This is a genomic window from Trinickia diaoshuihuensis (genome assembly GCF_003390925.1).
Lineage (GTDB): Bacteria > Pseudomonadota > Gammaproteobacteria > Burkholderiales > Burkholderiaceae > Trinickia > Trinickia diaoshuihuensis.
This window is the reverse complement of record NZ_QUBS01000033.1, coordinates 1-201,998: the sequence shown is the minus strand read 5'-3', so window position 1 is coordinate 201,998 and position 201,998 is coordinate 1. Positions and strand designations below refer to the sequence as shown.

The 201,998-nt window shown below is 64.8% G+C and carries 184 protein-coding genes, 1 other RNA gene and 2 pseudogenes; 101 read left to right on the top strand and 86 right to left on the bottom strand.

What is annotated here, in order from left to right:
- The 7 genes from DXT59_RS10130 to DXT59_RS10100 form a co-directional block, all read left to right on the top strand.
- A partial coding sequence (locus DXT59_RS10130) for a cytochrome C assembly family protein (protein WP_116136792.1) occupies positions 1–819 on the top strand: 819 nt, incomplete at its 5' end.
- Between the two features lie 5 nt (positions 820–824).
- Complete coding sequence (locus DXT59_RS10125) at positions 825–1,133, top strand: PP0621 family protein (RefSeq protein ID WP_116136791.1); 309 nt, start codon at positions 825–827, stop codon at positions 1,131–1,133.
- Positions 1,130–1,717 (top strand): 1,6-anhydro-N-acetylmuramyl-L-alanine amidase AmpD, encoded by a 588-nt coding sequence (gene ampD / locus DXT59_RS10120; protein ID WP_116136763.1) that lies wholly within the window; start codon positions 1,130–1,132, stop codon positions 1,715–1,717. The genes DXT59_RS10125 and ampD overlap by 4 nt, the downstream gene beginning before the upstream one ends.
- Positions 1,718–2,128: 411 nt before the next feature.
- A complete protein-coding gene (locus DXT59_RS10115; protein ID WP_116136762.1) occupies positions 2,129–5,122 on the top strand; it encodes a ribonucleoside-diphosphate reductase subunit alpha in 2,994 nt (997 codons plus the stop codon).
- 713 nt (positions 5,123–5,835) lie between these two features.
- Entirely contained in the window at positions 5,836–7,050 is a 1,215-nt protein-coding gene (locus DXT59_RS10110) for a ribonucleotide-diphosphate reductase subunit beta (RefSeq protein WP_116136761.1), read from the top strand.
- Between the two features lie 86 nt (positions 7,051–7,136).
- Complete coding sequence (locus DXT59_RS31125; protein WP_116136760.1) at positions 7,137–7,490, top strand: hypothetical protein; 354 nt, start codon at positions 7,137–7,139, stop codon at positions 7,488–7,490.
- A gap of 11 nt (positions 7,491–7,501) precedes the next feature.
- Positions 7,502–8,113: a histone H1-like DNA-binding protein gene (locus DXT59_RS10100; RefSeq protein ID WP_116136759.1), complete on the top strand. Its 612-nt coding sequence runs from the start codon at positions 7,502–7,504 to the stop codon at positions 8,111–8,113.
- 182 nt (positions 8,114–8,295) lie between these two features.
- Here DXT59_RS10100 and DXT59_RS10095 read toward each other — a convergent pair whose 3' ends face one another.
- The 4 genes from DXT59_RS10095 to DXT59_RS31120 form a co-directional block, all read right to left on the bottom strand.
- Entirely contained in the window at positions 8,296–8,772 is a 477-nt protein-coding gene (locus DXT59_RS10095) for an outer membrane lipoprotein (RefSeq protein WP_116136758.1), read from the bottom strand.
- A 22-nt stretch (positions 8,773–8,794) separates the two neighbouring features.
- Entirely contained in the window at positions 8,795–9,733 is a 939-nt protein-coding gene (locus DXT59_RS10090) for a carbohydrate kinase family protein (RefSeq protein WP_116136757.1), read from the bottom strand.
- 101 nt (positions 9,734–9,834) lie between these two features.
- A complete protein-coding gene (tpx, locus tag DXT59_RS10085; protein WP_116136756.1) occupies positions 9,835–10,335 on the bottom strand; it encodes a thiol peroxidase in 501 nt (166 codons plus the stop codon).
- 82 nt (positions 10,336–10,417) lie between these two features.
- Positions 10,418–11,122: a DUF3426 domain-containing protein gene (locus tag DXT59_RS31120; RefSeq protein ID WP_240324460.1), complete on the bottom strand. Its 705-nt coding sequence runs from the start codon at positions 11,120–11,122 to the stop codon at positions 10,418–10,420.
- Positions 11,123–11,191: 69 nt separating this feature from the next.
- On the opposite strand from DXT59_RS31120, the gene DXT59_RS31115 reads away from it, so the two are divergent.
- Positions 11,192–11,767 carry a hypothetical protein gene (locus DXT59_RS31115; RefSeq protein ID WP_240324459.1) on the top strand — a complete coding sequence of 192 codons (576 nt, stop codon included), beginning with the start codon at positions 11,192–11,194 and terminating at the stop codon, positions 11,765–11,767.
- 102 nt (positions 11,768–11,869) lie between these two features.
- Here the strand turns inward: DXT59_RS31115 and DXT59_RS31565 are convergent.
- The 7 genes and pseudogenes from DXT59_RS31565 to DXT59_RS10050 form a co-directional block, all read right to left on the bottom strand.
- Positions 11,870–11,977 (bottom strand): annotated as a pseudogene (locus tag DXT59_RS31565) (MJ0042-type zinc finger domain-containing protein); the annotation flags it as partial.
- 51 nt (positions 11,978–12,028) lie between these two features.
- On the bottom strand, positions 12,029–12,949 hold the full coding sequence (gene prmA / locus DXT59_RS10075) for a 50S ribosomal protein L11 methyltransferase (RefSeq protein ID WP_116136754.1): 921 nt from the start codon (positions 12,947–12,949) through the stop codon (positions 12,029–12,031).
- A 9-nt stretch (positions 12,950–12,958) separates the two neighbouring features.
- Entirely contained in the window at positions 12,959–14,326 is a 1,368-nt protein-coding gene (gene accC, locus DXT59_RS10070) for an acetyl-CoA carboxylase biotin carboxylase subunit (RefSeq protein WP_116136753.1), read from the bottom strand.
- Between the two features lie 123 nt (positions 14,327–14,449).
- Entirely contained in the window at positions 14,450–14,917 is a 468-nt protein-coding gene (gene accB / locus DXT59_RS10065; RefSeq protein ID WP_116136752.1) for an acetyl-CoA carboxylase biotin carboxyl carrier protein, read from the bottom strand.
- Positions 14,918–14,982: 65 nt separating this feature from the next.
- On the bottom strand, positions 14,983–15,438 hold the full coding sequence (aroQ, locus tag DXT59_RS10060) for a type II 3-dehydroquinate dehydratase (protein ID WP_116136751.1): 456 nt from the start codon (positions 15,436–15,438) through the stop codon (positions 14,983–14,985).
- A 195-nt stretch (positions 15,439–15,633) separates the two neighbouring features.
- Entirely contained in the window at positions 15,634–16,218 is a 585-nt protein-coding gene (locus tag DXT59_RS10055; protein WP_116136750.1) for a TlpA family protein disulfide reductase, read from the bottom strand.
- 45 nt (positions 16,219–16,263) lie between these two features.
- On the bottom strand, positions 16,264–16,908 hold the full coding sequence (locus DXT59_RS10050) for a UDP-N-acetylmuramate--alanine ligase (RefSeq protein WP_116136749.1): 645 nt from the start codon (positions 16,906–16,908) through the stop codon (positions 16,264–16,266).
- A 114-nt stretch (positions 16,909–17,022) separates the two neighbouring features.
- Here DXT59_RS10050 and mpl point away from each other — a divergent pair, with 114 nt between their 5' ends.
- From mpl to mtgA, 5 genes are all read left to right on the top strand, one after another.
- On the top strand, positions 17,023–18,459 hold the full coding sequence (mpl, locus tag DXT59_RS10045; RefSeq protein WP_420823381.1) for a UDP-N-acetylmuramate:L-alanyl-gamma-D-glutamyl-meso-diaminopimelate ligase: 1,437 nt from the start codon (positions 17,023–17,025) through the stop codon (positions 18,457–18,459).
- Positions 18,456–19,040 (top strand): YqiA/YcfP family alpha/beta fold hydrolase, encoded by a 585-nt coding sequence (locus tag DXT59_RS10040; protein ID WP_116136748.1) that lies wholly within the window; start codon positions 18,456–18,458, stop codon positions 19,038–19,040. Before mpl ends, DXT59_RS10040 begins: the two co-directional genes overlap by 4 nt.
- Before the next feature lie 126 nt (positions 19,041–19,166).
- Complete coding sequence (locus DXT59_RS10035; RefSeq protein WP_116136747.1) at positions 19,167–21,272, top strand: ribonuclease catalytic domain-containing protein; 2,106 nt, start codon at positions 19,167–19,169, stop codon at positions 21,270–21,272.
- On the top strand, positions 21,269–22,171 hold the full coding sequence (aroE, locus tag DXT59_RS10030) for a shikimate dehydrogenase (protein WP_116136746.1): 903 nt from the start codon (positions 21,269–21,271) through the stop codon (positions 22,169–22,171). The genes DXT59_RS10035 and aroE overlap by 4 nt, the downstream gene beginning before the upstream one ends.
- A gap of 52 nt (positions 22,172–22,223) precedes the next feature.
- Positions 22,224–22,946: a monofunctional biosynthetic peptidoglycan transglycosylase gene (gene mtgA / locus DXT59_RS10025; RefSeq protein WP_116136745.1), complete on the top strand. Its 723-nt coding sequence runs from the start codon at positions 22,224–22,226 to the stop codon at positions 22,944–22,946.
- Between the two features lie 40 nt (positions 22,947–22,986).
- On the opposite strand, the gene DXT59_RS10020 is transcribed toward mtgA, so the two are convergent.
- Positions 22,987–23,502: a cupin domain-containing protein gene (locus DXT59_RS10020; RefSeq protein ID WP_116136744.1), complete on the bottom strand. Its 516-nt coding sequence runs from the start codon at positions 23,500–23,502 to the stop codon at positions 22,987–22,989.
- 266 nt (positions 23,503–23,768) lie between these two features.
- On the opposite strand from DXT59_RS10020, the gene DXT59_RS10015 reads away from it, so the two are divergent.
- The 11 genes from DXT59_RS10015 to pyrF all read left to right on the top strand — a co-directional run bounded on the left by DXT59_RS10015 (position 23,769) and on the right by pyrF (position 34,825).
- A complete protein-coding gene (locus DXT59_RS10015) occupies positions 23,769–24,638 on the top strand; it encodes an IclR family transcriptional regulator (protein ID WP_116136743.1) in 870 nt (289 codons plus the stop codon).
- Positions 24,635–25,627 (top strand): 2-dehydro-3-deoxygalactonokinase, encoded by a 993-nt coding sequence (locus DXT59_RS10010; RefSeq protein ID WP_116136742.1) that lies wholly within the window; start codon positions 24,635–24,637, stop codon positions 25,625–25,627. The genes DXT59_RS10015 and DXT59_RS10010 overlap by 4 nt, the downstream gene beginning before the upstream one ends.
- Positions 25,628–25,692: 65 nt before the next feature.
- Positions 25,693–26,373, top strand: a complete 681-nt coding sequence (locus DXT59_RS10005; protein ID WP_116136741.1) for a 2-dehydro-3-deoxy-6-phosphogalactonate aldolase — start codon at positions 25,693–25,695, stop codon at positions 26,371–26,373.
- Positions 26,370–27,149 (top strand): SDR family oxidoreductase, encoded by a 780-nt coding sequence (locus DXT59_RS10000; RefSeq protein ID WP_116136789.1) that lies wholly within the window; start codon positions 26,370–26,372, stop codon positions 27,147–27,149. The genes DXT59_RS10005 and DXT59_RS10000 overlap by 4 nt, the downstream gene beginning before the upstream one ends.
- Positions 27,150–27,290: 141 nt before the next feature.
- Positions 27,291–28,292, top strand: coding sequence for an arabinose ABC transporter substrate-binding protein (locus DXT59_RS09995; RefSeq protein ID WP_116136740.1), 1,002 nt, complete (start codon positions 27,291–27,293; stop codon positions 28,290–28,292).
- Between the two features lie 66 nt (positions 28,293–28,358).
- Positions 28,359–29,876, top strand: coding sequence for an L-arabinose ABC transporter ATP-binding protein AraG (gene araG / locus DXT59_RS09990; RefSeq protein WP_116136739.1), 1,518 nt, complete (start codon positions 28,359–28,361; stop codon positions 29,874–29,876).
- Between the two features lie 80 nt (positions 29,877–29,956).
- Entirely contained in the window at positions 29,957–30,973 is a 1,017-nt protein-coding gene (araH, locus tag DXT59_RS09985) for an L-arabinose ABC transporter permease AraH (RefSeq protein ID WP_116136738.1), read from the top strand.
- 66 nt (positions 30,974–31,039) lie between these two features.
- The gene (locus DXT59_RS09980; RefSeq protein WP_116136737.1) at positions 31,040–31,828 is read left to right on the top strand and encodes an SDR family NAD(P)-dependent oxidoreductase; all 789 of its coding nucleotides are present in this window, start codon (positions 31,040–31,042) and stop codon (positions 31,826–31,828) included.
- On the top strand, positions 31,825–32,721 hold the full coding sequence (locus DXT59_RS09975; RefSeq protein WP_116136788.1) for an SMP-30/gluconolactonase/LRE family protein: 897 nt from the start codon (positions 31,825–31,827) through the stop codon (positions 32,719–32,721). The genes DXT59_RS09980 and DXT59_RS09975 overlap by 4 nt, the downstream gene beginning before the upstream one ends.
- Positions 32,722–32,834: 113 nt before the next feature.
- Positions 32,835–33,911 carry an aldose 1-epimerase gene (locus DXT59_RS09970; protein WP_116136787.1) on the top strand — a complete coding sequence of 359 codons (1,077 nt, stop codon included), beginning with the start codon at positions 32,835–32,837 and terminating at the stop codon, positions 33,909–33,911.
- 89 nt (positions 33,912–34,000) lie between these two features.
- Complete coding sequence (gene pyrF, locus DXT59_RS09965; protein WP_116136736.1) at positions 34,001–34,825, top strand: orotidine-5'-phosphate decarboxylase; 825 nt, start codon at positions 34,001–34,003, stop codon at positions 34,823–34,825.
- A gap of 74 nt (positions 34,826–34,899) precedes the next feature.
- On the opposite strand, the gene DXT59_RS09960 is transcribed toward pyrF, so the two are convergent.
- The 3 genes from DXT59_RS09960 to thiL are packed head-to-tail and all read right to left on the bottom strand — an operon-like array spanning position 34,900 to position 36,990.
- Positions 34,900–35,400 carry a CinA family protein gene (locus tag DXT59_RS09960; protein ID WP_116136735.1) on the bottom strand — a complete coding sequence of 167 codons (501 nt, stop codon included), beginning with the start codon at positions 35,398–35,400 and terminating at the stop codon, positions 34,900–34,902.
- A 53-nt stretch (positions 35,401–35,453) separates the two neighbouring features.
- Positions 35,454–35,999: a phosphatidylglycerophosphatase A family protein gene (locus tag DXT59_RS09955; RefSeq protein WP_116136734.1), complete on the bottom strand. Its 546-nt coding sequence runs from the start codon at positions 35,997–35,999 to the stop codon at positions 35,454–35,456.
- A complete protein-coding gene (gene thiL, locus DXT59_RS09950) occupies positions 35,989–36,990 on the bottom strand; it encodes a thiamine-phosphate kinase (protein ID WP_116136733.1) in 1,002 nt (333 codons plus the stop codon). Before thiL ends, DXT59_RS09955 begins: the two co-directional genes overlap by 11 nt.
- 172 nt (positions 36,991–37,162) lie before the next feature.
- On the opposite strand from thiL, the gene DXT59_RS09945 reads away from it, so the two are divergent.
- From DXT59_RS09945 to DXT59_RS09935, 3 genes are all read left to right on the top strand, one after another.
- The gene (locus tag DXT59_RS09945) at positions 37,163–39,469 is read left to right on the top strand and encodes an NADP-dependent malic enzyme (protein ID WP_116136732.1); all 2,307 of its coding nucleotides are present in this window, start codon (positions 37,163–37,165) and stop codon (positions 39,467–39,469) included.
- Between the two features lie 363 nt (positions 39,470–39,832).
- Positions 39,833–40,285, top strand: coding sequence for a ribonuclease (locus tag DXT59_RS09940; RefSeq protein ID WP_162878010.1), 453 nt, complete (start codon positions 39,833–39,835; stop codon positions 40,283–40,285).
- Positions 40,286–40,301: 16 nt separating this feature from the next.
- Positions 40,302–40,862, top strand: a complete 561-nt coding sequence (locus DXT59_RS09935; RefSeq protein WP_116136786.1) for a barstar family protein — start codon at positions 40,302–40,304, stop codon at positions 40,860–40,862.
- 126 nt (positions 40,863–40,988) lie between these two features.
- Here DXT59_RS09935 and DXT59_RS09930 read toward each other — a convergent pair whose 3' ends face one another.
- Positions 40,989–41,729, bottom strand: a complete 741-nt coding sequence (locus tag DXT59_RS09930; protein WP_116136730.1) for a 16S rRNA (uracil(1498)-N(3))-methyltransferase — start codon at positions 41,727–41,729, stop codon at positions 40,989–40,991.
- Between the two features lie 62 nt (positions 41,730–41,791).
- The gene (gene speE / locus DXT59_RS09925; RefSeq protein WP_116136729.1) at positions 41,792–42,652 is read right to left on the bottom strand and encodes a polyamine aminopropyltransferase; all 861 of its coding nucleotides are present in this window, start codon (positions 42,650–42,652) and stop codon (positions 41,792–41,794) included.
- A gap of 254 nt (positions 42,653–42,906) precedes the next feature.
- On the opposite strand from speE, the gene tkt reads away from it, so the two are divergent.
- A complete protein-coding gene (gene tkt / locus DXT59_RS09920) occupies positions 42,907–44,928 on the top strand; it encodes a transketolase (protein ID WP_116136728.1) in 2,022 nt (673 codons plus the stop codon).
- Between the two features lie 110 nt (positions 44,929–45,038).
- Positions 45,039–46,049, top strand: coding sequence for a type I glyceraldehyde-3-phosphate dehydrogenase (gene gap, locus DXT59_RS09915; RefSeq protein ID WP_116136727.1), 1,011 nt, complete (start codon positions 45,039–45,041; stop codon positions 46,047–46,049).
- 127 nt (positions 46,050–46,176) lie between these two features.
- Here the strand turns inward: gap and fur are convergent, their stop codons facing one another.
- Complete coding sequence (gene fur, locus DXT59_RS09910; RefSeq protein ID WP_116136726.1) at positions 46,177–46,605, bottom strand: ferric iron uptake transcriptional regulator; 429 nt, start codon at positions 46,603–46,605, stop codon at positions 46,177–46,179.
- Positions 46,606–46,729: 124 nt separating this feature from the next.
- Between fur and DXT59_RS09905 the strand changes: the two genes are divergently transcribed.
- The 9 genes from DXT59_RS09905 (at position 46,730) to DXT59_RS09865 (ending at position 56,147) form a co-directional block, all read left to right on the top strand.
- Entirely contained in the window at positions 46,730–47,488 is a 759-nt protein-coding gene (locus DXT59_RS09905; protein WP_116136725.1) for an outer membrane protein assembly factor BamE, read from the top strand.
- 236 nt (positions 47,489–47,724) lie between these two features.
- Positions 47,725–48,522: a 4-hydroxy-tetrahydrodipicolinate reductase gene (gene dapB, locus DXT59_RS09900; protein WP_162878009.1), complete on the top strand. Its 798-nt coding sequence runs from the start codon at positions 47,725–47,727 to the stop codon at positions 48,520–48,522.
- Between the two features lie 39 nt (positions 48,523–48,561).
- Entirely contained in the window at positions 48,562–49,245 is a 684-nt protein-coding gene (locus tag DXT59_RS09895; protein WP_116136723.1) for a MotA/TolQ/ExbB proton channel family protein, read from the top strand.
- Positions 49,246–49,280: 35 nt separating this feature from the next.
- The gene (locus DXT59_RS09890; RefSeq protein ID WP_116136722.1) at positions 49,281–49,754 is read left to right on the top strand and encodes an ExbD/TolR family protein; all 474 of its coding nucleotides are present in this window, start codon (positions 49,281–49,283) and stop codon (positions 49,752–49,754) included.
- 174 nt (positions 49,755–49,928) lie between these two features.
- A complete protein-coding gene (gene leuS, locus DXT59_RS09885; RefSeq protein ID WP_116136721.1) occupies positions 49,929–52,523 on the top strand; it encodes a leucine--tRNA ligase in 2,595 nt (864 codons plus the stop codon).
- A 49-nt stretch (positions 52,524–52,572) separates the two neighbouring features.
- Positions 52,573–53,124, top strand: coding sequence for an LPS-assembly lipoprotein LptE (locus DXT59_RS09880; protein WP_116136720.1), 552 nt, complete (start codon positions 52,573–52,575; stop codon positions 53,122–53,124).
- A gap of 34 nt (positions 53,125–53,158) precedes the next feature.
- The gene (holA, locus tag DXT59_RS09875; RefSeq protein WP_116136719.1) at positions 53,159–54,247 is read left to right on the top strand and encodes a DNA polymerase III subunit delta; all 1,089 of its coding nucleotides are present in this window, start codon (positions 53,159–53,161) and stop codon (positions 54,245–54,247) included.
- A 90-nt stretch (positions 54,248–54,337) separates the two neighbouring features.
- Entirely contained in the window at positions 54,338–55,627 is a 1,290-nt protein-coding gene (locus DXT59_RS09870) for a glutamate-5-semialdehyde dehydrogenase (protein WP_116136718.1), read from the top strand.
- A 103-nt stretch (positions 55,628–55,730) separates the two neighbouring features.
- The gene (locus DXT59_RS09865; RefSeq protein ID WP_116136717.1) at positions 55,731–56,147 is read left to right on the top strand and encodes a CopD family protein; all 417 of its coding nucleotides are present in this window, start codon (positions 55,731–55,733) and stop codon (positions 56,145–56,147) included.
- On the opposite strand, the gene DXT59_RS09860 is transcribed toward DXT59_RS09865, so the two are convergent.
- Complete coding sequence (locus DXT59_RS09860) at positions 56,144–57,004, bottom strand: MurR/RpiR family transcriptional regulator (RefSeq protein ID WP_116136785.1); 861 nt, start codon at positions 57,002–57,004, stop codon at positions 56,144–56,146. The genes DXT59_RS09865 and DXT59_RS09860 overlap by 4 nt on opposite strands.
- Before the next feature lie 280 nt (positions 57,005–57,284).
- Here DXT59_RS09860 and edd point away from each other — a divergent pair, with 280 nt between their 5' ends.
- The 4 genes from edd to DXT59_RS09840 all read left to right on the top strand — a co-directional run bounded on the left by edd (position 57,285) and on the right by DXT59_RS09840 (position 61,920).
- On the top strand, positions 57,285–59,162 hold the full coding sequence (edd, locus tag DXT59_RS09855; protein WP_116136716.1) for a phosphogluconate dehydratase: 1,878 nt from the start codon (positions 57,285–57,287) through the stop codon (positions 59,160–59,162).
- A gap of 11 nt (positions 59,163–59,173) precedes the next feature.
- Entirely contained in the window at positions 59,174–59,809 is a 636-nt protein-coding gene (locus DXT59_RS09850) for a bifunctional 4-hydroxy-2-oxoglutarate aldolase/2-dehydro-3-deoxy-phosphogluconate aldolase (RefSeq protein WP_116136715.1), read from the top strand.
- Between the two features lie 226 nt (positions 59,810–60,035).
- Positions 60,036–61,403, top strand: coding sequence for a GntT/GntP/DsdX family permease (locus tag DXT59_RS09845; RefSeq protein WP_116136714.1), 1,368 nt, complete (start codon positions 60,036–60,038; stop codon positions 61,401–61,403).
- Between the two features lie 19 nt (positions 61,404–61,422).
- Positions 61,423–61,920, top strand: a complete 498-nt coding sequence (locus DXT59_RS09840; protein ID WP_116136713.1) for a gluconokinase — start codon at positions 61,423–61,425, stop codon at positions 61,918–61,920.
- Here the strand turns inward: DXT59_RS09840 and DXT59_RS09835 are convergent.
- The 4 genes from DXT59_RS09835 to DXT59_RS09820 all read right to left on the bottom strand — a co-directional run bounded on the left by DXT59_RS09835 (position 61,873) and on the right by DXT59_RS09820 (position 66,148).
- Positions 61,873–62,403, bottom strand: coding sequence for a disulfide bond formation protein B (locus DXT59_RS09835; RefSeq protein ID WP_116136712.1), 531 nt, complete (start codon positions 62,401–62,403; stop codon positions 61,873–61,875). The two genes, DXT59_RS09840 and DXT59_RS09835, sit on opposite strands and share 48 nt — an antisense overlap.
- On the bottom strand, positions 62,400–63,800 hold the full coding sequence (locus DXT59_RS09830) for a pyridoxal phosphate-dependent decarboxylase family protein (RefSeq protein WP_116136711.1): 1,401 nt from the start codon (positions 63,798–63,800) through the stop codon (positions 62,400–62,402). Before DXT59_RS09830 ends, DXT59_RS09835 begins: the two co-directional genes overlap by 4 nt.
- 59 nt (positions 63,801–63,859) lie before the next feature.
- Complete coding sequence (locus DXT59_RS09825) at positions 63,860–65,083, bottom strand: MFS transporter (protein ID WP_116136710.1); 1,224 nt, start codon at positions 65,081–65,083, stop codon at positions 63,860–63,862.
- 111 nt (positions 65,084–65,194) lie between these two features.
- The gene (locus DXT59_RS09820; protein ID WP_116136709.1) at positions 65,195–66,148 is read right to left on the bottom strand and encodes an iron-containing redox enzyme family protein; all 954 of its coding nucleotides are present in this window, start codon (positions 66,146–66,148) and stop codon (positions 65,195–65,197) included.
- Positions 66,149–66,440: 292 nt separating this feature from the next.
- Between DXT59_RS09820 and DXT59_RS09815 the strand changes: the two genes are divergently transcribed.
- The 7 genes from DXT59_RS09815 (at position 66,441) to DXT59_RS09785 (ending at position 72,324) form a co-directional block, all read left to right on the top strand.
- The gene (locus DXT59_RS09815) at positions 66,441–66,743 is read left to right on the top strand and encodes a 2Fe-2S iron-sulfur cluster-binding protein (protein ID WP_116136784.1); all 303 of its coding nucleotides are present in this window, start codon (positions 66,441–66,443) and stop codon (positions 66,741–66,743) included.
- Positions 66,744–66,800: 57 nt separating this feature from the next.
- Positions 66,801–67,553, top strand: a complete 753-nt coding sequence (locus tag DXT59_RS09810) for a hypothetical protein (RefSeq protein WP_116136708.1) — start codon at positions 66,801–66,803, stop codon at positions 67,551–67,553.
- Between the two features lie 13 nt (positions 67,554–67,566).
- Complete coding sequence (locus DXT59_RS09805) at positions 67,567–68,898, top strand: ATP-grasp domain-containing protein (RefSeq protein WP_116136707.1); 1,332 nt, start codon at positions 67,567–67,569, stop codon at positions 68,896–68,898.
- Between the two features lie 2 nt (positions 68,899–68,900).
- Positions 68,901–70,223, top strand: a complete 1,323-nt coding sequence (locus tag DXT59_RS09800; protein ID WP_116136706.1) for an ATP-grasp domain-containing protein — start codon at positions 68,901–68,903, stop codon at positions 70,221–70,223.
- A gap of 34 nt (positions 70,224–70,257) precedes the next feature.
- A complete protein-coding gene (locus DXT59_RS09795; protein WP_116136705.1) occupies positions 70,258–71,502 on the top strand; it encodes an ATP-grasp domain-containing protein in 1,245 nt (414 codons plus the stop codon).
- 26 nt (positions 71,503–71,528) lie between these two features.
- Positions 71,529–71,852, top strand: a complete 324-nt coding sequence (gene fdxA, locus DXT59_RS09790; RefSeq protein ID WP_116136704.1) for a ferredoxin FdxA — start codon at positions 71,529–71,531, stop codon at positions 71,850–71,852.
- Positions 71,853–71,937: 85 nt separating this feature from the next.
- Entirely contained in the window at positions 71,938–72,324 is a 387-nt protein-coding gene (locus DXT59_RS09785) for a nuclear transport factor 2 family protein (protein ID WP_116136783.1), read from the top strand.
- Between the two features lie 66 nt (positions 72,325–72,390).
- On the opposite strand, the gene DXT59_RS09780 is transcribed toward DXT59_RS09785, so the two are convergent.
- The 3 genes from DXT59_RS09780 to DXT59_RS09770 all read right to left on the bottom strand — a co-directional run bounded on the left by DXT59_RS09780 (position 72,391) and on the right by DXT59_RS09770 (position 76,604).
- Positions 72,391–73,320 (bottom strand): helix-turn-helix domain-containing protein, encoded by a 930-nt coding sequence (locus DXT59_RS09780; protein WP_240324458.1) that lies wholly within the window; start codon positions 73,318–73,320, stop codon positions 72,391–72,393.
- Positions 73,321–73,678: 358 nt separating this feature from the next.
- Positions 73,679–75,067 carry an adenylosuccinate lyase gene (gene purB, locus DXT59_RS09775; protein WP_116136782.1) on the bottom strand — a complete coding sequence of 463 codons (1,389 nt, stop codon included), beginning with the start codon at positions 75,065–75,067 and terminating at the stop codon, positions 73,679–73,681.
- Positions 75,068–75,203: 136 nt separating this feature from the next.
- Positions 75,204–76,604: an MFS transporter gene (locus DXT59_RS09770; protein ID WP_116136781.1), complete on the bottom strand. Its 1,401-nt coding sequence runs from the start codon at positions 76,602–76,604 to the stop codon at positions 75,204–75,206.
- A gap of 367 nt (positions 76,605–76,971) precedes the next feature.
- Between DXT59_RS09770 and DXT59_RS09760 the strand changes: the two genes are divergently transcribed.
- The 3 genes from DXT59_RS09760 to DXT59_RS09750 all read left to right on the top strand — a co-directional run bounded on the left by DXT59_RS09760 (position 76,972) and on the right by DXT59_RS09750 (position 80,320).
- Positions 76,972–77,931 (top strand): LysR family transcriptional regulator, encoded by a 960-nt coding sequence (locus DXT59_RS09760; protein WP_116136701.1) that lies wholly within the window; start codon positions 76,972–76,974, stop codon positions 77,929–77,931.
- A gap of 168 nt (positions 77,932–78,099) precedes the next feature.
- On the top strand, positions 78,100–79,404 hold the full coding sequence (locus DXT59_RS09755; protein ID WP_116136700.1) for a Glu/Leu/Phe/Val family dehydrogenase: 1,305 nt from the start codon (positions 78,100–78,102) through the stop codon (positions 79,402–79,404).
- A gap of 190 nt (positions 79,405–79,594) precedes the next feature.
- Entirely contained in the window at positions 79,595–80,320 is a 726-nt protein-coding gene (locus DXT59_RS09750) for an amino acid ABC transporter ATP-binding protein (protein ID WP_116136699.1), read from the top strand.
- Between the two features lie 38 nt (positions 80,321–80,358).
- Here DXT59_RS09750 and DXT59_RS09745 read toward each other — a convergent pair whose 3' ends face one another.
- Positions 80,359–81,264, bottom strand: coding sequence for a class II glutamine amidotransferase (locus tag DXT59_RS09745; protein WP_116136698.1), 906 nt, complete (start codon positions 81,262–81,264; stop codon positions 80,359–80,361).
- 227 nt (positions 81,265–81,491) lie between these two features.
- On the opposite strand from DXT59_RS09745, the gene pyrC reads away from it, so the two are divergent.
- The 3 genes from pyrC to rnpB all read left to right on the top strand — a co-directional run bounded on the left by pyrC (position 81,492) and on the right by rnpB (position 83,887).
- Positions 81,492–82,562 (top strand): dihydroorotase, encoded by a 1,071-nt coding sequence (pyrC, locus tag DXT59_RS09740; protein ID WP_116136697.1) that lies wholly within the window; start codon positions 81,492–81,494, stop codon positions 82,560–82,562.
- Positions 82,563–82,595: 33 nt separating this feature from the next.
- The gene (locus tag DXT59_RS09735; RefSeq protein ID WP_116136696.1) at positions 82,596–83,447 is read left to right on the top strand and encodes a DUF3025 domain-containing protein; all 852 of its coding nucleotides are present in this window, start codon (positions 82,596–82,598) and stop codon (positions 83,445–83,447) included.
- 28 nt (positions 83,448–83,475) lie between these two features.
- Positions 83,476–83,887, top strand: an RNA gene (rnpB, locus tag DXT59_RS09730) — RNase P RNA component class A.
- Between the two features lie 49 nt (positions 83,888–83,936).
- On the opposite strand, the gene DXT59_RS09725 is transcribed toward rnpB, so the two are convergent.
- Positions 83,937–84,359 carry an OsmC family protein gene (locus DXT59_RS09725; RefSeq protein ID WP_116136695.1) on the bottom strand — a complete coding sequence of 141 codons (423 nt, stop codon included), beginning with the start codon at positions 84,357–84,359 and terminating at the stop codon, positions 83,937–83,939.
- Between the two features lie 533 nt (positions 84,360–84,892).
- Here DXT59_RS09725 and rplM point away from each other — a divergent pair.
- From rplM to erpA, 3 genes are all read left to right on the top strand, one after another.
- On the top strand, positions 84,893–85,321 hold the full coding sequence (rplM, locus tag DXT59_RS09720) for a 50S ribosomal protein L13 (protein ID WP_102609495.1): 429 nt from the start codon (positions 84,893–84,895) through the stop codon (positions 85,319–85,321).
- An 11-nt stretch (positions 85,322–85,332) separates the two neighbouring features.
- The gene (gene rpsI / locus DXT59_RS09715; RefSeq protein WP_102643874.1) at positions 85,333–85,725 is read left to right on the top strand and encodes a 30S ribosomal protein S9; all 393 of its coding nucleotides are present in this window, start codon (positions 85,333–85,335) and stop codon (positions 85,723–85,725) included.
- A 240-nt stretch (positions 85,726–85,965) separates the two neighbouring features.
- The gene (gene erpA / locus DXT59_RS09710) at positions 85,966–86,331 is read left to right on the top strand and encodes an iron-sulfur cluster insertion protein ErpA (protein ID WP_116136694.1); all 366 of its coding nucleotides are present in this window, start codon (positions 85,966–85,968) and stop codon (positions 86,329–86,331) included.
- A 24-nt stretch (positions 86,332–86,355) separates the two neighbouring features.
- Here the strand turns inward: erpA and DXT59_RS09705 are convergent, their stop codons facing one another.
- Positions 86,356–87,588, bottom strand: coding sequence for an anhydro-N-acetylmuramic acid kinase (locus DXT59_RS09705; RefSeq protein ID WP_116136693.1), 1,233 nt, complete (start codon positions 87,586–87,588; stop codon positions 86,356–86,358).
- Positions 87,589–87,730: 142 nt separating this feature from the next.
- Here DXT59_RS09705 and tyrS point away from each other — a divergent pair, with 142 nt between their 5' ends.
- From tyrS to DXT59_RS09690, 3 genes are all read left to right on the top strand, one after another.
- Positions 87,731–88,978 carry a tyrosine--tRNA ligase gene (tyrS, locus tag DXT59_RS09700; protein ID WP_116136692.1) on the top strand — a complete coding sequence of 416 codons (1,248 nt, stop codon included), beginning with the start codon at positions 87,731–87,733 and terminating at the stop codon, positions 88,976–88,978.
- A gap of 69 nt (positions 88,979–89,047) precedes the next feature.
- The gene (gene dtd / locus DXT59_RS09695; RefSeq protein WP_116136691.1) at positions 89,048–89,506 is read left to right on the top strand and encodes a D-aminoacyl-tRNA deacylase; all 459 of its coding nucleotides are present in this window, start codon (positions 89,048–89,050) and stop codon (positions 89,504–89,506) included.
- A gap of 22 nt (positions 89,507–89,528) precedes the next feature.
- Entirely contained in the window at positions 89,529–90,200 is a 672-nt protein-coding gene (locus DXT59_RS09690) for a histidine phosphatase family protein (protein WP_116136690.1), read from the top strand.
- A 12-nt stretch (positions 90,201–90,212) separates the two neighbouring features.
- Here the strand turns inward: DXT59_RS09690 and DXT59_RS09685 are convergent, their stop codons facing one another.
- The 12 genes from DXT59_RS09685 to DXT59_RS09630 all read right to left on the bottom strand — a co-directional run bounded on the left by DXT59_RS09685 (position 90,213) and on the right by DXT59_RS09630 (position 102,349).
- Complete coding sequence (locus DXT59_RS09685; RefSeq protein ID WP_240324461.1) at positions 90,213–91,007, bottom strand: DUF3800 domain-containing protein; 795 nt, start codon at positions 91,005–91,007, stop codon at positions 90,213–90,215.
- Positions 91,008–91,086: 79 nt separating this feature from the next.
- On the bottom strand, positions 91,087–92,028 hold the full coding sequence (locus DXT59_RS09680) for an oxygenase MpaB family protein (RefSeq protein ID WP_116136688.1): 942 nt from the start codon (positions 92,026–92,028) through the stop codon (positions 91,087–91,089).
- Positions 92,029–92,066: 38 nt separating this feature from the next.
- Positions 92,067–93,134, bottom strand: coding sequence for a Holliday junction branch migration DNA helicase RuvB (gene ruvB / locus DXT59_RS09675; protein WP_116136687.1), 1,068 nt, complete (start codon positions 93,132–93,134; stop codon positions 92,067–92,069).
- Between the two features lie 56 nt (positions 93,135–93,190).
- Entirely contained in the window at positions 93,191–93,772 is a 582-nt protein-coding gene (ruvA, locus tag DXT59_RS09670; protein WP_116136686.1) for a Holliday junction branch migration protein RuvA, read from the bottom strand.
- A 77-nt stretch (positions 93,773–93,849) separates the two neighbouring features.
- A complete protein-coding gene (gene ruvC, locus DXT59_RS09665; RefSeq protein WP_116136685.1) occupies positions 93,850–94,392 on the bottom strand; it encodes a crossover junction endodeoxyribonuclease RuvC in 543 nt (180 codons plus the stop codon).
- Between the two features lie 115 nt (positions 94,393–94,507).
- Positions 94,508–95,659, bottom strand: a complete 1,152-nt coding sequence (locus DXT59_RS09660) for a DSD1 family PLP-dependent enzyme (RefSeq protein WP_240324457.1) — start codon at positions 95,657–95,659, stop codon at positions 94,508–94,510.
- A gap of 9 nt (positions 95,660–95,668) precedes the next feature.
- Positions 95,669–96,451 carry a hypothetical protein gene (locus tag DXT59_RS09655; protein WP_116136683.1) on the bottom strand — a complete coding sequence of 261 codons (783 nt, stop codon included), beginning with the start codon at positions 96,449–96,451 and terminating at the stop codon, positions 95,669–95,671.
- Positions 96,452–96,633: 182 nt separating this feature from the next.
- Positions 96,634–98,199 (bottom strand): bifunctional phosphoribosylaminoimidazolecarboxamide formyltransferase/IMP cyclohydrolase, encoded by a 1,566-nt coding sequence (gene purH, locus DXT59_RS09650; protein ID WP_116136682.1) that lies wholly within the window; start codon positions 98,197–98,199, stop codon positions 96,634–96,636.
- Between the two features lie 39 nt (positions 98,200–98,238).
- Entirely contained in the window at positions 98,239–98,472 is a 234-nt protein-coding gene (locus DXT59_RS09645) for a Fis family transcriptional regulator (protein ID WP_102609481.1), read from the bottom strand.
- Complete coding sequence (gene dusB / locus DXT59_RS09640; protein WP_116136681.1) at positions 98,469–99,539, bottom strand: tRNA dihydrouridine synthase DusB; 1,071 nt, start codon at positions 99,537–99,539, stop codon at positions 98,469–98,471. The genes DXT59_RS09645 and dusB overlap by 4 nt, the downstream gene beginning before the upstream one ends.
- A 157-nt stretch (positions 99,540–99,696) precedes the next feature.
- A complete protein-coding gene (locus tag DXT59_RS09635) occupies positions 99,697–100,941 on the bottom strand; it encodes a UbiH/UbiF/VisC/COQ6 family ubiquinone biosynthesis hydroxylase (protein WP_116136680.1) in 1,245 nt (414 codons plus the stop codon).
- A 4-nt stretch (positions 100,942–100,945) separates the two neighbouring features.
- Positions 100,946–102,349: an aminopeptidase P N-terminal domain-containing protein gene (locus tag DXT59_RS09630; protein WP_116136679.1), complete on the bottom strand. Its 1,404-nt coding sequence runs from the start codon at positions 102,347–102,349 to the stop codon at positions 100,946–100,948.
- A gap of 213 nt (positions 102,350–102,562) precedes the next feature.
- Here DXT59_RS09630 and DXT59_RS09625 point away from each other — a divergent pair, with 213 nt between their 5' ends.
- Complete coding sequence (locus DXT59_RS09625; RefSeq protein ID WP_116136780.1) at positions 102,563–103,177, top strand: glutathione S-transferase N-terminal domain-containing protein; 615 nt, start codon at positions 102,563–102,565, stop codon at positions 103,175–103,177.
- A 50-nt stretch (positions 103,178–103,227) separates the two neighbouring features.
- Here DXT59_RS09625 and DXT59_RS09620 read toward each other — a convergent pair whose 3' ends face one another.
- The 3 genes from DXT59_RS09620 to DXT59_RS09610 all read right to left on the bottom strand — a co-directional run bounded on the left by DXT59_RS09620 (position 103,228) and on the right by DXT59_RS09610 (position 106,556).
- A complete protein-coding gene (locus DXT59_RS09620) occupies positions 103,228–104,844 on the bottom strand; it encodes an FMN-binding glutamate synthase family protein (RefSeq protein WP_116136678.1) in 1,617 nt (538 codons plus the stop codon).
- A gap of 104 nt (positions 104,845–104,948) precedes the next feature.
- Complete coding sequence (gene mnmA / locus DXT59_RS09615) at positions 104,949–106,049, bottom strand: tRNA 2-thiouridine(34) synthase MnmA (RefSeq protein ID WP_116136677.1); 1,101 nt, start codon at positions 106,047–106,049, stop codon at positions 104,949–104,951.
- Between the two features lie 21 nt (positions 106,050–106,070).
- Complete coding sequence (locus tag DXT59_RS09610; RefSeq protein ID WP_116136779.1) at positions 106,071–106,556, bottom strand: NUDIX hydrolase; 486 nt, start codon at positions 106,554–106,556, stop codon at positions 106,071–106,073.
- Between the two features lie 330 nt (positions 106,557–106,886).
- Here DXT59_RS09610 and DXT59_RS09605 point away from each other — a divergent pair, with 330 nt between their 5' ends.
- Genes DXT59_RS09605 through DXT59_RS09595 form a run of 3 tightly spaced genes read left to right on the top strand, consistent with a single transcriptional unit; the run spans position 106,887 to position 109,835 of the window.
- Positions 106,887–108,041 (top strand): Re/Si-specific NAD(P)(+) transhydrogenase subunit alpha, encoded by a 1,155-nt coding sequence (locus tag DXT59_RS09605; protein WP_116136676.1) that lies wholly within the window; start codon positions 106,887–106,889, stop codon positions 108,039–108,041.
- Between the two features lie 18 nt (positions 108,042–108,059).
- Positions 108,060–108,380: an NAD(P) transhydrogenase subunit alpha part 2 gene (locus tag DXT59_RS09600; protein WP_116136675.1), complete on the top strand. Its 321-nt coding sequence runs from the start codon at positions 108,060–108,062 to the stop codon at positions 108,378–108,380.
- Entirely contained in the window at positions 108,381–109,835 is a 1,455-nt protein-coding gene (locus DXT59_RS09595) for an NAD(P)(+) transhydrogenase (Re/Si-specific) subunit beta (RefSeq protein WP_116136674.1), read from the top strand. It abuts the gene before it with no gap.
- Between the two features lie 77 nt (positions 109,836–109,912).
- Here DXT59_RS09595 and DXT59_RS09590 read toward each other — a convergent pair whose 3' ends face one another.
- The 9 genes from DXT59_RS09590 to DXT59_RS09550 all read right to left on the bottom strand — a co-directional run bounded on the left by DXT59_RS09590 (position 109,913) and on the right by DXT59_RS09550 (position 117,028).
- A complete protein-coding gene (locus DXT59_RS09590) occupies positions 109,913–110,197 on the bottom strand; it encodes a helix-turn-helix domain-containing protein (protein ID WP_116136673.1) in 285 nt (94 codons plus the stop codon).
- A complete protein-coding gene (locus tag DXT59_RS09585) occupies positions 110,182–110,514 on the bottom strand; it encodes a transcriptional regulator (protein ID WP_420823380.1) in 333 nt (110 codons plus the stop codon). The genes DXT59_RS09590 and DXT59_RS09585 overlap by 16 nt, the downstream gene beginning before the upstream one ends.
- 103 nt (positions 110,515–110,617) lie before the next feature.
- Positions 110,618–111,331 (bottom strand): helix-turn-helix transcriptional regulator, encoded by a 714-nt coding sequence (locus tag DXT59_RS09580; protein WP_116136672.1) that lies wholly within the window; start codon positions 111,329–111,331, stop codon positions 110,618–110,620.
- 24 nt (positions 111,332–111,355) lie between these two features.
- Complete coding sequence (locus tag DXT59_RS09575; RefSeq protein ID WP_116136671.1) at positions 111,356–111,757, bottom strand: VOC family protein; 402 nt, start codon at positions 111,755–111,757, stop codon at positions 111,356–111,358.
- A gap of 202 nt (positions 111,758–111,959) precedes the next feature.
- Positions 111,960–113,273: a THUMP domain-containing class I SAM-dependent RNA methyltransferase gene (locus tag DXT59_RS09570; protein ID WP_116136670.1), complete on the bottom strand. Its 1,314-nt coding sequence runs from the start codon at positions 113,271–113,273 to the stop codon at positions 111,960–111,962.
- A 57-nt stretch (positions 113,274–113,330) separates the two neighbouring features.
- On the bottom strand, positions 113,331–114,032 hold the full coding sequence (locus DXT59_RS09565; RefSeq protein WP_116136669.1) for a PqiC family protein: 702 nt from the start codon (positions 114,030–114,032) through the stop codon (positions 113,331–113,333).
- The gene (locus tag DXT59_RS09560) at positions 114,029–115,687 is read right to left on the bottom strand and encodes a PqiB family protein (protein ID WP_116136668.1); all 1,659 of its coding nucleotides are present in this window, start codon (positions 115,685–115,687) and stop codon (positions 114,029–114,031) included. The genes DXT59_RS09565 and DXT59_RS09560 overlap by 4 nt, the downstream gene beginning before the upstream one ends.
- A complete protein-coding gene (locus DXT59_RS09555; protein ID WP_116136667.1) occupies positions 115,680–116,357 on the bottom strand; it encodes a paraquat-inducible protein A in 678 nt (225 codons plus the stop codon). Before DXT59_RS09555 ends, DXT59_RS09560 begins: the two co-directional genes overlap by 8 nt.
- A complete protein-coding gene (locus DXT59_RS09550; RefSeq protein ID WP_116136666.1) occupies positions 116,354–117,028 on the bottom strand; it encodes a paraquat-inducible protein A in 675 nt (224 codons plus the stop codon). The genes DXT59_RS09555 and DXT59_RS09550 overlap by 4 nt, the downstream gene beginning before the upstream one ends.
- 255 nt (positions 117,029–117,283) lie before the next feature.
- Here DXT59_RS09550 and DXT59_RS09545 point away from each other — a divergent pair, with 255 nt between their 5' ends.
- The 4 genes from DXT59_RS09545 (at position 117,284) to DXT59_RS09530 (ending at position 120,618) form a co-directional block, all read left to right on the top strand.
- Positions 117,284–117,889 carry a cytochrome b gene (locus DXT59_RS09545; RefSeq protein ID WP_116136777.1) on the top strand — a complete coding sequence of 202 codons (606 nt, stop codon included), beginning with the start codon at positions 117,284–117,286 and terminating at the stop codon, positions 117,887–117,889.
- 25 nt (positions 117,890–117,914) lie between these two features.
- On the top strand, positions 117,915–118,481 hold the full coding sequence (locus DXT59_RS09540; protein ID WP_116136776.1) for a YceI family protein: 567 nt from the start codon (positions 117,915–117,917) through the stop codon (positions 118,479–118,481).
- A gap of 10 nt (positions 118,482–118,491) precedes the next feature.
- Positions 118,492–119,076 carry a YceI family protein gene (locus DXT59_RS09535; protein ID WP_116136665.1) on the top strand — a complete coding sequence of 195 codons (585 nt, stop codon included), beginning with the start codon at positions 118,492–118,494 and terminating at the stop codon, positions 119,074–119,076.
- Positions 119,077–119,340: 264 nt separating this feature from the next.
- Positions 119,341–120,618, top strand: a complete 1,278-nt coding sequence (locus tag DXT59_RS09530) for an MFS transporter (RefSeq protein WP_116136664.1) — start codon at positions 119,341–119,343, stop codon at positions 120,616–120,618.
- A 74-nt stretch (positions 120,619–120,692) separates the two neighbouring features.
- On the opposite strand, the gene DXT59_RS09525 is transcribed toward DXT59_RS09530, so the two are convergent.
- Both DXT59_RS09525 and DXT59_RS09520 read right to left on the bottom strand, forming a co-directional pair.
- Positions 120,693–122,831, bottom strand: coding sequence for a TonB-dependent copper receptor (locus DXT59_RS09525; RefSeq protein WP_116136663.1), 2,139 nt, complete (start codon positions 122,829–122,831; stop codon positions 120,693–120,695).
- Positions 122,832–122,910: 79 nt separating this feature from the next.
- Entirely contained in the window at positions 122,911–123,279 is a 369-nt protein-coding gene (locus DXT59_RS09520) for a DUF2946 domain-containing protein (RefSeq protein WP_116136662.1), read from the bottom strand.
- A 525-nt stretch (positions 123,280–123,804) separates the two neighbouring features.
- Between DXT59_RS09520 and DXT59_RS09515 the strand changes: the two genes are divergently transcribed.
- A complete protein-coding gene (locus DXT59_RS09515) occupies positions 123,805–124,302 on the top strand; it encodes a phage late control D family protein (protein WP_240324456.1) in 498 nt (165 codons plus the stop codon).
- A gap of 257 nt (positions 124,303–124,559) precedes the next feature.
- Positions 124,560–125,537: a glycosyl hydrolase gene (locus DXT59_RS09510; protein ID WP_338065160.1), complete on the top strand. Its 978-nt coding sequence runs from the start codon at positions 124,560–124,562 to the stop codon at positions 125,535–125,537.
- 149 nt (positions 125,538–125,686) lie between these two features.
- On the opposite strand, the gene secF is transcribed toward DXT59_RS09510, so the two are convergent.
- The 5 genes from secF to queA all read right to left on the bottom strand — a co-directional run bounded on the left by secF (position 125,687) and on the right by queA (position 131,708).
- Positions 125,687–126,637 (bottom strand): protein translocase subunit SecF, encoded by a 951-nt coding sequence (gene secF / locus DXT59_RS09505; protein WP_116136661.1) that lies wholly within the window; start codon positions 126,635–126,637, stop codon positions 125,687–125,689.
- Positions 126,638–126,666: 29 nt separating this feature from the next.
- Positions 126,667–128,706, bottom strand: a complete 2,040-nt coding sequence (secD, locus tag DXT59_RS09500; protein WP_116136660.1) for a protein translocase subunit SecD — start codon at positions 128,704–128,706, stop codon at positions 126,667–126,669.
- A 122-nt stretch (positions 128,707–128,828) separates the two neighbouring features.
- Complete coding sequence (yajC, locus tag DXT59_RS09495) at positions 128,829–129,158, bottom strand: preprotein translocase subunit YajC (protein WP_116136774.1); 330 nt, start codon at positions 129,156–129,158, stop codon at positions 128,829–128,831.
- Positions 129,159–129,326: 168 nt separating this feature from the next.
- Entirely contained in the window at positions 129,327–130,511 is a 1,185-nt protein-coding gene (tgt, locus tag DXT59_RS09490) for a tRNA guanosine(34) transglycosylase Tgt (protein WP_116136659.1), read from the bottom strand.
- A gap of 147 nt (positions 130,512–130,658) precedes the next feature.
- The gene (gene queA / locus DXT59_RS09485) at positions 130,659–131,708 is read right to left on the bottom strand and encodes a tRNA preQ1(34) S-adenosylmethionine ribosyltransferase-isomerase QueA (protein ID WP_116136773.1); all 1,050 of its coding nucleotides are present in this window, start codon (positions 131,706–131,708) and stop codon (positions 130,659–130,661) included.
- 130 nt (positions 131,709–131,838) lie between these two features.
- On the opposite strand from queA, the gene recG reads away from it, so the two are divergent.
- The 7 genes from recG to DXT59_RS09455 all read left to right on the top strand — a co-directional run bounded on the left by recG (position 131,839) and on the right by DXT59_RS09455 (position 139,033).
- Complete coding sequence (gene recG, locus DXT59_RS09480; RefSeq protein ID WP_116136658.1) at positions 131,839–133,998, top strand: ATP-dependent DNA helicase RecG; 2,160 nt, start codon at positions 131,839–131,841, stop codon at positions 133,996–133,998.
- Between the two features lie 150 nt (positions 133,999–134,148).
- The gene (locus tag DXT59_RS09475; RefSeq protein WP_116136657.1) at positions 134,149–135,108 is read left to right on the top strand and encodes a LysR substrate-binding domain-containing protein; all 960 of its coding nucleotides are present in this window, start codon (positions 134,149–134,151) and stop codon (positions 135,106–135,108) included.
- Between the two features lie 142 nt (positions 135,109–135,250).
- Positions 135,251–135,382, top strand: coding sequence for a hypothetical protein (locus DXT59_RS31440; protein ID WP_275895770.1), 132 nt, complete (start codon positions 135,251–135,253; stop codon positions 135,380–135,382).
- Between the two features lie 109 nt (positions 135,383–135,491).
- On the top strand, positions 135,492–136,946 hold the full coding sequence (locus tag DXT59_RS09470; RefSeq protein ID WP_116136656.1) for a catalase: 1,455 nt from the start codon (positions 135,492–135,494) through the stop codon (positions 136,944–136,946).
- Between the two features lie 200 nt (positions 136,947–137,146).
- Positions 137,147–137,641: a Dps family protein gene (locus DXT59_RS09465; RefSeq protein ID WP_116136772.1), complete on the top strand. Its 495-nt coding sequence runs from the start codon at positions 137,147–137,149 to the stop codon at positions 137,639–137,641.
- A gap of 143 nt (positions 137,642–137,784) precedes the next feature.
- Complete coding sequence (gene ubiA, locus DXT59_RS09460; protein ID WP_116136771.1) at positions 137,785–138,648, top strand: 4-hydroxybenzoate octaprenyltransferase; 864 nt, start codon at positions 137,785–137,787, stop codon at positions 138,646–138,648.
- 124 nt (positions 138,649–138,772) lie between these two features.
- Positions 138,773–139,033 (top strand): hypothetical protein, encoded by a 261-nt coding sequence (locus DXT59_RS09455; RefSeq protein ID WP_116136655.1) that lies wholly within the window; start codon positions 138,773–138,775, stop codon positions 139,031–139,033.
- A 62-nt stretch (positions 139,034–139,095) separates the two neighbouring features.
- On the opposite strand, the gene proC is transcribed toward DXT59_RS09455, so the two are convergent.
- From proC to DXT59_RS09425, 6 genes are all read right to left on the bottom strand, one after another.
- Complete coding sequence (gene proC / locus DXT59_RS09450) at positions 139,096–139,908, bottom strand: pyrroline-5-carboxylate reductase (RefSeq protein ID WP_116136654.1); 813 nt, start codon at positions 139,906–139,908, stop codon at positions 139,096–139,098.
- Positions 139,909–140,014: 106 nt separating this feature from the next.
- Positions 140,015–140,713 (bottom strand): YggS family pyridoxal phosphate-dependent enzyme, encoded by a 699-nt coding sequence (locus DXT59_RS09445; protein WP_116136653.1) that lies wholly within the window; start codon positions 140,711–140,713, stop codon positions 140,015–140,017.
- Positions 140,714–140,826: 113 nt separating this feature from the next.
- Complete coding sequence (glcF, locus tag DXT59_RS09440) at positions 140,827–142,086, bottom strand: glycolate oxidase subunit GlcF (RefSeq protein ID WP_116136652.1); 1,260 nt, start codon at positions 142,084–142,086, stop codon at positions 140,827–140,829.
- Positions 142,087–142,174: 88 nt separating this feature from the next.
- Positions 142,175–143,263, bottom strand: coding sequence for a glycolate oxidase subunit GlcE (gene glcE / locus DXT59_RS09435; RefSeq protein WP_116136770.1), 1,089 nt, complete (start codon positions 143,261–143,263; stop codon positions 142,175–142,177).
- Positions 143,264–143,424: 161 nt separating this feature from the next.
- Positions 143,425–144,918, bottom strand: coding sequence for an FAD-linked oxidase C-terminal domain-containing protein (locus DXT59_RS09430; protein WP_116136651.1), 1,494 nt, complete (start codon positions 144,916–144,918; stop codon positions 143,425–143,427).
- 20 nt (positions 144,919–144,938) lie between these two features.
- Positions 144,939–146,360, bottom strand: coding sequence for an FAD-binding oxidoreductase (locus DXT59_RS09425; RefSeq protein ID WP_116136769.1), 1,422 nt, complete (start codon positions 146,358–146,360; stop codon positions 144,939–144,941).
- Positions 146,361–146,630: 270 nt separating this feature from the next.
- Between DXT59_RS09425 and DXT59_RS09420 the strand changes: the two genes are divergently transcribed.
- Complete coding sequence (locus tag DXT59_RS09420; RefSeq protein ID WP_116136768.1) at positions 146,631–147,185, top strand: cob(I)yrinic acid a,c-diamide adenosyltransferase; 555 nt, start codon at positions 146,631–146,633, stop codon at positions 147,183–147,185.
- A 151-nt stretch (positions 147,186–147,336) separates the two neighbouring features.
- The gene (gene hmpA / locus DXT59_RS09415; protein WP_116136650.1) at positions 147,337–148,545 is read left to right on the top strand and encodes an NO-inducible flavohemoprotein; all 1,209 of its coding nucleotides are present in this window, start codon (positions 147,337–147,339) and stop codon (positions 148,543–148,545) included.
- A 45-nt stretch (positions 148,546–148,590) separates the two neighbouring features.
- On the opposite strand, the gene aroG is transcribed toward hmpA, so the two are convergent.
- The 4 genes from aroG to DXT59_RS09395 all read right to left on the bottom strand — a co-directional run bounded on the left by aroG (position 148,591) and on the right by DXT59_RS09395 (position 156,627).
- The gene (gene aroG, locus DXT59_RS09410) at positions 148,591–149,664 is read right to left on the bottom strand and encodes a 3-deoxy-7-phosphoheptulonate synthase AroG (RefSeq protein ID WP_116136649.1); all 1,074 of its coding nucleotides are present in this window, start codon (positions 149,662–149,664) and stop codon (positions 148,591–148,593) included.
- Positions 149,665–149,991: 327 nt separating this feature from the next.
- Positions 149,992–151,458 (bottom strand): metalloprotease TldD, encoded by a 1,467-nt coding sequence (tldD, locus tag DXT59_RS09405; RefSeq protein ID WP_116136648.1) that lies wholly within the window; start codon positions 151,456–151,458, stop codon positions 149,992–149,994.
- A gap of 23 nt (positions 151,459–151,481) precedes the next feature.
- A complete protein-coding gene (locus DXT59_RS09400; protein ID WP_116136647.1) occupies positions 151,482–152,318 on the bottom strand; it encodes a carbon-nitrogen hydrolase family protein in 837 nt (278 codons plus the stop codon).
- Positions 152,319–152,391: 73 nt separating this feature from the next.
- Positions 152,392–156,627 (bottom strand): YhdP family protein, encoded by a 4,236-nt coding sequence (locus DXT59_RS09395; RefSeq protein WP_116136646.1) that lies wholly within the window; start codon positions 156,625–156,627, stop codon positions 152,392–152,394.
- A gap of 200 nt (positions 156,628–156,827) precedes the next feature.
- Here DXT59_RS09395 and glnE point away from each other — a divergent pair, with 200 nt between their 5' ends.
- The gene (gene glnE / locus DXT59_RS09390) at positions 156,828–159,641 is read left to right on the top strand and encodes a bifunctional [glutamate--ammonia ligase]-adenylyl-L-tyrosine phosphorylase/[glutamate--ammonia-ligase] adenylyltransferase (protein WP_116136645.1); all 2,814 of its coding nucleotides are present in this window, start codon (positions 156,828–156,830) and stop codon (positions 159,639–159,641) included.
- A 68-nt stretch (positions 159,642–159,709) separates the two neighbouring features.
- On the opposite strand, the gene recN is transcribed toward glnE, so the two are convergent.
- Both recN and DXT59_RS09380 read right to left on the bottom strand, forming a co-directional pair.
- Positions 159,710–161,374, bottom strand: coding sequence for a DNA repair protein RecN (recN, locus tag DXT59_RS09385; protein WP_116136644.1), 1,665 nt, complete (start codon positions 161,372–161,374; stop codon positions 159,710–159,712).
- A gap of 56 nt (positions 161,375–161,430) precedes the next feature.
- On the bottom strand, positions 161,431–162,339 hold the full coding sequence (locus DXT59_RS09380; protein WP_116136643.1) for an NAD kinase: 909 nt from the start codon (positions 162,337–162,339) through the stop codon (positions 161,431–161,433).
- A gap of 261 nt (positions 162,340–162,600) precedes the next feature.
- On the opposite strand from DXT59_RS09380, the gene hrcA reads away from it, so the two are divergent.
- The 7 genes from hrcA to pabB all read left to right on the top strand — a co-directional run bounded on the left by hrcA (position 162,601) and on the right by pabB (position 172,037).
- A complete protein-coding gene (gene hrcA / locus DXT59_RS09375) occupies positions 162,601–163,620 on the top strand; it encodes a heat-inducible transcriptional repressor HrcA (protein ID WP_116136642.1) in 1,020 nt (339 codons plus the stop codon).
- Positions 163,621–163,827: 207 nt separating this feature from the next.
- On the top strand, positions 163,828–164,895 hold the full coding sequence (gene hemH / locus DXT59_RS09370) for a ferrochelatase (protein WP_116136767.1): 1,068 nt from the start codon (positions 163,828–163,830) through the stop codon (positions 164,893–164,895).
- Between the two features lie 100 nt (positions 164,896–164,995).
- On the top strand, positions 164,996–165,403 hold the full coding sequence (locus DXT59_RS09365) for an RNA-binding S4 domain-containing protein (protein ID WP_116136641.1): 408 nt from the start codon (positions 164,996–164,998) through the stop codon (positions 165,401–165,403).
- Positions 165,404–165,921: 518 nt separating this feature from the next.
- On the top strand, positions 165,922–166,500 hold the full coding sequence (grpE, locus tag DXT59_RS09360) for a nucleotide exchange factor GrpE (protein WP_116136766.1): 579 nt from the start codon (positions 165,922–165,924) through the stop codon (positions 166,498–166,500).
- Between the two features lie 138 nt (positions 166,501–166,638).
- Positions 166,639–168,591: a molecular chaperone DnaK gene (gene dnaK, locus DXT59_RS09355; protein ID WP_116136640.1), complete on the top strand. Its 1,953-nt coding sequence runs from the start codon at positions 166,639–166,641 to the stop codon at positions 168,589–168,591.
- A 226-nt stretch (positions 168,592–168,817) separates the two neighbouring features.
- A complete protein-coding gene (gene dnaJ / locus DXT59_RS09350) occupies positions 168,818–169,954 on the top strand; it encodes a molecular chaperone DnaJ (protein WP_116136639.1) in 1,137 nt (378 codons plus the stop codon).
- Between the two features lie 70 nt (positions 169,955–170,024).
- Entirely contained in the window at positions 170,025–172,037 is a 2,013-nt protein-coding gene (gene pabB, locus DXT59_RS09345; protein ID WP_116136638.1) for an aminodeoxychorismate synthase component I, read from the top strand.
- Between the two features lie 61 nt (positions 172,038–172,098).
- Here the strand turns inward: pabB and panB are convergent, their stop codons facing one another.
- The 7 genes from panB to DXT59_RS09310 are packed head-to-tail and all read right to left on the bottom strand — an operon-like array spanning position 172,099 to position 178,421.
- Positions 172,099–172,914 (bottom strand): 3-methyl-2-oxobutanoate hydroxymethyltransferase, encoded by an 816-nt coding sequence (gene panB / locus DXT59_RS09340; protein ID WP_116136637.1) that lies wholly within the window; start codon positions 172,912–172,914, stop codon positions 172,099–172,101.
- A 56-nt stretch (positions 172,915–172,970) separates the two neighbouring features.
- Positions 172,971–173,654 (bottom strand): deoxynucleoside kinase, encoded by a 684-nt coding sequence (locus DXT59_RS09335; RefSeq protein WP_116136636.1) that lies wholly within the window; start codon positions 173,652–173,654, stop codon positions 172,971–172,973.
- Complete coding sequence (folK, locus tag DXT59_RS09330) at positions 173,654–174,265, bottom strand: 2-amino-4-hydroxy-6-hydroxymethyldihydropteridine diphosphokinase (protein WP_116136635.1); 612 nt, start codon at positions 174,263–174,265, stop codon at positions 173,654–173,656. The genes DXT59_RS09335 and folK overlap by 1 nt, the downstream gene beginning before the upstream one ends.
- 55 nt (positions 174,266–174,320) lie before the next feature.
- Positions 174,321–175,886, bottom strand: a complete 1,566-nt coding sequence (gene pcnB / locus DXT59_RS09325; RefSeq protein ID WP_162878008.1) for a polynucleotide adenylyltransferase PcnB — start codon at positions 175,884–175,886, stop codon at positions 174,321–174,323.
- The gene (locus tag DXT59_RS09320; protein WP_116136634.1) at positions 175,883–176,569 is read right to left on the bottom strand and encodes a histidinol-phosphatase; all 687 of its coding nucleotides are present in this window, start codon (positions 176,567–176,569) and stop codon (positions 175,883–175,885) included. Before DXT59_RS09320 ends, pcnB begins: the two co-directional genes overlap by 4 nt.
- 11 nt (positions 176,570–176,580) lie before the next feature.
- Positions 176,581–177,324: a DnaA regulatory inactivator Hda gene (hda, locus tag DXT59_RS09315; RefSeq protein WP_205417394.1), complete on the bottom strand. Its 744-nt coding sequence runs from the start codon at positions 177,322–177,324 to the stop codon at positions 176,581–176,583.
- Positions 177,325–177,344: 20 nt separating this feature from the next.
- On the bottom strand, positions 177,345–178,421 hold the full coding sequence (locus DXT59_RS09310) for an AI-2E family transporter (RefSeq protein ID WP_116136632.1): 1,077 nt from the start codon (positions 178,419–178,421) through the stop codon (positions 177,345–177,347).
- Positions 178,422–178,481: 60 nt separating this feature from the next.
- Between DXT59_RS09310 and purM the strand changes: the two genes are divergently transcribed.
- The gene (purM, locus tag DXT59_RS09305) at positions 178,482–179,549 is read left to right on the top strand and encodes a phosphoribosylformylglycinamidine cyclo-ligase (RefSeq protein ID WP_116136631.1); all 1,068 of its coding nucleotides are present in this window, start codon (positions 178,482–178,484) and stop codon (positions 179,547–179,549) included.
- A 98-nt stretch (positions 179,550–179,647) separates the two neighbouring features.
- Here purM and miaA read toward each other — a convergent pair whose 3' ends face one another.
- Entirely contained in the window at positions 179,648–180,610 is a 963-nt protein-coding gene (gene miaA / locus DXT59_RS09300) for a tRNA (adenosine(37)-N6)-dimethylallyltransferase MiaA (RefSeq protein ID WP_116136630.1), read from the bottom strand.
- A gap of 4 nt (positions 180,611–180,614) precedes the next feature.
- A pseudogene (gene mutL, locus DXT59_RS09295) lies at positions 180,615–182,564 on the bottom strand (DNA mismatch repair endonuclease MutL); the annotation flags it as partial.
- Between the two features lie 242 nt (positions 182,565–182,806).
- On the opposite strand from mutL, the gene DXT59_RS09290 reads away from it, so the two are divergent.
- From DXT59_RS09290 to DXT59_RS09280, 3 genes are read left to right on the top strand one after another with little or no spacing between them, the layout of a single operon-like run.
- On the top strand, positions 182,807–183,493 hold the full coding sequence (locus tag DXT59_RS09290) for a VTT domain-containing protein (RefSeq protein ID WP_116136628.1): 687 nt from the start codon (positions 182,807–182,809) through the stop codon (positions 183,491–183,493).
- A 58-nt stretch (positions 183,494–183,551) separates the two neighbouring features.
- On the top strand, positions 183,552–184,178 hold the full coding sequence (locus DXT59_RS09285) for a ParB-like protein (protein ID WP_116136627.1): 627 nt from the start codon (positions 183,552–183,554) through the stop codon (positions 184,176–184,178).
- Positions 184,179–184,194: 16 nt separating this feature from the next.
- On the top strand, positions 184,195–185,895 hold the full coding sequence (locus tag DXT59_RS09280; protein WP_116136626.1) for a SulP family inorganic anion transporter: 1,701 nt from the start codon (positions 184,195–184,197) through the stop codon (positions 185,893–185,895).
- Positions 185,896–185,921: 26 nt separating this feature from the next.
- On the opposite strand, the gene icmH is transcribed toward DXT59_RS09280, so the two are convergent.
- The 3 genes from icmH to tssJ form a co-directional block, all read right to left on the bottom strand.
- Positions 185,922–186,704, bottom strand: coding sequence for a type IVB secretion system protein IcmH/DotU (gene icmH, locus DXT59_RS09275; protein ID WP_116136625.1), 783 nt, complete (start codon positions 186,702–186,704; stop codon positions 185,922–185,924).
- Complete coding sequence (gene tssK / locus DXT59_RS09270) at positions 186,701–188,047, bottom strand: type VI secretion system baseplate subunit TssK (RefSeq protein ID WP_116136624.1); 1,347 nt, start codon at positions 188,045–188,047, stop codon at positions 186,701–186,703. The genes icmH and tssK overlap by 4 nt, the downstream gene beginning before the upstream one ends.
- 90 nt (positions 188,048–188,137) lie before the next feature.
- Positions 188,138–188,770: a type VI secretion system lipoprotein TssJ gene (gene tssJ, locus DXT59_RS09265; RefSeq protein ID WP_116136623.1), complete on the bottom strand. Its 633-nt coding sequence runs from the start codon at positions 188,768–188,770 to the stop codon at positions 188,138–188,140.
- 362 nt (positions 188,771–189,132) lie between these two features.
- Between tssJ and DXT59_RS09260 the strand changes: the two genes are divergently transcribed.
- The 9 genes from DXT59_RS09260 (at position 189,133) to tssA (ending at position 199,873) form a co-directional block, all read left to right on the top strand.
- A complete protein-coding gene (locus tag DXT59_RS09260) occupies positions 189,133–189,819 on the top strand; it encodes a tetratricopeptide repeat protein (RefSeq protein WP_205417393.1) in 687 nt (228 codons plus the stop codon).
- A 37-nt stretch (positions 189,820–189,856) separates the two neighbouring features.
- On the top strand, positions 189,857–190,387 hold the full coding sequence (tssB, locus tag DXT59_RS09255) for a type VI secretion system contractile sheath small subunit (RefSeq protein WP_116136622.1): 531 nt from the start codon (positions 189,857–189,859) through the stop codon (positions 190,385–190,387).
- Between the two features lie 19 nt (positions 190,388–190,406).
- Positions 190,407–191,897: a type VI secretion system contractile sheath large subunit gene (tssC, locus tag DXT59_RS09250; RefSeq protein ID WP_116136621.1), complete on the top strand. Its 1,491-nt coding sequence runs from the start codon at positions 190,407–190,409 to the stop codon at positions 191,895–191,897.
- 80 nt (positions 191,898–191,977) lie between these two features.
- Positions 191,978–192,481: an Hcp family type VI secretion system effector gene (locus DXT59_RS09245; RefSeq protein ID WP_116136620.1), complete on the top strand. Its 504-nt coding sequence runs from the start codon at positions 191,978–191,980 to the stop codon at positions 192,479–192,481.
- 90 nt (positions 192,482–192,571) lie between these two features.
- Entirely contained in the window at positions 192,572–193,084 is a 513-nt protein-coding gene (gene tssE, locus DXT59_RS09240; RefSeq protein ID WP_116136619.1) for a type VI secretion system baseplate subunit TssE, read from the top strand.
- A gap of 65 nt (positions 193,085–193,149) precedes the next feature.
- Positions 193,150–194,985: a type VI secretion system baseplate subunit TssF gene (tssF, locus tag DXT59_RS09235; protein WP_116136618.1), complete on the top strand. Its 1,836-nt coding sequence runs from the start codon at positions 193,150–193,152 to the stop codon at positions 194,983–194,985.
- Positions 194,949–196,034: a type VI secretion system baseplate subunit TssG gene (gene tssG / locus DXT59_RS09230; protein WP_116136617.1), complete on the top strand. Its 1,086-nt coding sequence runs from the start codon at positions 194,949–194,951 to the stop codon at positions 196,032–196,034. Before tssF ends, tssG begins: the two co-directional genes overlap by 37 nt.
- A 25-nt stretch (positions 196,035–196,059) precedes the next feature.
- Complete coding sequence (tssH, locus tag DXT59_RS09225; protein WP_116136616.1) at positions 196,060–198,747, top strand: type VI secretion system ATPase TssH; 2,688 nt, start codon at positions 196,060–196,062, stop codon at positions 198,745–198,747.
- A gap of 1 nt (position 198,748) precedes the next feature.
- Positions 198,749–199,873, top strand: coding sequence for a type VI secretion system protein TssA (tssA, locus tag DXT59_RS09220; RefSeq protein WP_116136615.1), 1,125 nt, complete (start codon positions 198,749–198,751; stop codon positions 199,871–199,873).
- A gap of 67 nt (positions 199,874–199,940) precedes the next feature.
- On the opposite strand, the gene DXT59_RS09215 is transcribed toward tssA, so the two are convergent.
- Together DXT59_RS09215 and tagF are read right to left on the bottom strand one after the other, a co-directional pair.
- A complete protein-coding gene (locus tag DXT59_RS09215; protein ID WP_116136614.1) occupies positions 199,941–200,888 on the bottom strand; it encodes an OmpA family protein in 948 nt (315 codons plus the stop codon).
- A gap of 4 nt (positions 200,889–200,892) precedes the next feature.
- A complete protein-coding gene (gene tagF, locus DXT59_RS09210; protein WP_116136613.1) occupies positions 200,893–201,879 on the bottom strand; it encodes a type VI secretion system-associated protein TagF in 987 nt (328 codons plus the stop codon).
- Positions 201,880–201,998: the final 119 nt, after the last annotated feature.

The window sequence follows — 201,998 nt, the reverse complement described above, 5'->3', positions numbered from 1 at the left end:
GGCGCGTCGATGCTCGCCAGCGTGCCGCCGATGCCCGCCGCGCGGCGCGAGCCGCCGTCCGCTCGCGCGCCGCGCGCGACGCGCGCATTGCTCTTCGTCGCGCTCGCGTTGCACGGGGTGCTGCTGCATATCACGATCTTCCCGCGCGATGCCATGGTGTTCGGCTTCGCGTTCGCGCTGTCGGCGATGTTCTGGCTCGGCGCGGTCATCTACTGGATCGAAAGCTTCTTTTTCCCGCTCGAGGGACTCGGGCTTCTCGTACTGCCGCTCGCCGGCGTCGCTTCTCTGCTGCCGCTCGTTTTCGGCGGCGTGCACGTCCTCGTGTATGCGGCCGCGCCACTATTCAAGGCGCACTTCATCATCGCCAACATCGCTTACGGATTGTTCGCGATCGCGGCCTTGCACGCCGTGCTGATGCTGTTCGCCGAGCGCCGCCTCCACGCGTGGCGCGGCACGCTGGAAGGCGAGGGCAGCGGGTGGTTCGCGGGATGGCTCGATACGCTGCCGCCGCTGCTGACGCTCGAAAAGCTGCTCTTTCGCCTGATCGGCGCGGGCTTCGTCCTACTGACGCTGACGCTCGTATCCGGCGTGCTCTTCAGCGAGCAGTTGCTGGACCGCCCACTTACGTTCGATCACAAGACCGTGTTCGCGGTGCTGTCGTGGCTGATGTTCGGGGCGCTGCTGGCGGGGCGCCAACTATCGGGATGGCGAGGACGGGCCGCGCTGCGCTGGGTGCTCGCGTCGTTCGCAGCCTTGCTTCTGGCCTATGTGGGCAGCCGCTTCGTCTTCGAGGTCCTGCTGCACCGTCCCGTCGTTTGATCGTCATGCGCCAAATCTTTCTCCTCGTCGTCTTCATCTTCGCCGCGCGTTGGCTCGTGAAGACGATGCGCGCCGCCCAAACCGGCACCGCGGCCCGCGGCGCGGCGGGGCAAGGCGCGTCCCGCGGCCAGGCTACCGGGGCTGCGCCCCCGCAGCGCGGACCGCGCCAACTCGCGGAACCGATGGTGCGGTGCGCTGTATGCGGCGTGCATGCACCCAAGAGCGATTCGATCGCGTTCGGCGCGCAGTACTTTTGCAGCGTCGATCATGCGCGGCGCCATGCGGCGGCCGCGGGCGGCCGCGACGGTCGATGAGCGCGGCGCGTTTCGCCGTCGCCGCCGACGGCTGGGTGCGCGGCGCGCGGGCGCTGCCCTCGCCGAACTTCGAGGAACGCCCGGCGGCAGCCGAGCCCTCGCTCGTCGTCGTCCATAACATCAGTCTGCCGCCGGGTGAGTTCGGCGGTACCGCCATCGCGGATCTCTTTCTCAATCGCCTCGATTGCGACGCGCATCCCTATTACGATCGACACCTTCGCGGCTTACGCGTCTCGTCGCATTTCGTGATTCGGCGCGACGGTGAGCTCGAGCAGTTCGTCTCGTGCGACGAGCGAGCCTGGCACGCGGGGGTGTCGAACTTCTTCGGGCGCGAACGTTGCAACGATTTCTCGATCGGCATCGAACTCGAGGGGACTGACGCGAGCCCATTCGAGTCGGCGCAATACGCGACGCTTGCCGCGCTCGTCACGGCCCTTCTCGCGCATTATCCGATCGACGCGCTGGCCGGCCACTCCGATATCGCGCCCGGGCGTAAGACCGACCCGGGCCCTCACTTCGATTGGGCCCGCTTGCAGCGCGAGACGGCTTTGGCCGATCGGTATTTCCCCTATAGGCGAACCTGAACGGCGGTGTCCGCCGGGTCGCTCGCCCCGTGCAAAGGCGCGTGCCGCTTGCGTTCGCGGTAAGTCCTTGTCCCGACTCGCTTAATGAAAAGTCAAGCGTTCGCCCTCAAATAAACCTTTTTGAATTGGCCCGCTGCTCTACTATACTTGGTAGCACTACAACGCTATCGCACTAGATGTTGTGTTAATGCGACGAGGTGTCCTAGTTTTTCGGGCGCTCGAAAGCGGCGTGCGAATCATGCGGGGCGATGCCCGGCTAGCGTTAAGACATGCGGGTGGAACGCCGGGCTTGGGGCCCGGCGTTCTATCTTCGGGGTTTCACTCCCGCCCCTCATCCCTCGCGCTCGGGGTGGCGCGACGGTTGTTCCAATCCGCGGTTTGACCGCACATCGAAGATCAGGAGCTTTGCACATGCAAACGACCGACAACATGACGAGCCAGCACGAGGGCGCGCAGACCGGGCGCGCCGTCGGTGGGCAGGCTGCCTATACGCAGCCGCTCGCGCCGCAGGCGACCTTCGCGGACTACAAAGTGATCCGCCGCAATGGCAGCGTCGTGTCGTTCGAGCCGTCCAAGATCGCGATCGCCGTCACGAAGGCCTTCTTGGCCGTGAACGGCGGACAAGGCGCCGCCTCCGCGCGCGTGCGCGAACTCGTCGAGCAGTTGACGCAAAACGTCGTGCGCGCGCTCGTGCGCAGCCGTCCGAACGGCGGCACGTTCCATATCGAAGACATTCAAGATCAGGTCGAACTCGCGCTGATGCGCGGCGGCGAGCACAACGTCGCGCGCGCCTACGTTCTGTACCGCGAAAAGCGCAACCAAGAGCGCGGCCACGACCAAGATACGGCGGCGCCGTCTTCTGGGTTGAACGTCGTCGACAACGGCGTGACGCGCCCGCTCGATCTGCACGCGCTCACGGCGCTGATCGAATCGGCATGCGACCAACTGGGCGAGGCGGTCAGCGCCCAGCCGATCGTCACGGAAACGGTCAAGAACTTGTACGACGGCGTGCCGATGAGCCAGGTCTACGACTCGGCGATCCTCGCGGCGCGCACGATGATCGAAAAGGACCCGGCCTACAGCCAAGTGACGGCGCGCATCCTGCTGCACACGATCCGCCGCGAAATCCTCGGCGAGGAAGTGACGCAGCACGAGATGGGCGAGCGTTACGCCGAGTACTTCCCGCAGTTCATCAAGCGCGGCATCGAAGCCGAGCTGCTCGACGAAAAACTGCTGCAGTTCGACCTGAAGCGTCTGGGCGCCGCCCTCGAGGCCGGCCGCGACCTGCAATTCGGCTATCTCGGCCTGCAAACGCTGTACGACCGCTACTTCCTGCACGTCGAAGGCACGCGCATCGAAATGCCGCAGGCATTCTTCATGCGTGTCGCAATGGGCCTCGCCCTGAACGAAATCGACCGCGAAGCGCGCGCCATCGAGTTCTACAACGTGTTGTCGACGTTCGACTTCATGAGCTCGACGCCGACGCTGTTCAACTCGGGTACCCGCCGCTCGCAACTGTCCTCGTGCTATCTGACGACGGTCGCCGACGATCTCGACGGCATCTATGAAGCGCTGAAGGAAAACGCGCTGCTCTCGAAGTTCGCGGGCGGTCTCGGCAACGACTGGACGCGCGTGCGTGCGCTGGGCTCGCATATCAAGGGCACGAACGGCAAGTCGCAGGGCGTCGTGCCGTTCCTGAAGGTCGTCAACGATACGGCCGTGGCGGTGAACCAGGGCGGCAAGCGCAAGGGCGCCGTCTGCGCCTATCTGGAAACGTGGCACCTCGACATCGAGGAGTTCCTGGAACTGCGCAAGAACACCGGCGACGATCGCCGCCGCACGCACGATATGAACACGGCGAACTGGATTCCCGACCTGTTCATGAAGCGCGTTATGGAAGGCGGCGATTGGACGCTGTTCTCGCCGTCGACCTGTCCGGACCTGCACGACAAGTTCGGCGCCGACTTCGAAAAGGCTTACACGGCGTACGAAGAGAAGGTGGCGCGCGGAGAGATCAAGCTGTTCAAGAAGATCCCGGCCGCCCAACTGTGGCGCAAGATGCTCGGCATGCTGTTCGAGACGGGCCATCCCTGGATCACGTTCAAGGATCCGTGCAACGTGCGCTCGCCGCAGCAGCACGTCGGCGTCGTCCATTCGTCGAATCTGTGCACCGAAATCACGCTGAACACGAGCGACAACGAAATCGCCGTCTGCAACCTGGGCTCCGTGAACCTCGTCGCGCACCTCGTGAAGCAGGCCGACGGCAGCTACGCGCTCGATCAGGACAAGCTCAAGCGCACGATCAGCGTGGCGATGCGTATGCTCGACAACGTCATCGACATCAATTACTACGCCGTGGCGAAGGCGCGCAATTCGAACCTGAAGCATCGCCCGGTCGGCATGGGCATCATGGGCTTTCAGGACTGTCTGCACCTGCTGCGCGTGCCCTACGCCTCGGACGAAGCGGTCGAGTTCGCCGATCGTTCGATGGAAGCCGTTTGCTACTACGCCTACTATGCCTCGACGGAGTTGGCCGAAGAGCGCGGCCGCTACTCGAGCTACCGCGGCTCGCTGTGGGATCGCGGCATCTTGCCGCAGGACACGCTGAAGCTGTTGGCCGAAGCCCGCGGCGGTTACGTCGAGGTCGATACGTCCGAGACGATGGACTGGGCGACGCTGCGTTCACGCATCGCCACCTACGGCATGCGCAATTCGAACTGCGTCGCGATCGCGCCGACCGCGACGATCTCGAACATCATCGGCGTCTCGGCCTGTATCGAGCCGACGTTCCAAAACCTGTACGTGAAGTCGAACCTGTCGGGCGAGTTCACGGTGGTCAACGACTACCTCGTGCGTGATTTGAAGGCGCGCGGCCTGTGGGACGAGGTGATGGTGGCCGATCTGAAGTACTTCGACGGCACGCTCTCGCGTATCGACCGCGTACCGGCAGACCTGCGCGCGATCTATGCGACGGCGTTCGAAGTCGATCCGAAGTGGCTCGTCGAAGCGGCCTCGCGCCGTCAGAAGTGGATCGACCAAGCGCAATCGCTGAATATCTATATGGCCGGCGCCTCGGGTAAGAAGCTCGACGAGGTCTACAAGCTCGCTTGGCTGCGCGGTTTGAAGACGACCTACTACCTGCGCACGATGGCTGCGACGCACGTCGAGAAATCGACGGTCGCGCACGGCGCGCTCAACGCGGTGCCGTCGGCCGACGGCGGCGCGAGCGGTGGCGGTGCGGCCGGTGGTTTCGGCGCAACGGGCGGCGCAATCGGCGGCGCGGGTTCGCCGATGGGCGGACTGAACGCGGCGAGCGCGGCCGATCAAGAGCCGCAGCCCGATGGTCCGGTCTGCATGCTGCGTCCGGGAGATCCGGGTTTCGACGAATGCGAGGCTTGCCAGTAACGCACATTGCGGCGCTTTGATTGGGCCGCATCGTTCGGGCCGGCGTCTTCCCGCTTTCGAGCGGACGGCGCCGGCCCGTTTTTCTTTTATCGCGCGTGCGCAGTCGGGCTGGCGCTCGATTCGACCGCGGTACCGAGCCGTATTCGGCCCGCTCCTTGCGCGCCCAGTGACGAAAGTCACTCGAGTTCGGGGCATGGCGCACACGTGCCGCTTGTCGCGATCGACACACAAGATATTGTCCTATCGCCTTCTGTCTGCACTATATTTTGTATGTTTCGCTTCTCTCGAAGGGCGCGCGATGCTACACTTTCGGGGCACGAAACACCGCTCCTGCAGCAACGTTTGCGGATGCGATGTTGGCGTATGAGCGATGTGCGAGAGTGTGACGACCGCCATCGTCGATGCGATGTTTGGATGATGGCGAGCGCAACGCAATGAAGTCTTCGTCGCCGCATCTTTGGTATCCGAGTGCGGACGAGAGAGCGTGATGCGAAGTGTGAACGATCGACGTTTGCACGCTCGCTCGTGACGCTCCGCGACCACATCGAGACGACGCTTCACGACTCATCGACGATCTCGCGTGCGCGACTCAACGAACAAAGTGTTGTATCGAGGTCGCAGCGCGAATCGAAAAACAGGGATTTTCATGAGCGAGCCCTTTTATCGCTCGTGAAAAGATGGTACAAACCGATCTAAATTGATGGTGAGAATTTATGCTCAACTGGGATGACGAGACGACTGCCGTAACTCCCTCGAGCGGTTCGCAACTGAACACGTTGCGCAACCCCGCGGGGCAGGCCGTCGGAACGCAAGCAGCGACACGCGTCGCACCGCAAGCTCCGTTGGCGCAAAACATCTTCGCGGACGACTTCGCCGCCTATGCCCCCCCTGCACAGCAGGTGGCATCCGAAGCGCGCGTGAACGTGGCCGACAAGCGGATCATCAACGGCCAAACCGACGTCAACCAACTCGTACCGTTCAAGTACAAGTGGGCGTGGGAGAAGTATCTCGCCGGCTGCGCGAACCACTGGATGCCGCAGGAAATCAACATGTCGCGCGACATCGCGCTTTGGAAAGATCCGAACGGTCTGACCGAAGACGAGCGCCGCATCGTCAAACGCAACCTCGGCTTCTTCGTCACGGCCGACTCGCTGGCCGCGAACAACATCGTGCTCGGCACCTACCGGCACATCACGGCACCGGAGTGCCGCCAGTTCCTGCTGCGCCAAGCATTCGAAGAGGCGATCCACACGCACGCCTATCAGTACATCGTGGAGTCGCTGGGTCTCGACGAAGGCGAGATCTTCAATGCGTACCACGAGGTGGCTTCGATCCGCGACAAGGACGAGTTCCTGATCCCGTTCATCCATACGCTGACCGATCCGGCGTTCAAGACGGGCACGCTCGAGGCCGATCAGAAGCTGCTCAAGTCGCTGATCGTTTTCGCTTGCGTCATGGAAGGCTTGTTCTTCTACGTCGGGTTTACGCAAATTCTTGCGCTCGGCCGTCAGAACAAGATGACGGGCGCGGCGGAGCAGTATCAGTACATCCTGCGCGACGAGTCGATGCACTGCAACTTCGGCATCGACCTCATCAACCAGATCAAGCTCGAGAACCCGCACCTGTGGACGCGCGAATTCCGTGAAGAGATTCGCGAGCTGTTCAAGCATGCGGTCGAGCTCGAATACCGCTACGCCGAGGACACGATGCCGCGCGGCGTGCTGGGACTGAACGCGTCGATGTTCAAGAGCTATCTGCGCTTCATCTGCAACCGCCGTTGCCAGCAGATCGGTCTCGATCCGCTGTTCCCGAACGAGGAGAACCCGTTCCCGTGGATGAGCGAGATGATCGACCTGAAGAAGGAACGTAACTTCTTCGAGACGCGAGTCATTGAATACCAAACCGGTGGTGCACTGTCTTGGGAATGACATGTGCTCGCCGATGCGATGAATGAATGATGGGGTGCCGCCGCGATAAACGACGCGGCGGAAAAGATAAGGAGCAAGAACGCCTAATGCAAAGCGTGCCCGGCGGCGAAACCGCCCACAAACATGACAGGCACTTTGCGAACCCTTCGGTGGGATGGGCGAACTACCCCCTGAAAAAGCCGGCGGCATGGCCGCCGGCTTGTCACAAGCGAATATCGGGCTTGGCGAGCGTCAAGTGCTTGCCTGCCGACTCGATCCGGCGTGCTGTGCCTTTGGGTACCGCACGCCTTACCGCATTCATTAGCGTAAGCGCTAGGTTTTTGCGTACGCCGATGAATAGCCCGCTTCGCAGCGCGCGCCGTCATGATTTTCGCCGGCGCGCAGCGGGAAGCGGGTTTGAAGAAGGGTGTAGTTCGAACTACTCATTTCCGAAAACCTGAAGGAGAAAACAATGGCAACAGCGAAGAAGAAACCCGCCGCTAAGAAAGCAGCCCCGGCTAAGAAAGCAGCGGCTCCGGCGAAGAAGGCCGCAGTGAAGAAGGTTGCGGCGAAGAAGGCCGCACCGGCTAAGAAGGTTGCTGCCAAGAAAGTCGCGGTGAAGAAGGTCGCGGCGAAGAAGGCGGCACCGGCCAAGAAAGCCGCGGTGAAGAAGGTCGCTGCGAAGAAGGCAGCGCCGGCCAAGAAGGCGGCGGTGAAGAAGGTCGCGGCGAAGAAAGCCGCACCGGCCAAGAAAGCCGCGGTGAAGAAGGTCGCTGCGAAGAAGGCCGCACCGGCGAAGAAGGCCGCGCCTGCTAAGAAGGCTGCCGCGAAAAAGGCTGCGCCTGCGAAGAAGGCTGCTCCTGCTGCGAAGAAGGCTGCACCTGCGAAGAAGGCTGCCGCTAAGAAAGCTGCGCCTGCGAAGAAGGCTGCGCCTGCTAAGAAGGCTGCGGCGAAGAAGGCCGCTGCCGCACCCGCTGCCCCTGCTGCGCCTGCGGCCGCAGCATCGACGGCTCCCGCCTCGACCGTGAAGACCGCGCTGAACCCGGCTGCTGCTTGGCCGTTCCCGACGGGTAGCCGTCCGTAATAGGAGGCAGTGACGAAGGCGGCACGCGTGGCCGCTTTCGCGCACTAACCTATATAAAAACCCCGCCGCCGGTTCGCCGGCGTGCGGGGTTTTTTTGTTTGCTACAAGCCGTATCGAAGCGCTTCGACCGGATCGCGCTGGCAGGCGGCCTACTCGCTCGCCAGCGCGATGTCGAGATGAGCTTAGTGCGTGACGCGCGTCACGCCGGCGCTCGAGAGCAGACGAACGCGGTCGCCCGCTTGGAACAGTTCGCCCGTCGCGGCTTGGGTGATCGCGCGCAAATCGCCGTTGTCGAGCCGTACCGTGATTTCCACGCCCGAGCGTTTGGCCACACCGTTTTCCACGGCGTTGCCCGCCACCGCACCGGCGAGGCCGCCGATGATCGCCGTTGCGATCGATCCCTTGCCGCCGCCGATCGCGCTGCCGGCAACCGCGCCGAGCGCACCGCCGCCGAGGGCGCCGAGTCCGCTCGGTTGGCCGTCGTTCGACGTGATGGTTACCGCGCGAACGCTTTCGACCGTGCCGAAGCGAACCGTTTCCTCGCGCTGCGCTTGGCCGGCCGTGTAGACGTCGGGAGAACTGCTGTTATAAGCGCACCCCGTCACCATCACAGAACCAACCAGCAGCGTCGCGAGCATGACCCGAGCTGACGTTTTCATTGTTTGTGACTCCACTAAAGTATTACCGCAGGCTATAGCCGAAAGCCTGCTTGAACCGTTGATCTATTTCCTCGGCGCTCGGCGCGTACGTCTGCGGGCCGGCTTGCTCGATCTTGAGCGAACCCATCAGACTGGCCAAACGGCCCGTCGTCGCCCAATCGTAACCGCGTTCGATACCGTACAGCAGCCCGCCGCGAAATGCGTCGCCGCATCCGGTGGGATCGACGATCTTCGAGGCTCGCACGACAGGAATGTCCTCGGTCTGGCCGCGGTGATGGATTCGCGCGCCGTGTTCGCCGCGCGTCACGATCAGTGCTTGGACGCGCTGCGCAATCTCATCGAGCGCCCAACCGGTCTTATTGCTGACGAGATTCGCCTCGTAGTCGTTGACCGCCACATAAGTGGCGAGTTCAATCGCGCGCCTAAGCGCCTCGCCCGAGAACAGCGGCAAACCCTGACCCGGATCGAATACGAACGGCACGCCGGCGGCGGCCAGCTTTTCCGTATGCTGCACCATGCCCTCGTAGCCGTCCGGCGCGACGATCGCGAGCGTGATGTCTTGGGCCTCGTCGGCGTGATTCAGGTGCGATTGCATCATCGCACCCGGATGGAAGGCGGCGATCTGATTGTTATCGAGATCGGTGGTGATCATGGCCTGCGCCGTATAAGCATCCGGCACCATGCGGACATGATCCGTCCGTAATCCGAGACTCTTGATGCGGTCGAGGTACAGGTGGCCGTCGATTTCGCCGAGCGTACCCATGATGCGCGCGTCGCCGCCTAGCAGATTCAGCGAGTAGCCGATATTGCCGGCGCAGCCGCCGAATTCGCGGCGCATCGTCGGAACGAGAAAGCTCACGTTCAGAATATGGACCTGCTCGGGCAGAATGTGCTCCCGGAAGCGGCCCTGGAAGGTCATGATGTTGTCGTATGCGAGCGAACCGCAGATCAGCGTAGCCAAGGCAAGAGTTCCTATACGTGTTTGTTATGGACGCGCTATACGAAAACGCCGCGCTTAAGGCCCCAGCGCGGCGTGCTTCGTCGAATCGATGGCGCGGTGAATTACTTGAGCGCGCTCAACGCCGCGTCGTAGTTCGGCTCGTTCTTGATCTCGCCGACCAGTTCCGCGTGAACGACTTTGTCGTTCTCGTCGACGACCACGACGGCGCGCGCCGTCAATCCGGCGAGCGGCCCCGTCTTGATATCGACGCCGTACGCTTGCGCGAATTCGTGGCCGCGGAACGTCGATGCCGTCACGACGTTTTCGATGCCTTCGGTCGTGCAAAAGCGCGTTGCCGCGAACGGCAGGTCGCCCGATACCACGATTACGGCCGTGTTTTGCAGCTTGGCGGCCGCTTCGTTGAACTTACGCGTCGACGTGGCGCACGTCGGCGTGTCGAGGCTCGGGACGATGTTCAGCACTTTGCGCTTGCCGGCGAAATCGCCAAGCGAGACAGGCTTGAGGTCCTTGCCGACGAGCGAGAACTCGGGTGCCTTTTGGCCGACGGACGGGAATGCGCCGCCGACTTCGATCGGGTTGCCGCCCAGCGTGACTTGACTCATATTAGCTCCGGATGTTCGTTTCAGGTTGTCGCAAGTGCGAAATAGTGGGCACGCGCGCGCCAGGCGGCCGCGCCCGGATGCGCTACGGATAAAAGATCTGGACCCGGAAGTTGGTCGCGACCGTATTGCCGGAATCGAGCCGCACGATCATCGTCTGCGTCGCATGCGCCGGCAAGCCGGCGGCGATCGCCGTGCCCGGAGCCACGTAATCTTGCGGCCATAGGATGCGACGGATCGCGGCGTTGTTCTTGTCGTCGAACAAGGTCAGCTCGATCGCCGGAAAGGCGAGGGCGATGCCGTAACGGTTGCGCAGCGGTACGCGCAATTCCAAGCGGTGCGGGCCGTCCACCTGACGCAGGTCGGACGCTTCGACCTGGAGCCCGTCGATGTCACGCGGAGGAGAAAGCCGGCAACCGAGTTGTGCGCATGCGCGCGCGAACAAAGGTTGCGATTCGGGCCAGTACACCATCACCGCTTCGCGGCGCCACCATGCGAGCTGTGCGATCAGGGCGAGGACGAGCGCAATCGAGACGATACCGCCCAAGGCATACCAAAGGGCTCGGCCCGGCGTCTTGGCCCGCGCCTCGCGCGTCATGGCGAAGTGGCGTTCTTGCGGGTCGGACTGCGGCGGCTCGGCGAAGATCGGCGGCACGCCGGCTGCATGGATACTCGATTGCGCTTCGCTCAAATGCGGTTCGACCGGCGCTTCGGCCTGCGCTTGCAGGCTCGCGCGCAGATGGGGCTCGAGGTGAGGCTCGTCGTCGGCGACCTCCGGTTCCGGCGGCACGCTTGGGTTGAAGTGCGGTTCGTCATCGTCCCAATGCGGTTCGCGCGCGGGCGCCCAACCGGCCGCGGTATGCTCCGCGTGGGAGGGCGATTCGATGACAGGGGATGGCGCAGGTGTCTGACTTGCGGCGTGCGCGGCGGCTTCAGCCTCGGCGGCCGCTTTCTCTTCTTCGGCGAGGCGAGCTTCTTCGGCGAGGCGAGCTTCCTCGGCAACGCGAGCTTCCTCGGCAACGCGAGCTTCCTCGGCAACGCGAGCTTCCTCGGCAACGCGAGCCTCTTCGGCAGCGCGAGCTTCTTCGGCGGCCCGAGCTTCTTCGGCGGCCCGAGCTTCTTCTGCGGCCCGAGCTTCCTCGGCAACGCGAGCTTCTTCGGCAGCGCGAGCTTCTTCGGCAGCGCGAGCTTCTTCGGCGGCCCGAGCTTCCTCGGCAACGCGAGCTTCTTCGGCAACGCGAGCTTCTTCGGCAACGCGAGCTTCTTCGGCAACGCGAGCCTCTTCGGCAACGCGAGCCTCTTCGGCAACGCGAGCCTCTTCGGCAGCGCGAGCTTCTTCGGCAGCACGAGCTTCTTCGGCAACGCGCGCCTCTTCAGCCAGACGCGCTTGCTCAGCAGCATGAGCCTGCGCGCCGGCGTCAGCGGACGCATCTGATTGCGCTCCCGGTTCGGCCGCGGGCGGCAACGTATCCGCATCGGGCGTCCGTTCGTGCTGCGTGCCCGCGTTGGGATCGAGCAGATTGTGCCGAGCGTCGAAAACTTGTTGGCAGTGTCCGCAACGTGCGAACCCACCGGAGGCCGCGAGCAATGCTTCCTGCACGCGGAAAACCGTTTCGCAGTGGGGACAGCGGGTGGCTAGAACCATGGTGAGCGGGGAGACCGGGATGGACCGGTGCGTCGATCGATAGGCGCTATTCTAATGGTTTCCCGGCGTGCGCTCGGCAGCGCGCTTCACGCCCGTCAAACAGACCCATCCTTCGTGCTCCCGCCATACGCCGATGTCGATCCACGGCCGGTAAGCGTCCGCCACTTCCTCGGCCTGCCGTGCCAGCACGCCTGAAAGCGCGATGCGTCCGCCTGTTTTCACCTTGGCGCACAGCATCGAGGCCATCAGTTTGAGCGGATTCGACAAGATGTTCGCCACGACGATATCGAATTGCCCGGCGGGGCAATCGTCGGGCAGCGCATAGGTCACGTCCGCGCGATTGCGCTCGCTATTGAGCCGAGCCGATTCGACCGCTTGCGGATCGATATCGACCCCGACAACAGGCGCCGCCCCGCACTTTTGCGCGAGGATCGCCAAAATGCCGGAGCCGCAGCCGTAATCGAGCACCGATTGCCCCGGCGCGACGGCTTGCTCGAGCCACTCCATGCACAACCGTGTCGTCGGATGGCTGCCGGTACCGAAGGCGAGCCCCGGATCGAGTTCCAGAATCAGCGCATCGGGGTCGGGGGCATCGTGCCAAGACGGCACCACCCAGATTCGTTTGCCGATCGCGATCGGCTCGAACTGTGATTGCGTGAGGCGCACCCAGTCTTGCTCGGGTACTTCACGCAAAGCGAACGGCGGCGTGGCGGCCAAACCGATCGCGTTCGCCGCGGCCGCCGCGAGCACGGCTGGCTCTTGCTCGGGCGCGAGCAGCGCGACGACGCGCGAGTGCTGCCATGCCGTGCGCTCGGGCGTGAGACCGGGCTCGCCGAACAAAGGCTGCTCGTCGGGCGTATCGGCGTCGGCGTCCTCCACCGATACCGATAGCGCTCCCAGATCCATGAGCGCGTCGGACAGCGCTTCGGCGCGCGTCCGGTCGAGTTCGACGATCAGTTCCCGATAGCTCATGGCTGGCACTCAGGCCTCTTCCGGCGCGGCTTGCTGCTTTTCCGCGAGCCGGTGTTCGAGGTAATGGATGCTCGTGCCGCCTTCGACGAAGCCGCCGTCGAGCATCAGTTCGCGATGCAGCGGAATGTTCGTCTGAATGCCTTCCACGACCATCTCGGACAACGCGATGCGCATGCGGCGGATCGCTTGCTCGCGCGTGGCGCCGTAAGCGATCAGCTTGCCGATCATCGAATCGTAGTTCGGCGGAACGAAATACCCATTGTACGCGTGCGAATCGACGCGAATGCCCGGGCCGCCGGGCGTGTGCCACGACGTGATCCGGCCCGGCGACGGCGTAAAGCGGAACGGATCCTCGGCGTTGATGCGGCACTCGATCGCATGGCCGCGGAACACGATATCGCGTTGGCGCATCGAGAGCTTCTCGCCGGCGGCGATCCGGATCTGTTCTTGCACGATGTCGATGCCCGTGATCAGCTCCGTCACCGGGTGCTCGACCTGCACGCGCGTGTTCATTTCGATGAAGTAGAACTCGCCGTTCTCGTACAGGAACTCGAACGTACCGGCGCCGAGGTAGCCCATCTTCTTGCACGCGTCGGCACAGCGATCGCCGATGCGTTCGATGAGACGACGGGCGATACCGGGCGCGGGCGCCTCCTCGATCACTTTCTGGTGGCGGCGCTGCATCGAGCAGTCGCGCTCGCCGAGCCAGAGCGCGTTCTTGAACGAATCGGCGAGCACCTGGATTTCGACGTGGCGCGGATTCTCGAGGAACTTCTCCATATAGACCTGCGGGTTGCCGAACGCACGCTCGGCCTCCTCGCGGGTCATGTTCACGGCGTTCACGAGCGCCGCCTCGGTATGCACGACGCGCATGCCGCGCCCGCCGCCGCCGCCCGCGGCCTTGATGATGACGGGATAGCCGATCGAGCGCGCGATCTTGACGATCTCTTTCGGGTCTTCGGGCAAGGCGCCTTCGGAGCCCGGCACGCACGGCACGCCCGTCTTGATCATCGTCTGCTTGGCGGAAACTTTATCGCCCATGAGGCGAATCGTTTCCGGGCGCGGGCCGATGAAGGCGAAGCCCGACTGCTCGACGCGTTCGGCGAAATCGGCGTTTTCCGACAGGAAGCCGTAGCCGGGGTGGATCGCTTCGGCATCCGTGACTTCGGCCGCGCTAATGAGCGCGGGCATGTTCAGGTAGCTCTGCGGCGACGGGGCCGGTCCGATACAGACGGCTTCGTCGGCGAGCTTCACGTACTTGGCGTCCTTGTCCGCGGTCGAATAGGCTACGACCGTTTTGACGCCGAGTTCGCGGCATGCGCGCTGGATGCGCAACGCAATTTCGCCGCGATTGGCAATGAGGATTTTTTCAAACATGGCGATGGTTCGACGCATTAAAGAGCTCGTGCGTCGTGGGGCCGCGAACTTGGGCGGCGCACGGCATTCGAGCTAAACGGGGTATGCCCGAGACGGCGAATCGCGCTCGGGCCCGCTTTGCGATCAGCCGATGACGAAAAGCGGCTGGCCGTATTCGACGGCTTGGCCGTTTTCGATAAGGATTTCCTTCACGACGCCGGCTTTGTCGGCTTCGATTTCGTTGAGCAGCTTCATCGCTTCGATGATGCACAGCGTCTGGCCTTCCTTGACCGTATCGCCCACCTGGATGAACGGATCGGCGCCCGGCGAGGGGGAGCGGTAGAACGTGCCGACCATCGGCGAGGTGATCACGTGACCTTGTGCGGCGGCGGCCGGCGCCGCGCTGGCGACGGGGGCTTGCTCGAGCGCGCCCGCGCCGGCCGCGGGGGCGGCTGCCGTGAGCGGCGGCGCATACGAGGCGGGTTGCTGTACGTAAACCGGCGGCGCATTCTTGACGATGCGGACTTTGCCTTCGCCCTCGGTCACCTCGAGTTCGGAAATGCCCGATTCAGAGACGAGGTCGATCAAAGTTTTCAGCTTACGTAGATCCATAGGGAATCCCCTTGTTCAATGCGTTGGGCGCCGGCTCGGGCCGGCGCCGATTTGATGTTCTGAAATCAACCGCGCGCGCTTTGCTGCACGAGCCGCTCGAGCGCGTACTCGAGCCCGTACAGATAGCCTTTCCAACCGAGCCCGCAGATGACCCCTTCGGCCAAATCGGAAAAGTACGAGTGATGCCTGAACGGCTCTCGGCGATGCACGTTCGACAGATGAATCTCGACGAACGGGATGCCGACGCCCGCCAGCGCATCGCGCAAAGCGACGCTGGTATGCGTGTAGGCGGCGGGATTGATCAAGACGAACTCGACCGCCTCCGCCCGCGCGGCCTGCACGCGGTCGACGAGCTGACCTTCGTGATTGCTCTGGAACGTCAGCAATTGCACGCCTGCTTCCTGCGCGCGAGCCATGAGCGCTTGATCGATCTGCGCCAGCGTAACGTGACCGTACACCTCGGGTTCCCGCGTACCCAGCAGGTTGAGGTTCGGACCGTGCAGTACCAGCAATCGTCTCATGGTTCGCTTCTGTTTCCGCGGAATTGCGCGCACTTTATCGCCAATTGTCAAAACTTGTCTAGCGGCGAATGAAAAAGTGGCGATTCGAGGCGGTATTTTTTACTACGTGGGCGGGGAGATTTGCCATAACGTCGGCTAACCGTCCGGTATTTTCCAACATTCCGACGCGATCCGCCCTCATATGCGGTTTGGCCATCAAAGCGCGTCGAGCGTCCTGCGCAATTCGGTCGGCGCGACTTGTCCCAATTTTGTCGACCGTACGACGCCGTTAGCGTCAATTACGACCGTAAACGGTAAAGCGCCGGCGGAGTTGCCGAGACTGCGCGCCAGGTCGGCGCCGCCGAATCCGCTGACGAGAATCGGGTAGTCGACGGGCACTTTCTTAAGGAAGTTCTGAATGTTTTGCTCGGAATCGACCCCGATTCCCACGAACTGGACGCCCTTGCCGGCATAGGCGTCATGAAGCCGCACGAGTTCGGGCATTTCCGCCACGCACGGGGCACACCAAGAAGCCCAAAAATTGACGACCAGGACGCGCCCTTTATAGGGCGCGAGCGTTTGAGGCTTGCCGGACACGTCCTGCAATGCCGCATCCATCAATTGCGCAACGGCGTCGCCGGTCGGCGCCGCCGCCTGCGGGGCCGCAGATTCGCCCTGTGCCTGCTGCGCGGCGGGGGCGGTGGACCGGGCGTTGCCGTGCAGCCATTGCCGCGCGCCCACCCCTAAAGCAGCCGCGACGATCGCAACCGCCGCAACGGCTAATGTGGCTTTCGTATTCATGTCTCTATCTAATAAATAAAGAGTCGAGTCGGTGCCGGCCGGCGCTCAGTTCGCGAGCGGCGCGGCGTCGTCGCCGGCGAGTAGGGCTTGGACGGCCTCGGCATTGGCGCGCGGCGCGCGGCCGCGAGCATCGGCGCGCACGGCCCCGCGCAGGTCGTCCGTATCATATAGCGCGATATGGATGCCCACCGGCGCCTCGTCGCGGGTGCCGCGCCATAGAAAGCTCAGCGTTTCGACGTCGCCGCGCCCCCCGAAGTGGTGCGTTTCGGAGACGTCGTACTGCACGTTCGCGTTGAGCAGATAAATGGCGACTTCCTTCGGGTTGTCGCAGAACATCTGCAAGTGAATGTCGGAATGCTCGCCGGCCGTACCGTTCAGTACGGCGCCCGTCAAATAGGGATTGAACGGCGCGAGGCGCCGCATCCACTCGAGCGCGATTTCGCGCAACCGGCGCAGCACGGCCGGTTGGGTCTCGGCTTGAAACAGCGCCTGATATTCGCGGATTTCTTCTTCGATCTGATCATTGTCGGGCAGCCATTCCCCCGCGACGCGCGTCTGACCGACTACTTGCCGCGCGGCCTTGCGCTTCGCGCTGGCATAGTCGAGCCCTTCCTCCGCGATCAAGCGAGCCGCCGCCATCGCGATTTCATCCCGCACGCGTTGCGGATCGACAAAAGTTTTGCGCACCATCCGCCAATCATACTCGATCGCCCGGACCCGCCCGCTGCGCCCGGCTGACGCTAGCGCGTCGGGTACAATAGCGGGCCTCACGCGGCTCGCCCGCCCGGCGTTCGCGTTCCCACCATGCACTCGCGGCAAGCGCGGCACGAGCAGACAGTTTTTATGCACATCCACATCCTCGGCATCTGCGGCACATTCATGGGCGGCCTCGCGGTGCTCGCGCGCGGCGCGGGACATACCGTGACCGGCTGCGACGCCGGCGTTTATCCGCCGATGAGCACGCAACTCGAGGCGCAAGGCATTACCCTCGTCGAAGGCTACGGCGCCGAGCAACTCGATCTGAAGCCCGATTTGTTCGTCGTCGGCAACGTCGTTTCGCGCGGCAATCCGCTCATGGAAGCGATTCTCGATCGCGGCTTGCCGTACGTCTCGGGTCCGCAATGGCTCGGCGAACACGTGCTCGCGGGCAAATGGGTATTGGCCGTTGCCGGTACGCACGGCAAAACGACGACGAGCTCGATGCTCGCGTGGCTGCTCGAAGACGCGGGGCTCAACCCGGGATTTTTGATCGGCGGCGTGCCGCTGAATTTCGGCGTGTCGGCCCGGCTGACCGATTCGAATTTCTTCGTCATCGAGGCGGACGAATACGACACGGCGTTCTTCGACAAGCGTTCGAAATTCGTGCACTACCGCCCGCGTACGGCCATTTTGAATAACTTGGAATACGATCACGCCGATATCTTCCCCGATCTAGGCGCGATCGAGACGCAATTTCATCACCTCGTGCGTACGGTTCCGTCGCTCGGCCGTCTCGTCGTCAACGGGCGCGAGTCCGCGCTCGAGCGCGTCCTGGCGCGCGGCGTATGGAGCGAGGTCGAGCGCTTCGGCGTGGACGGCGGCTGGAGCGCGCTGCCCGCGGCCGACGGCGAGCCTATCGACGAGCGCTTCGCGGTGTATTGGCGCGGTGAGCGGGTGGGCTTGGTCGACTGGCAAGTGCAGGGCGAGCACAACCGGCTCAATGCATTGGCCGCGATCGCCGCGGCGCGCCATGTCGGCGTGCCGCCGGCGCAGGCTGCGCGCTCGCTCGGCGCGTTCCGCAACGTCAAGCGGCGCATGGAGGTACGCGGCAGCGTGGATGGCGTCACTGTCTACGACGACTTCGCTCACCACCCGACGGCCATCGAAACGACGATCGCCGGCTTGCGCGCGCGCGTGGGCGGCGAGCGCACGCGCATTCTGGCCGTGCTCGAGCCACGCTCCAATACGATGAAGCTCGGCGTCATGAAGGCGCAACTGCCCAAGAGCCTTGCCGGGGCCGACCTCGTATTCGGTTACGGCGCGCCCACGGGACGCGATGCGCTGGGCTGGGATCTGAGCGAGGCACTGGCGCCGCTCGGCGAGAAGGCGCTCGCCTTCAGCGATCTCGATGCGCTCGTCGCCGCCGTCGCCCAGGCCGCGCGCCCCGGGGATCAGGTGCTCGTAATGAGCAACGGCGGATTCGGCGGCGTCCATCAAAAATTGCTCGACGCGTTGGGTTCGCGCGCGAAAGGCGGCGCGTGATCCTTTATCTGCACGGCTTTCGTTCGTCGCCGCAATCGTTCAAGGCCCGGCTCGTCGCCGCGCGCATGGCCGAGCTTGGCCGGCAAAGCGAGTGGCGGTGTCCGATGCTGCCGGTCTCTCCGCTCGAAGCCGTCGCTGTCGCGCAAGCGCAAGTGGCGGGCGTGGCAGCCGATGAAGTCACGGTAATCGGAAGCTCGCTCGGCGGCTACTTCGCCACTTATCTAGCCGAAAAGCATGGGTGGCGCGCCGTCTTGCTGAACCCGGCTGTTTTGCCGCAGCGCGATTTGTCCGCCTATCTGGGCGAACAGCCGTTATGGCACGGCGGCGGCAGCATCGTCGTCGAGCCGCATCATCTGAGCGAACTCGAAACGTTGCGCGTCGCGTCGATCACGCGGCCGGAACGCTATTATTTGATCGCCGCCACGGGCGACGAGGTGCTCGACTACCGCGAAATGCTCGCGCATTACCCCGGTGCCGAGACGAAACTGATCAGCGGCAGCGATCACGCGATCAGCGAATTCGCCGGCTACGTCGACGACGTCCTCGCGTTTTGCGGCATCCCCGAGGCCGGCCGCTCCTAGCACGGCTGCGGCGCACGGAGGCAAAGCGATCCGTGGCCGCGCAACCGAACAATATCGATTCGCGGTGGGTGCGCAGTTTGCGGCGCACACTTGCCGTGAGAGCCAAATTCGTAATGAGAGTGTCGAGTGAACGTTTTCTTTGAGGAATCAGGCGGTTTGAAGGCGGGCAGCGTGCTGTCGCGCCAAGGCGATGCGTTGCAGGTCGAATTGCCGGGCGGCCGGCGCACCAAGGTGCGCGCGAAAGACGTGCTGATCGAGTTCGATAAGCCGAGCGCGGCCGAACTGCTGCAGCAAGCCGATGCATGCGCCCAGCAGATCGATCTCGACTTCTTGTGGGAGTGCGCGCCAGCCGACGAATTTCCGTTCGCCGCGCTGGCCGGAGAGTATTTCGGCCAGCAGTCGGGACCCGTCGAGCGCGCCGCGCTCGTGCTGCGCATGCAAGGCGCCCCCGTTTACTTTCGTCGCAAGGGGCGCGGGCAATATCAGCGGGCGCCCGAAGAGCAGTTGAAGATGGCGCTCGCGGCGCTCGAGCGCAAGCGTCAGCAGGCGCTCGTGCAGGCCGAATACGAGGAAGAGCTCAAGGCCGGCCGCTTGCCCGAGGCGCTGCGCGGCAAGGCGCTCACGTTGCTGACGAAGCCCGACAAAAATTCGATCGAATACAAGGCGCTCGAAGGCGCCGCCGCCGCGCGCGGTATCTCGCAGGCGCGGCTCATGCTCGAGTGCGGCGGCATTGCCTCGGCCCGCGCGCTGCACGAAGCCAAGTTTCTATCGGAATACTTCCCGCATGGCACGGGTTTCCCGCCCGTGACGCCGGGCCCCGTGCCCGAGGATCTGCCGACGGCGCACGCCGAGGCATTTTCGATCGACGACATCACGACGACCGAGATCGACGATGCTTTCTCCGTGGAACTGCTGGCCGACGATCGCGTGCGCGTCGGGATCCATATCGCGGCCCCGGCGCTCGGGATCGTGCGCGGCGACGCCGTCGATGCGATCGCGCGCGCGCGCCTGTCGACCGTCTATATGCCGGGCGACAAGATCACGATGCTGCCCGATGAGGTCGTCGAGGTCTTCACGCTGAAGGAGGGCGGCCTGCGCCCCGCGCTTTCGCTTTACATCATCGTCAATCGCGAGACGCAGGAAATCGTCGCCACCGAAACGCGCGCCGAGCGGGTGTATGTGAAGAGCAATTTGCGCCACAACACGCTCGACGCCGAGGTCACCGAGGAAGCGCTCGCCGCGGGCAGCGGCGAGTACCCGCACAAGGAAGAAATCGCGTTGCTGTGGCCGCTCGCGCAGGCGCTGTTCGAAAAACGTCAAGCGGCGCGGGCGGGATACGGCTTGCGCCGCGAAGTGCCGGGCAACACCGATTACAACTTCTACGTGGACGGCGAACACGTGACGATCACGCCGCGCCGGCGCGGCTCGCCGCTCGACTTGATCGTCGCCGAACTCGCGATCTTGGCTAATTCGACGTGGGGCGCGCTGCTGCACGACCACGGCGTGCCCGGCATCTACCGCACCCAGCGCACGTTTGCCGCGGCGGGTCCCAAGCGCACGCGCATGCAAACGAGCGCGGCGCCGCACGAGGGGCTTGGCGTCGCGCAGTACGCGTGGAGCACGTCGCCGCTGCGCCGCTATGTCGACCTCGTCAATCAATGGCAATTGCTCGCCTGCGTCCAGCACGGCGTGGCCGCCAAGCTCGTCGCGCCGTTCAAACCAAAGGATGCCGATTTGTTCGCGGTCGTCCAGGGCTTCGACGATACCTATACGGCCTATGCCGATCACCAACGGCGCATGGAGTATTTCTGGTGCCTGCGTTGGCTCACGCAGGAAAACAAGAAGGAAGTGGTCGCGGCCGTCGTGAAGGGCGATCTCGTGCGGCTCGAGGAAGTGCCGCTGCTGCTGCACGTGCCGGGGCTCGGCGTGCATGCGCGCGGCACGCGTATCGTGCTCGAGGTGATGTCGGTCGACGAGTTGACGGTCGAGGCGTCCGTGCGGCCCATTCGCGTGCTCGATGCGCCGGGCGCGAATGCACTGGCGGCCGAGGAGGACGAAGGCGAATTCGTCGAGTCCGCCGATGCGTCGGCTGAGAGCGAGGAGGAGGCGCGTGCGGAGGACGCCGAGCCGGGCAGCGCGGCGGGCGGATCGGAGGCGCTTGGCGCCGAGCGCGAGGAAAACGCGCCGGACGCCCAGGACGGCACGGCCCAACCCACGCAGGTGGCGCAATGAGCGCAACGAACGGTCCGTCGTCCTCGAACGCTGCGTCCATCGCACCCGCGCAAGCGGGTTACGACTTGTATGCGGTGATCGGCAACCCGATCGCGCATAGCAAATCGCCGGTCATCCACGCACGCTTCGCCGAGCAAACGGGCGAGCGAATCGAATACCGGAGCTTGCTCGCGCCCGTGGACGGTTTCGAAGATACCGTGCGCGCGTTCGTCGCGGCGGGCGGCCGGGGGCTCAACGTCACGGTGCCGTTCAAGCTGCAAGCGTATGCGTTGGCCGATCGCCTGTCGCCGCGCGCCGCGGCGGCGGGTGCCGTCAACACGCTACGGTTCGATAACGACGGCATTTACGGCGAGAACACCGACGGCATCGGCCTCGTCACCGATATCGAAACGAATCTAAAAGTCGATCTCGCCGGTGCCCGCATCTTGCTGCTCGGCGCGGGCGGCGCGGCACGCGGCGCAGTGCTGCCGATCCTCGAACGCGGTCCGCGTTTGCTCACGATCGTCAATCGCACGGCGTCCAAGGCGGAGGCGCTCGCGCAGCAGTTCGGGCAAGCCGCGCGAGAGGCCGGCTGCGCATTGTCGGGCGGCGCGCCCGAAGCGGTGGAGCCGGCGCCCTATGACGTGATCGTCAACGCCACGGCCGGCTCGTTGACGGCCGAGGTGCCGGAATGCGATCCCCGGGCATTCGGCCCGAATACGCTCGCCTACGACATGATGTACGGCGCGCAACCCACGGTTTTCATGCGGCATGCGCGCTCGCTTGGGGCCAAAACCTCCGATGGGCTCGGCATGCTCGTCGAGCAAGCGGCCGAATCGTTCCGTATTTGGCGCGGTGTGAGTCCCGCGAGCGCGCCGGTCTTGGCCGAACTGCGCGCGATGTTGGCTACGCCGGCTTAGGGGCGTCGACGTAAGGGGAGACGGCGCGCTTGCGCATAGTCGAGACGCATCGATGACGAAAACGAAAAAAAGAACGGGGAGAGGCGCCGGCGGCTGGCTGCTCTATGTCGTCGGCGTCGGCGCCTTTGCTTGGGTCGCCACGCAAGCCTATTACTTCGGGCAGATTGCATGGTGGAGTAGGGTCGACCCGGGTTCGACGGCGTTCATGCGCGCCGATGCCTGGCGCCTCGCCCAGGATCGTCCCGATCTAACGATCCAACATGAATGGGTCCCCTACGATCGCATTTCTCGGAATCTGAAGCGTGCGATCATTGCGTCGGAGGACGCGAACTTCGTCAACAACAACGGTTACGAGACCGACGCGATCCTGCAGGCATGGGAGAAGAACAAGAAGCGCGGCAAAATCGTGGCCGGCGGTTCGACCATCTCGCAACAGCTCGCGCGCAACCTGTTTCTCTCGCGGCAAAAGAGCTATCTGCGCAAGGGGCAGGAACTCATCATCACTTGGATGCTCGAAACGCTGCTCGATAAAGAGCGCATCTTCGAGATCTATCTGAATTCGGTCGAGTGGGGCAACGGCGTGTACGGCGCACAGGCGGCCTCGCGCTACTACTACCGGTGCGCCGCATCGCAATTGACCGCTTGGCAAGCGGCCCGGCTCGCCGTCATGCTGCCGAATCCGCGCTACTTCGATGGGCACCGCTCGTCGCCTTATCTCGCGCAGCGCTCGGCCGTCATCGCACGCCGCATGGGCGCCGCCGAGTTGCCGCGCTGATCACCCTCATCGCGCGATAGCCGAGAGCGGCGCTCGACGGTCAGTTGTCCTCCCAATAGGACGCGCTTTCGCTCTCGCGTGATACGAATCGGAACCCTCTCGGCCGTTCGCCGGGGGCGCCTGCGAATTCCGCAAGAATGCCGAACTTGCCCGAATCGGGATATTCGGCGATCTCGGGCATCATCTTCGTGCTCACCGCAAGGTATTTCAATTCGACGTCGCCCGTATTCGCGATCTGATGCGCCGTCTCGGCGCCGCCGGGCGGGCAGGCGATCACGTCGCCCGCGCGGATCGGATGCACCGCATCGCCGATGCGCACTTCTCCCGTGCCCTGCAGCACGAAAAACATCTCTTCGTTGACCCGGTGGTTATGAAACGAAAAGGCCCGCTTGCCCGGCGCCAGCGCCGTCACGTTATAGCCGAGTTTTTGGGCGCCGATTCGCGCGCCGATCGCGCCCATGCGCGGCGCGTAGCGATCGGCCATCGATTCGGGTGGCGCCATGCCGGGCGGCAACGGGGACAGTTCGACGTCGGCCAGATTGATGATGGGCTTCATGGGTCGATCCTTATCGGGGGACGGGGAATGGGCGAGTGCCGCCACGCATCTTGCCACGATCGCACCAATGCGCGGAAATCTCACTATATGAGCAGGTCATTCAAATGTTGGATGAAGACGAAAGGCGTGCCTACAATTCGTCGCGAGCGGTCGAGAAGGCCGCGTGATGCCTTACCCATTGAAGCGATTCGAGAGCGAAGCATCTCACCTGCAAGGAGACGCCCCCGATGATTGCCCCTGAAAACGACCTGGCCCATCCTCCGTCGATGGCCGATGCTCAAGACCGCGAACCGGGTCGCTCCGCCCCCGAGCCATTGCCGATCACGGGCTCGCCGCTCGAAATCAACGAATCGCAGGCGGGCACGCAAACGCTGCTGCGCGGCCTGGCGATCATCGAGGCATGCGCGAACGGCGCGCGCGATATGCGCGCGTTCGCCGCGGCGCTCGGTACGACGCGCAGCACCACCCACCGTCTCGTGAGCAGCCTCGTTCAAGCGCGCTATCTGCGCGCGGGCTCGAACGGCTATTTCATCGGACCCAAGCTCATCGAACTGGGCACGATCGCGCTCGAGCAGATGCCGTTGACCGCCGTGGCCCGTCCGCATCTCGAGCGCTTGTCGGACGAGACGCTCGATACGATCCATCTCGGCGTCCGCGACGGTGACGATGTCCTTTACATCGACAAGATCGGCGGCAAGCGCGGGCTCGAAATGCGCTCGGCGCTGGGCCATCACATGCCGCTTGCCTGCACGGGTATCGGCAAGGCGCTGATGCTCGATCTGTCGCCGCAAACGTGGGGCGTGCTTTACGACGCGGCCCGCCGCTCGGGCACGAGCGAGCGCTTCAGCCACGATGCGCGCCCCGACAAACCGATGTTCCTGCAAAAGATGGTCCGCTACGCCGCGGCCGGTTATGCGTTCGACCTCGAGGAAAACGAGGTGTCGATTCGCTGCGTCGCCGCACCGATCCGCGACGCGTCCGGAATGATCATCGCCGCCGTTTCCGTGGCCAGCACGGTCCCTTATATGCCGCTCGAACGTATGGATGAATTGGTGCCGATCGTGCAGCGCGAAGCGCGCGCGATTTCCGAAGAACTCGGTTACGTCGCGCCCGGCGGGCGCCGTATCAAACGATGAGCGCTGTGCAAGCCGTCACCGCGCAACCGGCCCTAATCGGGCTCGATTGGGGCACTACCGCCATGCGCGCCTATCTGTTCGATGCGCTCGGCACCGTCGTGGACTCGCGCGCATCGAGCGAGGGGATCATGCGCTTGCCGCAGCCGGGCGGATTCGATGCCGCTTTCGAAGCCGCATGCGGCGCATGGCTCGACGCATCGCCGCACTTGCCTGTGATCGCCGCCGGCATGGTGGGCAGCGCGCAAGGCTGGCGCGAAGCGCCCTATGTCGACGTGCCGGCCGATGCCTCCGCGCTCGTGGCCGGCATCGTGCACGTCGCGACCTCGCGCGGCGTCAGCGTGCGCATCGTACCGGGTGTGATCGAACGCGGCGAGTTGCCGAACGTCATGCGCGGCGAGGAAACGCAGATCGTCGGCGCGCTGGCGAGCGACGCGATCGCCGCGACCGCGCGCACGCTCGTGGGCTTGCCGGGCACGCATGCGAAATGGGCCGTCGTGCGCGGCGAGCGCATCGAGTCGTTCCATACGTTTATGACGGGCGAGCTTTATGGCGCCTTGCGCGAACACACGATCCTCGGACGCACGATGGTCGAGCCCGTCGAACCCGACACGCAAGCCTTTTTGCGCGGCGTCACGGTCGCCAAGCATGCGCAGCACGCGGGGCTTTTGGCGACGATCTTCAGCACGCGCACGCTCGGGCTGACCGGCGCGCTCAGCGGCGAGCAGCAGCCCGACTACCTGTCGGGACTGTTGATCGGACATGAGTTGAGCGGACTTGCCGCGCTCATCGAGTCGCGCGGCGCCGCCCTGGCCGACGAGGCGCCGCGCTTGATCGGCAGCGCCGCGCTGTGCGAGCGCTATCGGCTCGCGCTGGCCGAGTTCGGCTGCCGGCAGGCGAGCGTGGTCGAGGGCGCCGCCGAATGCGGATTGTGGCGCATCGCGACCCAGGCGGGGCTCGTGCAGCGTCGCGCGGCGGCACCGGCAAGTTGACGCGCCCAGGTGGGCGCCGGCAACCGATGAATTGTTAGCAAGCTCCATGAATTAGGCCGTTCGATATGCAAACTGAATTCGATCTACCGAAGCCTTACCAGCCCCACGCGCGCTTCATCGCCGCCTTCGAGTCATGCGGGTTGATCGCGATTTTGCGCGGCATTACGCCCGGCGAAGTGGTCGCTCATGGCCGGGCGCTGTACGACGCCGGATTCCGTATCGTCGAGGTGCCGCTCAATTCGCCCGATCCGCTCGCCAGCATCGCCGCATTGAGCAAGGCGCTGCCGGACGATGCGATCGTCGGCGCGGGGACCGTGTTGCGGCCGGCATTCGTCGAAGCCGTGGCGCAGGCCGGCGGCGAACTCGTCGTCATGCCCCACGGCGACACGGAAGTCATTCGGGCTGCCAAGGAAAAGGCAATGGCCTGCGCACCGGGCGTGGCCACGCCGACGGAGGCGTTCGCGGCGCTTGCTAGCGGCGCCGACGTGCTCAAGATGTTTCCCGCGGAGCAGTTGGGTGCCCATGTCGTGAAGGCGTGGCGCGCGGTGATCGCTAAACGCGTTCCGCTCGTGCCGGTGGGCGGCATAACGCCCGAGAACATGGGCACGTTCGTGGCCGCGGGCGCGAGCGGGTTCGGTCTCGGTTCGGCGCTCTATCGCGCCGGGCAAGACGTGGACACGACAGCGGCGCATGCGCGCGCATTCATCGAGGCTTGGCGCAAAGTGCGCCCGGGGGCGCAACGGTGAACCGGCTCGCGGGCAAGGTCGCCATCGTCACCGGGGCCGGCCGCGGCATCGGCGAGGCGATCGCGCGTGCCTTCGCGCGCGAAGGCGCGGCGACCGTGCTGGCCGAACTCGATCTCGAGGCGGCGCGTCGTGCCGCCGAACGGATCGCGGCCGATACGCCCGGCGCGCGCGTGCTCGCCGTGCAGACCGACGTGACGCGGCCTGCGTCCGTCTGCGATGCACGCGATGCGGCCGAGCATGCCTTCGGTCCCATCGACGTGCTCGTGAATAACGCCGGCATCAATGTATTTTGCGATCCGCTGACGATGAGCGACGACGACTGGCGGCGCTGCTTCGCAGTCGATCTCGACGGGGTTTGGAACGGATGTAAAGCCGTGCTGCCGGGGATGGTGGAGCGCGGGCGCGGCAGCATCGTAAACATCGCGTCGTCGCATGCGTTTCAAATCATCCCGGGGTGTTTTCCGTATCCGGTCGCCAAGCACGGCGTACTCGGTCTGACACGTGCGCTCGGGATCGAATACGCGGCACGGCAAGTGCGCGTCAACGCGATCGCGCCCGGTTATGTCGAGACGCAACTGACGCACGATTGGTGGAACGCGCAGCCGGACCCCGCGGCCGCGCGCGAAGCGACGATGGCGTTGCAGCCGATGAAGCGCATCGCGCAACCGGACGAAGTGGCGATGACGGCCGTTTTTCTCGCATCGGACGAGGCGCCGTTCATCAATGCCACATGCATCACGATCGACGGAGGGCGCACGGCGCTCTACCACGACTGACACGATAAGCGGGAAGAATGGATTTGCACGCCGCGCGGGCAGCCTCGCGCGGGAATCGCAAACCGGATGGCGCACTGGCCGCGTGAGTCATCCGATATAGACAAGGCGGCCGAACGCTCAATCAGACAGGAGACAAACCTCATGAAGCGCAAAATTTTCCTCACGCTCGTCGCTGCCGCGGTGACGACGATGGTTGCAGGCGTGCCCGCCGCGCAAGCCGCCGATCCGGTCAAGATCGGTTTCCTCGTGAAGCAGCCTGAGGAGCCTTGGTTCCAAGACGAATGGAAGTTCGCCGAAATGGCCGCGAAGCGCGACGGCTTCACGCTCGTGAAGATCGGCGCGACCTCCGGCGAAAAGGTCATGAGCGCAATCGACAACCTGCACGCCCAGCAGGCGCAAGGCTTCATCATCTGCACGCCCGACGTGAAGCTCGGGCCCGGAATCGTCGCGAAGGCGAAGGCCGACGGGCTGAAGATGATGACGGTCGACGACCGCCTCGTGGACGGCAGCGGCAAGCCGATCGCGAGCGTGCCGCACATGGGCATCTCGGCGTACAACATCGGTCAGCAAGTCGGCAAAGGGATCGTCGACGAAATCAAGAAGCGCGGCTGGGACATGAAGGATGTCGGCGCGATCGACGTGACCTATGAGCAACTGCCGACGGCGCACGATCGCACGCAAGGCGCGACCGACGTGCTCCTCGCCTCGGGTTTCCCGAAGGCGAACATCATCGCCGCTCCGCAAGCGAAGACCGACACCGAAAACGCCTTCAACGCGGCCAATATCGCCATCACGAAAAATTCGCAGTTCAAGCACTGGGTGGCATACGGCCTGAACGACGAAGCGGTGCTCGGCGCCGTGCGCGCGGCGGAGAGCCGCGGCTTCAAGGCCGACAACATGATCGGCATCGGTATCGGCGGCTCGGATTCGGCGCTGAACGAATTCAAGAAGCCGCAACCGACGGGCTTCTTCGGCTCGGTCATCATCAGCCCGAAGCGCCATGGCGACGAGACGTCGGAAGATATGTACAAGTGGATCACGACGGGCAAGGAGCCGCCGCTGCTCACGCTCACCACCGGGATGCTCGCCACGCGAGAGAACGTAGCGAAGGTGCGTGAAGAGATGGGGCTCGCCGCGAAGTAAGCGGCGCGGCATGCCGGGCCGGCCGCGCGCCGGCCCGGGCGACCCTTCAGTACGAGGATAGGTGAGATGTCAGCAACGTTGCGATTTGACAATATCGGCAAGGTGTTTCCGGGCGTGCGCGCGCTCGACGGCGTGTCCTTCGAAGTGGATGCGGGCCAGGTGCACGGTCTCATGGGCGAAAACGGCGCGGGCAAGTCGACGCTGCTCAAGATCTTGGGCGGCGAGTATCAGCCGGACTCGGGCCGCATCTTGATGGACGGCAAGGAAGTGCGCTTTCCGAGCGCGGCTGCCTCGATCGCGGCGGGCGTCGCGGTGATTCACCAGGAGCTGCAGTACGTTCCCGATTTGACGGTGACGGAAAATCTGCTGCTCGGCCGGTTGCCGAGCGCGTTCGGGTGGGTGAACAAGCGCGGCGCCAAGCGCTTCGTGCAGGAACGGCTTGCGCAGATGGGCGTCGATCTCGACCCCAATGCGCGGCTCGGGCGCTTGTCGATCGCGCAGCGGCAGATGGTGGAAATCTGCAAGGCATTGCTGCGCAACGCGCGCGTAATCGCGCTCGACGAGCCGACGAGCTCCCTCTCGCACCGCGAGACCGAAGTGCTGTTCAAGCTCGTGCGCGAATTGCAGGCCGACGGCCGTGCGCTCATCTACATCTCGCACCGGATGGACGAGATCTACGAGCTGTGTACCGCTTGTACGATTTTCCGCGACGGCCGCAAAGTGACGTCGCATCCGTCGCTCGCCGAAGTCAAGCGCGACACGATCGTGAAAGAGATGGTCGGGCGCGAAATCACCGACATCTACGGGTATCGGCCGCGCCGGCAAGGCGAGGTCAGGCTGGCCGTCGAGGCGGTCGAAGGCCACGGACTTGCCGCGCCCGCGAGTTTTTCGGTGCGCGCGGGTGAGATCCTCGGCTTTTTCGGGCTCGTCGGCGCGGGGCGCAGCGAATTGATGCGGCTCGTGTACGGCGCCGAGAAACGGCGCGGCGGACAACTGACGCTCGACGGCGCGCCCACCGACGTGAAAAGCCCCACGCATGCGATTCGGCAGGGCATCGTGCTGTGTCCCGAGGACCGCAAGGAAGAGGGCATCGTCGCCATGGCGTCGGTGGCCGAGAACATCAATATCAGTTGCCGCCGCCACGAGTTGCGCGCCGGTCTGTTCCTCAATCGGAAGAAAGAGGCGGAAACGGCCGATCGCTTCATCAAGCTGCTCAAGATCAAGACGCCCAGCCGGCGGCAGAAGATTCGCTTGCTCTCGGGCGGTAACCAGCAAAAGGCGATTTTGTCGCGTTGGCTCGCCGAGCCCGACCTGAAGGTCGTCATTCTGGACGAGCCCACGCGCGGGATCGACGTCGGGGCGAAACACGAGATCTACAACGTCATCTACGAACTGGCCGAGCGCGGCTGCGCCGTGGTGATGGTGTCGTCCGAGTTGCCCGAGGTGCTCGGCGTCTCGGATCGCATCGTGGTCATGCGCGAGGGACGGATCTCGGGCGAACTCGCGCGTGGCGAGGCCAGCGAGCCGGCCCTCTTGGAACTGGCCCTGCCGCAGGGCGGACGCGCGGCGCGCGAAGCGGCGTAAAGCGGTGTAAAGCGCGCGGAGCCGGACACGGAACCAAAGAAACGAAAACCCGTCGCGAACGACGGTGAAGGAGTCAGGACATGCAAGCAAGAGAAAACCTCGTCGAGGCAGGCGCCAAGCGCGCGGCCGAAGCGTTGATCCCGCAGCCGAACGATCGGCAAAAGTGGTGGCAGCAGGTCACCGAATACAGCCTCATTTTGATTTTCGCCGTCATGTTCGTGACGACGTCGCTGACCGTCGATCACTTCTTCTCGATCGACAACATGCTCGGTCTCGCGCTGTCGGTTTCGCAGATCGGCATGGTGGCGTGCACGATGATGTTCTGTCTTGCGTCGCGCGACTTCGATTTGTCCGTGGGCTCCACGGTGGCGTTCGCGGGCGTGCTGTGCGCGATGGTGCTCAATGCGACGAACAACACGTTCCTCGCGATCGTGGCGGCGGTGGCCGCCGGGTCGGTGATCGGCTGGGTGAACGGTGCCGTCATCGCCTATCTGCGCATCAACGCGTTGATTACGACGCTGGCGACGATGGAAATCGTCCGCGGCCTCGGTTTCATCGTTTCGCATGGGCAGGCCGTGGGCGTATCGTCGGATACGTTCATCGCGCTCGGCGGGCTGACGCTCTTCGGCGTCTCGCTGCCGATTTGGGTCACGCTCGTGTGCTTCATCGCGTTCGGCGTCTTGCTGAACCAAACCGTCTATGGCCGCAACACGCTCGCGATCGGCGGTAATCCGGAAGCCTCGCGGCTGGCCGGGATCAACGTCGAGCGCACGCGCGTCGTGATCTTCCTGGTGCAAGGCGCCGTGACGGCGTTGGCCGGCGTGATTCTCGCTTCGCGTATCACCTCGGGGCAGCCGAACGCCGCCGAAGGCTTCGAACTGAACGTCATCTCCGCCTGCGTGCTCGGCGGCGTGTCGCTGCTCGGTGGCCGCGCGACGATTTCGGGCGTCGTGATAGGCGTGCTGATCATGGGCACGGTCGAGAACGTCATGAACCTGCTGAACATCGACGCGTTCTATCAATATCTCGTGCGCGGCGCGATCCTGCTCGCGGCCGTGCTGCTCGACCAGCTAAAGAATCGCGGCTCGCGCGATTGAACGATGGTGGCGTTTCGAGCCCGCACAACGAAAGGCGCTCTTTCGCTCTAACGGAGACTATTTACGATGTCGCTTCCCGATCATCCGCAATTGGGCCCCTACGCGCGCTACCCGAGCCTCGTCGGCCGAACCGTGTTCATCACGGGCGGCGCGACCGGCATCGGCGCCTCGTTCGTCCAGCATTTCGCGCTGCAAGGCGCGCGCGTGGCATTTTGCGATATCGACACGAGCGCGGGTCAGGCGCTGGCCGATGCGCTCGGCGATGCGCGCGAGAAGCCGCTCTTTCTCGCCTGCGACGTGACCGACATCGAGGCGCTGCGCGGCGCGATCGCCGATGCGCAAAGTGCCATCGGCCCGATCGCGGTGCTAGTCAACAACGCCGCCAACGACGTCCGCCATGCACTCGCCGACGTCACGCCGGATTCGTTCGACGCGGGCATCGCCGTCAATCTGCGGCACCAGTTCTTCGCCGCGCAAGCCGTGGTCGAGGACATGAAGCGCGCGGGCGGCGGCTCGATCATCAACCTGGGCTCGATCAGTTGGATGCTCAAGCAAGGGGGCATGCCCGTTTACTTGACGTCGAAGGCCGCGATTCAAGGGCTCACGCACGCACTGGCGCGCGATTTGGGACCGTTCGGCATCCGCGTCAATACGCTCGTGCCCGGCTGGGTTCTGACCGAGAAGCAGCGCAGGCTGTGGCTCGACGAGGCCGGCAAACGCGCGCTGAAGGAAGGGCAGTGCTTGGACGGCGAACTCATGCCAGAGGATTTGGCGCGCATGGCGCTGTTCTTGGCGGCCGACGACAGCCGCATGGTGACGGCGCAGGAATTCATCGTCGATGGGGGATGGGCATGAACGCCGAGGGTGGCCGCGCGACGCTCGCGGTGCCCGCGCGCTGCGCGTTGGGCGAGGGGGCGACCTGGTGCGCGCGCACCGGGCGCTTTTACTGGACCGACATCGAAGGCGCGCGCTTGCATCGCTTCGATCCGGCTACGGACGAGCACGCGAGCTGGCCGATGCCCGAACGGCTGGCGACCTTCGCGCTGTGCGCCGACCCGAACCACCTGCTGCTCGGCCTCGCGACCCATCTCGCATTCTTCGATCTGACGACGCTCGAGATTCGCCCGATCGTGGACGTCGAGTCCGGCCTTCCCACGCGATTGAACGACGGCCGGTGCGACCGTCAGGGGCGTTTCGTCTTCGGCACCAAATACGAAGGGCCCGATACGGAAGTGGCAGGGGGCTTTTACCGGCTCGGCCACGATTTGTCGCTCGAGCGGCTGCCCTTGCCGACGCCCGCCATCTCGAACAGCATCGGCTTCAGCCCCGACGGCGCGACGATGTACTTTTGCGACTCGCCCTCGCGCGAGATCCTCGCTTGCGACTACGGGGCCGACGGGACGGTCGGTCACATTCGCCTCTTCGCGCGGCTGACCGATCCGGAGGGCGTGCCCGACGGCTCGACCGTCGATGCCGAGGGAGGCTTGTGGAACGCGCAATGGGGCGGTAGCCGCGTCGTGCGTTACGGCCCCGACGGCGTCGAAACCGAACGCGTCGTCGTGCCGGTGAGCCAGCCCAGTTGCGTGGCCCTTGGGGGACCGCACCTGAGCACGCTTTATCTCACCACGGCCCGTGTCGAACTCGATGCGGCGGCGCTCGCGACGCAACCAGAGGCCGGGGGCATCTTCGTCGCGTCGAGTAGCCGGCGCGGCTTGCCCGAGCCGCTGTTTCAGGGCCGGTGGCGGTAAACCCTGGCGCGCCGGGTTAAACCGAACGCATCCCCAGGGGTCAAAGGCGGCAACGACACGCCTTCGCATATTGCCTGGCCGTCATGGCCGGGCGCCTCTCGACGGAGCCGATCATGAGCGCAGCCCATACCGATCTCAGCGCCGCGCGCGCGTCCGAGACTCGCCGCTCCCGCACCGATGCGGGCAACAAGCGAGCGCAAACGCGCAGTGCGAAGCTGGCCGCGATCGTGCAGCCGGTCCGCCCCGGGCCGGGAACGTCGGCGATTGCGCGCTCAGCGGGCGATGAGGCTAGAGGCGCCGAATTGACGCTGGCCAACGAACATCTGCGCGTCGATCTCGCGCCATCGCGCGGCGGCGGGATGACGCGATTCGATTGGCATGGCGACGGTCGTGCGCCGACGCCCATTTTTCGGGGGTGCGATTCGGGGCAGCCGGCGCAAGACGAGACAGACCCGAACGGGCTTGCCTGCTATCCGCTCGTACCGTTTTCGAATCGCATCGGCGGCGCGCGTTTTCAATTCGAGGGGCGTGAGGTGGCGGTCCCTCGCAATCGAGCGGATGAGCGCTTGCCGATCCACGGCGACGGCTGGCTGCGCGCATGGCGCGTCGCCGACCGCGGCGAGCACCATGCCACCCTCGTGCTCGAGCGCGAACGAGCTAAGCCGCATGCCTACCGGGCGACGCTGCGTTATGCGCTCGATGGGCCGGCGCTAACCGTCACGCTCGCCGTCGAGAATGCCGGGCGCGAGGCGTTGCCGTTCGGGCTCGGGCTGCATCCGTTCCTCGCACGCGACGACGACACGCGCCTCGCGGCCGCGGCGAGCGGCTTGTGGTTGTCCGGCGACGACTGGTTGCCCCAGCGTCACGTGCCGGCCCCGGCCGCCTGGGTGTTCGGCGTGGCCTATCCACTGCCCGGCGCGCTCGTGAACCACGCCTTCACGCAGTGGAGCGGGCGAGCATCGGTCGTATGGCCGCGCAGGCGGCTGTCGCTCACGATCGAGGCGGACGCCGACTATTACGTGCTCTACACGCCGCCCGGCGAAGATTTCTTTTGCTTCGAGCCCGTCGATCATCCGATCAACGCGGTCAATTTGCCGGGCGGCGCCAGTGAGCATGGCATGACCGTCTTGGCGCCGGGCGAGCGCTTGACGCGCGCGTTCCGCTTTACGGTCGAGCCCGTGGGGCGATAGCGGACACACGGCGGCGGCGCGGCGAGGCGCGACGGCGAACGGTTAAAATATGCACCTTTTCCGCCATCGGCGCGCGCGCCGTCTTCGTTATGTCCAGCTCCTACTCGTTCGTTCGCTCGCTCCACGATGCTTGGCAGCGCACGAACTCGCTCCTGTGCGTCGGTCTCGATCCCGAACCGTCGCGCTTTCCCGCCGGCCTCGCCAACCGCGCCGACAAGATTTTCGAATTTTGCCGCGACATCGTCGATGCGACCGCGCCCTTCGCCAGCGCGTTCAAACCGCAGATCGCCTACTTCGCCGCGCATCGCGCCGAGGACCAACTCGAAGCGTTGATCGCGCACGTCCACGACAATCACCCGGGTTTGCCGGTGATTTTGGATGCCAAGCGCGGCGACATCGGCAGCACAGCCGAGCAATACGCGCGCGAGGCGTTCGAGCGCTACCGCGCCGATGCGGTGACCGTCAATCCGTACATGGGTTTCGACTCGATCGAGCCGTACCTGGCGCACGAAGGCAAGGGCGTGATCGTGCTGTGCCGCACGTCTAACCCGGGCGGCTCCGATCTGCAATTTCTCGAAACGGGCGGGCGGCCGCTCTATCAGGTCGTGGCGTCGCTCGCGGCCGAGAAATGGAACGCGAGCGGCCAACTGGGCTTGGTCGTCGGGGCGACGTTTCCGAAAGAGATCGAGGTGGTGCGCGGCATCGTCGGTGACATGCCGCTCTTGATTCCAGGCATCGGCGCGCAGGGCGGCGACGTCGAAGCGACCGTGCGCGCCGGGCGCACGGCGGCCGGCACGGGGATGATGATCAACTCGTCGCGCGCGATTCTGTATGCGGGCAAGGACGGAAACTTCGCGCGCGAGGCGGCGCGCATCGCCCAAGAAACGCGCGATAAGATCAACGGCTATCGTTGAGCGTCATAGCCCTTACCCCGTCATAGCCCATACCGGCGAACGGCCGGCGCCGCGCCTTAACGCTACCCCTTACGCTAGCGCTCGTTCTCGTCGATATGTTTGAGCAAGCCGCGCAGCGCGTGCGCGGCGGCTTGCACGCGAATCTGTTCGCGATCGCCCTTGAACACGAGCGTTTCCGCCGACGTTTCGAGGCGATTGCTCCAAGCGAAGCAGACCATGCCGACCGGCTTGGTTTCCGTCCCGCCGCCGGGACCCGCCACGCCCGTAATGGCGAGCGACACCTGGGCGCGGCTGTTGCGCAGCGCGCCTTCGGCCATCGCCCGCGCGACGTTCTCGCTGACGGCGCCGTGTTTGTCGATCAACTCGGCCGGCACGCCGATCATTTCCGTTTTCGCTTGATTCGAGTACGTGACGAAGCCGCGCTCGAACCATCCGCTGCTGCCCGAAATATCGGTGACGGCCGCGGCGACCATGCCGCCCGTGCACGACTCCGCGGTGGCAAGAAGCAGATGCATCTCGCGCAGCTTGTTGCCGGCGCGCACGGCGAGTTGATGAACGACGGAATCGGTTGGCATTGCGTTGATCTCGGCTGGGCAACGGTTGCGTGGCGCCGGGCGGGCCCCGGGGGTCAGATTGTCATGCGCCAAAGCGCAATGACGAGCAGCGAGAAGAAAGCCGCGACCAGGTCGTCGAGCATGATGCCGAAGCCGCCTTTGACGCGGCGGTCGAAGTAGCGGATCGGCGGCGGCTTGACCATGTCGAAGAAGCGGAACACGACAAATGCGCCGAGTTGGCCCGCGAACGTTTCGGGCGTGACGAAGACGAGCACGAGCCAGAACGCGACGATCTCATCCCAGACGACGGGGGAGGGATCGTCGGTGCCGAGCTTGCGCGCCGTGAAGCCCGTCATATAGATACCGGCGATGAACCCGACAACGATCAGCGCGGCCCATTCGATGACGGTCAGGCGGCCGTTGAGGGCGGCAAACGAGGCCCACGCGAATAGCGTGCCGACGGTGCCCGGCATGATCGGGGAAAGGCCGCTGCCGAACCCGAGCGAGAACCAATGGAGCGGGTGCGACAGCATGAAGCGAGCGCTTGCGCGGCGCTTCACGCGCGGCGCGTCGACTGCGGCGGGCGGCGCACCGCCGCCTAACGAAGGATCAGGTTGCATCGAAATGGTCGAAGCCGTGCAGCGTCAAGGAAAGCGGCGCATTCGCGCCGTCGTGCCATGCGATCGCCGGCTCGTCGGCCGCATGACGCAGGGCGCTTATTGTACCGATCCTCGTGACGGCCACGTTCGCGCGTCCGCCCGCGTCGGCAATGGCCTCGCGCGCGTGAGCCGGGGCCGTGAAAAGCAGCTCGTAGTCGTCGCCGCCTGCAAGCGCGCAGCGCCGCTGGGCGTCGAGCGGCAGCTTGCGCAGCGTGCCCGAACGCGGAATGGCGTCGACGTCGATCGAGGCGTGCACGCGCGAGCGCTCGAGGATGTGGCGCAAGTCTCCGGCCAGGCCGTCGGAAACATCGAGCGCCGAATGCGCGAGGCCGCGTAACGCGAGGCCGAGCGCGATGCGCGGCTCGGGCTGCTCGAGAGCATGACGCAGCGAGGCTTCGTCGTTCGCGTCGAATACCCCCGCCGGCCATTCGCCGCGCAAAACGCCCAGGCCCGCGCGCGCGTCGCCGAGCGTGCCCGACACCCAGATATCGTCGCCATCCTTGGCGCCGTCGCGGCGCAGCGCCGCGTGCGCGGGGACGTCGCCGAAGATGGTCACGCACAAGTTCAAGGGGCCACGCGTCGTATCGCCGCCGATCAACGCGCAGCCGTGACGGTCCGCGAGGGCGAACAGACCGTCGGCGAAGGCTTCGAGCCATGCCTCGCGCGGCGTTTCGAGCGCGAGCGAGAGCGTGAAGGCACGCGGCTTCGCACCCATCGCGGCGAGATCCGATAAGTTCACGGCCAGCGTCTTGTGGCCCAGCGCGCGTGGATCGACATCGGGCATGAAATGGCGGCCTTCGACGAGCATGTCCGTCGAAACGGCCAGCATTTGCCCGGCATCGGGGGCGATCAAGGCGCAGTCGTCGCCAATGCCCAGCGCGGCGACGGTGGGGCTCGAACGCGCGCGCCGCGCAAAAAAACGTTCGATCAGCGCGAACTCGGATAAGGGCATAGAAAGGTGCGGTCGGAAGGTGATCGGTTGCAGCGGCAAGGCCGCGCCGACACGCCCGGCAGACCCGGCCGGACGGACAAGGCGGTCGGGAGGGGGGACGAATGGCGCTACAATGCGTCGAACACTCATTCTAATCCGCGTAACACACCCTCAGACTGGACTCACGAACCTCATGTCTACGAATCCCGCTGCCGCCAAGGCGAAGCTGCGCGAAGCCGCGCTCGATTATCACGAATTTCCGTCGCCCGGCAAGATCGCCATTGCGCCGACGAAACAGATGATCAACCAGCGCGATCTCGCGCTAGCGTATTCGCCCGGGGTCGCGTTCGCTTGCGAGGAAATCGTCGAGAATCCGCTGAACGCGGCGCGCTTCACGGCGCGCAGCAACCTGGTCGGCGTCGTCACGAACGGCACGGCGGTGCTCGGTCTCGGCAATATCGGCCCGCTCGCCTCGAAGCCCGTCATGGAAGGCAAGGCCGTGCTGTTCAAGAAGTTCGCCGGGATCGACGTTTTCGATATCGAGCTGAACGAATCCGATCCGCATAAGCTCGTCGATGTGATCGCCGCGCTCGAACCGACGTTCGGCGGCATCAACTTGGAAGACATCAAGGCACCCGATTGCTTCATCGTGGAGCGCGAGTGCCGCAAACGGATGAAGATCCCCGTTTTCCACGACGACCAGCACGGCACGGCCATCGTCGTGGCGGCCGCCGTCACGAACGGCTTGAAGGTGGTCGGCAAGGACATCTCGAAGGTCAAGCTCGTTGCTTCCGGCGCCGGCGCCGCCGCCCTCGCGTGTTTGGACTTGCTCGTCGATCTCGGGCTGCCGATCGAGAACATCCTGGTGACGGATTTGGCCGGTGTGGTCTACAAGGGCCGTACCGAACTGATGGACCCGGATAAGGAACGTTTCGCGCGCGAGACGACGGCGCGCACGCTGGCCGAGGTCATCGAAGGCGCCGACATTTTCCTCGGTCTGTCGGCCGGCGGCGTGCTCAAGCCCGAGATGGTCAAGACGATGGCCGCCAAGCCGCTGATCCTCGCGCTGGCCAATCCGACGCCGGAAATCCTGCCGGAACTCGCGTTGGAAGTGCGACCCGACGCCGTGCTCGCGACGGGCCGCACCGATTACCCGAACCAGGTCAACAACGTCCTGTGCTTCCCGTTCATCTTCCGCGGCGCGCTCGATGCCGGCGCGACGACGGTGACGCGCGAGATGGAAATCGCCGCCGTCAACGCGATCGCCGAGCTCGCGCGGCAGGAACAAAGCGACATCGTCGCGACGGCATATGGCATTCAGGACCTCTCGTTCGGACCGGAGTACTTGATTCCGAAGCCGTTCGATCCGCGTCTCATCGTGAAGATCGCGCCGGCCGTGGCGCAGGCTGCGATGGATTCCGGCGTCGCGACGCGTCCGATCGAGGATATGGACGCCTACAAGCAGCATCTGCAACAGTTCGTCTACCACAGCGGTACGACGATGAAGCCGATCTTCCAGCAGGCGCGCAGCGTCGAGCCCGGCAAGAAGCGCATCGTGTTCGCCGAGGGCGAGGAAGAGCGCGTGCTGCGCGCCGTGCAAATCGTCGTCGACGAAAAGCTCGCCACGCCGATCTTGATCGGCCGGCCCGCGGTCATCGAGCACCGCATCGAGCGCTACGGCTTGCGGCTCACGCCGGGTGTCGATTTCACGGTCGTCAATACCGAGCACGACGAGCGCTATCGCGACTTCTGGCAGACCTACTACAAGATGATGTGCCGCAAGGGCATCAGCCAACAATTGGCGAAGGTCGAGATGCGCCGCCGCACGACGCTGATTGGTTCGATGCTCGTCAAGAAGGGCGAAGCCGACGGCATGATTTGCGGCACGATCTCCACACCGCATCGTCACCTGCACTTCATCAATCAAGTCATCGGCAAACGCGAGGGCTGCACCGTGTTCGGCGCGATGAACGGCCTCGTGCTGCCGGGCCGTCAGATCTTCCTCGTCGATACGCACGTGAACGTCGATCCGACGCCGGCGGAGTTGGCCGAAATCACGATCATGGCGGCCGAAGAGGTGCGCCGCTTCGGTATCGAACCGAAGATCGCGCTTGTTTCGCATTCGAATTTCGGGACGAGCAATGCGCCCTCCGCGCAGAAGATGCGCGATACGCTCGAACTGATCCGCGAGCGCGCGCCCGATCTGCAAGTGGACGGCGAGATGCACGGGGACGTTGCCCTCGACCCGGCGCTGCGACGCGAAGTACTGCCGGAATCGACGCTGGACGGCGAGGCGAACCTGCTCGTGTTGCCGAACATCGATGCGGCGAACATCGCCTATAACCTGCTGAAGACCGCCGCGGGCAACAATATCGCGATCGGGCCGATCTTGCTCGGCGCGGCCAAGCCCGTGCATGTCCTCACCGAGTCGGCGACGGTGCGGCGCATCGTCAATATGGCGGCCCTGCTCGTGGCCGACGTGAGCGCCGCGGGCCGCTGACGTGCGTTAAGCCGGGCGGCTGAGCCGGGCAGTTAAGCCGGACGGCAAAGAAAAACGGCGTGCCCGTTGCGGGCACGCCGGGGGCGAAAAGAGAGGCTGCCGCCCCAAATGCGTGAAACAACGATCTCCGATCGCCGCGACGAGGAGGCAAAGACTCGCCGCATCGGTTACCGTCGGATCGGATCTTATCTTGCGCGTGGTGGATATTTATCTTGTGCAAGATAAATAGGACCATCGGAAATCCCGCGAATCGAAGCTAAACCTTTCATTTTCCACACAAAGATTGCGTCCGAGGGCCGTTAGGGATACCCTTACACTTTTCGTGGTCGTTCACTTTCGATCGAGCAGCAGGAACTCTGGCCGATGACACGCGCGGGAACACGCGAACGAGCAGCTAAGTGGCTTCGTCACGGTGCAATGGCGGCCTTCGTGGCCGTAGCGGGCTGGACCGGTATCGGTGTGCCCGGCGGCCCGGACTTGTCGCCGGCGGCTTGGGCGCGCGAGGCGCCGATGGCGCCGGCTGGCGTGACCGGCACGATCTCGCCGGCGCAGTTGCCGCCCGAGGCGCGCGTCACGCTGAAGTCGATCGCGGCCGGCGGTCCCTATCCGTACGCGAAGGACGGCGTCGTGTTCGGCAATTTCGAGCGGCTGTTGCCGCCGCATCGGCGCGGTTACTACCATGAGTACACGGTCCCCACGCCGCGAGCGAAAAACCGCGGTGCGCGCCGCATCGTCTGCGGCGGCCCCTCTGGACGGATCGACGACTGCTTCTATTCAGACGACCACTACAACAGTTTCAAACGCATTGTTGAATGACATCGGGATGAACGGCATGAGCGACAACGTCTACGCGCACGAAACCGCAGTCGCGACGGATCTGTTCGCGGCCGGCGACGGCAATCTTTTTCAGCGCGTCATGCAATTGCGCATGACCGAGCGCGGTCAGGGCGCCGAAGGCGACGCGGCATCCCGGCATTCACCGAGCGAGGAGCCCATGAGCCTTTTCGCGACCGTGCGACCGAACATCGTCCAATCGATCCGGGCGTTTCGCGTGCAAGATCTCGCCGACGAAGCGCGCCGGCTCGAGCAGCACTTTTTGTTCGCTTACTGCGGGCAGGCTGCCTCGAAGCAGGAAGTGCTGGAAACGATCGCCACGTCGTTCCTGTTTCCGAAGCATTTCGGCAAGAACTACGACGCGCTCTACGACTGTCTGACCGATCTCGTCCACAAGGCGGGTGCGCAGCCCGGTTTCGTGATCGTTCTCGAGGGGCTCCCGATCGCACAAAAGTTCGACAAGGAAGGGCGCGAGACGCTGCTCGACGTGTTCCGCGAGGCGGCCGAGTTCTGGGCCGAGCGCAAGGTCGCATTCCGCGTTTTCTATTCGTTCGCCTAAGCGCCCCTAACCGGGCGGCGGCCGGCGCTCACCCGCGCCACCGCCCGAGCGCCCCCTCATCGGCCCGCCTTCGCGCGGGCCTTTGTATTTCAGCGCGTGCCCGGCCGGAGCCACCGGCTCACAGCATTACCACCCGCCCCAGCGCGCGGCGAGCGCCGCGAGCACCGCCATCCCGGCCGTCTCGGTGCGCAGCACGCGCGGTCCGAGCGATAACGGGGCGAATCCATGCTCGCGCGCGGCATCTTCTTCTTCGGGGGAAAGGCCGCCCTCCGGCCCGATCAGTAAGACGACCTCGACGTTCGGCGCCGCGGCGGGCAACGACGCGAATGCCGTGGCCGCGCGCGGTGACAGCATCAAGCGCAGCGCGGTGTCGTCGGCGGGCGCGGGCAGCGCCTCGAGCCATTTCGAGAAGTCCTGAGCGGGATCGACCTCCGGAAGGCGGTTGCGTCCGCACTGTTCGCAGGCGGCGCGCACGACGCCTTCCCAATGCGCATGGCGGCGGCTCGCGCGTTCGGCGGATAAACGCACGACCGCCCGCGCGGTCGTCAGCGGCGCGATGCGGGCGACGCCGAGTTCGACGGCCTTTTCGATCAGCCAGTCCATCTTGTCGCCGCCGGCGATGCCTTGCGCGAGCGTGATGCGGTATGGCGGCTCGGCATCGAGCGGCTCGAATGCCCCGATCCGCGCCACGGCGCTGCGCCGGCCGATTTCGACGAGATCGGCTTCGTATTGGCCGCCGCGGCCGTTGAACAGCGTCAGCGAATCGCCGGCCGCGAGCCGTAGCACTTGGACATGGCGGGCGACTTCATCGGGCAGCGCGACGACGTCGCCGGGCTCGAGGGATGAGTCGACGAAAAAACGGGGCATAAAGCGGCAGTTGTAATTCGGTTACAGGAGCACGCAGTCACGCATGCGCGCGGCGCGGCAGGTCAGCCGAGCGCGCCCCGCAGCGTGCGCGGCAGCGCGAACAGCGCCGGATGCAGCGCGGCGTCATAGTAGCGCAAGCCGTCGATGCCGCGAGCCGCGAGGCGCTCCTCGATGTCATGCTTGAACAGCGAGGCGGCGTCGAGCGTGTCGCTCGCCAGCGCCATGAGCCAGAGCGATCCGTATAGCGGCACGAATGCCGACATCACGTGAACCATCGAGAAGCTCGCGCGCAAACCGCGCAGTAGCGCGGCGGCGCGTTCGAGGTGAAATTGGGCCGAGCCGAGATGCATCGAAACGATCGCGCGGGGCGCAAGCGCCGTTTTCAACTGTGTATAAAAGGCGGCGGTATAAAGTTCGGCGGCCGGCGAGTCCGGCGGCGTCAAATCGAATACCACCAAATCGAACCGTTCTGTCGTTGCCGCGACGAAACGCGCCGCGTCGCCGATGACGAGCTGCACGCGCGCATCGTCGAGCGCCCCCCCGTGCACGCCCTGCAGATGCTCGCGCGCCATGCCGACGACGGCCGCGTCGAGTTCGGCCACGACGATGCGCTCGATGCTTGGGTGGGCGAGCAATTGCCTCGCTGCGCCGCCGTCGCCTCCGCCAAGCACCAAGGCCTTGCGCGGACTAGGATGCGAGAGCGCTGCCGGATGCACCATGCATTCGTGATAGACGAATTCGTCGCCGACCGAGGTCATCGGGTGCCCATCGAGCGTGAAAAGCAAGCCGAGTTGCGCCGTCTCCCAGACCTCGATGCGCTGATGCGGCGACTCGGCGTGCGCCACGCGGCGCGCATCGGGAAAGCCGTAAGCGGCTCCCGGTGCGGGATGAAAAAGAAGGGTCCGATCGGTCGGAGAAGACACGGCTGGCCGGTGCGTGCAAACGGGTCTCAATGCCCGAATTATAGAACCGTTGCGGGGGCCGATCCGACCGTCTCAAGCCGCGCGGTTCGGCAAGGGGGCGGGCTCCATCTGTTAGAATGGCACGCTTTGCAGCCTGTCCGTTTGCTCCCTTCGTGTCGCGCCGCGGCAGGTGCCCCGCCCGCGCGGGCGGCGGTCGAATACGAGCAGCGGTCCATTGCGCGCCACGCTTTCTCGACTCGTTCTCCGGACTCGACATGACGACCTCGTCTCCCGCATCCACCGCTCTCATGGCGAACGCGATCCGCGCGCTCGCCATGGACGCCGTCCAACAAGCGAACTCAGGCCACCCCGGCATGCCGATGGGCATGGCGGAAATTGCCGTCGCTCTATGGGCCCGGCACCTCAAGCACAATCCGCTCGACCCGCATTGGGCGGACCGCGACCGTTTCGTGCTCTCCAACGGCCACGGCTCGATGTTGCTCTATTCGCTGCTGCACCTGACCGGCTACGACCTGCCGCTCGCGGAACTGAAGAACTTCCGCCAACTGCACTCGAAAACGCCGGGCCACCCCGAATACGGCATTACGCCGGGCGTCGAAACGACGACGGGCCCGCTGGGTCAAGGTCTCGCGAACGCCGTCGGCATGGCGCTGGCCGAAGCGCTGCTCGCGGCCGAGTTCAACAAAGCCGATGCCAAGATCGTCGATCACTACACCTACGTGTTCCTGGGCGACGGCTGCCTGATGGAAGGCATCTCGCACGAAGCTTGCTCGCTCGCGGGCACGCTCAAGCTCGGCAAGCTGATCGCGCTGTACGACGATAACGGCATCTCGATCGACGGCCACGTCGAATACTGGTTCGCCGACGACACGCCCAAGCGCTTCGAGGCCTACGGCTGGAACGTCATCCGCAATGTGGACGGTCATGACGTGCAAGCGGTCGATGCCGCGATCGCCGCGGCGAAGCGTGCCGATAAGCCCACGCTGATTTGCTGCAAGACCGTCATCGGCAAGGGTGCGCCTACCAAGGCGGGCGGCCACGACGCGCACGGCGCGCCGCTCGGCGCGCAGGAAATCGCGGCCACGCGCGAGGCGATCGGCTGGAAGTGGGAGCCGTTCGTCATTCCGCAAGAAGTGTATGCGGCATGGGACGCGAAGGAAGCGGGCGCAAAGCGCGAAGCCGAGTGGAAAGACGCGTTCGCGCAATATCGCGCCAAGTACCCGCAAGAGGCCGCCGAATTCGAGCGCCGCGCGAGCGGCAAGTTGCCGGCCGATTGGGCGGCCAAGGCTCAAGCGATCATCGCCGGCGCGAACGAGCGGGCCGAGACGGTCGCGACGCGCAAGGCATCGCAGCAAGCGATCGAAGGTCTCGCCGCGGCGCTGCCCGAGTTGCTGGGCGGCTCGGCCGATTTGACGGGCTCCAATCTGACGAACTGGAAGGCGAGCAAGCCCGTGCGCGCGGGCGAGCACGGCATCGAGTGGGGCAACCACGTCAACTACGGCGTCCGTGAATTCGGCATGAGCGCCGTGCTCAACGGGATCGCGCTGCACGGCGGCTACAAGGCGTTCGGAGGCACGTTCCTCACGTTCTCCGACTACAGCCGCAACGCGCTGCGCGTGGCCGCGCTCATGAAGTCGCCCTCGATTTTCGTGTTCACGCACGACTCGATCGGTCTCGGCGAAGACGGTCCGACGCACCAGTCGGTCGAACACGTCGCGAGCCTGCGCTTGATTCCGAATCTGCACGTCTGGCGTCCGTGCGACACGGTCGAAACGGCGGTGGCTTGGACGCAAGCGATCGAGTATCGCGGCCCCTCGTGTCTGATCTTCAGCCGTCAGAACTTGCCGTTCGCGCCCCGCAGCGATGCGCAAATCGCCAACATCGCGAAGGGCGGTTATGTGTTGCGCGATTGGAACGACGAAATCGTCGCGCGCAAGATCATCCTGATCGCCACGGGTTCGGAGATCGAACTCGCACTGAACGCCGTCGAGCCGCTCGCTCAGCAAGGCATCGCGGCGCGCGTCGTTTCGATGCCGGCGACGACCGTGTTCGACCGTCAGGATGCCGAGTACCGCGAACGCGTGCTGCCCAAGGGCGTGCGCCGCGTCGCCATCGAAGCCGGCGTGACCGACTTTTGGCGCAAGTACGTCGGCCTGGAGGGTGGCGTGGTCGGGATCGATACGTTCGGCGAATCGGCTCCGGCCGGTGTGCTGTTCAAGCATTTCGGCTTTACCGTGGAGCATGTTGTCGCAGCGGCCAAGGCGGCGCTCGAGTAACGATAGACTCGCGGGAAGACGCAATACGGCTTTCCGGCCCACCGCCGACGCGGTCCCGGAAAGCATCAGGTACGACGGTTTTTTTCAGCCCCAATATCAGGAGAACCATCATGACGGTACGCGTTGCAATCAACGGGTATGGCCGCATCGGCCGCAACACCCTGCGTGCGTTCTACGAGAGCGGCAAGAAGCACGATCTGCAGATCGTCGCGATCAACGACCTCGGCGACGCGAAGACGAACGCCCATCTGACGAAGTACGACACGGCGCACGGCCCGTTCCCCGGTGAAGTGTCGGTCGAGGGCGAAAACCTCGTCGTCAACGGCGACAAGATCCGCGTGTTGGCGAACCGCAACCCGGCCGAGCTGCCCTGGGGCGAACTCGGCGTCGACGTCGTGATGGAGTGCACGGGCTTTTTCACGTCGAAGGAAAAGGCGAGCGCGCACCTGGCCGGCGGCGCGAAGAAGGTTCTGATCTCGGCGCCGGGCGGCAAGGACGTCGACGCGACGATCGTCTACGGCGTCAACCACGACACGCTGAAAGCCGAACACACGGTCATCTCGAATGCTTCGTGCACGACGAACTGCCTCGCGCCGCTCGTCAAGCCGCTGAACGACAAGATCGGTCTCGAGTCCGGCTTGATGACGACGGTGCACGCGTACACGAACGACCAAGTGCTGACGGACGTTTACCACGAAGACCTGCGCCGCGCGCGCTCGGCCACGCATAGCCAAATCCCGACGAAGACGGGCGCCGCCGCGGCAATCGGCTTGGTGCTGCCCGAACTCGCCGGCAAGCTCGACGGCTATGCGATTCGCGTGCCGACGATCAACGTGTCGATCGTCGATCTGTCGTTCATCGCCAAGCGCGACACGACGGTCGAGGAAATCAACGCGATCATGAAGGAAGCCGCCGAAGGCCAGCTCAAGGGTATCCTCGGCTACAACACGGCGCCGCTCGTTTCGATCGACTTCAACCACAATCCGGCGAGCTCGACGTTCGATGCGACGCTCACGAAGGTGGCCGGTCGTTTGGTGAAGGTGTCGAGCTGGTACGACAACGAGTGGGGCTTCTCGAACCGCATGCTGGATACGGCTATCGCGCTCGCGACGGCCAAGTAACTCGGCGGCATCGGACCCGTCCCGCATGCATGGGGGACGGGTTCCGGGCTTCGACGCGACAAGAGCCGCCTAAGGGGCGGCTCTTGTCGTTTACGCGATCGAACGCCGGCCGGCGCAAGCGAGCGGATCAGTGCTTACGATGCGGACATGCTTCCTTCGTACAGACACCGTAAAGTGCGAGCGCGTGCTCTTGCAGCTTGAAGCCGCGTTCTTCCGCGATCTTTTGCTGGCGCTTTTCGATCTCGGGGTCGAAGAACTCCTCGACGCGTCCGCAGTCGATGCATACGAGGTGGTCGTGATGCGAGCCTTCGTTCAGCTCGAACACGGCCTTGCCCGACTCGAAATTGCTGCGCGAAAGCAGGCCGGCTTGTTCGAACTGCGTCAAGACGCGATAGACGGTGGCCAAGCCGATGTCCAGTTCTTCGTTGAGCAAGTTCCGGTACACATCTTCGGCGGTCAGGTGGCGAACGGCGCTACGCTGGAAAATTTCGAGAATTTTGAGGCGCGGTAGGGTCGCCTTTAGCCCGATGTTTTTGAGATCGGTAGGATTGGTCATGGCTAGGCATCCCTAGAGTACAATGCACGATTCGAATAGTAATGGCTTTTTGCTGTTCCGGTCATCTTCGGTGAAACTCGCGCGGCCTGGCGCAAGGCAAAAAAGGGCCCGCACGGTGGGTGAAATGAGTCCAAATTTTCTTAAGAAGCGCGGGGGGAGTCACGTGCGCAAGCTGTTGATCGCTGCCTCGACGGTTGCGCTCGTTGCGGGATGTTCGACCTACGACAGCCTCACGCAGCGCGTCGCGCAGAGCATTACGCCGTATCGCATCACCATCGTGCAGGGCAACTTCGTCTCGAAGGAAGCCGCCGCGAAGATGCATGTGGGCATGAGCCGCGACGAGGTCAAAGCCGTCCTCGGCACGCCGTTGCTCACCGATATGTTCCATGACGAGCGGTGGGACTATGTCTTTTACTTCAAGCGCGGCTCGACGGCTGTGGTCCAGCAGCGCGACTTCGTCGTCAACTTCGAGAGCGATCGCGTCGTAAGCTGGACGGGCGGCGAGGATCTGCCGTCCGAACTCGAATTGCTCGCCGATATCGACGGCGACAAGCTCGGGAAGAAGGCCAAAGCGAAGGCGCTGGCCGCAGCGGCGTCGAGTGCAGCGAGCGCGGCGTCGAGCGCCGCGGCGCCAGCGGAGCCGTCCACTCCGGCGCAGACGTCGACGTCAACCAGCGAAGCGGCCAACGATGCTGCCGCGCAAGCGGCGAATCGCGCAACGAACCAGGTGCCCGCCACGCCGGCGCGCCCGGCCGTGCGCTCCGGCACGCCGTCGCCGACGAGCGGCCTGCCGAGTGCGACGCCGCAGTTCCAGTTTCACCGCGAACCGCCGCCGTCCTCGCCCGACAACACGAATCCGGTGGGGCCGACAGGCGCGCAATGAGCGGCGGCAGCGCGGCCGAATGCGCCGTGAGCGCACCGAGCGCGCGCGGCTGATCGTTCGTTCTGCCATGAGCTGCTTGCGCCATCGCCGGCGCGAGCGCGTATTGCGGGCGGGCCGTGCGCATATCGCGCCGCCCGCTTTTGTTTTTTCGAGGCGCTGGTATGGGCATTTGTCAGCGCCGCCGGCCGTCCTCGCGACGGACGGCCCGTCATTGAGAAAGGGTAGATATGTCGCCGATGAAAATCGCAATCGCGGGCGCATCGGGCCGGATGGGCCGGATGCTGATCGAAGCCGTCTTGAACGATCCCGGCGCGACGCTCGCCGGCGCGCTGTGCCGCCCCGATTCGCCGCAGCTCGGCGAGGATGCGGGGGCATTTCTCGGTCAGCGCACGGGCGTCGCGCTCACCGACGATCTAGACAGCGTCTTTGGCGCGGCGGACTGCCTCATCGATTTCACGCGTCCGGAGGGCACGATGGCGTATGTCGAGGCTGCGCTGCGCCACGGCAAAAAGCTCGTCATCGGCACGACGGGCATGACCGACGAGCAGCGCGAGACGATCCGTGCGGCGGCGCAGCGAATCGGCATCGTCTTCGCGGCGAATATGAGCGTGGGCGTCAACGTGACGCTCAAGCTGCTCGAATTTGCCGCCCGCCATTTCGCCACCGGCTACGATATCGAGATCATCGAGGCCCACCATCGCCATAAGGTCGATGCGCCTTCGGGCACGGCCCTCGCCATGGGCGAGGCGATCGCCGGGGCGCTCGGCCGCGATTTGAAGGCGTGCGCGGTCTACGGGCGGCACGGCGTCACGGGCGAGCGCGATCCGTCGACGATCGGCTTCTCGGCGATTCGCGGCGGCGACATCGTCGGCGATCACACGGTACTCTTCGCCGGTACCGGCGAGCGCATCGAAATCACGCACAAATCGGCCAGCCGCGTGTCCTACGCGCAAGGGGCGGTGCGCGCCGCGCGCTTCCTCGCCGAACGCGGCACCGGTCTGTACGACATGCAAGACGTTCTCGGTCTGCGCTGATCCGGCGGCGCTCCGCTCTCGTTGGGGATACGGATTCGCATGCAAAACACAGGCATCGTTCACTATCTGCAAGCAGGCGACGCGCTCACGCACGGCGTGGCCTATGTGCTGCTCGCGATGTCGATCGCGAGCTGGTGCTTCCTGATCCTCAAGGGCTGGATGCTTGGGCGGGCCAAGCGCCAAGGGCCGCGCGCCATCGCACTGTTTTGGCAATCGGCGAGCTTATCCGAGGGCGTGTCGGCCTTGCGCGGCGCCGATCGCGAGCGCATCTTCGCGCCGCTCGCGCAAGCGGCGTTGGCAGCGAGCGAAGTGCATACGCCGTCCGCGATGCTCGCGCGCGTCGAGCGCGGCGAACGCGTGCTGCGCGCGTTGCGCGAGGCGTTGCTTGCCTCGCAACGCCGGATCGAGTTCGGCCAAGTCTTGCTCGCCTCGGTCGGCAGCACGGCGCCTTTCGTGGGCTTGCTCGGTACCGTCTGGGGTATCTATCACGCGCTCGGCAGCATTGCCGCCAGCGGCCAGGCGATGATCGAAAACGTCGCCGGGCCCGTGGGGGAAGCGCTGATCATGACGGCTTTCGGCCTGGTCGTCGCCATCCCCGCGGTCCTCGGCTATAACGTACTCGGGCGGATCCAGCGGCAATTGGCCGAGGAACTCGACGGCTTCGCGCACGATCTGCACGCTTACGTCTGCGCGCCGGACGGTCAGGGCGCGCGCCCTGACTAGCCGGACTTGGCGCTTTACCGGGGGAGGCGATCGGCATGGCATTCGGCGGATTCGACAAGGAGCGCTCGGCCGCGCCGATGTCCGATATCAACATGACGCCGTTGATCGACGTCATGCTCGTCTTGCTCGTCATCTTCATCATCACGGCGCCTCTGTTGACGCACGCGATCCGGCTCGACTTGCCTAAGGTCGCCGCTGGGGCGGCCCCACAAACGCCGCAAACGGTCACGCTCTCGATCGACGATGCGGGCCGGCTTTATTGGGACGGAAAGCCGCTGACGTTCGATGCGCTCAATGCGCGCCTGCAACAAGCCGGTAAAGCCGCGCAACCGCCCGAGCTTCATCTGCGCGCCGCGCGCGCCACGCGCTACGACGTGATCGCGCAGGTGATGGGCGCCGCTCAACAGGCGGGCCTCGACCGTATCGGCTTCGTCACCGAACCGCCGTCTTCCGCGGCGCGCCCCGGCGCGCAAGCGGCTCCCGCATCCCCCGCCGGAAAGCAGCCTTGACGGGACCCCAAGCGAGCCGTAGCGGCGCGCCCGAAACGCAAGCCCAAAGCCCGCGGCTCGCGCCCGCGTGAAAGGTATAATCGACGCTTTCCCCATTTGCGGGGAACAACGCATTGCCCGTATCGCCGCGCCCGCGTTGCCACGCGTCACGACAGCCAAGCTCGAACCACCGCCATGCAAGAAAAATATTTACCCGCCGACATCGAAGCCGCCGCCCAGGCACAATGGCGCGCGTCCGACGCCTATCGCACATCTGAAGTCGCCGGCAAGCCCAAGTTCTATTGCGTCTCGATGCTACCGTATCCGTCGGGCAAGCTGCACATGGGCCACGTGCGCAACTACACGATCAACGACGTCATGTACCGTTATTTGCGGATGAACGGCTACAACGTGTTGATGCCGATGGGATGGGATGCGTTCGGCATGCCGGCCGAAAACGCGGCGATGGCCAACGGCGTGCCCCCGGCGAAGTGGACGTACGAAAACATCGCCTATATGAAGGGGCAGATGCAATCGATCGGGCTCGCGATCGACTGGTCGCGCGAGGTCGCCACTTGCGATCCGAAGTATTACAAATGGAACCAGTGGCTGTTCCTGAAGATGCTCGAAAAGGGGATCGTCTACAAGAAAACGGGGACCGTGAACTGGGACCCGATCGATCAAACGGTGCTCGCGAACGAGCAAGTCATCGACGGGCGCGGCTGGCGCTCGGGCGCGCTCGTCGAAAAGCGCGAGATCCCGATGTACTACATGCGCATCACCCAGTACGCCGATGAGCTGCTGAACGACCTCGAGGGTCTCGGCTGGCCCGAGCGCGTCAAGGTGATGCAGCAGAATTGGATCGGCAAGAGCTTCGGCGTGAACTTCGGCTTCCCGTACGAACTCGACGGCGAGCAAAAGCTGTTGCGCGTATTCACCACGCGCGCGGACACCATCATGGGCGTCACGTTCTGCGCGATCGCGGCGGAGCATCCGCTGGCCGCGCGGCTGGCGCAGGGCAAGCCCGAACTGCAGGCGTTCATCGACGAATGCCGGCAAGGGGGCGTGGCCGAGGCCGAGATCGCCACGATGGAAAAGAAGGGCATGCCCACCGGCTTTTACGTCACGCATCCGCTGACGCAGGCGCGCGTCGAAGTGTGGGTCGGCAATTACGTGCTGATGAGCTACGGCGAGGGCGCCGTCATGGGCGTGCCCGCGCACGACGAGCGCGATTTCGCATTCGCGAAGAAATACGGTTTGCCGATCAAGCAAGTGATCGCCAAGCCCGGTTGTGAGTATTCGCTCGATGCGTGGCAAGCCTGGTACGGCGAGAAAGAAGGCGTCGTCTGCATCGATAGCGGCCGCTACGACGGCATGGGCTACGAGCAAGCCGTCGATGCGGTCGCGGCAGATTTGAAGGCGCTCGGCGTCGGCGACAAGCAAGTCACGTGGCGTCTGCGCGATTGGGGTATTTCGCGCCAGCGTTACTGGGGCACGCCGATCCCGATCATCCATTGCGCCGCGTGCGGCGACGTGCCCGTGCCCGAGAAGGATTTGCCCGTCGTGCTGCCCGAGGATCTCGTGCCGGACGGCACGGGCAACCCGCTCGCGAAATCGGCCGCGTTCCTCAATTGCGCGTGTCCGAAGTGCGGGGCGAGCGCCAAGCGGGAAACGGACACGATGGATACGTTCGTCGATTCGTCCTGGTATTTCTCGCGCTATACGTGCCCCGACGCGGAGACGATGGTCGACGCGCGAACCGACTATTGGATGCCGATGGATCAATACATCGGCGGTATCGAGCATGCGATCTTGCACTTGCTCTATTCGCGTTTCTGGACGAAGGTGATGCGCGACATGGGGCTCGTTAAGTTCGGCGAACCGGCCAAGAATCTGCTCACGCAGGGCATGGTGCTGAACGAAACGTTCTACCGCGAGGACGCGACGGGTAAGAAGACGTGGTACAACCCGGCGGACGTCACGGTCGAGCACGACGACAAGGGACGACCGGTGGGCGCGACGCTCAACGGCGATGGTCAGCCGGTCGTGCTGGGCGGCGTCGAGAAGATGTCGAAATCCAAGAACAACGGCGTGGATCCGCAGGTGCTGATCGATCAGTACGGCGCGGACACGGCGCGCTTGTTCACGATGTTCGCGGCGCCGCCCGAGCAGCAATTGGAGTGGTCCGGTTCCGGCGTCGAAGGCGCCAGCCGCTTCCTGCGCCGCGTCTGGGCGTTCGGGCATGCGAACGAGGCCGCGCTTGCCGCGCATGAGGCGTTCGATCCGGCGCAGCTTGCGCAAGCCGACAAAACGCTGCGCCGCGAGATCTACAGCGTGCTCAAGCAGGCCGATTTCGACTACCAGCGCTTGCAATACAACACCGTCGTCTCGGCCGCGATGAAGATGCTCAACGCGCTCGAAGACGCTAAAGCGGCCCAACCCGCCGTGCTGCGCGAGTGCTATGGCGTGCTGCTGCGCGTGCTCTACCCCGTGGTGCCGCATGTGACGCATACGCTGTGGCAGGCGCTGGCTTTCGCCGACGAATTCGGGTCGCTGCTCGATGCGCCCTGGCCGAAGGTCGACGAGAAGGCGCTCGAACAGGCCGAGATCGAATGGGTGCTGCAGGTCAACGGCAAGGTTCGCGGCGCGCTGACGCTCGCCAAGGACGCGCCGCGCGAAGCGATCGAGGCGGCGGCGCTCGCCCACGAGATGTTCCAGCGGTTCAGCGAAGGCAAGAGCCCGAAGAAGATCATCGTCGTGCCGGGCCGGCTCGTGAACGTCGTCGTCTGAAGCGGCAGCGCGGGCGAGACCGTCCGCGCGATTCAATCAAGGAGCCAATGTGATTCGCCGATCGTTTTTAGCGCTCGTATGCGGCACGACGATGCTGGCCGCTTGCGGGTTTCAGCTACGCGGCCAGCAAAACTATGCGTTCAAGCGGCTCGCCATCGTGGGCGCGCAGCCGGTCGTGGCCGCACGCCTCACGCGCATGATCGAGGGCGGCAGCGATACGGTCGTCGTCAAATCGCCGTCGAACGCCGATGCCGTGTTGTCGGTCACCGAAGGACGCGCGCAGTCGGTCCTGACGCTGAACACGGCCGGCGCGGCCGAGGAATATGCGTTGACCTATTCGCTGTCTTACACGCTGACGGGGGCCGACGGCGCGTTGCTGATTCCGCCGAGCGTCATTCAACTGAATCGGGCCATGACCTATAGCGTGACGTACGCGCTGGCCAAGGTGCAGGAGTCCGATCTGTTGTATGCGGATATGCAGAACGATGCGGTCGATCAACTGACGCGCCGCCTCTCCACCGTCCATTCGCTGCATCCGGCGCCGAACGAGCTGACGCCGGGCGTCGCGCCGCGCGCGCCGCTGCCCCCGCCGCCGCTGTGATCGGCTCCCTTCGCCTCCGTACGGCTCATTGCTCATGCAACTGCGACTCGACGCGCTCGACGCCCATCTGACGAAAGGTCTTGCCGGTCTGTACGTCGTTTATGGCGACGAACATCTGCTCGCCCAGGAGGCGTGCGACCGCATCCGCGCGGCCGCGCGCGCGGCGGGCTTCACCGAGCGCACCGTTTTCACCGTCGAACGCAGCTTCGATTGGAGTTCGCTGCTCGGCGCGACGCAATCGATGTCGCTATTCGGCGACCGCCAATTGATCGAACTGCGCATTCCGTCCGGCAAGCCCGGGAAGGAAGGCGCCGATGCCCTCAAGTCGCTCGCGGCCGCCGACAATCCCGATGTGCTGACGCTCGTGACGTTGCCGCGACTGGACGCCGCGACGCAAAAATCGGCCTGGTTCACGGCGCTCGCCGAACGCGGCGTATCGTTGCGGATCGACCCCGTGGAGCGCGCGCAGCTTCCCGCTTGGGTCGCGCAGCGCCTCGCGTTGCAGGGCCAGCGCGTGGCGCCGGGGGAAGACGGGCGCCGGGCACTGCAATTCGTTGCGGAGCGCGTCGAAGGCAATTTGCTGGCGGCGCACCAGGAAATTCAAAAGCTGGGATTGTTGTATCCGCAGGGCGTCTTGACGTTCGAGCAAGTACATGACGCCGTGCTCAACGTCGCGCGCTACGACGTCTTCAAGCTGAACGAGGCGATGCTGGCCGGCGACGTCGGCCGGCTCTCGCGCATGCTCGACGGACTGAAAGGCGAAGGCGAGGCCGCGGTGCTCGTGCTGTGGGCGCTCACCGAGGAGTTGCGCACGTTGCTCAAGATCAAGCGTGGCGCGGCGGCCGGCAAGCCGCTCGCGATGCTGCTGCGCGAGAATCGCGTCTGGGGGCCGCGCGAGCGGCTCGTCGGGCCCGCGCTCTCGCGCGTCACGGAGCCGCTGCTCGAGGAAGGTCTCGCGCTGGCCGCGGCCCTCGATCGACAGGTGAAAGGGTTGACCGGCAGCGCCCCGGGCAGCCGGCGGCGTGCGGCCTTGCCGCCCGACCCGTGGGAAGGCATGTTCGAGCTTGCCGCCCTCGTCGCGGCACCGGGCAAGCGCGGTGCCGCACGCGCGGGCGGCGCGTGACGGCTTAGAATCGAAGCGCGGGCGTTGCCGCCGCCCCGAACCCTTTGCATATTGCCGCTCGCGCCGCGTGCGCGACGAACGAGAATCATGATGGATATCGACGAGTACATGACCGCCATCGGCCGCCGCGCACGCACCGCTTCGCGCGCGATGGCACGGGCCGCGACGGCGGCCAAGAACGACGCGCTGCACGCCATCGCTCGCGCGATCGAGCGGGAGCAGACGGCGCTGAAGGAAGCGAATGCCCGCGATGTCGCCAAGGCTCGCGAGAAGGGCATGGACGCCGCCTTCATCGATCGTTTGACGCTCTCGGACAAGGCGCTGCGCACGATGATCGAGGGCTTGCGCCAAGTTGCCTCGTTGTCCGATCCGATCGGCGAAATCGACAATCTCAAATACCGCCCGAGCGGCATCCAAGTGGGGCGCATGCGCGTGCCGCTCGGCGTCATCGGCATCATCTACGAGTCGCGTCCTAACGTGACGATCGACGCGGCGGCGCTGTGCTTGAAGTCGGGCAACGCGGCCATCCTGCGCGGCGGTTCGGAGGCGCTCGAATCGAACGCTGCGCTGGCCGCGCTGATCGGCGAGGGGCTTGCGCAAGCGGGGCTGCCGCGCGACGCCGTGCAGGTCGTGGAGACGGCCGATCGCGCCGCCGTGGGCAAGCTCGCGACGATGACCGAATACGTCGATGTGATCGTGCCGCGCGGCGGTAAGAGCCTCATCGCGCGGCTCATCGAGGAAGCGCGCGTGCCGATGATCAAGCATCTGGACGGCATTTGCCATGTCTACGTCGACGATCGCGCCGACTTGTGCAAGGCGCTGGCGGTGTGCGACAACGCTAAGACGCATCGCTACGGGACGTGCAACACGATGGAGACGCTGCTCGTCGCGCGCGGCATTGCGCATGCCGCGCTGCCGCCGCTTGCGCGCGTATTCCGGGACAAGGGTGTCGAGCTGCGCGTCGATGCGCCGGCGCGCGCCGTGCTCGAAGCCGCGCCTTGGGAGCACGATGCGCCCGCGCTTGCGCTCGTCGATGCCACGGAAGAGGACTGGCGCACCGAATATCTGGCGCCGGTGCTGGCGATCAAGGTGGTCGACGGCATCGACGCGGCGATCGAGCATATCAACACGTACGGTTCGGCGCATACCGATGCGATCGTCACCGAGGACCATGACCGGGCGATGCGGTTTTTGCGCGAGGTGGATTCGGCGAGCGTGATGGTCAATGCCTCGACCCGCTTCGCCGACGGCTTCGAGTACGGGCTCGGCGCCGAGATCGGCATCTCGAACGACAAGCTGCATGCGCGCGGGCCCGTGGGATTGGAGGGACTGACGTCGCTGAAGTACGTCGTGCTCGGGCACGGCGAAGTCAGGCAGTAAGCCTGCCGAAGACGCAAGTCGCCGGGGCGCGGTATATATACCCCGGCGCAACGCCGATCGCGTCGATACGAACCAACGATAACGGACGAGATAACTCCTACCGATGCTCTGGCTCAAAACCTTTCACATCGTTTTCGTGGCCTCGTGGTTCGCGGGCCTGTTCTACCTTCCCCGTATCTTCGTCAACCTCGCCATGGAGAAGGAGCCGGCCGCCGTGGCCCGGCTGTTGACGATGGCGCGCAAGCTGTACCGCTTCATGTCCGCCATTGCCGTCGTCGCGCTCGCCTGCGGGCTCGGGCTATGGCTCGGTTACGGCATCGGCCAAGGACAGGGGTGGTTGCACGCCAAGCTCGGTGTCGTCGTTTTGCTGATCGCCTATCACGTCTATTGCGGCAGGCTGCTGGCCGCATTCGAGCGCGGCGAGAATCGCCGCGCCGACCGGTGGTACCGCCTTTTCAACGAACTGCCGGTACTCGGTCTCATCGTCGCCGTCGCGCTCGTCGTCGTGAAGCCGTTCTAATCGAGCGCTTCTTCGCGCGGCGGCGATTCGATTCGACGCTGCGTAATCGCCTTCTTGGCTCGGCCGAGTTTGTCGACGAGATCGGGCCCGCGCGCAAGCGCGACGCCGACGGCGAGAATGTCGCCGATCGCCAAATGCGATACGCGCGAGGTCATCGGCGAAAAAATATCGGTTTCCTCGGCGACATTGGCCACCAGCGTTACCGTGGCGAGTTGCGCGAGCGGCGAGTTGCCGTGCGTGATGGCGATGACCTTCGCGCCGCATGCGAGGGCCGAGCGGGCCGCCTCGACGATGTCGCGCGTGCGGCCCGTGTTCGAAATCGTCACGACCACATCCGATTCGCCGAGCAGCGCCGCCGACATCGTGTAGGTATGCGGATCCGCATAGGCCACGCTCGGGATCCCGAGCCGGAAGAATTTGTGCTGAATGTCCTGCGCTGCGATCCCCGATCCCCCCGCACCGTAAAACTCGATGCGCGAGGCGTGCGAGATCAACTCGATCGCCTTCGCGACGCTGTGCGCCGATAAGCTGTTTCTAACCTCGATCAGCGCGCCGATCGTGCGATCGAACACCTTCGCGACTACGCCCGGTGCCGGCTCGTCAGGACGCACGTCGCGATAGACCGACGGCAGCCCCGGTGCGATGCTTTGCGCAAGCCGAATCTTGAATTCGCGGAAACCGCCGCAGCCGAGTGCCTGGCAAAAACGGGCGATCGTCGGCTGGCTCACGCCGGCCCGCTGCGCAAGCTCGGTCATCGCCAAGTCGAGCACTTCGCGCGGCGTGTCGAGCACATAGTCGGCAAGTTTGCGTTCCGACGGGCGCAACTGCGCGCGCATCGATTCGATTCGGGCAAGCATGTCTGAAAGCTCCGCCAAGCGGGTGTATCGTGTTCTATCGATGGCGGTAGTATGACCCTCTGCTTGTAGAAAATCTACATGTATTTGCTACCGATGCGCCCAAATGCGTCTACAGTGCGGCGCAGCATGGAGGCTCGAATGCGACAATGGCGATCGATCCGCATTGCTGGGATGTAGTTTTTCTACTAAACTGGCTCCGCCAAAATCGCGTCGAGCAGCCCGCACTGCATCGCGCTACCCGTTCGGCGCCCGGCGCCGTCTTTCAGGAGGAGCGTTTTCCATGGTTTCGCCGCACCGCACGCTGACCGAAGTCACTCGCCGCATCGTCGAGCGTAGCCGCGCTACGCGCCAGGCCTATCTCGCGCGAATCGACGCCGCGCAAGGCCGGTTCCCGGCTCGGGGCGTGCTGTCCTGCGCCAATCTCGCGCACGGATTCGCCGGCCTGGAGGGCAACGACAAGATCGCCATCAAGGCGATGCGCGAGCCGAACATCGGGATCGTTTCGTCGTACAACGAAATGCTCTCGGCGCACGCGCCTTACAAGGATTTCCCCGACATCATCAAGCGCGCCGCTCGCGAGAACGGCGGCGTGGCGCAATTCGCGGGCGGCGTGCCGGCGATGTGCGACGGCATCACGCAGGGCAATGCCGGGATGGAGCTGTCGCTGTTTTCGCGCGAGGTGATCGCGATGAGCACCGCCGTTGCGCTCACGCACAACATGTTCGATGCGGCGTTGTGCCTAGGCGTCTGTGACAAGATCGTGCCGGGCTTGCTGATCGGCGCGCTGCAATTCGGCCATCTGCCGACGATCTTCGTGCCGGCCGGTCCGATGACGAGTGGCCTCTCGAACGACGAGAAAGCGAAGATCCGCCAGCAGTTCGCCACGGGCCAAGTGGGCCGCGACGCGCTGCTCGAAGCCGAATCGGCCGCCTATCATGGGCACGGCACGTGCACGTTCTACGGCACCGCCAACAGCAACCAAATGCTCATGGAAGTGATGGGGCTGCACTTGCCGGGGTCGGCGTTCGTTCACCCGCATACGCCGCTGCGCGATGCGCTCACCGCCGCCGCGGCGCGCCGCGTGCTCGATCTGACCGTCGAACGCGGCGCTTATACGCCGATCGGCCATGTCATCGATGAAAAGGCGATTGTCAACGGCATCGTGGCGCTGCTCGCCACGGGCGGATCGACCAATCACACGCTGCACCTCGTCGCGATCGCGCGCGCGGCCGGCATCGTCATCGATTGGGACGACTTCGACGCGCTGTCGCAAGCGGTCCCCCTGCTCGCGAAGATCTACCCCAACGGCAAGGCCGACGTGAACCATTATCACGCGGCGGGCGGCATGGCTTTCCTGATCCGCAATCTGCTGGAGGGCGGCTTGCTGCACGAGGACGTGCTGACGGTCATGGGCCGGGGGCTTGCCCGCTACACCGAGGAGCCGAAGCTCATCGACGGTCGGCTGGCCTGGGTGCCGGGGCCGGATCAGAGCGGCGACACGAAGGTGCTGCGTCCGATCGGCGAACCGTTTCAACCCGACGGCGGCCTGCGGCTCATGCAGGGCAAGCTCGGCCGAGGCGTCATCAAGATTTCCGCCGTCGCGCCCGAACATCGCGCCGTGCGCGCGCAAGCGATCGTCTTCGATTCGCAAGAAGCCGTGCAAGAGGCGTTCGACAAGGGCGAACTCAAACGCGACTTCGTTGCCGTCGTGCGGTTCCAAGGGGCTCGCGCCAACGGCATGCCCGAACTGCATCGCTTGACGCCGCTGCTGGGCGTGCTGCAAGACCAGGGCTTTCACGTGGCGCTCGTGACCGATGGGCGTATGTCGGGCGCGTCGGGTAAGGTGCCGGCCGTCATTCACGTGTCGCCCGAGGCACTGCTCGCCGGCCCTCTCGGCAAGGTGCGCGACGGCGATACGATCGTCATCGACGCGGAGCGCGGCATTCTCGACGTCGAAATCGACGACGAGGCGTGGAACGCGCGGGCCGTCGAAGCGCCCAAGCATCAGGCGGAAAACGAAGTCGGCTTCGGCCGCGAATTGTTCGGCGTCTTCCGTGCGGCCGCATTGCCGGCCGAAATGGGCGCCTCGGTGTTCGGCGCGCTGCCCACGTTCGCGGGCGAGCGGGCCGAGCAGCCGATCCATACAACGAAACACTAAAGGAGTCCGGCATGAAAAAGGTTGAAGACATCGTCCGCCTCGGTCCCGTGATCCCGGTGCTGGCCTTCGAGACGGTCGAGCAGGGCGAGCACGTTTCGCGGGCGCTGCACGCGGGCGGCGTCAAGGTCCTCGAAATCACGCTGCGCACGCCCGCCGGCATCGGCGCGATCGAGCGCGCGGCTCAGCTCTCTGACGATATCGTCGTCGGCGTCGGGACTATCACGAAACCCGAGCATTGCGAGCAGGCCAAGAAGGCCGGGGCTCAATTCGGCGTCTCCCCGGGCTTGACGAAAGACATCCACCAAGCGGCCCAGGATGCGGGGCTGCCGTTGCTGCCGGGCGTCATGACGCCGAGCGACATCTTGCTCGCGCTCGAACTCGGCTACGAAACGGTGAAGTTCTTCCCGGCCCAGCAGGCGGGCGGCATTCCGATGCTGCAAGCGTTGTACGGCCCGTTCCCCACGCTCAAGTTCTGCCCGACGGGCGGGATCACGACGGACACGGCGCCCAGCTTTCTCGCACTGCCGAACGTCGTATGCGTCGGCGGCTCGTGGCTGACGCCGAAGGCCGCGCTGGCTGCCGGCAATTGGGACGAGGTGACGCGTCTCGCCCGCGCCGCGTCGGAACTCGCCGCCCATCAGCACTGATGCGTCCGCCGCCGCGCCCGCCATGGATTGGGCGCGGCGGCGTTGCATGCCGCGCCGTCATCGATGCGAATCGTGACGGCGCGCTTGTTTATGAAACCGGTTTTGTTGCGAAACCCCGTCTCCGTTTAGAATGCGGCGACGACGTGCCGGCGGCCTCCTCGGCCAGCCGGTACGCGTGTCTTTCTCCCTCGTTTTGAAGCTTCAGAACAAGTAAAGGAGACTTTTCATGGGATCGGTCCACGGCGGCCTGTTGCTGCTTTACGCGGTCATCGCGATCGCGGCGCTTATCTTGTTGATCGCGCGGTACAAGGTCTACCCGTTTCTGGTCCTCATCGTCGTTTCCTTACTGCTCGGGCTCGCCGCCGGCATGCCGGCGGGGCAGATCGTCAAGTCGTTCGAAACCGGCAACGGCGGCACGCTGGGGCATATCGCGATCGTGGTCGGTCTCGGGACGATGCTCGGCAAGATGATGGCCGAGTCGGGCGGCGCCGAGCGCGTCGCGACGACGCTCATCCGCTGGTTCGGCGAAAAGCAAATCCATTGGGCGATGCTATTCGTCGCGATTATCGTCGGCCTGCCCGTCTTTTTCGAAGTCGGTTTCGTGCTGCTCGTGCCGATCGCCTTCAACGTGGCCAAGCGAACGGGCAAATCGCTGCTGTTGATCGGGTTGCCGATGGTCGCCGGTCTATCCGTCGTGCACGGCTTGATTCCGCCGCATCCGGCCGCGCTACTGGCCGTGCAGGCCTACGGGGCCGATATCGGCAAGACCATTGCCTATGGCCTCGTCGTCGGCATTCCGACGGCGATCGTCGCGGGTCCGTTGTTCGCGCTGCTCGTGCACCGGTATATCAAGCTGCCCGAGAACAATGCGCTCGCCGCGCAGTTCGTCGAGTCGGCCGGCAAGGACGCTTCGGGGCGGCGCGATTTGCCGAGCTTCGGCATTACGCTCTTCACCATCTTGTTGCCCGTGATACTGATGCTCGTGGGTAGCTGGGCCGATCTCGTGTTCGCGCCGAAGTCGGTGCCGAACGAATTGCTACGTTTCGTCGGCAATTCCGACGTGGCGCTGCTCATCGCCGTGATCGTCAGCTTCTGGACGTTCGGCGCGCAGCGCGGCTTCACGCGCGAGCAAATCCAAAAGTTCTGCGGCGACTGCCTCGCGCCGATCGCGGGCATCACGTTGATCGTCGGCGCGGGCGGCGGTTTCGGCGGCGTCTTGCGCGACAGCGGGATCTCGCAGCAGATCGTCGCCGTCGCCACGCAAGCCCATCTCTCGCCGTTGCTGTTCGGCTGGTTCGTAGCCGCGTTGATCCGGTTGGCGACCGGTTCGGCGACGGTTGCGATGACGACCGCGTGCGGCATCGTCGCGCCGATCGCCAAGGCAGGCGCGATTCATGTCCAGCCGGAGTTGCTGGTGCTGGCCACCGGCGCCGGTTCGCTGATCTTCTCGCACGTCAACGACGGCGGCTTCTGGCTGATCAAGGAATACTTCGGCATGACGGTCGGACAGACGTTCAAGACCTGGTCGCTGTGCGAGACGATCATCTCGCTGCTCGGGCTCGGCTTGACGTTCGCGCTCGCCGCGGTTTTTTAATGCCTCAATTGGAACGGCAATGATTCTGATCGTGATGGGCGTCTCGGGCGCCGGTAAGACGCTGATCGGCGAGATGCTCGCCGAGCGTCTGGGTTGCACGTTCGTCGACGGCGACGTGTTCCATAGCGTGGCCAACAAGGAAAAGATGGCGCAAGGCATTGCGCTTACCGACGACGATCGCTGGCCATGGCTCGCGGCCATTCGCTCGGCCATCGAAGAGAAGGTCCGAGAAGGCCAATCGCTCGTCGTGGGATGCTCCTCGCTCAAGCGCGCTTACCGCGACGTCCTGCGCGGCGGTGCGAAAGGTGACGGCAGCGTGCGCTTCGTCTATCTGAAGGGTTCGTACGAAGTGCTGCACGAACGCCTCGCCACGCGCGGCCGTCATTTTTTCAATCCGTCGCTGTTGCGCAGTCAGCTCGATACGCTCGAGGAGCCCGGCGCGGACGAGGCGATCACGGTGAGCATCGACTTATCGCCGGACGCCATCGTCGACGAGGTGGCGGCCGCGCTCGGGTAGCGCGCGCAGCCCCCAGCCGATCGTCAACGCGATCGCGGCGAAAAAGACGAATGCCCACATCGGCAGAGTGAGGCCAACGATAGGCGGGTACGACGTCTCGCACAGTCCGGCCACTTTGAACAGTACCGGCACCCAATGCGCGGGCGGAAGACCGTCCACGACGGGCTCCAGCGCGTCGAATCCGCAACTGAACGAAGGATGGGCCTGGACGTAGACGTGCCGCGCGGCGACCGCCGCGCCGGTGAGTGCCGCGGCCAGCGCGAGCACGCGCCACAACGGGGCGCGCCGGCCTCCCACCGACGCCGCGAACGCAAGGGCCGCGATCAGCACGAACAGATAGCGTTGGATGATGCACAGCGGGCAGGGGTCTTCGTGCAGCGCCACCTGGATCCAGACCGCACCGGCCACGAGTGCGAGTGCGCCTACCCCGATCGCGCGCAATGCCCATCGGTGCGCAACCGGCGATGGAGCTGTGGCGCTCATTGCACGCTCCCGAGGGCCCGTACCAGCGAGTCGAAGGTCCGATCGACATCGCGCTCGCTCGTGCGCCAATTGCAAAATGCCGCGCGCAAGCCCCAGGTACCGGCATAGACCGTCGTAGTAATGAACACGTCGCCGAGGTCACGTACGGCGCGCATATAGGCGTTGATGCGCTCCTCGGTCGGCTGCCGCGCCAACGTAAAGCAGACTACGTTCAAACGGGTCGGTGCGAGCAGCGACAGTCCGGGCTGTTCGGCGATCATCCTGCCGAGCCGGTGTGCGAGCGCGATGTTCGTTTGGACGATCTGCGCGTGACCGTCGCGGCCGTAGGCGGCGAGCGTAAACCACGTCGACAGCGCGCGTAACCGCCGCGAATTCTCCGGCGTCAGATGGACGAAATCGGGGTTGTCTCCGGGCACGCCGAGATACGCCGAGCTGTTTTGGAAGATGCGCACCTGCAGATCCCGCCGCCGGGTGAACTGCACGGCCGCGTCGTAGGGCACGTTGAGCCATTTATGGAGGTCGATGCAGATCGAATCGGCTTCATCCAGGCCACGCACGAGCGCGGCATGATCGGGCGAGAGCGCCGCGAACGCGCCGAATGCCGCATCTACGTGCAGCCAGAACGGATAGCGCGAACGCAACTCGGCGATCGCCTGCAACGCGTCGAAGTCCACGGTATTGACCGTGCCGGAATTGGCGACGACGATGACCGGCTCGCCCTCGAAGCGCTGCAGCGCCGTTTCAAGCGCGTCGACGTCCACCGCTTCGCGTTCCTTCAGCGTCGGTATCTTTTGCACGGCGCGGCGGCCGATACCCAGCACCGACAGCGCCTTGTAGATGCTCGAGTGCGGCGTGGCCGAGAGGACGCGAATCGGCGGCAACATGCCGACGCCGTCGTCGGAGATCGATACGCGGCTCTCGCATTGCTCGCCGAGCCACTCGCGGCCGATCGCGAGCCCGACCAGATTCGACATCGTCGCGCCGCTGACGAGAACGCCTTGCTGCGCATCCGACAGTCCGAACAACTCGCGCAGACGCGCGATCGTTTCGCGTTCGAGGTCGGGCGCGGAGCTGTCGATACCGGCCGTCGGATTTTGGTCGTACACGCTCGTGAGCCAATCGCCGGCGAGCGCGGCGGGTGTCGCGCCGCCCGTCACGAAACCCAGATAGCGGGGGCCGGCGCTCCCCGAAAATCCGGGCGCCCAGCGCGTCAGGAAGTCGTCGAGCGCGGCGTCGAACCCGGGGCCCTGCTCCGGCAACGGGCGCCGCGTGGCCGGCGGTGGATCGAGCGCGGCGGGGCGCTCGTCGATGCGATCGAGCACCTCCAGTGCGTGATCGAGGGTTCGCTGCAGCAGCGCTTCGATGCCGACGAGATCGTGCGAGATTTTTGGGTTCATGCTGTTCGTTGAGATCGAGTGGATGAAATCGCGCGTGACGCCGCGACGCGGCCTTGGTGTCAAGCGCGACGCAGCGTGGCGTACCAGAGAGCGAGCGCAACCGCGCTGATCGACGCGCCCAGCGCGCACACGCCGGACCAGCCGAAGCGCGCGTACACGAACGTCGATGCGATCGAGCCGGACGCGCAGCCGCACGCGTAAAACAGCATGTAACCGGCCGTCAGACGGCTGCGCGCTTCCGGGCGCACGCTGTAGATCAAGCTCTGGTTGGTCACGTGCACCGCTTGCAGGCCGAGGTCGAATGCGACGACGCCCACGACGAGCGCGGCGATCGAATGCATGACGAGCGCCGTGGGCAACCATGAGACGAGCATCAGCGCGAGGCCGATGCCCGAGGTCCACTGCGCGAAACCGCGATCGGCCAGCCGGCCGGCCCGTGCCGCGCCGAGCGCGCCGGCGGCGCCGGCCAGCCCGAACAGGCCGATCTCCGTATGCGAGAGCGACAGCGGGGGCGCGCTGAGCGGCAGGACCATCGGGGTCCAGAGCGTCATCGCCGCGGCGAAATGAAGGAATCCGATCGAGCCGCGCACGCGCAGCACGCGTTCTTGCGCGACGAGCGCGAACACCGATGCGATGAGCCGCGGATAGGATTGGCCGGCGAGCGTCGGGTGATGGTGCGGCAGTACGCGCGACAACACGCCCGCAAGGGCGAGCGTGACACAGCCCGAGGTCAGATACACCGCGCGCCAGCCCGCGAGATCGGCAATCGCGCCGGAGAACGTGCGCGCGAGCAAGATACCGAGCACGATGCCGCTCGTGACCGTGCCGACGATTTGTCCGCGCTCGGCAGGCTCGGCCAGTCCGGCCGCGAAGGCCACGAGCACTTGCGTGACGACCGCGAGAAAACCGATCAGCCCCATACCCACGAAGAGCACGATACCGCGCGTCGCCGTCGCGATGGCCAACAACGACAGCGCGCTGACGATCGACTGAATCAAAATCATCCGGCGCCGGTCCCAGAGATCGCCCAGCGGAACGAGCAAAAGCAGACCGAGCCCATAACAGATGTTCGTCACCGTCATGACGCTGCCGATGGCGGCGCGCGAAATATCGAATTGGCGCGCGAGCGTGTCGAGCAGCGGCTGCGCGTAATAGGCGTTGGCGACGGCGAATCCGGCCGTTACCGCGAATAGCAGCGTGATAGGGCGCGTCAACCGCACGCGCGAGTGCGCCGCGCGCGCGCGCGACGCACTCTGCAAGTCGGACAGATGGTCGAGGCTCATGGTGGCGGTTCGTACGAAACGAGCGTCAAGGAAAGAGGCGGAGCGGCTTGCACGGATGGCGCAAGCCGCTCGAGCGAGCAGCGTGATGCGAGCCGTGGCCCGCGCGGTGCATCATTGCAGCGATTGACGCATGTTCTCCATCACGGTGCCCGCGCCTTCGTAGTAGTCCTTTTCGACGTTGAAGCGGATGAGGCAGCCGATGCAAATGTCGCGGATCGCGCTGGGGTTTTGTTCGGCGAGCGGCAGCAGCACGCGCTTGACGAGGCTATTGCCGTGCACGACGTCGATCTTCGTATGCAGCACGTGGTACTCGATGACTTGCTCGGGCACCCCGTGGCGGCGCATGCCCTTCACCATCTTCGAGAAGCGGTAGGGAACGGTATCCTCGAGCAGCGTCAACGTGCCGAGCAGACGGAGCACGTACCAGCGGCGCAGCGCATACATCGACAGCAGATTGCCGTTTTTCAGCGCGAGCGCCGACGATAAGATCGACGGGTCGAAGCGTTGCAGGTACTGCCGGAAATGCGGCTCCGCTTTGCCGAACAGAAGCGTATGCATGCCGTCGAGGTTGCCCAGGCCCATTTCATCCCAGAAGTTTTCCGCGACCGCGAGCTTCATGTCTCCCAGCATGCCGATTTGCGACAGCGCGATCGTATCGTCGAAACGGCCGTCCACCTGCGCTTCCAAGCAGATGTAGTACGAAAGCTGTTCGAGCGTGGCCTCTTCGGCGAGAAAGCGGAAGAAGGGGGCCACCGCTTCGCGGTTCGTGCGGCGCAGGTCGTAATACCACTCTTCGAGCTGCGCGGCGTTTTCGGGCAAGCCGGATAGATCGCAGCGCGATTCCTCGTGCAAGTTCCACTCGCTTTCGAGCGTCAGAATCTCATCGTATTCCGCCGGTTGCGGAATCGTGTCGTATGCGCTCGGCGGCGCGAGCTCGCGGAGATAGAACGCGTTCAATCGCTTCTGTGCCTCGAGCGTGTTGCAGCGGGGTACGTTTGCCGTTTCGCTCAGATGCGCGGCGGACACCGCGTGCTGCGCCGTTTCGGGAATCGCTTGCGTCGACATGTTTGTCGCTCCGTGCTAGGGAATGGAAGGATGGCGGGCATCGAGCCCGCGACCAGAACAAAGGTACTTCACGCGCTTGGCGCGGGTTAGTCCGCGTGTCTCAATGGATTGACGGCGCGTCTCATCGGCGCTCGGAAGCGATGCGAACGCGTTAGCCGAAACGCATCGTCGCTTTGTTGGGACAAAAACGCTAACGGTACGCCCCGCTCGTTTCATACAGTACGTCCACCGAGCCCGCCGCCGACACACGCAAGCGACGGCGGCGGCCCGGTTGGACACGGAGGATGAAGCGATGCACAGACTGACGCTGCAGCCGCAAGGCATAGAAGTGTGGCTTGCCGATCGCGCTTCGTTGATGGAGCTCGACTTCGAATTGCATGGACAGGACTCGATTCCGTTCGGCTGCCGTGCGGGGGCATGCGGTGCATGCGTCATCGAAGTATTGGAAGGACTACCGAATCTCGGCAGCCGGCAAGCACAAGAGGCGGCCTTCCTCGACACGCTCGGCTATCCGGACGAGCGGTTCCGGCTCGCGTGTCAATGCCGTCTGACGGGCGCAGCAACCGTAAAGGTTGCCGCCCGGACCGGCGGTTGAATCCATCAACGATGCGTTTTGCGCCTGTCTCCCACTCTTCTCTATATAGGAACTTCCATGAGCAATCGTGTGAAAAACGCGGGTCTCGAAAACCGCACGCCGTTTTTGAATGCAGCCGCCTCCGCGGCTCTGCGCGGTGAGATCGACGCGCTGATCGATCGTCAAATCGACACGTGGTACGACACGGTGCCGTACGCCGCTCACCTCGAGGGCAAGACGGTCGACAGCGAGTACTACCGCCGTCACTTGATCGAGACGGCGTGGCGTATCCGCTTGCTGCGCGTGTCCGAATCGAAGGCGCTCGCCGAGATCGCGAAGCGCAGCCCCGAGGCGGCTCAGATTTGGGCGAACTACGAACGCGAGGAAATGCTGCACGACGACCTGTTCGTCCAGGATCTCGAGCGTGCGGGCGTGACGCGCGAAACGTTCCTCGCGACGGAGCCGTACTTGTCGACGAAGCTGCTGACCGGCTATTTCTCGTATCTGCTCGACCACGAAGGCCCGCTCGGCGTCGTCGCATACTCGTACCTCGTCGAATACGTGAACGTGAAACTAGAGCCGCGCAAGATCGAAGCGCTGAAGGGATCGGTGGGCGAGGGCAACATCGGCGGACAGATCGCCCACTCGCATACCGACATCAACGACGATCATCCGGGCGAGGTTTGGGCCGCGATTCGCTACCTGTTGCGCAACGAAGACGATATCGCCGCGCTCAAGCGCTACCTCGACGAGCATCAAACGGTTCTCGCGCTGTACTTCAAGGAACTGTACGAAGACAAGATCGCGTCGACGCTGAAGGCCGCAGCCTGAGGGGAGAGCCGACATGTTGGCTGATGGCGTTCTGATTTTGAGCCACTGCGGGTACTCGTTCGTCGAGGACCTCGTCGCGGCGATAGGCCGGCGGCAGTTGCGTTCGCATGTCCTCACTTCACAACCGCTGCCGGAGCACGCGAATCGGCTGGTCGCGCTGCGTGCGCTCGCGGGCAGCGTGCACGCGGGCGGCACGCACGTGCTGTCGATCTCGGACGTCGACCGGACGCTGGACGCGCTCAAAGCGTCCGGGGTCCGGGTGCTGGCGTGTATTTCCGTATGGGAAGGCTACCGCTCGCTGATGGCGTATGCGAACGCGCGCCTCGGCGTGGCGGACCTCGCCCCGGTGCTCGTGGATTCGTTGCGCGACAAGCTGCACGTGCGCAACGCGCTCTATGCGGACGGACTGTCCCGCCGGCGTGCGTACGCGCTCACGCCCGACATGCTCGGCCAACTGCAAGCGCACTTGGCGCGAGGCGGCGAGTACTTCGTGAAGCCCGTGCAGGGTATCGCATCGTACGGTGCGTTCCGGCTGACGCGCGAGACGACGTGGGCGACGCTCGAGGCGATTTCGCAGCAAGCGCAGGCCGATACGGTCTACGCCTCGGTGATCGGCGAAGGCGTTCGGTTCATCGCCGAGGAATACGTGACCGGGACGGAATGCAGCTTCGAGGTCCTCGTCGTGGGCGGTAGCCCGTACGTCGTCGCGATCCACGAAAAATGCGAACTGACCGAGGCGAACGGCACGGTGTTGGAAGACAGTTGCACGAGTCCGCCCGTGTCGATCTGCGCGCGCCACTGCGCGCAAGGGATCGCCTGGTTGCGTGCCGTATTCGCACGATTGGCGCTCGATTGGGGGTGCTTCCACGTCGAGGCCCGCTTCGACGGCACGCGCTGGGATCTGATCGAAATCAACCCGCGTGTCGGCGGCAGCCTGATTTCGCCGAGCGTGAAGGCGCTCAACGGTGATGCCAATCTACTCGACCTGTGGCTGCACGTGCTCCTCGATGCCGACGGCGCGCACGCCTCGCTTTCCCGCCTCGCCTATACCGGCGAGGGTGAAACGCCGAGTCCGAACGCGACGTTTTTCCGCGTCTATTTCGCGAGTCCCGGACGAATCGAGGAGATCCAGATTAATCCGCTGCCGCGCGCGCCGGTCGTGACGCAAGTGCTGCTCAAAGCCGGCGACGAAGTCGATCCCGCGTCGCGCGAAGTGTTCCTCGGCCAGTTGCTCTGGTCGATGACGCGTGCCGAGCGCGATGCCGAACTCGACGCGCTGCTCGCGGCCTCCGCCTTCGCGATCGCCGTCCGTTACCGGGTTACCGAACCCGCGTTAGGAGTCTGATCATGAAAGCTCAATTCGCCTCGACGCTGCTGATCGTCGATTACAACTTGAGCCGTGTGGACGACGTTGCACACCTGGCCCAGTACGCACGCGAGCGCCATGGCGCTCGAACGGTGCTGATTCGCTCGGGACCCAACGAGCGCGATCGGCGCATCTGCGACGCCGTGATCGATCTGGACCCGCTCGCCGAACGCTTCGTCGAGGACGCGCTTGCGCGGCTCGCGCCGATCGCCGGCGATTTGCGCGCGGGGATCGTGTTTTCCGACAACGCGGTCCAGCAAGGCGCGGCGTTGCTCGAGCGGCTCGGGCTCGCGGTCGATTCGTCGGTGCTCGCCGAGGGCGCGTTCAGCAAGCACGCCTATCGGGTCGCGGAGCATCGGGTGCGCGCGCTGCTGCAAGCGCAGCGCGTCATGGTGCCCGACTATACGCAGGCCGTGTCGGCCGACGACTTACGCCGGTTTGCCGCCGATCACCCGAACGGCTTCGTCGTGAAGCCCTCGTGCGAGGGCAACAATCGCGGTGTCGTGGTCGTGCGCAGCGGCGAGAACTTCGAGGCGGCGTTTGCCGAGGCCGCCCCGTACCTGTCGCGCGGCGTCATCTGCGAAGAGCTCATTCCGTTCGCGCGAGAGTTTTCCTACGACGGCCTCGGCCCTTTGTCGTTCATCACCGAGAAAGTGAGCGCGACGGGACGCTATCCGGTCGAAGTCGCGCAGATCCTGCCGTCGCGGCTCGCCGCTCATGAAAGCGAGACGCTGGCTCGTGCGGGGCGCTTCGCCAATTTGCTCGTGGGACAGCGCGACGGTCCGTTTCATAACGAAATCAAACTCAGCGACGACGGGCTGCATGCGGCCGTCGTGGAGCCGAACCGCCGGCCGGCGGGGATGAAGATCTGGTGGCTCGCGCATTGGGCTTACGGCATCGACCTGTTTCATGCGTGGATCGATGCCGTTTGGGGCATCGCGCCGCCCAGCGAGCTGCCGCCGCCCGAACGGTTCGCCGCCGCGGTGATGCTCGGCGTGGGCCGCGACCAGTTGTTCTCGCCGCAAGACGTGCGCGTCGATGCGGCGCCGCTCGACGATGCGATTGCCCGCACCGTCGCCGCGCTCGGGTTGCGCGAGGGCGCGTTGCGCTCGCGCGGCTTCGAGTGGCTAACCGCCGAGCGGCGCTTCGTGCATGCGGTCGCCCGCGATAACGCCGATTTCGTCGCGCTTGCCACGATCACGCTCGAAGCGGATGACGCCGATATCCGCGATGTCGTCGCAACGCTGCGCGCAAGCTGGCCGGCGGCGCTCGACGTGGCCTGCGCGACGCGCGCGGCGGCTTGAAGCCGCCGTCATTCGAATCGCCCGGAGACTTGGGATGAATATTCTCGTACTACATCGCGTGCCCTATGCGCGCATCGATTACGCGCGCGGCATCGATCATGATCTGCACGACGTCACGTATTTCGGCAAGCGCGAGATTCTCGACACGATCCCGCCGCGGCTACGGTGTACCCGCATCGAGCGCCCCGGCGAGGCCAGCGCGTTCGACGAGGCGAGCGCTTGGCTCGATGCGAATCCGCGCCGCTTCGACGTCGTGGTCTCGCTATCGGAATACGAGTTGCTCGACGCCGCGAAGCTGCGGACACGGCTGGGCATCGGCGGCAAGTCGGTCGAAGAGGTGCTGCTCGTGCGCGACAAGGTCAAGATGAAGCAGGCCGTGCATGAGGCGCACCTGCGCGTGCCGCGCTTTGCGCCGTTGCGCGCTTGGCTCGACGCGCAAGGCGAGACGCCGTGGCGCGGCAAGACGGTGCTCAAACCGCACAGTGGCGCCTCGAGCGCCGATGTCGTCGTGTTCGAATCGCCCGCCGCGCTATGGGAGGCGCTCGGCGCGCGGCGCACGGGCGTCGCCGCGCTCGATCTCGAAGCATCGCACATCGACGAGTTCGAACTCGAGGAATACGTCGAGGGCCCGGTCCTGCATTTCGACGGGATCGTCGCAGGCGGTGAGATCCGCGCGATCTGCGCGAGCCGCTATGTCGGCACCTGCCTCGACTATGCGGCGGGCCGGCCGCTCGGCTCCTTCCATTTCGTCTTGAGCGATGCCGCCCGCCGCTGGGTCGACGAAGTTTTGAAGGCCGTCCGTATCGATTCGGGCGCGTTCCATCTCGAAGCGTTCGACGACGGCGGCGAACTCGTATTCCTCGAAGTGGGCAATCGCGTGGGCGGCGCCGATGTCGTCGCGACGTTCGAGCTGGCCACGGGTGTTCACATGCCGTCGGCCGAGTTGCAGTTGCTGCTCGGCGAGCCGCTGCGGATCGCGCCGCGGGCGCCGTTCGCGCAGCAGCTTTGGCACGGATGGTTCGTCTTTCCCGGCCATCACGTACGCGGCGGCACATTCCATGGATTGGCCGGCGTCGAGCCGTTCCGCACGAGCCCGGCGGTGCTTGCCTGGAACGAACTCGAGGCGGGCCGCGCATTCGCATCGCACGTCACGTATTCGGCGCACGAGACGCCGCTCGCCGGCATCATCGGCACGCCCAGCCCCGAGGAGACCCGCCAGTGGATCGAGCGGCTGTTCGCCTCGGCGTCGTTGCGCGTGCACGAATCGGCGGCGCCGTGAGCGCCGCGCTTTGAAGGGGAGCCAACATGGCGCATGTCGTCACTGAAAACTGCATCAAGTGCCGCTACACCGATTGCGTCGAGGTGTGTCCGGTCGATTGCTTTCACGAAGGGGCGAACTTCCTCGTTATCGACCCCAACGAGTGTATCGACTGCGGCGTGTGCCGCGCCGAATGCCCTGTCGGCGCTATTTATCCTGCCGAGGAGATACCGGCCGAGCAATACGCCTTCGTCGCGCTCAATGCGACGCTGGCGCAAACTTGGCCGAGCATTACGCGCAGCCAGAAGCCGCCCGTCGATGCGGCGCGCTGGGCGGGCGTCGACGGCAAGCTTGCGCTGCTCGAATCCTAGCCGGCGACGCATCGAAATACCGGCGCTTCTAGCGGGAGCCGGTCCTGACAATCCCGCTTCGCCACCACTATTCATGGAGTTTCGTATGGCACTCAATCCGCTGCAGGTGTTTTTCTCGAAGGTCGGCGCGCGCGATCTGCCCGGCGCGCTGTCGGTGATCGACGACGCGACGGTGTTCGAGCCGCAAGGCCCGCAGAACCTGCCGATCTATGGGCGTTTCGTCGGCCGGGCGGGCGTCGAGCGTCTGCTCAACACGCTCGGTGAGCAGTTCGAGACGGAGCAGTTCGAGATTCGGAAATGGGCCGAGGCCGACGACCACGTGTTCGCTTATGGCTTCATGCAACACCGCGTGCGCAAGACGGGCAAAACGTTCAAGAGCGAATTTGCCGTCGTCGCGCAAGTCGAAGGCGGCCTGATCCGTCACTACCGCATTTTCGAAGACACGGCGGCCGCCGTGGAAGCGTTCGCCTAATCCGGCGGGAAGCGCACGAGAACGGCCCGGTACGCTGGTAGCCGGGCCGCGTGCGCTCGCGCGGCGTTAGCGCATTTGCGCGAGCCAGCCGCTGTAGTCCGCGGCGACGCGTCTATTCGACAGACGTTGCGCGCGCTCCACAGCGTCGCGCGTCTCGCTCGGCGCGTGACCGAATTCCTGCTTGAACGCGCGGCTCAGTTGCGTATTGCTGTTGAAACCGTAGCGGTATGCGAGATCTCCGATTCTGTGGCGTGAGCTGTCGGGCGACATCAGGGCCCGGTGGATAGCGAGCAGGCGCCGTTTGCGAATGTAGTTGGCGACGCCGCCGTCCTGTTCGAACAACCGGTAAAGGCTCGAACGGGAAATGCCCACTTCCTTGCAGATCCGGTCCGGAGACAACTCCGGCGATTCCAAGTTGCGCCGGATGTACTCCTTGATCTTGACGTACAGCGTGGAGAGCAGTTCGTTGCGCGCACTCGCGATTTCTTGGGTCGTCGGGCTCAGCATGGCCTTCACGAGGCTAAGCGTTGCCTGCTCGGCGTGCAGCGCCTCCAGCGGCGTGATCGTGCCGATTTTGTCCAACAGACTCCTCAGATAATCGTCGAGTAGCCGGCTGATGCCGCCGCGGAAAATCGTGCCGTGAATATTGGCCGGCAGATTCGGCAGCATGTCGCGCGCCACGAGCAGCGTGATGGCATCGCCTGCTTGGATTTCGCGGCGATAGGGCCGCGCCTGATCGACGACGAGAATTTCGCCGGGCTCGACCGATAGCGAGCGCCCATCGATTTCGCCGCGCACGATTCCGCCGGTGCGCAGATTGAAGGAATAGTTGTCCAGACCGTCACGCCTAATACGCGGCATGGAACGGTTGAGCACATACGTGAGCGGAATGCCACTTCCCGGCTCTTGCCGGTAGGCCCATTTGCCCACGGAAATATTGCCTAGCGTATATCCTTCGAACTGATAGTCCGCCGCCGCGTTAAACGGCGCGGTCAAAGAGAATTCCGCAACCGAATATTGTGCCTGCCATGCTTCAAGACGTTCGGAAGTCGAATAATCCTGTAAGGAAAATCGATATGAACGGAGATTTGCGTCGCTCATGCTGGCCCTCTGGTTGGTATTTGTTTTGATTATAAAAGCGAAACCTTACGGCGCGATGAAATTTGAGTAATGCGATTCGCATTAGGAAATCAGTAATATTCAAATAATTATCGGAAATGATGACGAGGTTCTGTAGTTTTTCGAACCGCGATGAGGAGGGGGAAAGCGCAAACCGCAAGCGCGTGCGGTCGGGCGGCGGGGCGGGCATTGAAGGGCGGGGTACATGGCCCCCGCCCGCGAGCGAAATCGCTTTTTAGCCGATGCGTTTCGCCAATTCGACCGCTTTGCCCGTGTACGACGCGGGCGTCATCGCCATCAACAGCGCCTTTGCATCGTCCGGGATCGCGAGCTTGGCGATGAACTCCTGCAGCGCTTCCCGTGTGATGCCCTTGCCGCGCGTCAGCTCCTTCAGTTGCTCGTACGGATTTTCGATGCCGAAGCGGCGCATGACCGTCTGCACGGGTTCGGCGAGCACTTCCCAGCATCCGTCGAGGTCTTCGTTCAGACGAGCCGGATTGACTTCGAGCTTGTCCAACCCGCGGATCAACGCGTCGTAAGCGAGCAGCGAATAGCCGAGCGCCACGCCCATGTTGCGCAGGACCGTGGAATCGGTCAGGTCGCGCTGCCAGCGCGAGACCGGGAGCTTGTCGGCCAGATGGCGCAGCGTGGAGTTCGCGAGACCGAGATTGCCCTCCGAGTTCTCGAAGTCGATCGGGTTGACCTTGTGCGGCATCGTCGACGAGCCGATCTCGCCGGCCTTCGTTTTTTGCTTGAAGTAGCCGAGCGAGATGTAGCCCCAGACGTCGCGGTCGAGGTCGAGCAAGATCGTATTGGCGCGCGCGCAGGCATCGAACAGCTCGGCCATGTAATCGTGCGGCTCGATTTGAATCGTGTACGGGTTGAACGTGAGCTTCAGGCGCTGTTCGATCACGTTGCGCGAGAACGTTTCCCAGTCGAAGTCCGGATAGGCCGACAGATGCGCGTTGTAGTTGCCCACGGCGCCGTTCATCTTGCCGAGGATCTCGACCTTCGCGATGCGCTCGATCGCGCGCGAAAGGCGCGCGGCGACGTTGGCGATTTCCTTGCCGAGCGTCGTCGGGCTGGCCGGCTGGCCGTGCGTGCGCGAGAGCATCGGCTGCTCGGCGTGCGCGTGCGCTAGTGCAACGAGGCGGCCGTGGACCGAACGCAGCGCCGGCAGGATCACGTGCTCGCGCGCACCGGCCAGCATGAGGCCGTGCGAGGTGTTGTTGATGTCTTCGGAGGTGCAGGCGAAGTGAATGAATTCGCTGGCGCGTTCGAGTTCGGCTTGGCCTTTGACCGATTCCTTGAGCCAGTACTCCACGGCCTTGACGTCGTGGTTCGTGACGCGCTCGATTTCCTTGATGCGCGCGGCGTCATGCGCAGAAAAACGCGCGACGAGATCGAGCAGGAATCGTTCGGCCGCTTCCGAGAAACGCGGGATTTCCGCGAAGCCGGCTTGCGAGAGCGCAATGAGCCAATGAACTTCGACCGTCACGCGATGGCGCATGAACGCGGCTTCGGAGAGCCAGTCGCGCAGGGCTTCGGTCTTGGCCGCGTAGCGGCCGTCGAGCGGCGAGAGGGCGGTGAGGGCAAACAGCGTATCGGCGCGGGTATCGGACATGATCGGCATCGCGCTCGAGGCGCGGGTTCGGGTACGGAGGGAGAACCCGCGATTTTACCACCGCCGGGGCCATGCTCCACGACGCTAGGCCCCGGCCCATGTCCAGCGGGCCGCATTGCGCGCGGCCCGCTGCGCGTCATTCGCCGGCTGCCGCGGCGTGCGGGACGTGCGCCGGCGGTGCGGCTTCGAGCGCGGCCCCGGCCGGGCTGGCCCAGACGAGCCATTGTCCGCGCAGCGCGAGAATCGCGAGGCACGCGCAAGCCGCGAGCGCGCCGAACGTCGCGAAGCCCATTTGGTAGCTGCCCGTGCTTTCCTTGGCGATACCCATGACCACGGGCAGATAGAAGCCGCCGATGCCGCCCGCCGCGCCGATCACGCCGGAGAGCAGGCCGGTCTTGCCTTTCCAGCGATGCGGGACGAGTTGAAACGTGGCGCCGTTGCCCAAGCCGAATGCGATGTAGAGGCACACGAGGATCGCGATGCCTCCGCCGAGCGGCGGCATCCAAGCCGCGAAGAGGATGTCGGCTGCCGAGATCGCGGCCAGCAGGCCAGTCAGTGCGCGCACGCCCGTGATTCGATCGGCGACATAGCCGCCGACCGGCCGCACGATCGCGCCGAGGAAGGCGAGCAGCGACATGAACAAGCCCGCCTCGAGTTTGGGCATTTGATACAGCGTGGTGAGTAGCAGCGTCACGTAGGAGGACATGCCGACGAAGCCGCCGAATGTGATGCTGTAGACGAGCATCATGACCCACGTATCGCGTTCGGCGAGCACGGAGCGGTAGCGGGCGGGCAAGAGCGCGATCGCGCCCGCCGCGCCGAGGACCGGCAACAGGAGCACGCCGGTGCGGCCAGAGCCGAATGCGCCGGCGTGGACGGCCAGCACGAGTACGATCAGGCCCGCGAGGATCGTCGCGAACCCCGCGAGCGCGCGCCCGACGCTTCCGGCCTTCTCGCCCCGGTCGTCGCCCCAGGCGAACAGCGCTAGACCGGCGATGGCGAGCAGCGGCAACGCGGCGGCCGTGGCGTATTGCCAGCCGAGCGCATCGGCTACGCGCGGGAAGAGAAAGCCGTCGAGCACCGCGCCGATGTTGCCGGCGGCTGCCAGCCCGAGCACGAGGCCCTGAACCTTCGGCGGATAGCTGCTGCCGGCCATCGGCAGCGCGACGGCGAAGCTTGCGCCGCCCACGCCCAGAAATACGCCTAGCACGAGCAGCAGCGTGTACGACGGCGTCGCCGGCACGAGCGGCAGCACGATCGTGGGGACGGCCGAGAGCAGCACGCCCATCAGCGCGACGCGGCGGCCGTTCGCCGATTGATAGAGGTTGCCGAGCGCCACGCGCAAGATTGCTGCCGAAAGCACCGGTACGGCGACGAGAAAGCCTTGCTGCGCCGCCGTCATCGCGATGCTCTTGCCGATGAACGGCGCGAGGGGACCGTACAGGACCCAGACCGTGAAGCCGGTGTCGAAGTAAAGGAAGCAGGCGAGGAGCGAGCGCCAATTGCCGCTCCTTAGCGCATGTTGCAGGTTCTTCATGATCGTCCTCGCGTCGGATGAATCGTAATGGGCATGGATGCCGTCGCGCGGCATGGCGGGCCGCGCGACGGCTCGCCAACGCAAGCCCTATGCCATCGGCGGCACCCGGATCCGGTCCGCTTCGGGCAATGCCACGCCCTGCTTGTGATTGCGGCATTCGTCATGCTTGTTTATTGCGGGCCGTGCCCGCGCGCGAGTGCTCGCGCACAGTGCCGCCCCGCGCACTGGCATCGCGCGGGCGGCACCGCCGATGTGCCCGGCGCGCATCCATGGTGCGTTGCATCAACGTTGCCATGCGGACGCGCGCCGTTCGCTCGGGGCCGCCCGGTACAATGCCGGCGTCGTTCATCGTTCGGCTGCGCCCCACATGGAACTCAAATGGCTTGAAGACTTCGTATCGCTCGCCGAAACGCGCAGCTTCAGCCGTTCGGCGCAACTGCGGCATGTGACGCAGCCCGCGTTTTCCCGCCGCATCCAGGCGCTCGAGGCATGGCTCGGCACAGAGCTGATCGATCGCTCGGTCTATCCGACGCGGCTCACGCAGGCCGGCGAGGTCTTCCGCGAGCAGGCGCTCGCGATGCTCTCGCACATGCACGAGTCGCGGATCTTGCTGCGCGGGCAGGCCGGCGCGCCCGCGGCGACGATCGAGTTCGCTGTGCCGCATACGCTTTCGTTGACCTATTTCCCGAAGTGGCTGCAACGCATCGAGGCGCAGATGGGCCCGATCCACACGCGGCTGCGCGCGTTGAACGTGCACGATGCGGTGCTCTCCCTCGTCGAGGGCGGTTGCGACTTGGTGATGGGCTATCACCATCCGAGTCATCCGGTGGCGCTCGATCCGGGACGCTACGACATGCTCACGCTCGGCTTCGAACCGATCAGTCCGTTTTCGGCCCCGGGGCGCGCGGGCCGCGCGCGCTATCTGCTGCCGGGCACGCCCGATGCCCCTGTCCCCTATCTGTCTTACACGCCGAACGCTTACCTCGGACGCATGACCGAAGTCATCGTGGCGAACGCGCCGGAGCGGTTGTGCCTCGATCGCGTCTATGAAACGGACATGGCCGAGGCGCTCAAGGCAATGGCGCTCGCCGGACACGGCGTCGCGTTCTTGCCGCACAGCGCGGTCGAGGATGCCGTGGCGGCGGGCGATCTGATCCGGCTCGATCGCGCCGCGTCGCGCGGTCTGCCCGCCGATCGCTTCACGTTGACGATGGAAATCCGCTTGTATCGCGACAAGCTCGCGAGCAACGCCGACGATCCGCGCCAAGCGCTCGTGCGCCGCTTATGGCAGGTCGTCGCCGGCGAGCTCGGCGTGACCGAAGCGTGAGCATCCGGCTAGCGATGGCGCTCGCCCGGCAAGGGGAGGGCGCGCCACGCTGCCGTGGACTAGCCGGCACGTTATGCAAGAAAGGCATAACGGGATGACCAAACGGCATTGGATTTCAAAATGCCCTTTTTCGACAATGGCGCACATTCAGTGACCGTTGGAGCGTCCATGTCCTCGCAATTGCAGTCCACCACGTCTGCACAATCGATCCCCTCGTACCTTCATGCCGACGATCTCGGCCCGTGGGGAAACTATCTGCGTCAAGTCGATCGCGTCGCGCCGTACCTCGGTTCGTCGTCGCGTTGGCTCGAAACACTGAAGCGTCCGAAGCGCATTTTGATCGTCGACGTGCCCATCGAACTCGATAACGGCACGGTGGCGCATTTCGAAGGCTATCGCGTTCAGCACAACGTCTCGCGCGGTCCCGGCAAGGGCGGCGTGCGTTATCACCAAGACGTGACGCTCTCCGAAGTGATGGCGCTCTCCGCCTGGATGTCGGTCAAGAATGCGGCCGTGAACGTGCCGTACGGCGGTGCGAAGGGCGGTATCCGCGTCGATCCGCGCAAGCTCTCGCGCGGCGAACTCGAGCGCGTGACGCGCCGCTACACGAGCGAGATCGGCATCATCATCGGACCGAACACGGACATTCCCGCGCCTGACGTCAACACGAACGAGCAGATCATGGCGTGGATGATGGATACGTACTCGATGAACCAGGGCCAAACGGCCACGGGCGTCGTGACGGGTAAGCCGATTTCGCTGGGCGGCTCGCTGGGCCGCCGCGAAGCGACGGGCCGCGGCGTGTTCGTCGTGGGCACGGAAGCGGCGCGCCGCGTGGGCCTCGACATCCAGGGCGCGCGCATCGCCGTGCAAGGCTTCGGCAACGTGGGCGGGATCGCCGCGCGTCTGTTCGAAGAAGCGGGCGCGAAGGTCATCGCCGTGCAAGATCATACGGGCTCGCTCTATAAGGCGAGCGGCATCGATACGAACGCGTTGCTCGCCCACGTGGCGAACACGGGCGGCGTGGGCGGCTTCACGGGCGCCGATCCGCTCGCGAACGACGAGTTCTGGACGATCGAGAGCGACATCTTGATTCCGGCCGCGCTCGAAAACCAGATCACGGAAAAGAACGCCGGCAAGATCAAGACGAAGATCATCGTCGAAGGGGCGAATGGCCCGACGACGACGGCGGCCGACGACATCTTGCACGACAAGGGCGTGTTGATTATCCCCGACGTCGTGGCCAACGCGGGCGGCGTGACCGTCTCGTACTTCGAGTGGGTACAAGACTTCTCGAGCTTCTTCTGGACCGAGGACGAGATCAACCAGCGTCTCGAGCGCGTGATGCGCGAAGCGTTCAACGCCGTGTGGCAGGTGGCGAGCGAGAACAAGGTGTCGATGCGCACGGCGGCGTTCATCGTCGCATGTAAGCGGATTTTGATGGCGCGCGAAATGCGCGGCCTGTATCCCTGATTCCCTCTTCGCCACAAGCGAAACGGGTTTGACTTGCCGGCGGCGCCCCTCACGGCGCATCCGGCTTGCCCTGGACGGGCGGCATCGAAAAGGTGCCGCCCGTTTTCCGTATGGGACAAGGCCGCGTATCATGCGAGGGTTTCGTCGGCATGAGCCGCGCGCGGCGAGCGTTTTGGCAAAGGGATTCCGGATGATTTCGATCAAGCACGTTTCGAAGTGGTACGGCACGTTTCAAGTGCTCAACGATTGCACGACGCAAGTCGAGAAAGGCGAAGTGGTCGTCGTTTGCGGGCCGTCGGGCTCCGGCAAATCGACGCTCATCAAGACTGTGAACGGCCTCGAGGCGTTTCAGGAAGGCGAGATCGTCGTCGACGGCCAATCGCTGCGCGATGCCCAGACGAACCTATCGAAGCTGCGTTCGAAGGTGGGCATGGTGTTTCAGCACTTCGAATTGTTCCCGCATCTGTCGATTATGGAGAACCTCACGCTCGCGCAGGTGAAAGTGCTCGGCCGTTCGACGGACGAAGCCGCCGACAAAGGCTTGGCGCTGCTCGATCGCGTCGGTCTCAAAGCCCAGGCCGACAAGTTTCCCGCCCAACTATCGGGCGGTCAGCAACAGCGCGTGGCCATCGCGCGCGCTCTCTCGATGGATCCGGTGGCGATGTTGTTCGACGAGCCTACGTCCGCGCTCGATCCCGAGATGATCAACGAAGTGCTCGACGTGATGGTCGAGTTGGCGCAAGAAGGAATGACGATGATGTGCGTGACCCACGAAATGGGATTCGCTAAGAAGGTCGCGCACCGCGTCATCTTCATGGACCGTGGGGCGATCGTCGAGGACGACCGTAAAGAGGCCTTTTTCGACAATCCGAAGTCCGATCGCGCGAAGGAATTTCTCGCGAAGATCCTGCACTGATCGCGCACGCGGCCGGGGGGCCGCGCTGCGTCGCGAATTTACGATTCGAAGGCCGCGATGTCGTCGGCGTCCGCGCTGGACGCCGCGAGCGGTGCACGCATCGACGCGGACGCGCTGGCATCGCAGGCGGGATTGCGCGCTTTCTCGAGCACGCTCAAAGGCACCGGAATATGCGTTTGCGCCGTGACCTCGCCGTCCTGGAACATCAATAGATCGCCCGGCGCGAAGGCGGTCCAGACTTCGTCGTCGGTGAGCGGCTGTGTCGCGATGACCGCGACGCGATCCTCGGGCGTCGTGTATTGCGCGAAATCGATCGACATATCCGCATCGATCAAATGCGCCGTCGAAAACGGCCAGCGCCGCACGATGTAGTGCAGATGGGTCGAGCAGTGCGCGAAGAGGGCCTGGCCGTTCGACATCAAGAAATTGAACACGCCGTAATTCGTGACCTCGCGCGTGAGCGCGGCGAGCGCATCGAAGAGTTCCTGCAGCGGCGGCTGCGCGCCGGGAAACGCGCGACGCAAGCCTTGCATCAAGGCGCAAAACGCGAGTTCGCTGTCGGTCGTGCCGACCGGTTGATAGACGCCGGTGATCTCGGGCCGGTACGCCTGCAGATCGCCGTTGTGCGCAAAGATCCAATGCCGGCCCCATAACTCCCGCATGAACGGATGGCAGTTCTCCAGCAGGATATGGCCTTGCGTCGCCTTACGGATATGCGCGATCGTGTTCTTCGATTTGATGGGATAGCGTTTGACCATCTCGGCAACCGGCGAGGTGGCCGACGATTGATGATCGATGAACAAACGACAGGCTTTGTCTTCGAAGAAGGCGATACCCCAGCCGTCCGCATGGTGGTCGGTGATGCCGCCGCGGGCAGCGAAGCCCGTGAAGGAGAACGTGACGTCCGTCGGCGCGGCGCAGTTCATTCCGAGGAGTTGGCACATTTTACGGCTGGTGGTGCGTGTGAATGGGCGGGCGCGCACGGCGAACCCGCTACAATATGTTTTTTTGAAGCATATACCGGACCGCCGGCCGAAAAAAGCGAAATCCGCGAGCGCGACCGTGCGGCCGTTGCGGTTTTTCCACGATGGCTCTCGGCTTGCTTCGTATTCGTTTTCCACTTCTCATGGCCGCGCGGGTTGCCCGCTAGGCCTCTAGCCAGACTTTCGCCATGACCGCTTCCGATTCCGCCGCGAGCGAGCGCACCTCGCTTACCTTGGCCCGCCCCGACGATTGGCATTTGCATTTGCGCGACGGCGAGATGCTGAGCGCCGTGTTGCCGCATACCGTTCGCCAGTTCGGCCGCGCGATCGTCATGCCGAACCTGAAGCCGCCCGTCACCACGGTGGATGCGGCGCGCGCGTATCGCGACCGCATTCTTGCGGCGTTGCCGATCGGTGCCAAGTTCGAGCCGTTGATGACGCTGTATTTGACCGACAATACGCCGCCGGACGAAATCCGGCGGGCGCGCGAGAGCGGCTTCGTGCATGGCGTGAAGCTTTATCCCGCAGGCGCGACGACCAATTCCGATTTCGGCGTGACCGATCTATCGAAATGCGCCAAGACGCTCGAGACGATGCAGGAAGTCGGCATGCCGTTGCTCGTACATGGGGAAGTCACGGATTCGTCGATCGACTTGTTCGACCGCGAGAAGGTCTTCATCGATCGCGTGATGACGCCGCTGCGCCGCGATTTTCCGGCGCTGAAGGTCGTGTTCGAACACATTACGACGCAAGACGCGGCGCAATACGTGCGCGACGACGGCGCGCCGGCCGGGCTGTTGGGCGCGACGATCACGGCGCATCATTTGCTCTACAACCGCAACGCGATCTTTCAGGGCGGAATTCGCCCCCATTACTATTGCCTTCCGGTGCTCAAGCGGGAAACGCACCGGGTCGCGCTCGTGGAGGCGGCGACGTCGGGCAATCCGCGCTTTTTCCTGGGCACCGACAGCGCTCCGCACCCCAAGGGCCTGAAGGAGCATGCGTGCGGCTGCGCCGGTTGCTACACGGCGCTGCATGCGCTCGAACTTTATGCGGAGGCCTTCGAGAACGCGGGCGCGCTCGATAAGCTCGAAGGATTCGCGAGCTTCTTCGGCCCCGATTTTTACGGTCTGCCGCGCAGCGGCGAACGGGTGACGCTCGTGCGCGAAAGCTGGACGCTGCCCGCCGAGATCGTCGCGGGTGAAGCGTCGGTCGTCCCGCTGCGCGCGGGCGAGGCGATCGGCTGGCGACTCGCCTGACGCGGGCGCACCCGAAGCCGGCACCGGTACGAGATGACGCTGCAAGAATCCGCGAGTGCGCTCGAAGGCGGTTTGTCCGTCGCAGGTCTTGATCGAATAGACTGGTCGGCGCCTTGGCTGGCGCCTTACCAGCAGCGTGGCAGGCGCTGGCGTGAGCGTGCCCACGCCGATCCGGGCGGCTATGTCCGGATGCTCGCATCCGAGGCCGGCGAAGCGGGACATCTGACCGGCGCCGGCCGCCCGCTTTCGTTCATCGAACAGTCGGAATTGCCGCCCCGCGTCGCCTATGAAACGCATATCGCGCAGACCGGTTGCGTGCCGACGCGCCGCAACCTGCACGATTTTTTCAACGCGCTCGTCTGGTTCACTTATCCGGGCGTGAAGGCGATGCTCAACGCTCGGCAATCCAGAGCGATCGAGCGAAGCGGGGTGGGCGCCGAGCGCGGGGCCGAACGCGACTTCCTTACGCTGTTCGACGAAAACGCGCTGCTCTTCGTCTGCGCCGATCCGTCCTTGAGCACGGCGCTCAAAGCGTTCGAATGGCGGCGGTTGTTGATCGAAGAGCGTGCCGCGTGGGGCGAGCGCTGCGAGGTTCGGGTGTTCGGCCATGCGTTGCTCGAGAAGCTGATCGCCCCTTACAAGGCCTGCACGGGCCACGCATGGATCGTTGCGGCGCCCCCCGAGTACTTCGCCTGGCCCGGCGAGCGCCGGGGGGCGTGGCTCGATCGCACGGTTGCGGCATCGCTGGGTGAAGGCGTCCTCGACGCCGGCCGTTACGCGCCGCTGCCTGTGCTCGGCGTGCCCGGATTTTGGCCCGCCAATGTCGATCCGCTCTTTTACGACGACCCGCAGGTGTTTCGCGCGGGGCGGCGCCGGCCGCGATGACCTGGCCGGTGGTAAACTGCGCGTCAGCAAAGTAGGCCAGGCAGTCGCGGCTTTCCCGGCTCGCGCCGGGAAGGGCGAGGAAAGTCCGGACTCCATAGGGCAGGGTGATGGCTAACGGCCATCCGTGGCGACACGCGGAACAGGGCAACAGAGAGCAAACCGCCGATGGCCCGGTGCAAACCGGGATCAGGTAAGGGTGAAACGGTGCGGTAAGAGCGCACCGCGTCTGCGGCGACGTAGACGGCACGGTAACCTCCACCCGGAGCAATTCCAAATAGGCAGGCACGCGTCTTCGGATGCAAGGCGGGGCCCCCGTCTTGCCTGCGGGTAGGAAGCTCGAGCGCGTCAGCAATGGCGCGCCTAGAGGAATGGCTGCCACGGTTGCGATGCCGCAAGGTATCGAAACCGCACAGAATCCGGCTTACCGGCCTGCTTTGCTTTTCTTCCGATGCTCGCCGATCGCGCGCTCCGTGCGGCGATCGAGCGGGTTCAGGCTTCGACGATGTCGAACGAGTGCGAGAGGTCGGCCGTCTTGGCCATCATGATCGAGGCCGAGCAATATTTATCGTGCGATAGGTTGATCGCGCGCTCGACGGTAGCTGGGTTCAGGTTCTTGCCCGTCACCGTGAAATGGAAGTGGATCTTCGTGAAGACCTTCGGGTCTTCGCTTGCGCGCTCGGCTTTGAGCGTCACCGAGCAGCCCGCGATTTCCTGCCGGCTCTTCTTCAAGATCATGACGACGTCGTATGCCGTGCATCCGCCCGTGCCGAGCAGCACCATCTCCATCGGACGCGGCGCCAGATTGCGCCCGCCGCCTTCCGGTGCGCCGTCCATCATGGCCAGGTGGCCGCTGCCTGTCTCGGCGGCGAACGCCATCCCGTCCGGACCCATCCAGCTCACTTTGCATTCCATGGCGCAACTCCCGGTTTTCTGACATTGAGATTCGACGGACTGGCATTGTAGCCCCGGTCGAGCGGGAGGGTCCGTTCGGAATAAGCATATCGACATCTCGCATTATGAGATCTCTTTTCGCGATGCAAATTTTCTTGCCTACCGGCCCATCGCTCTGTACAATGCGTTTCATTGATTGCCGGTTGCGGCAATCTCCGCATGTCTCCTCCACCCTCCTCCTTAGGTGGATTAAGCCCGAGCCCAGAGTTCGGGCTTTTTTTTTGCCCTTGGCTTCCGGCGGCCCCGCCGGCAACGGCGTTGCCGATACCGGCACCGCCGCGGCGCGCGTTTTCGATGGCCGCCTCGAAGCGTGGGCGGCGTGCTTGCCGCCCATCGAGAACGGCTTTGACGCGCGCTGTCAAATTCCTTTATAATTCAGGGCTTTTCCGCATTCATGCCCGCGGAAGAAGAACAGGGAGAGCCTGCACGGTGCCTCGATGCGCCACATCCAAGCAGGAAAAACACGAAGGGCAAGTCAATTTTTTGGATCGATCATGAAGACGTTTTCCGCCAAAGCCGAAGAGGTGACGCGCGAATGGTACGTGATTGACGCGACGGATAAGGTTCTCGGCCGTGTCGCCAGCGAAGTGGCACGCCGTCTTCGCGGCAAGCATAAGCCTGAGTTCACTCCGCACGTCGACACCGGTGATTTCATCATCGTCATCAACGCCGGCAAGCTGAAGGTCACGGGCAACAAGACCACCGACAAGAAGTACTACCGTCACTCGGGCTACCCGGGCGGCATCTACGAAACGACGTTCGGCAAGATGCAAGAACGCTTCCCGGGCCGTGCGCTCGAGAAGGCGGTCAAGGGCATGCTGCCGAAGGGCCCGCTCGGCTACGCGATGATCAAGAAGCTGAAGGTCTACGCAGAAGCCACGCATCCGCATTCGGCTCAACAGCCGAAGGCGCTCGAGATCTAAGGGGAGCCCATATGATCGGTAATTGGAACTACGGTACGGGCCGCCGCAAGAGCGCCGTCGCTCGTGTCTTCATCAAGGCAGGCAAGGGCGACATCGTCGTCAACGGCAAGCCCATCGCGGATTACTTCTCGCGTGAAACGTCGCTGATGATCGTGCGTCAGCCGCTTGAGCTCACGAACCACGCCACGACGTTCGACATCAAGGTCAACGTGTCGGGCGGCGGTGAAACGGGTCAAGCCGGTGCCGTTCGCCACGGCATCACGCGCGCGCTGATGGATTACGACGCGACGCTGAAGCCGGCCCTGTCGAACGCCGGCTTCGTGACGCGTGACGCGCGTGAAGTCGAACGTAAGAAGGTCGGCTTCCACAAGGCACGCCGCCGGAAGCAATTCTCGAAGCGTTAATCGTTTCGAAGCGCGCCGCCGCCAAGCGGTGCGCCGCCGAAAGAGCCGCCGTTGCATGCGCACGGCGGCTTTTTCGTTTTGCGGTGCGTGCGCCGTCGCGGCGAGCCAGTCAGGCTATCGCCCTGGCTCATGCCTGCGTGCTCGAGAACCCATTGCATTCATAGGGTTACCGAAGACGGGCAGAGCACGAGTTGCCGAAGGGCCATACAATAGCGCTAGAAGCTTTTTTGGAGAGTTCGAATGAACGCCGTCACCGATACCGCCGTGACTGAAATGCCGAGCCCCTTCGTCTTCACGGACGCGGCGGCTGACAAAGTGAAGCAACTGATCGACGAGGAAGGCAACCCCGACCTGAAGCTGCGCGTGTTCGTGCAAGGCGGCGGCTGCTCGGGCTTTCAGTATGGTTTCACGTTCGACGAAGCGATCAACGAAGACGACACCGTCATGAATAAAGGTGGCGTGCAATTGTTGATCGATTCGATGAGCTACCAATATCTGGTCGGCGCCGAGATCGACTATAAGGACGATATCAACGGCGCGCAGTTCGTGATCAAGAACCCGAATGCCACGACCACCTGCGGTTGCGGCTCGTCTTTCTCGGTTTGACCGATCGCTGAGCGGGGCCCGCGCTCAGCGCGGGTAAATCGCGCCCAGCACGCGCTCCCCCGCCGCCCCCGTCACGGCCGGCAAGTTGCCGGCCGCCCGCTGCGTGCAACGCATCGCGAGCCAGGCGAAAGCCAGCGCTTCGACGTGATGCGGCGGCACGCCAAGCGCTTCCGTCGTCATGACGGGCACGCCGCTGACTCCGCTGTGCTCGAGCGCCTGTTCGAGCGCCTTGAGCAGTTCCGGATTGCGCGCACCTCCGCCGCATACATAGACGGCCCGGCATCCCGGCGCGTGCCGTTCGATGTCGCGCGCGATGCTCACGGCGGTTAGCGCGGCGAGCGTCGCTTGCACATCGGCGGGCGCGAGCATTTCGAAACCGGCCAGTTTGGCGTCGAGCCACTTTTCGTTGAACAGATCGCGGCCCGTGCTTTTGGGCGGAGCCTGCCCGAAAAACGGTTCGTCGAGCAACACGTTCAATAGCGCTTGGTGCACGGTGCCGCTGGCCGCGAATCGACCGCCTTCGTCGTAGGGCGTGCCCAAGTGACGCCGCGCCCATTCGTCGAGCAGCACGTTGGCGGGCCCGCAGTCGAAACCGCGGACGGCCTCGCCGTCGGTCCCGCCGCCCGCCGCACCCGCGCGCAGGCGCGCCGGCGGCAATATCGTGATATTGCTGATTCCGCCGAGATTGCAAACGACGCGCGTTTCGTCCTGCGCTCCGAACACCTGAGCATGAAACGCCGGGACGAGCGGCGCGCCTTGCCCGCCGGCCGCGACATCGCGGCTGCGGAAGTCGGCGATCACGTCGATATGCGTCATCTCCGCGAGCAGCGCGGGATTGTTGATCTGGCGCGTGTAGCCTTTTTCCGGGCGGTGGCGCACGGTTTGGCCATGCACGCCGATCGCCCGTACGCGCGTGGGCGCGATGTTCGCGCTGCGCAGCAACTCGTGACAACATACGGCATAGCGTGCCGCGAGCGCCGATGCGGCCAGCGCCTCGCGCTCGATTTCGTTCTCGCCGGGTTGCTGCAAGGCGAAGAGCGCGTCGCGTAGACCGTCGGCGAAACCGACGAAGGCATCGGCCAGCACGCGCGGCGGACCGTCCGCCCGAAACTCGACGGCGATACCGTCGACCCCGTCCATGCTCGTGCCCGACATCAGCCCGAAATAGACGTTGTCGGCGTCCTTTTGAGTCGCGCTCGCGGCCAATTGTTGCTCCTCGTCTGGGTTGCGGACCTTAGCGGCCCGAGGCAAGCGCATGCGCGCTTTTCTCGCCGGACCGATTATCCGCGAGAACGGCCCGATCTGCTAAGGGCCGCATGAACGCGTCAGCCGCCGCGTCAGATATGGGACAATTGAGGCTTTTGCACCATCCGACACCCGGATCAACCGATTGCGCACAATGAGCACCGAGTCCACGTCCAAGCCCGCCTCGCCCTTTCCGATCACGGACGAGGTTCGCCATGCGCTTGCCGTCGCCAAGCGCGGCGCCGATGAATTGCTGATCGAGGAAGAGTTCGCGCAGAAGCTCGCCCGCAGCGCGGCGACGGGCACGCCGCTGCGAATCAAGCTGGGCCTCGATCCGACCGCTCCCGATATCCATATCGGCCATACGGTCGTGCTCAACAAGATGCGTCAATTGCAGGACTTAGGCCATACGGTCATTTTCCTGATCGGCGATTTCACGTCGCTGATCGGCGATCCCTCGGGGCGCAACGCAACGCGTCCGCCGCTCACGCGCGAGCAAATCGAATCGAACGCCAAGACGTACTTCGAGCAGGCCGCCCTCGTGCTCGATCGCGAAAAGACCGAAATCCGCTACAACAGCGAATGGTCGATGCCACTGGGTGCCGATGGCATGATCAAATTGGCGTCGCGCTACACGGTCGCGCGTATTCTCGAACGCGAGGATTTCACGAAGCGGTTCCAAGGCGGCGTGCCCATCTCGATCCATGAGTTCTTGTACCCGTTGATGCAAGGCTACGACTCGGTCGCGCTGAACGCCGATCTCGAACTGGGCGGCACCGATCAGAAGTTCAACCTGCTCGTTGGCCGCGAGTTGCAGAAGCAATACGGCCAGGAGCAGCAGTGCATTTTGACGATGCCCCTGCTGGAGGGCCTCGACGGCGTCGAGAAGATGTCGAAGTCGAAGAACAACTACGTCGGCATCAGCGAAAAGCCGGCCGATATGTTCGGCAAGATCATGAGCATTTCGGACGACTTGATGTGGCGCTATTTCGAGCTACTGTCGTTCCGCAGTCTCGACGAAATCGCGCATTTCCGGCGCGAGGCGCAAGAAGGGCGCAATCCGCGCGACTTCAAGGTGCTGCTGGCGCAGGAAATCGTCGCACGGTTCCACTCGCAGGCCGACGCCGAGCGCGCGCTCGACGACTTCAACCACCGCGCGAAGGGTGGCGTGCCCGACGATATCCCGTCGGTCACCCTCGCGGGTGCGCCGCTCGCGATCGGCCAATTGCTCAAGCAAGCGGGGCTGGTGGCGTCCACGAGCGAGGCGCTGCGCAACGTAGAACAAAGCGGTGTGCGAATCGACGGCACGGTGATTTCTGATAAGGGCCTCAAGGTCGAGGCCGGTGAATATGTCGTGCAGGTCGGCAAACGCCGATTCGCGCGCGTGACGCTGACGGCGTAAGGAGATGCTCGTGTCCTGGTTGCGTCTGCCGACCACCCCGCGGTACCGCGCCGATAGCGCAATGCTGCTGTGATCGCCCTGATTCAACGTGTATCGCAGGCCAGCGTGCGCGTGGGCGAGCGCATTACGGGAGAGATTGGACCCGGGCTGCTTGCGCTCGTGTGCGCCGAGCGCGGCGATACGCAGGCGAGCGCCGACAAATTGCTGGCGAAGGTGCTCGGTTATCGCGTGTTCAGCGACGCCGCGGGCAAAATGAACCTGCCCATATCGAATATCGACGGGGCGGGCCGCGCGGGCGGCTTGCTGCTCGTTTCTCAGTTCACGTTGGCGGCCGATACGATGAGCGGCTTGCGGCCGAGCTTCACGCCGGCGGCGGCGCCCGAGGACGGCGAGCGTCTGTTCGACTACTTCGTCGCGTCGGCTCGCGCACGCCATCCGATCGTGGAGACGGGCGAGTTCGGGGCGATGATGCAGGTGTCGCTGATCAACGACGGGCCCGTGACGTTTTGGCTGCAAACACGTCCTTAATCTCTCCCTCGACGCGCTCTTGATGCCGACGCAAGTTCTTTTCATCCGACATGGAGAAACGCCTTGGAATCGCGTGAAGCGGATCCAAGGGCACATCGACATCCCGCTCGCCGATAGCGGGATCGAGCAGGCGCAGCGTCTCGCCGAGCGCTTCATGCGCGAAGCGCGTGACGGCATGCGGCTCGATGCGATCTACTCGAGCGATCTACAACGTGCGCAGCAAACGGCGAAGCCGACGGCCGATGCGCTCGGGATCGTTCCGCAGCTCGTGGACAGCTTGCGCGAGCGGGCTTACGGGATTTTCCAGGGCCATGACAGTCACGAGATCGCTCAGCGTTATCCCGACGACTATGCGCGCTGGCAAACGCGTGACCCTGGGTTTGCGCCAGCCGGCGGAGAATCAGTGCGCGCGTTCTATCACCGGATCGTTCATGCGGTCGGCGCGATCGTGGCGCAGCACCGGGGCGGCCGTATCGCTTGCGTGACGCACGGCGGCGTGCTCGATTGTATCTACCGCTATGCTCACGGGCTCGCGCTCGATGCGCCGCGTGATTATCCGTTGCTCAATACGAGCATCAATACGGTCGACTTCGATGAAGACGGAAAGGCCACCGTGCTTGCTTGGGCCGACGTTGCGCATTTGAGCGGCGCAAGCGAGGACGATGGGTTGGCGAAGGCGGGTGGGGCGCGTTAGTGGATCATGGCGTTATAACCGCGTCTTCTGCGATTCGCGGGATAGGTGGATGCAGCACCGATGGCTCACCCCGCGCAAAATAAGCGGTGGCGGGCCGCGCAGCGAGTGCGGGAGGGAAAGGGTACGCGTGAGTGTCGCTTTTGAATCGACGAATAGGGGCACTTCGGCGAAGTTTCGCAGCTTGCCGTTCGTATGCCCGATATTTTTGAACGTCCGATGTAACGCCTGCATATTGGCTTCTTCGTCGCGATTTCGGTCGAGTACGAGAATGCCACGCGCGGCTTCCTTGCGTTGACGGTATTTCCGAGCGAGAAAGAGATCGACTTTGGCGGCGACCACCTCGTAGCAGTAGGGCAATATGTCGGCCGCTCTCAACATTTGGCCTTTTTCTATGACGGCGGCAAAGATCACAGGTCGGGCCCGGGACGCTTTCAAAAGCCGGAGCACATCCGCCGTGGCTTGCACCCTATCCGTCGCTGAGATGCCTTCCCAACCTTCTTTTCGATTGCGCATCGGGGCCGCATGTAGCTCTAGATACCGGCCGCCGGCTTGCGGCTGGTACCGGTCAGCGATCGCATCCAACTCTAGTTCGAGCCAATGAGTTTGGCGCTCAAACACCATGACCCCGCCCAGTACAAAAAACCGGGTGGTTCGGTCGCCAGGCGTTCCGGATTCGTCAAGATACGTTAGATACACGCGGATAACACGACAAATGAAAACGGGCCGCCCAAAGGGCGACCCGTCAAAGTTGGTAAGCCAGGTGGAACAGTGCTCCAACGCGCTGTTAGGACAGCACTCCCGACTCATCGGCGAGTATAGCAAACGCAAGCGGCGCTGTGTGAAGCGACCATTCGTTACTACGCGCGAATGATAACCATCCCAAAATCTACGCTTCCGGGGATGCGGCCGCCCGTCGTCTCGCGCGTTTCGAAACGGCGTTGACGTGTGCCCATCGAACGACGGGGCTCAGGAGACGCACGCCCGGCCGGGCCAGGGCGGCCTGCATTCTGGCGAGCGGGCCGAAGCCGAGCATGGGCTGCGCCCAAGCGGGAATCAAATCGACTGCCGCGTCGAACATCAACCGTACTACGGGCTGCAAAAGCGCTCGCTCGGGCGCCGCGGCATGGCGCAAGATGCGGACGACTTCCTCCGTGCGTGGCCCCGCCTCGAGTTGTCCGCGCATCGACGCCAGATATTCGGCGACTTGGGCCCGTGTTTCGGGCACCTGGCCAGCGCCGAGCAGCTTGGCGATCAACGCCACTTCACCGTAGTAGCGGTCTTGATCGGCGAGGGACAGGGACGGATTCACATAGCGGATATGCGCCGCTAAAAAGCTCGATACCTCCGCGACGTGCACCCAGGTCAGCAAAGCAGGATCGCTCGCCCGGTAAGGCCTGCCATCGGGTGCGGCACCCGTGATGGAAAGATGGATATGTTTGACTCGCTCGATCAGCGCGAGCGCGTCGGCGCGCGAGCCGTAGGTCGTGCCGGCGATGAAAGTCGCGGTGCGCCGCAGGCGGCCGCGCATGTCGGTGCGGAACGTGGAGTGGTCCCAAACGCCCGCGAGCGCCAAAGGATGCAGCGCTTGCAGCATCAACGCGCTGATGCCACCGATCATCATCGACGTGAAATCGGCATGGACTTGCCAGCAGATCGTCTCGGGGCCGAATAATCCCGGGTCGCCGGGCGGATGCGCATAATCGAGCGTCGGACCGCTGCCGCTCGTTACGCTGAGCACGCCCTGCGAGATCCGTTGGCGCAGGCGCATGACGAACGCCGGATCCGCGGTGTCGGAGCCATTGCTGCCCTGGTTCGCCGGTTCGGACATCGCTCGGTGGCCTCGCCGCTTCGCTGCCTGCGGCGCGCTTACGCGCCCCCCGCGTCGTCCCACAGATTGCGGACGGGGCTTTGCGCATCGGGCGCCGAGAGGCCGAAGTGGCGGTATGCGGCCAGCGTCGCCACGCGTCCGCGCGGGGTGCGTTGCAGGAAGCCTTGCTGGATCAGGTAAGGTTCGAGGACGTCTTCGATCGTGTCGCGCTCCTCGCCGATCGCGGCAGCCAAATTGTCGACGCCGACGGGGCCGCCGTCGAATTTGTGCAAGATCGCTTCGAGTAGCTTGCGGTCCATCAGATCGAAGCCGACCGGGTCGACGTCGAGCATCGCCAGCGCCGCGTCGGCAATGCGGGCCGTAATCGCGCCATCGGCCTTGACCTCCGCGTAGTCTCGCACGCGCCGCAGCAGCCGGTTCGCGATCCGCGGCGTGCCGCGCGAGCGCTTGGCGATCTCGAGCGCACCGTCCGGGTGAATTTGCGCACCCAGCAGCGCCGCCGAACGGCGCACGATGCGCGAAAGCTGTTCGGCATCGTAGAACTCGAGGCGGGCGACGATACCGAAACGGTCGCGCAGCGGGTTCGTCAGCATGCCGGCCCGCGTGGTCGCGCCGACGAGCGTGAACGGTTGCAGATCGAGCTTGACGCTGCGCGCGGCGGGGCCCTCGCCGATCATGATGTCGATCTGGTAATCCTCGAGCGCGGGATACAGGATTTCCTCGACGACAGGCGAGAGCCGGTGGATTTCGTCGATGAAAAGAACGTCGTTCGCTTCGAGATTCGTCAATAACGCCGCGAGATCGCCCGCGCGTTCCAAAACCGGCCCCGACGTTTGGCGCAAATTCACGCCCATCTCCCGCGCGATGATATGCGCGAGCGTGGTCTTGCCGAGCCCCGGCGGCCCGAACAGCAACACGTGGTCGAGCGCTTCGGAGCGCCGTTTGGCCGCTTCGATAAAGATTTCGAGCTGCCCGCGCACCTTTTCCTGCCCGACGTATTCATCGAGTTGGCGCGGACGCAGCGCGCGCTCGAACGCTTCCTCGTGCGACGAGGCGGGGGTGGCGGCAATGATGCGCTCGCTGGCAAGCTTGTCGGTTTCGATCATGCTTGCCATTGTACCGCGCGCACCGGCCGCTTACGCCCGGTGCGGGTTCGTACCGGCTACGCTTTCGATAGCGCCTTGAGCGCGAGCTTGATGCCTTCCGAAACGCCGGTCCCGGCCGGGACGTTCTTGATCGCCGCCAGCGCCTCCTTTTCCGAGTAGCCGAGGGCCAGCAAAGCGTTCAGGATGTCGGAGGCATGATCGGACGGCGACACGCCGGCCGCCGCCGCACCCAAATCGGCGCCGAGCTTGCCCTTCAACTCGAGCAGCAGCCGCTCGGCCGTCTTCTTGCCGATGCCGGGCACGCGCGTGAGCCGGGCCGCGTCCTGCAGCGTGACGGCTTGCGCCAGTTCCTGCACGCTCATCCCCGACAGGACGGCCAGCGCCATGCGGGCGCCGATGCCGCTGATCTTGAGCAATTCGCGGAATGTCGCGCGCTCCTGCGCGGTGCCGAAGCCGTAGAGCAAGTGCGCGTCCTCGCGCACGATCAGTTGCGTGAGCAAGACGATTTTCTCGCCGGCGGACGGCAGGTTGTAGAACGTGCTCATCGGCACGTCGACCTCGTAGCCGACGCCGTTGCAGTCGACGAGCAAGTGGGGCGGGTTCTTTTCGAGCAGGATGCCGGCGATGCGACCAATCATGGCGGAGTAGGCTTAGCGTAAAGGTAGTTTGGCCGAGGGAGCACGAACTGTAGCATCGAAGCGGACCCTCGGTGGCACTATCCGATGAGTCGCCCCCGGCGCACGCGCAAACCTTTCTTGGCCAGAGCCGGAGCAATGCCGCCTAGCGTGTCGAGCGTATTGCCGCCATGCGCGTGGCAAATGGCCATGCCGAGCGCGTCGGCGGCGTCGGTGCCGGGTACCCCCGATAAGTTCAGCAGACGCACGACCATTTGCTGCATTTGCTCTTTCGTGGCTCTGCCGTAGCCCACGACCGCTTGCTTCAATTGCAGCGCCGTGTACTCGGCGACCGGCACGCCCCCGGCCACGAGCGCGCAAATCGCCGCCCCGCGCGCTTGGCCCAGCAGCAGCGTCGATTGCGGGTTGACGTTGACGAACACTTTTTCGATGGCCGACTGGTCGGGCGTATGCTGGCGCATCAGCGCCGACACGCCTTCGAAAATCGTGCCGAGACGGGAGGGCAGATCGCTGTCGGCGGTGCGGATCACGCCGCTCGTCACATAGGTGAGACGCTGACCCACTTGCTCGATGACGCCAAAACCCGTAACGCGCAAGCCCGGGTCGATGCCTAGGATTCTCATGAAAAAAAACCGGACGAAGTGCCCGAGATACTACAACGAACCCTGGCGCGCGCCTATGGCGCAACGGCGGACGATCGATCCCGCGATCGACGGGATTGACCGGCGACGCGGTGCCTCAGAGCTTGCCGCGTGCGTCGATCGGCCAGATATCGACGAGCATGTCGTCCACCACGACGTGATACCGGTCGTACAGATTGACGGTGGGATCGCAATGCGGCGTCGTGAATTCGATCCGCGCCGCAAGCGGCGGGCGATGCTCGGCATCGACGATGAGCTTGCCGTGTTCATCGCCGAAAAACGCGTACTGCGACGGCCCATCGACGCCTCGCGCCACGACGGGCGCGACGCTGTCGGTGGCGAAACTTTTTGCGCCGGCATCGACGGTGACCCAAGCGGGGGCTTGCGTGCTGACGACGGCGCTCTGCACGAACAGCGCCGTCTCATACGGCGGGCCGAGCGAATCGTTGCCAAGCACCCTGGCGTATTCGACGTCCATGAAGACGTACGAGCCCGGTTGCATTTCGGTAAAGACCCCTCCCGCCGCATCGGCCTCGTGCGTTCCCGTGCCGACGCCCGTGACGATTTCGATCGGCATGCCGGCCGATTCGAGCGCGTGGACGATTTCATCGACCTCGCATCGGAGTCGGGCGGCTGCGGCGTTGCGCTCGTCGCGCGCCGCGATATGTTGAAGATGTCCGCCGTACGCTTGCACGCCGCGCAGCCTCAATGATCCCGTTTCGGAGATCGTGCGGGCGAGTGCGAGGGCCGCCTCTACGTCGGTGACGCCGGTGCGGTGATAGCCGGATTGGTAATCGATAAGGACGTCGAGCGGATAGGCGAGGCGGGCGGCGAGCACGGCCAACTCGGCGACGTTGCACGCGTCGTCGACGACCAGCATGAGTTGACGCGGTCCCGCCTTCTCCGCCAGCGAGGCGAGCCGGCGCAGCTTGTTCGTGGTGACGACCGGCGATGTGATGAGTACGCCGGGAATACCGGCGTGCACCATCGCCTCGGCTTCGCCGAGCGTCGCGCAACTCACGCCGACCGCACCCGCGTCGATTTGCATTTGCGCGATGCGCGCGCACTTGTGGGTCTTCACATGCGGGCGCAACTCGATGCCGTGATGCTCGGCGGTGGCGGCCATTTTTGCAATGTTGCGCTCGAGCGCGGCTCGATCGAGCAGAAGCGCCGGCGTATCCAGCATATCGCGGCTACCGGCAACGCCGACGAGATAGGCGTTCGGACCAAGGGCAGGTGGACGTGACACGAAGGGCTCCTAGATGGGTACTCCGACGACCTTACCAAAAAACGATTTGGGCATGCGTTGATGAACGTGCGCCTCGACGAGGCACTCGCGCAGATCGGCAACCGCGACACCGGCTGCGACGGCCTTATCCGCGAGCCCGAACAGCGCGGCATCGACATCGAGGCCCGGGCCTGGGCGCAGGCGCGGCAGAAAGTGAGCGATCGCTTCGGCATCGAGGCCCAGCGCGAGTAAGAAGGCGACTTCGTGCTCGAGCGAAGAGAGTCTTCCGAGACCGTCGACGGCCGGGTGGTCCACGCGCTCGATACTGCAGCCGAAGCCGAACTGCGTCCAGTAGGTCGGAAATAATGCGGTGAACCGTTTTAGATTCGTCTCGTACGCGCTATAGACGATACCGACAATGGATTGGCTGGGGTGATGTTTCAGTAAAGACTTATCGAATACGAGCGCTTTGAGTCCCGTCGCATATCGATGAATGTTCAGTACGGTTTGCGTCGCGCCGACGTGCGTGCGATTGAGCAAGCGCATATCGGAGCGCACATAGCACTCTGCAAATTGTGCAACGTCTTCGCAGGGCAGGTCGCAATCCATGCGCCCCGCCACGTCCGCGCCGCACGATAGTCCGACGATTTGCGCATACGGGTCGCTGGCCGCGAGATTGCGGGAATGTGTGTCTTTCGCCCCGACGAGCGCGCGGCTGCACACCGAGACGAGCTCTATGGTGCGGACGAATTGCGTGATGAAGGTATGCTGTGCTTCGCTGAGCTTTTCGGGCTCGACGAGGGGGTAGTGCATCGGTCTGCTCCGGTGGCGGAGGAAACGCTGAGCATGACAGCGAATGAGTGGCAGCCCGCGCTAGGTGCAAGAATCAGACCGATTGAAGGGGAATCAATGCATTAGGCATGCACATAAAAAACCCGGCCATAGCCGGGTTCAGCGCGGCGACGCGAATCGCCGGACTCACTGTCTGTCGATGCTCAATGACGGAAGTGCCGCACGCCCGTCACGACCATCGCGATGTTGTGCTCGTCGGCCGCCGCGATGACCTCGTCGTCACGCACCGAACCGCCCGGCTGAATGACGCAGGTGGCGCCTGCCGCAACGACGACGTCGAGGCCGTCGCGGAACGGGAAGAATGCATCGGACGCCACGGTCGATCCTTGCAGCGAAAGACCCGCGTTTTGCGCCTTGATGCTCGCGATGCGCGCCGAGTCGACACGGCTCATTTGGCCCGCGCCGACGCCGAGCGTCATACCCTTGCCGCAGAATACGATTGCATTGGACTTGACGAACTTCGCCACGCGCCAGGCGAACATCAGATCGTCCATCTCTTGCGGCGTGGGATGGCGTTTCGTGACCACGCGCAGATCGCGCGGCAGTACGTTCTTCGCATCGGGGGACTGCACGAGCAGGCCGCCGCCCACACGCTTGAAGTCGAATGCGTTTTGACCGGCGCCCAGCGCGATTTCGAGCACGCGCACGTTTTGCTTGGCGGCGAGCACTTGTTTGGCGGAATCGGTCAGCGAAGGGGCGATCAGGACTTCGACGAACTGCTTCGTGACGGCCTGCGCCGCGGCTTCGTCCACCTCGCGGTTAAACGCGATGATGCCGCCGAAGGCCGAGGTCGGATCGGTCTGGAAGGCCTTCGCATAAGCTTCGGCGGGGCTCTGCGCCACCGCCACGCCGCACGGGTTGGCATGCTTGACGATGACGCACGCGGGCACATCGAACGTCTTCACGCATTCCCAGGCGGCGTCCGCATCGGCGATGTTGTTGTACGAGAGCTCTTTGCCCTGCAATTGGCGGTATCCGGCGAGCGCGCCGGCCGGCATCGCGATGTCGCGGTAGAACGCGGCGCTTTGATGCGGGTTCTCGCCGTAGCGCAGGTCCTGCACTTTTTCGAAGGCGAGATTCAGCGTTTCCGGATACGCGTTGCGCGACGAGTGCGAGAGCGACTCGGTCAGGCTCGTCAGATAGTTCGTGATCGCGCCGTCGTATTGCGCGGTGTGCGCGAACACTTTCGTCGCCAGCCGGAAATTCGTCTTGTAGCTCACCGTATTACCGCTCGCGCGCATCTCGTCGAGCACCGCGGCGTAGTCGGCCGGATCGACGACGACGGTCACGTCGCGGTGGTTCTTCGCCGCCGAGCGCAGCATCGTCGGGCCGCCGATGTCGATGTTCTCGATGGCGTCCTCGAGCGTGCATTCGTCTTTCGCGATCGTCGAGACGAACGGGTAGAGGTTCACGACGAGCAGGTCGATCGTCGGGATGTCGTGCGCTTGCAGCGCGGCCATGTGTTCCGGCAGATCGCGGCGCGCGAGAATGCCGCCGTGCACTTTGGGATGAAGCGTCTTCACGCGGCCGTCGAGCATCTCGGGAAAGCCCGTATAGTCGGCCACTTCGGTAACCGGAAGACCCGCGTCGGCGAGCAGCTTGGCGGTGCCGCCCGTCGACAAAATCTTGACGCCGAGCGTCGAGAGCGAACGGGCGAATTCGACGATGCCGGACTTGTCGGAGACGGAAATGAGCGCTTGCTTGATCATGATGGAAACGATGGCCGGAAAGGAACTTGAGGTGGCGCGTTACAGCAAGCCGTGCTGCTGCAGCTTCTTGCGCAACGTGTTGCGGTTGATGCCGAGATAATCGGCGGCCAGCGACTGATTGCCGCCCGCCCGCTCGAGCACCACCTCGAGCATCGGTTTCTCGACGCACGACATCACCATGTCATACACGTCGTGCGGGTTGGCGCCGTCGAGATCCTGGAAATACATGCCCAGGCTGTCGCGGACGCATTGTTCGATATTGTGCTTGCTCATGCTGCTAAAGGTTCGTTGCGATTAGGCCCGGCCGGGGTAGGCCCGGCCGGGCTCTCGTCGACGTAGACGAGGCGGTCCGACAGCGCTTGCTGCTCGTCGAAAAAGGCGTTGACGGCGACGAGCTGCTCGCGCGTCGTATCGAGCGTGTTCATTCGATGCCGGAACGCATTGGCGCCGGAAAGGCCGCGAGTGTACCAGCCGATGTGCTTGCGTGCCGTCCGCACGCCCGTGAATTCGCCGTAAAACGCGTAATGATCCTCTAAATGCTCGTTCATCACTTGGCGGATTTCGGCGATGCGCGGCGGCGGCAAAAGCTCGCCCGTCGCAAGGAAATGCTCGATTTCGCGAAACAGCCACGGGCGCCCTTGGGCCGCGCGGCCGATCATGATGGCGTCGGCGCCCGTGGCCGCGAGTACCGCGCGCGCCTTCCGCGGCGAATCGATGTCGCCATTGGCGACCACGGGGATGCGCACGGCCGCTTTCACGGCCGCGATGGTTTCGTACTCGGCTTCGCCATGGTAGAGATCGGCGCGCGTGCGGCCGTGGACCGTCAGCATCGAGATGCCCGCGGCCTCGGCGAGCCGGGCGACTCGCACCGCGTTGCGATTCTCGCGATTCCAGCCCGTGCGGATCTTCAGCGTGACGGGCACCGCGCCGGGCCCGGTACCCACGGCGGCGACGACAGCCTCCACGATCCGCGCGACGAGCGGCTCGTTTTGCAGCAGCGCGGACCCCGCCGCGACGTTGCAGACCTTCTTGGCCGGGCAGCCCATATTGATGTCGATGATCTGCGCGCCGTTATCGACGTTGTAGCGCGCCGCTTCGGCCATCATCGCCGGGTCGGCGCCGGCGATCTGGACCGCGATCGGCTCGACCTCGCCCGCGTGGTTCGCGCGGCGCATCGTCTTCTCGCTCTTCCAAAGCTGGGCATTCGACGCGACCATCTCGGACACCGCATAACCGGCCCCGAGCCGCTTGCAAAGCTGGCGGAACGGCCGATCCGTCACGCCCGCCATCGGGGCGACGAATAGGTTGTTGCGCAGAGTGTGCGAGCCGAGCGTTGGCATCATGAAAAGAGGGCAGCAGCCCGCGCCGAGAGGCGCGGGGGCGGGAAGGCGACCAGGGAAACGCGTATTTTACCGTTAACCGCCGACCCGAGGCGTTTGGATCGGTACGGACTGCTCAGCCGCTGTCCGGCGACGGCCGGCGGGCGCCGGGCGCGCGTCAGCGGCGTTGGCCGAACATCATCTGGCGCGCGAGCGCCGTTTTGGCGGGCGGCACGCATTCGAGCGCCGTCAACGCGAGTCCTCGCAGCACCGCCAAGGGGCCGAAATCGACCGTGAAAAGGCGCGCAAGCGTATCGGTGGCACCGATCGTGATGCGCCGATCGACGCTGCGCCGGCGTGCGAACCGCGCAAGAGCGTCCGGCGTCGCCCCGGCGTGCGCGAGCGCGTCGGCGAGCGCGTGCGCGTCGCGCAGCCCGAGATTCAATCCCTGTCCGGCCACGGGGTGGAGCGTTTGCGCCGCGTTGCCGATCGATGCGATGCGGCCCTCGACGAGCGTGTGCGCGGCCACGAGCCCGAGCGGAAAAGCCGCGCGGCCCTTGATCGCCTGAAAGCGGCCCATGCGTTCGCCGAACGCGACGCCCAATTCCGCCAGCAGCGCCGCATCGGACAATGCCGCGCGCCGCGCCGCCTGCTCGGGCGCCATGCACCAGACGAGCGCGTAATCGGCCTGACGCACGCCGCCGATCGGCAGCAGCGCGATCGGACCCTCATGCGTGAAACGCTCCCATGCGACGTGCGGTTGCGGCGCCGACACGGTTACGGTGCCGACGATCGCCGTTTGACCGTAGTCGCGCGTGTCGTATTTATCGGCGAGCCGCGCGGGCTTTGGCCGGTCGGCGTCGATGGCCGACTGCTTGGCATGCGGCTCGCCGTAAATTCCGCCTTCGGCGTTGATCAGGATGCGCGTGCTCAGTGTGCGCTGCAGGTGGGCGCTTTCGATAGGCAGCTTGACGAACTCGGCACCCGGTTCGGCTTCGGGCGGCAATGCGCGGCAGGACGTGAACCAGTGCGTGCCCGTGCGGCGCACGGTACCCGCGAGCGCATGCACGATCGAGCCGTAGCGCGCGACGTAACCGAGTGCGGGCAGGCCGTGCTCGTCGCGTTCGATCAGCGTGCGCCCGAAGCGTCCGCGCTGCGACACGTGGATGCGCTCGATCGCCGTGGCATCGGCCGGCCACGCGCCGAACGGTTCGAGCAACATGCGGCTGCCCTCGGAAATGGCGATCGCGCGCGGATCGCCGGCGGCCGCCTCGGGATCGCGCGCATCGACTAGCGCGACCGACAGCGCGGCGGTGGCGCTGCGCCGGGCGAGCCAAGCGGCAAGCGCTAGGCCGACGGGCCCCGCGCCGACGATCGTGACGTCGAATTCGTGCGGGCCGTGCAAAGGACGAATCTCGCTCATGGCTCTATGCCGCCGACGACGATTCGCGGCCCTCGCGCATCAGCGCTTCGATGGCGTCGGCTTCGACCGGCACGTCGCGCGTGATGAGGACGCATCCGTCGTCGGTGACGATCGCGTCGTCCTCGATGCGGATGCCGATATTCCAATAGCGTTCGGGCACGTCGGGCGCGGCGCGCACATATAGGCCGGGCTCGATCGTCAGTGCCATCGACGCGCGCAACGTGCGCCAAGGCAGGGCGCCCGAGGCATCGGGCAGCGCCGCGCGTTCGCGATAATCGCCACAATCGTGCACGTCCATCCCGATCCAGTGCCCGGTGCGGTGCATGTAAAAGCGCGAATAGGCTCGCTCTGCGATGACGTCGTCAACCGATGCGAACTTGCTGCGATCGACGATGCCCGTGTCGAGCAGCCCTTGGGCCAAGACCCGCACGGCGGCGTCGTGGGGCGCCTCGAAGCTCACGCCGGCGCGTGTGGCGTCGATCGCCGCCCGTTGCGCGGCCAGCACGATGTCGTACAGTTCGCGTTGCGCGGGCGAGAATCGGCCGTTTGCGGGGAACGTGCGCGTGATATCCGAGGCATAACCGTCGAGTTCGCAGGCCGCGTCGATCAATATCAAGTCGCCGTCGCGCGCAATGGCGTTGCCGGCGGGGTAGTGCAGTACGCAGGCATTGGCGCCGGCCGCGACGATCGAGCCGTAAGCGGGCGCTTGCGCCCCGTTGCGGCGAAACGTATAGAGCAGCTCCGCCTCGAGTTCGTATTCGCGCATGCCCGGCCGGCATACCTGCATCGCACGGCGATGCGCCTGCGCCGAAATGCGTGCGGCCTGACTCATGATCGCGAGTTCATGCTCGTCCTTGACGAGGCGCATGTCGTCGAGCACAGGCTGGATATCGACGAGCCGGGCGGGGGCCGCCACGCCGCTGCGGCCTTGCGCGCGTACCGCATCGAGCCAGCGGCGCACTTGGCCGTCGAGTTCGGCCGAACGGCCGAACGCATAGAACAGCGCCGGGGTATCGGAGATGAGGCGCGGCAATTGCGTATCGATTTCCTCGATCGGGAACGCCGCATCGAAGCCGAACGCCTCGCGCGCGGCATCGGGGCCGTAATGGAAGCCCTCCCACGTTTCGCGTTCGGCGTTTTTCGTGCGGCAAAACAAGATCGAGGCCGGCTCGCCCGCTTGAGCGGTCGCATCGAGGACGATGAACGACTGGGGCTCGGAAAACCCGCTCAAGTAATAAAAATAGCTGTCGTGGCGATAAGGGTATTCGGTATCGCGATTGCGCAGCGCTTCGGGCGCCGTCGGCACGAGGGCGACACCGCCCCCCGCGGCGCGCATGGCGGCGAGAAGGCGCTCGCGCCGGGCTTGATGGACGGAGACGGCGATGGGGGATTCGGTCGGCGTAGTCATCGTGCGATTGTACTGCTCAATCGGACCTGCCAAGCGTCTGCCCCGGCTTGTTCTACCGATATGATGGCGGCGCCAAACGCCGTTTCGGCCGCCGGCGACGTTATACTCTTTCTCGCACTTCACACCGGCCCCCGGATCGAACCCGCGCGCACGACGCGGTGGACGCGACAATCCGTATCCGGACGGCCTGGCGTTTTCTTGAGAGAAAGGCAGATGATGAAATTAATCGGTTCGCTCGCGAGCCCCTTCGTCCGCAAGGCGCGGATCGTGCTCGCCGAAAAGAAGATCGACTATCAATTCGTGCTCGAAGATGTCTGGTCGCCAGAGACGACCATTCATACGTTCAATCCGATCGGCAAGGTGCCGTGCCTCGTCATGGAGGACGGGGAAGCCGTATTCGATTCACGTGTCATTTGCGAGTACGTCGACACGCTGTCGCCCGTCGGTAAGCTGATCCCGCAATCGGGCCGGGAGCGCGTCGAGGTGCGCTGCTGGGAAGCGCTCGCCGACGGCATGCTCGATGCCGCCGTGCTGATTCGTTTGGAAGACACGCAGCGCGACCCGTCGCAGCGCAACGAGGGTTGGCTCGCCCGCCAGCGGCGCAAGATCGAGGAAGGGCTCGTGGCGATGTCGCAAGGGCTCGCAGGCAAGCCTTGGTGCGCGAACAATCACTATTCGCTAGCCGACGTCGCCGTGGGCTGCGCGCTCGGATATCTCGATTTTCGGATGTCCGATCTCAATTGGCGCGAGAAATATCCGAATCTCGACAAGCATTTCGCGAAGCTTTCGCAACGCCAGTCGTTCATCGATACCTTTCCCAACGGGTAACCCGCGCTCCAGCCGTGCCGATCGACAGGGCTGCCGTTCCTTCCCCGCGCTTACGCGGTCGCCAACGGCGCGAGCGCCTTCGGCGAGAAGGAATCGCTATCCGCTAGCGGCCACCATTTTTCGTAGAGCGAGTACCGGTAGTTGCCGTTGACGAGGTCGTTCGGCTCCAAATACTTGAGCAACTCCGACATCAATTGCACCTCGTGGGACGAGACCCGGCGCACGATGTGATGGGCGCGCAACTGCGACGGATGCGCGAGTCCCGCGGCTTGCACGATCTCTTGCAGCGCGTGCAGGGTGTTGCGATGGAAATTGAACACGCGTTCCGACTTGTCGGGTACGACGAGCGCGCGCTGGCGCACGGGATCTTGCGTCGCGACGCCCGTCGGACAGCGGCCCGTGTGGCACGTTTGCGCCTGAATGCAGCCGACCGCGAACATGAAGCCGCGCGCCGAGTTGACCCAGTCGGCGCCGATCGCGAGCGTGCGCGCGATGTCGAACGCCGTAATCATCTTGCCGCTTGCGCCGATCCGGATCTTATCGCGCAGCCCGATGCCTACCAGCGTGTTGTGAACGAGCAAAAGCCCCTCTTGCAGCGGCACGCCGATGTGGTCGGTGAATTCGAGCGGCGCCGCGCCCGTGCCGCCTTCCGCGCCGTCCACCACGATGAAATCCGGCACGATGCCGGTTTCGAGCATTGCTTTAGCGATCGCGAAAAATTCCCACGGATGGCCGATACAGAGTTTGAAGCCCGTCGGCTTGCCGCCCGAGAGCGTGCGCAGCCGGTCGACGAATTCGAGCAGGCCGCGCGGCGTCGAGAACGCGCTGTGCGAGGCCGGCGAGATGCAGTCTTGCCCCATCGGCACGCCGCGGGCCTCGGAAATTTCCGGCGTAACTTTCGCGGCCGGCAGCACGCCGCCATGGCCGGGCTTGGCGCCCTGCGAGAGTTTGACTTCGATCATCTTCACCTGTGGGTCGCGCGCTTGATGCGCGAACTTCTCTGCGCTGAACGTGCCGTCCTCGTTACGGCAGCCGAAGTAACCCGAGGCGATTTCCCAAATGATGTCGCCGCCGTGTTCCCGGTGGTATTTCGATAGCGAGCCTTCGCCCGTGTCGTGCGCGAACCCGCCTTTTTTGGCGCCGAGGTTGAGCGCGCGGATGGCGTTCGCCGACAGCGACCCGAAACTCATCGCCGAGATGTTGAAGATCGACATCGAGTAGGGCTGCGCGCGATCGGGGCCCACGATGATGCGAAAGTCGTGCGAGGGCAGCTTGGTGGGCGCCAGCGAATGGCTGATCCATTCGTGGGCGACCGCTTTGACGTCGAGTTCGGTGCCGTAGGGGCGGCTATCGGGTTCGTTCTTCGCGCGTTGATAGACGATGCTGCGCTGGGCGCGCGAAAACGGCTTTTCCTCGGTGTCGTCCTCGACGAAATATTGGCGAATTTCGGGGCGGACGAATTCGAAGAAAAAGCGCAGATGACCGGCGATCGGATAATTGCGCAAGATACTGTGCCGCTCTTGACGCAAATCGAATAAGCCGAGCGCGATCAATGCGGCCGGCACGATGAACCAAAGCCAGGAAATCGTATGGCGCGCCGCGAGCGCCGCACAGGCCAAAGCGAGCAGCAGAGCACACCAGATCGCGAAATAGCGACGGGAAAACATGGACACACTCCTGAACGGCGAACGCCGCTGGCGCGGGGATTGCCGTGGTCGAAAAGATGCGCCAGTTTAATCGGGAACGATCGGAGACGGCGCCGGAGGGGACACTAGCCTTGCGCGGATTCGATGATGCCGCCGCCGAGACAGACGTCGCCGTCATAGAGCACGGCCGACTGCCCCGGCGTGACCGCCCACTGCGGCTCGTCGAACGAGAGCGTGAAGCGCGCCTCGCCTGCGCTTTGATCGAGCGCGCCGAACACGCAAGCCGCGTCGGCTTGCCGGTAGCGCGTCTTCGCGCCGAAGCGCGTGCCCGCGACAGGCGCGCCGCCCGCGACCCAGCTCGTATTGCCCGCAACGAGCGTGGGCGAGAGCAGCCACTCGTGGTCGTGTCCCTGCACGACGTAAAGGGTGTTGGCGGCCATGTCCTTACGGGCGACGAACCACGGCTCGCCGCTACCCGATTTGCTGCCGCCGATCCCGATGCCCTTGCGCTGGCCGAGCGTATAGAACGCGAGCCCGACGTGCTCGCCGACGACATTGCCGTCCGGCGTTTTCATCGGCCCGGGCTGGGTCGGCAAATAGCGATTCAGAAATTCGCGGAAAGGCCGTTCGCCGATGAAGCAAATGCCGGTCGAGTCTTTCTTTTTGGCGTTCGGCAAGCCGATCGAGGCGGCGATCTCGCGCACCTGGGTTTTCGGAATCTCGCCGAGCGGAAACAGCGTCTTCGACAATTGCGCTTGATTGAGCCGGTGCAGGAAGTACGACTGATCCTTGGTCGAGTCCGTCGCTTTGAGCAATTCGAACCGGCCGTCGATTTCGCGCACGCGCGCGTAATGGCCGGTGGCGATCGTCTCGGCGCCGAGCGCCATCGCGTGATCGAGAAACGCCTTGAACTTGATTTCGGCGTTGCAGAGCACATCGGGGTTGGGCGTGCGGCCCGCCGAATATTCGCGCAGGAATTCGGCAAAAACGCGCTCTTTGTATTCGGCCGCGAAATTGACCGCCTCTACGTCGATGCCGATCAAATCGGCGACCGAGACGACGTCGATCCAATCCTGCCGCGTGGAGCAGTATTCGCTGTCGTCGTCGTCTTCCCAGTTCTTCATGAACAGGCCGACGACGTCATACCCCGCTTGTTTGAGGAGCCATGCCGTCACCGACGAATCGACGCCGCCCGACATCCCCACCACGACTCTTTGCTTACTCATTGAACGATTGACCGACTGCTCTTACTTGCCATTGGGAGGCCCGACCGAGTGCGTATGCACGAAATCGAGCGGGAAACGCCGGCCCGCGAGGTAATCCTCGACCGAACGCATCACGAGCGGCGTGCGGTGGCGCGCCCGCGACGCGTGCAGCTCGTCGGGCGTCAGCCACAACGTGCGGACGATGCCCGTATCGAGCGCGCGCGGCTCGGCCGGTGCCGCATGCCGGCCGCAGAACGTGAAGCGCAGGTAAGTAGCCCCGTGGCCGTCCGGCCGGTCGATATGCGTCATGTAGACGCCGATCAGCGCCTGCGGCACGAACGTGAGCGCCGTTTCCTCGAGCGTTTCGCGTGCGACGGCGTCAACGAGCGTCTCGCCCGATTCCAGGTGCCCGGCCGGCTGGTTGATGCGCAAACCTTCAGACGTATGTTCCTCTACGACCAGAAAGCGGCCCTCGTGTTCCACGACGGCGGCCACGGTGACGCGCGGTGTCCAGCGTTCTTGTTTCATGGCCGCCATTTTACCGGTTGGCGCGATGGGCTGCCGGGTAGACGGGCCGGTTCGGTGTCTGCCCGTCGAATAGAGCATTCACTTCGGTTTATGGCACTCATTTCTATCGAACGCGGCGACTTCGGTTAAAGTGGCACTCGGCGTGCCGTTCGGGTTGCCGTCCCGACGCGTTCGGCATGCCCCCTTGTTGCCGCAGTATCGATTCAATGGGCCCTTTGCAGTCAGCGCCCAGCGTTTTCTTGCAGCCGTGTAATCGTATTAAAACGATGGTGTCGGCCCGGAAACGTCGACGCCGTCCTCGCAATCACGAGCAGGTGAGGAGGATACAACGTGCACATCGGAGTGCCAGCCGAGACTCGCGCGCACGAAGCGCGCGTAGCCGCGACGCCCGAGACGGTGAAGAAGTACGTCCAAGCGGGCCATCGCGTGACCATCGAGCGCGGCGCGGGAGCGGCCGCCAGCTTCACCGACGACGCGTACGCGTCCGTCGGCGCCGAGCTAGTCGAAGCCGACGCGGCCTTGAGCGCCGATCTCGTCCTTAAAGTCCAATCGCCGAACGAAACCGAGCTTGCGCTCATGAAGCGCGGTGCGGTGCTCGTGGGCATGCTCGAACCGTTCAATGCCGACAACGCGGCCCGCCTGGCCCAAGCTGGAATCACGGCCTTCGCGCTCGAGGCCGCGCCACGCACGACGCGGGCGCAAAGTCTCGACGTCTTGTCCTCGCAAGCGAACATCGCGGGCTATAAGGCCGTGCTGCTTGCGGCCGACCTTTACCCGCGCTTCATGCCGATGCTGATGACGGCGGCCGGTACCGTCAAAGCCGCGCGCGTGCTGATTCTGGGCGCGGGCGTTGCCGGCTTGCAGGCGATTGCCACCGCCAAGCGTCTGGGCGCGGTGATCGAGGCGTCGGACGTGCGCCCGGCGGTGAAAGAGCAGATCGAATCGCTCGGCGCGAAGTTCATCGACGTGCCTTACGAAACGCAGGAGGAGCGCGACGCGGCCGAGGGCGTGGGCGGGTATGCGCGTCCGATGCCGCCGTCGTGGCTCGCGCGGCAGGCCTTGCAGGTGCACGAGCGGGCGAAGGTCGCCGACATCGTCATCACAACGGCGCTGATCCCGGGCCGCGACGCGCCGACGCTGCTCTCCGCCGAGACGGTGCAGGCGATGCGTCCGGGTTCGGTCATCGTCGATTTGGCCGCGGGCCGCGGACCCGAATTGGCCGGGCTGCCCGGCGTGCGCGGCGGCAACTGTCCGTTGACCGAACCGGACAAGGTCGTCACCAAGCACGGCGTGATCATCGTCGGCCATACGAACTTGCCGGCGATGGTCGCGGCCGATGCATCCTCGCTCTACGCCCGCAACTTGTTCGACTTCCTCAAGCTGATCGTGACGAAGGAAGGGCTGCTCAATATCGACCTGAGCGACGACATCGTCGCGGCGACCTTGCTCGCCCGCGATGGTGCCGTCACGCGCAAAGCGGCATAACGGACAAGGAGCGATGCGATGGAAATCATCAATCACACCGTCATCAATCTGATCATCTTCGTGCTGGCCGTCTATGTCGGCTACCACGTCGTTTGGAATGTGACGCCCGCGCTGCATACGCCGCTCATGGCCGTGACCAATGCGATTTCGGCCATCGTCATCGTGGGGGCCATGCTGGCCACGGGGCTTACCGTAGGCGGGCAGGCGAAATTCTTCGGCACGTTCGCGGTCCTGCTCGCGGCCGTAAACGTGTTCGGCGGCTTTCTCGTCACGCGGCGCATGCTCGAGATGTTCAAGAAGAAAGAACCGAAGAAAGCGGCGAACAAGGAGGGTGCGTAAATGAGCCTGAACGTCGTTACGCTCCTGTATCTGCTCGCGTCCGTTTGCTTCATTCAAGCGCTCAAGGGACTCTCGAATCCGAAGAGCGCCCGCGCCGGCAACGTGTTCGGCATGGCCGGCATGGCCATCGCTATCCTTACGACGGTCGCGCTCATCGTCAAACAAGCCGCGTTGCTCGGTTCGAATCTCGCGCTGGGCCTAGGGCTGCTGTTCGCCGCGCTCGTGGTCGGCGGGGCGATCGGCGCGTATGTCGCCGCGCGCGTCGAGATGACGAAGATGCCCGAACTCGTCGCGGCGATGCACTCGCTGATCGGTCTCGCGGCCGTGGCGATCGCGTATGCCGTGGTCAGCGAGCCGGCCGCGTTCGGCCTCGTGCCGCCCGATGCGCCCGACCCGGGTTTTCTGCCGTACGGCAATCGGATCGAGCTCTTCATCGGAACGTTCGTCGGGGCGATCACGTTCTCCGGGTCGGTCATCGCCTTCGGCAAGCTCTCGGGCAAGTACAAGTTCCGCTTGTTTCAAGGCGCGCCCGTGGTCTACCCGGGCCAGCACCTGATCAACTTGATGCTTGCGCTCGGCATGCTCGGTTTCGGCGTGATCTTCTTCCTGACGCAATCGTGGCTGCCGTTTGTCATCATGACGATCATCGCGTTTGCGCTCGGGGTGCTGATCATCATCCCGATCGGCGGGGCCGACATGCCCGTCGTCGTGTCGATGCTCAATTCGTATTCGGGCTGGGCCGCGGCCGGTATCGGCTTCTCGCTGAACAACGCGATGCTGATCATCGCCGGGTCGCTCGTGGGTTCGTCGGGTGCGATTCTGTCGTACATCATGTGCCACGCGATGAATCGTTCGTTCTTCAACGTCCTGCTGGGCGGTTTCGGCGCGGAGCCGGGCGCGCAAGCGGCCGGCGGGGCGGCCGAGCAGCGGCCCGTGAAATCGGGTTCGGCCGACGACGCTTCGTTCATGCTCGGCAACGCGGAGTCGGTCGTCATCGTGCCCGGCTACGGGTTGGCAGTGGCGCGCGCGCAGCATGCGCTCAAGGAGTTGACGGACAAACTCATCGAAAAGGGCGTCGATGTCCGTTATGCCATTCACCCGGTGGCCGGGCGCATGCCGGGGCACATGAACGTGCTGCTCGCGGAAGCGGAAGTGCCGTACGACCTCGTCTACGAGATGGAAGACATCAATAACGAGTTCGGACAGACGGACGTGGTGCTCGTGCTCGGCGCCAACGACGTGGTGAATCCGGCGGCCAAAAACGATCCGAAATCGCCGATCGCGGGCATGCCGATCATCGAGGCATATAAAGCTCGCACGATCATCGTCAACAAGCGGTCGATGGCTGCTGGGTATGCCGGTCTCGATAACGAGCTGTTCTATATGGACAAAACGATGATGGTCTTCGGCGATGCGAAGAAGGTCATCGAGGATATGGTGAAGGCGGTGGACTGATGATGCCGGCCGGGGCGCCGGCCGAATTTATTGCGGCGGCCGGGCGCCGTCTTCAGCTATCTCCCGGCCGGGCGTGTTTATGCCAGTTGCAGATCGCGCAGGGCGTCCGGATGGGCGACCGCGACACGCAGCAACGTTTTGGCGGCGCCGGTCGGTTCGCGACGGCCCTGTTCCCAATCCTGCAACGTTCTCACCGAAACACCGAGCAATGCGGCAAAAGCGTTTTGCGAAAGCCCGACCTTGGCGCGCGCCAACGATGCCATCGTAGGCTCGACCTTAGTGACGCGAGCCGCTTTGCCCGCCTTCATCTCTCGTACCGATTGCAGCAAATCGGCTTGGAATCGTTCTAGCTCCGGGTCCATCTTTCAACCTCTTTGCGTAGCGTCTGAAGGAACGGGGCAGGCAGACTATCGAACTTCGATTTCGTGTATGCCATCAGCAGCCAGATCTGCCCGTCTTCCAGCACGTTGTAGTAGATGACGCGAGCGCCGCCGCGTTTGCCCATGCTGCTACGGCTCCAGCGAATCTTGCGCAAGCCGCCCGAACCGGGGATGACATCGCCCGACGACGGATTGTGTGCAAGCCAGAAAATGAGGGCATCGCGCTCGTGTGGGCGCCACATATCAGCCGTGTAGCGCACGAACGTTTCGGTTTCGACTACGGTGTACATCGACATCATACGGCAGTGCCGTATCCTGAGTCCAGGAGAAGTACGACGGTACCGTTTTTTGTCGGCGACAAACGGTCTTGCGCTGCGAATCAGACAAGCGGAATGGCTGACCTTACCGATCGGCCGATGCCGCCCGCTTGCGATCGGACGGCGCCTCGACGCGGCGCAGATAGTCCGCGAGCCGCCGTCCTTCCATATCGGGAAACGGCTCGTGCTCGGCGACGTTCGTCATATTCGCGATATCGAAATTGCGGAAGTCGCCGCGCAGTTCGCACCACGCGCCGACCGTCCAGCGGCCGCCCCAGTAGACGAGGCTCAGCGGCCAAATGCGCCGCTCCGTCACGGCGCCGAGCCGATCGCGGTAGGCAAAGCCGACGACGTGCCGCGTATCGACGGCCCGGTGCAGCGTATCGACCTTCTCCGAAAACGCGCGATCGATGTGAAACGACGGCGCGAACACGGCTAATCGATCGAGTGTCGCCCGCTTATCGGCCGGCATCGCGGAGGCCACCTTCGCGAGCGCGCTGCGCGCGCCGCCCGCCAGCGCCGCGCCGCCCCAGGTCTCGATCATCCGCGCGCCGGCGGCCAGCGCCGCCAACTCTTCGGCCGTGAACGTCAGCGGAGGAAGACTGGCCGAACGGCTCAGCCGGTAACCGATGCCCGCCTCGCCCTCGATCGGCACGCCCGACAGTTGCAGATCCCGCACGTCGCGATAGACGGTGCGCTGCGAGACGTGAAGCCATTCGGCCAATTGCTGCGCCGTCGTCAAGCGCCGGCCGCGAAGCAACTCGGCAATCTGAAAGAGGCGATCGGCGCGTCGGGTCATGGCGGCGGTGTGGGAACGCGGCGATTAACGCAGATGGCGCGAATGCAAGCCGATGCGGTTGCCGTCCGGGTCGATGAAAAACGCGATGTAGCCGATGTCGTTCGGCAACTCGACGATCGAGCCGTCGATCTTACCGCCGGCCGGCGTGACGCGATCGAGCGTGGCCTGCAGCGTCGGCTCGGCGGCCAGATAGACGGTCACGCCGTCGCCCGTCGCCGAAGGCCGCATCTCGCGCGGGTTATGCACGATCGCGCCGCCGGTCGCTTCTTCGCCGCTTGCGAAGACGGCCATCGGCACGCCGCCGAAGAGTTCGCGCTGCATCGGTTGGTCGAGCGCGGCTTCGTAAAAGCGCACGGCGCGCTCGAAATTGAGCACGGGGATTTCAAACCAAGTGATCGTGCGGGTGGCAGTGGCAGTGGCAGTCATGACAGTCTCCGTCGAGGGTGCGATTACACGCTGGGTAAGGCGCCGGATAGCGCGTAGGACAGAGTGTGCGTGAGTGCTGCTGACACCGTTCTGTCAGCAGCATGCCGGCTTTTCGCGGGCACTGCCTACCGCGCGAAAATCGAGGAATCGGCGACCGCGCTCGTATCGCCGCAGCCTCACGGGTTACGTCCGAGCGACGGATCTAGCCTTGCGGCTCTTGCGAGCCCGGCCGAGCCTTGACGCTGCCCGCGACCAGATCGAAACGGAACAACCGGCATTCGAGCGCGCCGTTGAACAGCGGCGTTTTCGTCGATTCGCGCAAGCGCATTTGACCGGGCAGCGAACGATCGGCTGTCAGGACGAAGGCGCGCCAGCCGGTGAAGCGTTGCTTGAGCGCGTCGCCGAAGGCGCGGAAGAACTCACCGTCGGCGGCATCGGGCTGAGCGCGGCTGAACGCCTGCTCGCCGTCGTCGCGGCTCGCATGGCGCGGTTCGCGCACCTCGCCGCGCGGGCCTCGGCCGCGCACGGCGATCCGTTCGCCGTAAGGCGGGTTGGCCACGAGGATGCCGGGCTCGCCCGTGGGCGGGACGATCGCGCGGGCGTCGAGTTGCTTGAGCCAAAGCGAGGGAACACCCGCGCGGGCGAGATTCGTGCGTGCCTTATCAAGCATGTCGCCCGAAATATCGCTGCCGAAAATCGGCAAATCGGCCTTGTTCGCGCCGGCTCGACGCTTGGCGTCGAGCGCCGCGACTTTCATCGTCTGCCAGGCCGAGACGTCGTACTGCTTGAGCTTCTCGAAACCGAAACGGCGTTCGACGCCGGGCGCGACGCCGAGCGCGATCTGAGCCGCTTCCGCGATGAAGGTGCCGCTGCCGCACATCGGATCGTAGAGCGGCGCGCCGGGCGTCCATCCGGTCAGCCGCAAAATGCCCGCCGCCAGGTTCTCGCGCAGCGGCGCGGCGCCTTTGTCGAGCCGCCAGCCGCGCTTGAACAGCGGCTCGCCCGACGTATCGAGGTAGAGCGTGCAGACCGTTGCCGTGAGAAACGCGAAGACGCGAACGTCGGGCTGTGCCGTATCGATACTCGGGCGGGCGCCGCTCACGCTGCGCAGCCGGTCGCACACCGCGTCCTTGACGCGCAGCGTGGCGAACTCGAGGCTGCGCAGCGGCGATTTGATCGCCGTCAAGTCCACGCGCAGCGTCTCGTTCGCCGAAAACCAGCGTTCCCACGGTTGCTCGGCCGCCAGCGCGTAAATGTCCTGCTCGCCGCGATAGGCGCGCTCCGCAATCTTCAAAAGGACCCGGCTCGCGATGCGCGAGTGCAGGTTCGCCGCCATGGCGGCGGTCCAGCCGCCGCGGAAATGCACGCCGCCGGGCACTTGGGCGCCGACTTCGAAGGGTGGCGTGCCTGCCGCGCCGGGCAGGCCTTGCGCGATTTCCGCGAGCTCGGCGGCGAGCACGGCTTCGAGGCCGCGCGGGCAGGGGGCAAAGAAATCAAACGGCGTGGGCGAGGACATGGACGAAAACCGAGCGTGCAAAGGCGTCATTGTACGCGGCCGACGCGCCCGAACCCGTCACGGCGTGCCGTGGCTCGCCTCGGCGTTCGCGCTGCCGGTCGAACAATCGAGCGCACCCGGTGCGGGAGTGCGGGAACCGGCCGCGAGCGCGCGTACGACCGGCGCGATCGCATCGGTCAGTTCGTCGAGCGCGCGCCGATGGCCGGCGACGAGCGCGTCGTAGCCCGTGCCCACGGTTTCGCGCAGCACCGTATGGCAGGTGACGACGGTTTGCGTGCGCAGCGCGCGTACGCTCCAAACGGAATCGAGCATGGTATGCGAGTCGGGCCACGACTCGAATCGGCTTACGTTCACCGACACGCGCAAGACGGGCACGTTCTCGGGATGCGGCGAGCCGAAGACGTCGAACGTGCCGAGCTTTGCCGCGAGGTCGGCCGACAGCGCGCGACGTATTTCGTCGGCCGGTAGCGACGCCCAGCGTTCTTGTTCGAGGACATTCACGCGGGTCGCGCTCTCGTTGACGACGAATTGGTTGCGTGCGACTTGCGAGGGGACGTCCACCGCCGGCACCTCGATCAAAAAGGCGGGGGTGGCGGCCGCGCGCTGCGCCTGGCTGCCGCCGCCAAGCGTATAGAAGCGGTTGGACGGAGACGAGGCGCAGCCGGCGACGAGCGCCGCGCCGACCAACGCCACGCAGGCGGCGCGGGCGGCGATCGATGCGAGCGGGCGGACGCGGGGGGCGAATGGATCGCGCTTCATGGTTGGGTCTGGTCCTTGGCTTTGCCGCGCAGCAGCGATTCGGGGTGACGCTCGAGATAATCGGCGAGCGCATTGAGCGTTTGCAGCGTTTGCGTGAGTTGAGTCAGTGCCTGATGCATGTCCGATTGCAGCGGCGAGTCTTGCTGCAGCGTGGACTGCGCTGCGCCGAACGTGCGTTGCGCGGCCGCCAGCGTTTCGCGCGCTTGCGGCGCCAACTGCGTGTCGAGTTGCTTGAACAAGCCGTTCGCGCTTTGCAGCGTTCCGTTCAAATTCTTGCTGATTTGGTCGAACGGGATCTGATCGAGCTTTCTCGCGATGTCGGCCACCTGGACCTGCAACTCCTCGAGCGTGTTGGGAACCGTCGGCAATTGGAGCGGGGTGCGCTCGACGTCGAACGTGACCGGTGCTGCTTTCGGGAACATGTCGAGCGCGACGTAAAGCTGGTTCGTCAGCAAGTTGCCCGTGCGCAACTGACCGCGCAGCCCATGTTTGACGAGCGTGCTCAGCAACTGTTTGCCGGCCGTCTCGCCGCCGTGCTCGATCGATTCGCGGAAGCGGCTGCCGAGCCGGTCGGGGTATAGGTTCATCGTGACCGGCATCGTGAAGTCGCGCGCCTTGGGGTCGTACTTGATGCCGATGCCCGTGACCTCGCCTAGCTCGATGCCGCGGAAATCGACGGTCGCGCCGACCGACAAACCGCGCAGCGACTGGTTGAAGTTCATGACGACGGTGAGCGGCGGACCGTCGGGCGCGCGCATCGCGTCGCTTTCCGTCGCGGCCAAGTTGAACACGGTATTGTCGGGCGCCTCGGCTCCCACGGGTTCGCCGTGCGGCGATTGGAACGCGATTCCGCCGACGATGACGGTGGCGAGCGACTGCGTATTGAGCTTCAGCCCGCTCGAATCGAGGCGCAGATCGACGCCGCTCGCATGCCACCAGCGCGAATTGACGCCGACGTACTGATCGTAGGGGGCGTCGACGAATACATCGATCGATACACCAGTGCCGTCGCGGTCGAGCGAGAAGCCGACGACCTGGCCCACCTGCACGCGCCGGTAGTAGACGGGCGAGCCGATGTCGAGCGAGCCGAGCAAGGCGCCATGCAGCGAGAAGCGGCGCCCCTTTTGATCGCCCGTGACGGCCGGCGGCTTTTCGAGGCCGACGAAGTCGGACTGCGATTCATGCGACCGGCCGGCATCGACGCCGATGTACGAGCCGGAGAGCAGGGTGCCGAGCCCCGTCACGCCGCTCGTGCCGATGCGCGGCCGCACGATCCAAAAGCGCGTGTCCTCGACGGCGAAATCCTCGGCTTCCTTCGTCAGTTGGACCGAGACGAGGACGCGCGAGTGATCGCGCGAAAGCCGGATGGTTTTGACCGAGCCGATGTCGACGTCTTTGTATTTGACCTTCGTTTTGCCGGGCTCGAGACCCTCGGCCGTCGAGAAGCTGATCGTGATCGTGGGGCCGCGGTCGATTACGGATTTGGCGACGAGGGCGATCCCGACGAGCGCCGCGACGAGCGGCACGAGCCAGACGAGCGAGGGCAGCCAGCCCGAGCGCGGTACGGCGACGGGCTCGGGCAAGTCGGGCGGCAACTCGGGTCCCTGCGGGGGGCCGCCGTTCGTGGAGGGAGGCTGTCCTTGCGGGCTAGTCATGTTCGTGTCCGGAAGCTTGTGGAGTTTGGGCATCCGCGCAATCCCAGATGAGGCGCGGATCGAATTGAAGGGCGGCCATCATCGTCAGAACGACGACGCTCGCGAAGGCAAGCGCGCCCCAGCCCGCCGTGATGACGGCCAGCGACTTGAAGCGCACGAGCGCGACCGTCAATGTGACGACGAACACGTCGAGCATCGACCAGCGGCCGATGCGCTCGACGATGCGATAGAGCTTCGTGCGTTCGAGCGGACGCCAGTCGGAGCGCCGCTGCGTCGTCCAGGCGAGCAGGGCGAGCACGCTCAACTTGAGCATCGGCACGAGGATGCTGGCAACAAAGACGATGACGGCGAGCGGCCAATCGCCCGATACCCAAAAGTAGACGACGCCGCTCATGATCGTGTCGTCCTCGTTGCCGAACAGCGATTGCGTATGCAGCACGGGCAGCAGGTTGGCCGGGATGTAGAGAATCGCGGCGGCGATCAACAGCGCCCAGGTGCGGGAGATGCTGTCCGGGTTGCGCAGATGAAGCACCGAGCCGCACCGTTCGCAGCGCTGAGGCGCCGGCGGCCGCGCCCCTTCATCGACGCGCGCGGCGGCGGCACGTGCTTGCACGTGGCCACAGGCGTGACACCCGACCATGCCCGCGCGGGCGGCGCTCAGGTATTTCATCGGGCGTGCGTCCCGCTCGAAGCCGGCGCCGCCGGGTGCCGGGTACGTGCGCCGCGCGCTTGCCGGGCGAGGATCGTGTCGGCGATATCCCATAGGGCGCGCGGATCGAACATGACGACGACCGCGAGCATCAGCGTGAGCGCCCCGAATGCGAAGAGCGCCGCCTCGGGAATGACGCGCGCCAGGCTCGTCATCTTGATGATCGTGACGAGGATGCCGAGCATGAGCACCTCGATCATGCCCCACGGCCGGACGAACTGGATCGCCCTCAACACGTAATTGAAGCCCACCGGTACGACGCCGGCACGAATCGGCACGAGGACATAAACCAGGGCGGTCAGTTCGATCAGCGGAAACAGGAACGTCGAACAGAATACGGCGATGGCGACGAGTTCCATCCCTTCGTTCCACAGCGCGACGAGGGCGCCGATCAGCGTCGTTTGCGACGTAACGCCGTTCAGATCGAGTTCGACGATCGGAAAGGCTTGCGCGATCAGGAACGTAAACAGCGCCGCGAGCGTCAGTGCGGTGATGCGCTCTAATTGAACGGCGCTCGGATGATGTAAAACCGCGCCGCAACGCGGACAACGCGCGCTGCCTTTCCCGCAATTACGCGGTTTTTGCAACAGTGCGTCGCAGTCGTGACATGCAATAAGTTCGTTTCGGTTCATAAGCGTTGCACTTTCACTTCACTGACCGCGATATCCAGACGATGGGCAAAACGATGGCCGGCGCCCCGAAACCCGCGCCCATCTTACCAAATGGGATGCCATTCGCTTATGTGCAAAATAGGTTTCGCGGCGAATGGGGGGGCGGCGCCCGCGATGGGTGAGGGCAACTTTCGCGCCACCGGGCGCCGGTACGGGTTGCCGCAAGAATCGGCGGCTTGCGGTAGCATGGCGACGATTCAATTTCGTGGCACGGCGATGAGACAGCGCGATTCGATTTCTTTCTCCGACGAGACTTATACGTCCACGGCAATCGGCCTGCATTGGCTGATTGCCGCATTGATGATCGCCGGTTTCTCGCTCGGCTGGGTAATGACGAGCATTCACGGGTTCACGCCTGCCAAACTGCGCTATGTCTCTTGGCATAAGTGGATCGGCGTGACCGTATTCGCGCTTGCCGCATTGCGCATCGTTTGGCGCGCCACGCACCGCGCGCCGCCGTTGCCGGCCCGCATGGCGGCCTGGCAGCGCGGCGCGGCGCACCTCGTGCACGTGCTGCTGTACGTATTGATGATCGCCATTCCGGTGACGGGATACCTGTTTAGCTCGGCGTCGAACGTGCCGGTGGTGTACTTGGGCATCGTGCCGTTGCCGCGCCTGATCGCGCCCGACCCGGCGCTCAAGGGCCTGTTTAAAACGGCGCACCTCGTTTTGAATTGGAGCTTGGCCGCGCTGGTGCTGGCGCATGTCGGCGCGGCGCTCAAGCATCAATGGATCGATCGAGACGGATTGCTGGCTCGGATGATTCCTTGGTTGAAACCGAACGGCACTCGACTCGATTTCAGGCGATTGCAAGAGAAGTGAAAGACGCTCACCGATAAGGATGAAAATGAAAGCTTCGTTTTACCGTTATATGCTCGCGGCGTTTACGGCCGCGTCGATGGCCGCGTCGGGCATCGTCTTCGCGCAGGTCGATATCGCGAAAAGCACCGTCACCGCTACCTCCAAGCAAATGAACGTGCCCGTCGAGGGCAAGTTCAAGAAGTTCGATGCCAAGGTCAGTTTCGATCCCTCCAAGCCGGCGGCGGGCAGCGCGCAGCTAACGGTCGACGTCGGCAGCTACGACCTCGGCGACGACAGCTACAACGAACAAGTGCGCGGCAAGGAATGGTTCGATGCCAAGACCTTCCCGAAGGCCACGTTCGTTTCGTCGGCGATCGCGCCGGCCGGCGCGGGCAAGTACACGGTCACCGGCACGCTCACGATCAAGGGCAAATCGCAAACCGTATCGTTTCCGATGACGGTCGGACAGCAAGGCGCCGCGCAAACGTTCGACGGCGCGTTGCCGATCAGCCGCTTGAAATTCGACGTCGGCACGGGCGAATGGAAGGATACGTCCACCGTTGCCGACGAAGTCACGATCAAGTTTCACATCGTCGTACCGAAAAAGTCCTAAGGAGAACCCAATGAACATTCGCACTCTCATCGCTGCCGCGGTTGCGGCCGCATCGATCGGCTCGCTCACGTCCGCCGTGGCCGCGACCACCTATCAGCTCGATCCGAGCCACACCTACCCGAGCTTCGCCGCCGATCACTTCGGCGGCTTGTCGGTGTGGCGCGGCAAGTTCACGAAGACGACGGGCACGGTGACGCTCGATCGTGAAAACAAGACGGGCAGCGTGGACGTAACGATCGATGCCGCATCGATCGATACCGGCAACGACAAGCTGAACGAGCACCTGCAAACCCCGGCGTTCTTCGATATCACCAAGTATCCGCAAGCCGTCTACAAGGGTACGCAGATCAAGTTCGACGGCGACAAGCCCGTCGAAGTGATCGGCACGTTGACGCTGCACGGCGTGACCAAGCCGGTCAACCTGAAGATCGAATCGTTCAAATGCATGATGCACCCGATGCTCAAGCGCGAAGTATGCGGCGTCGAAGCGCGCGCCGACTTCCAGCGCGACGAGTTCGGTCTCGATTTCGGCAAGCAGTACGGCTTCAACATGGATACGAAGCTCGAGATCCAAGCCGAAGGCGTGAAGCAGTAAGCATAAACGTCTGGGCGGGGGTCTCCTCGTCACCAGGCTTAGCCGCATCGAACGTAAAACCGCCCGTAAGCCTTGCGCTTCGGGCGGTTTTTCGTCTCTCTGTCGAATGCGCGCGTTGCATGTGGCAATCTGGCGGGCGATACTGGGCGCGAGCCGCCCCCCGGTCGATTCGGTTGCGCGCGCATCTAGTCAAACAAATGGCGCCCGCGACGAACGGGGGCTCGCGTCGAGGAATCCCCTCGCGTACCACGACAGGAGACGGGCATGAGTGAAACGTTGGCGGCAGCATCGATGAATTCCCGCGGGCAGGTTTGGCGCGCGGTCTTGGCGACCTCGATCGGCAACGCGCTCGAGTGGTTCGACTTGGTGGTCTACGGCTTTTTCGCGGTCGTGATCGCCAAGCTCTTCTTTCCTGCCGGCAACGATGCCGTTTCGCTGCTGCTGACGCTCGGCACGTTCGGCGTCTCGTTCTTCATGCGCCCGCTCGGCGCGATCGTGATCGGCGCCTATGCCGATGGTGCCGGCCGCAAGGCTGCGCTGACGCTTTCGATCTTATTGATGATGATCGGCACGGCCATCATCGTCGTCTTGCCCACCTACGAGACGATCGGCGTCGCCGCGCCGTTGATTCTCGTCTTGGCGCGGCTGATGCAGGGTTTTTCGGCGGGCGGCGAGTTCGGCAGCGCCACGGCGTTTCTCGCCGAGCACGTGCCGCACCGGCGTGGCTTTTTCGCCAGTTGGCAGGTGGCGAGCCAGGGACTCACGACCGTGCTCGCGGCCGTCTTCGGTAGCGTGCTCACGGGTCTGCTCACACCCGATCAATTAACCTCGTGGGGCTGGCGCGTGCCTTTTGCGTTCGGTTTGCTCCTCGGTCCGATTGCCTATTACATTCGTTCGAACGTCGATGAGACACCCGAATTCTTGGCGGCCGGACCCGCTCAATCGCCGCTGCGCGATACGTTCGCCGGTCATAAGGCGCGGCTGCTGATCGCGATCGGGATCGTCGTGCTCGGCACGGTGGCGACCTATCTGGTGCTGTTCATGCCTACTTACGGCGTCAAGCAGTTGGGGCTGCCGGCCACCGTGTCGTTTTCCGCCGTCGTGCTGACCGGATTGATTCAAATGATCGGCTCGCCGATCGTCGGCCATCTCTCCGACAAGATCGGGCGCACGGGCATCATGCTCGCCTCGGCGACGTTGATGCTGTTGCTGATTTATCCGGCGTTCGCTTGGCTCGTCGCCTCGCCTAACGCCAGTACGTTGATCGTGGTGCAAGTGGCGATGGGTATTTTGGTCACCGGGTATTTCGCGGCGCTGCCCGGCTTGCTCTCCGAGATTTTCCCCGTATCGACGCGCACGACGGGGATGTCGCTCGCTTACAACATTGCCGTCACGATCTTCGGCGGCTTTGGGCCGTTCATCATCGCGTGGCTCATTCGCGAGACGGGGCAAAAGGTCGCCCCGAGCTTTTACCTGATCTTCGCCGCGCTCGTGAGTCTCATCGCCTTATTCGCTGCGCGCAGATCGCTCGGATTCCGGTGATTCGCGGGACTGCGCAGGTGCGGTCCAAGGGGGGCCGTGCCGCGCTGGCCCCCGGCCCCTGCGCGTGCCGGCGCTTAGAGCTTCACCCTCATCCGCACCCAGACGGTGCGGCCCGGTTCGACGATGGGCGTGCTCGCCGAATAGCCGAAGCCCGCGTTGCCCGCGAGGTTCAGGTGCTCGGTGTACGCCTTGTCGAGCAGGTTATCGACGCCGGCGGCCAGTTGCAGCGATCGGTTAATGTCATATTGCGCGTGCAGCGACAAGACACCGAAACCGGCGCTCGGACCGAAGTCCTTGCCGACCACGTTGCCTTCACCCGCCGCATAGCGGTGCTGCGGCGCGACGACGCGCCACAGACCGCCGGCCGACCACGCGCCGCGCGCGTACTCGAGCCCCACGCGCGCTTCGAGCGGCGGGATTTGCGGCAACGGATCGCCGCTCGAAGCGTTGCGGCCCCAGGCATAGGCGATCGAGGTTTCGATGCGCAGCGGGGCAAGCGGGCGCCACGTCATCCCGGCTTCGCCGCCCATGATTTGAGCGTTGACGTTGGTGGCTTGCGTCGTTTCGCCCATCATCCCGGCCGCGTAGTTGAACAGGATGAAATCGCTGACATAGCCCGCATAGGCCGAGGCCCACAGGTCGAGCTTGTCGCTCTTATATTGAGCGCCGATATCCAATTGGGTCGTTTTTTCGGGCTCGACGGCGGAAAACGCGTTGACGGCACCCGTTGGCCCGCGATCGGCCGAGAACAATTCCCAATAGTCCGGGTAACGTTCCGCATGGCCGATGCCGGCGTACCAACTCAGCGGCAACGCAGCCAGATCGCGCTCGTAACGCACGAAGCCGCTGGGTAGCACGCGCGAGCGATCGTCGTCGAACGTCGGGTTCGGGCTGCTCACCATGCCGCTCGTCGTCGCTCGCTTGTCGCGCGCGCTCGCGTAATCCACGCGCGCCCCGCCGATCACACGGGCGGCATTGCTCGCGTACCACGTCAACTCGCCGAATGCCCCCGCGTTCCACATCGTTGCCTGAGGATTCCAGGGCAGATCGGCGTAATTCATCATGCCCATGGCCGAGCGTGAATCGAGCCGGTTCGATTGCGCATCGATGCCGCCGACGAACTTCAAGTCGTTGCCGAAAAGCAGAGTCGCCGCGGCGCGGGCACCGAGCGTGCGGCGACGCACTTCCGAGGCCATCGGCATCGGCATGCTGCTGGCCGGATCGGGCGCGCGTAACGTGAAGTTATCCATCACGTGATCGGCTTCGTTGTAATAGACGCGCGCCTCGATTCGATCGAGCACGTTTCCGATATGCCGTTTATCGAACGATAGGCCGAAGGTTTCGCGCCGGAAATGCACGCCGTCCATACCGCGCCCCGCGTAGCGCGCGTAGCCGTCGCCGGTGCCCGCTGTCAGTTCGAGGCGCGTGTTGGCATCGGGCGTGACGCCGAGTGCCGCGTCGGTATTCCACTTGTCCCACTGCGACGGCACCGTGCGGCCGTTACCGTCTCGGTAGTCCTGCTCGTGCGCATGATTGGCGGTGACGCGGCCGTACAGTTGCGGCGTCCCGGCGGCGAGATCGACGTTCTGATCGTTACGGCCGAACGACCCGCCCACCACGCTGCCGTCGAAGCGCACCCCCGGTTGCTCGAAGCGAGGCGTGATGCGCTTGAAGAGTACCGTCCCCGCCGACGCCCCCGGGCCGTACAGCACCGTTTGCGGCCCCTTCACGACGGTGACCTCGTCGTAGCTTTCAGGCGCGATGTAAGAGGTCGGCGCATCCATGCGATTCGGGCATGCGCCGAGCGTTGGTATGCCCCCCGCGAGGATATTGAGCCGCGATCCGAACATGCCGCGCAGCACGGGGTCGCCGTTCGTGCCGCCGCTGCGGATCGACGTAAAGCCGGGGATGGTTTTTAGATAATCGGCGCCGTCGCTGGCCGGCAACGGCTGGCGTGGCGTCTTCGGATCGGTGACGACGACGAGCGGGGTCGAGATCGGGGAGGCGACGACTTCGATCGGCGGCAACGTCAAGGCCAGATCGGGCGATGTGCCCGGCGTGGCGCTTGCGGGCGCCGGTTCGGCTTTCGCCGGTGCGATCGCAGCCGCCACCATGCCGACGGCAAACGCCGGGACGCCATATTTGACGAGGAGCCGGCGGCGATCGCGCCGCTTCGATGTTTTATGTTGTGTGCGCAACGAGTTGGAATTCATATCTTGGGCCCGAGAAACGCCCTCCGCGCGACCGGGGGCGCACGGATGGCAGAGAAATTCAAAAAGGAAGAACGACGCTTCAGGCGTTTCGGGGCGGAGCGCGCGCGTAGGCGCGCCGATAGCGTTCGACGCTCCCGACGGTATGGGCAGGCTTGACGGGCGGCGCCGGGACCGGCGAAGACAGTGCGCGGACCGCGACGCTTGCGGTGCCGATGACGGGACTGTGGGCGAAGAACGCGCAATACCCGCACGCATCGAGATGTAGCGTGTGATGCGCGGGTTCGGGCATCGGCGCGGACTGCGCGCCGTGCGCCGTACCGCAGACGGCCGCGGGCGGCGATGCGCTATCCGATGCGACTCGACACTGCGACGCCAACGGCCCGACGATCGCTAGCCAGATCGCCAGCAGGCCGAGCCATGCAGTGAGTGTGCGATGTCGGGAGGGCATCCTTCGTGCCGGGTCTGGGGCAATGTAAGTCGGCGACGAATATTACAGAAGATTGCGGCTTGCTGGTGCGCCATGATGTCGCTCCGCTGCCGTTTTGCGCATGATCGTCCGGGATGCGTGATGCCTGCCTAATGGAGAATTCGCTTGTTTTGGGTATTTCACAAAAATGAATATTTGATCGATTTAATGCGGGTGCGCGTAATTTAAGGATTTTCTGATGTTAACGCGAATTTGGTCGTTTTCGCGGAGTTGTTGGTTAAGATCCGGTGCTTTGCGAAAACGCGTCAAATTCGTGCAGGGAGAAGTCGGGATGAGCTTCAATGCGTTGTTCGAGGCTGCGTACGCGCGTGGGACCCAACGCGATCGCTTGATTCGACTCGACACGCCGCTTGGCGAGGATTGGCTCCTGCCGATTTATGTGAAAGGCATATCTCGATTAGGACGGGATTACGAGTTTGTGATTGAAGCTGCCTCGATCAAAGGCCGGGAAATCGATTTGCGGGCGTTGAGGGCGACTGGAATTTCGTGCATCGGAGCCTGGAGGAAGCGGGCGTCTTCGGCCGCTTCGAGCAGGCCGAGGACGGCAAGTCGCATACGCTCGTGCTGATCGATGACCTGTACTTCGTGCCTGAGTTAGAGCAAAAGAGAGTGCGCTTTCATCGCACGGGGCTGAGCGAGGAAGCGAATGGCTTCCCGCAGTGGAAAGAACATCAGCAGATTCAAAGCGCCAAGCTGACAACACGCACGTTCGACTACAAGCGGCCGGATCTCAAAAAGGAAGTGCGCAGCGCGATCAGCCCGCGGAAAGATATTCCGGCCCAAGGCGAGGTGTACGACTACACAGGCGCCTACACGTGGGACGCGCGCGAACGCGGCGAGCATCAGAGCGCGGTGCGAGTCGAAGCTTGGGAGTCGCAGATGAAGCGGTTTCACGCGATCGGCGGCTTGCGATCGGCTAGACCGGGCTATTGGTTCACGTTGACCGGCCATCCGATACACGAGTCTGTTAGCGAAGTGACATGAAAAAATCAAAACGATGGAAATTGCTATTGACTGGCGCCGCCTTGCTGAGCGCCTTCACGTATGGACGCTATAGCATGACGGCACACTGGGAAACGATTACGACCTCTTTCCTAAAGAGCGACAAGCCTTATGGGGGAGGTGCATTTCGCATTCATGGAGAGCAAGTCATAAGCCTCAAGCTGGCAGGGCAGCCAATTACTTTCAAGCCGGCCAGCGAATCCAAGGATCCCGATGTCGCGGAGCCTACGGAAGAATGGATGAACGATTCTTCGGAGCGCCTCAAGCGAATGTCGGTGGCCTTTCTGCGCGGTACCCTCGAAACGGGATTAACCCGCACTTTCCAGCATCGCGGCCAAGACGCCGCCTGGTGGTATTCGAGCGACTGGCGCACCGTCTATATCAGTACCGCCTGGATGGACTACAAGGCGCCGAAGCTACCGAACGGATTTCTGCCGCAAATCACGAAACTATGGCGTTCCAGCGACGGCGGCCAGACGTGGACTCCGTTGACTTGGCCGGAAGATCACGACATCGAGCAACTACTGTTTCTCGATCCGCAACGCGGATACGCCATCGGTTGGGGACCTCATGTTTGGCGCACGGCCGACGGCGGGCACTCATGGCGGGAGATTGAAGCGCCCGCGCTGGCTGTCATCGCCGGCAAGCCCCGCAAAACATTCGACGGCGTCAATCTAGGCCCGGACGGCGTTTTGCGCGTTGCCTGCTACGTCGACCAATCCGCCGCGATCAAGGCATCGAGCCTCGTCTACCGCCTGGCGTGGGACCAATCGACCTTCGAGCAAGACGTCGTGCTGCCGAATCAAACGGTCGTCGATCTGCAATCGTCGCCGGCAACAGCCCAAGGCTATTCGCTGTACGCATTATCGAAGTTGGGCCTGCCCCGCAACATCGACGATCCGAAGGACAACGGCCGTCGCACGGGGGCGCTTTCGGTATGGGGAGACGCTCAGCGAAGCGCCGTGCAGCAGGTGCGCACCTTCGACGAGCGCTTGATGCTCGACGGGCTGAGCGTGGGTAAGCAAGGCGTACTGCTGGTCTATGCGACCGATGCCTCCGGCGGTGGCGCCCCTGTGGACTTGACCTTCCTCACGAAGGACTTCGGGAAATCGTGGCACGACCTTGACGACAGTTCTGCTCAAGGCGGCTACTTCGATCCCGATACGAACACCCAATACGCGCTGTTTGCCTATACGCTGAAGAAACGGCGGCTCTAGGAAACCGTCGCGTTCCATTGTCGACTCCGTCGCCCCGGCTCGCGCGCAAGCGCGTACGGGACCGCAAACAAAAACGGCGCGCAGCGGATCGAACCGCATGCGCGCCGTTTGCTTGCGCCAACGCGTGGCGCGAGCCCGGAAAACGCCGCTTAGACTTGCGCCCCCGCGTTCGGATCGCTCGGATCGTGACGCGGCTTCTTGTCCTTGAGCAAGTCTTCACGCTTCACGCCGAGCCACATCGCGAGCGCCGCCGCGACGAACACCGACGAATAGATACCGAAGCAGATGCCGATCGTCAGCGCGAGCGCGAAGTAGTGCAGGGTCGGGCCGCCGAAGATGAACATCGACAGCACCATCATCTGCGTGCAGCCGTGCGTGATGATCGTGCGCGACATCGTGCTCGTGATCGCGTGGTTGATGACTTCCATGACGGACATTCTGCGTTCGCGGCGGAACGTCTCGCGAATCCGGTCGAAGATCACGACCGATTCGTTGACCGAGTAGCCGAGCACGGCCAACACGGCGGCGAGCACCGACAACGAAAACTCCCATTGGAAGAATGCGAAAAAGCCGAGGATGATCACGACGTCGTGCAAGTTCGCGATGATGCCGGCCACCGCATACTTCCATTCGAACCGGAACGACAGATAGATGACGATGCCCGCGACCACGCAAGCCAGCGCGAGCAGGCCGTTCGTGGCCAATTCCTTGCCCACCTGCGGGCCGACGAATTCGACGCGTTGCAACTGCGCCGCGGCGTCTTGCGTCTTCAGTCCCGTCATCACTTGCTCGCTTTGCTGCGACGACGTGAGGCCGTGCTTCAGCGGCAGGCGGATCATCACGTCGCGCGAGGTGCCGAACGTTTGCACCTGCGCATCGCCGTAACCGAGCGTATCGAGCGTCTTGCGCAACGGATCGAGTTGCACGGCCTGCGGATACTGCACTTCGATGACGGTGCCGCCCGTGAATTCCACCGACAGATGCAGGCCGCGATGGATCAAGAAAAACACCGCCGCGAAGAACGTCAAGAACGAAATCGCGTTGAACAGCAACGCGCGTTGCATGAACGGGATGTCTTTGCGGATACGGAAAAATTCCATGGTCTGGTCTCCGGGTTCTCGCGAACCGGTTAGCGGGGGGCGCCCGGTTTGCGCGCGGCGGCGCCGTCACGCCCGCGATTGCGCAGGACCGGCTTCGGACCGCCTTGTCCGCCCTTGGCCTTCGGTTGCGCGGCGATGGCCTTGGCGGCGCGCATCGTATCCGTGCTGTCGTCGGCGTCGTTGCTCACTTGCGGATACGCCACGCCTTCCGCGCCGGCAGGGCGCCACACTTGGCCGATCGCGAGCGACTTGAGCTTCTTCTTGCCGCCATACCACGCATTGACGAGGCCGCGCGAGAAGAACACCGCCGAGAACATCGACGTCAAGATACCGATACAGTGGACGATCGCGAAACCGCGTACGGGGCCCGAGCCGAATGCGAGCAGCGCGAGACCGGCGATCAGCGTGGTCACGTTCGAGTCGAGAATCGTGGCCCACGCATGCGCATAGCCGTTCTGAATCGCGAGTTGCGGCGGCGCGCCGTTGCGCAACTCCTCGCGCACGCGCTCGTTGATCAGCACGTTCGAGTCGATCGCCATCCCGAGCGCCAGCGCGATAGCGGCGATGCCCGGCAGCGTCAGCGTGGCCTGCATCATCGACAGCACGGCGATCAGCAGCAGCAGGTTGACCGACAAGCCGATGACCGAAACCATGCCGAACAGCAAGTAGTAGGCGACCATGAACACGGCGATCGCGGCGAAGCCGTAGATGACCGAATCGAAGCCCTTCTTGATGTTGTCGGCGCCGAGGCTCGGGCCGATCGTGCGCTCTTCGATGATGTCCATCGGCGCGGCGAGCGAACCGGCGCGCAGCAGCAGCGCGAGGTCGGAGGCCGCTTGCGGCGTGGGCTGGCCCGTGATCTGGAAGCGGTCGCCGAGTTCCGATTGGATCGTCGCGACCGTGAGCACCTGGCCCTTGCCCTTTTCGAACAGCACCATCGCCATCGGCTTGCCGATGTTGTCGCGCGACACGCTCGCGACGGCGCGGCCCGCGGCCGAGTTCAAGCGGATGTTGACGGAGGGGCGCTGGTGTTCGTCGAAGCCGGCCGAAGCATCGATGATGCTGTCGCCCGTGAAAATCACTTGCTTGCGCAGCAGCACGGGCGCTTGCGCGCCTTCGGTGAAGAGTTCGTCGCCGGGGGGCACGGCTTCGCCCGGTGCCGGATGCGTGTTGACCGGATCGGCCAAGCGCGCCTCGAGCGTGGCGGTGCGGCCGATGATTTCCTTGGCCTTCGCGGTGTCTTGCACGCCCGGCAGCTCGACGACGATGCGATCGGCGCCTTGCTGCTGGATCACGGGCTCGGTCACGCCGAGTTCGTTCACGCGGTTATGCAGCGTCTGGATGTTTTGCTTGACGGCCGCTTCCTCGACCGCGTTCAACTGCGCGGGCGCGAACGCGCCGACCACCTGCACGCCGCCCGTGGTCGTCGTGCGCGTGGTCCATTGCAGTTCGGTGACGTTGCGCGTCAGTTGCGTGCGCGCGTTGTCGGCCGTGGCTTGATCGGCGAAGTCGATGACGACCGATTGACCGACGCGGTTGACGCCGCCTTCGCGGATACCGTTGTCGCGCAAGAACGTGCGGGCGTCGGACGCGTCGGAGTCGAGCCGCTTGTTCAGCGCGCCCGCCATATCGATCTGCATCAGGAAGTGAACGCCGCCGCGCAAGTCGAGGCCGAGGTACATCGGCAACGCGTGCAAGCTCGTGAGCCAGTGCGGCGACGCGCTTTGCAGATTCAGTGCGACGACGTATTGCGGGTCGTTCGGATCGGGATTGAACGTCTTTTGCAGCAGATCCTTGACGTGCAACTGCGTATCCGTGTCCTTCAGGCGGACGCGGATGTTCGGGTTGGCCGAGGCGCTATCGAACGTGATTTCGTCAGGCTTGATCTGATTCGCCGCGAGCGCGGATTCGACTTGCGCGAGCGTGGCGCTGTCGAGCTTGACCGTTGCCTTGCCGCTGAGGACCTGCACGGCCGGCGCTTCGCCGAAAAAGTTGGGCAATGTGTACAGAAGGCCGATGGCGAGCGCCACAGCCATCACGACATATTTCCAAAGGGGGTAGCGATTCATGGGGGAGCCGAACGGGTGGGTTGGCGTGGGGCGGCGCTAATCGTCTGCCGGACGGCCGCCGGGGCGTGACGCGCTGGGCGCGCCGCGCCGCCTTCGGCCGGGCACGGCATGCGCTTGCCGCGTCAGAGCGATTTGATCGTGCCTTTCGGAAGGATCGTCGTCACGGCGCCCTTTTGCACGGTGATTTCCGTGCCTTCGGCGATTTCGATGCCGACGTAGGCTTCGCCGACTTTCGTGATCTTGCCGACCACGCCGCCGTTGGTCACGACTTCGTCGCCCTTGGCCATCGCTGCGAGCATGTTGCGATGCTCCTTTTGACGCTTCATCTGCGGACGAATCATGATGAAATACAGCACCGCGAACATGAGGATGAGCGGCAAAAAGCTCATCAGATTCGACTCGGCGCCGCCGCCGGCTGCGCCTTGCGCGAATGCGTTGGAAATCAGCGACACGTTGGTTTCTCCGTAAATGACGATCTGAACGATCGAAGGCGATCGAAAAATAGCCGCGTATTTTACCACCGGCGCATGGCGCGCCGGCTGGGTGGTTTCCTCACCCGCCGGCGCACGCCCATCGCCGCCAGCGCGGGCGCGGCAAGGCCCGCGGCGGCGCGGTGCGCGCTAGTCGATGCCGCGCGCGCGCTCGTCTCGAAAACGCAGGCGAAATGCCTCGAACGTCCCCGTTTCGATCGCTTCGCGAATCTCGCTCATGAGTTCCAGGTAGTAATGCAAGTTATGGATCGTATTGAGCTGGGCGCCGAGAATTTCCCCGACGCGATGCAAATGATGCAAATAGCCGCGCGTGAAATTGCGGCAGGTATAGCAGCCACAGGTTTCGTCGAGCGGGCGCAGCGAGTTCTTATGCGTCGCGTTGCGGATCTTGATGTCGCCGAAGCGCGTGAAAAGCCAGCCGTTGCGCGCATTGCGCGTGGGCATCACGCAGTCGAACATGTCGATGCCCGCCGCCACGCCGGCCACGAGATCCTCGGGCGTGCCGACGCCCATGAGGTAATGCGGTTTATCCGCGGGCAGCTTCGGGCCGACGTGCTCGAGCACGCGCATCATGTCTTCCTTGGGCTCGCCCACCGACAGTCCGCCTACCGCCAGACCGTGGAAGTCGAGTTCGGACAGCCCGGCGAGCGATTCGTCGCGCAAATCCTCGAACATACCGCCCTGGACGATGCCGAACAGCGCATTCGGGTTGCCGAGGCGGTCGAATTCGGCGATCGAGCGCTTGGCCCAACGCAGCGACATGCGCATCGAGGCGGCGGCCTCCTCGCGCGTCGTCGGTACGCCGTTGGTCGCGTAGGGCGTGCACTCGTCGAATTGCATGACGATGTCCGAGTTCAGCACCTTTTGAATCTGCATCGACACTTCGGGCGAGAGAAAGAGCTTGTCGCCGTTCACGGGCGAGGCGAACGTCACGCCGTCTTCCGTGATCTTGCGCAGATCGCCGAGCGAGAAGACTTGGAAGCCGCCCGAATCGGTCAGAATCGGCCGGCGCCAGCCCATGAAGCCGTGCAGCCCGCCGTGGGCCGCGACCGTTTCCAAGCCGGGGCGCAGCCAAAGGTGGAACGTATTGCCCAGGATGATCTGAGCGTGGATTTCCTCGAGTTCGCGCGGGGCGATCGCTTTGACGGTGCCGTAGGTGCCGACCGGCATGAAGATCGGCGTTTCCACGACGCCGTGGTTGAGCGTCAGGCGGCCGCGGCGCGCGAGGCCGTCGGTCTTCAGCAGTTCGAACTTGAGCCCGGGCAGCGCGGGGGCGGGGGACGGCGAGTGTGCGTGGGTATGACCTGCGGTCATCGATAAGCTCCAAATGCCACCGGACTGCTCTGCATGAGACCAGAGTAGCCGCTAAAGCGCCAACTCTGGATCGCAAGTCCGGCGCAGGGGGACGTGCTTTCCGGCTTGTACCGGAAAGCGTGAAAAGGCTAGTTGCCGAACGCGATCCTACGGCTCGGCTCTCGTGAGCAGCATCGCGTCGCCGTAGCTGAAGAAGCGATAGCGCTGCTCGATCGCGTGCCGATACGCCTCGCGAATCGGCTCCATCCCGGCGAAGGCGCTCACGAGCATCAGCAGCGTCGATTTCGGCAAGTGAAAGTTCGTGACGAGCCGGTCGACGACGCGGAAACGATAACCGGGCGTGATGAAAATATCGGTTTCCGCCGACGTGGCCGCCAGCGGCCGCCCGGCAGCCTCTGCATCGCGCGCGGCGGCTTCGAGCGCCCGCATCGAGGTCGTGCCGACGGCGACCACGCGGCCGCCCCGCGCGCGCGTGGCGGCGATCTTATCGACGAGCGTTTGCGGCAGTTGATACCACTCGCTGTGCATCTTGTGCTCGGCGATGTTCTCCACGCGCACGGGCTGAAAGGTGCCCGCGCCGACGTGCAGCGTCAGTGTGGCGCGCTCGACGCCGCGCGCCTCGAGCCGCGCGAGCACGGCTTCGTCGAAGTGCAGGCCGGCCGTGGGGGCCGCCACGGCGCCCGGGTTTTGCGCGAACACCGTTTGATAGCGCGTTTCGTCGGCGGCGTCGGGATCGTGCTCGATATAAGGCGGCAGCGGCAGCCGGCCGTAGCGCTCGATCAGCGTCAGGCAATCGTCGGGAAAATGCAGCGTATAAAACGGCTCCACGCGCTCGCCGACGGTCACGTCGAACGCGTCGGCCAGCGTCAACGCCGTGCCCGGCGCCGGACTCTTGCTGGCCCGGATCTGCGCGAGCGCGGTGCGCGCGCCCGTGAGCCGCTCGATCAGGACCTCGATTTTCCCGCCGCTCGCCTTTTGGCCGAAGAAGCGCGCCTTCAGCACTTTGGTATCGTTGAACACGAGCAAATCGCCCGGTGCGAGGCACTCGGGCAACTCGGCGAAGCGACGATCGCTCAGCCGTGCGGGAGAAGCGCTCGTGTCGACCTCGAGCAGGCGGCTCGCGCTGCGTTCGGGCAGCGCGGTTTGCGCGATCAATTCGGGCGGCAGATTGAAATCGAAATCGGAAAGCGTGAACATGCTGCGTTTGATCGGCGCGAGAGGGCGGCGCGGCGGCCCGTGAGCCGCTATGATCGCGAAGCGCGATCCGTGACCGGCTCCGCATGCCGTTCGTCGAAAATAAACCGTTATTGTACTTGCCAGCAGAGGAATGCCGTTGCCCCCATTGCGTCCGACCGATCCCGCCGACGACACCGCGCCGCCCGCAGCCGCGAAGCGCAAAAAGGCGGCGGCCGGAAAGACCCCGGCCAAACCCGTGAAAACGGCCGATAAGCTCGCCAAACTGGGGCTGACGCGCGATATCGATCTCGTTTTGCATCTGCCGATGCGCTACGAAGACGAAACGACGCTCACGCCGATCGGCGAATTGCTGCCCGGCGAGACGGCGCAGACCGAGGGCGTCGTCGTCGATAACGAAATCGCCTACCGGCCGCGCCGCCAGTTGGTCGTGAAGCTGCGCGACGCGGACGGGGCCGAACTCTCGCTGCGGTTTCTAAACTTTTACGGCTCCCAGGTCAAACAAATGGCGCCCGGCGTGCGCCTGCGCGTGCGCGGGGATGTCCGAGGCGGCTTCTTCGGGCTCGAGATGGTGCATCCGGCGGTGCGTCCCGTCGATGACGACACGCCGTTGCCGCAGGCGTTGACGCCCGTGTATCCGAGTACGGCCGGCGTGTCGCAAGCCTATTTGCGCAAGGCGATCGACAACGCGCTGGCGCGCACGCCGCTGCCCGAGATCCTGCCTGAGCGAGTCGCCAACGACTATTGCAAGCCGCTCGATCTGCCCCCGCTCGCGCAGGCGGTGCGCATGTTGCATCACCCGAGCGTGGACGCCGACGAAACCGCGCTGATCGACGGCACCCACCCGGCCTGGACCCGTATCAAGTTCGACGAATTGCTCGCCCAGCAGCTTTCGCTCAAGCGCGCGCACGAGGAACGCCGCGCGCGTTCCGCACCTTCGATGCCGCGTGGCGCCGGGGCGCAAACGCTCGTCGCGCGGCTCTCGGCGGCGTTGCCGTTTCAGTTGACGGGCGCGCAGGCGCGCGTCGTCGCCGAGATCGCGGCCGATCTGGCCGCGCCGCATCCGATGCAGCGGCTCTTGCAAGGCGACGTCGGCAGCGGGAAAACCGTCGTGGCGGCGTTGGCGGCCGCGCAAGCGATCGACTGCGGTTATCAGGCCGCGATGATGGCGCCGACCGAAATTCTCGCCGAGCAGCACGCGCGCAAGTTACGCGGCTGGCTAGAGCCGCTCGGTGTCACGGTGGCCTGGCTCGCGGGCAGCCTCAAAGCGAAGGAAAAGCGAGCGGCCGCGGAGGCGGCGGCGAGCGGGGCGGCCCAACTCGTCATCGGCACGCACGCGATCATTCAGGACACGGTGGAATTCGCCCGGCTCGGGCTCGTCATCGTCGACGAACAGCATCGCTTCGGCGTGGCGCAGCGGCTAGCCTTGCGCGCCAAGGCCGACCGCGCGGGCGAGGGTCGCGGGGCCTTCCAGCCCCATCAACTGATGATGTCGGCCACGCCGATTCCACGCACGCTCGCCATGACCTACTACGCCGATTTGGACGTATCGACGATCGACGAATTGCCCCCCGGGCGCACGCCGATCGTCACGAAACTGATTTCGGATGCGCGCCGCGAGGAGGTGATCGCGCGCGTGCGTGACGCGGCGCTGCGGGGCCGGCAGGTGTATTGGGTATGTCCGCTCATCGAGGAAAGCGAGACCTTGCAGTTGCAGACGGCGATCGAGACCTACGACACGCTTGCCCAGGCGTTGCCGGAGTTGCGCGTGGGCCTGGTGCACGGGCGGCTGCCGCCCGCGGAAAAGGCGGCCGTCATGGATGCCTTCTCGCGCAACGAGGTGCAGTTGCTCGTGGCGACGACGGTGATCGAAGTCGGCGTGGACGTGCCCAATGCGTCGCTGATGGTCATTGAGCACGCCGAGCGCTTCGGGCTGGCGCAACTGCATCAGCTACGCGGGCGCGTCGGACGCGGCAGCGCGGCCTCGATCTGCGTTCTGCTCTACAGCAATCCGCTTTCGCTGACGGCGCGCGAACGCCTCAAAACGATGCGCGAGACGACGGACGGCTTCGAAATCGCCCGGCGCGACCTCGAGATTCGGGGGCCCGGCGAGTTCCTCGGGGCGCGTCAGTCGGGTGCCGCGATGCTGCGCTTCGCCAACCTGGAGAACGATGCCTGGCTGATCGAACCGGCCCGCGAAGCCGCGGCGCGACTGATCGCCGACTATCCCGAGGTGGTTCTTCAGCATTTGGCCCGCTGGCTCGGCGGGCGCGAGCAATTCTTGAAGGCGTGAGCCTGAAGGGCCTGTTTTCCGGATGCGCGATCGGCGCGCGGGACGACCTGCGCCCGCATGCGGCCGAGGACACGGATGTCCAGTTGGCGAATTGCTTTCGTGGGTGTATAAGATAAACCTATCGATTTCAATGTCCTGATTGGTCCCCCAATGACGCTCACTGAACTGAAATACATCGTGGCGGTTGCGCGCGAACGGCATTTCGGCCGCGCCGCCGAGGCGTGCTTCGTCAGCCAGCCCACCTTATCGGTTGCGATCAAGAAGCTCGAGGACGAACTGAACGTACAGATCTTCGAGCGCGGCACGAGCGAAGTGAGCGTGACGCCCATCGGCGAACAAATCGTCACGCAAGCGCAGCGCGTACTCGAGCAGACGCTGGCCATCAAGGAAATCGCCAAGCAGGGCAAGGATCCTCTCGTCGGGCCGCTGCGTCTGGGCGTCATCTACACCATCGGCCCCTATCTGCTGCCGACTCTCGTCAAGCAGATGATCAAAGCGGTGCCCCAAATGCCGCTGATGCTGCAGGAGAACTACACGCTCAAGCTCATCGAGTTGCTCAAGCAAGGCGAGATCGACGTCGCGATCATGGCATTGCCGTTCCCCGAAACGGGACTCATGGTGCGCCCGCTTTATGACGAGCCCTTCGTCGTCGCGCTGCCGGCGGGGCATGCCTGGGAGGCGCGCAAGAAGATCGACGCCAACGATTTGAAGCAAGAAACGATGCTGCTGCTCGGCAACGGTCATTGTTTTCGCGATCACGTGCTCGGCGTCTGTCCCGAACTAATGCGGTTTTCGCAAACGGCGGACGGCATTCAAAAGACGTTCGAAGGCTCCTCGCTGGAGACGATTCGACACATGGTGGCAAGCGGCGTGGGCATCACGGTGTTGCCGCGGATGTCGGTGCCCGAGGTTAGAGCGCACGCGGGCGGCCCCGACGCGGGACTGCTCAGCTACGTGCCGTTCGAGGATCCGGTGCCCGATCGGCGCGTCGTGCTTGCATGGCGCAAGAGTTTCACGCGCATGCCCGCCATCGACGCCATCAGCGAAGCCATCGGCTCCTGCGAGCTGCCGGGCGTGAGCAAGCTCGATATGCCTGCCGTCGTCAATTGAAGCGATTTCCCGGCCGTGCTCCCACGCGGCCGGACCTATCGAATAGATAAAAACAATTAAATATCTATATTCGATAGTTTTCCTTATTCTGACCTCCATGGATCGCGCCGATCGCACGATCAAGCCCAACATGGAGAAAGTCATGTCGCAATTCATCGCCCGAATCGTTTCGTCGCCCATGCGGCCTCGCACGGGCGCGCGGCTGGCGCTCTCGCTGCGCCGCTCACGCGACGCCGTGTTCTCCCTGCTTGCGGATCGCGCGCTCGCCGCCTAGGCGATTGCGCCTGTCTCTCCTTCCTCCGCTTTCGCCCCCGGCTCGGCGCCGTTGCACGACCCAGCCGGATACAACAACCGATAAACGCTTCTTCCTTGAGGAATCCATCATGACCGACCGCACATTGACGACCGCCGCCGGCGCCCCCGTCGCCGATAACCAAAACTCGCTGACGGCCGGCGCGCGCGGCCCGATCGCCCTGCAAGACGTCTGGCTGCTCGAAAAGCTCGCGCACTTCGATCGCGAGGTCATTCCCGAGCGCCGCGTGCACGCGAAAGGATCGGGCGCGTTCGGACGCTTCGTCGTCACGCACGACATCACGAAGTACACGAAAGCCAAGGTTTTTAGCGAGGTGGGCAAGGAAACGCCGCTGTTCCTCCGCTTTTCGACGGTCGCCGGCGAGCGCGGCGCGGCCGACGCCGAGCGCGACGTACGTGGCTTCTCGATCAAGTTCTACACCGAGGAGGGCAATTGGGATGTCGTCGGCAACAACACACCTGTGTTTTTCATTCGCGATCCGCTCAAGTTCCCGGACTTCATTCATACGCAAAAGCGCGATCCGTACACGAACCTGCGCAGCAATATCGCGGCGTGGGACTTTTGGTCGCGCCACCCGGAGTCGCTGCATCAGGTCACGATTCTGATGAGCGATCGCGGGATTCCGCGCAACTATCGCCAGCAGCATGGCTTCGGCTCGCATACGTTTTCGTTCGTCAACGCGGACGGCGAGCGTTTCTGGGTGAAATTCCACTTCAAGTCGGCCCAAGGCGTCGAAAACTATACCGATGACGAAGCCGCGCAAGTGATTGCCGGCGACCGCGAAAGCGCGCAACGCGATTTGATCGAGAGCATCGATGCCGGTCAATTTCCGAAGTGGCATTTCCGGATTCAAGTCATGCCGGAAGCCGATGCGGCGAAAGTGCCGTACAACCCGTTCGATATTACGAAGGTGTGGCCGCACAAGGACTATCCGCTCATCGACGTCGGCGTGATCGAGTTGAACCGGAACGCGGGCAACTATTTCTCCGACGTCGAGCAGGCGGCCTTCACGCCGGCCAACGTCGTGCCCGGTATCGGTTTCTCGCCCGACCGCTTGTTGCAAGGGCGCCTGTTCTCATACGGCGATGCGCAGCGTTACCGGCTCGGCGTCAATCATCATCAGATTCCGGTGAATGCGCCCAAATGCCCGTTCCACCACGCGTTCCACCGCGACGGTGCGATGCGCACGGACGGCAACCTCGGCGGCGCGCCGAACTATGAGCCGAACCGGTTCGGCACGTTCGCCCAGGATCGCGGCGCGGCGGAGCCGCCGCTCGCGGCAGGGGCGGTCGACCGCTACGACCATCGCGAGGACGACGATTACTATAGCCAGCCCGGCGCGTTGTTCCGCCTGCTCGGCGAGGGCGAGCGGCAGCGGCTGTTCGAGAACATCGCGCGCCATATTGATGGCGTGCCGCGGGAGATCGTCGAACGCCAGCTCGAGCACTTCACGCGAGCCGATGCGGCCTATGGCCAGGGCGTCGCGGCGGCGATCGAGTCGCGCCGGGCCGCGCGCGGCAAGTAAGCTCGCGCGGCGAACCGGCGATGCTCGAATTCGCCGGTTCGCCGCGTGCGATGGGGCGGTGCCGCGCAAGTGGCACCGTTTCACCCGACTGGGCTACACTGGCGATCGTTCGTTCCCCTGAATTGGATCGGTGGCGATCGTGTCGTTTCATGCGATTGCCGCCGACAGGTTCGGCCGTTTTATCCTTGGAAGGACTCGCCATGGCAAAGAAAAATACCGCAGCCGCAGTTCAAATCGACATCGGCATCAGCGACAAGGACCGCAAGAAGATTGCGGACGGGCTGTCGCGACTGCTTGCCGATACCTACACGCTTTATCTGAAGACCCATAACTTCCATTGGAACGTCACGGGTCCGATGTTCAATACGCTGCATCTGATGTTCGAAGGCCAATACAACGAACTCGCGCTGGCCGTCGACGCGATCGCGGAACGCATCCGCGCCCTCGGCGTGCATGCGCCCGGCAGCTATAAGGACTTCGCGAAGCTGTCCACGATTCCGGAAGCCGACGGCGTGCCCGCCGCCGAAGAAATGATCCGTCAACTCGTACAAGGCCAAGAGGCCGTTGCGCGCACGGCGCGCGAAGTGTTCACGGCCGCCGATGCGGCGAACGATCAGCCCACGGCCGATCTGCTGACGCAACGCCTCCAAACGCACGAAAAAACGGCTTGGATGCTGCGCTCGATGCTCGGCTGATCGATACGGGACAGGCGCGGCATACCGGCCGTGCCATCGGTTCCAGCGAGGGCCTCCGGCGATTGCGGAGGCCCTCCGTCTTTTCGGCTCTACAATACGGCGTTCGTCTTTCGCTTCTTGCCGCATCGCCTATGTACGCGCCCATGTTCGCCCGCCTCCCGCTTTATCTGCGCTTGATCCGCATGGACAAGCCGATCGGCAGCCTGCTGCTGCTGTGGCCCACGCTCAACGCGCTATGGATTGCCTCGAACGGGCGGCCGTCGGCGTCGCTGCTGATCATCTTCGCGCTCGGCACCGTACTCATGCGTTCGGCGGGCTGCGCGATCAACGATTACGCCGATCGCGACTTCGACCGCCATGTCAAACGCACTGAATCGCGTCCGATCACCTCGGGCAAGATCCGCGCGTGGGAAGCGCTCGTCATCGCGGCCGCTTTGTCGATCGTGTCGTTTCTGCTGATCTTGCCGCTCAACGGGTTGACCAAGGAGTTGTCGGTGGCGGCGCTCTTCGTGGCCGGGACCTATCCGTTCACGAAACGTTTCTTCGCGATTCCGCAAGCCTATCTCGGCATTGCGTTCGGCTTCGGTATTCCGATGGCGTTCGCGGCCGTGCAGGATCAAGTTCCGGCGATCGCTTGGGTGATGCTCGCGGCAAACGTGTTTTGGTCCGTCGCGTACGACACCGAGTACGCGATGGTCGATCGCGACGACGACATCAAAATCGGCATCCGTACGTCGGCATTGACGTTCGGCCGTTACGACGTCGCGGCGGTGATGTTCTGTTATGGCGTCACGCTCGGTATTTATGCGGTGCTCGGCTATACCCTGCGTTTCGGTTGGCTGTATTGGGCTGGCTGGGCGGGCGCGCTCGGTTGCGCGCTTTATCACTACACGCTGATTCGAGGCCGGGAGCGGATGCCCTGCTTTGCGGCGTTTCGCCATAACAACTGGCTCGGCGGCATTCTATTCGCAGGCATTGCCGCGCATTACGCCGTCTCGAGTTTGTGACGTAGCCGCGCGCGCCGCGTGTAATGGAAATTTACACGTTCATGGCGCACGCCGGTACGCGTATCGAAGGTGCGGAGCGTTATCCGTCTCAAGGGCACAGCCCTTATTTCGGAGAACTCGACTTATGAAAATCAAAACGCTTCCCGTGCTCGTCTGCGCCCTTTTGGTCGCGAGCACCGCTTTCGCCGATGAGTTGCACGACAAAGCCATGGCTGCGACACACGACTTGCAGCGCGCGATCGACGAAATGCATTTGATCCAGGCGGAGCATGGCGGACAGTTCGGCGGTCACATGGCCCGCGCGGAACAGTTGGCCCGCGAAGCCGAGCGCGAACGCGCGGCGGCCTTGGACTACTACCGGGCGTCGCATCCGGGCTGGCAGTAAAAGCTGCTGCTTGCCGGCGCGGTTCGGTTGCTGCCGCGCCGGCAAGTTAAGAGCGGCGCGACTTATTGGTTGCCCAACTCGTCGCCCATTTCCTTGGCGCGCGCATCCGCGGCGAGCACGCCTTTGACGATCGCTTCCTTGACGCCTTGGGCATCGAACGCCGCCAGCGCGGCGGCCGTCGTACCGCCCTTGGACGTCACGCGTTCGCGCAGCACCGAAGCGCTCTCGTCCGATTGCACCGCCAGTTGAGCCGCGCCCGCAAACGTGCCGAGCGCGAGCGCGCGTCCTTCGTCGTCGCTCAAGCCGAGGCGGCGGGCCGCTTCTTGCAGGGCTTCGATGAAATAGAACACGTAGGCGGGACCGCTGCCCGAGATCGCGGTGACCGCATCGATCTTCGCTTCGTCGTCGAACCAAACCGAGCTGCCGACGGCGCCGAGCACTTGCGAGGCGAGCGACCGGCCCGCTTCGTCCACGCCGCCGAGTGCGGCCAATCCGGTCACGCCTTGCCCGATGAGCGCGGGCGTATTGGGCATCGCGCGCACGACGCGCGTGTAGCCGCCGAGCCAACGCGACACATCCGCACCGCGGATGCCGGCGGCGATGCTGATGACGAGTTGCGTCGACAGATGGGGGGCGAGCGCGGCCGACACGGCCTTGAGCACCTGCGGCTTCACGGCCAGCACGATGGCGTCGTAGTGTCGCAGCGACTCGTCGGCCGAAGCTGCCGTTGCGACGCCGAATTGCGCGTGTGCGCGCGCGCGGGCCTCTTCGTTGACGTCGATGGCGTAAAGGTCGGCCGGCGCGACGCCGCGCTTGATCAGGCCGCCGATCAATGCCGCGGCCATATTGCCGCCGCCGATGAATGCGATCTTCATGATGAGCTTGGGAGTGGACGCAGCGGCCGATTATAGTTCGCCGCCCGGCTAAGCATCATTCGGGCGCAACCCGCACGAAGTGCAACCGTACGGCCGCGGGACCGGATCAATGCGCGTAATCGCGTTTGCCGAAAATCGCGGTGCCGACGCGGACAATCGTTGCGCCTTCGAGCACAGCCGCTTCCAAATCGCTCGACATACCCATCGACAGCGTATCGAGCGCGAGACCTTCGGCGCGGAGCGTGTCGAACAGCGTGCGCAAGACCCGGTGCGGTTCGCGCTGCGCTTGCAGGTCGCCGGCCGGTTCCGGAATCGACATCAGCCCGCGCAAGCGCAGCTTCGGCAGCGCGGCGATCTCGCGCGCGAGGCCCAGTGCTTCGGCCGGTTCGACGCCGCTCTTCGAGGCCTCGCCGCTGACGTTGACTTGAAGGCATACGTTGAGCGCGGGCAGGGCGGCCGGCCGCTGCTCGGACAAACGCTGGGCGATTTTGAGGCGATCGACCGAATGCACCCAATCGAACTGCTCGGCGACGGGGCGTGTCTTGTTCGACTGCAGCGGCCCGATGAAATGCCATTCGATCGATGCGCGCAGATCGGCGAGCGCCTCGATCTTCGAGACCGATTCCTGCACGTAGTTTTCGCCGAACGCGCGTTGGCCGGCGCCGAACGCTGCGCGCACATCGTCGGCGGGGAACGTCTTGGAGACGGCGAGCAGACGAATCGAATCGGGAGCGCGGTGGGCAGCTTGGGCCGCGCGTTCGATGCGGGCGTGGACGGCCCGCAGGTTCTCTTCGATATGGGACATAAGTTGCGCGTGAGCGAGAGCACGAAGTCTGTCGCGGATTATACGACCCGGGTGATCGAGGAGCTGCGCAGGCGCGCATGCATTGACGCGCGGTACGCCCTGCACGCCCGCGCTTACCCGTAGATCAGATGCTCGACCAGTTCCACCCAATGCGCGACCGGCATCGACGTGCCGCTTTGCAGATGAGCGATGCACCCGACGTTGCCCGACACGACCATCTGCGGTTCGAGCGCCTCCAGGTTTTGCACCTTGCGGTCGCGCAGCGTGTAGGACATCGAAGGTTGCGTGACCGAGTAAGTGCCCGCCGAGCCGCAACACAAGTGGCTATCGACGGGCAGGCGCACTTCGACGCCGAGCGTCGCGAGCAGATGCTCGACGGTGCCGCGAATCTGCTGCCCGTGCTGGAGCGTGCACGGCGGGTGATAGGCGACCGTATGTACGCCGCGGCGCCGCGCGAGTCCGGCAAGCTCCGTTTCGAACCCGCTCAGCACTTCGGCGACATCGCGCGAAAGATCGGTGATCCGTTGCGCTTTCTCCGCATAAGCCGCGTCGTTGCGCAAAAGGTGCCCATATTCCTTGACGGTCGCGCCGCAACCGGAGGCATTGATGACGATCGCCTCGATGCCGGCCTCCACATGCGGCCACCACGCGTCGATGTTGCGCCGGATATCGTCGAGCGCTTCGTCTCGGTAGCCCAAGTGCAGGCGGATAGCGCCGCAACAGCCGGCCTCTGGCTCGATCACCGTCTCGATGCCGAGCGCATGGAGCACGCGCGCCGTCGCGATATTGATATTCGGCAGCATCGCCGGCTGCACGCAGCCGGCGAGCAGCAACATGCGGCGGGTCGTCGCGCGCGCATCGGCCAAACCCGCTGCCGCTGCCGCTTGATCCGGCCATTCGAGCAGCCGTTGGCGCGGCGGGATTTTGTCGCGCAGGCGGCGCGGCAGGAACGGGCGCACGAGCTGTCCGAGCCGCATCGCCGGAGCGAAGAGCGCGCTGTTCGGCAGCACGCTGGCGAGTACCCGGCGTAATAGCCGCTGACGCAGCGGCCGCGGTACGGTCTGCTCGACATGCTGGCGCCCGAGCTCCACGAGCCGCCCATATTGCACGCCCGACGGGCAGGTCGTTTCGCAACTTCTGCAGGTGAGGCACCGGTCCAAATGCAATTGCGTGCTGCGCGTGACGCTGCCGCCTTCGAGCATCTGCTTGATCAAGTAGATGCGCCCGCGCGGACCGTCCAGTTCGTCGCCGAGCAGTTGATAAGTGGGACAGGTGGCCGTGCAAAACCCGCAATGCACGCATTTGCGCAAGATTGCATCGGCCTCGTCCCCGTCGGCCGTGTTGCGGATGAAGTCTGCGAGTTCGGTCTGCATTGCGTCGCTGTTGCCTGTTAGCGTTGGCTCCGCCGGATGCTTGGCGGATGCGCTTCGCGCCGTTCCGATGTCCTCGTCGGCATGGGCATCAGAAGTCGGGATACATCCGCGCGCGGTTGAAAATGCGCGCCGGGTCGAAGGCCGCCTTCAGGCCCCGGTGTATCTTCATGAGAGGTGCCGGCAGCAACGTAAAAACGCCGACGCTGCGGTCGAAATTCCGCCCCGACCGGAAGACCGTGGCATGGCCGCCCGCTTGCTTCGCGCTGATGCGTACCGTTTGCGCATCGGTGTCGGTGATCCACCAGCGTTGTGCGCCACCCCATTCCATCAACTGCGCGCCGGGCAATTGCAGCGGCTCGGTGATCGAGGGCAGCGCGAGGCGCCATAGTGCGGAATCGGGCGGGATCGAGGCGAAGAACGGATCGGTTTGTTCGCGCAGCCCTTCCCAGAAACGCTCTGCCTCGACGGCATCGACGACTTCTCCGCCGATCGTGTTGCGGGCCGCCTTGACCGCGGTTTCGGCGCCCGACAAACGCACGGCGAGGGTGCCGTTGCGCCAGGCGCTGGCCGTGATCGGCAGGGGCCGGCCGCCCCATTCGTTGAGCTTGCGCACGGCGTCGGTGCCGTTCATGTCGAACTTGAGCGTTGCTTCCATGGCCGGGCGCGGCATGACCTTGATCGACAGATCGAGGATGAGCCCCAGCGTGCCGAGCGAGCCTGCCATCAGCCGCGCGACGTCGTAGCCGGCGACGTTCTTGACCACTTGGCCGCCGAAGCGCAACGTTTCGCCGGCGCCGTTCATGAGCGTGACGCCTAGCACGAAGTCGCGCGCGGCACCGGCTTGCGCTCGACGCGGCCCCGAAATGCCGGCCGCGATGCAGCCGCCGAGCGTGGATGCGCGGCCGAAGTGCGGCGGCTCGAAGGCGAGCATTTGATCGTGTTCGGCCAGCGTCGCCTCGATTTCGGCGAGCGGCGTGCCGCAGCGGGCCGTAATCACGAGTTCGGCGGGATCGTAGGCGATGACGCCCCGATACGCGCGCGTATCGAGTATTTCGCCCTGAAGCTGCTGGCCGTACCAATCCTTCGTGCCGGCGCCGCGCAAACGCAGCGGGCGCGCCTCGGCCGTGGCCTCGCGGATCCGTTCGGACCAGTAGGCCACGATGTCCTCTTCCTGCATGGCTTCGCGCTTCGTCGTGTCGTTCATCCGGTAAAGCCGGCTTTTAGCAAGTCATGCCGTGGTGGCGTCCGTTACAGATTGTACCGGCCGAGCGCGGCGAGACAAGCCGCGCCGCGCCCGCCTAGGGGTAAGTCCGTGGGTGCGCGCGGCCCGTTTGGTCCTCAGAACCGCTGCAACTCCGGATGCGGCAGCAAGCCGCCCCGCACGTGCATCTTGCCGTATTCGGCACAGCGCGCGCGGGTGGGGATGCCCTTGGTCGGGTTCAGGAGCTCGGCCGGGTCGAACGCGCGCTTGACCGCGAAAAACGCGTCGCGCTCGGCGGGCGAGAACTGCACGCACATCGAATTGATTTTTTCGATGCCGACGCCGTGTTCGCCGGTGATCGTGCCGCCGAACTCGACGCACGTTTCGAGGATCTCGGCGCCGAACTCCTCTGCGCGGCGCAGTTCGTCGGTGTCGTTGCCGTTGAACAAGATCAGCGGATGCATATTGCCGTCGCCCGCATGAAAGACGTTGATGCAACGCAACCCGTATTTGCTTTCCATCGTTTCGATGCGGGCAAGCAGCGGGCCGATGCTGCGCCGCGGGACCGTGCCGTCCATGCAGTAGTAATCGGGCGAGATCCGGCCCGCGGCCGGGAATGCATTCTTGCGGCCCGACCAAAAGCGCAATCGTTCCGCTTCGGTACGCGAGATCTGCAGGCGGGTTGCTCCATGCTCGCGCAGCACGGCAGTCATGCGCACGATTTCATCGGCGACCTCCTCGGGCGTGCCGTCCGATTCGCAGAGCAAGATGGCCGCGCAATCGATGTCGTAGCCGGCGCCCACGAACGCTTCCACGGCTCGTGTTGCCGGCCGGTCCATCATTTCGAGGCCGGCGGGAATGATGCCGGCCGCGATGATCGCGGCGACGGCCTCGCCGCCCTTGACCACGTCGTCGAAGCTGGCCATCACCACCTGCGCCGTTTGCGGCTTGGGGATCAACTTGACGGTGACTTCGGTCACGACGGCGAACATCCCCTCGCTGCCGATCATGACGGCGAGCAGATCGAGCCCCGGCGCATCGGGTGCCAGAGAGCCGAATTCGACGATATCGCCGTCCATCGTCACGGCTCGCACGCGCAGCACGTTATGGACGGTCAGGCCGTATTTGAGGCAATGCACGCCGCCCGAGTTTTCGCTGACGTTGCCGCCGATCGTGCAGGCGATTTGAGACGAAGGGTCGGGCGCATAGTAGAGCCCGTACGGCGCGGCCGCCTCGGAGACGGCGAGATTGCGCACGCCGGGCTGCACGGTGGCCGTACGCGCGTACGGGTCCACCTCGACGATCTTGGTGAAACGCGAGAGCGAGAGCACGAGACCGTGCGCGATCGGCGTGGCGCCGCCCGAGAGCCCCGTGCCCGCGCCGCGCGGGACGACCGGCACGCCGAGCCGCCGGCAAATTTGCAGGACGCGCTGCACTTGCGCTTCCGTCTCCGGTAATGCGACGGCAAGCGGCAACTGCCGGTAGACGCTCATGCCGTCGCACTCGTAGGGCGCGGTATCTTCATCGCGATAGAGCAAGCAATGCGCGGGCAGCGTGGCCATCAGCGCTTGCACGACTTCACGTTGGCGTTCGGCGCGCACGTCGGTCGACGGCGAGACAACGGCTTCCATAGGCTCCCCCGTCGGCGATCTCAGGCCGTGTACGAAAAGATCTTGCCCGGATTCATGAGATTGCGCGGATCGAATGCATGCTTGATCGCGCGCATCGCATCGACGGCCTCGGGACCGTGCTCGTCGACCAAGAAATCCATCTTATGGAGCCCGATGCCGTGCTCGCCCGTGCAGGTGCCACCCATCGCGAGCGCGCGTTGCACGACGCGCCGGTTCAGGCGTTCGGCCTCTTCGAGCTCCTCGCGCTTGCTCGGATCGATGAGCATGGCGACGTGGAAATTGCCGTCCCCGACATGACCGACGATAGGGCAAGGCAGCGGCGACGCAAGCAAGTCTTGCTCGGTTTCGACGACGCAATCGGCCAGGCGCGAGATGGGCACGCAGACATCGGTGGTGACGGCGCGGCAGCCGGGCTTCAACTGCAGCATCGCGAAATAGGCCGTATGGCGCGCGTTCCAAAGACGGCTGCGCTCCTCGGGCCGCGTAGCCCAGGCAAAGCCGCTGCCGCCGTGCTCGCCGGCCAGGCTTTCGACGCGCTCGGCTTGTTCCTTGACGCCCGCTTCGCTGCCGTGGAACTCGAAAAAGAGCGTGGGCGCCTCCGGCAGCGTCAAATTCGAGTGCCGATTGATGGCGCGAATCGCGAGCGCATCGACGAACTCCACGCGTGCGATCGGGACGCCGAGCTGAATCGTCTCGATGACCGTCCGCACGGCTTCGCCCATCGACGGGAACGCGCAGACCGCGGCCGATACGGCTTCGGGTTGCGGATAGAGCCGGACCGTGACTTCGGTGATGATGCCGAGCGTGCCTTCCGAGCCGACGAACAGGCGGGTCAGATCGTAGCCGGCCGACGATTTGCGGGCGCGCGTGCCGGTTTTCACGACGCGTCCGTCGGCCAGCACCACGGTGAGCCCCAACACGTTCTCGCGCATCGTGCCGTAGCGCACGGCATTCGTGCCCGAGGCGCGCGTGGCGGACATCCCGCCTAAGCTTGCATCCGCACCCGGATCGATCGGAAAGAAGAGCCCCGTATCGCGCAGCGCTTCGTTCAGCGCCTTGCGCGAGACACCGGCCTCCACAGTGGCCGTCATATCTTGCCCCGCGATCGAGACGATGCGGTTCATGCCCGATAGGTCGATGCTCAGGCCGCCTTCCACCGCGAGCAGTTGGCCCTCGAGCGAGGAGCCATTGCCATAGGGGATGATCGGCACCGCGTAGCGCGCGCACAACTCGACGATCGCACGCACTTCATCCGTGCTCTGCGCGAAGACGACGGCGTCGGGCAATTGCGGATCGAACGGGGATTCGTCGCGGCCATGATGCGCGCGGACGGCCTCCGAGGTGGAAACGCGTTCGCCGAACCGCGCCTGCAACGCGGACAGCAACTCGGCGGGGAACGGCCGGCGGGGGCGCACGGCGGCCGGAGGCACGGGGTGGTTCACGGATAGCGTCTCCCAGCGCGAAGCGGCGATCGATGCATCGCGCATTGGTATATCGGTCTAATCGAACGGCGCGCTCTATGTAGAGCGTCGGCAGCCTCGCCAAGCGGGCGCTCCGTTCAATGCTTGCTTCAATTCTACGCCGATCGCCGCTTCTCCAGAATTGGCCGGAAGGCCGGTAGCGGGGCTTGGCCGGCCGCCTATAATGGGTCGCTTCGCGTGTCGGCGGGCCGCAGCGCCGGTATGACCTCAACGGATAAAGGAGCGATGACGATGGGCCACCGCTTGAGCAAAATCGCCACGCGCACGGGCGATGACGGCACGACGGGGCTTGGCGACGGCCGCCGCGTGCGTAAGGACGACGCGCGCATCGCCGCAATGGGCGATGTCGACGAGCTCAATTCGCAGATCGGCGTCCTCCTGGCGGAGCCCTTGCCGGCCGACGTGCACGAAGCGCTGACGGCGATCCAGCATGATTTGTTCGATCTCGGCGGCGAGCTTTGCATCCCGGGCCATACGGTGATCGGCGATGCGCATTTGGCTCGGCTCGATGGTTGGCTCGCGCATTACAACGCCGATCTACCGCCGCTCAAGGAGTTCATCTTGCCGGGCGGCACGCGCGCGGCCGCCCTCGCGCATGTCTGCCGCACCGTGTGCCGCCGCGCCGAACGCGCGATCGTCATGCTCGGCGGCAGCGAGCCGCTGGCCGATGCGCCGCGCCGATACGTCAACCGGTTATCCGATCTGCTATTCGTGCTGGCGCGCGTCCTGAATCGGGCGGGCGGCGGCAGCGACGTCCTGTGGCAGCCCGAGCGCCGCGTTCCGTAGCGCGGTCGCAGCAGACACCGGGCGTATCCGGGCGCCAAACGCAAGATTGCCGCGGCATACGCGGCATGCTGCCCTGCGACAATGTGTCGTATGGATGGCGTGCTTTGTTAAAATGTATTCTTGATGCATCTTAACGAGGAACGCCGAAACGATGACCTCCGCTCTTACCGCGGACCAAATTTCCCGCGTCAAAGCCACCGCTCCGGTCTTCGCCGAGTACGGCGCGACGATTACGAAGCATTTCTATCGCCGGATGTTCGCGAGCCGTCCGGAGCTGCGCAACCTGTTCAATCAGACGCATCAGGAGAGCGGGAGCCAAGCCGACGTGCTCGCGCACGCCGTCTACGCGTACGCGGCCAATATCGACAACTTGGGTGCGCTCGGCTCCGCGGTCGGCCGGATCACTCACAAGCATGCCAGTCTGAATATCCGCCCCGAGCATTACCCGATCGTCGGCGAACATCTGCTGGCGTCGGTGGTCGAGGTGCTCGGCGACGCGGTCGACGAAGCGACGCTCGATGCTTGGCGCGCCGCTTACGCCCAACTCGCGCAAATCATGATCGGCGCGGAGGCGAAACTCTACGACAACGCGGCGTGGAGCGGCTACCGTCCGTTCATCGTCTCGCGCAAGGTCGTCGAAAGCGACGAGATCACCTCCTTTTACCTGACGCCGGCCGACGGTGCGAAGGCCGCCGGTTTCGAGCCGGGCCAGTACGTCACCGTCAAGCGCTACGTCGGCGAACTGGGCATCGACCAGCCGCGGCAGTACAGCCTATCGGACGCGCCGCACGGCAAATGGCTGCGCATCTCGGTCAAACGCGAAGGCGGCAGCGAAGCGGTCCCGCCGGGCCGTCTTTCGACGCTGCTGCACGACGGTGTGGAAGAGGGCAGCATCGTCGAAGTCACGGCGCCGATGGGCGACTTCCATCTCGACCGCACGAAGTCGACGCCCGTGGTGCTCGTCTCGGGTGGGGTGGGTATTACGCCGATGATGTCGATGCTTTCGACGCTGGCGGCCGAGGGCAGCGCGCGCCGCGTGGCGTTCGTGCATGCGTGCCGTAACGGCAAGGTCCATGCATTCAAGCAATGGCTCGCGAAGACGGTGGCCGAACACGCGAATGTGTCGCGCGCGGTGTTTTACGAAGAGGTGGGTCCGGCGGACCGGCAGGGCGTCGATTACGACTTCCAAGGCCGGATCGACTTCTCGCGCATCGCCGAGCAAGCCGTTTTGCCCGATGCCGATTACTACCTATGCGGGCCGATGGCCTTCATGGAGGCGCAGCGCGATGCGCTCGTGGCGCTCGGCGTCGATCCCGCGCGGATCCATAGCGAGGTGTTCGGTTCGGGCGCACTTGCCTGATCGATGCACGTAAGCGGCAACGCCCGAGGCGATGCCGCCGACGACTCAGTTGCCGCTGCCGCGCGCAATGCGCCGCTGCTTGACGCTATCGGCCAGTCCTTCGAGCACGGCGACGCTCTCGTCCCAGCCGATGCAGGCGTCCGTGATGCTTTGACCGTACGTCAACGCGCAATCGGGTTGCAGATCTTGGCGGCCTGCGACGAGATGCGACTCGACCATGACGCCGACGATACGCTCGTCGCCCGCGGCCACTTGCCGGCCGATGTCGGCGCACACGGGAATCTGATTCTCGTGTTTCTTCGAACTATTGGCGTGGCTCGCATCGATCATGAGCCGCGCCGCCAGGCCGGCCCGGCCGATATCGGCGCAGGCCGCATCGACGCTGGCCGCATCGTAGTTCGGCGTCTTGCCGCCGCGCAGGATCACATGACAGTCCTCGTTGCCCGCGGTCGAGACGATCGCGGAGTGGCCGCCCTTCGTGACCGACAAAAAGTGGTGCGGCTGCGACGCGGCCTTGATCGCATCGACGGCGATCTTGACGTTGCCGTCGGTGCCGTTCTTGAAGCCCACCGGGCACGATAGACCCGAAGCCAACTCGCGGTGCACTTGCGATTCGGTCGTGCGTGCGCCGATCGCGCCCCACGACACCAGATCGGCGATGTATTGCGGGCTGATCATATCGAGGTATTCGGTGCCCGCGGGCAGCCCCAGCTCGTTGATTCCGACGAGCAACTCGCGCGCGGCGCGCAGCCCATCGTTGATCTTGAAGCTGTTGTCGAGATACGGGTCGTTGATGAGACCCTTCCAGCCCACCGTCGTCCGCGGCTTTTCGAAATACACGCGCATCACGATCTCGAGCTCGCCGGCGAAGCGCTTGCGTTGTTCCACGAGCCGGCTCGCGTATTCGAGCGCAGCCTTCGGATCGTGGATCGAACACGGACCGATGATGACGATGAGGCGATCGTCCATGCCGTGCAAGATGCGATGCAGCGCGCGGCGCGTGCTGAAGATTAGATCGGACACGGCTTCCGTGCACGCGAACTCGCGAATCAAGTGAGCAGGCGGCGTCAGTTCCTTCAACTCTCGAATGCGGACGTCGTCGGTATTGTGCGGGGGCATGTTGTACTTCTCCTCATCGGGTACGGGACTCGCCTGCGATCGATCTGTCGAGGCGAAAAAAAACCGCCAGGTTCGCTGGCGGTTTTTCGGGAAATCGGGTTTTGCGTTACGCGCTAACACCCCTCTCGATCCGCCAGCGGACTGAGATGCCAAAAGAAGTAAAAGTGAAAATTGAACTTCGGCGACATGACAGGGGTGAGATTCGTAAAAAGGTGCGTTTCACTTTATACGCCGGTTAAGCGCACGCGGCAAGCCAGGGGCGCCAACAATGCGGGGTTCCCGCAAGAAGGGGCGTGGCGATGCAATAAACGTGCATCGCCACCTGACTCAGACCGTGCCGCCCACCGTGAGGTTATCGATTCGCAGCGTCGGTTGCCCGACACCGACGGGCACGCTCTGGCCTTCCTTGCCGCAGACGCCCACGCCCGTATCGAGCGCCATGTCGTTGCCGATCATGCTGACGTATTTGAGCGATTCGGGACCGCTGCCGATCAGCGTCGCGCCTTTGACCGGGTAGGTGACCTTGCCGTTTTCGATCATGTAGGCCTCGGAGGCCGAGAACACGAACTTGCCGTTCGTGATATCGACCTGACCGCCGCCGAAGTTGACGGCATAAAGGCCGTGCTTGACCGATTCGATGATCTCTTGCGGGGCCTTGTCGCCGGCCAGCATGTAAGTATTGGTCATGCGCGGCATCGGCAGCGCGGCGTACGATTCGCGCCGGGCGTTGCCCGTCACCGGCATTTTCATGAGCCGGGCGTTCAACGTGTCTTGAATATAGCCCTTGAGCACGCCGTCCTCGATCAGCGTCGTGCATTGCGTCGGATTGCCTTCGTCGTCGATATTGAGCGAGCCGCGGCGGTTCGGCAGTGTGCCGTCGTCCACGACCGTGACGCCCTTGGCCGCGACGCGCTCGCCGATGCGGCCGGCGAACGCCGACGACCCCTTGCGGTTGAAATCGCCTTCGAGTCCATGGCCGATCGCTTCGTGCAGCAAGACGCCGGGCCAGCCCGGGCCGAGCACGACCGTCATCGCGCCGGCCGGTGCGGGACGCGCTTCGAGATTGACGAGGGCGGCCTTCACGGCGTCGTCGACGTAACGGGCCAGGACGTCGTCGGTGAAGTAGCCGTAGTCGAAGCGTCCGCCGCCGCCGCCGCTGCCGATCTCGCGCCGGCCGTCCTGCTCGGCGATGACCGTCACCGATACGCGCACGAGCGGTCGAACGTCGGCCGCGAGCGCGCCGTCGCTGCGGGCCACGAGTACGACGTCGTATTCGCCGGCGAGACCCGCCATCACTTGCGTGATGCGCGTGTCGCGGCTGCGCGCCATTTGCTCGATGCGCTCGAGCAGCTTGACCTTCTCGGTCGCGTCGAGCGAGGCGAGGGGATCCGCCGCCAAATACAGGTCGCGCCCCGCGACGCCTTTCAGCGCGCTGGCCACCTTGATTTTTTGCTTGCCGCCGCCCGCTTTCGCGATCGAGCGAGTCGCATGCGCGGCCTGCGTGAGCGCTTCGACGGAGAGGTCGTCCGAGTAGGCGAAGGCCGTGCGATCGCCGGCCACGGCGCGCACACCGACGCCCTTGTCGATACTGAAGCTGCCCGATTTCACGATGCCTTCCTCGAGGCTCCACGCTTCGCTGCGCGTCGCTTGGAAGTACAAGTCGGCGTAATCGACTCGGTGCGTGAAGATATCGGCGAGCGTGCGCGTGAGGCGCGCTTCGTCGAGGCCGTAGGGCGTGAGCAGGACGTCTTTCGCGGTCGCGAGATTGCGAATACCGGGTTCGATCAGGTTCATGCGTTCGTTTCGATACGGAAAAGTTAAGCAAGCACGCGGTGGCGCCAAGCGGGAAGGCTGCGCCTCACCTCGTCGATGCGCGCGCGGTCGATGTCGCCCGCGACGACGCCGGGGCCCTCGTCCCGCACGGCCACGATTTCGCCCCAAGGGTCGATCAACATACTATGGCCCCACGTACGGCGGCCGTTTTCATGCGTGCCGCCCTGAGCCGCGGCAAGCACGTAGCACTGGTTTTCGACGGCGCGCGCCCGCAAGAGCATCTCCCAATGCGCGCGGCCCGTTGTATAGGTGAATGCGGAAGGTACGACGATCAACGCGCAATCGCCCATGCGCCGGTACAGCTCGGGAAAGCGCAAATCGTAGCAGACCGACAGACCCACGCGCCCGAACGGCGCGTCGAACGTCGATACTTCGTTGCCCGGGCGGATCGTGCGCGCTTCGTCGAACGACTCCGTACCCTTCTCGAAGTTGAACAAGTGGATCTTGTCGTAGCGCGCTTTGCATGCGCCGCTCGGCTCGAAGACGAGCGTGGTGTTCAGCACGCGGGCGCTATCGAGCGGATCGGTTACGGCCAGCGGCAGCGTGCCGCCGATCACCCAGACGCCGTGGCGGCGCGCGCTGTCGGCTAAAAAGCGTTGAATGGGCCCGTCGCCGTAGGCTTCGCGCACGGCGAGCTTGTCGGCGTCCTTATGCCCCATGAAGCAAAAATACTCGGGCAGCAAAACGAGGCCCGCGCCCTCGGCGGCCGCTTGGGCGATGAGGCGCTCGGCGTCGTCGAGATTGCGCTCGCGCTCGGGCGTGCTGACCATCTGGAGCGCGGCGACGCGAAACGGTGTCGTTTGGACAGGTCGATCGCTCATGAATTCGGAGTCGGGTGGGCTGCCGGGTTCGGAGGGGCAGCGCCTGGGCGGGCCTGTGGCCCAGCCCGGTGCGCTACTTGTCCGTCGCCTCGGCCGGAGCAGCCATCTTACCCCGATCGGCCCCGACCCGCTCGACGCGCGGGTGGGACCACGATCCGGTGACCGAATAGTCGTGCGCGAACGCATGGGCGATCGATTGGGACAGCGCGACGTTGGCGACGAGGGCGCCCAGACCCAGCAGCGGATTGACGACGGTCGCCGCGATAACGGCCGAGCCCGCGGAAAGCGTCGGCGTGATCACGACGTGCAAGTCTTGCGTCTCTTGCGCGAGATCGACGGTGCCCGACAGATCGGCGCGCGCCGGCGCCGTGACGATGCGGAAATCGTCGGTTCGCGCGACGCCGTGGCGCACGCGGGCCGTGCCCGTCGCGCTTTTGAAGGGCAGCCCCTCGCCGATGACGTCCCGGAAATTTAAGGCCAGTACGCGCGTGATGCTTTGCAGGCTGAGCACGCCGAGCAGCTTGGCCACGGCCGGATCGACTCTCAGTATTTGACCGTGGTGCAGATCCATCGCGAGGTCGCCGTCGAGCGTGGGATAGTCGATCGCGGTGGGGCCGCCGCGCCAGAGCGCTTTACCCGTCAGCGAGCCAGAGCCGCCCTTTACCGTGCGCGGCAGGCCGAAGCGATCGAGCAGCGCACCGGCATCGGCCACGTCGAGCTTGAAATCGACGATCGTGCGGCGCGGCGTATCGGCATCGACATCGCCGCCGAGCCGGCGCGAGGTTCTCCAATTGGCTGTGGCAACGAGGTGAGCGGCCGGATTCGAAATGTCGAGCTTCTCGACCTGCCAGACGGGCACGCCGTCTTCCTCGAAGTTGCGCGCGTTGACGGCGAGGCGGCCGACGTCGTGGCCGCGCATCGTCAAATCGTCGATGACGAGATCGATCGCCGGGATCGGTGCGTTCGCGCTCGGCGTAAGCTGCCCGAGCAGATCATGCCCGACGGCCACGGGGATCGAAGCTTTGGTCAGCCGCGCGCGCAATTGACCCGCCGGCGCACCCGCTTCGCCAGGGCGCCAGGAGACGTTGCCGGCCACTTCGTCGGAAGCGAGATCGGCCTGCCAGTCCGGTGCGGCATGCGTCGCGTCGATGGCGACGTTCGACCATTGGCGGTTCATGAGCTTCAGCGTTTTGAAGCGGGCCGCGATGCGCGTCGGCAAGAACTGGGCAGCGCGCGACGGCGCATTCGAGGCGGGGCGCGGCTGACCGCGCTCGCCCGTTACCGGGCTGTCGGACGCCCGGTCCTGGCGCAATTCGCGAGCGAGGGCGCGCCAAGCATCGGCATCGAACGTGTCGGCATCGAGGGTCGCGGTCACGCCCTGCGGCGCCGGCTCGACCGCCTCGTTCAACGCGATGGCCCCGCTGACGACCGATATCGGCGCACTCCCGGCTGCGGGCGGGCTTCGTTTCACCACATAGGCGGCGCGCAGCGGGCCGAGTTGGACGTCGGCGCGTGCCCGGATCGTCTCGTTCGAGGCCGCCTGCGTGCGTTCGCCGGCGCCGAGCGGCTTCACGTCGAGCGAGAAGGGCATCGGCGTACCGAGCGGTTTGCCGAGCGGCGCCGGTAAATCCAAAGCCAGCCCGGTGAGGTCCGAGGTGGCCGATACGGTAGGCAGCCCTCCCTTGCGGCCGTGCACCGCGATCGAGTAGGGTGCCGTACCGTCTAAATGTGCGAGCAGTTTGGCGGCGGGGCCTTCGAGATCCAACCGGCGGGCGCTGTCGGCCGCGATCCGGCCCGTGATGTCGAAGCCATAGCGGCCGTCTTCGTGCAGCCCCCCGCCTGCCCGGATCTCTCCGCCGAGCCAGCGCCCCGCGACGTGTTCCAGAGAAATCGAGCTTTTGGTGAAGCGCACTTGGCCGCCGAGCGCTTCAAGGGGCGGCAACTGCGGCGCCGATAGGGTATCGCCGTTCAAGGTCACCGTGCCGGCAACCCCGACGTGCGGCTCCTTGTTGCGCGGCACCGTCAACGTCAGCGTGAGGCCTGCCGCGCCGCTCGCTCGCAGGTTCTCGCTCGCGTGTCCCGTCATGCCGGCCAGCGCGCTGTTGTTCACGTAGTCGAGCAGGTCGGCGAGCGGCCCGTGCGCCCGCCCGGCGATGACAAGCGGCGACTCACGATTGCCGAGATCGTCGATGTGCCCCGCGACCGGGGCGATCGCCACGCGCTTGTAGCGGCCGCGGTCAATGTCGAAACGCAGCTTGTTTTCCTTCAGCGTGAAGACGCCGTCGATGCCCTCCAGCGCGGGCCACAGGTCCGGCGTGCCGTTTTTGAGCTTCTTTTCGGGGTACGGTGAGGGATCGAACTTGCCCCCCGTGAACGGGGCCACGATGCGGAAAACGCCTGCTTGCGGTTCGCGCGAGTAGGGGAATTTGTCGAGGCCGCCACGCACTTCGATCGTCGCGTCGCGGGCCGTACCGTTTTGCAGACCGTGCCCGAGATAGTGGCGCAGGTGCTCACCGATGCTGGTCGGCAAATAACGCGGTATCGACGGCACCTTCGCCCGGGCGATCGTTGCTTTGAGATCGAGCTGGCCCCGTCCGTGGCCGGGGTTCGTATAGGTGGCCGCGACGGAGCCGGCGGTGTCTGCGTTCTCGAGACTGAGTTCGGGTACCGTCACCGAAAACGATTTATGCGGCTCGCCCGGTTCACGCGTTGGACTGACGGTCCAATTCCCGCGCATCCGCAGCCGGTCGAACGTCAATCGCGGATCGTCGAATTCGCCGGGAATCGTGACCGCCGCGTTGACCGTATCGAGCGCGATCGTGCCTTGCCGCTCGTCCGCATCGATATTGCCCCAGAGGTTTTCGAACCCTGGCAGGCCCGCGCGCGGGTGGCCGGCCGCGGACAAACCCGGCGGCGGCTCCTGGGCGGCGAAACTGATCCCTTGCAGATCGGCCTTGAAGCGATAGCGCACGACCGGCGCCGTGCCGGCGACGCGTTCCTCGCTGGCGGCGAGCGCATTTTCGGGCCGGGCGCGCTCGACCGCGATCGTGTAATTGGCGACCATCCCGCGCGGGTCGAAGCGAACGAGTTCGTCCAGGAAGCGGCGCGGTACCGGCAAGGCGCGCGTGAATTCGGCGAGGACGCCCAGATCGACGCGATCGCCCGAGACGCTCATCAATTGTCCATGCTCGATCGTCGGGACGCGGTAGCGCCCCGTGAGCGTCGCGAGTTGGAGCGTGCGCGACACGGGCGTGCCATCCGGCAGCGCCGGCTCGGCCAGCTCGGCGAGCAGATCGGTCAAGCGGATCCGGTAGTCGCGCTGGGCGTCGATTTGCACGGCCCAGCCAAAGCGCGCCACGGGCATGTCGAGACGCGGCTGGGTCGGCCGCACGCGCAAGGCGATGTCCGCCCCTTCCAGCCGGCCGTTCGCCGACCGGAAATGGCCGCCCGAGAAGCGCGCCCAGATCGCATTGTCGACACGGCCGGCGTAAGTGGCGATCGGCAACTTGAGGTAGCGGCCGAGCATCGGCAATTCGACGGGCCCCGTCGAAAGGTACGCTTGGCCTGTCCAGTTCTCGGGCTTGCCGATCGACATGAGCGGGATATGACGAAAGCGCGCGCGCAAGTCGAGCGGTCCCTTGAGCAAGGTGCCCTCGGCCGGCGCTTGCAGCGCGACGCGGTGCGAGAGCCCCTCGTTCAGTATCGCGATGCGCACGTCGTGGAGCGCGAGTTCCGGCGCGCCCTGCAGGGCGTCGCGCCAACGCAGCGTGCCTGCGCGCACGACGATCGCCTGCTGCGACAGCAGCCAAGTCGAGAACGTATCGTTGCCGGTATGTGTCGTCGGCACCTGGATGGCGCCGACCCAAAGCGTGCCGTCGGCCCGGCGCTCGGTCAGTACGTCGGGGTGGTCTATCACGAGGCTGCCCAATACGGGCTTGCCTTTCAGCAGCGAGCGCCACGATAGCGTGCCGGTGGCGTGCGGCACCGACAGCGCCCGGTTGCCTTGGCGATCTCGAATGACGAGGTCGGTGATGTCGACCCCGGGTTCGAACCCCGACCAGTGGGACGCCAGCTTGCCGATGCGCAAATCCGCGTGCAAGCGCTTGGTGACAAGTGCCTCGATGCGTGGGCGAAAATCGTCGATGCGCGGCAGGACGACGTAGCGCAGCCCGATAAAAAGGGCGGCAACTAAAAAGTAGACGAGAAAGGCGACGGCCAGCGCGAACTTCAATATTCGACGTAGGCGTCGGTGTTCGTGAGGCGCTTGTCCGGCAACGGCGGCTTCGGCGGATTCCTTGCTGTCGGACATACTGCGGCGGCGAATCGGGGATGTGGTAGTTTGGTGTCTCGGACGACGAAATGTATCACAGCGGCCTGCCGTCCCTGCGTGGGCGCGTCCGCCGCCCGCCGGGCTTGGCGCCCGGGTCGCGGGCGCCGGCATGGAGCCGCCGCAAGCCGTGCTCGTTCGCGGCTGCCGTTACTGTTGCAACAAGCGAGCCACGCCTATTCATGACTGACGCCGCACTGCTGAGTTCCGCCTATTCTTCCTATGCCGCCCGGGCGATTGCCGCGCGTCCCGAGCTGGCGGCGCGCATCGCCGCCTGGGCCGAGGCGCCGATCACGCGAGAGCGGATCGATACGCGTCTGCGCGAACTGATTGCCGAGCATCGCCGGCGCGAAGGCGTGGCTGAGGATGCGCCGGTCAGCGAAGATGCGCTGCGCGGCGCCTTGCGCCGGTTGCGCACCGAGGTTTTTTGCGCGGTCATGGAGCGCGATTTGGCCGGACGGGCCGAGGTCGCCGAGGTGACGGCGACGATGACCGATTTGGCCGAGGCCGCGATCCAGCGGGCGATCGACGTCCTTTCCCGGGAATTGGAAGCGCTATACGGCGAACCGCGCGGGGCGGACGGCGATCGCCTGACCCTCGGCGTGGTCGGTATGGGCAAGCTCGGCGGCCGGGAGTTGAACGTTTCATCCGATATCGATCTCATCTTCGTGTACGAGGATGACGGCGAAACCGCGGGCGGGAGCCGCGCCGCCATTTCGACGCAGGAGTTCTTCACCCGGCTCGGCCGCCGGCTGATCGGCGCATTGGCCGAGGCGACGGCCGACGGCTATGTGTTTCGCGTCGATATGCGACTGCGCCCGAACGGCGACTCGGGGCCGCTCGTATGCAGCCTCGGCATGTTGGAGGAGTACTTCTACGTGCAAGGGCGCGAATGGGAACGCTACGCCTGGATCAAGGGCCGGCTCGTGTCCGAGCAAGCGAGCGAAGCGGCGCGGCGCCTTGCCGGGCAGCTCGAAGCGCTCGTCAAGCCGTTCGTCTATCGGCGCTATCTCGACTTCGGCGTCATCGACGCCATCCGTTCGCTGCACCGGCAAATCCGTGACGAAGCGCAGCGCCGCGCGACGATGCGGCCCGAGAAGGCCGACGACATCAAGCTCGGGCGCGGCGGTATCCGCGAGATCGAGTTCAGCGCGCAGGTGTTCCAATTGATCCGCGGCGGTCAAGATGCGGGCTTCCGGATCCGGCCGACGCTCGCCGTCCTGCGGCACGCGGCGGCGCGCGGGTTGATCGCGCCGTCCGTTTGCGCGGAACTCTCGAACGCCTATCGCTTTCTGCGCGCGCTCGAGCACCGGCTTCAGTATCGCAACGATGCGCAAACTCACGCGCTGCCCGTCGATGCCGCGGAGCGCGCGCGGCTCGCCGCCACGCTGGGCTTTTCCGATTTCGCCGGGCTCGCGGCCGTGCTCGATGATCATCGAGAGCGGGTCGAGGCGCAATTCGACCAAATCTTCGCCGACAAAGCCGGTGCGCACGGGCAAGGCGGGGGCAACGGCGGGACGGGATCGGTGCGGGCCGGCGAGGTGTGGGATTGCGCCCTCGAAGACGATGCGGCGGACGAACAAACGATCGCGCGCTTGAGCGCGGCCGGCTTCGACGATGCCGGCGAGGTGCATGCGCGTTTGAGCGCGGTGCGCCGTTCGGCGCGCTATCAAGGACTCCCGGAGCGCAATCGCGAGCGTTTCGACACGATCGCGGCCCGGGCGCTGGACGCCGTGGCGGCGATGGAGCCTCGCGCCAAGCGCGCCGCGACGCTTGCCCGGATGATCGATTTGCTCGAAGCCGTGGGCCGCCGCGGCGCCTACCTTGCGCTGCTCAACGAATATCCGGCGGCGCTCGAACGCGTGCTCGACGTCTTGGCCGGATCGCGCTGGGCTGCCGGTTATTTGATCCGTCACCCGCAGTTGCTCGACGAACTGCTCGACGACGAGGCGATCGGCAGTCCCTTCGATTGGCCGGAATTCAGGGCATCGCTGCGTTCGCGTCTGGCCGCGGCCGACGGCGTGGAGCAACAAATGGACTTGCTGCGCCATGCGCACCAGGCCGAGGTCTTCCGGATTTTGCTGCTCGACCTCGCGGGCCGGTTGACCGTGGAGCAGGTGAGCGATCGCTTATCGGAACTGGCCGATTCGGTTCTCGACGTCACGCTCGACGCGGTTTGGCAGCAACTGCCCAAGCGTCATCGCGACGTGCCGCGCGTGGCGGTGATCGCCTACGGCAAATTGGGCGGCAAGGAGCTCGGCTATGCGTCCGATCTCGACTTGATCTTTCTGTACGACGACCCCGACGACGCGGCCGCCGACATCTACTCGACCTTTACGCGCCGGCTCATTACCTGGCTGACGACGGCGACCGGCGCCGGCACGCTGTTCGATATCGACTTGCGGCTTCGGCCGAATGGCGAATCGGGTTTGCTGATCACCGACCTCGGGGCGTTCCGGCGCTATCAGTTGCGCGAGGGCGACGCGGCCAATACGGCTTGGGTGTGGGAGCATCAGGCGCTCACGCGCGCGCGCTTTTGCGCGGGCGATGCGCGGATCGGGCGCGAGTTCGAGGACATTCGTCATCGTGTGCTGACGACGCCTCGCGAAAGCGGACCGCTCGCGGCGGAGATCGTGGCGATGCGCGAGCGCGTGGCGGCCGGTCATCCAAACCGCGGCGAGCTTTTCGACGTCAAGCACGATCGCGGCGGCATGGTCGATATCGAGTTCGTCGTTCAGTACTGGGTTCTGCTGCATGCGGCGCACGACTCCGAACTGATCCGCAACACGGGCAATATCGCACTTTTGCGCGAGGTGGCGCGCTTCGGGCTCATGAGTGCCGATGAAGCGGAGGCCGTCGGTGCGGCTTATCGAACCTATCGGAAGCTGCAGCATCAATTGCGGCTCGACGGCATGGAAAAAGCCTGCGTGCCGCATGAGCGCGTCGCGCGGGAGCGCGAGACGGTGCTGGGGCTCTGGCGGCGCGTGTTCGGATAGGGCAAGGGCGGCGCCACCGTGGCTCGGGCGCGGTACCGCGCCGCCGGCACGCCGTCCTCCCTCTTTTATTAGGCTGCCAGCATTTCCTTGGCGTGGCGGCGTGTCGTCGCCGTGATCTCCAGCCCGCCCAGCATGCGGGCGACTTCCTCGATACGGCTCGCGTGATCGAGCGCGACGACGGTCGAGAGCGTCGTGCCGTTCGAGCCCGAAGCCTTCGCCACTTGGAAGTGATGGTCGCCGCGCGCGGCGACTTGCGGCAAGTGCGTCACGCAAAGCACCTGCCGCTGGCGTCCCAGTTGATGGAGCAGACGGCCGACGACTTCCGCCACGCCGCCGCCGATCCCCGTATCGACTTCGTCGAAGATCAGCGTGGGCGTGGGGCTCGCGGCGCTCGCGATGACGGCCAGCGCGAGGCTGATCCGGGCCAGTTCGCCCCCGGATGCGACTTTGGCCAGCGGCCGCAGCGGCACCCCGGCGTGGCCCGCGACGCGGAATTCGACCTGCTCGAGGCCGTGGGCGCCGCCTTCGGCAAGCGGCACGAGCGCCACTTCGAAGCTGCCGCCGGCCATCGACAATTCCTGCATGCCCGTCGTGACCGCCGCGCCCAGCGCTTTGGCCGCCTTCGCGCGCGCTTTCGACAACTGCTTGGCCTCGGTCATATAGGCTTGCCGCGCTTTTTCGACCGCGGTCGTGAGGGCATCGAGGTCGGCGGCGGCATCGAGCGCCGCGAGCTGCGCGCGGCGGGCCTCGTGCTCTTGCGGCAGCGTTTCGGGCGGCAGGCGGAATTTGCGTGCCAGCGAGTGCAGGGCGTCTAGACGCTGCTCGACTTGTGCGAGCCGGTCCGGGTCGAGTTCGAGCCGCTGCGCATAGTGCGTAAGCGAGTAAGCGCCTTCGCGCAACTGAATTTCGGCCGGTTCGAGCGCGGCGAGCGCATCGCCGAGTTGCGGGTCGATTTCAGCGAGATCGCGCAGCTTCGAAATAATCGAGCCGAGCTGGCCGATCATCGCCTCGTCGGCTTCCGAGAGCGCGTCCAGCGCGCCGCGCACCCCCTCGATGAGGTTGGCCGAATGGGCGAGGCGGCGATGCTCGCTGCTAATTTCCTCCCACTCGCCCGGCTGCGGCGCCAGCTTGTCCAGTTCGGTGAGTTGCCAGGCGAGGCGCTCGCGTTCGAGCTGCAATTCTCGATCGCGCGAGCTGGCCGTCTCCAGCGCTTGCTGGGCGTCGCGCCACGCGCGATGGGCGCGGGCCACTCCGGCCGCGAGCGCCGTCAGACCCGAATGGGTATCGAACAGCGTGCGCTGGGCGTCAGGCCGCATGAGTAGCTGGTGCGCATGCTGGCCGTGAATGTCGACGAGCATCTCGCCGACCTCGCGCAACTGGGTCAGCGTGGCCGGCGTGCCGTTGATGAAGGCGCGCGAGCGCCCGTTCGCGTCGACGACGCGGCGCAGCAGTACACGGCTCTCGCCGGCGGGCTCCTCGCCGCCGAGCGCATGCGCGTCGAGCCACTGGGCCACGTGCGGGCCGGCATCGAATTCGGCGGTGAGGTCGGCGCGCGTCGCGCCCGTGCGAACGACGTCGGCGTCGGCGCGCGCGCCTAGCGTGAGCGCGAGCGCGTCGATGAGAATCGATTTGCCTGCGCCGGTTTCGCCGGAAAACACGGTAAAGCCGCGATCGAATTCTAAATCGAGCGCGGCGACGATCACGAAGTCGCGTATCGAGAGGTGGCGGAGCATGGGTATCGTATTAACGGCGTTTCGTGCGGGTCCGGCAACTAGGGCGGCCCGCCGGGTTACGTGGCCTGGGCATCGCCCTGCTCGTCCGAGGGGTGCTCGTTCCAGTGCAGCTTTTGCCGCAACGTCGCATAGTAGCTGTAGCCGACCGGGTGCAGGAAGGGCACCGTATGCCGCGAGCGGCGCACCTCGATCGTGTCGTTCAATTTGACCGCGGTGAACGATTGCATGTCGAAATTCACGTTGACGTCGCGCCCGCCGATGATCTGAATGCTCACATTCGAGTCGTCGGGCAGCACGATCGGCCGGTTCGACAGCGCGTGCGGGGCGATCGGCACCAGCACGACGCCTTGCAGTTGCGGATGCAGAATCGGTCCTTGCGACGACAGCGCATAGGCCGTCGAGCCCGTGGGCGTGGCGACGATGAGCCCGTCCGAGCGCTGGATATACATGAAGCGCCCGTCAACCGATACCCGCAGCTCGGCCATCCCCGAAAAGCCGCTCCGGTTCACGACGACGTCGTTGAACGCGAGCGCGTGGTAGATGGGCTCGCCCTCGCGCATGATGCGCGCCTCGAGCAGCGTGCGCTCCTCGCGCTCGAAACTGCCCGCCAGCATTTGGGATACGCGCTGGCTCATCTCGGAGATCGGGATGTCGGTGATGAAGCCGAGGCGCCCCTGGTTCACGCCGATGAGCGGGGTGCGGTACGGCGCCAGTTGCCGGCCGATCCCGAGCATCGTCCCGTCGCCGCCGAGCACGACGGCTACGTCGGCGCGCGCCCCGATCTCGGCGGGCGTCAGCGCGGGATAGCCCGTGACGCCGATGTCCCGGGCTGTCTCGGCCTCGAACACGACTTGAAAGCCGCGCTTCTCGATGCAGGTGGCGAGCGCCGTCAGCGGCTCACCGATGCCTGGCGTATTGCTGCGACCCACGAGGGCCACGGTCTTGAATTGGCTGCCAATTTCCATGCCGGCATTACACCATAGGTGGGTGTCGAAAAGAACCGTCGTCGTGGTTTGTCCTGGCGCGGCGCCGCGGCTCACCTCGTCCCGCCGGGCCGATTTGTCGCTAGAATGACGATGTCCCGATAAGACGCCGGCGGCCAGGCGCGCCCGTCGCCGGCACCGTGTCGCGTGTGACCGGCGTGCTCGTCACGCCGTGCGCATGCGAACGCTCGAGCGCTGCCCTGCGCTCGCGGGGGGCACGTTGTTTGGCTAAAATTTTGCGTCATGCTAGAACCCCGCGCACAAACTCTCCTCAAAACGCTGATCGAGCGCTATATCGCCGAAGGCCAGCCTGTCGGCTCGCGCACGCTGTCGCGCTACTCGGGGCTCGAGTTGAGCCCCGCGACGATCCGCAACGTGATGTCGGATCTCGAGGAGCTGGGGCTGGTCGCGAGTCCCCATACGTCGGCCGGCCGGATCCCGACGCCGCGCGGCTACCGGCTGTTCGTCGACACGATGCTGACCGTCGAGCCGATTCAGGACGACGAGGCCGTGGAGCGGGCCGTGCGCAAGACGTTGAAGCCGGGCGAGCCGCAGAAGGTCGTTGCCGCCGCGGCGAGCGTCCTGTCCAATCTGTCGCAGTTCGCGGGCGTCGTGATGACGCCGCGCCGCAGCCATGTGTTCAAGCAGATCGAGTTCATGCGGTTGTCGGACAAGCGTATCTTGCTCATCATCGTGACGCCGGAAGGCGACGTGCAGAACCGCATGATGGCGACCCAGCGCGACTACACGCCGTCGCAACTGATCGAGGCGTCGAACTATATCAATGCGCATTTCGGCGGGCTCTCGTTCGACGAGGTGCGCCGGCGGCTGCGCGAGGAAATCGACCAGTTGCGCGGCGACATGACGGCGCTGATGCACGCGGCCGTCACCGCCAGCACCGAGGAGAGCGACGAAAGCGAGACCGTACTGATCTCGGGCGAGCGCAATTTGCTCGAGGTGGCGGACCTCTCGTCCGACATGGCGCGCCTGCGCAAGCTGTTCGACGTATTCGATCAAAAGACGAGCCTCCTTCAATTGCTCGATGTGTCGAGCCACGCGCAAGGCGTGCAGATCTTCATCGGCGGCGAATCCACGCTCGTGCCGATCGAACAGATGAGCGTCGTGACGGCGCCCTACGAGGTGAACGGCAAGATCGTCGGCACCCTCGGCGTGATCGGACCGACGCGGATGGCATACAACCGCGTCATTCCGATCGTCGACATTACCGCGCGCCTACTTTCGACGGCGCTGAGCCAGCCTTGAACGGGCCGAGACCGGCCTCCCACCCGCGCCGCTCCGGCCTTCGGCTGCCGTGACCGTCATCGTGCCCGCGATCCCGGGCGCGCGCCATTGGCCGAACGGCCGATTCGGCGCCGTGCGGGCCCCCGCTATAATGACCCTCACGTCAACCTAAGCGGCGCAGGCTTCGTGCCGCGCTCAAGCCTCGCCCTCGGGCGCTTCCTATTGCTCATGCGTTTCGATCTCGAGTTGCCGTCGCAGCCCGCCGCCTCGCATCGCGTCGCGGTGTTGCTGATCAATCTCGGCACACCCGACGCGCCGACCCCGCGCGCCGTGCGCCGCTACCTGGCGCAGTTCCTGTCCGATCCGCGCGTCGTCGAAATTCCGGCCCTCCTCTGGCAGCCGCTGCTGCGCGGGTTGATCTTGCCCTTGCGCGGCCGTTCGTCGGCAAAGAAATACGCCTCGGTCTGGATGCCCGAGGGCTCGCCGTTGCGCGTGCACACCGAAAAGCAAACGGAGGCGCTGCGCCAGTTGCTGCATGCGAACGGCTACCGGGTGCTAGTCGATTACGCGATGCGCTACGGCACGCCCGGCATCGGCGCAATGCTCGGCCAACTGAAGCTCGCGGGCGCCGAGCGCGTGTTGCTGATGCCGATGTATCCGCAATATTCGTCGTCCACGACGGCAACGGCGTTCGACGCCGCGTTCGCCGCGCTGGCCCGGATGCGCAATCAACTCGAAGTGCGCACGGTGCGTCACTACGCCGACCACCCGGCCTATATCGCGGCACTGGCCGAACAAGTCCGGCGTTACTGGGCGGCGCACGGTCAGCCCGATTTCGCGGCCGGCGACAAGCTCGTGCTCAGTTTCCATGGCGTGCCCAAACGCACGCTCGATCTCGGCGATCCCTACCACGATCAGTGCCGCACCACGGCCGCGCTGCTGATGGCGACGCTCGGCCTCACGCCCACCGAATGCCGCGTGACGTTTCAGTCGCGCTTCGGCCGCGCGGAATGGCTGCAACCCTATACGGCGCCGACGCTGCGCGAACTGGGCGCCGCGGGCGTACGGCGGGCCGACGTGTTCTGCCCCGGCTTCACGGCGGATTGCCTCGAAACGATCGAGGAGATCGGTCTCGAGGTGCGCGACGAGTTTCTCCATGCCGGCGGGAAGGAATTTCATCGAATCGCCTGTCTGAACGCGTCGCAGGCGTGGATCGCGGCGCTCGGCGAAATCGTCGCGCAGCAACTGCAAGGCTGGCCGGTGCTTGAAAGCGTGCCGGCGGGCGCCCCCGCGTGAACGGGCGGACGGTACGCTCGCGGGCGCGCCGGCTCGGGCAGGGTCGTTGCGTGCGTCGCTATCTGGGCTGCGCTCCTTCGATTTCCAAGGCAATGCTGCGATGAACTACAAGATTTCGACCGAACCGGGTGCGCGCATGCGTATCGACAAGTGGCTCTGGGCCGCCCGGTTTTTCAAAACGCGCTCGCTGGCGGCCGACGCCGTCGAAAAAGGGCGCGTGCGCATCGGCGGTGCGGCCGTCAAGCCCGCCAAGGAAGTTCGCGTCGGCGATTTGGTCGCGGTCGAGATCGAGCGAACCGTCTGGGAAATTCAGGTCCTGGGCGTCTGCGACGTGCGCGGGCCGGCGAGCGTGGCGCAAACGCTGTATGCCGAGACGGCCGAGAGCCGGGTCAAGCGGGAGGCCGAAGCGGAGCGGCGCCGGACCTACCGGGAGCCCGCGGCCGGGCTGCAGGGACGACCCACGAAACGCGACCGGCGCGTCATCGACAAGCTTTCGGGTGGGGACTAAACAGCGAATCGAACGCCGCGTGCGCGCCCCCGTATTCCGTCGTGCAGTCGGTCACTGCGCCGGATAAGCAGATGGTCGTGGTTCCCGCGACGAGTACCAGAGCGACCACCGCGATGGCAAAGGTCAGTTTCACGGTACTCCCTCACGCGGAGAAAGACGCTACGGACGCAAGCGGTCGGATGGGTATGGCGGCGGCGTTCGGAGCCCGGTGTGGCCGGACGCGAAACGCATGAAGTCAGTTTAGGGCAAACCACGATGGCGCTCAACGCCGTTTTGACGGAAGCGCCGTAAGCGTTGTTACCGTTCGTTTCGAGGTTTGCGCCTTGGGGTGCAAAAAATGGGCGGTCAAGGGGTTGAAAGGCCTCCGGTCGCCCCCATTTGCCCCGCGACGCGCGATGGCAACGTCGTTTTTCGGCAACGGCTCGCGAGCGTCGGCCGCTCTGTTGCCTGGCGGTCCGGCGGATGCCGCGTCGGCCAGCCATCGCATCGATTTCACTTTTTGGACGATTTTCAGCGACATGGAAAATACGCAAGACAATTCGGCCAGCCAGCAACCGCAAACCCCGGAACAAGCCGCTCAGCAAGGCGCGGCCGAGAACGCGGCGGCGCAAGCGGCCGCGGGCCAGGCTCAGCAGCCCGGCGCCGCGGGTGCCGACCCGCTCGCCGAGGCTCAGGCGAAGATTACGGAACTGAACGAGAGCTACTTGCGCGCCAAAGCCGAGACCGAAAACGTCCGCCGTCGCGCCGCCGAGGACGTGAGCAAGGCCCGCAAGTTCGCGATCGAAGGTTTTGCCGAACATCTGCTGCCGGTGCTCGATAGCCTCGAAGCCGCGCTCGCGGATACGTCGGGCGATCCCGCCAAGCTGCGCGAAGGCGTCGAGCTGACGTTGCGCCAGCTCGCGAGCGCCATGGAAAAGGGCCGCGTCGTGGCGGTCAACCCGGTGGGCGAAAAATTCGATCCGCACCGCCACCAAGCCATTTCGATGGTACCGGCCGAGCAAGAGCCGAACACGGTCGTCTCGGTGCTGCAAAAGGGCTACGTCATCGCCGATCGAGTCTTGCGTCCCGCGCTCGTGACCGTTGCACAGCCGAAGTAACGCGCCGCGGCCGTTCGGCACGGTCTTGAAAACGGTGCGTCAGCACACATGTTGAGTGCAGGTTTGAATTGAGCGGGCGGTTGCACAAAAGATGCGCCGCTGCGTCGAAGCGATCGAATATTTCGGAGATCAGGAAAAATGGGCAAGATTATCGGCATCGACCTCGGCACCACGAACTCGTGCGTGGCGTTGATGGAAGGCAATCAGGTGAAAGTGATCGAGAACTCGGAGGGCGCGCGTACGACCCCCTCGATCATCGCCTACATGGACGACAACGAGATTCTCGTCGGCGCGCCGGCTAAGCGCCAGTCGGTGACGAACCCGAAGAACACGCTGTTCGCGGTCAAGCGCCTGATCGGCCGCCGCTTCGAGGAAAAGGAAGTCCAAAAGGACATCGGCTTGATGCCCTACAAGATCATCAAGGCCGACAACGGCGACGCCTGGGTCGAGGCGCATGGCCAAAAGCTCGCGCCGCCGCAGATTTCCGCGGAAGTGCTGCGCAAGATGAAGAAGACGGCCGAGGATTACCTGGGCGAACCCGTCACCGAAGCCGTGATCACGGTGCCGGCCTACTTCAACGACAGCCAGCGTCAAGCCACGAAGGACGCGGGCCGCATTGCGGGCCTGGAAGTCAAGCGGATCATCAACGAACCGACGGCGGCCGCGCTGGCGTTCGGCTTGGACAAGGCCGAAAAGGGCGACCGCAAGATCGCCGTGTATGACCTCGGCGGCGGCACGTTCGACGTCTCGATTATCGAGATCGCCGACGTCGACGGTGAAATGCAGTTCGAGGTACTCTCGACGAACGGCGATACGTTCCTCGGCGGCGAAGACTTCGACCAGCGCATCATCGATTACATCATCGGCGAGTTCAAGAAGGAGCAGGGCGTCGATCTGTCGAAGGACGTGCTCGCGCTGCAACGTCTGAAGGAAGCGGCCGAAAAGGCGAAGATCGAGTTGTCGTCGAGCCAGCAGACCGAAATCAATCTGCCGTACATCACGGCGGATGCGTCGGGTCCGAAGCACTTGAACCTGAAGATCACGCGCGCCAAGCTCGAGGCGCTCGTCGAAGACCTGATCGCGCGCACGGTCGAGCCGTGCCGCATCGCGATCAAGGATGCCGGCGTGAAGGTGGGCGATATCGACGACGTGATCCTCGTCGGCGGTATGACGCGTATGCCGAAGGTGCAAGACACGGTGAAGGAGTTCTTCGGCAAGGAGCCGCGCCGTGACGTGAACCCGGACGAAGCCGTGGCGGTGGGCGCCGCGATTCAAGGGCAAGTGCTCTCGGGCGAACGCAAGGACGTGCTGCTGCTCGACGTGACGCCGCTTTCGCTCGGCATCGAAACGCTCGGCGGCGTGATGACGAAGATGATCAACAAGAACACGACGATCCCGACGAAGCACTCGCAAGTGTATTCGACGGCGGACGATAACCAATCGGCCGTGACGATCAAGGTGTTCCAAGGCGAACGCGAGATGGCCGCCGGCAATAAGCTGCTGGGCGAATTCAACCTCGAAGGGATCCCGCCGGCGCCGCGCGGCGTGCCGCAAATCGAGGTGACGTTCGACATCGACGCGAACGGTATCTTGCACGTGGGCGCGAAGGACAAGGCGACGGGCAAGGAAAACAAGATCACCATCAAGGCGAACTCGGGCTTGTCGGAAGCCGAGATCGAGAAGATGGTGAAGGATGCCGAGGCGAACGCCGAGGAAGATCACCGTTTGCGCGAATTGGCCGATGCCCGCAACCAAGGCGATGCGCTCGTGCACAGCACGAAGAAGGCCTTGACGGAGTACGGCGAGAAGATCGACGCTTCCGAAAAGGAAAAGATCGAGTCGGCGTTGAAGGACCTCGAGGAATCGCTCAAGAGCAGCTCGGCCGATAAGGCCGCGCTCGAAGCGAAGATCGAAGCGCTTGCCACCGCGTCGCAAAAGCTCGGCGAGAAGATGTACGCCGACATGCAGGCTCAAGGCGCCGCGGGTGCGGCTGCCGGCGGCGCGTCGGCCGGTGCGAGCGCCGGCCAAGGCACGAGCAAGCCCGAGGACGACGTGGTGGATGCCGAGTTCAAGGAAGTGAAGAAGGACTAACCGACGGTTGCGTTCTCGCGCCGTGAAGCGGCCGGCGTTTCTCGCGAAACGACCGGCCGAATCGACGCCTGGCGGGCCTTCGGGTTCTCCGGGCACATTTGTTTTATGGAGGGCGGGACGCTTGGCCGGTTGATGCGGGCCTCGCGGCGCCTGTCTAACGAGTCGCAAGACTCCACAGTATGCGAAAGGAGCGGTCGCGCGACACGCGCGAACCGGCGGTGAACCGATGGCGAAACGGGATTACTACGAGGTTCTGGGCGTTGCCAAGAATGCGAGCGACGACGAGATCAAGAAGGCGTATCGCAAGCTCGCGATGAAGTACCACCCCGACCGCAACCCCGACAACAAGAATGCCGAGGAGCGTTTCAAAGAGGCGAAGGAAGCCTATGAAATGCTCTCGGACGCGCAAAAGCGCGCGGCCTACGACCAGTACGGCCATGCCGGCGTCGATCCGAACATGGCCGGGGCCGCCGGCGCCCAAGGTTTCGGCGGTTTCGCCGATGCGTTCGGCGATATCTTCGGCGACATCTTCGGGCAGGCGGCCGGCGGCGCGGGCCGTGGACGCGCGGGTCCGCAGGTGTATCGCGGCGCCGACTTGCGCTACAGCATGGAAATCACGCTCGAGCAAGCCGCGCACGGCTGCGAGACGCAGATCCGCGTGCCGAGCTGGGTCTCGTGCGAGATCTGCCATGGTTCGGGCGCCAAGCCGGGTACGAAGCCCGAAACGTGTCCGACCTGTAACGGCTCGGGTGCCGTGCGCATGTCGCAAGGCTTTTTCAGCATCCAGCAGACGTGTCCCAAGTGTCACGGCAGCGGCACCTATATCCCCGATCCGTGCTTGAACTGCCACGGCGCGGGCAAGGTGAAGGAAACGAAGACGCTCGAGGTCAAGATTCCGGCCGGGATCGACGACGGCATGCGCATCCGCTCGTCGGGCAACGGCGAGCCGGGCGTCAACGGCGGGCCGCCGGGAGATTTGTACGTCGAGATCCATATCAAGGCGCATACCGTCTTCGAGCGCGATGGCGACGATCTGCACTGCCAAATGCCGATTCCGTTCACGACGGCGGCGCTCGGCGGCGAGATCGAAGTGCCGACGCTCGCGGGCCGCGCGACGTTCACCGTGCCCGAGGGAACGCAGTCGGGCAAGACGTTCCGCTTGCGCGGCAAGGGTATCAAGGGCTTGCGCTCGAGCGTACCTGGCGATTTGTACGTGCACGTGCAAGTCGAGACGCCCGTCAAGCTCACCGACACGCAACGCGATCTGCTCAAGCAATTCGAGAAGTCGCTCGTGGAGGGCGGGCCGCGGCATAGCCCGCAAAGCAAGAGCTGGTTCGACCGCGTGAAGAGCTTTTTCGATTGATCGGCCGGCGGGCCGATCGGCCGCGCGTTCCGTGTGAACTGCCGCGCGGGCGCGCCGACGGACAACGTAAATGAACGTAGAAGAGCGCGGCGCGCCTTTTGTGCTGCTCGACGACTGCGAGGCGAGCGCGGCGACGCCGACGAGCCGCCTCTATACGGGCTTCGTGCGCGAGCATGTGTGCGCGGACGCGGCAATGCTCGATGCGGTATGCGCCGAACTCGAGCGCGATATGCGCGCGGGATTGCATGCGGTCGTGCTTGGCGAATACGAGTTCGGACGAGATCTGGAGTTCGGTCAGCGGCGCTCGCTTTCGGCAGCGCGGCCAGCCATTCATTTCACGCAGCGCGGCGGTGACGCCCCGCTGCGTTTTTTATTGTTCGCGCGGTGCGAGCGATGCTCGCGCGAACAGGTCGACGCGTGGCTGGCCGAACTCGATGGCGGTTTGCAGGGGTCGTCGAGCAGCGCCGACGAGACGGCCGCACTCGCGCCGCCATCCGTCGCGAGCGCGGTCAACGTGGTCGAGAGCGTGACGCGCGACGCGTTCGTCGAAGCGATCGCGGCCGTACACGAAGCCTTGCGCGCCGGCGAATCCTACCAAATCAATTACACCTATCGGCTTGGCTTCGACGCGTTCGGTTCGCCGATCGGCCTGTATCGGCGCTTACGTGCGCGGCAGCCGGTCCGGTATGGCGCGCTCGTCGCGTTGCCGGGCGATCAGTGGGTGCTCTCGTGCTCGCCCGAGCTTTTCGTGGAAAAGAACGGGGAGCGCTTGCGTACCCGGCCGATGAAGGGAACGACGGCGCGCGGCGCGTCGCCCGAGGACGACGCCCGGGCGGCGGACTTCTTGCGCACGGATCCTAAGAATCGGGCCGAGAATCTCATGATCGTCGACCTGCTGCGCAACGACTTGTCGCGCGTGGCGAAGACGGGCTCGGTGTGCGTGCCCGCGCTCTTTTCGGTGGAGCCCTATCCTTCGATTTGGGCGATGACTTCGACGATCGAGGCCGAGTTGCGCGAGCGCACGTCGTTCGCCGATATCCTGCGTGCGCTCTTTCCATGCGGCTCGATCACCGGCGCGCCGAAGCACCGGACCATGCAGCTCATCGATCAAATCGAGACGACGCCGCGCGGGCTCTATACGGGCATGATCGGCTGGATAGACGCGCCGCCGCCCGCCCGGAGCGATGACGATCGGGAAGGCGACGTTCATACGCCGGTATGCGGCGATTTTTGCCTATCGGTGGCGATCCGCACATTGACGCTCGATGCGCCTACAGGTGCCGGCGGTACGCGGCGTGGAACGATGGGTGTGGGCGGCGGCATCGTGCTCGATAGCGTGGCGCTCGACGAGTATGCCGAGTGCCGGCTCAAGGCGAAGTTCCTAACGGATGCGGATCCGGGCCTGCAATTGTTCGAGACGATGCATGCGACGCGAGCGGACGGCGTTCGCTATCTCGAGCGGCATCTCGCTCGCCTTGGCGCGAGTGCCGCCGAACTGGGCTTCGCGTTCGATGCGGCGGCGCTGCGCGCGCGGCTCGCCGAGCATTGCGGGCAATTGGCGGCAGGCGTTGCGCACCGTGTGCGGCTCGCGCTGAGCAAGGGTGGCCAGGCGGAGATCGTCGGCGGGCCGCTCGGTCCGGTGCCCCGCCTCGCCGATGCGGGCCGCGAGCAAGATGCCGATGCCCCCGTCGGCGTGATACTCGCCGCGGAGCACGGCTTCGCGCCGATGCGCCGAATCGACTACTTGCTGCGTCACAAGACGACCTCGCGCGCCGAGTACGACCGCGCATGGCGACTCGCCGAAACGTTCGGCGCCTTCGATGCGCTGTTCTTCAACGAGCGAGGCGAGCTGACCGAGGGCGGCCGCTCGAACGTCTTCGTCAAGCTCGATGGACGCTGGTACACGCCGCCGCTCTCGGCGGGCTTGCTGCCCGGCATCATGCGGCAAGTGCTGCTCGAGGACGCGGCGATGGGCGCGCGCGAGCGGACGCTAACGCAAGCCGATTTGCAAAGCGCGCAAGCCGTCATCGTGTGCAATGCGCTGCGCGGCGCTTTGCCGGCGCGGATTATGAGAAACGCATAAAGCCGGGCCTGTTCCTCCTCGGCGCCGTTGCCGATGCCGAGACGGCGCCCCGCGTCTTTTATTAGAAGATGTGCTCGGGTCCGGGAAACGAGCCGTCCTTCACGGCCTTCACATAAGCCTCGATGGCGGCGCCGATGCTGGGCGCACCCGCCATGAAGTCCTTGACGAAGCGAGCCGGCTTGCCGGGGAAGACCCCGAGCATGTCGTGCAAGACGAGCACTTGGCCCGAACAATCGACGCCGGCGCCGATGCCGATCGTCGGGATCGCGACGGCGCGCGTCACCTCGCCGGCCACGGCGGCCGGAATCGCTTCGAGCACGATCAGTTGCGCCCCCGCGTTTTGCACCGCGAGCGCATCGCGCAGCAATTGCTGCGCGCCTTCCTCGGTCTTGCCTTGCACCTTGAAGCCGCCGAACGCGTGCACCGATTGCGGCGTGAGCCCAAGGTGCGCGCATACCGGCACCGACCGTTCGACGAGGAAACGGATCGTCTCGGCCAGCCATTCGCCGCCTTCGAGCTTCACCATTTGCGCGCCCGCCCGCATCAATTCGACGGCGCTCGCGAACGCATCGGCGGGCGTCCCATAGGTACCGAACGGCAGGTCGGCGACGATGAGGCCGCGCGGTTGCACACGCGCGACGCAGGCGGTGTGATAGGCGATGTCGGCGAGCGTCACGGGCAGCGTGGTGCTTTGGCCTTGAATGACATTGCCGAGCGAATCGCCGATCAACTGCACGTCCACGCCGGCACGATCGAGCAGGGCGGCGAAGCTCGCGTCGTAGCAGGTCAGCATCGTGATTTTTTCGCCCGCCTCGCGCATCGCTTGCAGTTTCGGCACTGTAATCTTCGGCCGGTTGGATTCCTGCAAATAGGTCATCGAAGGTCTCGCATTCAGAAAGGAAAATTAGCGCGAGCGCGCTGCCGGAGCGGATATTAAAGCGCTTTGACGAAGCTTGCCTTGCGCCCGCGCATGGTCTCGATGTGCTCGAGCAGCAGGGCGAAATCCGCGTCGGAGTCCAGCAGATCGAGGTGCTCGGTATTGACGGTCAGCACGGGGCTGTCGTCATAGTGATAGAAAAACTGGTCGTAAGCGTCGCCGAGCTCGCGCAGATACGCTTCCGTGATGCGCGCCTCGTCGGCTCGGGCGCGCTTGTGAACGCGCGAGAGCAACGTCGGCGGGCTCGCCTGCAGATGGATGACGAGGTCCGGGACAGGCGCATCGCCGAGCGCGATGCGCCCCACGAGCGCTTCGTAAAGGCGCCACTCGTCGTCATCGAGCGTGAGTCGCGCGAAGATGCCGCTTTTTTGCGCGATGAAATCGGTAACGACCGCGCCGCCGTGCGCCAGGATATCGGCCGTTTGCCCGGCTTCTTGCGCGCGCTGTATCGCAAATTGAAGTTCGGTCGACAATGCGTAGCGCGGCATGTCGCCGTAAAAGCGGGCGAGAAACGGATTGTCCTCCGGCTTCTCGAGGAGCGGACGCATCGGCCAACGCTCGGCCAGCCGCTGCACGAGCGATGTCTTGCCGACCCCGATCGGGCCCTCGACGGCGATGTAGCGATGCGGGGCGCGCAAATCGGGCGCCGTCACCGTCACGGGCGGGGCATTGGACGGCATCAAGAGTGACCGCCATGGGTGGCGGCCGACGCTTCCGAGGCCGCCGCGTCGCCGGACGCGGCGCGATCCTTGCCGCACGCGCCCACGGCCTTTTTCGCCGCCCTCGCCAGCGCGTCGGCCACGGGGCAGCAGCAGGTCTTCACTTTTTCGATGCGTTGGTCGGCGACGCCCGGCAGCAACGCTTCGGCCCGGCCATGACCGGGGATGACGATCTCGGGGTCGATTTCGACCAACGGCACGAGCACGAAGGCGCGCTGGTGGGCGCGCGGATGCGGGATGACGAGATCGGGCTCGTCCATGCGCGCATCGCCGTACAGAACGATATCGAGATCGAGCGTCCGCGGCGCGTTGCGAAAGGGGCGCTCGCGGCCGAAATGATGCTCGATCCGATGACAGAGGGCGAGCAGGGCCGGCGCGCTGAGCGACGTTTCGAGCTTGACGACCAAATTGTAGTAATCGTCGCCGCCGGCATCGATCGGCGCGGTGCGGTACAAGCTCGATTTCGCAAGCACGGTGATGGCATGCTGCTGGGCGAGGCAGACGACCGCATCCTTCAGGGATTGGCGAGCATCCCCTAGGTTCGCGCCTAGACCGAGATAAGCAACCGTCATGGCATGGCTTCCTACGACTTCCTGACTTGGCGTACGGCGGCAATGCGCCGCCCGTTCAGTCTTCTTGCGAGCTCGGCGCGTCCAGCGTGTCGGCGCTCTCGCCTTCACCGCTCTTGCGACTGCGCCCACCGCGGCGGCGCCGCTTGCGCGGTCCGCGTTCGCGGCCGCCTTGCGACAACAGCGTCTCGCGCTCGGCGGGGGTGCCTTCTAGGAAGGATGTCCACCACGCGCCGATCGCGGGATCGAGTTCGCCCGATTCGCACCGTAACAGGAGGAAATCATAACCCGCTCTAAATCTTTGGTGTTCGATGAGCTTCAGCGGGCTGCGGCCGGAGCGTTTTTCGAGGCGCGCCTGCAATCCCCAAATCTCGCGCATGTCGGCCGAGAACCGCTTGTGGATCGCCAGCTTCTCGGTTTGCATCTCGAGCACGTCGTCCATCGCGTGGTGGAGCGCGGGGACCGGAAACTCGCCGTTCGCTTCATATTGCTGCGCACGCTGCTGAACATCGTGCCAGAGCAGCGTCGCGAATAGGAACCCGGGCGAGACGCCTTTGCCGGCTCTCACACGCGCATCGGTGCTGTTCAGCGCGAGTGTGATGAACGATTCGCCGTGCGGCTGCTCCAGCACGACGTCGAGCAGCGGCAGCAAGCCGTGATGCAGGCCGTGCTTGCGCAATTGCTTGAGGCACGCCAACGCATGGCCCGACAGCAGCAGCTTGAGCATCTCGTCGAACAGACGCGCGGCCGGCACGTTATGGATGAGATCTGCCAGCGGCTCGATCGGGGCGCGCGTGGCTTCCTCGATCTCGAACCCGAGCTTGGCCGCGAATCGCACGACGCGCAGCATCCGGACCGGATCCTCGCGATAGCGCGTGGCGGGATCGCCGATCATCCGCAGCAGGCGCGCGCGTACGTCGCCCATGCCGTTGTGATAATCGAGAACCGTCTGCGTCGCCGGGTCGTAATACATCGCGTTGATCGTGAAGTCGCGCCGGGTCGCGTCTTCGTGTTGCTCGCCCCAGACGTTGTCGCGCAGCACGCGCCCGCTCGCATCGACGGCGTGCGTGCGCCGGTCGAGTTCGTCGCGGCGCAGGCGCTTGGGTGTGGCATCCTCCGAGGGCGCTTCCTTCGGGGCATCCACCAAGGCGCGGAACGTGGAGACCTCGATGATCTCCTGCCCGAACTGCACGTGTACGATCTGGAAGCGCCGGCCGATCAACCGAGCCCGGCGGAACAAACGCTGGACCTGTTCGGGGGTCGCGTCCGTGGCGACGTCGAAATCCTTCGGCGCGATACCGAGCAGCAGGTCGCGCACGGCGCCGCCCACGATGAATGCGCGGTAGCCGGCCTGCTGCAACGTGTCGGTGACTCGCACGGCGTTGCGCGAGATCAGCGACGGATCGATGCCATGAACGTCGGACGACAAGATCACGGGCGCATCGGGCCCCGGCGCGCTCGCGCGTTTCTCGGGCCGCGCCTTCTTGCGGCGCGGCTTCGGCGCCGTTTCGTCGTCGGTGGCGGCGTCGGTCCAGACGGCCTCTTCGGCAAGGGAGTCGTCCCTCGCGGGCGCGGCCGTATCCGTATCTTGGCCGAGCAGCTTGCGGATGAGTTTCTTGATCACGACGGTTGGAAGAGATCGAGGATGCGCCAGCCCTTCGCTTGCGCATGCGCGCGCAGCGTGGCGTCGGGATTGGTCGCGATCGGATCGGTGACCTTCTCGAGCAGCGGGATGTCGTTATGCGAATCGCTGTAAAAGTAGCTATGTTCGAAGTCGGCCCAACGTTTGCCGAGCGAGGCGAGCCACGACTCGACGCGCACGATCTTGCCCTCGCGATAGCTGGGCGTGCCCGTGCCGCGTCCCGTGAACGGCGAGTTCGGCTGGCCGTCCACCGTTTCGACTTCGCATGCGATCAGCATCGGTACGCCGAACGCATCGGCGATCGGACGCGTGATGAATTCGTTCGTCGCCGTGACGATGCAGCACAAGTCGCCCTTGTCCTGATGTTCGCGCACGAGCTCGAACGCAACGGGGGTGAGGGCGGGCTTGATCACCTCGTGCATGAACTGCTCGTGCCACGCGGCCAGTTCGGCGCGCGAGCGATGGGCGAGCGGCGCGAGGATCGTCTCGAGATACGCGTGGATGTCGAGCTGGCCGCGCTTGTAGTCGGCGTAGAAGCGATCGATGTCACGCAAATAGGTGTCGGCATTGACAATGCCGAGCTTCACGATGAAGCGACCCCATTCGTGGTCGCTGTCGGTCGGGATGAGCGTGTGATCGAGGTCGAAGAGTGCGAGATTCGTCATGAGTGCGCATTTTACTTGAAGCGGCTCGCCGCGGCCGGCGAGCCTTCGGGTGGGGCGTCGTCGGCCGGCAACGCGAGCATCGTGCGTAGCAACGGCAGCGTGATGGCGCGTTTTTGCTCGAGCGAGAAACGGTCGAGCGCATCGAGCAGCGCCATGAGGCTCGGCATATCGCGCCGGAAGTGCGTCAGCAGGTAGGCGGGCACGTCGTCGGCCAGTGCGATACCGCGCTCCTTGGCCGCGTGTTTGAGCACGGCGCTCTTGCGCTCGTCGGGCAGTGGGGCGAGGTGAAAGACGAGGCCCCAGCCGAGGCGCGTGCGCAGGTCCTCGCGCACGGCGAGCCCGAGCGGCGCGGCGTTGCCCGTGGCGACGAGCGCGCTCGTCGGATGCGCGCGCACCTCGTTGAACAAATTGAACAGCGCGATCTGCTGCGCGCCCGAGAGCTTGTCGCAGTCGTCGACGGCATAGATCGCGACGGCCGGATCGAACGTGAACGCCGTGAGCGCGCTTTGCGGGCCGAGAAACGAGGCGCGGCCCGGCGCGGCGCTATGCACGAGCGCGGAGAGCAAATGGCTGCGGCCGCTGCCGCTCTCGCCCCAGACGTAGAACGTGCGATCGGCGAGCGGGCCCGCCGCCAGCGCGCCTTCGAGCTCGGCAAGTCGCGCGACGAGTTCCGCGTTGGCGCCCGCGAAGAAGTTTTCGAACGTCGACGGCGGCGGCGTGCCGAGGTCGAGCGTCAATTGGCGATGCACAGTCACGATGTGAGAAACCGGAACGATCAATTCTTATAAAGCGTGCTCGCGAGGTAGCCGCGCCGTACTTCGCGCAGTGCGGTCGACAAGATGGCGCTGACGGGGAGCGCGAGCAGTACCCCGAAAAAACCGAACAACTGGCCGAACGCGAGCAAGGCGAAGATGACCGCGAGCGGATGCAGGCCGATGCGCTCGCCGACGAGGCGCGGCGTGAGAAACAGGCTCTCGAGGATTTGCCCGATCCCGTAGACGATCGCCACGGCGACGAAACCGTACACGGAGCCGAACTGCAACAGCGCCGCCAGCAGCGCAAGCGCGAGGCCCGTCGCGAAACCGGCGTAGGGAATGAACACGGCCAGCCCCGTGAAGATGCCGATCGGCAAGGCGATCTCGAAGCCCGCGACCGTGAGGGCGATGCCGTAGTAGGCGGCGAGTACGCCCATCACGAGCAATTGACCGCGCAAGTACTGCGAGAGCGTGCGATCCATCTCGACGGCAAGCTCGAGCGTCTTGGGCAGCCAGCGCCGGGGCACGATCGAGGCGAGGCGCGCGAGCATCGTATTCCAATCGTAGAGGAGGTAATAGAGCACGAGCGGCACCATGACGCCGTCGCCGATCAAGGTGATCATGACGTTGCCGCTCGTGCGCAGCGACTTCCACGCCGCCAGCGCGACCGTTTCGGCGCTGCCTTCGAGCTTGGCCGTGAGCATGTCGCGCAAGCTCGAGAAATCGAAGATGTCGCCGTAGCCGAGCGCGGCCATTTTAGGCTGTAGCCAATCGTGCAGATGCGAGAACAGGCCGGGAATCTGCGCCTTGAGCTGGGGCCCTTCCTTTTGCACGACCGCCAAGACGAGCAGCGCCAGCAGCGAGACGATCAGCGCGAACACGAGCATCATCAAGAGCGCGGCGATCCCGCGCGGAACGCGGTGACGGACGAGCCAGGCGACGCCGGGCTGCAGGATGTAGGCCAGGATCGCGCCGAGCAGGAACGGCGTGAGAACGGGGCTGAGCAGCCATAGCAAGACGCCTAGGCCGAGCGCGACCGCGCTCCAGAACAAGGCCTGGCGTTGGTAGGGCGTGAGAATCGGTGAATTCTGCGACAAAGGCGTATCCCGGTCTGCATCGGTTAAAATCGCATTTTACCGACCTTCTCGCCCTTCCCCATGAATCAACCGAAATCCGCATCGGACGCCAACGCCGGCGCCCAGGGTCTGTCGTATCGCGACGCGGGCGTCGACATCGACGCCGGCGATGCGCTCGTCGACGCCATCAAGCCCTTCGCGAAAAAGACGATGCGCGAAGGCGTGCTAGCCGGTATCGGCGGGTTCGGCGCGCTGTTCGAGGTGCCGAAGAAGTACCGCGAGCCCGTGCTCGTTTCGGGCACCGACGGCGTCGGCACGAAGCTCAAGCTCGCGTTTCATCTGAACAAACACGACACGGTCGGCCAGGATCTCGTCGCCATGAGCGTGAACGACATCCTCGTGCAAGGCGCCGAGCCGCTGTTCTTCCTCGATTACTTCGCGTGCGGCAAGCTCGACGTCGGCACGGCCGCCACGGTCGTGAAAGGCATCGCTCAGGGCTGCGAGCTCGCCGGCTGCGCGCTGATCGGCGGCGAAACGGCCGAAATGCCGGGCATGTATCCGGACGGCGAATACGATCTCGCGGGCTTTGCCGTGGGCGCCGTCGAAAAGAGCACGATCATCGACGGCAGCACGATCGCCCCGGGCGACGTCGTGCTGGGCCTCGCGTCGAGCGGTATTCACTCGAACGGGTTCTCGCTCGTGCGCAAGATCATCGAGCGCGCCAACCCCGATTTGTCGGCGGATTTCCATGGCCGCTCGCTCGCCGACGCGCTGATGGCGCCGACGCGCATCTACGTGAAGCCGCTGCTCGCGCTGATGCAAAAGATCACGGTGAAGGGCATGGCCCACATCACGGGCGGCGGGCTCGTGGAGAACGTTCCGCGCGTGCTGCGCGAGGGGCTGACTGCCGAATTGCAAGCGTCGGCCTGGCCGATGCCGCCGCTGTTCACGTGGTTGCAGCAGCACGGCGGCGTCGCCGACGCGGAAATGCATCGCGTCTTCAATTGCGGGATCGGCATGGCCGTGATCGTAGCCGCTGACGTGGCCGACGAGGCCGTGCGCGAATTGACGGCGGCCGGCGAGCAGGTTTGGAAGATCGGCACCGTGCGTGCGAGCAGGGAAGGCGAGGCGCAGACGGTGGTGGTTTAATGCTGAATCCACGCGGCGGTCGCGCCGCGGCGGGTTCTTTCGTCCTGTGATCCGAACTGTAGAACGAAAAACCGCTCGGTATCACCCAAGCGGTTTTTTTATTGCGGCTCGTTTCCGGCTAAGACAGCCTCGATCGCGGCCACCGCGTCCTCGGTCGCATTCGACGCGCAGCAATCGATCACCACCCGCTCCGGCATCGACCGAAGCCACGTAAGCTGCCGCTTGCAAAGCTGGCGCGTGGCGAAAATACCCTTGTCGCGCATCGTCGCGTAATCGATCGCGCCGTCCAAGTATTCCCATACCTGCCGATAGCCGACACAGCGCATCGAAGGCAGATTCGGATCGAGATCCCCTCGGGCGCGAAGCCGCTTCACCTCATCGACGAATCCCGCCTCCAGCATCGCGTCGAAGCGTTGTTCGATACGCGCGTGCAGTACCGCCCGGTCGCTCGGCTCGAGCGCGATCGGCACGAAACGGTACGGCAGCCCATCGTCTTTGCGCTCGGGCGCGGCCAATAAGGCGGACATCGGCTGCCCCGTCAGCATGAACACCTCGAGCGCGCGTTGAATCCGCTGCGCGTCGTTCGGCGCCAAGCGTGCCGCCGTGATGGGATCCACGCCGGCGAGCCGGCTATGCAGCGCGGGCCACCCTTCGCGTGCCGCTTGCTCCTCCAATGAGGCGCGCACCTCGGGGTCGGCGCTCGGCAAGTCGTTCAGACCCTGCGTCAGCGCCTTGTAGTACAACATCGTCCCGCCGACGAGTAACGGCACGCGGCCGCGCGCGACGATCTCGCCGATCGCTTGCAACGCGTCGGCCCGGAAATCGGCCGCCGAATAGGCTTCGGTCGGCTTCCGAATGTCGATCAGGTGATGCGGGACGCGTGCGCGTTCGTCCGGCGTCGGCTTCGCCGTGCCGATATCCATCTCGCGATAGACGAGCGCCGAATCGACGCTCACGATTTCCGCCGGGCGCTTCGCCGCGAAGGCGAGGGCGGCCGCGGTTTTGCCCGATGCCGTCGGCCCCAGCAGGCAAGCCACCGCAATACGATGAGACGTGTCCACGCGCTTACTGCCCGCGCAAGAACAGACGGTCGAGATCGCCGAGCGTCAGTTGATACCAGGTCGGGCGGCCGTGATTGCATTGGTCGGCACGCTCGGTCGCTTCCATCTGGCGCAGCAGCGCATTCATCTCGTCGAGCGTGAGCCGCCGGTTTGCGCGTACGGCGTGATGGCAAGCGAGCGTGCCGAGCAATTCGTGTTGATGCTCGGTCAGCACGCGCGAGCCGCCGTAGGCATGCAAATCGGCCAGCACGGCGCGCGCAAGGGCCGGCAGATCGGCATCCTTGAGCAGCGCCGGCACGGCGCGGATCGCAAGCGTCGTCGGCGAAAGCGCGGCCAAATCGAAGCCGAGCGCATCGAGCGCTTCGCGCTCTTCCTCGACCGTGCCGAGTTCGACCGCATCGGCCGTCATCGAAACGGGAATCAAGAGCGGCTGCACGGCTACCGTCCGCTCGGCCAGCGCGCGCTTGAACTGCTCGTAAAGAATGCGTTCGTGCGCGGCGTGCATATCGACGATGACGAGGCCGCGCGCGTTTTGCGCGAGTACGTAGATGCCGTGAATCTGACCGATGGCGAATCCGAGCGGATGATCGAGGTCGGCCGCCATCGGCGCCGGCATCGCTGCGAAGCCGCTAGGCGCCGCCTGCTCGCCGCCGTCGCGCATTTCGAACACGCCGTCGCGCGAGACGGGCGAGGCCAGCCACGGCGCGCCGTCGATGCGTTCGCGCGGCGCTGTATCGCCCGGCTGCTCGCCGTCCGCGGAGCGCGCGCCATCCTTGCGGCCGAACAACGCGTCGTACAGCGCGAGCGGCTGTGCCACGGGTAGCGTGCCTTGCACCATGCGCGAATCGCGCATCCAAGTCGTGCCGCCGCGGCTGGCCGCGGAAATCGACGCGCCCGCCGCGGCCCCAGGCTGAGCGCCGGGCAACGGCTCGATCTGCGCCGCATGTCCGAGCGCCGTCGTTTCGGGCGAAGCGCCGGCGTGCCGCGCGAGCGCGCGCTGCAACGCATGGAAGACGAACTGGTGAATCGAGCGTGAATCGCGGAACCGCACTTCGATCTTCGAGGGATGCACGTTGACGTCGACGGCCTCCGGCGGCAGATCGAGGAACAGCACATACGACGGATAGCGATCGCCGTGAAGCACGTCTTCGTAAGCCGAGCGCACCGCGTGCGTAAGCAGCTTGTCGCGCACGAACCGGCCGTTCACGAAGAAGTATTGCTGATCAGCGCGGCCTCGGCTCGCCGTGGGCAGCCCGGCGCAACCGTACAGCGCGATTTCTCCGGCGTCGTGTTCGAGCGGCAAGTGCGCCGTGGCGAACGCCTCGCCGAGTATTTTCGATACCCGCACGGCCGGCTCGCTCGCGTTCCAATGTTCGAGCGCGCGCCCGTTATGCATGACCGAGATGGCGACGTCGGGCCGCGCGAGCGCCGCGCGGCGGATCATTTCGACGCAATGGCCGAGTTCCGTCTGCTCGCTCTTGAGGAACTTTCGGCGCGCCGGCGTGTTGAAGTAAAGCTCGCGCACTTCGATCGTCGTGCCCACGCCGCCCGCGGCGGGGGCCAAGACGCCCGTTTGCGCGTCGATGCGCGTCGCGTGCGGCGCGTCCGGCGTGCGGCTCGTGATGAACATTTCGGCGACGGAGGCGATCGAAGCCAGGGCCTCGCCTCGAAACCCGAGCGTCGCGACGGCTTCGAGTTCGGCGAGCGAGCGGATCTTGCTCGTCGCGTGGCGCATTAGCGCGAGCGGCAACTCGGCGGGGGGAATGCCGCAGCCGTCGTCCGTGATCGATATGCGTTTGACGCCGCCCGCATCGAGCACGATGCGCAATGTCTTGGCACCGGCGTCGAGCGCGTTTTCGAGCAGTTCCTTGACGACCGACGCGGGCCGCTCGACCACCTCGCCCGCGGCGATTTGGCTGATGAGCTGGTCGGGTAGGGCGGCAATCGCGCGGCGCGCCGGCGCGCTGGGCGCCGCGGCGCGCTCGGTCTCGGCCGGCGATTCGGGGAATTCGGACATGGCGCCATTATAGCGATTTGCCATCGGCCGATTCCCTCGACGGGCTGGGCTCGCCGCCCTGTTTCGAGATCGCCCATGCGGTTTCTGTATGATGGCGCGAGGCTGCCGGCGCTCGCTCGCACGTAGCGAGTCTAGCCGTGCGACGCTTCGCTCGTTTTGACTTTTAGGAAGGATTCCCTTTGGACACGCTGCTTCATTTCGTCGCCTTGATTTTGCACATCGACAAGTTTCTCGGCGATTTCGTCCATCAATACGGCGCATGGGTCTATGCCGTGCTGTTCCTGATCGTCTTTTGCGAGACGGGGCTCGTCGTTCTGCCGTTCTTGCCCGGCGATTCGTTGCTGTTCATCGGCGGGGCGTTTTGCGCGACGGGCGAGATGAGCTTGCCGTCGCTGATCGCGCTGCTGCTCGCCGCCTCCATTGGCGGCAATAGTCTGAACTACCTCATCGGGCGAGCGATCGGGCCGAAAGTGTTCAATACGCACATTCCTGTGCTCGAGCGCTTTCTCGACCGCGCGGCACTGCAAAAGACCCACAATTTCTACGAGCGCCACGGCGGCAAGACGATCGTGCTCGCGCGCTTCATTCCCGTAGTGCGGACGTTCGCGCCGTTCGTCGCCGGGGTGTCGGACATGCGCATGGGCCGGTTCCAGTTCTTCAATGTGACCGGCGCCGCGCTTTGGGTGCTCTTGCTCGTGCTGGCGGGTTATTTCTTCGGCAATATTCCGTTCATTCGCCAGTACCTGAACTTGATCGTGCTAGTCGGTGTCGGCGCGGCGATCGTGCCGGTCGCGCTGGCCGCGGCCTATAAGCTGTTACGCAAGAAGTCGTCGGAGCATGTGGTCTCGAACGGCGGCGGCCGTTGAACGCGGGTGCGAGCCGGCAAGGCGCCGATAAGCGATCAATAACGACGAGGGGGAAGTCATGCAAGGTCCGACCAGCGACGTTCGACTGATCCCGGCCCGGCTCGACGTTTTGCGGCCCACACAGATCACGGTGGGCTATCACGAAGTCGAGGTCAAACGCGCGCATTGGAAGTCGCTCGACAAAAAGGCGCGGGCGCAGACGATTTCCACGCATTGGTTCCCCGCCGTTTTAGGCCCGGGAGAGCAGTACTTCGTCGTCGATCATCACCATCTCGGATTGGCGCTCATCGAGGAAGGGGAGAGCCGCGTGCAGATGATGGTCTTGCGCGATCTCTCTTGGCTTGCGCCGGACATCTTCTGGCGCATGATGGAGCACTTTCAATGGGTGCATCCGTTCGGTCCCGACGGGACGCGGCACGATTACGACCGGTTGCCGAGCCGTTTGACCGAACTCGTCGACGATCCGTATCGCAGCTTGGCGGGCGAACTGCGCCGCGTCGGCGGCTTTGCGAAGGACACGACGCCTTTCAGCGAATTTCTGTGGGCCGATTACTTGCGGCCGAGGATTGCCGAGAAGCGAATCCGCAAGAACTTCGACAAGGCGCTCGGTGCGGCGCTCGCCTGCGCGCACGATCCGGACGCTCGGTACTTGCCGGGCTGGTCAGGCACGATCGCGGTCCGCTGATTCGACGCCCGATGCCATGACGATCGATACGGGGCACGCCGCGGCGGCGCATCTGCAAAATCCGTCCGAGTACGCGCCGCCCGGCGTGCGCAAATCGCCGGCGCAGCGGGTTTTGAAGGATCTGCTGGCCGGAATGTCGATCGCCGGTTTGCTGTTGCCCGAGGCCGTCGCCTATGCCGGCATCGCGAACATGCCGCCGCAGGCAGGCCTCGTCGCCCTGCTCGCCGGTCTCACCGTCTATGCCCTGCTCGGGCGCAGCCGGTTTGCCATCGTTTCGTCCACGTCTTCATCGGCGGCGGTGCTTGCGGCCACGGTCAATGCGCAAGCTGGCGGCGGCGCGGCGCAGCTCGCCTACGCGGCCGCGCTCGTGGCCGCAACGGGCGTTTTATTCGCGCTCGCGGGTTTCGCGCGCTTGGGCGGCATGTCCGATTTCGTCGCCAAGCCCGTGCTGCGAGGCTTCGCATTCGGGCTCGCGCTGACGATTTTCGTCAAACAGTTGCCGAGCATCCTCGGCGTATCGTCGCATTACGCCGACGTGCCGCGCATCGCGTTCGATCTCGCGCGGCAGGCGCTTGCTTGGAATCCACACAGCGTCGCCTTGGGCGGTACGGCGCTCGTGATTTTGTTCGCGCTCGGCCGGCGCGCGCGTATTCCGGCCACGCTCGTCGTCATCGTGCTCGGCATCGGAGCGGGCTATTTCATCGATTGGCATCGATGGGGGATATCGGTGGTCGGCGCGATCGACGTGCAAGACGTGCGCTTCGGCCTGCCCGCGTTCGCGCGAACCCAGTGGGTACAAACGGCCGAACTCGCCTTCGCGTTGATGCTCATTCTGTACGCGGAATCGTACGGCTCGATCCGCAGTTTCGCGCTCAAGCACGGCGATCCGATGTCGGCCAACCGCGATCTCGTCGCGCTCGGCGGCGCCAATATCGTCTCGGCGCTATTGCAGGGGATGCCCGTCGGCGCCGGCTATTCGGCTACGTCGGCCAACGAGGCGGCCGGCGCGCAGTCGCGTTGGGCGGGCATGGTGGCGGCGATCGTCGTCGGGCTCATCGTTCTCTTCTTGCGGCCGCAGCTTGCGCGCATTCCGGAGCCTGTGCTCGCGGCCATCGTCATCTACGCCGTCAGCCATTCGCTGCATCCCGACGCGTTTCGGCCGTATTGGGTCTGGCGGCGCGACCGGCTCATCTCGATCGCCGCCTTGGCCGGCGTGCTTGTGCTCGGCGTGTTGCACGGCTTGGTAGTTGCGATCGGCGTGAGCTTGCTGTTGACGCTGCGCGATTTCTCCGAGCCGCTCGTGAGCGTGCTCGGACGCTTGCGCGATAGCCACGATTTCGTCGATCTAGCCACGCATGCCGACGCCCGGCCCGTCGACGGCATCATGATCGTGCGGCCCGACGCGCCGCTGTTTTTCGCGAACGCGGACCGCGTACTCAGCGAAGTGCGCAAGTTGATCGCCGCTCAAGCCGCGGCGCCCGATTGGGTCATGTTGAGCCTCGAGGAAACGCCGGACGTGGACGGCACGGCGATCGAGGCGCTGCGCATCTTTGCCGCCGAACTGCGCGCGCATGGGCAACGGCTCTTACTCGTGCGTTTGAAGCCGCGCGTGCTCGAGGTGCTCGGCCGGGCCGCCGACGAAACGCTGCCGCGCGAGGCCCTGCACGAATTGAGCGTCGATGAATGCGTGCAGTCGGTGCTGGCGCGGCGGCCGTAACCGCCGGCGCCTGCCCCGTTTGTGGGCTACGGCAGCGAAATCGTCAGGTTGGCCGATTGCGCTTCGGGCTGGATCAGTTGCGAGTAGGGCGCGAGCGTGCGCATCGTCGAGGCGCGCAGGTAGGAATTCAAGCCGAAATAGGCGCCCAAGGCGACGAGCGCGAACACCGCGCCGATCGTCCAGAGCGGCAATTCGTGCTTGAGCCGGTGCGCGATCTGATCGGGCAACGCCCAATGCGGCGCGAACGGCGCGCGCTTGCCTTTCATCTGGGCGATTTCATCGCCGAGCCGTCCCGTCAGATAAGCGAGCTTTTCGGGCCCTTCGAGCAAGTACTTGCCTTGAAAGCCGAGCAGCAAGCACAAGTGAAAGACTTCGAGCGATTGCAGCCGCGCCGGGCCTTGCGCCCGGCACGATTCGAGCAGCTCGAAGAATTTCTCGCCGGCCAATTGCTCGCCGAACAAGACGAGCTGCAACGGCCGGCGTTCCCATTCGGCGCGGATCTTGAACGGCGAGGCGAGTACCGCTTCGTCGATGGCCGCGCAAAACGCGAACTTCGAGGCGTAGATGTCGTCGGCCGGCGCGCCGAGCTTTTTCGCGCCGCGCTCGAAGTCGGCGAGGAACGCCTGGACGCGGGCGCTGAACTCGCCCGCATCGTCGGGTTCGCGTCCTTGCTTCAGCAAAAACACCATGAAAAAGCCGTCGTACAGCAGATCGCGCAGCGAACGTGCTTGGACGTTCGCCTCGGCCGAAGCCGAGGGCGGCGCGGGCGACGGCGCGCTGGCGCCGAACAGCGAAGGCATTTGACTCATGACGTGACCGCGATAAGTTCGAGTTTGAGGTCGTTGATGCCGGACGGCGCGTAGATCATGGCCGATTGCGCTTGCAGCATCCGGTCGTAAAGGCTACTGCGCGATTCGAACGCGAAATAACAGGCGCCGGGCCGCACGGGCACGGCCGGCGGCACCTGCGGCGTATAGACGAGACGCACGCCCGGCATGGCGGACAGCACGAGCTTGTCGACGTCGTCGGGCGCACCCACCTTGAAGCGCGCGGGCACGGCGTCGACGAGTTCGACGGCCGGCATGTCGGCCGAGACGGCCAGGAAGAACGTGGTTTTTTCGTCGATCTTGCCCGAGTCGAGGCGACCGACGTGGAACGACGGACGCACCTCGTCGAGTGCGATCGCGAAGTAGCGCGTGGAGATGACCGTTTCCAGCAGGTCGCGCACGATCGTATCGAGCAGCGCGAAACCGGCGCCCGGGTCGTCGTGCCGGTAGGCGGGCAGGTCGGCCAACGCGTAGCGCTTGGAAAACGTCATCAATTGACCGGCCAGGCGCAGCAACTCTTGAAACAGGCGCTCCGGATGCAGCGTCGGTTGCTGCAGCAAATGCACGAGCGAGGCGACCGCGCCGTTGGCCGTATGCAGCAGCCAGAACGAAGCGATGTCGCCCGAGCGGAATTCGATGATGTTCTTCGTCGGCTCGCGGTGAAAGCCGTACAGCGCGCTCACTTTCGCTTGCAGTGCGTCGATCAGTTGCCGCAGCCGCTGATGCAAAATCGGCGAAGCCTCGACGGCCATGCACGGCGGCACGAACGCGTCGTCGAGCTCGAACCCCGACGTCGCCGTGCGGCGCAGCCGGGCGAGCGGCACGGCGTGCAATTGCGCGCGCGGCTCCGTATGGCTGATCAGCTTCACGCGCGTCTTGAGGAACGTCAGATTGGCGACGGCCGCATCGGTGAATTGATCGGGGACGCTCGTTTGCTTGGATGCGTAACGCGACACGAAGCCGTTCGCTTCGTCGTCGGTGCAATTGCCGCCCGTCTCGCGCAGCGGATGCAGCGCGAGATAGAACATGAACTCGCCCACGCCCTCGGGCAGCGTATCGAGCGCGACCGGTTGCGGCAATTCGTCGGCCAGCGGCGCGGAGTAGAGCGTGCCGTCGGGAAACACGAGGGAGAGCTCGGATAGGCGCAGCAGATTGTTCGCCAGCGCATCGGCGTCGAACCGTACGCTGCGCAGGCCCCAGTTGAACGGCTGGATCGCGCGTATCGATTCGAACAAGCGCGCCTCGTGGTAGGCGTCTTGTTGTTGGAAATGCTGGGGCCGCAGAAAGAGCCCCTCGCCCCAAAGCAATTTCGCCGAATAACTCATCTCGATTTCACTGTCAGGTTTTCGTATATCGCACAGGCGCTCGCCGCGACGAGCCGCCGCTCGCCGTACAACGGATCTTGCGCCGGCGCACTAGCCGCATGTCACGGACGAGAGCAGATTGAGCGCTTGCATCGGCAATTGCGGATCGGGCGAGATGACTGCGCCGCTCGTGACGGTCATCGCGCAGTTGTGAAGGCCGATCATTATGCCGGATTTCTCCGATTTAGCCGGATCGAAGGCGAATTTCCAACGCTGCAGCGCGGGGTCGCGGAACAATGCGACAACGCCGAACGCTTGCGCTTCGTACGTGACTTTTTCGGTCATTTTGTAATGCTGGCCGGGAATGAGCGTCACTTCTCGGACACTGAGCAAATCGGCCCCGAGCGCGTTCTTTTCCTTGGCCGGGTCGGTGAACGTGTCGAACGGCGCCTGCTGGAACGAGGTGGGGTCCTTCAACGCGTAGAGGCGCACGACGAGCGCGAGCGGATGGTTGTCGTTGGCGGCGTTCAGATTGGACGCCGCGGCCAGCGTGAGCGGGATGTCGCGAGGCGGCTTTTGCGAATCGGGCACGGGCGGCTTGCCGATGCCGGCGGCCTGCAGCGCCGTGGAAGCCGCGGCGCCGAGCACGGAAACGCCGGCCGCGCAGCCGCCCAGTAGCGCGCACACGGCAAGCGGCCATGCGAGGCGCGACCCCCATCGATATCCCCAAACTTTACGACTCACGCCAGTACCCCGTGCAAGTTGCCGCGTTTATCCATTCAACCGCGTTCGAATGGCGGTTGCCAATGCCACGCCGCGCAGATGATCCGTCACGACGGACAAGTTTGTCTATCTCGATCGAACGCGGGGCTTGTGGAAATTTTTTCCTCTTCCCAATTCTATTGCTCATTCATTCGGAAATTATTTCAGCATCCTCAATCCGGCTATCCGAGATATTCGCCCGCATTGAAAACCGGACGATTCTCATTCGATGCGGGCCAGTTGAATTATCGAAAATTGGCCGGTACTATACGCGCGCACTCACCGCAAAGCAAAGTTGCGGTTTCCCTCCCGAGAATTAATAAGCTGCTTGGCAGTAAGTAAGAATGATGAAACAACGACTTTCTCAATTTTCCGCGGTGGTGCTCGTGTGCGCCGCGATGGCCGGCTGCGCGACTCAGAACTCGGGCGGGCAAGCGTCTCCCGAGGCTTTCAATAAAGCCTTGTCCGATGCCGATGCCGTGGCGAAGGGCGGCGACCAAGCTCGCGCGCTCGCGCTCTATGACCAACTGACGAAGACGGACCCGACGCGCGAGGAACCTTGGTCGCGCATCGCGCAGATCCAATTCCAGCAAGCGCACTACGGACAAGCGATCGTGGCGGCGCAAGAAGCGCTGTCGCGCGATCAGAGCGATCGCGACGCGAAGAGCGTGCTGGCCGTGAGCGGCCTGCGCGTGGCGACGGAATCGCTGGGTCAGTTGCGTCAAGATGCGGCGCTCGCGGGCGACGCCAAATCGGACGCGGCCGTGCTCGCGCATCAACTGCGCGATACGCTCGGCGAGAGCACGTTGTTCCCCGAGGAAGTCGATAAGAAGCCGGCCGTGAAGAAGCGCCGTTATGTGCGCCGTCCGGTTGCCGCCGCGCAAAAGCCCGGCGCGGACAAGGCGGCCGACACCGACGCGGCCGCGCCCACGCCTACGCCGGCGCCCAGCGCGCCGCCGGCCAAGCCGGCCGCACCGGCTCAGGCCGCCAAGAGCGGCGGCGCATCCGATCCCTTCAGTGCGCTTCGCTGATCGGTCCTTTTGACCTAGTCGCTTCGGGGAGTCATCGATGGCGAAGAAAGAAAGCATTCAAAAACGCCTGCAGAAAGTGCGGCCGCCGCGCGTGCAGTTGACCTATGAAGTGGAGCGCGGCGACGCGATCGAGGTCAAGGAACTGCCGTTCGTCGTGGGGGTCGTCGCGGACCTCGGCGGGCAATCGGAGATCGAGCAGCCCAAGCTGCGCGATCGCAAATTCGTCAGCATCGACCGCGACAATTTCGACGACGTCATGAAGGGCGTCGAGCCGCGCGCGGCGTTCCAGGTCAAGAACGAGCTGACCGAAGCGGGCGGCACGTTCGGCGTGGATCTGCGTTTCCGCTCGATGGACGACTTCGGGCCCGACGCCGTGGTCCAGCAGATCGAGCCCCTGCGCCGTTTGCTCGAAGCCCGTTCGAAGCTGGCCGATCTGCGCAACAAGCTCGCGAGCAACGACAAGCTCGAAAGCCTGCTGAGCGAAGTGCTCGCGAATACGCAGCAGTTGCAGGCGCTGGCCGGCGAGACCGGCGCGCGCGGCGATGGCGAAGACAAGCAAGGCGAATAACCGAAAGCGGGGTGTCAGCATGAATCAACAAACGGCCACGGCTCCCGCCGGCGCCGCGCAAGCGGGTGCTAGCACGTCGCTGCTCGACGAGATCGTCGAAAAGAGCAAGGTTGCGAAATCCGATTCCGAGCATGCGCGTGCGAAAGATCTGATCGGCGAGCTCGTGCACCAGGTCATGGACGGCACGGTCGTCGTCTCGGACAACCTGTCCGCCACCATCGACGCGCGCATCGCCGAGCTCGACCGCCTCTTGTCGGCCCAGCTTAGCGAGGTCATGCACGCGCCCGAGTTCCAGCGCATGGAAAGCACCTGGCGCGGGCTCAATTACCTGTGCAAAGAAAGCAACACGGGTTCGACGATCAAGATCCGTGTGCTCAACGCGAACAAGCGCGAAATCGTGCGCGATTTCAAGGCCGCTTCCGAGTTCGATCAGAGCGCGCTGTTCAAAAAGGTGTACGAAGAAGAGTTCGGCACGTTCGGCGGCGCGCCGTTCGGCACGCTGATCGGCGACTTCGAACTGACGCGTCAGCCCGAGGACATGTACTTCATCGAGCAGATGTCGCATGTCGCGGCGGCGGCGCACGCGCCGTTCATCACGTCGGCCTCGCCCGAGCTGCTCGGACTCGAATCGTTCGCCGACCTCGGCAAGCCGCGCGATCTGGGCAAGATCTTCGATACGGTCGAATACGCGAAGTGGAAGTCGTTCCGCGAGTCGGAAGATTCGCGTTATGTCGGCCTCACGCTGCCGCGCTATCTGGGCCGGCTGCCGTTTCACCCGAAGGACGGCCTCATCGCGGAAACGTTCAACTTCGTCGAGAACGTCGACGGCTCCGACCACAGCAAGTACCTCTGGTGTAATGCCGCTTGGGCGTTCGCCACGCGGCTGACCGCCGCGTTCGACGATTTCGGCTGGTGCGCGGCGATTCGCGGCGTGGAGGGCGGCGGCCTCGTCGAGGACCTGCCGACGCATACCTTCAAGACCGACGACGGTGAAATCGCGCTGAAGTGCCCGACCGAAATCGCGATCACCGACCGGCGCGAGAAGGAACTCAGCGATCTTGGGTTCATTCCGCTCGTGCACTGCAAGAACTCCGATTACGCGGCGTTTTTCGCGGCGCAGTCGGTGCAACGGCCGAAGAAGTACAACACCGATAGCGCGAACGCGAACGCCGTGCTGTCGGCGCAGCTTCAGTACATCTTCTCGGTCTCGCGCGTGGCGCACTATCTGAAGGCGATGATGCGCGACAAGATCGGCAGCTTCGCGTCCGCGCAAAACGTCGAACAGTTTCTCAATCGTTGGGTTGCACAGTACGTATTGCTCGACGATAACGCAACGCAGGAGCAAAAGGCGCAGTTCCCGCTGCGCGAGGCGTCGATCCAAGTGTCCGAGATTCCGGGCAAGCCGGGCTCGTACCGCTCCGTCGCTTTCTTGCGGCCGCATTTCCAGCTCGACGAATTGTCGATCTCGCTGCGGCTCGTCGCCGATCTGCCGAAAGCAGCCGGCGCGTAAACCAAGAACCATTCCGAGCGCGGCCCGGGCCCAGGCGGCCCGAGGCTGCTTATAAACCGCTACCTGGGAGTTAGCAACTCATGAAAGACGTCTATCTGAAGTTTGGCAATCCCGCCATCAAGGGCGAGTCGGCCGACAAGGACCACAAGGACTGGATCGAGATCAGCTCGTGGAATCACTCGATCGTCCAGCCGCGCTCGGCAACGGCATCGACGGCCGGCGGCGGTACGGCGGAGCGTTGCGAGCACGGCGACATGGTGTTCACGAAGGACATCGACGTCGTGAGCCCGCTGCTGTACCAACACGCCTCGGGCGGTACGACGTTCGACGAAGTGACGGTCGACTTCATGCGCTCGGACGGCGAAGGCAACCGCGTCAAGTACCTCGAAATCAAGATGAAGTACGTGATCATTTCGAGCGTGACGCCGAGCGTCGTCGGCGAAGGGCTGCCGACGGAGCAGTTCTCGCTGAAGTACGCCGCCGTGCAATGGAAGTACACGCAACAGAAGGTTGGCGGCGGTCAAGGCGGTAACGCGCAAGGCGCGTGGAGCCTGACGAAGAACGACAAGACCTACGCGGTCTAAGTCGGGACCCTAGTCGGGAACGATACGCCGCTCGCCGCGGGATGGGCGCGCGGCGTTCGTAATACCGGATTGATGTGAGCACGCTGCCCGATGAAGCGCTTCGAACCGAGCTTGCTCGATAAACTTTTCGACGACGATCCTCGCTCGCCCGCGTCCGCGGCGATGCGCCAGTGGTCGCTCGACGAGTTGAAGGGCCGCGTGGCGCGCGACGTCGAGGCATTGCTCAATACCCGCATCGTGTTGACGGAAGAGGCGCTCGCGAAGCTGCCCGAGTGTCAACGATCGGTGTTGACTTACGGCTTGAACGATTTCGCGGGTCTGAGCTTGGCAAGCCATTACGATCGCACGTTCATCTGCGAGTCGATCGAACAGGCGATCGCGCGGCACGAGCCGCGCTTGCAAGACGTCCGCGTCTCGCTCGAAGTCAACGAGCAATCGACGAACGCGCTGTACTTCGTGATCCGCGCGAGGCTCGTCGTGCATCCGGCCGAAGAGCCGGTGAGCTTCGACGCGATGCTGCAGGCCTCCACCTTGCAATATTCGGTTACGCGGTCGCGCCGCGCCACGGACGCGGGGCGTTCCCGAGTGCGCGAACTGGGCTAGTCGATAAGAGCGCACACAAGTGCCCTGAAACAAGATATTTCTCCTCAGGGCGCCGGGGATCATTGATGGAAGCGTTGCTGCCTTACTACGAGCGCGAGCTCGCGTTTTTGCGCCGTTATTCGCGCGAGTTCGCCGACCGGTATCCGAAGATCGCCGCGCGGCTGGCGCCGGCCGGCGAGCAGGGCGACGACCCGCACGTCGAGCGCATGATCGAAGCATTCGCGTTGCTCTCCGCTCGCGTCAATAAAAAGCTCGACGACGACCGTCCCGAATTCACCGAGGCGCTGCTCGAAGTCCTCTATCCGCATTACTTGCGCCCGTTTCCATCATGCTCCATCGCGCAGTTCAGCGCGTCGCGCGAGGGTGCGCCGGCGGTGATCGCGCGTGGCACACCTTTGATGTCGCGCGAAATCCGCGGCGTTGCTTGCCGGTTTCGCACCGCCTACGACGTGACGCTTGCCCCGTTGCGCCTCGTGAGGGCCCGGCACACGCCATTGGCCGAGGTGCCGCCCTCGGCCGTCACGCTGCCGGGCGACGCCTCTGCGTTGCTTTCGTTTACGTTCGAGACCACGTTGCCCGAAGACGCATCGGCTACGCTGGGCGCGTTGAACCTTTCGACGTTGCGCGCCTATTTGCATGGGGAGCAGTCGTTTATCGCAGCGTTGACCGATTGTCTGTTCATGAAGACGATCGGCGCCTATGTCGAAACGCCGGAAAGCCGCGCGTGGCGAGCGCTTCGGGCCTTGCCGATCGAGCCCGCGGGCTTCGCGGAAGGCGACGCGTTGATCGACTACCCGGCGAAATCGCATCCGGCCTATCGCCTCCTGACCGAATACTTCGCGTTTCCCGAAAAATTCGACTTCATCGACTTCGACCTCGCGGCAATGGTCGGCGCGGCCGGGCGGTGCCGCCGCCTCACGTTGCACGTCGCGTTGGGGGAGTTGCGCGAGGAACCGCATATCGAGCGGCTCGTCGAGTCGCTCAGCGCAAACCATGTGCGCTTGTTTTGCACGCCCGTCGTCAACTTGTTCGCGCAGCGCGGCGAGCCGATTCACGTGAGCCAGCAAGCCGTGGCCTATCCCGTCGTGGCCGACGCGCGCCATGCGGGCGACTATGAGGTCTATTCGATCGACGGCGTTCGCCGCGTCGAAACGCGGGCCGACGGGCAAACCATCACCGAGTTCCGGTCGTTTTACGCACTCCATCACGACGAGGCGGCACGCGTCGGCCGTTATTGGTTCGCACGGCGCAACGATTGGGTCGCGCGGAACAGTCCCGGCTACGAGACGGAGATCTCGATCGTCGATGCCGAGTTCGACCCGCTCGAGGCCCGCACCGATACGCTGAGCCTTGCGCTGACTTGCACGAATCGCGATCTGCCGGCACGTTTGGCGATCGGCCTCGAGGGCGGCGATCTATTCGCGCAGCCCGAATTGGCCGCGGGGCCGATCAGCTTGTTGTCGCGACCGAGCCCGAGCGTGCGCGTGGCGCGCGGCGCGTCGATGGGCTGGCGTCTCGTCTCGCACCTCGCGCTCAATCATGTGTCGCTGGCCGGCGGGCTCGCCGCACTCAAGGAGTTGCTCGCGCTGTACGACGCGCGGCGCACGGCGGTCTCTGCGCGGCATATCGCGGGCATCGTCGGCATCGAGCAAAAACCGGCCGTGCACTGGCTGCCGGGCCGTCCCTATGCCACGTTCGTGCGCGGCGTGGAACTGCGCGTGACGTTCGACGAAGCGCACTACGTGGGAACGAGTCTGGCCACGTTCGTGCGCGTGCTCGATACGTTTTTCGGCCTGTTCGTCCGGTTGAACAGTTTCGTCCAACTCGTGGCCGTGTCGGGCCGCACCGGCGAGGAGATCATGCGATGCCAACCGCGCAGCGCCGAATCGACGCTGGCGTAGTCGAGCGGCTGCTCGACGAGCCGTACCGGTTCGAATTCTTTCAAGCGGTTCGGGTGCTCGAGACCTGGTTCTCGAAGCGCGAGGCGTCCGTGTCCGCCGAACGCGCGCGGGCAGGCGTCGGGTTTCGCAACAGCCTCGCGCTGACGTTTCCGCCGAGCGAGATCGAGCAGGCGGTGCCCTTCGACGAAGCCGGAGCGCCGCTGGCCGGACCCGATGCGGTGCGCGCGGCGCTGGCGCAAAGCAAGCTCGAACGAATCGAGTTGACGCCGTCGTTCTTCGGGCTGCTGGGCGGGCAGGGCGCGTTGCCGTTGCACTACACGGAGCAGTTGATCGCCCGCGCGCAAGTGCAGCGCGACCATGCGGCGCGGGAGTTCTTCGACGTTTTCTCGAGCCGTGCCGCCGCGCTGTTCTATGCGGCATGGAAAAAATACCGCCTCCCGTTTCACTACGAACTCGATCGCGACGAGCGCTATTTGCCGCTCCTGCTCGCGCTCGCGGGCGCGCCCGACGCCGCGACGCGCGCGCAGCTACAGCAAGGGCGCGGCGCGCTGATCGACGAGGCGATCGCCGGTTATGCGTTGCCTGCGCGCCACCGTCCGATGTCGGCCGCATATTTGGCGCGCACGCTGACCGATTATTTCCGCGTACCCGTGCGGGTCGAGCAGTTCGCGGGCAAGTGGTACGGGGTGCCGCCGGCGCGGCTGACGGTCCTCGGCCGCGAGAATGCGACGCTCGGCGCCACGGCGCTCGCCGGCGAGCGGGTGTGGCAGCGCGACATGCGCGTGCGCATCGTCGTGGGGCCGCTCCGCAAGCGCGATTACGAAGCGTTCTTGCCCGGCGAGGCGCGGGCGATCGCGCTCGAACGCATGCTCGTGCTGCTCGCGGGCATCACCCTCGAATACGAGGTGTCGCTCGTACTGGCGCGCGAGGAGGTGGGCATGAGCCGCCTCGGCGAAGGCGCCCGACTCGGCTACGACGCCTTTTTGTGTACCCGCCCGGCCGAACGCGACCGCGACGACGCACGCTACGAACTGAACGTCATCCATTGATCCGACAAGCGAGAATCGATCCGACATGAGTACCCCCCTGAAGACCCTCATCGCCAAGCTCGACGCGCTTTGCCTAAATGCCGCGACGCGCGCGGCCAGCCTCTGCCTGGCGCGTGGCCATTACGAAGTCGACCTCGAGCACTTGCTGCTCGCCCTCATCGAGCAACAGGCGAGCGATATCGCCGTCGTGCTGCGCGCGAGCGGTTTGAGCAGCGAGGTGCTGCGCACGGATCTCGAACGCGGACTCGAGCGGCTCAAGACCGGCAACACGCGTACGCCGGTGTTTTCGCAGCATTTGATTTCGCTGTTCGAGCAAGCGTGGCTGATCGCCTCGCTCGATTCGCACGCCGCGCGGATCCGATCGGGACATCTGCTGCTCGCGCTGCTGACGTCGCCGGAGCTGTCGCAGTTCGCCGAGCGGATGTCGCCCGTGCTCACGCGCGTGCCGACCGAAGAGCTCAAGCATCGGTTCGCGCAAGCGACGGCAGGCTCGGAAGAGGCCGAGGCGGCGGGCGGCTTCCACGCGGCGGCGGGCGCGCCGGCCGGCGAGGAAGGGATCAGCGCGGCGCCGTCGAAAACGCCCGCGCTCGATACCTACACGACCAATCTGACGCAGCGCGCGCGCGAAGGACAAATCGATCCCGTGATCGGGCGTGAAGCCGAAATCCGCCAGACGATCGATATCCTCATGCGTCGCCGGCAAAATAACCCGATCCTCACGGGCGAGGCGGGGGTCGGCAAAACGGCTGTCGTCGAGGGCTTGGCGCTGCGCATCGCGGCGGGCGACGTGCCCACGCCGCTCGTCGGCGTCGCGCTGCACGTGCTCGACATGGGGCTGCTGCAGGCCGGCGCAAGCGTGAAGGGCGAGTTCGAGAATCGCTTGAAGAACGTCATCGACGAAGTGAAGAAAAGCGCGACGCCGATCATTTTGTTCATCGACGAAGCGCACACGATCATCGGCGCGGGCGGCCAGGCCGGCCAAAACGATGCCGCCAATCTGCTGAAGCCGGCGCTCGCGCGCGGCGAATTGCGCACGATCGCGGCGACGACTTGGGCCGAATACCGCAAGTACTTCGAGAAGGACGTGGCGCTCGCGCGGCGTTTCCAAGTCGTGAAGGTCGACGAGCCGAGCGAGGCGCTCGCTTGCGCGATGGTGCGCGGTCTCGCGCCGCGCATGGAAGCGCACTTCGGCGTGCGCATTTTCGATGAGGCGATCACCGAGGCCGTGCGGCTCTCGCATCGCTACATTACGGGACGGCAACTGCCCGATAAGGCAATCGGCGTGCTCGATACGGCCTGCGCCAAGGTCGCGCTCGCGCAGGGATCGACGCCGGCCGTTATCGACGACACGCGCAAACGCATCGAGCGCATCGATGCCGAAATCGCCGCGCTCGAACGGGAAAGCGCGAGCGGCACGGGCGGCGCCGCGCACGACGAGCGGCTCGCGAACCTGCGCGCGGCGCGCGAGGCCGATAGCGCGTCGCTGGCAGCCGACGAAGCCCGTTACGCGCAGGAGCGCGAACTCGCGCAACGGATCGGGACATTGCGCGCCGAACTCGCCGCCGCGGTGAAGCCCGAGGGCGAGGGTAAGCAAACGGGCGCGAGCAACGATACGGCAGCATCGCTGCGCGAGGAATTGACCGGGCTCACGGCCAAGCTCCAAGAGTTGCAGCAGTCGAGCCCGATGGTGCCGTTGCAGGTCGATGGGCTCGTCGTCGCGGAAATCGTCGCGGCTTGGACCGGCATCCCGCTTGGCCGTATGGTCAAGGACGAGATCGGCACGGTGCTCGGCCTGAAGGACCTGCTGACCGAGCGCGTGATCGGCCAGGATCACGCACTCGACGCGATCGCCCAGCGCGTGCGCACGGCCAGCGCCAGCCTCGAGGATCCGAACAAGCCGCGCGGCGTGTTCTTGTTCGTCGGCCCGTCGGGCGTGGGCAAGACCGAAACGGCGCTCGCGCTAGCCGATGCGCTTTACGGCGGCGAACGCAAGCTCATCACGATCAACATGAGCGAGTATCAGGAAGCGCACAGCGTGTCGGGGCTGAAAGGCTCGCCGCCGGGCTATGTCGGCTACGGCGAGGGCGGCGTGCTGACCGAGGCCGTGCGGCGCAATCCGTATAGCGTCGTGCTGCTCGACGAGATCGAGAAGGCGCATCCCGACGTGCTCGAGATGTTCTTCCAAGTGTTCGACAAGGGTACGCTCGACGATGCCGAAGGGCGCGAGATCGATTTTCGTCACGCGCTGATCATTCTGACCTCGAACGTCGGCTCGTCGGCCGTCATGCAAGCTTGCTTGAACCAGCCGCCCGAAGCGCTGCCCGATGCCGATGCGCTCGCCGAGCTATTGCGGCCGCAACTGTACAAGGCGTTCAAGCCCGCCTTCCTCGGGCGCGTGAAAGTCGTGCCTTACTATCCGATTTCGGACGACGTCCTGGCCGAGATCGTCGAATTGAAGCTGGAACGGATTCGGGCGCGCGTCGCGGCGAATCATCGCGCCGAGTTTTCCTGGGACGAATCGCTCGTCGATGCCGTCCTCGCGCGGTGTACCGAGGTCGATTCCGGGGCGCGCAACGTCGACCACATTCTCAACGGAACGCTGCTGCCCGAACTCGCGCAGCACGTGCTCGGCCGCCTGGCCGGCGGCGAGCGCATCGAGCGAATCGACGTGCGCGCGCTCGAATCGGGCGAGTTCGAATACAAGGTAGCCTGACATGCCGATCGATTTAGCTCCGCTCATCGCCCCGCTCGAAGGCGCATCGCCTTGCGGCGAGGACTTGCTCTTCTCCAACGATTTCGATGCGATCCAGCAGGCGCGCCGCTTCGACGATCCCTCGCTCGATCAAGGCGAATGGGTCACGGAGATCAAGGAGGCCGATTGGGGTTTCGTCATCGAGCGCTGCGTCTCGCTGCTCAAAACTCAAACGAAGGATCTGCGTCTGGCCGCTTGGCTCACCGAAGCGCTGGCGATGAAGCAAGGCGTCGAGGGGCTGTCGCAGGGCTATACGTTGCTCGCGGCGCTGGCCGAGCAGTTCTGGGACACCGTGCATCCGTTGCCCGAAGGGGACGACACGGAATACCGGCTGGGCAACGTCAGTTGGCTCGTGGGCCGCACGGCACAATTGCTGCGCGAAGTGCCGCTCACGCAAGCTTCATCGGGGGAGTTCGGCGGGCTCGATTGGGAGGTGGCGAGCAATGTCGCGCAAGCCGTGCGCCGCGATCCCGATCACGCGGACGAACTCTCGCGCGGCAAGCCGTCGCTCGAGCAGATCGAGGCGGCCAAGCGTGCCACGCCGCCCGCGTTTTATAAGACGCTGCTCGCGGATTTGAAGGCGTTCGAAGCCGCGATGCTGGCGCTCGAGCAAACGGTCGATGCGCGCGCCGGAACGGCCGCGCCGAGTTTCCGGCAGGTGAAGGACGCTTACGAATACGTGTTCGGGTTGGCCGAGCGTTTCGCGCGCGACGTCGGGGCGAAGGTTGAACCGGCGCCCACGCAAACTCAATCGACATCCGGTGTCGTCCCGCTCGAACGCGCCGAGCCCAGCTTCAAGACGGCCCCCTCTCTCGAGACTTCGATGCCCACTCACAACGCCGCCCTTGCAGTCGTGCATACCAACGGCGCGATCCAGAGCCGCGCGGAAGCGGTCGCTCAACTGCGCGCCATCGCTCGGTTTTTGCGTGCTACCGAGCCGCATAGCCCGGCCGCCTATCTCGCCGACAAAGCCGCCGAGTGGGCCGATATGCCGCTGCACGAATGGCTGGCCTCGGTCGTCAAGGACGATGGCTCGCTCGCGCATATTCGGGAGTTGCTCGGCGTGAAGCCTGACGAGGCAAGCTGAGCGCGGCCCAGGCGCCGCCGCGTACTCTTATCTTTTAGGCAAGGAGACCGGCGGCGCCAAAAAGCGCTTACTGCCCGACCCGAAACTCGATCCGGCGATTGCGCGCCCGTCCTTCATTGGTATCGTTCGACGCGATCGGCTGATCGGGGCCCACGCCCATCGTCGCCATCGATCGTGGTGCGACGCCCTTCGTCACGAGATAGCCCTTCACGGCATCGGCGCGTGCCTGGCTCAGGGCGATGTTCGACGCCCGGTTGCCCGAGTTGTCCGTGTGGCCGATGATCTCGACGGTCTTGCCCGGAAGCTTGAGCAGCACTGCCGCCATCTGATCGAGGATGGCGCGGCCCTCGGGCGTCAACGTCGCTGCGCCCGTTTCGAATTCGATCGTTCGATTCGCGAGCGTCGAATCGAGCATGCCTTGCTCCGACGCACTCACGCGCAGCCCGTTATGAATCGTATAGGTTGGATTCAGGGCAGTGGCCATGTCGCTTGCCACCTGCTGCCGCAGCGCTTCGTTCGACACCTCGCCCTTCACGTCGATCTGCGTGCCGTCGATCTTCAATTGGCCCTTGCTGATCTGCTTCAGTTGCGGGCCGAGCAGCTTCTGAACGTTCGCGCTCCAGTTCGGTGGCGTCGATACGCTGCCCACTTCGATTTGGTCGACGACATTGGCGGCGCCGTACGTCTCGCGCAGCCGCGCGAGCACCGCGCTGTGCGTTGCTTCGTCCGGCACTTTGCCGCTCGCGACGACTTGGCCCGGGGCGGCGTCGGCCGGCGCGGGAATGCGCGTCGGGGCATTCGGCGCGCCGGTCGTGGTGGCCGCGGCCAATTGCGTTGGCGGCGGCAGCGTCGCCGTGCGCACGCTTGCGCCGCCCGCATCGACGGGCATCACGGTCGCCGGCGTACCGTCGTCGGCGCGAGCGCCGAGCGCGGAAAACGAGGCACAGAGGGCGAGCGTCAGCGCGGCGGCGCGTTGCAAACCGGAGAAATGAGAGAAACCAGAAAAACCTGTCATCGCCTCAAGCCCCGGCAAATACTTCGCGGAAGGTGTCGACCGCGATGCGCAGCGACAATTCCGGTTGTTCGAGATAGCTGACGAGCTTGCTGATTCCATGTTCGTTCTGAGCGTGGTCGTCGATCCATTCCGGATCGTCGATGTCGATGTTGTGCGTCGCATAAGCCTGCGGATCGATCACGCTGTGCAGCGTTTTGGCCGAGGCGCCGTTAAAGCCGATGACGAGCCGTTCGCGCTCGGCGATCGTCCCGATAAATATGGCGATCTCGAAGTCCGCTTGCGCGAGAAACGGCGCAATGAGCTCGAGCCAGAACGTGGCTACCAGGCTGCGGTAGAACGTATCGTTCGGCAGCGGCAAGGTGAGCCCGCGTTCGAGATTCGGCGCATGGCTGAGCATGACGGGCTTGAGCAACGAGCCGAGCGCGAGCATCGCGCCGCGCAGCCTGACGGGATGGCCGCTCGCCAGCAGCATTTGCTCGAGTCCGGCGAGCGTCTGGTGTTCGACGAAATCCGAGAACGTGCCTTCGTGCGAATTGGCGACGCCCACATCGATCGACACCTGGGTATCGCCCAGGGCCTGCAACGCGGCGCCCGGCTCTTCGCAATCGTAGAGCGTGCGCATCTGTGTGGCCGCGCGCGACCAAAGCCGCGCGAACGCGAGCGGGCTGCGCGCGAGAAAGGCGAGGGGGCGTTCGACTTCGAGCGCCGTCGCCGCGAGCAGCGGGAAGCGCCGCGACGATACGTCGTGGCTCGACATCATATGGCCGGCGATGGCCAGGCGGCTTTGCGAACCGAGAAACGCGAAGTGCATCGGCTTCGCGTTTTCGTAGACGATTTTCCAGCGCGGGTCTTCGGCGAGCAGTTCCATCGCTTGCGCGACCCAGCGGTCGAGCGTTTGGAGCAACTGCGGATTGTGCGTGCTTTTGACGAAGTCCCCGCGCGAAGGAATCTTGCCGAAGTAGGCGAGTTGCGCCTGCACGGATTGCGTCATTGCGCGGCTCCTGTTGCTGGGTTCGAGACCGCCGCATTGGCGGCCGTGGACGTGTTCGACGGCGCGGCCGGCGCCGGTGCGCCGGGCGCGGCAGGTGCGCTCGGAGCCGAGCCGCCCAC

What these genes read in the sequence shown, in the direction of transcription:
- DXT59_RS10125 (WP_116136791.1), top strand. Translation starts at nt 825, where the DNA reads ATGCGCCAAATCTTTCTCCTCGTCGTCTTCATCTTCGCCGCGCGTTGG.
- ampD (WP_116136763.1), top strand. Translation starts at nt 1,130, where the DNA reads ATGAGCGCGGCGCGTTTCGCCGTCGCCGCCGACGGCTGGGTGCGCGGC.
- DXT59_RS10115 (WP_116136762.1), top strand. Translation starts at nt 2,129, where the DNA reads ATGCAAACGACCGACAACATGACGAGCCAGCACGAGGGCGCGCAGACC.
- DXT59_RS10110 (WP_116136761.1), top strand. Translation starts at nt 5,836, where the DNA reads ATGCTCAACTGGGATGACGAGACGACTGCCGTAACTCCCTCGAGCGGT.
- DXT59_RS31125 (WP_116136760.1), top strand. Translation starts at nt 7,137, where the DNA reads ATGCAAAGCGTGCCCGGCGGCGAAACCGCCCACAAACATGACAGGCAC.
- DXT59_RS10100 (WP_116136759.1), top strand. Translation starts at nt 7,502, where the DNA reads ATGGCAACAGCGAAGAAGAAACCCGCCGCTAAGAAAGCAGCCCCGGCT.
- DXT59_RS10095 (WP_116136758.1), bottom strand. Translation starts at nt 8,772, where the DNA reads ATGAAAACGTCAGCTCGGGTCATGCTCGCGACGCTGCTGGTTGGTTCT.
- tpx (WP_116136756.1), bottom strand. Translation starts at nt 10,335, where the DNA reads ATGAGTCAAGTCACGCTGGGCGGCAACCCGATCGAAGTCGGCGGCGCA.
- DXT59_RS31115 (WP_240324459.1), top strand. Translation starts at nt 11,192, where the DNA reads ATGCTCCGCGTGGGAGGGCGATTCGATGACAGGGGATGGCGCAGGTGT.
- prmA (WP_116136754.1), bottom strand. Translation starts at nt 12,949, where the DNA reads ATGAGCTATCGGGAACTGATCGTCGAACTCGACCGGACGCGCGCCGAA.
- accC (WP_116136753.1), bottom strand. Translation starts at nt 14,326, where the DNA reads ATGTTTGAAAAAATCCTCATTGCCAATCGCGGCGAAATTGCGTTGCGC.
- accB (WP_116136752.1), bottom strand. Translation starts at nt 14,917, where the DNA reads ATGGATCTACGTAAGCTGAAAACTTTGATCGACCTCGTCTCTGAATCG.
- aroQ (WP_116136751.1), bottom strand. Translation starts at nt 15,438, where the DNA reads ATGAGACGATTGCTGGTACTGCACGGTCCGAACCTCAACCTGCTGGGT.
- DXT59_RS10055 (WP_116136750.1), bottom strand. Translation starts at nt 16,218, where the DNA reads ATGAATACGAAAGCCACATTAGCCGTTGCGGCGGTTGCGATCGTCGCG.
- DXT59_RS10050 (WP_116136749.1), bottom strand. Translation starts at nt 16,908, where the DNA reads ATGGTGCGCAAAACTTTTGTCGATCCGCAACGCGTGCGGGATGAAATC.
- mpl (WP_420823381.1), top strand. Translation starts at nt 17,023, where the DNA reads ATGCACTCGCGGCAAGCGCGGCACGAGCAGACAGTTTTTATGCACATC.
- aroE (WP_116136746.1), top strand. Translation starts at nt 21,269, where the DNA reads ATGAGCGCAACGAACGGTCCGTCGTCCTCGAACGCTGCGTCCATCGCA.
- mtgA (WP_116136745.1), top strand. Translation starts at nt 22,224, where the DNA reads ATGACGAAAACGAAAAAAAGAACGGGGAGAGGCGCCGGCGGCTGGCTG.
- DXT59_RS10020 (WP_116136744.1), bottom strand. Translation starts at nt 23,502, where the DNA reads ATGAAGCCCATCATCAATCTGGCCGACGTCGAACTGTCCCCGTTGCCG.
- DXT59_RS10015 (WP_116136743.1), top strand. Translation starts at nt 23,769, where the DNA reads ATGGCCGATGCTCAAGACCGCGAACCGGGTCGCTCCGCCCCCGAGCCA.
- DXT59_RS10010 (WP_116136742.1), top strand. Translation starts at nt 24,635, where the DNA reads ATGAGCGCTGTGCAAGCCGTCACCGCGCAACCGGCCCTAATCGGGCTC.
- DXT59_RS10005 (WP_116136741.1), top strand. Translation starts at nt 25,693, where the DNA reads ATGCAAACTGAATTCGATCTACCGAAGCCTTACCAGCCCCACGCGCGC.
- DXT59_RS09995 (WP_116136740.1), top strand. Translation starts at nt 27,291, where the DNA reads ATGAAGCGCAAAATTTTCCTCACGCTCGTCGCTGCCGCGGTGACGACG.
- araG (WP_116136739.1), top strand. Translation starts at nt 28,359, where the DNA reads ATGTCAGCAACGTTGCGATTTGACAATATCGGCAAGGTGTTTCCGGGC.
- araH (WP_116136738.1), top strand. Translation starts at nt 29,957, where the DNA reads ATGCAAGCAAGAGAAAACCTCGTCGAGGCAGGCGCCAAGCGCGCGGCC.
- DXT59_RS09980 (WP_116136737.1), top strand. Translation starts at nt 31,040, where the DNA reads ATGTCGCTTCCCGATCATCCGCAATTGGGCCCCTACGCGCGCTACCCG.
- DXT59_RS09975 (WP_116136788.1), top strand. Translation starts at nt 31,825, where the DNA reads ATGAACGCCGAGGGTGGCCGCGCGACGCTCGCGGTGCCCGCGCGCTGC.
- DXT59_RS09970 (WP_116136787.1), top strand. Translation starts at nt 32,835, where the DNA reads ATGAGCGCAGCCCATACCGATCTCAGCGCCGCGCGCGCGTCCGAGACT.
- pyrF (WP_116136736.1), top strand. Translation starts at nt 34,001, where the DNA reads ATGTCCAGCTCCTACTCGTTCGTTCGCTCGCTCCACGATGCTTGGCAG.
- DXT59_RS09960 (WP_116136735.1), bottom strand. Translation starts at nt 35,400, where the DNA reads ATGCCAACCGATTCCGTCGTTCATCAACTCGCCGTGCGCGCCGGCAAC.
- DXT59_RS09955 (WP_116136734.1), bottom strand. Translation starts at nt 35,999, where the DNA reads ATGCAACCTGATCCTTCGTTAGGCGGCGGTGCGCCGCCCGCCGCAGTC.
- thiL (WP_116136733.1), bottom strand. Translation starts at nt 36,990, where the DNA reads ATGCCCTTATCCGAGTTCGCGCTGATCGAACGTTTTTTTGCGCGGCGC.
- DXT59_RS09945 (WP_116136732.1), top strand. Translation starts at nt 37,163, where the DNA reads ATGTCTACGAATCCCGCTGCCGCCAAGGCGAAGCTGCGCGAAGCCGCG.
- DXT59_RS09940 (WP_162878010.1), top strand. Translation starts at nt 39,833, where the DNA reads ATGACACGCGCGGGAACACGCGAACGAGCAGCTAAGTGGCTTCGTCAC.
- DXT59_RS09935 (WP_116136786.1), top strand. Translation starts at nt 40,302, where the DNA reads ATGAGCGACAACGTCTACGCGCACGAAACCGCAGTCGCGACGGATCTG.
- DXT59_RS09930 (WP_116136730.1), bottom strand. Translation starts at nt 41,729, where the DNA reads ATGCCCCGTTTTTTCGTCGACTCATCCCTCGAGCCCGGCGACGTCGTC.
- tkt (WP_116136728.1), top strand. Translation starts at nt 42,907, where the DNA reads ATGACGACCTCGTCTCCCGCATCCACCGCTCTCATGGCGAACGCGATC.
- gap (WP_116136727.1), top strand. Translation starts at nt 45,039, where the DNA reads ATGACGGTACGCGTTGCAATCAACGGGTATGGCCGCATCGGCCGCAAC.
- fur (WP_116136726.1), bottom strand. Translation starts at nt 46,605, where the DNA reads ATGACCAATCCTACCGATCTCAAAAACATCGGGCTAAAGGCGACCCTA.
- DXT59_RS09905 (WP_116136725.1), top strand. Translation starts at nt 46,730, where the DNA reads ATGAGTCCAAATTTTCTTAAGAAGCGCGGGGGGAGTCACGTGCGCAAG.
- dapB (WP_162878009.1), top strand. Translation starts at nt 47,725, where the DNA reads ATGAAAATCGCAATCGCGGGCGCATCGGGCCGGATGGGCCGGATGCTG.
- DXT59_RS09895 (WP_116136723.1), top strand. Translation starts at nt 48,562, where the DNA reads ATGCAAAACACAGGCATCGTTCACTATCTGCAAGCAGGCGACGCGCTC.
- DXT59_RS09890 (WP_116136722.1), top strand. Translation starts at nt 49,281, where the DNA reads ATGGCATTCGGCGGATTCGACAAGGAGCGCTCGGCCGCGCCGATGTCC.
- leuS (WP_116136721.1), top strand. Translation starts at nt 49,929, where the DNA reads ATGCAAGAAAAATATTTACCCGCCGACATCGAAGCCGCCGCCCAGGCA.
- holA (WP_116136719.1), top strand. Translation starts at nt 53,159, where the DNA reads ATGCAACTGCGACTCGACGCGCTCGACGCCCATCTGACGAAAGGTCTT.
- DXT59_RS09870 (WP_116136718.1), top strand. Translation starts at nt 54,338, where the DNA reads ATGGATATCGACGAGTACATGACCGCCATCGGCCGCCGCGCACGCACC.
- DXT59_RS09865 (WP_116136717.1), top strand. Translation starts at nt 55,731, where the DNA reads ATGCTCTGGCTCAAAACCTTTCACATCGTTTTCGTGGCCTCGTGGTTC.
- DXT59_RS09860 (WP_116136785.1), bottom strand. Translation starts at nt 57,004, where the DNA reads ATGCTTGCCCGAATCGAATCGATGCGCGCGCAGTTGCGCCCGTCGGAA.
- edd (WP_116136716.1), top strand. Translation starts at nt 57,285, where the DNA reads ATGGTTTCGCCGCACCGCACGCTGACCGAAGTCACTCGCCGCATCGTC.
- DXT59_RS09850 (WP_116136715.1), top strand. Translation starts at nt 59,174, where the DNA reads ATGAAAAAGGTTGAAGACATCGTCCGCCTCGGTCCCGTGATCCCGGTG.
- DXT59_RS09845 (WP_116136714.1), top strand. Translation starts at nt 60,036, where the DNA reads ATGGGATCGGTCCACGGCGGCCTGTTGCTGCTTTACGCGGTCATCGCG.
- DXT59_RS09840 (WP_116136713.1), top strand. Translation starts at nt 61,423, where the DNA reads ATGATTCTGATCGTGATGGGCGTCTCGGGCGCCGGTAAGACGCTGATC.
- DXT59_RS09835 (WP_116136712.1), bottom strand. Translation starts at nt 62,403, where the DNA reads ATGAGCGCCACAGCTCCATCGCCGGTTGCGCACCGATGGGCATTGCGC.
- DXT59_RS09830 (WP_116136711.1), bottom strand. Translation starts at nt 63,800, where the DNA reads ATGAACCCAAAAATCTCGCACGATCTCGTCGGCATCGAAGCGCTGCTG.
- DXT59_RS09825 (WP_116136710.1), bottom strand. Translation starts at nt 65,083, where the DNA reads ATGAGCCTCGACCATCTGTCCGACTTGCAGAGTGCGTCGCGCGCGCGC.
- DXT59_RS09820 (WP_116136709.1), bottom strand. Translation starts at nt 66,148, where the DNA reads ATGTCGACGCAAGCGATTCCCGAAACGGCGCAGCACGCGGTGTCCGCC.
- DXT59_RS09815 (WP_116136784.1), top strand. Translation starts at nt 66,441, where the DNA reads ATGCACAGACTGACGCTGCAGCCGCAAGGCATAGAAGTGTGGCTTGCC.
- DXT59_RS09810 (WP_116136708.1), top strand. Translation starts at nt 66,801, where the DNA reads ATGAGCAATCGTGTGAAAAACGCGGGTCTCGAAAACCGCACGCCGTTT.
- DXT59_RS09805 (WP_116136707.1), top strand. Translation starts at nt 67,567, where the DNA reads ATGTTGGCTGATGGCGTTCTGATTTTGAGCCACTGCGGGTACTCGTTC.
- DXT59_RS09800 (WP_116136706.1), top strand. Translation starts at nt 68,901, where the DNA reads ATGAAAGCTCAATTCGCCTCGACGCTGCTGATCGTCGATTACAACTTG.
- DXT59_RS09795 (WP_116136705.1), top strand. Translation starts at nt 70,258, where the DNA reads ATGAATATTCTCGTACTACATCGCGTGCCCTATGCGCGCATCGATTAC.
- fdxA (WP_116136704.1), top strand. Translation starts at nt 71,529, where the DNA reads ATGGCGCATGTCGTCACTGAAAACTGCATCAAGTGCCGCTACACCGAT.
- DXT59_RS09785 (WP_116136783.1), top strand. Translation starts at nt 71,938, where the DNA reads ATGGCACTCAATCCGCTGCAGGTGTTTTTCTCGAAGGTCGGCGCGCGC.
- purB (WP_116136782.1), bottom strand. Translation starts at nt 75,067, where the DNA reads ATGTCCGATACCCGCGCCGATACGCTGTTTGCCCTCACCGCCCTCTCG.
- DXT59_RS09770 (WP_116136781.1), bottom strand. Translation starts at nt 76,604, where the DNA reads ATGAAGAACCTGCAACATGCGCTAAGGAGCGGCAATTGGCGCTCGCTC.
- DXT59_RS09760 (WP_116136701.1), top strand. Translation starts at nt 76,972, where the DNA reads ATGGAACTCAAATGGCTTGAAGACTTCGTATCGCTCGCCGAAACGCGC.
- DXT59_RS09755 (WP_116136700.1), top strand. Translation starts at nt 78,100, where the DNA reads ATGTCCTCGCAATTGCAGTCCACCACGTCTGCACAATCGATCCCCTCG.
- DXT59_RS09750 (WP_116136699.1), top strand. Translation starts at nt 79,595, where the DNA reads ATGATTTCGATCAAGCACGTTTCGAAGTGGTACGGCACGTTTCAAGTG.
- DXT59_RS09745 (WP_116136698.1), bottom strand. Translation starts at nt 81,264, where the DNA reads ATGTGCCAACTCCTCGGAATGAACTGCGCCGCGCCGACGGACGTCACG.
- pyrC (WP_116136697.1), top strand. Translation starts at nt 81,492, where the DNA reads ATGACCGCTTCCGATTCCGCCGCGAGCGAGCGCACCTCGCTTACCTTG.
- DXT59_RS09735 (WP_116136696.1), top strand. Translation starts at nt 82,596, where the DNA reads ATGACGCTGCAAGAATCCGCGAGTGCGCTCGAAGGCGGTTTGTCCGTC.
- DXT59_RS09725 (WP_116136695.1), bottom strand. Translation starts at nt 84,359, where the DNA reads ATGGAATGCAAAGTGAGCTGGATGGGTCCGGACGGGATGGCGTTCGCC.
- rplM (WP_102609495.1), top strand. Translation starts at nt 84,893, where the DNA reads ATGAAGACGTTTTCCGCCAAAGCCGAAGAGGTGACGCGCGAATGGTAC.
- rpsI (WP_102643874.1), top strand. Translation starts at nt 85,333, where the DNA reads ATGATCGGTAATTGGAACTACGGTACGGGCCGCCGCAAGAGCGCCGTC.
- erpA (WP_116136694.1), top strand. Translation starts at nt 85,966, where the DNA reads ATGAACGCCGTCACCGATACCGCCGTGACTGAAATGCCGAGCCCCTTC.
- DXT59_RS09705 (WP_116136693.1), bottom strand. Translation starts at nt 87,588, where the DNA reads ATGCGCTTGCCTCGGGCCGCTAAGGTCCGCAACCCAGACGAGGAGCAA.
- tyrS (WP_116136692.1), top strand. Translation starts at nt 87,731, where the DNA reads ATGAGCACCGAGTCCACGTCCAAGCCCGCCTCGCCCTTTCCGATCACG.
- DXT59_RS09690 (WP_116136690.1), top strand. Translation starts at nt 89,529, where the DNA reads ATGCCGACGCAAGTTCTTTTCATCCGACATGGAGAAACGCCTTGGAAT.
- DXT59_RS09685 (WP_240324461.1), bottom strand. Translation starts at nt 91,007, where the DNA reads ATGAGTCGGGAGTGCTGTCCTAACAGCGCGTTGGAGCACTGTTCCACC.
- DXT59_RS09680 (WP_116136688.1), bottom strand. Translation starts at nt 92,028, where the DNA reads ATGTCCGAACCGGCGAACCAGGGCAGCAATGGCTCCGACACCGCGGAT.
- ruvB (WP_116136687.1), bottom strand. Translation starts at nt 93,134, where the DNA reads ATGATCGAAACCGACAAGCTTGCCAGCGAGCGCATCATTGCCGCCACC.
- ruvA (WP_116136686.1), bottom strand. Translation starts at nt 93,772, where the DNA reads ATGATTGGTCGCATCGCCGGCATCCTGCTCGAAAAGAACCCGCCCCAC.
- ruvC (WP_116136685.1), bottom strand. Translation starts at nt 94,392, where the DNA reads ATGAGAATCCTAGGCATCGACCCGGGCTTGCGCGTTACGGGTTTTGGC.
- DXT59_RS09655 (WP_116136683.1), bottom strand. Translation starts at nt 96,451, where the DNA reads ATGCACTACCCCCTCGTCGAGCCCGAAAAGCTCAGCGAAGCACAGCAT.
- purH (WP_116136682.1), bottom strand. Translation starts at nt 98,199, where the DNA reads ATGATCAAGCAAGCGCTCATTTCCGTCTCCGACAAGTCCGGCATCGTC.
- DXT59_RS09645 (WP_102609481.1), bottom strand. Translation starts at nt 98,472, where the DNA reads ATGAGCAAGCACAATATCGAACAATGCGTCCGCGACAGCCTGGGCATG.
- dusB (WP_116136681.1), bottom strand. Translation starts at nt 99,539, where the DNA reads ATGCCAACGCTCGGCTCGCACACTCTGCGCAACAACCTATTCGTCGCC.
- DXT59_RS09635 (WP_116136680.1), bottom strand. Translation starts at nt 100,941, where the DNA reads ATGAGCGAGATTCGTCCTTTGCACGGCCCGCACGAATTCGACGTCACG.
- DXT59_RS09630 (WP_116136679.1), bottom strand. Translation starts at nt 102,349, where the DNA reads ATGACTACGCCGACCGAATCCCCCATCGCCGTCTCCGTCCATCAAGCC.
- DXT59_RS09625 (WP_116136780.1), top strand. Translation starts at nt 102,563, where the DNA reads ATGATGAAATTAATCGGTTCGCTCGCGAGCCCCTTCGTCCGCAAGGCG.
- DXT59_RS09620 (WP_116136678.1), bottom strand. Translation starts at nt 104,844, where the DNA reads ATGTTTTCCCGTCGCTATTTCGCGATCTGGTGTGCTCTGCTGCTCGCT.
- mnmA (WP_116136677.1), bottom strand. Translation starts at nt 106,049, where the DNA reads ATGAGTAAGCAAAGAGTCGTGGTGGGGATGTCGGGCGGCGTCGATTCG.
- DXT59_RS09610 (WP_116136779.1), bottom strand. Translation starts at nt 106,556, where the DNA reads ATGAAACAAGAACGCTGGACACCGCGCGTCACCGTGGCCGCCGTCGTG.
- DXT59_RS09600 (WP_116136675.1), top strand. Translation starts at nt 108,060, where the DNA reads ATGGAAATCATCAATCACACCGTCATCAATCTGATCATCTTCGTGCTG.
- DXT59_RS09595 (WP_116136674.1), top strand. Translation starts at nt 108,381, where the DNA reads ATGAGCCTGAACGTCGTTACGCTCCTGTATCTGCTCGCGTCCGTTTGC.
- DXT59_RS09590 (WP_116136673.1), bottom strand. Translation starts at nt 110,197, where the DNA reads ATGGACCCGGAGCTAGAACGATTCCAAGCCGATTTGCTGCAATCGGTA.
- DXT59_RS09585 (WP_420823380.1), bottom strand. Translation starts at nt 110,514, where the DNA reads ATGATGTCGATGTACACCGTAGTCGAAACCGAAACGTTCGTGCGCTAC.
- DXT59_RS09580 (WP_116136672.1), bottom strand. Translation starts at nt 111,331, where the DNA reads ATGACCCGACGCGCCGATCGCCTCTTTCAGATTGCCGAGTTGCTTCGC.
- DXT59_RS09575 (WP_116136671.1), bottom strand. Translation starts at nt 111,757, where the DNA reads ATGACTGCCACTGCCACTGCCACCCGCACGATCACTTGGTTTGAAATC.
- DXT59_RS09570 (WP_116136670.1), bottom strand. Translation starts at nt 113,273, where the DNA reads ATGTCCTCGCCCACGCCGTTTGATTTCTTTGCCCCCTGCCCGCGCGGC.
- DXT59_RS09565 (WP_116136669.1), bottom strand. Translation starts at nt 114,032, where the DNA reads ATGAAGCGCGATCCATTCGCCCCCCGCGTCCGCCCGCTCGCATCGATC.
- DXT59_RS09560 (WP_116136668.1), bottom strand. Translation starts at nt 115,687, where the DNA reads ATGACTAGCCCGCAAGGACAGCCTCCCTCCACGAACGGCGGCCCCCCG.
- DXT59_RS09555 (WP_116136667.1), bottom strand. Translation starts at nt 116,357, where the DNA reads ATGAAATACCTGAGCGCCGCCCGCGCGGGCATGGTCGGGTGTCACGCC.
- DXT59_RS09550 (WP_116136666.1), bottom strand. Translation starts at nt 117,028, where the DNA reads ATGAACCGAAACGAACTTATTGCATGTCACGACTGCGACGCACTGTTG.
- DXT59_RS09545 (WP_116136777.1), top strand. Translation starts at nt 117,284, where the DNA reads ATGAGACAGCGCGATTCGATTTCTTTCTCCGACGAGACTTATACGTCC.
- DXT59_RS09540 (WP_116136776.1), top strand. Translation starts at nt 117,915, where the DNA reads ATGAAAGCTTCGTTTTACCGTTATATGCTCGCGGCGTTTACGGCCGCG.
- DXT59_RS09535 (WP_116136665.1), top strand. Translation starts at nt 118,492, where the DNA reads ATGAACATTCGCACTCTCATCGCTGCCGCGGTTGCGGCCGCATCGATC.
- DXT59_RS09530 (WP_116136664.1), top strand. Translation starts at nt 119,341, where the DNA reads ATGAGTGAAACGTTGGCGGCAGCATCGATGAATTCCCGCGGGCAGGTT.
- DXT59_RS09525 (WP_116136663.1), bottom strand. Translation starts at nt 122,831, where the DNA reads ATGAATTCCAACTCGTTGCGCACACAACATAAAACATCGAAGCGGCGC.
- DXT59_RS09520 (WP_116136662.1), bottom strand. Translation starts at nt 123,279, where the DNA reads ATGCCCTCCCGACATCGCACACTCACTGCATGGCTCGGCCTGCTGGCG.
- DXT59_RS09510 (WP_338065160.1), top strand. Translation starts at nt 124,560, where the DNA reads ATGAACGATTCTTCGGAGCGCCTCAAGCGAATGTCGGTGGCCTTTCTG.
- secF (WP_116136661.1), bottom strand. Translation starts at nt 126,637, where the DNA reads ATGGAATTTTTCCGTATCCGCAAAGACATCCCGTTCATGCAACGCGCG.
- secD (WP_116136660.1), bottom strand. Translation starts at nt 128,706, where the DNA reads ATGAATCGCTACCCCCTTTGGAAATATGTCGTGATGGCTGTGGCGCTC.
- tgt (WP_116136659.1), bottom strand. Translation starts at nt 130,511, where the DNA reads ATGACCGCAGGTCATACCCACGCACACTCGCCGTCCCCCGCCCCCGCG.
- queA (WP_116136773.1), bottom strand. Translation starts at nt 131,708, where the DNA reads ATGTTCACGCTTTCCGATTTCGATTTCAATCTGCCGCCCGAATTGATC.
- recG (WP_116136658.1), top strand. Translation starts at nt 131,839, where the DNA reads ATGCCGTTGCCCCCATTGCGTCCGACCGATCCCGCCGACGACACCGCG.
- DXT59_RS09475 (WP_116136657.1), top strand. Translation starts at nt 134,149, where the DNA reads ATGACGCTCACTGAACTGAAATACATCGTGGCGGTTGCGCGCGAACGG.
- DXT59_RS31440 (WP_275895770.1), top strand. Translation starts at nt 135,251, where the DNA reads ATGTCGCAATTCATCGCCCGAATCGTTTCGTCGCCCATGCGGCCTCGC.
- DXT59_RS09470 (WP_116136656.1), top strand. Translation starts at nt 135,492, where the DNA reads ATGACCGACCGCACATTGACGACCGCCGCCGGCGCCCCCGTCGCCGAT.
- DXT59_RS09465 (WP_116136772.1), top strand. Translation starts at nt 137,147, where the DNA reads ATGGCAAAGAAAAATACCGCAGCCGCAGTTCAAATCGACATCGGCATC.
- ubiA (WP_116136771.1), top strand. Translation starts at nt 137,785, where the DNA reads ATGTTCGCCCGCCTCCCGCTTTATCTGCGCTTGATCCGCATGGACAAG.
- DXT59_RS09455 (WP_116136655.1), top strand. Translation starts at nt 138,773, where the DNA reads ATGAAAATCAAAACGCTTCCCGTGCTCGTCTGCGCCCTTTTGGTCGCG.
- proC (WP_116136654.1), bottom strand. Translation starts at nt 139,908, where the DNA reads ATGAAGATCGCATTCATCGGCGGCGGCAATATGGCCGCGGCATTGATC.
- DXT59_RS09445 (WP_116136653.1), bottom strand. Translation starts at nt 140,713, where the DNA reads ATGTCCCATATCGAAGAGAACCTGCGGGCCGTCCACGCCCGCATCGAA.
- glcF (WP_116136652.1), bottom strand. Translation starts at nt 142,086, where the DNA reads ATGCAGACCGAACTCGCAGACTTCATCCGCAACACGGCCGACGGGGAC.
- glcE (WP_116136770.1), bottom strand. Translation starts at nt 143,263, where the DNA reads ATGCAGGAAGAGGACATCGTGGCCTACTGGTCCGAACGGATCCGCGAG.
- DXT59_RS09430 (WP_116136651.1), bottom strand. Translation starts at nt 144,918, where the DNA reads ATGGAAGCCGTTGTCTCGCCGTCGACCGACGTGCGCGCCGAACGCCAA.
- DXT59_RS09420 (WP_116136768.1), top strand. Translation starts at nt 146,631, where the DNA reads ATGGGCCACCGCTTGAGCAAAATCGCCACGCGCACGGGCGATGACGGC.
- hmpA (WP_116136650.1), top strand. Translation starts at nt 147,337, where the DNA reads ATGACCTCCGCTCTTACCGCGGACCAAATTTCCCGCGTCAAAGCCACC.
- aroG (WP_116136649.1), bottom strand. Translation starts at nt 149,664, where the DNA reads ATGCCCCCGCACAATACCGACGACGTCCGCATTCGAGAGTTGAAGGAA.
- tldD (WP_116136648.1), bottom strand. Translation starts at nt 151,458, where the DNA reads ATGAACCTGATCGAACCCGGTATTCGCAATCTCGCGACCGCGAAAGAC.
- DXT59_RS09400 (WP_116136647.1), bottom strand. Translation starts at nt 152,318, where the DNA reads ATGAGCGATCGACCTGTCCAAACGACACCGTTTCGCGTCGCCGCGCTC.
- DXT59_RS09395 (WP_116136646.1), bottom strand. Translation starts at nt 156,627, where the DNA reads ATGTCCGACAGCAAGGAATCCGCCGAAGCCGCCGTTGCCGGACAAGCG.
- glnE (WP_116136645.1), top strand. Translation starts at nt 156,828, where the DNA reads ATGACTGACGCCGCACTGCTGAGTTCCGCCTATTCTTCCTATGCCGCC.
- recN (WP_116136644.1), bottom strand. Translation starts at nt 161,374, where the DNA reads ATGCTCCGCCACCTCTCGATACGCGACTTCGTGATCGTCGCCGCGCTC.
- DXT59_RS09380 (WP_116136643.1), bottom strand. Translation starts at nt 162,339, where the DNA reads ATGGAAATTGGCAGCCAATTCAAGACCGTGGCCCTCGTGGGTCGCAGC.
- hrcA (WP_116136642.1), top strand. Translation starts at nt 162,601, where the DNA reads ATGCTAGAACCCCGCGCACAAACTCTCCTCAAAACGCTGATCGAGCGC.
- hemH (WP_116136767.1), top strand. Translation starts at nt 163,828, where the DNA reads ATGCGTTTCGATCTCGAGTTGCCGTCGCAGCCCGCCGCCTCGCATCGC.
- DXT59_RS09365 (WP_116136641.1), top strand. Translation starts at nt 164,996, where the DNA reads ATGAACTACAAGATTTCGACCGAACCGGGTGCGCGCATGCGTATCGAC.
- grpE (WP_116136766.1), top strand. Translation starts at nt 165,922, where the DNA reads ATGGAAAATACGCAAGACAATTCGGCCAGCCAGCAACCGCAAACCCCG.
- dnaK (WP_116136640.1), top strand. Translation starts at nt 166,639, where the DNA reads ATGGGCAAGATTATCGGCATCGACCTCGGCACCACGAACTCGTGCGTG.
- dnaJ (WP_116136639.1), top strand. Translation starts at nt 168,818, where the DNA reads ATGGCGAAACGGGATTACTACGAGGTTCTGGGCGTTGCCAAGAATGCG.
- pabB (WP_116136638.1), top strand. Translation starts at nt 170,025, where the DNA reads ATGAACGTAGAAGAGCGCGGCGCGCCTTTTGTGCTGCTCGACGACTGC.
- panB (WP_116136637.1), bottom strand. Translation starts at nt 172,914, where the DNA reads ATGACCTATTTGCAGGAATCCAACCGGCCGAAGATTACAGTGCCGAAA.
- DXT59_RS09335 (WP_116136636.1), bottom strand. Translation starts at nt 173,654, where the DNA reads ATGCCGTCCAATGCCCCGCCCGTGACGGTGACGGCGCCCGATTTGCGC.
- folK (WP_116136635.1), bottom strand. Translation starts at nt 174,265, where the DNA reads ATGACGGTTGCTTATCTCGGTCTAGGCGCGAACCTAGGGGATGCTCGC.
- DXT59_RS09320 (WP_116136634.1), bottom strand. Translation starts at nt 176,569, where the DNA reads ATGACGAATCTCGCACTCTTCGACCTCGATCACACGCTCATCCCGACC.
- purM (WP_116136631.1), top strand. Translation starts at nt 178,482, where the DNA reads ATGAATCAACCGAAATCCGCATCGGACGCCAACGCCGGCGCCCAGGGT.
- DXT59_RS09285 (WP_116136627.1), top strand. Translation starts at nt 183,552, where the DNA reads ATGCAAGGTCCGACCAGCGACGTTCGACTGATCCCGGCCCGGCTCGAC.
- DXT59_RS09280 (WP_116136626.1), top strand. Translation starts at nt 184,195, where the DNA reads ATGACGATCGATACGGGGCACGCCGCGGCGGCGCATCTGCAAAATCCG.
- icmH (WP_116136625.1), bottom strand. Translation starts at nt 186,704, where the DNA reads ATGAGTCAAATGCCTTCGCTGTTCGGCGCCAGCGCGCCGTCGCCCGCG.
- tssK (WP_116136624.1), bottom strand. Translation starts at nt 188,047, where the DNA reads ATGAGTTATTCGGCGAAATTGCTTTGGGGCGAGGGGCTCTTTCTGCGG.
- DXT59_RS09260 (WP_205417393.1), top strand. Translation starts at nt 189,133, where the DNA reads ATGATGAAACAACGACTTTCTCAATTTTCCGCGGTGGTGCTCGTGTGC.
- tssB (WP_116136622.1), top strand. Translation starts at nt 189,857, where the DNA reads ATGGCGAAGAAAGAAAGCATTCAAAAACGCCTGCAGAAAGTGCGGCCG.
- tssC (WP_116136621.1), top strand. Translation starts at nt 190,407, where the DNA reads ATGAATCAACAAACGGCCACGGCTCCCGCCGGCGCCGCGCAAGCGGGT.
- DXT59_RS09245 (WP_116136620.1), top strand. Translation starts at nt 191,978, where the DNA reads ATGAAAGACGTCTATCTGAAGTTTGGCAATCCCGCCATCAAGGGCGAG.
- tssE (WP_116136619.1), top strand. Translation starts at nt 192,572, where the DNA reads ATGAAGCGCTTCGAACCGAGCTTGCTCGATAAACTTTTCGACGACGAT.
- tssF (WP_116136618.1), top strand. Translation starts at nt 193,150, where the DNA reads ATGGAAGCGTTGCTGCCTTACTACGAGCGCGAGCTCGCGTTTTTGCGC.
- tssG (WP_116136617.1), top strand. Translation starts at nt 194,949, where the DNA reads ATGCCAACCGCGCAGCGCCGAATCGACGCTGGCGTAGTCGAGCGGCTG.
- tssH (WP_116136616.1), top strand. Translation starts at nt 196,060, where the DNA reads ATGAGTACCCCCCTGAAGACCCTCATCGCCAAGCTCGACGCGCTTTGC.
- tssA (WP_116136615.1), top strand. Translation starts at nt 198,749, where the DNA reads ATGCCGATCGATTTAGCTCCGCTCATCGCCCCGCTCGAAGGCGCATCG.
- DXT59_RS09215 (WP_116136614.1), bottom strand. Translation starts at nt 200,888, where the DNA reads ATGACAGGTTTTTCTGGTTTCTCTCATTTCTCCGGTTTGCAACGCGCC.
- tagF (WP_116136613.1), bottom strand. Translation starts at nt 201,879, where the DNA reads ATGACGCAATCCGTGCAGGCGCAACTCGCCTACTTCGGCAAGATTCCT.